A 230,686-nucleotide genomic window follows, 5' to 3' on the forward strand; every position below is an offset into this window, starting at 1 on the left:
ATTTCCCTCATAAATGATCCAACTGGATAGTCTATAACCAATTTGTGAGTAAAAATGTAATTATATTAATCTTTTTCTGTTGTTCATCGTTTTCAATACGACTCTTATTCACTGCACGCTTTTAAATGCCAAACGTAGCTTTGGAAATCTCCATGTATATTAGCAGGTATACTTAGACCCACATAGGACAGCTCATCCCCGCCAAATACATTATCAGTTCCGATCACTTGGTATTGTTTCATATCATCAATTCCCTTTAGCTTTAATACAGTTGTTGGTGCAGCTGGTTCAGCTAATACCCGGAAATAGTAGACAATGGCTTCAGACTTGTCCTTAGTAGTAAAAAGCCAAGCTGTTTCATTTCCTTCGAATGGGCTCTGCAGCCGGTAAAAATCACCAAACTGGATTAATTTACGAATTTCTTTATAGTGAGCAACCTGTTGTTTGACGATTTCTTTTTCCTCGCCTGTTATCTTGGTTAAGTCTAGCTCATACCCTAAATTCCCAGACATCGCTACATTACCGCGCATCTCCATTGAAGTGCTCCGATGCACCTGATGGTTCGGTACCGCGGATACATGGGAGCCCATAGTAACAATCGGATATACAAGACTCGTACCATATTGAATTTTCAAACGTGAGATTGCATCGGTATTATCGGAAGTCCACACCTGCGGCATATAGAAGAGCATCCCTGGATCAAATCTTCCCCCGCCGCCAGAGCAGCTCTCAAATAAAATATGCGGGAACGAAGTCGTGATTGTTTCCATCACTTTATACAAGCCAAGCATATATCGATGCGCCGTTTCCCTTTGCCTGTCCGCAGGCAGGGCTGCCGAACCGATTTCCGTCATGTGGCGGTTCATGTCCCATTTCACATAAGAGATCGGAACAGTTGCTAAAATATCGATAACTCGTTTGGTAATTTCATTACAAACATCTTCTCTTGAAAAATCGAGAATTAGCTGGTTGCGGCTCTCCGACCGAAGCCGTTCAGGAACATGCAGGCACCAATCTGGATGCTCGCGATAAAGGTCACTATCAACTGAAACCATTTCCGGTTCAAACCAGAGTCCAAACTCCATTCCCATATCCTTTACTTTTGACGCAAGATGATCTAATCCTTCAGGGAGCTTTTGATGATCAATAAACCAATCCCCTAATGAAGACTTATCATTATCTCTTTTTCCAAACCAGCCATCATCCAAGACGAATAAGTCAATCCCTAATTCGCTTCCGGCCCTGGCAATCTCAAGGATCTTCTCAGCATTGAAATCAAAATAAGTTGCTTCCCAGTTATTCACTAGAACCGGCCGCTCTTGATCGCGGTAGCTTCCTCGTACCAAACGGGTACGATAAAGCTCATGGAATGTCCGTGACATACTGCCGAGACCTTCAGCCGAATAGACCATCGCTACTTCCGGTGTTTGGAATACCTCACCCGCTTCAAGCTTCCAGCTGAAATCGAATGGATTAATTCCCATCGTGACACGGGTATTGCTAAATTGATCTACCTCCGCCTGTGCCAAGAAATTTCCGCTATACACAAAGTTAAACGCATAAACCTCGCCTGTATCCTCCGTTGTACCCTTTCTTAATAGAGCAATAAATGGATTATGCTGATGGGAGCTTGCCCCCCTCGTACTTTCAACTAACTGAATTCCATGGCGAAGCGGCTGGCGTTCGATATGTCTTTCTTTTACATGGGCACCATGAAGATGTAAAAACTCAAAATCCGCATCTCGAAAATCGACACTCATACTTAATGCACTTAACAGCTTTAATGATTCTTCTCCCTCATTTACGAAGCGGACTGAACGGGTAATCACATTAAACTGTTCGAAAACAGTATAACTTAAGATTACTTTTAAGCCGATAAGTGAATCCTCCATCGTAATTTCGAGCGTTTCCGCCTCATCATCACTCTCCACATACGTTGCAGGCAGACCTGATAAAGGTGCCTTTCCTTTAAAAATGATATGGGATCGGTACTTCAAATCTGTGATCGTTGAGCCATTTTCTAGCTGAATTTGATAGGCCGGCTTCCGAAAATCGGTGTTACCGTACTGTGGATACTCTTGCGGAAGGGTATCCAGGGAGAAGGTCCGATCCTCTTTATGCTGATAAGGATTTCCGGAAAAGCCACGGTCTTGTGATTGCAGAAAATTGGAATGGCTATACTTTCTAATCTTTCGACCCCAATAATTGTGGACTAAATAGCCGTCGCGGACTATTTCCATGACATAGCTTGTATCCTTTGCCTGCAAGTGAAAGGTTTTATTTTTTGAACAAAAATGAATTCCCATGAATCTCCAACTCCTAAATCGGCTATTTGATAGCTCCCTTTACCACACCGCCGATAACCCACTTTTGTGCGAAGATGTAGACGATAACCATCGGTGATAGAGCTAATAGATATGATGCAAATGCTAAGTTAAAGTCCGTACCAAACTGAGACTGGAAAATATACTGAACTAATGGAAGAGTAGCATCAGCTGGATCGTTTAGAATAATTAATGGAAGCATAAAGTCATTCCACGCCCATAAGCATGTTAGAATTCCCACTGTTGCATTTATTGGTGTTAACAGCGGAAAAATAACTTTCCAAAAAACTCCCCATGTACTGCAGCCATCGACAATTGCTGCCTCCTCCAGTTCCTTTGGAATCGAACGAATATATCCTGTATAAATAAAGATGTTTAATGCCGCCCCATATACAATGTATAAAAAGATCAGTCCGCCTTGATTATCCATATTGAGTAATGAAGTCTGTTTAACCAGTGGCAGCATAATAATTGGAAACGGGATAAACATAGCACTAACAAAATAGTAATATAATCCTTTGAAAAATTTCTTGTGCATATTTCTTGCAATGGCATATGCAACCATTGAATTTGTCAAGATGGTAAAAACTACCGTAACCACAGTTATAACCGCACTATTTTTGAAGGCTGCAAAAAAGTTAGTTGCTTCGATGGCCCGGGTGAAATTTTCAAAATGTAGTCCTGTTGGAAGAGAAAAGACCGATTTGGCCATTTCATCCGGTGTTTTTAACGCAATCGAAACCGCAATATACAAAGGGATAAGTATAAATAGAGACCCTAAAGCAATTAATATCGTAACAGGCCAGTTTGTCTTTTGTTTTAACATTACATATCCATCTCCCTTTTTTGGAGAACCTTAATTTGAAAAACAGAGATTACAACAATCACAATAAAGTAGACTACGGAGTTTGCTGATTGGTATGCAAACTCTCCCCCAGTAAACCCACCTTTATAGATTAAAAGGGAAATCGATTCTGTCGCTCTTCCCGGTCCGCCTCCTGTTAAGGCAACAACCTGGTCAAAAACCATTAAGAAGTTCTTCATCGAAAGTACCATATTGATGGTAAAGAATGGGGCGATCATCGGGAAAGTAATTTTCCAAAATTCTTGCCACTTATTCGCTCCATCAAGACTTGATGCCTCATATAATTCAGTTGGAACGGTTTGCAAGCCGGATAAGTATAAAATGACATTAAAGGCACATGCCTGCCAAACCGCAACAATGACGATACCTAACCAGGCAAATTTTTCACTTCCCAAGATATTGGTGGATAAAAAACCAAGGTCCAGTTTGTCTCCTAATTGTGGGATGACATTAGAAAAAATAAAGTTAAAGATAAAACCAACGATTAGCACACCAAGGACATTAGGCAGGAAATAAGCCGCCCTGAAAAAATTCTTTCCTTTAATCTTGGCATTGAGCCCCATTGCGATTAAAAGACTCAATACATTGACAAGAATCGTGGAGACAATCGCAAATTTAAAAGTAAATAAGTAGGAGTTCAAGATATTTCCATCTTTAAATAAGTTCAAATAATTCTTCAAACCGACAAAGTCATACGTAAAACTTAAACCATCCCAATTTGTAAAAGAATAATAAATACCCTGAAGGGCTGGGAAGGTATGGAAAATAAGGAAAAGAAGAAACGCAGGAATCGTCATTAAATAAAAGGGAACGTTTTTAAGTTTGATTTTTGTCTTCTTTTCTTTTGTTTTAGCAGAAGAAATCGTTGGATTTTTCAAGGCAATATCCTCTTTACTCATTGCTTTCACTCCCTATTTTTAAAACTGGAGAAATTGGGTCCCCAATTTCTCCATAATCATTATTTACGGTCTGCTACTTTTTCCCATTCACTATCTAATGTTTTCAAGTACTCTCCAACATTCTTTTTCTGTGTAAACACTTGCAATTGTTTGTCAAGAGCAACAGCTGTTGGTACATAGTGGTCTGGAAAGTCAACGACATTACCCTTGTCAAAGCTTGCTTTTAATCCTTCTAGTTCAGGTGCTTCCTGTACTACACCTCTCTTAGCAGCAAAAGCATTTTGCTCTGTTAGATATGTTTTCATATTTTCATCACTTAATAGAAAATCGATGAACTTCTTGGCTTCTTTTGGATGCTTGCTAGTTGCAGATTGAGCTAGTAGTAAATCGACCCCTGAAACAACCTTTGAATCATTAATTGGGTAAGGGAATACACCTAAATCAATATTAGGATTTGCTTTTTTAATTTCAGGAATTGCCCAAATGCCTTGAAGATACATGGCAGATTCACCTTTTGCAAATGCAACGTTCCCATCGTTATATGCTTTACCCAACTGATCCTTATGACCATATTTGAGTAAGGTTAATAGCTTTTCAGTTGCTTCCTTATGTCCTTCTGCAAATGTAGTTTTTCCCTTATCAAGGTCTTTAAAAAAGTCTTCTCCTTGAGTGTTGGCTGCAAGCACATTGTAAGCAGGAAGGGCTGTCCAAGCATCTTTAAAAGTAAAGTAGAATGGAATCTTACCAGCCGCCTTCACTTTTTCTGCAGCAGCGATAAATTCATCCCATGTTGTCGGTACTTCAATACCTAAATCTTTGAAAATAGTTTTATTATAAATAACAGCATCGGCGTTTGCTGCATATGGAATTCCATATACTTTTTCTTGCTTTGAAATATCTTTTAACATGCCAACATACGCAGGCTGTACATCATTTAAAGCACTATCCTTTGAAACATCTTTAAAGGCTCCTGCCTTTGAGATTTCTGCATATGATACATCCCCGCCCATTCCGATGACATCTGGAAGGTCTCGTTTTGCAACACGTGTTTTTAATACTGTAATAGCATCAGGCGGCTGAGACTGAACGACATCAATGGTTGGATTTTCTTTTTCAAACTTATTAATCAGTTCATCAAACGTACCTTTTGCCTCTGATTTATACTGGAAAAACTCAATTTTCACCTTGCCATTTGAACTACTCGAAGCCTCGTCGTTACTTCCACAGCCTGCTAGAACAGAAAGTGCGATCATACCAGTTGCTACTAACGAGATTGATTTTTTCATAGAAAACCCTCCATAATTTTTAAAATAGTTTAATATTAAAACTAACAAAAGGATTGCGTGAGCGGTTCAACAATCCTTAACCGCCCCGAGCACTTTTATTATTTTTTAACGCTTACACTATCACGTAAAACAAGTTCCGTTGGAATGGTCACCTTCAGCGGGATTGTTCTTCCCTTCAAACGATCATATAGCAGCTTTACTGCTGTTTTCCCCATTTCATCTCCATATACTTTTACGGTTGAGAGGGGGGGATTCATAAAGGCCGCTGCCTCGATATCATCAAAACTGAACACCGAAACTTCCTCAGGCACTTTGACGTTGGCCTCATGTAAGGCACGAAGCACACCTAATGCCATTGGATCACTGCCGACTACAATCGCACTTGGCAGTTGAGCGTTTTCAATTAACTGTTTCGTTAATGTGTATCCGCTTGTTGGCCCCCACTCGTCAATTAAGACTTTATCCGGGTTGTACAATCCTTTTTCTTTCATGACTTTTTCAAAGGTCATTTTTCTTGTATCTTCTTTTTCCTTCGACTTTTGGCGGCTTACCCCAAACACCATTCCTCTTCCGCCTAGATAAGCGATGTCCGTATGACCAAGTTCAAGCAAATGATCTAGAACTTTTTGAGTTGCCCCTTCAAAATCTGAAATTACCACATCCACATGTGAATCTTGAGGCAAATAATCCACCGCGACTATATGGTTATTTTCATAGTAAATTTCTTTTAAATCCCCGATATCAACATCTCCCAGAACAATCAGCCCATCCAGTCCGCTCAAGCTTTCTGCTGTAATAGTGCTTTTTCCTACCATCATCGTCGTAGCGATTGTTAGAGAATATTGATTACAGGTACTTTCTACACCAAGGCGAATCGACTGAAAGTACGGATCAATCGTTTCATCATTTAACATGATGACGCCAATATTAAAATTCTCATTAGGTTTATCCGTTTTCCCACTCTTTTTTCGCAATGGTTTATAATTTAACTCATTGACGATTTCAATTACCCGTTTTCTCGTATCATCAGATACGGAAAGTGTGGGATCATTATTTAAGATCCGGGAAACTGTTGCCGTCGATACATTTGCCTGATCGGCAATATCTTTTATCGTTGTCATTTTCTCACCATCAATCCATTTAGTTAACTTAACTAAATTTTATATTATCAATATATCAGAGGATGCGCTTTCATTCAATGCTTTTTACTTTATTTTTTAGTAAATTATTTATTTTTATAAAATTTACCTGTAATTTAGTTACATTTAAGTTTTATTAACTAACAAAAAGAGAGTTAACATAACTAAAATAACCAGTTACATTAACTCCCGTTTACTATTTATAATCTGCTCATTTCTGAATAATATGTAATTCCCGAAACTCATTGGGTGTTACGCCTTCCACCTTTTTAAATACCTTTCGAAAATACTTGTCGTCCTGGTAACCGACCATGTTGGCAATTTCATAGATTTTTAGCTCACTATTTTTCAATAAAGCTTTAGCTCTATTTATTCGGATTTTAACAATATAATCAGAAATATTAACGTTAAACTCCTGCTTAAATTTCCGTGAAATATATTCCCTGCTTATATAAAAATGGTTTGATATCTCTTGCAGCTTTACATCCCGATCAAAATTAGCCTCCAAATATTTCTCTATCTCATAGATGACATTATTGCTTTTCCGAACAGTCTTTCGCTTAATCTTTCTTAGAAAAATAGAAATTTCGCGGATGGTTCGACCAATATAATCCTGCAGCTGGAATGTACCGTTATGATTGAAAAATTGATCAACTCTGTATTCAATATGTTTCGGAATCTTTCCTGTGATATGAAAATGTTCATACCAGCGATTACTGATGACCAGATACTCATTTTCTAGCTGGAGCAGCTGGCCCCATGATAAGTAATGGCCCTCCGTGTAGTCTTTAGCAATTTTACCAATCAATTCCTCAAAAGCCCTAGTTTCCCCTGCTTGAATAGCTAATTCAATTTCAGAAGAATACGCAAATAAATTTTTTAATACCTGCGGTTGAATAACATCTTGACGGTAGACCTTGCTTTTTTCATCAGCTAATATATTACTGTTTAATAGAACTTCCTTTGCATGCTGATAAGAATTCATTAATTTGTTCCTTTTATCTACCTCTATCCCAACCGCAATATGACAAGAAACATTTATGACATTCAAAATCGCTTTATAGATTCGTTCCAGCAGTTCTTCTATTTTAGTAAACTGATTCCAAAAAACAATGACGATTTCACCTTTATTCGCAAGGTAGCGAAAGGCTATTCCACATTCTTTTTCCTGTAAAATTTCATTCATGACGTTCAAGAGTGTAAAATAGGTTAGGTCCCGGTCTCCCCGAAAAGCCTCGATTGCCTTTCTATTGATCCGAACAAGTGCGACGAGATATTTTTGCGCTTTAGAAAAACCAAATTCCTCATACAATTCTTCCTTCAGATTATCACTATTTAATAATTGGGTTAATTTTCGATCCCGGTAAACTGGCTTCATTTCATTTATTAATTGATAGCTGGTCGTTTTGCTATTCCGCTCCTCTTCCTCGTTTCTCCACTCCTTCACCACTTTTGCCAGCGTTTGGTTTAATATTTCCGGATCAACCGGCTTTAATAAATAGTCTGAACTGCCGAAATGAATGGCTTTACGCATATAGTGGTAATCATCGTAACCAGTCACGACAATCGTTTTACTTGTTGGCTGATTTTCTTTAATCCACTCTAACAGCTGTGTACCATCCATCTTGGGCATTTTCATATCAGAAAAAATGATTTCCGGACGAAGAGTTCGAATAAGCTGGATTGCCTCCTCACCGTTACTGGCCTCATAAATCTCCGTTATCCCATTCTGTTCCCATTCTCCGAGCAGATTAATTCCCTCACGAACGTGTTTTTCATCATCGACGATTAAGACTTTCATGGATGTACCACCTCATTATGAATATCTCTTGGAATAATTATCGTAACTGTAAATCCGCCTTCTTCGCTGCTGTAAACATCCATTTCTACCTGATTACTATAATAAATCCTTAAGCGGTCATAAATATTTTTTAATCCAATACCAGCGCTCTTCTGATTTAAGTCACTCCCGCCGTCGGACAATTCTCGGCGAAGTTGTTCAAGGTCGTGATCATTAACACCAACCCCGTTATCTTTAATAGAAATGCATAAATGATGGTCATGTTCCCCTCTTGCTGTAATCACAATTATTGCTTTTTCTAACTGCTGATCAAAGCCATGTTTAAAGCAATTTTCAACAATCGGCTGTAAGATCATTTTCGGTACTAATACCTCTTCTACACTTTTTTCAATATTTAATTCAAACTCAAACTGCTCGTCAAATCTTTGCTTTTGTAAATTAAGATAGGATTTAACATGGTTTACCTCTGCTAAAAATGGGACAATATCATCTTTCATATTCATGCTGTAACGCATGATATTCGATAATGAGTTTAATAACGAATACACCTGGACTGCCTTCAATTTTAATGCAAGCGTTCCAATCGACTGAAACGCATTATAAAGAAAATGCGGATTTATTTGTGATTGGAGAACCCTTAACTGGGAAGATTTATTTTCAATCTCTAGTTTATATTCGCGTTCAATTAATTCATTTATTTTTGAAATCATTAATTTAAAATGCCTGCCCAGCATCCCAATTTCATCATTCCCTAATGACTCAAAATCTGCCTCAAACACACCTTTTTCTACTTTTTTCATATTTGCAATTAATACTTTGATTGGAGCAGTGAGTCTCAGAGAGATGAACATGGTAGCAAATAAAACGATAATAAGTGTAATAATTACAATGATTATATTTGTAAATACAGTCTGCCTCGCACCTTGGTAAAGTACATCATAAGGAATTCTTTTAACAATGTACCAGTTTTTAAAAGAATCAGAAAACTTTTGGTAGACAATTACGCCCGAAAACCTTTCGTCCTTCCAGTCAAGACTTTTATTTCCCTTTGGTTCTTTCTTTATTTGTTTAAACCAAGCGTCTTTATTAACCTTTCCAATTTCGTCGTTTTTTGAAGAATACACGACAACCCCATTTTCATTCATTATGTATAAGTCTTCAACCCCATCCGTATATAACCTTCCAGAAATATCTCTGATCTTAGAAAGATTAATATCTATAGATACAAAACCTAAAATAGTCTCTAATGGTACATCTCTTATAATCGTATGGAAACTTAAAACCTGACCTTTCTCGGAATTAGGGATCACAGACAAGTTATTGTAACTATAAATCTCATGAGGCGGTTCAATAACTGAAAAATCATGAGACCGGCTTAAGCGGGCATAGAAAGGGTTGGACAAGATACTCTCGTATTTCCCTCTGCCGCTAATTCTTGAGTGATAGTTGGTATATGAATCTTTTCCTTTATTTATATAAAGCAGCATTTGTTCAACTTCCGGCCGGGAATTAAAGGTATAGGCGAGCATCCTCCGCACTTCTTCTTCATTACTGCTTAGGTTATCTGATATTCCAACCCTCATTACCGACATAAATGGTGTATATCGATACAAAACAGTCGACATTTGTGCGACATCTTCTAAATAAGTACTTAGCTCTGCTTCCCCTTTAACAATTAAATCATGATTCGTAGAGACAAAACGGTCATTTATTGACTTTGTCGTTTGATAATACGTAATCGTAATCGCAATTCCAAAAGGGAGTATGATGACAGCCATTAAAGTGATAATTAGTTTAGTTCGAATCCCCCATTGCATTAGCTCTTGGGCTAGTCCCTAAGACTTGAACCAGCCTCCCCCCTTTTCTAAGTGATACTAAATTTCCCACCATTTTATCATAAGAAAACATCGTAATACATGGTGTCTATTTTAATATGGCAATTTGGACTGTTCAATATTTTCCACCCTACTGGTCAATGTAAGCCGTTTCATAATTTTTCAAAATCCCTAAAATGGAGTTATGGGAGGTGCAGTCAGTGAATAATCAAAGTGAGTTAGAAAGTTCAGCATTACCTGGCAAAGCCAGCATAAAAATTTCAGAGTCAGCTTCTTTAAACAAAAAGAAGAAGCTAAAAGATGCAGGGTTATTCACCCTATTTGTCGGTCCAGTATTCTTAGCGTTTACTATCATTGTCCTAATTCCTTTCTTTACGGGTATTTATTACGCCTTCACCGATTGGAACGGAATTACAGGTGATATTAAATGGGTCGGTCTTGATAACTTTAAATACCTATTTACTGAGGACAAGCAATTTCAAGATTCCTTTATCCTTACAACTAAATATACCGTTGTAGCGATCGTTTTAACAAATGTGATTGGTTTTGGATTAGCCATTCTAGTGACACAAATGTTAAAAACAAGGAATATATTACGAACCGTTTTCTTCATGCCAAACATGGTGGGCGGTCTTTTACTAGGCTTTATCTGGCAGTTCATTTTTGTAAAAGGCTTCGCTTCACTTGGGCAGCTAACGCATATTCCTTTTTTCGAATTACCTTGGTTAGGGGATGCTAATACTGCATTCTGGGGTATTGTAATTGTCAGTGTATGGCAAGGAGCAGGCTACATTATGATTATCTATATTGCCGCCTTGCAAAATGTTCCACAAGAATTAATTGAAGCAGCTAAAATCGATGGAGCGAACAGATGGCAGATTCTTCGCCATATTACAATGCCATTAGTTGCTCCGGCCGTTACCGTCTGTTTATTTTTAACAACTGCATCATCATTTAAGATTTTTGATGCAAACCTGTCGCTAACTGGCGGCGGACCGTTTAAATCGACAGAAATGTTAGCACTTAACATTTATACGGAAGCATTTGTTAACAACCGTTATGGTATCGGTGAAGCAAAGGCATTAATTTTCTTCATTGTGGTTGCCGCAATTACCATCCTTCAAGTAACAATTTCTAAGAAGAGGGAGGTTGAATCATAATGGGAAACAGGTATACAGGAAAAACATTTATTGGTGAAATCTTTGCCATCTTACTTGGTCTTGTCTTTTTAGTCCCATTTTATTATCTGATATCAAACTCTTTAAAACCCTTTGCAGAGATTCTAACGAACACATCTGCTTTACCAAAAACGTTTATGCTCGACAACTATGTGAATGCCTTTGAAAAATTGAACTATCTAAAGGTATTTACAAATTCTATAATTATCACAGCGATTAGTAACGTTGTTCTGGTTGTTTTTTGTTCGATGGCAGCGTATATGCTTGTTAGAACGAAAAAGAAAATCAGTAATGTGATTTTCATGACCTTCGTTGCAGCCATGATTATTCCGTTTCAATCCATTATGATTCCGCTCATTAAAACGGCCGGTAACTTCGGATTACTTAACAGTATCTGGGGTCTTGTAATCATGTACTTAGGTTTTGGATCTGGAATGACGATCTTCTTATATCACGGGTTCATCAAAGGTATCCCAGTAGAACTTGAAGAGGCAGCAATTATCGATGGATGTACACGGTTTGGAGTGTTTTGGAGAATTGTTTTTCCTTTATTAAAACCCATCACTGTAACTATTGTCATCCTAAACAGCTTGTGGATATGGAATGACTACTTATTACCATCACTGGTCCTTCAGGATCCAGAATTAAAGACCATTCCATTAGCGACATTCTCCTTCTTTGGGCAGTACACCAAGCAATGGGATTTAGCTTTAGCAGGACTTGTTCTTGGTATCATACCTTTGTTAATTTTCTTCTTTTCAATGCAGAAACACATTATCAAAGGGATCACGAGCGGTTCCATTAAGTAAATCGAAAAGCGGAGGCGCCTTGATAAGGGAAAAAAGTAGTTCATTTTTTCCTAGGCGCTTCAGCTAGACAACTTCCACTAGGGGTCAACTCTGCTGTCAGTAGGATATTGACGGCAGGGATATATAAATTAGATATATAATTTCAGGAGGGAAAACAAATGGCATTTAAAAAATATTCAATCGCAGCGGGGATTTTATCAGCTTCACTTCTTTTAGGAGCTTGCGGCAACAGTGACAGTGCATCTGGTACGAAAAAAGACAGCGGCAGCAAAGATGGTAAAGTCGTTGTTGATATCTTTAACGGTAAGGTTGAAATCGCAGATCAGTTGAAAGCGTTAACAGATAAATATACAAAAGAACATCCAAACGTTACTTTTAATATCGAATCAGTCGGAGGCGGCGCTGATGGTGCTGCAGCCCTTAAAGCAAAGTTCGCTTCAAACAAAGCACCTGATATCTTCGGAAATGGCGGATATCAAGAAGCGATCACTTGGAAGGATAAGTTAGAAGATTTATCTGATCAGCCTTGGGTAAAAGATGCTTATGAAGATGCCTTAAAACCAATGACAATGGACGGAAAAATTTATGGCCAGCCGGTAAACATGGAAGGATACGGTTTTGCTTATAATAAGAAATTATTTAAAAAAGCTGGTATTACAGAACTTCCAAAAACCTTTTCAGAGTTAGAATCTGCAGCGAAAAAGCTTAAAGCTGCCGGTATTACACCTTTCTCAGTTGGCTATGCGGAATGGTGGGTATTAGCAAACCATGGTCTTAACGTACCATTTGCTTACCAACAAGCAGATGACGAAAACTTTATTCCTGGTTTAAATGAAGGAAAATCAAAAATCGAAGGCAATAAATACTTTGAAGACTACTTTAAGCTTGTTGATTTAACAGTTAAATACGGTAACAAGAATCCATTAACTACTGACTACAATACAGAAGTAACTCAATTTGCTAATGGCGAAACTGCCATGATTCAACAAGGTAACTGGATTCAGCCAATGCTCGATAAATTAAATCCTGGTATGGAAGTTGGCTTTGTTCCTTTAGCACTTACAGATGATGCTGCGCAAGCAGATAAACTAATGGTTGACGTTCCAACAAACTGGGTTGTTTATAACAAAGCACCTAATGCAGACAAAAAGGCTGCAAAAGATTTCTTAAATTGGATGGTATCTTCTGAAGAAGGTAAGAAAGCATTAGTTAAAGATTTCAAATATGTTCCTGCCTTTAAAACAATTGAAGCAAAAGCAGAAGATATTGGACCTTTAGGTGCGGACCTTCAAAAGTACTCTCAAGATGGAAAAACTTATTCTTGGCAGTTCATGAAGTATCCTGATGGTGCTGGACAAGAATTTGGTGCAACACTACAGGCATATGTTGGCGGTCAAAAATCTAAAGCGGAAGCAATGAAGGCTCTTGACGCAACATGGGCTAAATTAAAAAAATAAGATTATAAATCTATAAAGGCTCTTCTCGCTGTGAGAAGAGCCTTTATTTTATTCACTGTCCGGTGTGTTTACCATGATTCCGGCTACTTGCGTTAATCTCTCATAAAAGGCTGTTCCTGCAGGATTCTGATCAAGACCAATTTCCTGAAAGGCTTCTTTCATACATTGGAGCCAATGCCGAGCCCTGGTTGGTGTTACCTCAAAAGGAAGGTGACGCGCTCTCATCGCCGGGGGACCGAATTCTTGACTATAAAGAGCTGGACCTCCTAAAAATTGTGGTAAGAACATTCGCTGTTTTCTTTTGATTTCTTCCATATCTCCTTGAAAAAGCGGGGCCAGAACTGGATCAGCATAAACACGCGGATAAAAAGCATCCACCAGCTTATCAATGGTTTCCTGTCCGCCAATTTCACTATATAATGATTTAAAATCGTAATCCATCTCTCTCACCATCCACTTTTAATTTTCCCCTATTTAAACAATAATAAAGAAAAAAGGGACCGAGTTTAGTGATTTAAATCACTTACCAAGTCTTAATTGCACTTTGTTGTGGTATTCTAAAATAATAATGGTTTTCTCCTAAGAGGTGCAAACGATGAATAAAGCATGGTTTTATGTTGTTTTAACTTGTGTGTTTGAATGGATCTGGGTTTACGGGTTTAATACTGCCCATACGTGGTGGCAGTGGGCAGTGGTTATAGCTGTGATTTTATGGGATTATCATATCCTTCCGAAAGCTTGTGAAACCATCCCCACAGGTACGGTTTATGCCATTTTTGCCGGGATTGGTACGATTGGAACGGTATTAATGGATGTATTCCTTTTTGGCGGCAGTATCGGCCTGGGTGAAACCCTTTTTATCGCCGTTATCATTATTGGTGTAATTGGTTTAAATCTTTCCGATAATAAGGAAGAAAAAGTCGCCATGAAAGGTGCTGCATAACCATGGGCTGGTTATTCGTTTTGTTAGCTGCTGCCAGTGAGGTTACCGGTGCTGTTGGTTTAAAATTGTATAGTCAGCAAAAGAATGTTCGTAATGGAATCGTTTATATTGGCGGATTCGGGGCATCGCTTGCATTTTTATATGGATCATTTCAGTTTCTCCAACTAAGTATCGCCTATGCCGTTTGGGTTGGAATTGGAACCGCTGGGGCTGTTTTCATTAATATGTTTCTGTTGGGAGAATCGAAAAGCGCTGGACGAGTCTTTAGTGTAGTATTGATTATTATTGGTGTCATCGGATTAAATGCTCTTTCCTAAAAAAATCTGTCAGCAGCCGCTGACAGATTTTTTTTTAGCTATTTAGGATATCTTCAATTCTTGCCAGTTCTTCGTCCGTAAAGTCGAGGTTGTTCAATGCCGCAACATTTTCTTCAATTTGACTGACTCGGCTCGCACCGATTAGGACGGTTGTCACTTTGCCGCCGCGTAATACCCATGAAAGGGCCAACTGCGATAAGCTTTGACCACGTTCAACAGCTATTTCGTTTAATTTGCGTACTTGTTCAAGTACTTCCGGGGTGACATGTTCTTTTTGCAAGAATCCTGTTGGACTTGCAGCTCGGGAGTCTGCTGGAATTCCTGTTAAGTATTTGTTCGTTAACAGGCCTTGCGCTAATGGACTAAAGGCAATCGAGCCCACTCCATTTTCTTGTAATACATCCTGAAGGCCATCCTCAATCCATCTGTTAAACATCGAATAGTTTGGTTGATGGATAAGCAGCGGTGTACCTAGCTGGTTCAAGATTTTAATTGCTTCAGCAGTTTGTTCGGCACTGTAATTAGAAATTCCGACATATAGTGCTTTTCCTTGACGCACAATGGAATCTAATGCCATCATGGTCTCCTCTAAAGGTGTATTCGGATCGGGACGGTGTGAATAAAAAATATCAACATACTCAAGTCCCATTCGTTTTAGGCTTTGGTCTAAACTTGAGATTAAGTACTTCCTTGAGCCCCAATCACCATATGGACCCGGCCACATATAGTAGCCAGCTTTTGTTGAAATCACCATTTCATCACGATATGGAGCGAAGTCTGATTTTAGCATTCGGCCAAACATTTCTTCCGCTGAGCCCGCTGGCGGGCCATAGTTATTAGCTAAGTCGAAGTGGGTGATGCCTAAATCAAAGGACCTCCTTAGCATAGCTCTGCCATTTTCGTATGTATCGACGCCTCCAAAGTTATGCCAAAGGCCTAAAGAAACAGCCGGAAGCAATAATCCTGAACGTCCGGTTCGATTGTATTTCATAGTTTCGTAACGATTGTCTGCAGCTTGATAAACCATAGTTATCCCCTCTCCTCTTATGTAAACCCTTCCACTATTATAATCGACTGGGGGGTAATTTTTAAAGGATGGAGACTTGGAAAAGTATAAGTCTAGTTAATGTGGTTTGGACAATGGACAAAACATGAATATTTCCGAGATTATTTTTACACCTTATCTTCAATCCACTGCTCAAAATTAGTTAGTTTTACACGCACACCCCTAAGAATAAATTATCTATTATTCTACCATTTTCCAATCCATGATACCTTCTTTTAAAAAAAGAGCTTGTCCTATCTCAGGACAAACTCTTCTTCAATTAATTTAATTTTTCACCGTTTGTAGCAATAAGCTCTTTATACCAATAAAAGCTTTGCTTACGAATGCGGCGTAAATCTTTTAAATCAAACTCATCACGGTTAACAAAGATAAAGCCATAGCGCTTGCTGCAGCCTTGATGGGTACTGATAAGGTCAATCGCCGACCATGGGCAGAATCCAAATACCTCAACACCATCAGTGATTGCTAGCTGCATTTGCTCGATATGCTTTCGTAAGAATTCAATACGGTAAGGGTCATTTACTTTCTCGCCCTCTTCTAGCTTATCGAATGCTCCTAAACCATTTTCGGTAATAATAAGCGGAAGGTTATAGCGGTCATAGATTTCTCTTAATGTATTTCTAAAGCCAACCGGATCAATCTCCCAGCCAAACTCATTCTTTTTCAGATTCGGGTTGTTTGCTCCTTTATAGACACCAGGCTCTCCGACAGTAATATGCTGGTCGCCCGTACGACCTATATCGGAACCATCCCCCTCACTTGCCGCCGCCGTTTGAGAAGTATAGTAGTTAAAGGCAATAAAGTCAGGGTTCGCGCTAACTAAAACTTCCATATCACCATCAAGAATGGTTGGAACGTAACCTTTTTCTTCAAAATAGTTCCAGGCAGTTGTATTGTAACGGCCAAAAACAGCCATATCTAAGTAAAGCCAGTTGCGGATGGCGGAATAATTATGAGCAGCCATAATATCTTCTGGCTTCGAGCTAGCTGGATAAATGGACACAATGTTCGGTGCCGGACCAATCTTTGCATTTGGAAGCAATTGATGACACAGGTTCATCGCCTTCGCTTGGGCCACAAGCATGTGATGGTTCTGCTGATATAGCTCCTTTTTAGGGTTTTCTAAATTAGGGTCAACGGTCCCAATCGCATCGCCGTGCAGGATCATCATGTTTTGTTCGTTAATCGTTAACCAATAGTTCACGCGGTCACCGAAGTTTTCAAATAAGGTTTGGGCATAGATCTCAAACGCATCAATCGTTTCCCGATTCGACCAGCCGCCTTTTTGCTGCAGAGCGTATGGTAAATCGAAGTGGTACATAGTGACAATTGGTTCAATCCCATGTGAGACAATTTCATTGATTAAATTATTGTAAAAGTCGATGCCCTTCTGGTTTACTTCCCCAGAGCCATTAGGATAGATTCTTGTCCACGCAATCGAAAAGCGATATGCTTTAAATCCCATTTCGGCTAATAATGCAATATCTTCCTTATAATGATGATAATGGTCGCTGGCTACTTTAAAATCAGCCGTACCTTCGGGATACTTAGCCATGTCGATAACAGATGGGCCTTTCCCATCTTCATTCCAAGCCCCTTCAATTTGATAGGCTGATGTGGAACCGCCCCAGAAAAAGTTCGCTGGGAATGGTTTAAGTTTGTTATGTTTCATATTCAAAACCTCCATTTGAGTTTATTTTAAAAAAGGAAAGCCGGAAGCCATTAGGGCTTACCGGCATGCTTTAGGTTTAAAGTTGTTCGCCGTTTGTGGCAATAACATCTTTATACCAGAAGAAAGACTTTTTCCTGCTGCGCTCTAATGTCCCGCTGCCGTCGTCGTGCTTATCAACATAAATAAATCCATAACGTTTGGACATTTCTCCTGTAGACGCACTGACTAAATCAATACATCCCCAAGGAGTGTATCCTATTAGGTTAACACCATCTTCAATCGCTTCAGCCATTGCTTTAATATGGTCTCTTAAATATTCAATGCGATAATCATCGTTGATTGAGCCATCTGCTTCTACTTTATCTATTGCCCCAAGACCATTTTCTACTATAAATAAAGGTACTTGATAGCGGTCATAAAGCTTGTTTAATGAGATTCGTAGACCTTCTGGGTCAATCTCCCAGCCCCATTCACTGGCTTTAAGGAATGGATTTTTTACACCACCGATTATGTTACCAGATGCACCTTCTTCGTCCGTCTTATCTTTCTTTTCAGTGCGGGACATATAATAACTAAACCCGATATAGTCAACAGTACCTTCTTTAATGATCTCTAAATCGCCATCTTGAATGTCTAATTTAATACCATTTTCCTTAAAGTAACGTTCGGCAAAAGCAGGATATTCACCACGAACTTGGACATCTCCACAATAGTAGTTAAAAATTTGTTCCTCTTTTAAAGCATGCATGACATTTTCAGGGTTGCTATCGAAAGCATACACTGGAGCATAAACAAGCATGCATCCAATTTGCGAACCAGGAATAATTTCGTGCCCTATTTTTACAGCTAAAGCACTAGCCACAAATTGATGATGCAATCCTTGGAAACTTTCTTGTAAACGAGCTTCTTCACTTGAGGCGGAAAAACCTAAGCCGAAAAGTGGGAAGTGTGTCGCTCCATTAATTTCGTTAAAAGTCATCCAATACTTCACTTTATTTTTATAACGATCAAAAACGGTTCTTGCATATCGCTCAAAAAAACCAATGAGTTTTCGATTTTTCCAAGCACCGTATTCTTTGATAAGGTGTAAAGGTGTTTCATAATGTGAAATGGTTACCACCGGTTCAATACCATGTTTGTGTAACTCATCAAATACCCGATCGTAAAAAGCTAAGCCTTCTTCATTAGGAGATTCTTCGTCCCCTCTAGGAAAAATACGTGACCAAGCAATCGACATACGGAAAACCTTAAAATCCATTTCCGCAAAAAGAGCAATGTCTTCTTTATAGCGATGGTAAAAATCAATTGCCTCGTGATTTGGATAGTGGTACTTACTTTCGTCAATCTCATAATTGAAGCCAGGTTTCATTAGAAGTTCTAAGCGAACTTTCCCACCAGGAAGCACGTCAGCAAGATTTAAACCTTTACCGCCTTCTTGAGATGCTCCTTCTAATTGATTAGCAGCGGTTGCTCCGCCCCATAGAAAACCTTCTGGAAATTTACGATTCATCAAAAGTCACCTCATTATTTTTTTAAAGTTAATAATATGTAGAAAGTAGGGGGAATTGGATTTCCCCGAACCTCCCATTACTGCAATGCTAGAAATGCTTCTCGTGCGTTAATGGTGCCTTTTTTAACTGGTTCGATTGTTTGATAACGGTCAGGATTTGTAATTATGACTGGAGTAATTAAGTCATATCCCTCTGCTTTAATAGCTTCCATATCAAAGGTAACAAGAGTTTGGCCCACTTCAACAAAGTCGCCGTCTTTCACATGTGCTGTGAAGTGTTTTCCCTCTAGCCTTACTGTTTCCAATCCAACATGGATCAAGATTTCTGCTCCATTATCACTTGTAATGCCAATTGCATGCTTTGTTTTAAAAATAGTTGTTATTCTACCAGTAACAGGAGATACTACTTTTCCTTCCTGCGGCTGGATCGCTAATCCTTTACCCATGATTTCAGTAGAGAACGTTGGGTCATTTACTTCGCTTAATAGTTTTATTTCACCTTTTAAAGGGCTGAATACTTTTTCAGCTGCTACGACTAATTCAGATTTAGTGTCTACTGTGTTTGTTACTGTTGCTGTTGCTGTTGTAGTATCTTGCTCTTCTTCACTTTCTACATCCTCAAATCCCATAAAGAATGCTGCAACTGCACCAGCAGCAAAAGCAATTGGGAATCCTAAAGCTGCCAAAACAAATGTGTCACCGACAAAAGAAGCTAATCCTGGTAAACCAGCGTTACCGCCAAGGATAAAGTATTTTACCCCAAGAGCGCTGTAGTACGCTCCACCAACGGCTCCACCGATAAGACCGCCAATAAATGGTTTCTTAAGGCGCATGTTTACACCGTACATAGCCGGCTCAGTAACACCCATAACAGCCGTTAAGCTAGTGGTCATTGCTAAAGATTTAAACGATTTGTTTTTAGAACGTAATGATACAGCAAATGTTGCTCCAGCTTGTCCCATGTTTGCCATAAACATCGAAGGCATAATAACATCATAACCTTTAGTTGCAATATTGTTCATTGCAATTGGCAAAAACGCATAGTGCATACCTGTCATAATGATTAATGACCATGTTCCACCTAATAGGGCTCCTGCAAATAGTCCTGCGTGATCAAATAATGCACCTACACCTGCAGAAAGCCAGTTTCCGATAATCGAACCTAATGGACCAACGGCAATTAAAGTAACTGGGACAACAATCAATAATGTTAATGTTGGGACGAAGATCAGCTTAAACATGCTAGGAATAATTCGATCAACCCATTTTTCCACATATGCTGCAATCCAGATGGCTAGTAAAATCGGGATAACAGTTGATGAATAAGTAACCGCCGTTACAGGAAGACCAAGGAAGTGAACCGGCTTACCTGCACTTAATAATGCTGTTATCGTTGGATGTAACAGCGCCGCTCCTATGGCTGCTGCTACGTAAATGTTGCTGCCAAATTTTCTAGCTGCGCTCACTGCCAGCAGGATAGGTAAGAAATAAAACGCTCCATCACCAATCGCATTTAAAATAGTGTAAACTTGACTCGTAGCTGTAAGCCAGTGAAACGTTAGTGCAATAGCAAGTATCCCTTTGATCATACCGGCACCAGCAATCGCTGGCAAAATCGGTGTAAACACACCTGAGATAACATCAAAAATTGCATTTAATGGGTTTTTACTTTTTTGAGATTTCTTACTAGTGCTGTCTGCCTTAAGCGAGCTGTTTTCTAAAATAGCATTATATACTTTCGGAACATCGTTTCCGACAATAATTTGAAATTGGTCTCCGCTTATATTGGTACCCATAATTCCAGGAACCTTTTCTAACTTTTTACGGTCTACCTTACTTTGATCTTGTAAATTGAAACGTAATCTTGTCATACAGTGAATGACATTTTGAACGTTGCCTTCTCCACCGACTAATTCAAGGATGCTTATGGCTGTTTTTTTGTAGTCCATGGTTATACCTCCTGATTTTTTGTAAAAAAATAACCTGAGTAACAAGAGATGGACACAGACATTTTTGTCCCACTCGAGTTCCTCAGGTTTTGCCTGCATTACCAGTAACAATCCTGTGTTAAAAGTATTAAATTTGTAAATGCCGAAGCCAGTTGTAAGTTCTGGCCAGTTTCTGTAACCGTACTTCGACTAAGGGAATAAAAAAAACCTAAATTGCACGCTATACACCATAAAAGTGATGAACATACAATTTAGGTTTTGCCTGCTTTATCAGTAACAATCCTAAAAAATTAATATTAATTTGTACGCCTATAATAGCATCCGCTTTCATTATCTGTCAACGCTTTCTTTTAAAAAAATTTTAGGATCTATTTACCACACGTTCAATATGAATCGTAAGGTAGGCCATCTCTTCTTTTGTCAGCTGATGGTTATGTGTTTTTTTGATAAAATCGCGGATTTTCTCCACACAGGCAAAGGCTTCTTTTTGCTTCTCTTTGACCATCTCATAGAGAAAATCATCTTCGTTGTTGTAGGGAGAATCGGTATATAATCGCTGCGCAAAAAATTTGAGATGGGTTAGAAAACGGAAATAATTCAATGATTCCTCATCAAGCTCTATCTTGAAATGATATTTAACGATATTTAGAATATCCTGAATTAATCTTGTCATGTTAACGACGTTCGGCATTTCTTCGTTTAATTCTGCGTTGACAATATGCATCGCTATAAAACCGGCTTCATCCTGTGGAAGAGTAATCCCAAGCATCTCTTGTATCTTTGTTAAGGCCTTTAAACCAATCTCATATTCGTCAGCATAAATTCGTTTGATTTCCCACAGCAACGGATTGGAGATAATTAGCCCTTTTTGACTTCTTTCAATGGCAAAGGTGATATGATCCGTTAACGAAACATAGATACTGTCATTTAATTTTTTCCCCAGTTTCTCTTTCGCATAGGAAATAATCCGTTCAGAAACATCCATGTATTCCATTGGAACATCATACAATAATGTTTTAAATTTTTCCGAGACATCCTTATTATCTAATTTAAATGTTTTCTCGATCTTTGATTCATCCACAAGGTCACCTGGTCTTTTTTGAAATGCAATCCCTCTGCCCATAATCACAAGTTCTTTGTTATGGGAATCGATCACACTGATGACATTGTTATTAATTACTTTTGCGATTTTCATGTCAATCACCTCTAAAAAAATAAAAACCTAAAACTAACGATAATGGCGTTAGTCTTAGGTTTTGCCTGATTTAACAGTAACAATCCTATAATATAAAAATTAATTTAATAAAATCTTAACATCAAATAAAAAGACAATCAATAATTAATCGAACGGGAGATAGGGAAATCGGCCCTTGCTCGTTTTAAGGGAGTAGCCTTTTGATGAGTAATTTGGGCTTCTTTCGGGATTTTTCAACCATGAATTGGAAGCCATACATAAGCACGGATTTGGCCATAAATAAGATTCCCAATTGATAATGCTTCATTCGAACGAGAGAGATAATACCCATTCTCTTTAATACAAACATGCCGGGATAGACAAACAAAAAGTCCGTGACTAAGTTCACGATTACATAGCGAAAAAAGTTTCCAAATGTAAATTTTAAAATCCAAATAGAGCCAATCATAAAAGGACCTAAAAGGAAAGGCAATTCTCCCATAACATTAGGAATCAGTCTATCGTAAAATCTCCACCAAACCCGCCTTTTAGCCAATATGCTTTCAACAGAAATCCAGCAAGTAATAAAAAAGGCAGCTGGCAAAAAACGTTTAAAGTTTCTTTTTCCTAACATCGGCACAGACAACCAGGGTACCAGCATCATGACGATTAAAAACATTTTATTATATTTCATTTATAGCCATTCCTTTTTTATTTTTAATATGCACCAGATTTAATGGTATTATTTACTACTCTGGAAAATAATTCTTTAGAGATGATATTTTAAAATAATGTCATTGACTCGTATTTTTTTTTATAATAATATATTAGTTTGCAAGTATTCTAAATTAACGTGGTTCGAAAACCTCCCACGTAAAAAAACTAAGGAGAAATGAATATGGAAAAATTTGCGCAGCCGGTAAGTACGAATGCCCCATCAGGCAAAGTGCACAGAAACGCGCACGGAATCGTCGTTAATGGGATTATTGCTGCTTTGTACATTGCAGTTTCGGCGTTGATTCAGCCGTTTGGGTTTACCCAGGTTCAGTTCCGTGTATCGGAGATGTTTAATCATTTAGTCGTTTTTAATAAAAAGTACATTTACGGGATTGTTTTAGGTGTATTTATGACGAATTTATTTTTCTCGCCAATGAAGGCTTACGATTTAATTTTTGGAGTAGGACAATCGGTGATTGCTTTAGTCATTACCATTCTTTGCTCACGGTTTATTAAAGGAATTTGGGCTAGAATGATGGTAAATACTCTTGTTTTCACGTTTACGATGTTCTTGATTGCGCTTGAACTGCATTTAGCTTTTGATCTGCCCTTCCTATTCACATGGCTTACCACCGCTATTGGTGAATTGGTTGTTATGGCCGTAGGAATGCCGGTAATGTATATTTTAAATAAACGTGTCCATTTTGAGAAAATGGTTTAATTGTAAACGGAGAGTTGCTGCTTTTAACGGCAGCTCTTTTATTTTTGAGTGGGATTTAGGTGTGGAGTTGTCATACGCAAATCTCTCGAAAATAAGCAGATAGATGGCAATTCAATTTTTGAAAAATTATAATAATAATGCAAGCCGGCTAAAACGAGTAGGTGGATAGAAGCAATTAAAAATAAATTCTTTAATCTTAAACTAGAGGGGGAAAATTGCGATGGTTCAACGTCCAGAAGTAAGTGAGTTTCCTGAGTATTATCTGCCGTACGTAAATTTGGTTCCAGATGGGGACCTATCGGAGATTTTAAAAGAGAATTTGGAGAAAACTGCCTCATTAGCTGAAGGTTTATCCGAGGAATCTGGACAGTCCCGTTATGCTCCAGGGAAGTGGAGTATTAAAGAAGTTCTTGGTCATATGACTGACACAGAACGGATTATGAGTTACCGTCTGCTGCGAATTGGCCGCGGTGATCGAACACCACTCGCTGGTTTCAACGAAAACGACTATATTGCTGCATCTAACTTTGATGGGCTTTCAATAAAACAAATCATCGAAGACTTTACCGCTGTCCGTAAAGCTACCATCACGCTCATTAACAATATGCCTGAAGAAGCTTGGGAGAGGATTGGAGTTGCCAACAATTCCGATACCACTACACGTGCCCTCGCCTACATCATCGCAGGCCACGCACTCCACCACCTTAAAATAATAAATGAACGATATCTATAGTGTTATTGGTGTCAGGCACCATTTGATTGAAAGAAAACCTTTAATGGGTTTTCTTTTTTGTTGCGAACGCACGTTCCTTGTTTTATAATTAAAATATTGGTAAGAATAGGAATTGTGTTGTTTCACTTATCCTTGTTCATACCAATGTTGTTTTCTGTTTCAGATGGAAAGTGAAGTTTACCAATTAACCAAGGAGCTGATTTATGATGACATTACGTTTGATTCCCTATTTAGTGATGAATGGTAATGCAAAAGAAGCAATTGAATTTTACCAAAAGGCCTTAGATGCTCAGGTTCTATTCAGCCAATCGTTCGGTGAAATGCCGGAGAATCCTGAATTCCCACTGCCAGCAGAAGCAAAGGATCGTGTTAGTCATGCAACCATTAAAATTGGTGAAACAGATCTAATGCTGTCCGATACCTTCCCTGGACAGCCACATCAAAGCGGGAATCAGGTAACGATCTGTATTTCCACAAATGATGCTGATCAGGCGCATAGATTCTTTGATGCATTAAAGGATGGCGGTCAAGTGGGTATGCCGCTGCAAGAGACTTTCTTTAGCCCGGCATACGGCAGTGTTACGGATAAGTTTGGTATTACATTTCAAGTTTTCACTGAGGGCAGATAATCATTTTGATCAATTCCCTATACTGATATCAGCATGAGGTTAAAATACATAGTGGGAAGGCAACCAAAAAAACGGCTTCGCATGCATTTTATGCAGCGAAGCCGTTTTTTTGGTTTTATCCATTGTTCACTCATAATCGAGTGTATAATAATTTCGTTTATAAGTTAACCTTTGCCTCCACACCATAATGGTCAGATACCACCATTTTATTGTGATTGTTAAAGATTACTCTTGAAAAATCCACTTGTAAAGGTTGATTGGTTAAGATTAAATCAATTCGCAGGTCTTGCTTATTATTGCTCCAGCCGGCGATTTTTCCTTTAACGGTAATTCCTTCATCTTTTTCTTCTGCTAGATTGTATGTGTCATAAAGACCATGACTTAACAAATACTCATACCCCTCTCCCTTAAGAGAAGCATCGTTGTTAAAATCACCCATTAGAAAAAAAGATTCATCCCAATTCAACTTCTTGAACATCTTGTCAGCCTGTGCCTTAAAAGGTTCAACTTCATCATGCCACCAACCCATATGGCAAGAATAAAAAGTATAAGGTTTGTCCTTGTACTTTATCGTTGCTCCTATTATTCTTCTTGTTTTCCAGTTTACTGCATAATCCTCACTTTGCGATACAAAGAAGGAGCGGTGCTGAATGATTGGATGTTTGGTTAGAATAGCTACCCCTTCTTCATAGGTTCCATTCTTGATATAGTGAGTCAAATCCCACACCATCGAATATTCGTCATTGCCACGCTTTTTAAGTTCTTGTAACAAAACGTAGGCGTAATTGTTTTTCTTTACTTTCCCATCCACATACTCTTCAGCTATTGCCTGGCTTACCTCCTGCAAGGAAATAACATCATAAGAATTTTCAATTATGGTATCTACTAGATGTGCTATCTTATCAAGCTGATGTTCCTCATGCCAAGAATGGCAGTTTAATGTTAAGAGTTTCATAATCACCATACCCCGATGTATTTTAACATATTGAATATTTTAACATACACGTTTCATGTTATTAATTAATGAGCCTTCAACATTGGTATAGTGTTAATACCATTAATGGTGGCAGGCACCTATTTTTAGCCTAGTTTGGTACGGGCAGCAGCTGGCTGGTATTTTCTCATCGGCCCTTTTTCGAGGACTTCATGGAGATAGAGGTTACCTTTCGGGCTCGTTTTCTTTAGCAGGTCCATCAGGTATGTAATGTCATCGAGCGCTCTATGTGTTTGGTAATCTGTAATATCATGAGCCTGTAATAATGTCAGGAGTTTTCCGTTTGGAAATCCATAGTTTTTCCAAGGGATATTTCTCATCGTACAATACCATTTTAATTCATTGACTTCAGGATACATGTGGTAAAGGAAACTTCTGTCAAAAGAAGCGTTATGCGCAAAAACCGCATCAGCACGATGGAAATAGGTTTTAATTTTCACATCATAAAAGCTTTTTCCTTTTACTAATTCATAAGGAATCCCATGGACACGAAAGGCAGTGTCATAATTGTTGCGGGCTGTCCTTGAAAGGGGCTCACGTAAGAAAGAATCCTCCTCTATAATCTCGATAATTTCTCCCGTTTCCCTCCGGTAGGTGAATAATTTAAGGGCAAGTTCAATAACTTCGTCTTTTGCAGGTCCTAAACCGGTGGTTTCAACGTCCAGGACTAACCCATATTGTTCCGATCTTTGCATACTGATCATTCCTTAAAATAAAGTTATCCCCATTATATCAAAGCTCCGGTCATTAAAAAATGACCATTCTTTGGGATAAGATACATTTAAAAAGGCATCCCCCTAGTGAATGCCTTTCATCTCGTACTTATTTTTCCTGTTTAGAGACTTGCTCTTTTTCAATAATATCCTTAACCACATCTTCAATCGTTACGTTTCCTAGAGCCTTCTCTAATGCGGTTTGTGCAATCGAAAATAGCGGGCCAATTGCATTTTGAATATTTCTTCCCACGGGGCAAGCTGGATTTGGATGTTCATGGATACTAAATAATTCATCTTCCTTGACCACATCCACAGCCTTATAAACATCGAATAGAGTAATTTCGGATAGATTCTTTGCTAATTCCGCTCCTGCAACCCCAGGGCGGACATTGACCAATCCTGCACTTTTTAGCATCCCCATAATTTTTCTAATAACAGCTGGATTCGTGTTTACGCTTCCTGCTAAAAACTCGGATGTACTAACACCACTTTTATTTATCTCAATTAGAGTTAATATATGAATACCAACAGCAAATCGGCTGCTTATAGACATCTTTAGACACCTTCCTTACAGTTACTACCCTATCTTTTTTCATGTAATTAACCCAATTACATGTTTATTATACCTTAAAAAGCCCTAATCAATCAAAAAAGCAGCAATGAATCGCTGCTTTTCCCATGAAAACCTAACGGCTGCTCTCCATCCCGTTCAGAAATGCCTGGATAATGATTGTCAGACTTTCATCCAAATTTAACTTCATTTTAAAGCCGCCCTTTTGCTCTAACGCAGAGAAACCATGCAATATGCTGCGTAATCCTCTAACAGTGTGTAAGGCCTGCTCTCCCTCCAAATGATAGGTTTGCAGGACACGGACAGAAAGGTCAACAATCTTGGCCCCTGCCTGTTGTACCTCCTCATCTTCCGGGTTTGGTGCTAGTAAAGTCGCTTCATAAATCCCTGGATGTTTTCGGGCAAAATTTACATACGCCTTACTCATGGAAAGAACCGCCTCCGTTCCGGCTACCCCTATGGCGGCATGTGCCATCTCCTCATATAATTGGGTGATTCCATGAATCGCAAGTTTTTTTCTTAATCCTGGCAGTCCCTCAAAATGGTTATACAATGAAGGGGGGCGAATCCCTAATTTTTTCGCAAGGGTTGCTAGTGTAACCTCAGATATTCCTTGTTGATCGGCAATTTCCCCCGCTGCATCTAGTATGGCGGACAATTCAAGTCCAACTTTAGGTCTCGGTGACATTTCCCTTCTCCTTTATCCGATTTTCCGATTAAACACTTCCACTGCTTTTTCCATCACAGCCACAGGATTCTCTACCATTTCCCCGTGGCCCACTGCCAGCAGCTTGGGTTGATAGCTAAGCAATTTTTTTGCACTTGCTAACGCTGTTTTCTTACTCCAAGTACCGAAAGCCGGAAATGGAAAAAATGGTTTTATATCCCCGGCAACGGCGATACCGCCTCTTGTTTGAAAGGCATCACCAGCAATTAAGGCTTTAGTCCGCAAATCGAGGAATGACATCGATCCTGGTGTATGCCCTGGTGTTTCAATGGCAGTTAATGAACCAACTAACTCTCCTTCTTTGAGTAAAATGTTGGCCCGAGTTTTTAGATCTTTCGGTACTCCCCCTTTTATCGGAGTTTGATCTTCATGAGGATCAAGTGAACGGTCATTATTCATTAGTCTGTAGTCACGGGATGAGATATAAACAGGTACTTCTGGCAGTGCCATTTTAATGGGATCAAGTGCACCAACATGATCTTCATGGGCATGTGTTAATACGATTTTGGTAATAGGTTTTCCAATTTGTTCTGCTGCCCTCAAAATTCCATTTGCGCAAAATCCGAGGCCAGCATCTATTAACGTTAATCCATCGTCTTCTTCCACCAAATAGCAGTTTACCGGAAAAACATGTGCCATAAATGTCACTTGATAAACATAACCTTTTTTTATTAGTCTCATTTCCCTATCCCCTTTAACTAATGATGTTAGTTTTATCTTAACTAACATCATTAGTTAAATCAAGCTATATTTTCCTTTTTTTTGAAATAAAAAAGCGTTTCCTACTCTAATTGAGATGGAGACGCTTATCTTATTTCAAAAGAAATGATTTGGATTGTTAAAAGCTGCTATCTTCATTTAATTCCTGTTTGCTTTCATACCAACGTGTAACCTGAGTAAGAATAGCATAGACAAAAAAGAAATTCATCGCCCAGACATTAATAAAAGGTGCAATTCCTCCGTATTCGATTGTTTCATAGCCTTTTAGTTTCATTACGATCATCGATTCGATAAAAATAAGTACAAAACCAAGTACTCCCGCGACAGCAGCTTTTAACATTAGCCTTCCCCTCCAAATCTTCTTCCTAAGTTTTTTTATCCTATTTAAACATTAGTATTATTGCAATTTCGACAATTTTGTGAACGTAGATAATTCTATTATATGGCATATTTTAATAAACACAACTACTTAAAAGTAAAAAAGGTGCCTGACACCCGAAGGGTGTCAAACACCTTTTTTACTTTGTTAACTCCGTTTATACTCGAAGTCTGTTTGTTACCTTTGACCTGGTTGGTAAGTGCCGTGGCCGTGGTGGTAACCATGACCTGGATAATAACCTCCATGACCATGATGATAACCATACCCCGGATAATAGCCCCCGTGGCCATGATGATAACCATGCCCTGGATAATAGCCTCCGTGGCCGTGATGGTATCCATATCCTGGATATCCTACCGGAGTAGGATAATACCCTCCATGGCCGTGGTGATAACCACCACCTGGATAATAACCGCTATGCCCATGATGATATGCGCCAGATTGTTGTCTTTCTTCCATTCTAAGATCCCTCCTTTACAACTAGCTGTAAACAGTGTATGTCTACACTTCAAAATCGGAATGGATACTTGCCCATTACGCTTCCGTGCATATATTAGTAAATCTTCACATCTTCCACATAAGTTCTGCACAAGTTCTACATATATTTTTCATATAATAAAGATAACTTAATTAGGAAATGGTTCGACGAACTTATTTCTTAAAACTTCCCATAATTTGATTGGTGATCCCGCTAGTCAATTTTTTTTGCTACTCCAATCCTAATCTTCACAACTTCCACACAACTTCCACCTATTTTCTACACAAGTTTTCACTATTATAAAAGTAACTTATTTAGGAAATAGTTCAATGAGCTCATTTCTTAAAACTTCCCATTTTTTAGATTGGTACCGACTCCAATCTATTTTTTTTGCTCTTATACCGAAGAAAAAGGCTACGGAAATGTGCAGCCTTTTTCTTGTATAATGTTTATTTATCTTTTATATTACACTCTTATCTTAATATACTCCTACTTGGTTCCAAGCCGAGGCAACTGCATTGTACTGGGTGCTGCCTGTGCCGTATAAATCTGCAGCGGCTGCAAGCAGTGAGGCGCGTGCATCGCTGAAGTTACTTTGTGGGTTTAGATACACGGTAAGCGCACGATAGTAGATTTTCTCAGCAACAGCTGTTCCTAAGCTGGAAATCGTTAAATAGGCCGCCTTGTTAGGGATTCCACTATTCGTATGAACCCCTCCATTATCGGAAGTAGTATAAACATAGTTGTTCATATGATCAGGTTGTCCGTAAAGTGTTGGGTTTGATAAGCTGCGGAGCGCATCTCCTGATTTATTTGGCGTGTACACATCCTCACCAACTAAGTAATCTCCCTTATCTAGGAAAACCCCAAACGTATCGGAAATCGACTCATTCAATGCCCCAGATTGGTCCACATAATCTAACCCCGCGGTTCTTTCCGTAACAGCGTGTGTTAATTCATGGGCAACGACATCGAGAGCGCCTGATAAAGGTCTAAATGTTACTCCATCGCCATCCCCATATACCATTTGCGAACCATTCCAGAAGGCATTATTGTAATTTCTGCTATAGTGCACCGACGAACGAATCGTTGCACCATTGTTATCGAAGCTATTACGATTAAACGTATTTTTGTAATAATCGTATACTTTGCCGGCATAGTAGTTGGCATCTACATCCGCACCCTGAGAAACAGCATTGAATTTATTGTCTGGGTCTACAGAATAGTTACCCGGCAACAAGCTCCGGCTTTGTGCCGTTCTAGTTTCAATTACGCCTGACATCGGTTTTGTTACATCATATAAATAGTAAGTACCGTTTGAATAATAGGTATTTAGAGTTTTATAGTCTCCTAATACTCCGTATCCAGAGCCTGTTGTGGCACCATCCGCTACAGCATTATATGAATCTAATACATTCCCATTCACCGCATCCACATATACTACCCAGTTGGCCCCATAAGGTTGGATGAATTGCAGGTTAGTTTTGTAGGCCAGATAGAAATCATTTGCTTTTTTATAAACGACTAATTCGGCTTTTTCAACGGTATCTTTAAACTTCGCACCAGTTGGACCTGCCTCCGCATTTGTTAATGTTTCTTCTTTAGTTAAATTAATAGATTTCCAGGCTCTATCTAGCGCAGCATCCTTAGTCAGTTGTGCTTTCAGGTTTCCCTTAAAATAATTGGATGCGGCTGGAAAAACGTCGCCATTAATAGCAGTAATGATACCATTTTTATCGGTATGCACCTTGAATTTTGCCCCATCTACCGGAATACCTTGCACAGATTGAACAAAATTATAGTGTTTGCTTCCAAGCTCGTCGGTCTGAACATCCAGCAAAGTTAAATCTTTATCTGCATCTAATTGATACAGTGATTTATTATCTTTTAAAAATTGCTTTACGGATGCTTGATCTTTATAAGCCTTAGTAGAGAGTTTACCGTGGACGAAGGAGGGAACGGTTTGTCCCTTTTTCCAAGTAACCTTTGCATCCTTGCCAAACTGGCTTGCATCCTTTGAAACGGTAACATTATACGGAGTAGTGTTGGCTGCAGCCGATATCGGCTGCACTGCCCCAACCGTTAATCCTAATGCTAGCATGATAGATGTTCTTTTCTTCATCGTTTCCCAGCCTCCTAATCCTATATTTGTTTTTTATTGCAAAAATATCATATCACGGTAAAAGCATCCGCATAATTGGGAAAAAAGTGAGGAGAAAGGGGGTCAACTCCTGTCGATTCTTGAAATTCTATTAAAAATCCCAACGCTCATATTTGCAAGCGTTGGGAAAATTAATAAACCTCTATTCTCATGACGTGAAAATCCAAGTTGATTTCTTGACTATTTCTTCTTTGCTAAGATGATCTTTTCCATGCTTTTATTAATCAAATGATTTCCCGCTACAAAGACAGCAATACATATGATGACAGACCATAAACCTAAACGGCTTAAATAAATATTTCCAATAAAAATAATCACCAGCAGCCATCCACATTTAAGGAACCAATAGAGGAAGTGCATGAACTCCATCCTTTCACAAACACTTTATCATTATATTCTCTGAAACCACTTGAATTTTCAATCAAACAGCTTTCACAACTTACCATGCTTTTATCCACTTTACAGCCAATTCTTCCTGCCGCAGGTAAAGGCAGTTCTTACTTTCATAAAATCATACATCAGTGCAGCCTTTCTGCCTTTTTCCGTATTGGGATTCATCTTTGGACGAAGACACTCCATAAATTGCGTATCACATTGGCAGGATGATAATCCGCGGCTCAAGCAGTAATCATGTTTTTGACAGCAGGCATCTACATCATTTATCGGTGCTCCAGGGCCGCTGCAGCCAGGTCCGCACCACTTATATCCAGGAAAAATACAGAATGAAAAGGGACTCCTTCTCCTCTTACTTTGCATTGTAACACCTCCCTAACCTCTTTCTATTAGGGTATGAAAATTTAATTTGGATGAAATAGCCAAAATCCCTATTCAGTTAGTAGGAATATTAAACTTTTCTATTATCAGATAATAAGATATTTGATATAACTAACAAGGTATTTTGGGATACCCTATGGCGGGAATTTATCCATCCGTATAGATAAACAATCAGATAACTGTCGGATAACTGTTACCGATAACGGGGTTGGTATGAGGGAGGATCAAATTTCACAAGCGTTTAATCCATTCTTTACTTCAAAAAAAGCCGGGTCAGGTCTTGGATTAACGGTGTGCAAGCGGATCATAGATTCCTACGGAGGAGAAATTAAGATAAAAAGTAACCCAAACCAAGGGACACAAGTCGAAATACTTCTGCCATTAGTTTCACAATCATAGCTTCAGTTTTTAAAGAATTGGTACTTACTAAAAACGCTCAGAGTTAAATCCTCTGAGCGTTCCTGTTTCTTATGGTATTGGCAGTTAGACTACTGAGGTCTTTCGATTTCAAAAATCTCGCCGATTTTCGCATAATTATTACCCGCCAGGCGGCTTACCGCAGCTAAGCCTTTCGGGCCGATTCGTCCACTTTCATAAAGGTCACTTTCAATATGGTATTGAACAATTCTACCGATGATAAGATCACATCCTGGAGAATCCTCCCCGCCTATTTCCAAGGAATGCTCTAATCTACACTCCATTCTGATTTTAGCTTCCATAACACCTGGTGTAGAGACCTTTACGCTTTTTACAGGAGTTAATTGCGCTAGTTCAATTTCACTTTGATCTGGCGGGAGGCTGGCCGCTGTTTTATTGATTAATTCAACATTATGTTCATCGACAATATGCACAACAAATTCTTTTAAGTCTATTATATTTCTAGCTGTATCCTTTTGTCTTCCTCCTGAGCGTTGAATAGCTAACGATATCAAAGGAGGATTGGCCGATACAATATTAAAATAACTAAAGGGTGCGCCATTCAAAACACCCTCTTTCGACAAGGATGTTACGAATGCGATTGGTCTAGGTATAATACTTCCAATTAGAAATTTATAATTTTCTCTTTCGGTATTTTTAGATGGGTCTATTGAAATCATCATTAAGCCCTCTCCTCGCTATGGGTCTAGTGTAGATCCAATTTTATTATAGCGGTATTTACCAATTTTATGCGAATTAGAGTTTAATTAATACCAAAAAAGTCCCCAAAACAAACTGCCCGGGGACATAATTATTTAACTTACACTGCTTACTTTATTTCGGCCGCGATGCTTGGATTGGTACAATCCCTCGTCAACGCGGCTTAATAATGAATCAATCGTGTCATCCGGCAAAAATTCTGTAACGCCAAAGCTAGCTGTTAATCTTCCAACAACTTGGAAATCATGCGTGGCAACCGTTTCTCGTAAAAGTTCCGCTAGGTTAATAGCTCCCTGCCCTGTCACAGTAGGAAGGATAATAAATTCTTCTCCGCCCCATCGGCCAAACCATTCTCTAGCTGCAAGGTTACTTTGGATTAAATCAGCTAGCTCAATTAATATAGCATCCCCAGCTTTATGGCCATACTGATCATTAATCATTTTAAAATGATCAATATCGAAAAAGATCACGGAAAATGTGATATTCATTTCTTTAGAATCTTTTAATTTTTGTTCAAACCATCCGTCGATTTGATGACGGTTAGCAATTCCAGTTAATGAATCTAAATAGGCATGCCTTTTAAACAGTTGGGCTTCAGCATATACTTTAAAAATGTGCTGGGCATAATAAAGAACGACGATATAAACAAAATTTGCGAAATAGTATTGAAATAAAGAATCCATTGATTCAGTTGAGAGCCTGTTAAAATAAGTAAGACCATCTACCAGAGTAAGCAGAAAGATAAAAATAGAGAAGGTAAGCCCTTTCTTCACTCCTAATGTTAAGAAGATAAATACGATATAAATGGGCATCCAAACAATAAAGTCTCCTAGTGAGCCTCCGCTTGGGAGCAAATAATGAGCAACCGTGTCAAAAAAAGTAACAATATGGTAGACCGTTATTAAAGCTAAACATGAATACTCTATAAACTTAACCCAACGCCTTTTGATTAATAATACCCAGCTCAAAAACAGCCAAATGGTGAGGGCGTTGTTAATGATAAAATTTATTTTATATTCGTTATATCCATTTTGCATGACGGTATTTAAGATAAGAGCGATTACAATTAACGGAACAATCCAGAGATATACACCTCTCTTAAGATCGGCAAGTGAGTCAAACTGTTTTTTCTTCAAATGATCATCTCCCTAACTAATCAGCAATGATTAGTCCAGCCCAAGAGTTCTTTAAAACTGATATCTGCTTGTCACCATTCCTTACATTTACAGTCTGTACATTCTTAATTTTAAATGAAATGGTCCGGTTTTGATATAGGCTTTATACCATTTGTATTGGAGCATTTTGACTATTTCATGATATTTTTATTCCATCAAATCTTCTACCGCGGATAAATTATCCCTTCTTTTAGAAATAATTGGTTCCAATGCAGATCCATGCATAACAAATGGACCTAAAGCGAAATATATGTAATATTTGAATGGGATTTTTAGGAGGAATTATGGAATTTAAACCAACAGCGGGAGAGATTTCGAATTTGTGGCAGTTTATTATTGCCAATCAAGCTCACCTTTGTTTATTAGAATATTGGGATCATCACGCAGAGGATGAAGATTTAAAACGGATCCTAGAGCAATCAAAAAAAATAGCTTCTCAAATCGTTGATGATGGCCTTACATTATATAAAAGAGCAGGGTTTGCCCCTCCCCTTGGATTCAGTCTGAAGAGTGACGTGACACAAGAGGTACCTCGGCTGATGTCTGATAAGCTAATACTTTTTGTTCTTCATGTACTTTCCGAGTATGGTATATATGGGTACGGGTTAACCTTGGGAAAAACAGATTATCCGGAAGTTTTGGCCTTTTTTGAGACATGTCTCAAAAACTCAACAGATCTTTATAGGATGATTACGGAAATTATTCATAAAAAGGGATACGGACATCAGCCTGTTTACATACCAGTAGTAAAAGAGCCAGAAATGATTGAGCATCATTCTTTTATGTCAGGCTGGTGGGGTGACCAACGTCAACTTAGTGGGATTGAAATCGATAACCTTATTTTTAGCCTGCGAGGTGTAATCCTTGCGAAAACAATGTTAATGATATTTTCACAAATCGCTAAGGACCCTAAGGTTAAAAAATATTGCCGTAGAGGCAAAAATATAGCAGGAAAAAGGGTAGAAAGGTTTCAGTCCTTTAACACAGCGGAAAACCTCCCATTTCAAGCAACGTTTGAATCCGAGATTACGGATTCTTCCATTTCTCCTTTTTCCGATCGTCTAATAATGTTTGAAGTCCTATCACTCACACAAATTGCCATCGCTAGATATGGAAATGCCTTGAGCTTTGTCGTAAGAAGAGATTTGAGCAGTTTGTTCGGATTCTTAATTGTGGAAACCGGCACGTTTCTTGACGATGGGTTAAACTTAATGATTGAGTATAAATGGATGGAACAACCCCCAATGGCTACCCATAGAATAAAATAAAGCGGATATCTTCAAGAAAAACCACAATATGAATTAATTGAAAATGCCGAACATGCTTATCCCTTTTTCCACAAACGGGTACCTGATATGCTGTCAAGCCTTTATTCGGACCTATAAAAATGGCGTCGAACAACTAAACTAGTGTTCGACGCCTCTTTTTATCCTAAATGTTGATTCGAAGGTAAATGGTTCAATATTTGCTGATAGGCCGCCGCTTCCTTTACTAGTCCTTTAAATTGATACATTTTACTAATCTTGCGGATGGGCGAAGGGTTCTGTGGCTGCAGCTCCATCTCCCAAGCGAAACAATCGATTGCTTTGTCATATTGTTTAAACTCCGCATAATAGTCGCCTAAAGTCATCATCCGATCAGGATCCTCTACTAAGGCTGCCATTTCCTTTATTTTTCGAATAACCTCTGATGTTGGGAATACGACCTGAAACGCTAAGAGCTTCTCCTCAACAGAAGGAAGATCATACAAATCAAGCAGCTTAACCGACAATTGAAATAATTTCTCCTCCCATTGGTGATGGGGATGGTTATCAGGCAGATGCTTCAATGCAAGAATCCATTCCTTAATATGTGCTAAGACAAAGTCTGGGTCAGACTTTTCCCAAATCCGTTCTAGCATGTCATCATAAGCCGATGACAGGTCTTCAATAAATGGGAATAAGCACAGAGCAGCTTTCTCCACCCTCCCAGCCTGCAGCATTTTTTCTAGTGTGGGTTTTGCCTCAAGTAAGTTACTAAATGGATTAATATGGATCTGACTTAAGAGGAGTATCCAGTCTTCCATAGTGATAAATTGTAAGGCTATTTCTGTATATTTTTCCACTTTGCCGGCATCCGGGAGTTCTAACCACAGCATTAAGGCAACTAAACCATCTTGTTTTTTTAGAAGAAATTCTCTCTCCTTTTGTTGGGAACGATGTCTAAAACAGTGTAATTCCACAAATAGTGGGTCTTTTTCATAGAGAGAGGGTAAATCCTTGGAATGATAAATTAGGTGATAGGGATTGAATTCATGTGAATCCAAGCGTTCCTTTGCAGATTTTAATGATGGAGAGAAATCATGTAAGAGTTGTACGACTTGAAAGGATTTTAAAAATTTGCCGCTTCTTTTAAAGTGAAAATAGACTTTATCTAATAGGGTGATTAGCTGTTCTTTTTCATAAAAGGCGTCAAGTGTTGTGGCAATAAAGGCAACTTCCTGAAGCGGAAAATGGAGTTGCAGGTGGGAGAAAAGTTTACTCTTCGCAGGGATCGTAACGGATAGATGAGGCATTAGTGCTGCTAAGACTGGATGGGAAGAATCAAGAACGATTCCCTCGGTAAAGACCTTTTGAATAAATGTACCTTCTACGATATGATCAAGCTTAGCTCCATAAACTAAGGTGTTTTTATAATAGATTAGATACCATTTTTCGTCATTCTCGGTTAAAACCTCGATTACCTTGCTCCTTGCAAAAACCGCTCCACGGGCAAGTGTCCCTTTTAAAGTATGTTTTTTATCTTTGATCGAAATTTCATTAACCATTGCATTCGTCCCCTTCCTCACATGACAACTGGTTCTTACCTAAAGTATACCATAAGTTTGAAAAGGGGATGTTGAAACGGCAATCTGTAAAAAAGGGATCTCACCAACACAGAGCTGCCATTTTTAACAAAAATAAAAGGGCCTACTTCTTTTATGAAGTAAAGCCCAGCTTTAACTTATATGGAATAATCTTCGGGGATAAACACTTTTAACTGCTTTGGTTTTACATATACTTCTTCACCTGTTTTTAGGTCGAGACTTCGAAAATGTTCCTTGGTTAATTCAGCTTCTAAATAGTCGCCGGTATCTTTTCGAATTAATTCAACCTGGACCACTGCACCAATTTGATGGATATAGTTCACTTTTGCGGTTGCATAATCCTGCCTGTATTCTCGTTTGATACTAATATCATGCGGTCTGGCATACCCAACGGCTTCAGTATTAATAGTCTCAGCAAACTCAGGAGCATCGACTTCAAACTCCCCATGCTGCAACTTTCCATTATGCAAACGGCCTTTAAATAAATTCACATTCCCTAAGAAGTGGTAGACAAACGGACTATTAGGCTGTTCGTATACTTCCTCCGGCGTTCCAATCTGTTCAATTCTCCCCTCGTTCATCACCACAATCCGGTCGGCCACATCTAGAGCCTCCTCCTGATCATGGGTCACAAATATACTCGTAATTTGATAATCATCATGTAGCCTTCTAAGCCAACGGCGGAGATCTTTTCGTACCTTCGCATCCAAAGCCCCAAACGGTTCATCTAACAAAAGCACCTTTGGCTCGACGGCTAACGCTCTGGCGAGGGCGACACGCTGCCGTTGTCCTCCTGATAAGTGGGAAGGATAACGATTGGCAAAAGCCTCTAGTTTTACTAGTTTCAATAATTCATTGACCTTTTCCTTTATTTCACTTTTAGAGGGTCTATTTTTTCGCGGACGGACCTTTAAGCCGTACGCAATATTATCGAAAACAGTCATGTGGCGGAATAAGGCATAGTGTTGAAATACAAAGCCCACTTTGCGCTCTTTGGCACTCAATAGAGTAATATCTTCATCGCCAAACAGGATGACACCCTGGCTCGCTTCTTCAAGGCCTGCAATAATTCTTAATAGAGAGGTTTTCCCTGATCCAGAAGGGCCGAGGAGTGCAACGAGTTCTCCAGTTTGAATGTCTAGATTAATATGTTCAAGGGCTTGAAAGCTGCCGAACGATTTAGAGATGTTATTAATTTGAATGCTCATTTATGCTTCCCCCTCAACTGGTGCCATGGACTTATTTGCTTTCCACTCAATGATATTTTTTACAATTAACGTGATAATGGCGAACAGCGACATTAAAGATGCGACGGCAAATGCTGCCGAAAATTGATATTCATTATATAAAATTTCAATGTGAAGCGGCATCGTGTTGGTCATACCGCGGATATGTCCGGAGACAACCGATACTGCACCAAATTCTCCGATGGTACGGGCGGTACAAAGAATGACTCCATATAGTAAGCCCCATTTCATATTCGGCAGGGTGACCAGCCAGAACGTTTTCCAGCCGCTTGCCCCTAACGTCATCGATGCCTCTTCATCGGCTGTTCCCTGTGTCTGCATTAACGGAATTAATTCTCGGGCTACAAAAGGCAAGGTAATTAACAAAGTGGCAATCACAATTCCCGGAACAGCAAAGATGATTTTTATATCATGTGCCTGAAGCCAAGGACCAAACAATCCGTGACTACTGAATAACAAAACAAACACCAGACCTGCAATAACAGGTGAAATCGCAAACGGCAGGTCAATAATTGTAATCAACAGACTTTTTCCTTTAAAGTTAAACTTGGTGATCGCCCATGCTGCCGCAACACCAAAAATAGCATTAAGCGGTACGGCTATCACAGCGACTAACAAGGTTAATTTGATTGCCGATATCGCATCTGGACTGCTGATGGCTTCAATAAATACAGCGCTGCCTTTATCAAAGGCTTTAATAAAAATAGCCACGAGTGGTAAAACCAGAAACAAACCTAAGAATCCGATCGCTAATGTAATCAATACATAACGAACCCAACGCGGTTCAGCTTCCTTACTGGATTTCTGTATCTGTGGACTTGAGTATGGAAATGGAACATGTCCGGACATTATTTACACCCCATTATTTAAATAAATTTTCGATTGGTCCACCATTGTAATAAGTTAATAACCAATAGCATGAAAAAGGAAAAGACAAGCATAACGGCGGCGATGGCGGTTGCTCCCGCATAGTCATATTGTTCTAGCTTTGTCATAATTAGCAGTGGGGTAATTTCTGTTTTCATCGGCATATTACCAGCAATAAACACCACAGAACCATATTCCCCCAGCGACCTGGCGAATGCTAAGGCAAAGCCAGTCAGCGCCGCTGGCATCAGTTCAGGAAAGACCACTTTAATGAAAGTTTGAAGCCGGTTTGCACCTAAACTAGCTGAGGCTTCTTCCACTTCCTTATCCACGTTTTGTAAAACAGGCTGTACCGTTCGAACCACAAAGGGTAAGCCGATAAACATCAAGGCCACTGTAACGCCGAGCGATGTGAACGCCACTTTAAAGCTTAAAAATTGGCCAACCCAGCCATTTTCCGTATATAAGGTTGTTAAGGCAATACCTGCAATTGCAGTTGGCAAGGCAAAAGGCAAGTCTACGAGCCCATCTATGATCCGTTTGCCCGGAAATCGGTATCGCACAAGCACCCAAGCAATTAAAACTCCAAAAATAACATTAATCGCTGCCGCCAATATAGATGCACCGACGCTTAACTTATAAGATGCAACAACCCTTGGCTCTGAAATAGTTTGCCAGATTTTCTGCCAAGGGGCAGTCGCTGAATTGATAAAAATCATCGATAATGGCAAGATGACAAGAATGCTAATGTAGGTCATCGTAAACCCTAGCGACAGTCCGAAACCCGGCAATACGCCGGTTCGTTTCTTAAATAAACCCATGAGGTTGACCCCTTCCAATTTAGATACAAAGGGAGCACGAATGCCCCCTTTTCTTATTTAGGCTGATAGATTTGGTCGAATGTCCCTCCATCATTAAAATGTTTTTCCTGCGCTTTTTTCCAGCCGCCGAAATAATCATCAATGGTAACCATCTTAATTTCTGGGAAAACATTTGCATATTTTTTCAAAATTTCTTCGTTACGTGGTCGGTAGTAATTTTTCGCAATAATTTCCTGCCCTTTATCAGAGTAGAGATATTTTAGATAAGCCTCAGCTACATCTCTCGTACCCTTCTTATCTACTACTTTATCAACGACAGCCACAGGCGGTTCAGCGAGAATACTAAGCGATGGATTTACGACTTCAAACTTATCTTTTCCTAACTCATTCAGGGTAAGATAGGCTTCATTCTCCCAAGCAATTAAGACATCACCAATACCGCGTTCAACAAAGGTTGTTGTAGATCCGCGTGCTCCAGAATCTAGTACTTCGACATTTTTATATAGCTGACTCATAAAATTCTTGATTTTCGTTTCATCGTTACCGTATTTTTCTTGAGCATATGCCCAAGCTGCTAAGTAATTCCATCTCGCACCACCGGATGTTTTTGGATTCGGAGTGATGACCGAAACTCCTTTTTTCGTTAAATCATCCCAATCTTTTATCCCTTTCGGATTTCCTTTCCTAACCAAGAAAACAATGGTAGATGTATACGGAGTAGAATTATCATCTAGTTTCTTTTGCCAATCCGCAGAAAGTAATTGCCCTTTGTCAGCAATTTCGTCAATATCGTACGCCAATGCCAACGTCACAACATCTGCTTCTAGTCCATCAATAACAGCACGTCCTTGTTTTCCTGAACCGCCATGTGATTGTTGAATGGTTACCTGCTGGCCTTCTTTCTTTTCCCAGTATTGGGCGAATTCCTTATTGTACTCTTCATATAACTCCCTTGTCGGATCGTAAGAAACGTTTAATAACTGAACAGGGTCCTTTTTTTTGGTTGTTTCTGAGTTTGAGGCTTCCTCTTTTTTTGTTGATGTTTGCGTGCTAGACTTTTCTGTGCTGCTGCATCCGGCTAAAATAAGTGCCATTAACGTAAGGACAAGTGTCAATTTGTATAAATGCTTTTTCATTTTGATTCCCCCTTTTGATATAAAAAAGCTGCCTAATTTCTATCAAAACCTAAGAATGGATGCGCCTATTCTTTTAGGCAGCAAAAGCCCTAAGGATATGTAAAATTAAGCAGCCTTCAGTTGACTGATCGGCTAGTCTTATACTCTTTGGTTTTTAGCAGTAGAACGTCTTGCTTCAAAACGTGTTTTTTCCGTCTTGTCTATTTGTGTTATCGCTCCATCGTGTATCGTGATGATTACCGATCCATACTCGATATTTTTTAATGCCTCTAATATTACTTTCGTTCTCTCTTGATCCAATGCAGCCATTCGATCACTCTCCCACTTTATTTAATTCACTAATATCACATCAAAATACTTGGTTTTATGGATAAAAAATTTTAAAGGTACATTTGATTGACTACAATGTGGGCTGCATTTACTAATTGGATAGGTCATTGGGTGATCTCTCCTTTCTTTGTACACAAAAAGGCCTATACTCTTATTGTAGGAGTATAAGCCTTTGGTTGACCAATCAGCTTACTTTTTTAGTTTATATGGGCTTGAATTATCTTTATTTTATTCTGACTTTTCCGAGGTGTCAAGTGGGTTTTGAGATAATTTTACTAAATTATTAAAATATTTTAATTTTAAAATAGATTTTCTTTATCAATGCTGAGTCGGTATGCTTTGACTATGATACCGTCATTGGCAGGTACAAAGTCGTATTGTGGGATACGTTCAAATCCTAGCCGTTCATATAATCTCATTGCACCTGTCATAAATTCTCCGGTATGCAAACCGACCGCCTGGCAGCCTTTTGCTTTTGCCCTGACGATACATTCAGAAATCAGCCTCGTTGCAATCCCTTTACCTTGAGCGTCAGGAGCAACGGCAAGCATTCGGATTTCAGGATAATCCAGCTTCTCCACATTGCCTTCGTAAGCATCTATTTTAGCTGGGTATAACACCACACTGCCGACGATCGTCCCGTTTAAATCTGCTACGATCTTTTCAATATCAGGACTGGAATCCGCATCGGAAGAAATCGCTTTTTTCAAAGCTCTCCAATGACCTTCTGGAATGCTTTTTGCATGTATTTCATATGCTTTTATCCTTTGTTCCCGAATCAGCGGTAATTCCTTTACTACAGCATCACGTATAATCATTATCACTTAAACTCCTATTCTGTTTTCTCACATTTTATTAAAAATTTTTCAGACCTATTACTTAAATTTTCCAGCCCAAGCTTAATTTTAGGGGGTCCAACTTTTATCAGTCAACAAAAATATTTGATTATAAAAAATATTGAGAATTAATGTGCTTTACTTAAATAAAAAAGCCCTTGAACCTATCAGGAGCTTTTGAGGAATTACAAAGATTAATGAATGGAACGTCTATATTTATATTGCTTCCATTGATAATGGATAAAGCAACCGATACAAAAGCCTAGAATGGCTACAAATGCTGCCACTGCAACTAAAATAGTAAAAATATAACCCAACGTATTCCATCCCGCCCAAAAGCTAATAAAGCCTATTGCTAAACACGAGACGGCAATCTTCTGATTAAACTGCTGCTGCTCCCAATCTTCAGGAATATAAGCCTTAGGATCCTTCTTTAAAAATTGCTTTGCAAGCTGCATAATCGGATTAAATCCAAATAAAAGTCCGCTTAAACCTGAAAGAAGCGGTATTAATAAAAGCCACTCTATACCAGATACCCATGTTAAGACCACACTTAGAACAATAACCCATTGGTTTGTTTTAACAAGCGGACGAGGAATTGAACGTATATTGTCAGCCATCCAAAATACCTACCTTTCTGATTGGAATTCTATGGATAATATTTAATACAGTTTAACCTGAATTTAATTTTTTGTATAGTTAAACGGCCCTTCAACTAACAAAATCGTGTGCAAGCGTATGGTCTGTTATACCAAGACGTTTCAATACCAGTAGAACATTATCAACAATTACTAATTTTTTAGTCAAAAAAAGAAAGGCAGGCACTGTTATCTTTGCCATACCTTTCTTAATTAAAATGGTTTTAAGATCATAAGCGCGATAATGATAATGAAAATCACGTTTTCTAAGTATTCATAACGAAATAAGATCTTCGATAAACTCCAATACTCCTCAGGTATTTCCTCACCTTGATGTTCGGCCAACAATGCTTTTACAGGTTTTGACCTTGGTGATAATACGAGTGGTCCTATCGCAAGTGCAGCTAGAAATAAAATCAAACTTGTCACATACCATCCCATTCGAAACAGACTAGGATTTAGAAAGCCCATTGTTAGACCTGTTATCAGAAGCAGAGTACCGCCTGCCATGACAAAAATATGAAGTTTGTGTCGGAGCCTATATGAATGTCTTAATTCAGTCATGTTATTTCCTGATTTAACAACTGTTGTTAAGATCAAACCCGGTCCCATACCGATGATAGCGGAAAAAATATGAATAACCACGATTATTTTGTAGAATGATATCACTGCTAAAGCCTCCGTTCCGATTCCAATGATCCCATTCTACCATATTTATTTCTTAAATAAGTTGTGGACTGCTTTTTCCAATTCCTCTACTAATGGAAAGGAGTCTTGTGATTTCAGACTATCTACAATATGGTTATAGTACCATTCTTGCTTTTCCTTTCCTGCATTAAATTTACTCCAGATTTCATCCCCAATCCGTTGATAATCATTGGAGATAGAACGAATATTATGTAATTTGTCAGCACAAGCAACTGTGCGAATATCACTGGGAGCTCTCTTAAGGTATTCTATCGTATGCAATTTGCGCTGATCCCACGATAAGGATTTGTCCGGTTCAGAGCATCCTTCCACAATTTCTGCAATCTCGGCGCCAAATTCATGTTCAATCTCCACCAACGTAAGGTCAGTGTCTTCTACCGTATCATGGAGAATTCCGGCTGCAATTAGTATATCGTTATAACCAGCCTTCATTAAGATCATCCCTACCGCAACCGGATGAGTTATATAGGGAATATCGCTTCCTTTTCTGCGTTGATTTGCATGGGCTTTGGCTGCGATTTGCAGCGCTTTTTCAATGACATCCATATCTGAATCCTCCTTCTATCAGTCCTAATTTTACCAATTAAAAGAAAAATGTAAAAGGAGCTTGGTTGTCCAAGCTCCTCAAATTATTAATTAAGCTTCTTTACTTTTTTCCAATACAGTAGACCCCTTGAATAAAGGAACTAGAAAAAGGACTCCGACCACAAAAAGCAGTGCTGTTGTTTCATACATCGAAACTAGTGAAAAAGTCTTCTTCAACCACCCGCTTGTTGTCATTGTAATCACCATACAACCCATGAATATCGGGTTTAGTATCCCATTAACCCGGCCAATAAAAGCTGCATCGGTATTCTTTAAAATCATGGTATTAATTCCAATATGAACACAAGGCATAAACAAACCGCTGATAAATTGAGCGGTCAAGGTCAACCAAAACATATCGGAAAGCCCCATTACCAAAAAGCCAAGGGCACTGACACCCATACCAATCGCAAGCAAAATCTGCGGTGGTGTCTTTTTCGTGAAGCCGACTGTAAGGCCTCCACCCAAAATCATTCCGATTCCAAATGCCGCCATCAGCCATTGCAGCTGCTCTTTCGGCAAACCAAGCTGTTCAGTTACGAGAAATACAGCTAACGGCTGCGTAAGCCCCAACGCCAAGCCCGCTGCCGCAAAACAACCGCCAAGCAATGTAAGGGAACGGCTCTGCCAGACATATTTGAATCCAGCCTTCATCTCTTCAAGTAACGTCGTAGCTTCTGCCTTTTCTTCTACTTCATAATCTGATGGCAGTAAGAATAAAATCCCAGCGGAAAGTAAAAAAGCTACTCCCATGATGGCAATCGCCACATCGATTCCAAAACGTTGGTAAACAAACGTGCCAAGCACCGGGCCAACGATCATAAACAAAGCAAAGATGGTTTGGTAAATGGACATCCCCATTTGGATAAGTTCTTCTTTTACATGAAGTTTAAAAAGCTTCATACCGGCAGGCTGTGAAAACTGTGATAAGATCGACGATACCAATGTCGCAAAAAAGATAACCTTCCAGCCGCCAAAGAATAACGCGAGCAGGACCACAAAAATGGAAACAGCACTTAGAAAATCACACCATATCATCGTCATTTTCGGTTTCCAGCGATCAGCAAAGGTCCCGCCGATAAAAGAAAACAGAAAGATGGGAGCAAACTCCGCTACTGAAATCAATGATACAGCGACTGGGTCTTCATTTGTCTTTTCTACTACATATAACAGGATGGAGTAGTTTCGCACCCAAACCCCAATTTGAAGAAAGAACGTTGAGAGCAATAACGTCTGAATTACTTTATTTCGAAATAATGAACCAATTGAAACATTTGCATTTGTATTTGCTTGTTCCATAAAAAAACCTCCTTATCCAACAATCTGGACAGGAGGCAATACAGGGCATAAAACGGCCAAGCACTTGTTCACTTCGCCCTGCTTATTAAAAAAGCCCGCACTAATCCTATCCAGAATATGTTCCGTTTATCTGAATTTTTTCCAAAAAATAGGATTAGTCAATCATCGGACTTTAAGTCACCCTTTCGTTATAACGTATGTTTATCTTACTTTAATTCCTATTAAGAATCAAGGGACTTTTGTAACTTTTTGGAATTCTCTTTCTTACTCGTGATCAAGCTCCTCTGTAAGGTGTTTCGAGCTAAGGTTAAACTCTGTATAGTTATTAACATTAGGACTGTTATTTAAAATTTGGTGTGCATCCCACTGTGCCTTTAACGGTTGAATGTAATGTTCTGGTACAACAACCCCTCTTTTTTTCAAATGTGAATAAATGCTTTCAGTCATACTCAACGACCCCTTCCCTGTTCATTAAGAAGTGACATACTTGCTCCTCTATATAATTATACTATCTAAACCACATATATGATAACGCTTTCATTATTTTTTAATAAAAGAAAACAACGGTCATCTTGCAGCATGAACGTTGTTAATCGTTTAGATTAATACTATCCTTATCTAAATGTAATACCATATAAGCATCATCATAATATTTTCCGCCTATTTTTAAAGCATTCTTCTCTAATCCAAATTCCTGAAAGCCAAGTTTGCTATATAGCTGTTTTGCATGTTGATTACTGGAGGTTACGTTCAAATTAATTTGTTCGACTTCTTCGATGTCCTTTGCTTTATTGATGGCAGCGGTCATCAAGGCCATCCCTACGCCTAGTCCCCGCTTGCTTGGGGTGACATACATGGCAAAAATGTTTGCCCGATGGCGAATTTTCATCCGTTCCTCTTGAAGAAGAGTGACAACACCAATTAGTTCATCATGTTCAAATGCTCCAAAAGTGAAGTTCCCTTTTGCCGTAAAGTTTCGGGCTGCTTGTTCCACAGCATTTTCCCTTTTAACTGATTCCTCATAGCTAGTTAAAAAGGCCTCGGGATGGTTCTTTAATGCTTCTAGTCGTAATGCCCAGTAGGTTTCAGCATCGGGTGGGGTTAATAAGCGGATTTCCAAATTTGCTTTCTCCTTTCTATATTGCGTCTTTCAATTTTTTCCAACATAAGTTATAGCCCGAAATGTAATGCTAAAGAAAAAGGGGTAATAATGTGAAAAAACTTCTATTCAGTTTGATTATTACGTTTATTTCTATAGATATGGGATTATGTCAGTTCCCCCATATGGCTGCCGCTCAGCAAAAACCGATTCCGCCATATGCCAAATGGGGTACATTAGCAATGAAGAAGACCCAAGAAAGGTATCCACAAGCAAAAATTATCGATTATCTTCATGTAGGGAGAGTAACAGGTCCCAAATCCACCACAGAAAAATTTAAACTCTGGTTAAGAGATAACAAGAGAGAATTTGGTGTCTTTGTGGATATCGAATTTAACCCTGCGACTAACCAAGTCATTCATATCTCCTTTAGAGAAACAACTAGGTAACAAAGGGAAATTGAAAATTTGTCCCTCCTTAAGAATTGTGGTCAATAACTCTGATTGACTACCCTAGGGGCTCTTTTTCCACTCACTCGGTCGTCAATAAGGGCTATTGGCTACCTTGGGGCTCTTTTTTCCCTTTCTTCGGTCGTCAATAAGGGGCCATTAGTTTCCTGAGTCCTCTCTTTCCCCATGCCCCGGTCATTCAACCACAAGATCTGCTCGGTCTTGTGGCCGGTGCTCCTTTACATAAAGATCCTCCGCAACCATCCAATTATTTTCCCAGATATCACGTGCAGACTCCCCATCCCGTTCAAGACCTCTAGCCAGTCGTTTTTCGCGCGGGCAATCAACCCAAATCGTAAAATCATAATAACCGGCTAATTCATTTCTGGAGGAATATACACCTTCAATAATGACGATACTTCCAATTGGGACATCATGCCATTCCGCTAATTGGTCTGAATCCCAATCATAGCGCTGATAACGGGCAGGCCGCTCCTGACTGATTGGTTCAATTACTTGTTTCAAAACACGCTGCCAATCTACATCAGCACCAATCGGTTTTTGGATTGGCGGTCTTTGAATGATTTGTTTTCTTGGAAAATAAAAATCATCCATATGGACAATGGTTACATTTGGCCTTTTTTCCGATAATAGTTTGGCTAAAGTACTTTTACCTGAACCGCCGCAGCCATCAATCGCGATTAAAAGGGTTGATTGTTTACTTGGAAGGTTAGGAACAGAATTTATCCATTGTTCAAATGAAGGGAATTCCCCCTTTTTCACCTTAAACTCCACGATAAAATCCTCCTTTTTGTTACGGTCAATCGTTCGGACCAAACACACGATTTCGAATGTCTGGTGTCTCTCGTTTCTCAACACGCTGCTGTAAAGTTTCTCTCATCCCTGGGGCCAGAAACTCACAGGCGGCAAGTTCCTGCATTTTTTCAAAATCTTGTTTTTGACCATGGAGGATTTCATTGCATTTCTGGATGGTCCATTGAGGGCAAGGCCGTTCCAATAAGGTGAACGTTTGGCCTTCCTCCACTAGACCTTCTTTTAACACACGAAAGTACCAGCCAGTTCGGCCTGTGTTTTGTAATAACAAAGCTAACGTTTTCGTTTTGAACCGGCGGGCAGGCTTCCAGCAGGGCTGCCGTGGCTGCGAAACTTGAACAACGGCCTCGCCAATTTGAAAGGTATCACCAATTGAAATGGAGTCTTCTTTTACATGCTCGACTATAAAGTTTTCTCCCATTCCTCCTATGGAAATATCGGTAATGTTGTGTTCATTTTGCCAGTATGTATAATGCTCGGAGGAATAAGCAAACACGGCTTTCTCCGGTCCGCCATGATTTTTCTGATCATATTGGCCATCGCCCGTTAAACCTGTTTTTCCAACCCAGACCGCTCCTTGGACAGGTTCTTTAAAAATAGCACTCGTCCACTCACGTTCCATCGGTTGATTGGCCTCTTTTTTCCCAACTGTTTTTGGCAAGCCTGCATAAGCTTTTTTTAGCAGCATCTCTATTCCCTCTCTTCCCGTAATGCATTTGTCAGCATCCTGATCGATTTGATTACCTCGTTCACATTTTCTTGATCATTCATTTCATTTCTAGCATGGCGTAAAACTGGCCTTAGAGACTCTACAGAACGGCCAAAATCGTTCATCCATTCATACCGTGGAACCATCCACGTGTGGAAATGGTGGGTCGTATCCTCATTATAAAAATAATAAACATGTTCGATGCCTAGTACTTCTCTTTGCGCTTTTCTTATTTTTGTTAATAGGTTAATATAATCAATTTTCTCTACTTCCGTTAATTCATCAAAACCATAAATATGCCGTTTTGACGCTAAAATGATTAATCCTTTAATGGGGTAGGCGACATCCTGATGCGCGTGAAAGTGCTCCGTCTCAATGACAACTCCACCATCAGGTTCCACCATTCCGCTCGTTATTGCACAGCTTAAACATTCAGCCTCAACGGTGGTTCCGTTTGATAACGTTATTTTTCTCATTGCTTCCCCCTTTGCTCTGGAGCTTATCTTTTTTTAGTATAAAAGGAATGGGTCAAAAAAGGAATTAAAAGGTAAATAAAAAGAACTTACTTAGAGTTCTTTTGGATCTTGCTTTGTTTTTGGACTCCCCCAGTGGATTGGATGGGTAAGTGATGGAGGCAGCTTAGTCTGGGTATCTCCCTTGGCAGCATTGATTTGAGCTTGAGTGAGGAAAATACTCCCTGCCAGGTCAGCTCCGCTAAGATTGGCATCGCGGAGGTCCGCTCCAATAAAGTCGGCTTTTCTTAGGTCCGCTTCCCTTAGATCTGCAGCTATCAGGTAGGCCCCTCTTAAATTAGCTCCTCTCAAGTCGGCTTTTCTCAATTTCGCACCGATTAAACCGGTTCCTCGGGGTATCTTCTGTTTTGGTCGTGAATCGGCGCGGACGAGTTCACTAGTTTTTAAAAGCAATGTATTTATTTCCGCTCTGTGTGCCGGTACATCGAGTTGCGTAAGCTCGCCGGGACTGAGAAGTGTCAGCTTTTCTGTTTGTTCGATGGCTTGACGGAGTTCTATGTGGATGGATGCTGTCGCTTTTAATAATAGGGCTTCTGTTAGGTACCAAAGCATTTCATGAAGCTGCTGCATGATTGGGAATACTTTATACATCTCTTTGGCTGTTTCAGTGTGATTGCGCCAGTCCTTTCCTTGAAATGTGACTTGCGAAACTTTTTGTCCTGCCCCGAAACATTCATAGACTGTACAACCTTTAAATCCTTTTTGTCTTAAGTTTTGATGGATCCCGCAGCGAAAGTCTGATTGTAGATTCGGGCATGGTGTTCCACCGTTTTTGTTTAATGCGAAGTCCGCAGAAGCAGCAAACGGCAAGGCAACACAGCATAAACCGAAGCAGTCTTCGCACTTGGCGTGAAGATGCTCATGGCCGCGGTTATCATGTGAGAAAACCGTGTGATTAGACAATATGTTCACTTCCTTTCTATTTCCTTTTACTATAAAACAAAATGGAGGGATGTGGGAGTGGTTTTTTACTAGTGATAATGATCGGGAATTCTTTAGTTAGTTGAGGGATTAAATGGTTCGATTGGACACAGGTTAATAGATTTATTGGTAAATTGTCTTAATTGGGCAAACTCTAATCTGTATTTTTGTCTTTAAGCCTTACAATCAGTCCACAAAAAAACACACAAGCAATACAAACACTTGTGTAATACAAAATACCATTTTTACTCTTTATCCCTCGCCGGAGCAGCACCAACCAAATCTCTAACTGCCTTCCTCCATACCAAATACCCGTACTCCATTGTCGACAACGTCAGCCCCATCCAGGCAAATAGATACGATCCTGGATAAAACTCATATGTACCCTGTTGGACAGGCTCCTCATCTTTCTCTTTCTCCCTCTCAGCCCGGCCAGCAGCTATTTTTTCATCAGGAGGACTTTCAATCGTATCCAAAGACACAGCTGCCACCTTCTCCGAATCCTCTACTTCCTTACCTTCTACTAATTCAGGAGCATCGACAACTTCTATAGCAGTGGCCAACATATCCTCATCTGATACAGGAGCTTTCTCTTCAAAAGTTTCAGCCACACTAGTATTTCCATCCGGAAGCAGCGCCTCCACATGCCCCCCAGACATCGACTTTATAGCCTCCGTTATAACCTTTGCTATCTCTTCTTTCGAAAAAACCTTGATGGAGATCCAGCCGCGTGGATCCACCTGATAACCGTGTTCCTTAATTGTTTCCTCTGACATATATTTTCCGATCACGTAACCATTTCCACTTGGATGTAATTGGGTGGCCAAAACCTGTCCCTTTTGAACACTCTCAGGATAAACAAAGCTCACCTTTCCATTACCGTTCTTCTTTTCCTTCAACTTAAATGAATGAAAAATAGCCTTTTTTTCCTCAAAAGATAACACTCCAATGACTCCCTTCCAAAATACCTATGATTTTATATCTAAAAACAGGTAAAACTAGTAAAGAAACAGCCATCAACTTCAAAGTAAAATTTACCAATGTCAACATTATTATACCAGATAAATGGGACTGGGACTTAATTTCTTCCTATTTAAAAGGGTTAAATCCCATTTTAAAATTAAGTCAAAATGGTGAATGCTTTTGATTGGTAAAGAATGTTTATGAAAGTTTTTGGTTGATTTTTATCAAAAAAAACAGTAAGATAAAACCACAAACAAGTTTTGAAAGCGTTTTTAGGAGGCAAATAGGATGTTAGAACCTGAACGCCATCAAATTATTCTAGAAGCATTAAAGAAAAAAAATACCGTTAAGCTGCAAGAACTAGTCGAGCTTACGAATTCATCAGAATCAACCATTCGCCGGGACCTCACTCAGCTAGAAGATGGCAAATTTCTTAAAAGAGTCCATGGTGGTGCGGCCAGACTTCAAGGAAAGCTGCAAGAACCCAGCATGACAGAGAAATCATCCAAAAACCTTCAAGCTAAGCGGGGAATAGCTCAATACGCGGGAAGCTTAGTAGAAGAAGGAGATTGTATCTATCTAGATGCAGGATCCACCATTTTTGAAATGATTCCTTTTCTTCCTAGTAATATTGTCGTAGTAACAAACGGCCTTATGCATGCAAATGAGCTTCTCGACAGAAATATAAAAACATTTTTATTAGGAGGCTATATCAAGCCCACCACAAAAGCCATGGTTGGCCGCGGTGCACTTGAGAGTCTGGAACAGTATCGTTTTGATAAATGCTTTATGGGCGTAAATGGAATACACACCCAACTAGGTTATACCACTCCTGATCAAGAAGAGGCCATGATAAAACAACAAGCTATTAACCTAGCTCGTGAAGCCTATGTTTTAGCAGATGAGTCCAAGTTCTCTGAAATTGCATTTGCGAAAATAGCCGGACTTCACGAAGCGACGATCTTAACAAATGAGCTTGACCCTGATACGAAGGAGCAGTATTCCAGTAAGACAAAAATAAAGGTGGTTACTTCATGATTTACACATTAACTCTAAATCCATCACTCGATTATATCGTTGAACTAGAACAAGTCACTTTAGGTGGATTAAACAGAACAAAAAAAGAAACTAAATTGCCTGGCGGTAAAGGGATTAACGTATCACAAGTTTTAAAAAGACTAGATATAACTAACAAAGCCCTAGGATTCATCGGCGGCTTTACAGGCGATTATCTTGAAAACTACTTAAAGTCACTTGAAATTAACACTGATTTTGTCAGGGTTGATGGAGATACCAGAATCAATGTAAAAGTAAAGTCTGACTCAGAAACGGAAATCAATGCATCCGGTCCTAACCTTACGAAAGAAAACTTCGAAGCATTGAAGCAAAAAATTCATGAGCTAACAAGCGAGGATATCCTTGTTTTGGCGGGAAGCATTCCTTCCACAATGCCAACGAACACATATGAACAGCTCGCTGAGATTTGTAATGAAAAAAGCATTAAATTTGTCGTAGATGCTGAAGGAGACTTATTAAAAAAGGTGATTCCATTGCAGCCTTTCTTAATAAAGCCTAATCATCACGAACTCGGTGACCTTTTTGGTACAACACTCTCTACTTGTGAAGAAGTCATTCCATATGGAAGAGAACTTATCAAGCAAGGTGCACAAAATGTCATCGTCTCACTTGCAGGTGAAGGTGCCGTCCTTATTAACAAGGACAAAGCGATCATCGCCACAGTTCCAAAAGGAGAAGTCAAAAGCTCTGTTGGTGCCGGTGATTCAATGGTAGCAGGATTTCTAGCAACCTATGAAAAAACAAAAGCAATTGAAGAGGCCTTCCGCTTCAGCGTTGCCTCAGGAAGTGCAACTGCCTTTTCAATCGGGCTTTGTACACCTGAAAAAATTGAAAGTTTACTTCCGCAAGTAAAGCTCGAAACAAAATTATTCTAAAGGAGAATGACTATGAAGATAACAGAGCTTTTAACAAAAAATACAATCCACTTAAACATAAAAGGAACACAAAAATTAGATGTTGTTGAAGAGTTAGTGTCTGTATTGGATAATGCCGGCAAATTAGCTGACAAAGCCGAATATAGAAAGGCTATTATCGCAAGAGAAGAACAAAGCACAACTGGTATCGGTGAGGGAATTGCCATTCCTCATGCTAAAACAAAAGCAGTTAAACAAGCTGCGATTGCTTTTGGTCGATCAACGGGCGGCGTAAACTATGAATCTCTTGATGGACAGCCTGCCCACCTTTTCTTTATGATTGCTGCAACTGAAGGTGCGAACAATACTCACTTAGAAGCACTGTCAAGATTATCTACGATTTTATTAAATGAAGAAGTTCGCAAGCAGCTGCTTGCAGCAAAAACTGAAGATGAAGTGTTAGATATCATCAACAAGTATGATCAAGAAGATGAAGAAGAAACACAGTCAATGACTGGGAAAAGTCAGTTTATTGTGGCAGTTACTGCCTGCCCAACTGGAATTGCCCACACGTATATGGCAGCTGATTCCTTAAAGGCGAAAGCAAAGGAAATGGGTGTTGACATTAAAGTCGAAACCAATGGTTCAGGTGGAGCGAAAAACGTGCTGACAGCGGAAGAAATTGAAAACGCTGTGGCGGTTATCGTCGCTGCTGATAAAACAGTAGAAATGGCCCGCTTCAACGGCAAGCACGTGATTGAAACAGCGGTAGCGAACGGAATTCGCAAGCCGAAGGAATTAATTGAAAAAGCGTTAAAGCAGGATGCACCGATTTATCATGGTAATGGTTCTGCTGCTAGCAGCGAGAGCGGAAATCAAGGCAGAGGCGTTGGTGCAACAATTTATAAGCACTTAATGAACGGTGTATCCAACATGCTTCCCTTCGTTGTCGGCGGTGGTATTTTAATCGCCATCTGTTTCATGTTTGGTTTTAATGCCTTCAAGCCGGATGATCCAACTTATAATCCGATTGCTGAAGCACTTATGACGATCGGCGGCGGTAATGCCTTTGCTCTAATGGTTCCTGTACTTGCTGGTTTCATCGCCATGAGTATTGCTGATCGTCCTGGATTTGCAGCTGGTATGGTTGGCGGTATGCTTGCGAATGCCGGCGGCGCTGGTTTCCTAGGCGGACTTATCGCAGGTTTTCTTGCTGGTTATTTAGTAGTTGGTTTGAAGAAAGTATTAACTTTTATGCCAGCGTCCCTTGAAGGTATTAAAACGATTTTATTATATCCATTATTAGGTATTGCTTTAACAGGATTTATCATGTTGTTTGTTGTCAATAAACCTGTCGGTGCTCTAAACCAAGCTATTTCTCACTGGTTATCAAATCTTGGAACTGGAAATGCCGTGTTACTTGGAGTTATCCTTGGTGCGATGATGTCCTTTGATATGGGAGGACCAATCAATAAGGCAGCATACGTATTCGGTACTGGATTGTTAGCAAATGGTGTGTATGAGCCAATGGCTGCCATTATGGCTGCTGGTATGGTTCCTCCACTAGGTATCGCCATCGCAACGACTATATTCAAGAAGAAATTCAGCCAGCAAGATCGTGAAGCTGGTAAAGTAAACTACATTATGGGATTATCTTTTATCACTGAAGGTGCGATTCCGTTTGCAGCAGCCGATCCACTTCGCGTTATCCCTTCTGTAATGGCGGGTTCTGCTGTAGCTGGTGCTTTATCAATGATGTTCCATATCGGCCTTCGCGCTCCTCACGGCGGAGTATTCGTAATGCCACTTGTTAGCGGCAACTGGTTATTGTACTTATTATCAGTTGTAATTGGAGCAATTGTTTCAGCTGTCCTGCTTGGTATCTTGAAAAAGCCTGTAACAGAATAAACTATTCAAAGCACGATTTCCATTCGGGGAATCGTGCTTTTTTCATACCCACCATCAAATTATTGAACTTTTTCAAAACACAATTGACCTTATACTTTTTGCTGCTTTATAATAAAAGTGAGTAATCACTCATTTTCATTCCCGAAGGGGGTTTATCAATGTCAGCATCTATCGTGTTGAAAGATGTTAGTAAAAGTTTTGGAAAAAAAGAAGTTTTGCATAATATTAATCTTTCAGTCGAGCCAGGTAAAATCTATGGTCTAATTGGGCCCTCTGGTTCTGGCAAAACAACGCTAGTAAAAATGATTGTCGGTATGGACCGACCCACTAAAGGTGAAGTACAGGTATTAAATACAAAAGTCCCTAACCTGCACCTATTGCAAAAAATTGGCTATATGGCCCAAGCCGATGCTCTATACACCGACTTGACTGGTGAGGAAAATTTAGCTTTCTTCGCTTCACTGTTTAAATTAAAAAATGGAGCGCAAAAAGAACGCATTGCCTATGCTGCCGATTTAGTCAATCTTACATCCGATTTAAAAAAGAAGGTTCAAGACTACTCTGGCGGCATGAAACGCAGGTTATCATTAGCTGTTGCCCTCGTCCAAGACCCGCAAGTTCTTGTATTAGATGAACCAACAGTCGGAATCGATCCCGAACTGCGCCTTTCGATTTGGGCTGAAATCAACCGTTTAAAGCTAGAAGGCAAAACCATTTTAGTCACAACCCATGTAATGGACGAAGCGGAAAAATGTGATTATCTGGCTATGGTTCGAGACGGAGAAATCTTAACGAGCGGCTCGCCGCATGAATTAAAAACACAATATGGAATTGCAACATTAGAAGAGGTATTTCTAAAGGCTGGAGGCGTTAAAAAATGAGGATTTTTGCCTTAGTTAAACGAATTATCCATCAAATGCTCCGCGATAAACGGGCGCTTGCTTTGATGATGGTTGCCCCCTTATTAATTCTTACCCTTCTCCATTACCTGCTAGGAAGTAATACGGTCGATCCTAGAATTGGGGTTACCGGAGCAGATGCTTCCCTTGTAAAACAGTTAAAAAGTAAGGATATCATCGTCAAACAATATAACAACCGTTCCAACTGGAACCCTGTTATGGATCGAGATGATTTAGATGCTATTCTTCAAGTGAATAATAATGATATCAAACTAACACTTAAAAATGAGCAGCCTTCGGCCACTAAGGCCCTGTTAATCAAGGTCCAACAGGCATTCGCTGCGGAAAATGCAAAAAAACAATCAGCAAAAATGACCCAATTCCTTCAACAGATTCAGAGTAAGCTTCAAGGGGCACCAATAAACATCGAACTGGCTAAGGCTCCAAAAATTACAACGACATACATTTACGGTGATAAAGATACGACCTTTTTTGATCAGTTAAGTCCTATCTTAGTCGGTTTCTTTGTTTTCTTCTTTGTTTTTCTGATTTCTGGAATTGCTTTACTTCGGGAACGAACAACCGGAACACTGGACCGTTTACTAGCCACACCGATTCAACGAAGGGACATCGTTTTTGGTTACCTATCCGGGTACGGTTTATTTGCTATCATTCAAACTCTAATTGTCGTGATTTATTCAGTCAAAGTATTAGACATTATGCTGGTTGGTTCTTTTTGGAATGTGGTCATTATTAATCTGTGCTTAGCGCTCGTCGCTTTGTCCCTTGGTATCCTTTTATCGGCTTTTGCCAATTCCGAATTCCAAATGATGCAGTTTATTCCGATTGCGATTGTTCCTCAGGTCTTTTTTGCAGGGATTTTCCCATTCGAAGGTATGGCGGACTGGATGCAAGTAATTGCAAAAATTATGCCCCTATACTATGGCGGTGATGCTTTGGTTTCGGTTATGTATAAAGGTTTAGGTTTCAGTGATATTATCAAGGACCTACTTGTCTTGTTAGGATTTGCTCTTGTATTTATTATCCTAAATATAGTAGCTTTGAAGAAGTATCGAAAAATTTAAAGGAGTAAACCATGTTCGAACAAGAAGAAATGCTGATACAGCAGCTGTTTGATGAGGAAAAATTAACCGAGAAGCAAAGTAAAATACTTCTTGCAGCAATTGAATCGTTTTCCGAAAAAGGGTATGCCTCCACGTCCACAAGTGAAATTGCTAAAAAAGCTGGTGTAGCGGAAGGAACGATTTTCCGTCATTATAAAACTAAAAAGGATCTATTAATGGCAATTGTTGTTCCCATCATGGCAAAGGTGGTCGGCCCCTATATCGTCAATGATTTTGATAAAGTCTTAAACCAGCAGTACGACCGCGTCGAGGATTTTCTCAGGGCAACGATTGAGAACCGCAGGAACGTCTTAAAGAAACTTCTCCCTGTGGTTAAAATTATGCTTCAAGAGATCCCCTTTCAGCCGGAATTAAGGGACCAATTTATTGACTTGATTGCAAAAAACTTATTTGGCCGTGTTTCACATATAATTGAAGGGTATCAGCAAAAAGGGCAAATAATTGAAATGCCTGCCCTAAGCGTAGCCCGTCTCGTGATAACTAGTGTCATGGGCTACTTATTTTCACGTTATATTTTGTTCCCGGAAGCCCCGTGGGATGATGAATTGGAAACAGAGCGCACGATTCAGTTTATCATGCATGGACTAGGAAAGGGAGAATAGATCTTGGATTGATCCCCTCCCTAATTTCATAAATACAGTTTAATCTGAAAGGAGCAGAACAGGTGAATTATCGAATGGTAGAGCGTGAAAGTTTTCAAGTGGCGGGAATCAAGCGAGAGTTTTCATGTGTGAATGGTGAAAATCTAAGGGATATCCCTAAAATGTGGGAGGAAGTTCACGCCGATGGAACAAATGACTTGTTAGTTGAACTGAATAATGGTGAAATCAACGGGGTGGTGGGTGTTTGTGTAGACAAACATTATCAGCAGTCCGGATTAATGGATTACTGGATTGCAGCGGAATATGAAGGTCCCCAGCCGGAAGGTTTAGAGATACTTGATATTCCTGCGGCCAAGTGGGGAGTATTTGAAGTTCATGGTGCAATGCCAGACTCGATGCAGAATGCTTGGAAACAGATATTCTCAGAATGGTTTCCGTCTAATCATTATGAGCATGCAGCGGGTCCTGAGTTAGAAGTATATTCCGCGGGCGACCCTTGGAGCCCAGATTATTACTCTGAGATATGGATACCGCTAAAATAATACTAACTAAAAAAGCGATGCCGCTGTACGCATCGCTTTTTTTCACGGAAAATCACACGTTAAACTCATGACGAACAACCGCTGCCGCAGCTTGAACAGTTTGAACTTGAGCAATTTGAGCCTGAGCAGCTTGAGTGGTGGCCGCCTCCGTCTCCTGAATGATGATGATCCGTTGAGGCCGTGCCACAAAAAACAGCGGTTGTACATCCGCTCGTGTAGTTTCCGGGGTTCGCTAAAGCATAAAGTTTAACATGGTTCCAATACTCATCAAAATAATAGTAAGAAAAAAAGATCATCACCAGGGACAGAGAGGTCATTTCACCATATGTTTGAAGTCTGGTAAACTTACCTTTTTTATGGATTTGATACGTCGCTTCCGCTTCACTTAATTGTTTTTTCATCTGCGAAACCAGGTATTCAATTAACTCCTTATTATCCCCGCTTACTTTAAAGTATTTTTCCTTTAACGTTTCGCTAGGGCTCTCTCTAAGTTCTTTTAAGAGCTGAAGTTCAATAGGATGATTGAAAAAACTCCCCCATGATTTCCAGCTATATTTAGTAATTTGAAATAACTGTGAAAAAGTCCAGTCAAAAAATGCTCGTTCGTGTGGTGCTGGCTTGGGATTGGTGTTTGGTGAATGATGAAGCATCTGTCCGAGAAATCGTTCGGAAAAGGTTTGATACTTTTGTGTAAAAAGGATCATCGTATGCCAGACTTCATCAACCTCTTGGCTGAACATGGGAGTCGTCTTTAAGAGATTGGATAATAGGAAATAGCGCTTTAACTCAAACAGTCTCCATTCAAATTCATCCTCAGTTAGCTTTGGATTTTCTTGTAAAAAGCGTTCCATCACTTGGTGAACATAGTCATCATCAAGGGAATTATTTAATTTATCAAGTAGAGGTTCAATTGGGATATGGTCAAGGATTCCAAGCCGTGGCGGGATATTTCCCTTCAATAAAGCCGGCCTGTTGCTTTTTACAAGTTTCGTAACACCTGCCGTCAGCCCAATTAAAATAAGCCCAGCAATAATAATTCCACCCGTCATTTAATCAACCTCCCTTTGTTGCTTGTAAAAGTAGATTAGCTCAATAAGTATTTGATCCAAAGGGGTTTTCCTACAAACTGTGTACCACCAAGGATTAAGGCAGATTCATTGTGATTCCCCCTAGTATTTTTAAGTGTCAAGTTCATTTATGCTACCTTAATCATTTTTTTACTTTTACAACCTTTTGAATAACAGAACTTAGGCCAAAACCAATCCAGACACCTAGCAGATTTAAGATTAAATCATCAATATCCATGCTGCCGCGCTTGGTAAGATGCTGCATGGTTTCAATTAAAATGGTGCTTGCTGCCGGTATCAAAACTAACATCCACCAAGAGAGGTGCCTTGAAAACATACGAGCAGCTACACCGTAGGGTACGAATAATAGGATATTGGCAGTTAGATTGTAAAAAGCTATTAGAAAATTACTGTCTCCACCAAGGAATCCGCCTATGGTTTTAAAAGGGACATAATTTATTTGACTATACTCCCGATTTGCTGGACGGAAAAATAACAAAATTAGTAATCCTATGCTATATAACGTTATTAATATTTTTAAAATGAAAATAGAGATATTGATTGTACATTTCCGAACATAATAAATTACAAACATAGCAAGACCTGTCAGGCACATCCAGATAACGACCAGAACAATCGGATGAAGATAAGCTAGAAGCTTAAGCCACACCGGTAATAATAAAACATAGATTAGTTGTGAAATTCCTAAAGAAAACCATAACGATTTGGTATCCATTCTTTTCTTCCTGCCTTCGAATTGTTCCACTTAGGGAATTACGTTGCAAATCTCATTACCTTACTTCAATAATATCCCATTTACACCTATAATTGGACAATTTTTTCTAATTGATTTTATTGCTCTAATAATTCGACTAGGTGGTATCTTTCATTTGATTACTGAAGAACATTCTTTCTCTCGATCATCCATCTTTTGACCATCACAGCCTTGAAGAAGGACATTCTCCCTCTCGCTCAGCCAACTTTTGGCCTTCACAGCCTTGATGAAGGACACTCTCCTCCTTACTCAACCAACTTTTGGCCTTCACTATCTTGATGAAGGCCATATTATCTTCCCAAGCTACTTTTTGTCCTTCATCCTCCAAGCCACAAAAAAGCACAAGCAAGATAAAGCTTATCTGCTTGTGCTTCCGTATTATACAAAACCAACCGTCATCTTATCCGGATGGGAGCCTGCACGACTATCTTGATTTAATCCATCAATTCTATCCATATCCTCTTGGGTTAACTCAAAATCAAAGACATCGGCATTCTCGATAATGCGATGCTCTTTAATAGATTTCGGAATCGTCACTACTTCATTCTGAAGATCCCAACGCAGAATAACTTGAGCTACGGATTTATTGTACTTCTGGGCGATATCGACAAGAATAGGTTCGCTGAGAAGCTGTCCTTGTTTTAAAGGCGACCATGCTTCCAGCTGAATGCCTTCATTTTTACAGAAAGCGTGAAGCTCCTTCTGTGTTAAATGAGGATGATACTCAACCTGGTTCACCATTGGTTTAATTTCAGCAGAACTAATTAAATCTTCTAAATGGTGGATTTGGAAGTTACTTACGCCGATAGCGCGTATACGGCCATCTTTATATAACTTCTCAAATGCTCGCCACGTATCTTTATATTTATCTTTTCCCGGCCAATGAATTAAATAAAGGTCAAGATAATCAAGCCCAAGCTTGTTAAGGCTCGTTTCAAAAGCCTCTAGCGTGGATTCGTATCCCTGTTCAGAATTCCAAAGCTTTGTCGTAATAAACAACTCCGCGCGGGGAATGCCTGACTCTTTAATTGCTTGACCTACACCCTCTTCATTACCGTAAATCGCAGCCGTGTCGATGCTAACGTATCCGTTCCGTAGAGCGGCTTTAACAGATTCAACAACTTCTTCGCCTTCTTTTACCTTAAACACGCCTAATCCCATCCATGGCATTTTCACGCCGTTATGTAAGGTGGTTGTATCTTTTAAATTAGCTGGCATCAACTTATCCTCCCTAACAATCATTTTCCTCTTGCAGCTTGTACCTTTTGAATATACTGTTGTGCATACTCAGTGATTTTTTCATATTCCCCTGTTTTAGCAGGTGCAACTAAATTTCCTCCTATACCCACTGCTACACAGCCATTCTTGATCCACTTATCAACATTCTCCAAATCAACACCGCCGGTAGGCATAATGTTAATCTGTGGAAGCGGAGCTTTGACAGCCTTAACAAAATCCGGACCAAAAGCACTGCCAGGGAACAGTTTCACAATATCCACACCTGCTTCTAACGCACGCTTCATTTCAGTAAGCGTCATGCATCCTGGCATATATGGAACTTGATAAAGATTACATAGTGTTGCAGTTGCTTCATCAAATGCTGGGCTTACTACAAACTGGGCTCCAGCTAAAATCGCAATTCTAGCAGTTGCTGCGTCAAGGACGGTTCCTGCACCAATCACAACTTCAGGATTATCCTGATAAAGCGTTACCAATTCTTTAATCACTTCATCCGCGTCTTGGACTGTAAAGGTAACCTCAATCCCTTGAATGCCCCCTTGCACACAGGCTTCAGAGATGTTGACTGCCTCTTCCTTAGAATCAGCACGGACAACTGCGACTACTCCACAATCTACAACTTTTGATAAAATATCGATCTTTTTCAGCACGCTGATCACCACTTCCAATCTATTTTTCACAAATAATCTACTTCCATAGTATAAACCTATTTTATAGTATAACGAAAGTATCTACTTACCTATGATAACTTAGTTTTTAAAGTAGACAAAAAAAGGAACCCAGCTTAAAAGCAAGGTTCACTCCTAGTGTTTTCCTGGTCAAAATTGTTTCCTTTTTATTGGATAATAGAAAAAAACGGCAGGACGATAAGGGTTAGACAAAGGAAAAAAACAGCAACTGCGCTAAATTTCTGTTTCCCCTTCCATAAGGTAACACCAAAACCAAAAGTATAGACAGTAATAACAAACAGAACAATATAGGTCAATAAAAGCATACTATCCCCCTACCTTTAACGGTTTTGTTGGCTGCTTTCCGTAGTCAATAATCTCTACTTCCGGTTTGACTATAATATCTGCCTTTAAAAACGATTTTCCCCAGTTGAATTTTTCAAACTCCTGAATCGTTAAAAAATAGCGCCGGGCATAAAGCGGTAACGGATAGGGTACACCCTTTAATTCCTGTTGAGATTTACTAAATAAATTTTCATTCAGTACTTTGATTTCTCTGATAATACGTTGTTTTAAAATCCGCCTATTTTTTTCTGATGCGAAGCCAACCATAGATGGATTAGTCATAATTTCAACTTTTAAAGGGATGGTAATAATAATTTGGGGCTTGTTTCTTTTTAAATTCATTTTCACCTTATTATTTTCCCTTTTCATAATTCTTGCAGCGAAATTCCTCTCCTTATTTGAAAAAGGATTTGGGAAATCAACTAATATATCTTTGATGTCGGTTGTATCGTCCAGGATATTGACAATTCGAGTTTCCCGGCCAGTTAACTTATTAATCATCACACCATTTTTAAAAACAGCCGATCCAATAAATTGTGTATCATCCAGCTCCCCGCTTGCATTCACTTCTCCGGCCATATATTCATCCTCAGTTCTAATCTTAGGATTTTTAACCTTTTTAGCAGTCGTGTACATCGCCAAATAAAGGTCTGTTCCTCTCTCTAACGTTTTAAAATAACGGAATAACGTAGAATCCGGAATCATACCATTTGCAATCCCGTGGTCGACCATATATTGAAAATACTTATGCGGCCTAGTTTCCATTTTCGGTTTATTTTCTACAAAATAGTCACTTGCATTTTCTCTTGAAACTGCTAAATAAGTATTCTGACGGATTTCTTTATCCATTTGGGTATCCATAATCGTATTAACAAACTTTTTTTCCTTTGCATATGATTCAGAGACAATAATAATTCTTAGGAATTCGTAACTAATTTTTCGGGAGATAATCGCATTGGCTGTCCCTTTAGCAGCAATAAAATCATTTACATCAAACGAAATGACTTCTCGTGGCTTTTCGGTTGAACCCCCACCGCCTTGCATACTGCCAACCTCAGGATTAGCAAGCAGCATAGTTACTTTAATTTCCCCTTTGTGTTTGGATTTATCAATGCCTAATCCAATAACATAGGATCGATCTTCTAGTTCCTTACGATCCCAGCAGCCAGCTAATAGGCATACAATAACTAGAAATAACAATCCTTTACATACTATTCCTGTTTTTTGCATGTTTAAATTCTCCTCTTAACACAGCAGCTAACCAAAGTATCACTGAAATAATGGTAAACACAGGGCCCACAGCCGCTATAACAACTAATTTAGATTGAGCAATCTCTATACTTGATTCCGGCATACTACCAATTAATAAATAAATCGCAGCTAAAGCTGGAATTAAGTATTCAATATCTTTAATTTTAAAAATATAGCCAAACATCATTCCATTAATATATAAAAAGACTGTAAAACGAATAAATGCTGACAAAAGCCAAATGACAAAAAAGATGATCTCCACATTTGGAAGGTAGCTTCCCAAGGATATAAAACGAATAAGTGTATGGAATGGATAACCAATCGTACCTAATGACGTATCAAACAAACAAATATAAACCAAAACGGCTACACTTAATTGGAAGGTGATAAATAAGTATGATATCCATGTACCTTTCCGGACTTCTTTTCCGGAGCGTAAAAAAGGGATAATCATTGTGAGAAGAAAAAAGTCAGCAAAAAGACTTAGTCCGCGAACACTATCTTTTATTATTTTAAATGGCCCTGGCCCTAAAATAGGAAACACCGCCTGAATGGAACTGCTTTGGGCACTTAACATTAAGGCAATATATAAGAAAATGACAGCATAGAAAACAATAAGATAGGAAACAGAACCAATATGCTGAATTCCTTTTTTGGCACCGTAAGCACATATGGCCATTAATATCGCATAAATGACAAATATAGGTGTGGTTGGAAAATAAAATGTCCGAATGATATTGGTATAGGTTCTAGTATCAAATGAAATTCCAATCGAGCTAATAAGGAAAATAAGAAGGCAGACACAGAAACCAATGTATTTACCAAGTAGTTTTACGATTACAGAAAATAGATCCTTGTTTTGATACAACAAAAGAGTCTTATTCAATAAAAGGAACGGAATAAAGAAAATACCTGCGGCCAGAATTGGAATCATCCATGCAGCATTTTGTACTCCCTTGTAAAGCATGGTCGGGGTATCCTCGGTTACCTTAGCCCCGGCCATTAAAATAGAAATGGATACATATTCACGAATACCAAGCTTTCTTTGCTGCTGAACCATATATTTTTATCCCTTTCTTCGTCTAACTATATCCTTAGGTTTTAAATAACCCGGGCGAAACCTTTCTTTAATTGGAACATGGCGGATAATTAAATCCTTGGATGATATGAAATGCGGAGTCATCGGTGCAAAGTATGGAGTACCAAAGGAATCCAACGAAACTAGATAAAACAATCCAAATATAAATAATGACGTTGCCCCATAGATTCCCATCGTTCCTGACGCAAAAATAAACAAAAAACGGGTTATACGAATAGCAAAGTTAAGACTATGATCACTGATAATAAATGAACTTAGACCACTTAAGGCAATGACAATAATAACAATCGGACTAATCACATTGGCTTGAACAGCTGCTTGTCCTAAAATTAATGCGCCAACAATGCCAATCGTAGGTCCAATTGGTGAAGGAACTCGTAATCCTGCCTCTCGAATTAATTCAAAAGCAATTTCCATCATCAAGATTTCAATAACCGATGGAAAAGGAACACGTTCCCTTGTTCCAGCAATTGCCATTAATAAGTCCGGTGGAATCATCCCTACATGATAATTGGTAATTGCAATATAGAAGGAAGTCGAAAATGAGGCAATAAATATCGCCAAGAATCGTAAAATTCGGATGAAATTCCCGTATGGTGCCCTAAGATAGTGATCCTCCGGTGAATGGAGCATTGCCCAAAAGGTAGTTGGCAAAACCAAACAGCTTGGCGAGTTCGACATCAATAAAATAATATGACCTTCTTCGATAAAGGAGGCTGCCCGGTCAGGACGCTCTGTATACAACAGGGTTGGAAACAGAGATCTCGGCCGCTCTTCAAGATATTGTTCTAAAATACTTAAATCGAGTATCCTATCCGTATCAAGTGCGGCTAATTTGCCCTTTATGTTTTTGAGAATTTCATCATTTGCTAAATCTTTTTGATAAATAAGGAAGACATCATTCCTTGATCGTTTCGAAACAACTTGTGACTCCACAATCAGATTTTCATTTTTTATCTTTTTACGGATTAAGGCGATATTATCGATTACTTTTTCATTGAAGGCTTCCTTTGCCCCTATGACAATTACCTCATTATCCGACTTCTCTATTCCCCTGCCGCGGATATTGGTTGTTTCAAATAAATAACATTTCTTGTCACCATCAATAAAAAGAGCTGTAATCCCACCCGTAACAAACTCTGTAATTTCTCCTATGTTGGTCGCTGTCTTTTCCATAGAGTACGAGGTTATATCTTGAATCCTTCCAGAAGGCTGTTCGCTTTTGATTAATTTCTCGATGATGGTTTCCTGAATATTTTCGATATCCACCATCGTACTGATAAAAATAAGAAAAGCGCGACGGTCTAGTGACCGGATTGTAAACTCACGAACCTTGACATCGGTATTTTTCGGGACACTAAATATGGATTTAAAGATTTCTAAATTATGTTCATAATTACTGCTTATATCTTGGCCTTTTAGGTTGATTTCTTTTTGATTTGATTTTTCATTAAAATGTGGTTCAGTATTGAATTTTTTTAGGAGCGTCTTTAATATAGTTTGCTTCATTACGAACCACCTCCCATTTTTATATAGTTTTCCAACTTTAGGTGTGTTTATGTATATAAGGAAAGGTTTGGAATAATTGAATATAGAGGGATTTTTCTATAGGATAAGAAAAGTGAAAACTTTTTATGAATAGAGGGATTTTAAGATGAATGTACTATGGGATTTTGATGGCACCCTTTTTGATACATATCCAGCACTTGTGGAGGGTTTCGTCAATTTGAGCAAACAAAATTTGGATCGTACCGAGGTATTAAGGTGGCTTAAGAAAGATTCAAAAACGGCCTTCAAGCATTATGGAATCTCTGAAGAACTGAGGGGCGAATATCAGCGGTTATATAATATGCACTCTGTAAACAGCCTGCCTTTTGATCATATTGAGGAAGTGTTAGCAGCGGTCGATGAAAATGTGATCGTCACTCATCGCGAGAAGGACTCAACTTTGTTGCTGCTTGAGAAATTCGATTTATTAAAATACTTCCAAGAAGTGGTTTCTGTTGAAGAACAAGGGTTTACTCGGAAGCCTCATACCGCTTCGTACGAATATGTACTAAAAACTCGTCACATCGATTTGGTGGTAGGAGATCGGGATTTGGATTTAATACCGGCACGAGGATTAAACATTAAAACGGTTGCGTTTCAGAATCCTAACATCACTGCCGATTTTCATATTAATCATTATGCTGAATTTATCCCGAAGGTTCTCCATCACTTATAGAAAACGGTTCAGATTTGCACATCTAGAATAAATCTCAACCAAAAAGAACAAACTATCCCAAACAAAATCACCGTTTGGGAGTAACTTATGTCAGTGTTTTTAGAAATAATTATTAGAACCTTCACCGCCTTTATCATATTATGGATTTTTGTACATATTCTCGGAAAACGAACCATCTTTCAAAAAACCTATCATTTGTTTATCGCAACCATTACCATGGGTACGATAGCGGGAAATTTAACCTTTAATTATAAAATAAAATTTATCTATTTTATCCTTTCGTTTATCATTATGGGAGCCGTTATATTCACCTTAAATATACTTTCAATCAAGAGCCAACGCTTTCGCGAACGAATCGCCGGAAAACCTGTTACACTCATACAGGAGGGGAAAATCCTAGAAGCATCTCTTCAGAAAACTGGCTTTTCAATCGATATGCTGAAACAAGCATTACGGGGGAAAGATATCTTTAATATGGATGAAGTCGATTGGGCCATATTAGAGGTAAATGGTTCCCTATCCGTTTTAAAAAAAGCAGAATATCAGAATATCACCCGAAAAGATGTAAATTTGAATCCGCCATCTTACAAAGTTCCAGTAGAATTAATTATGGACGGTGCGATTTTATCGGAAAACCTCTCAAATTCCACCTACAATGAAGAATGGCTCAATAAAGAATTAGAGAAAAGAAATACCAAGGTTTCCGAAATTGCCTACGCTGTCGTAGGGACAAAGGGAAACTTGTATATTGATTTATATCAAGACAGCCAGCAGCCATCGAATTGATGGCTGCTATTATTTTTTAAAGAAAATCCTTTGAAAAACTATTGTGTAAAGATTTACATTATGATTCGATAGAATATAACAAAAGGGGGGGAGACATGAAAGGAAAAATGAGACTCATCACGACCATGCTCATCTTTGGAAGCATTGGGGTGTTTGTAAAAAATATTGAGATGTCTTCTAGTGAAATTGCGTTTTTAAGAGGGGTTATTGGAAGCCTGTTTCTGTTTGTTGCTAGTTTTTTACTTAAACATAAGCCATCGTTTAAGGCATTAAAAGAAAATGCACTCCTGCTCTTACTCTCTGGAGGAGCCATCGGGCTGAATTGGATTTTCTTATTTGAATCTTATCGTTACACAACCATCTCAAATGCCACCATTAGCTATTACTTTGCTCCCATCTTTGTCATGATCTTGGCTCCATGGGTTCTAAAGGAAAAACTGACGAGTGTAAAGATTGGCTGTATTATAGCGGCGATGATCGGCCTGTTTTTAATTGTGAATCCTGGGGGAGAAGGACAAAACCATACTCTTGGCATATTCTATGGTTTGTTAGCAGCGGCACTATATGCAAGCGTTATTCTAATGAACAAATTTATAAAAAACCTATCTGGCTTTGAAATTACCTTAGTTCAACTAATGACCGCAGCCATTGTGCTATTGCCTTATATTGGGTGGCAAGGGAATCTTACTTTCTCAGGGCTAAACTCCACTTCCATTAACTTTATCCTGATCTTGGGTATCGTTCATACAGGATTGGCTTATTTTTTATATTTCACCTCAATTCAAGAGCTAAAGGGCTCCACCATCGCAGTCCTAAGTTATATAGATCCCATTTCCGCTGTTATCATAGCGGCGATTTTCTTAGGTGAAAGTATAACAGTTATTCAAATGATTGGCGGTGTTCTAATCCTCGGCTCAACCTTCTTAAGTGAAAAACTAGAATTAAAATTGAATAAAGAAAGTAAGACTCCCACTACATCTCCGTAATGGGAGTCTTATTTTTAGTTGATTCAAAGGATGTTCATAATTCTGTAAAAACATTTCGAACAAACTTTGAACTTATCCCTATTGCCATGTTTTTAATGTGAAAAAGGAATATAGTAGAACCATAAAGAGAAAACAAATTTTGAAGGGTGGAATCATTTATGTTTAACAAATTTTTAAGAGAGAATAAAATTGCAGCAGTTATCTTAACTGTTTTACGTTTATACCTTGGCTACTCTTGGATCTCTGCAGGAATTGGAAAATTATCTAGCGGAGGGTTCGATGCATCCGGATTCTTAAAAGGAGCAATCGCCAACCCAGTAAAAGGTCCGGACGGTGCAGTCGTATTTGGCTGGTATGTTGACTTCCTTAAACACATTGCACTGCCAAACGTTGATATCTTTAACGTTATTGTACCTGTTGGTGAAACTTTAATTGGTTTAGGCTTAATCCTTGGCTGCTTAACCACAACAGCAATGTTCTTTGGTCTTATGATGAACTTCTCTTTCTTCTTAGCAGGAACTGTATCTCATAACCCAAGAGACATCTTTTTAGGCTTCATTATCTTAACTGCTGGTTATAACGCTGGTAGAATTGGTTTAGACCGCTGGGTAGTTCCTTTCTTAAAAAAAATGGGTAACAAAAATGCTGGTGCTGAAAAATCAAAAGCAATAGTTTAAATATAACGCGATAAAAAGACGATTCGGGATCCCGAATCGTCTTTTTTATGCTAACTATTTATTAAATCGGTTCCATATGAGTTATCGATGGCACATAACCATTTCCCTTGTGTATTCTTCTTAAACACATATGTTGCTCTTCGATCCATTGAGAACTCCGAGTCCTTTTTTTCGGCATCAAGCAGCGTTTGAGAAATAACCAAAGCGGTGTCTCCGGCTTCTAGGATAACCATTTCCCCCTGTGTTGGTACAAGACTGTTATTAAAATATTTAGCGATAGCAATGAATGCCTTTTTGATTTCCTCCCTCCCTCTAGCAACCATGCCAGGCTTTACAACCAAAATGGCATCCTCCGTGTAATACTTCATTAACGTATCAAAATCTTCCTGCTTTATGGCCTCGTCACACTTCTTAATAAACTCTTTTAATTCGTGTTCCATTCTTTTCCCTCCCTATAAAACATTTACATTTAATATTATTTTAATAGACAATTAATATGCCCATAACAATTAAGACATAGTTTGTTAACATTGGTCCTTTAAACTAAATGTTAGTGGGGATAGCATGCGTGGCTATCATGGTATTTGGCGTAGGCGGAGCCGGTACTAGTGGGGACGGGAAGATTGAATAACGATTAAGTTATGATGTTGTTCAATATCCCAGTATTTTATTTTTTGGCCAATTTTGTTTTTTTACAAAAAACTCGATTAAATAGTTGGTATACTTCATCTCCTTCTAGAAACGATAAGAATGGGGGTGAAATAAACCTATGAAAAATGAAAACAATGGCGGGGGAAACCAAATGAAATATAGTATTTGGAATACTCGTACCGAAGAAAACATTAATATAACGAAAGAGAAAATTACCGATGCTTTAGAGCATTCCCCTATGGAGTCAAAATCGCCAGAAGAACAACATGACTAAAGCAGCCGTAAAAGGTTGCTTTAGTTTCGCCCTAAATGCTTCAAGCCGTTTTGAATCATCCTCGACTTCTCCGGACTCTCTTTACCCCCGCCAAACTTAAATACCACAATCCCCGCCACAATCACCAATACCCCAAGCAAATGCTTAAATGTAAAAGGAACCTTATCTAACCCCATAAAACCCATGGAATCCCACCATAATGCAAACGCGAGCTGTGAGATTAAAGCGATTGAAACGGCAATTGTTGGTCCGAGCCTCTTAATTCCTTGAACGATACAGGTAACCACTCCTACTCCAATTACCCCGCTCATCCAATACCAAGGCTTCATTCCATGTAGCTGAAACAACCTTCCGCCTTCAAAAATCAGCCCCATCGTCAACGAAGCCAGGAATCCAAGTCCCAGCACCAGCGTAGTCGTCGCCCAAGAACCTGCGCGTTCATTGACCTTACTGTTAAATATATTTTGCAAACTAACTAACGAACCTGCTATTAACGCAAAAATGAATCCTACTATCATCCAATCCTCACCTAACCTTTATTCGTAAATATTGCCCCCGGCAAGCTTCCTTAATCCCTCTAAGTCCTTTACGAGAATAAAGCCTCTATTCCTCTCAATCAGACCTTCTTCGCAAAACTGAGTGATTACTCGATTTAGATGCCGGTAACTTGTTCCAATTAAGTTCGCAGCATCTTTTATACTGAAAACCAGCTCAGATTCCTCAACCGATACAGATAACAGGTAACTGGCCAGCCGTACTTCCACCGGATACATAATATTAAAACTCATTGATTTATTTTTAAGGTGAAATTTTTTCGTAATAATCTCTAATAAAAAATTCAGTAGTGGCGCATGATCATGTCCATATTGTTTCAACCAGCGATGATGAACACCAATCATCATCACCGATGATACCGCCTCGACCGTGTTGATAAAATCAATGCCCTGTACGTATTCAAGGTCCCCAATCACCTCAAGCGGCGTTTTAAAAGAAAGGATAAGGGTTTTGCCTTCAGGTGAATTCGTATAGATTTTGAGTTTTCCTTTAACAAGGATATATAAATATTGCGACGGGTCACCTTGAGAGCAAATCAACTCTCCCTTATCAAAACTATAAAGTAATAGATGTGGAAGGAGCTGTTCCGTAAATATGGCATCGATTTGATGCATCTTGATATAAAACTCCAATTTCCCACGATCGTTGATTTCCATCATGCACTCCACCTCCAATTTAAAAACGAAGTATTACCACACCAGCAATCATCAAGCCAATTCCAATAAATTGCGGAAGCCTCATCCGTTGTTTTACCAGTCCAAACCAGCCATTACTATCAATAATAAAGGTTAACGTTAATTGGGAAATCAATATGGCTGAAATCGACAAGGTCACACCAATCTTCTGGATCGATGTAACGTTACCAAAAATGATAATCGCAGCAAACGCACCACCAGTTAAATATAAAGGATTGACCAGCTTGAATCCCTGCCATTTATTTTCACGAACGAATAAAGAGACTAGCAGGGCCACCACAAATCCAGTAAACTGGGTAATCGTTGCTGCCTGCCAAGTCCCAATATCATCACCTATCCGTGTGTTTGCCACACCTTGCAGTGTAATAAAGGCCCCTCCTAAAATGGCAAATAAGTATCCTTTCATCTTTTATCTCTCCCTAAACTAGATTTACCTTTATTAAAAAGTATTTCTTCTTGTTCAGGATAGGACATATGTCCTCAACTTATCATTTTATTTTCGTCATTAGGTATTAATTTCCAAAAGTAATCAAGACTAACTATAGTAGACCCTAAAAATAGGAGTTATTTAGATGAGTCAAATAGCTTTAAATTACGCCATTCTATGTATTGCTTTATAGGTAACGGATTAGGATGTTTTTTTATAATAAAAAAACATGTCTTTCGTTATGGAATCTTACTAATTATTAGTTTGATTATCACATCATGTTTATGTCTACTTTTTTATTGGATGGACTTTTATCGATTTGTCCTCCCTCTTCCGCTCGTACTGCCAGTGGTAGCCATAAGCTATAGCCTCCTAGCTTTGTTTATTATAAGATTTAGACCCAAGAGGAGGACCTTTCCATTTTTCTTTATCACTCTTACTTTGGTTTTTTCCATCGAGGTTTTTCTTAAGGATTTTGCAGGGTTTATACGATTTAAAAACGGCTGGGATTATTGGGACTCCTATTCACTATATTGGGTTTTTACAAGGTTTTTTAACTATGTAGGAGTATACCTTGTACCTTTTAAATATCGAAATCCAATTGAATCAGACACTAAGGTATATTGGAGATTATTTTTATTAATAGTAATCTACGCTAGCTTAGGAGTATATATATTAAACCAAATTTGGACTTAAGGCTTTTTATTAACGTCTAAAAATGCCCCTTAAAGGGATAAAACAAACAAAGATGTGTAATCTAGAATTGTTAATAGTTAAATAAGAGTGAGGTATATTATGTACAGTCATATAGAAAAGATGGGCAGCAGATACCATTCATTAGAAGCACATATATGGATACATCAAGATGTATTTAGTATTCAATGGTGGACTATTGTCCTTTTAAATGCTTTATTTTTTATATTACTTATAATTTTAATTGATCGAAGTAGAATATTGTTAATTTCTTTAGCGTTTGTAGTAAATTTTATTATTGTTGGTCTGGCAGATGAAATAGGTACTTTTTACGACCGTTGGAGTTATCCCCACCAATTATTAATATTTACTCACCGCTTAAATGCAGTCGATTTTGCGATCGTTCCCGTACTGATGGCTTTGTGTTATCAATTTTTCAGTAAATGGAAAGTTTATTTACTAGCTGAAGTTATTATTTCTGCTGTAATGTGCTTTATAGGGATACCTGTTTTTGTTTATTTTAATATGTATAAGTTAGAAAATTGGAACTATCTATATTCTTTTATCGTTACAATTCTAATGTTTATCCTTTCAAAAATGATCCTTGATTTTCTACGTAATAAAGGGAAAAGGTATTCACATTAAAACCTTGGATCCTTTCCTTTGTTCTTTGTTACAAATAAATGAACGATTTATGATGAGGATGGCTTCGGCGATCCTTTTTTGCATTATACAAGGCGTTGTTAACTAATGAAACAAAAGAGATGGAATCCATCTCTTTCATATCTTGCATATTTATCCTAGTTTTGATTTTTAACTGGAAGAATGACAAAAACCTGGGTCCCTTCCCCTTCATTACTGGTAATCCGGATTTTACCGGAATGGGTCTGAACAATCCACTTTGCAATCGAAAGCCCTAAACCAGCCCCTTCTAAATGACGATTTCTCGATTTGTCACCACGATAATATCGATCGTATATATGGGGAAGATCTTCCCTCGAGATTCCAATACCTGTATCCGTTATTTCAATAATAACACGTGAATTCTTACAGCTGGTTTTAACGAAAATGGCTCCATTTTCTTTCGTGTATTTCAGTGCATTATCTAATAGAATGAGGAACAATTGTTTTAACCTCTCTCTATCACCGATAATGTTGATGGGCTCAATGTCAGCTGTTATCCGGATATTTTTTACAATGGCTAGTGTATTAAAATCCTTAACCACCTGATGCAGAATGTCATCTAACTGGAAGGTCTCATGAATCAATTGCAGCTGATTCGAGTCTGACCGTGCTATGGTTAGTAAATCGGAGGACATCTTTGATAAGTAGTTAATTTCTTGAATTGCCTGATGTATGACCTCACTTTCCTGCTCAATACTATGGTCTGGATGGCGAAATAAGTGTTCCAAATTAAGTTTCATAACAGAAAGCGGAGTACGCAATTCATGTGAAGCATCTGAAACAAATTGCTGCTGCTTTTCCCAGGATTGCTTGATAGGGATTAAAGCTTTATTCGCAAGATAGATTCCCGCTAATACTGCGATAAAAACACTTAATAAAGATCCAAAACCAATGACCAGCAGTAAATGAGATAACATTTCCTTTTCACGTCTGAGGTTATAGATCACCTGAATTTTTTGTACAGGTGAATAATTTTTATATGTTGATACAAATATGTTCATAAAGTGATAGGATTCAGTTCCAATTGTAATGGATTGAAGTCCTTCTTTATTTAACAACTTCGAAAAGTGTTCTGTATCAATTTTAGTAATCGAGTTTGTAGGGATAACTTTATTAAGTTTATGATCTTTCTCCCATAACAAATAGATAAGCCGATGATTCTCCTCCTTCTCTTGGTTGAACTCCTCCCCAAATTTCTCCTCCTCATGGAGTAAATGATCTTTCTTTTCCAAAATATTATTATCCACTTGATGGTACAAACTATAGTGCATATATAGATAAATCGAAGCCCCAAAGAAATTTTGGAGAATAAAAAAGACAAGTGCGTTCAGAACAACTAGCCTGAGTTTTGTTTTTTTAAACATCGGATTGACTACTCCTTCAACATATATCCCACACCACGAATAGTCCGAATCAACTGATCATAACCAAAAGGAACTAACTTTTTGCGTAAATAGTGGATATAAAGATCAACGATCGCGTCAGTCGTTTCTGATTCAATCCCCCATACTCTTTGAAAAATTTGGTCCCTCGTGAGGATTTGTTCTTTATTTTGAATCAAATAAATGAGTAATTCAAATTCCTTAATTGTCAATTTCAACACTTCTTGATGAATAAATCCTTCATGCTGATTTGTATCTAAGCGAATGGGACCATATATCATTTTCCCCTCTAATCCCATCTTCCCGGTCCTGCGAAGGAGCGACCTGACTCTCGCCAAGAACTCTTCGGTAGCAAAAGGTTTCACAATATAATCGTCCGCCCCAAGATCGAGCCCTTTTACTCGTTCCTCAATTCGGTCCTTAGCCGTAAGAAATAAGGTAGGTGTCTGAAATCCTTCGCTCCGTAACTTTCTTATTAAGGAGAACCCATCCATTTTTGGGAGCATAATATCAAGTGTAATTAAATCGTATTCAAATGATGATGCCAAGAAATACCCTTCTTCTCCATTTTCTGCTTGGTCTACTTCATATTCTTCATCTTCTAAAATAGTTGAAATGATTCGTCTTAAAGGTAAATCATCTTCTACGACCAATACACGCATTATTCCCTGCAACTCCTTAAAAATTTCCAAAAAATTTAGTCTTTCCAACTTTGGATTATTAGCTTCTTAGAGCCCTTTGAACTGGTTTTACCTGATTCCTAAGACCAGCACCTTTCGAAGAGGAACGTTTTTGGTAATAACTATAAATATTCCCTACAAACAGACCGACAAACAAATAAGTTAAGCCGCCAAAAAGCCCATAAGTAATGATTCCCGAAATCGCTGAAAGAACACCAAACACGACTTGTTTGCTATATTTAGCAGGTGAAGTAGGCGGGTCCGTAAGTATAAAAAAGCAAAAAAATAATGCCGCATTAATAAATGGAGGTCGAAGTGCATCCGCTGCCCCCCCTATATCGAAACAGCCCATAAGAAACAGCAATACAAAAAAGGTTCCTAAATAGGAAAAGACTTGCGGATATTTATTAACCCGTTCCGTTACAATGTAGCCGCCAATCAACAATAATGATATCATCCACCACGAAAGATCCCCAAAAGCTCCCCACCAGCTTTGTCCTGTATGAAAAATAAAAACCGAAAGGAATAACCCAAACGCAGCTGGATTAAAAATTGGTTTCTTCTTATACACCAAAATATGCTTAGACAAGATCGCAATAACAGCAGTTCCTGCTACCATGTACCAAGGAGTAGTTACACTTAAAACTAAAGATATAATTAAACCCGTAATAACAGTAGCATCCCTGCTGCTCTTTCGATTTTTCAATTTACTATAAAGCCTGTCTATAGCAATACATACCATAACGGCAACTAGACTATTTATTATACCCATTACGGTTTTTGCCCCGACTGACGCAATGATTAAATAAGCAGCCATGGCAATAGTGACATATCCCTTTGGTGTTTTTAACCATTTATTTGCTTCCACTTAAATTCCTCCTGCTCTAACCATTTGTAATTCAGGTGTAACCAGTATACCTTTTAAATTCATCTCTTCTAAAAATCCTTTCGCCTTTTCCCCACCAAGCAGGAAGGAAGCCGTAGAAAAGGCATCTGCCATCATGGCGAATGGAGCAATAATGCTGACACTTACCCATTCATTGGGTGATTGATGCGTTTTGAGGTTCACTAAATGATGTAAATCTGGTTTTACTAGATTTTTGCGCTCATAGCTTCCAGATGTGCAGATCGCCTCATCAGAAATCTCAACTGTTTCAATCAACTGCCCTTTTTGATATGGATGCTGTATCCCTATTTTCCACGGCTGCCCGTATTCATCGAGCCCGCCTGCAAATAGGTCTCCTCCAGCGTTAACTACAAATCCCTCAAAGTCCTTCAGTTCGTGTGCAGCCAAGTCGATTGCAAATCCCTTAGCAACAGCACCTAAATCAATAACTAAAGGCTTTTTTAAAGTTAAGGTTCGCGTTTGTTCATTTAAGAATATATCTTGATAGGTAACGGTATCCGCTGAATGACTCTCGATTATTTCCCCTGTTAGATAATGGCGATTAAATCCTTGCTGTTCCATCACTTTTCCCACCGCCGGATCAAATATCCCATCCGTCAACCTCGCCAATTCAATTGCAAAATGAAGAGGTTCAAAAAATAAGGGACTAATTTGAACTGGAGTACCAACTGCCTGAGTAGCCTGAATTAATTCACTTGATGATGTAAAACGACTGCAGGCTTGTTCTACTTTTTGAAAAGCGTTAAACGCTCGCTCAATCCTTGCTTCCGTCACATCCCTCGATTCTCTTGTAACAACCTGTATATCAACAAAGGTATCCATAAATAATTTCGTTTTTCTCATGTTAACCCACCTCGTTCTGGGCCTGGTTAAGCGCATCCTGTACAGCATCTTCAAATGCCTGCGTACTGTAGGTAGCTCCTGAAACATTCGTCACCTGAGCACTTTGCTTCTGCATGACTTCATTTGGCAGGCCTACTACGTCTCTTTCCGAGTAATGCATGGCAAAATCACTAATCTTAACAGCGATAATCTGATCGTTCTTAATGGTCACTTGTACATCAATGGAACCACGCCGATTCATTCCAGCACCAGTAAAGGTTCCATCTTTATAAAGGTTATTAACTTGATTGCTGCTGCCTTTAGTCCCATTTCCTGTTTGGCTCGTGGTTTGAACGTTTTTTGCTATATGTTGAATTGGCTGATTATTGACAGCCTGCGTATCAGTTGTATAAAATCCTGCGGTATACACTGCCGCAACTGCAGTAGAACAAAGGGCTACCCACTTTTTGTTCATTTTTTTCATTTCACAAATCCTCCTATTGTATCGTCAAAACTTCTACACAAGAACAGTTTAGCTTTGCAATCTTAGAATTTCCTTAGAAACATCGGTCCTCATCAAACTAATCATACTGGTTTTTTATGGAAGTCTAGAGATATGGGGGAATGAATAATGAAAATTAGCAAAAGGGGAATCTTATTACACATAAAAAAAAGGTGGATATATAGCTAAAAGAGTACAGATTGCAAAACAAAAGATGGAGCTGAATCCGGTAAACCAAAATTCATTGAGTTCCACCTTGTTGCCTCTCATAAAGGTAATCCTAGCGTAGTAAAAAATAAAAGGGCGAACAGTTCATAGCACTGTTCGCCTTCGCAGCAGCTTATAGGCTGACAGGCTTTTTACTCCCTGTCACCACTTTGTTTTGCTGTTCACCCAGATCAATGGATCCGTCCGGACTTTTGATTTGGCAGCGGATGATATCGCCATCCTTTAGATATCGTTCATTATTGGCTTGGCTTGCTAATAAAATCTCCAGCTTTTGCTGAGCAGATAAAGAGGATTTGGCAAGCTGTTCATTGACTTCTGGAGAAAGATTTAAAGCCACTCCACCAGTTGTCCCCGTAATAATTAAATCCCCTTTTGATAAATCCATCATTTCGGATAGCTCTGTCAAGGTCTCTGTCGGTTTAAAAAGCAGCTGACTTGAATTAGCAGATTGGCGTAACTCATCATTAACCCAAAGATTCAATTCTAAATTATGAATCTTTGCCACTTCATCTTGATCAAGTAAATACAGAATTGGACCAGCAGGGGCAAACGTCCGGTAGCTTTTCCCCTTTAACCACTGGCCTTCCGTAAACTGGACGTCACGGGCAGAGACATCATCCACCATCACGAGAGCGGCAATATATTGATGAAGATTATTGTCCGTCACCTCAACAGGCCCCGTAATATCTTTACCTATAATGAGCCCTAGTTCAATCTCATAATCTAATAATTTCACATGATCGGGACGAATAATTTCACTGTTCGCCCCACATAACGTACTATCCGCTTTACTGAAAAACAAGTTAAACGGAGGCCGGTTGGCTTCAAGTCCTGCTTCGGCACGATGGGAGGCATAGTTTGTACCTTGACAAATAAATCGTGCTGGTTTAGTGACAGGACTTAAGATCTCCACATCAGCAAATGAAACAGCCGTTGCAGATCCTTCTTCCTTTATCCTTCTAGCTTCTTCCGTTCCTACTTCTAAAAACTCAGCTAAACTGCGATAAACATTTTGTAATACGAGGATGGTATCTCCTGAAACAACGCCCCACTGCTCTTGATTATCCTTTTTAAAACGTACCACTTGCAAACCCATGTGTGTCATCCCTCTCTTTTTTAAAAATTAGTTCAAAAGAGAACAGTTTCAGACACTGTTCTCCATTTTTTATACTTATTGGTTAATTTTACAAGACTTTTGATGTATTTGCATTTAATAGGGCTGAATTTTCTGAGTTTTTCGGACGAACAGCCAGCCAAACTAATCCACCGAAAACAAGCAGGATTAACCCACAAAGCTGGAACGCACGTTGGAAGCCAGCTGCTGGACTTGTTGAGTGTTCAATGAAATAACCCGTTACATATGGCCCTACAATGCCGCCTAATGAAGTAAGTGCCATGAACCAGCCTTGAATTTTACCCTGGTGCTTATGTGAAACCAAATCTACTAAAATAGCTGGTCCCATAACCAAGGTAATACATCCAAATGTTAGCCCAAGCGATAATAATACAATGGCTAAAATATTCGAACTGACCATCGCTCCAAAAAAGTAGCTGACTGCTCCAGCTAACATGACTGGTCCAAGGACAAAAATTCGGCCCTTCACCACACTTTTCGTCTTATGGTAAAGCCGGTCAGAAATTGTTGAAAAGATAATTTGCGAAAGGGTAATCATAATCCAAGGCAGTGCTACAACAATTTTTAAAGTACCTTCGCTTAGGTGGCGGACATTTTCTAAATAATTCGGAAGCCAGTTCAGCCCAATCGTAAAGGACCAATAAGTGGCAAAACCACATAATGCGACAAAGATGAAGTTTTTCGAGAATAGAGCAGAGGTGAATTTTGACTCGTTCGATACAATTTGTGAACTATCCTTTTCTGTAGCAAGTTCCGTATCTGTAACCGCTTTCTCTTTTGCGATCCATAACCACACTAAAATCCAAAGAAAGCCTACAACTCCGGTTGTGATAAACGCTGAACGCCAGCCATAACTAATGATGAGGTGCATTAATATAGGGGCTGAAATGGCGACACCAAGCGGACCTCCAACTGAAACCATTGTTAAGCCAATACCTAATTTTTCTTTTGGAAGATATTTTGAGGCAGCTGTCATCGCTAAAGCGTATGAAGGCCCTTCTCCAGCTCCTAAAATAATTCTAGTTACCAATAAATACGCAAAACTGCTGACAAATATTGTCGAGAATTGAACGATTGACCAGACTGCTACCATTCCAGCAATTACTTTTTTCGCTCCAATCTTATCTGCAAGGCTGCCGCCTAAAACTGCTGAAAGTGAATACAGTAAGAAAAAAACACTTCCAACAACTCCCCATTGCTCGGGAGTTAATCCTAATTCCTTCATAATAGGAACGGAAGCAAATCCAACAATCGCTTTATCCGCATTACTGATGACTGTTAATAAAAATAACAGAAAGATGATCACCCATGCTCTTTTAGATACCGCACTTTTCTTTTCCCCCATAAATGGACCTCCTTAAAATTTACTCATTATTACTTATTTTCAAGACCTTCCCCCCCTTAAGGAAAGGTCCTGTTATGTCTACTTAAATGTAACCTCAACTTTCCCGATATGAGAAAATCCGGCTGTGAACCGATCTCCTTTTTCAGCTGCTACCGCTGCGGACAATGCCCCAGATAAAATAATCTCCCCTGCTTTTAACACCACATTGTACTCGGAAAGCTTATTTGCCAGCCAAGCCACACATTTAGCAGGATGGCCTAAAACATCTGAGCCATATCCTGTATTGATCAATTGACCATTTTTAAACAAATTCATTTCAATCGATGGCAGATCCATATCTGTGAGCGAAAACCGCTCATCGCCGATGACAAACAATCCGCTCGATGCATTATCGGCTATCGTGTCGGCCAAGGTAATCTTCCAGTCCGTAATCCGGCTGTCAACAATCTCTAAGGCTGGTGCTACATAATCTGTCGCATCAATAACATCTTCGGTTGTCACAGAAGGCCCTTTCAAATCCTTGCGGAGTACAAAGGCAATCTCACCTTCCACCTTTGGCTGGAACAAATCATCTAAATGGATCACCCCATTATTACTGACTTCCATGGAGTTCAAAAGAAAACCGTAATCCGGCTGATCGACACCTAACAGCTGCTGCATGGCAACAGAGGTTAACCCAATCTTCTTTCCAACAACCTTCTGTCCGCCTTGAACCTTCTGATCAATTCCTAAAAGCTGGGCCTGATACGCCTCTTCCATCGTTAAATCTGGATAGATTTCTGATAGAGGTGTGATCGATTCCTTTGCTGCTTCAGCCTGCTGCAAAAGCTCATGAACATGTTGAGCACGATGAATGACTTGATTACTACTCATAGAAAAAACTCCTTTTATAAAAAATAGAGCACTATTGGATAGATTCAAAATCATGTTAAACTATGAATCAATTTAATAGTGCTCTCAAAAGTTGGTTCTATTATCTTGTTACTAGTGTCTCATCCTGCTTAACAGCTTCTTTACCATTTTTTAATAAGAAGTCTGTTAATACAGCATTGAACGCTTCAGGTTTCTCCCACTGCGGCCAGTGTCCGGCATCCTTTATGACAACTAGTTCACTATTGGGAATCATATCCTGAATTGGTTTCGCTTCCTCAACAGTAGAGGTTGGGTCATGGTCTGTCCAAGCTAACAAAGTCGGAACATTGATTTTGCCGCACCATGATGGTTCCCAGCTGTATAACTTCCTAATTTCAATATCCTGCAAGCAGACAATATGATGAACGGCTTCTTGGTAAGAAGCTTGCGTATAAATTTTGTAACGAGCTTCAATCAATTCATCGGTGACTTGGCTCTTGTCATACATTAACCACTCTAGTCTAGTTTTAACATTCTCATAATTGGCCTCAAGAACTGCCTTTAATGTAGAATCTTTTAGTTTTTGCATGACTTCAGGCTTGTTATTAACGTTGCCCGGTGTATTCAATACCATCGCTTTTACATACTCTGGATGCTCAGCTGCAAACCACGCAGCTACCCAGCCGCCTAATGATTCACCAGATAGATATACATTTGTTAAACCTAAAGCTTGAATAACTCCTAATAAATGTTCGCTATAATAATCAATTCCATATTGGCAATCTGGTTTGGCTGTATATCCGTGTCCGACCATATCGATGCAAATTACACGGAAATGTTCACTCAAGCCTCGGATATTTCGAGCATATGCCTCAATATGACCGCCAGTACCATGAAGCAGAATCAACGGCTCCCCTGTCCCAGCTTCTAGTACTCTTGTTTTAATATCGTTTGCATTTACGTAATAAAGTTTGTATTCCAAATCAGCTAAGTCAGTCCAAATCGTCATTTAAATCTCTCCTTTTTTTTAAAACAATAAACCCCTTAAATGCTAACTTCGTATTCTGATGATGGTTTTGGATCTTTCTGTTCAACCGGCTGTCTAAATTGTACAATCGCCATCCCTGTTACCCATTCCGGAATTGGCTCATAACAAGCAACACTCGTATCAAAGTTTTGCAGTGCACCAAGCAGGACAAGCCAATTGCGAATTTCCTGACCGCCATTTCCTAGGTTTTCCTCAATATAATCCGCACTCCAGTTTCTTAATGCTGCATAATTTTTTTCAGTAATCAATCGTAAAAACTCCCGATCGATTTGTTCGTTAACAGGGCCTGATTTAATTCGTGTTACATTTGTTTCCCTTAACTTTAAATAGGTATCAAGCTGCTCTATTTCCTGACGGCCATTTTTTAAAACATTAACCAAGAATTGGTCTTCCGGTTTTTCGCTCTCAATCTTCGGAATCGGCACCCAGTGAGATAATCCACCTGAAGCGACAATCGCAACCTTAAGATCTGCATCCCAGGATTCAATCGCTTTACGGATGACTTCACCAATTTGGAAACAGCGATCCATTGTTGGCAGCGGCGGAGCAGACGTATTAACCGCAATCGGAACAACCGGTATTTGAAGATCAGGATTTAAAAAGTAAATTCCCTGTGTATGACCGTGATCGACCTTCATTTTTAACGTAAACGCTAAATCAACATTGTTTTCTAAACCAGTGTGAAGGATATGCTTTGCCAGGTCTTGCTGGACGGGGATAATGTATTTAGGCAGCTGCCAGTCTCCCCAGCCCTCACACTCACCAATTCCAATCGTAAAGGAAGGCATATGATCATAGAAATAACTATTAAAATGATCATCAGACACTAATACCATCACATCGGCTCCTGTAGCTTCGAGGTATTTCTTCATTTCAGCCGCTGTTTGAAGGAAACGCTGTCCTTTTTCTCCGCCTCCCTCTTCATTTGTCATGATCATCGGACTATGTGACATGGCCACGCCTGCAATAATTTTAGCCATTCGATCATCTCCTTTTCAGATTTTAAGATATTCGTAGTTTCCTAGCTTTAACAATTTGTTTTTTCCAGACTATCGATAATTTTCCTATGAAAGGAATTTCATCCGTACATTTCAGCGTAGTGCCATCGTTCATGACGGTGACTTCCGTTTGAACAGAACCGCTCAGATTATTCAACGAAACCCGATATCGTCCAGGCCCTGGAAGAGTATAATACGGATACAAGATGAATTTCTCCCCATTCCATTCGCACTGTGTTTCATAGAATTGACCAAGTAAATCGGGCAGTTCTGCAACTTTGCCGTTTAACAGCCGTTCGCGAATACAGGAACTGCTAATCTTCTCACCCCTAAGCTCTACCTTTGCTACCTTTGTGACATCTATCCGGCCGCCGGAGTCGCTCTTTAACCGATCCATATTTCCCGCCCCGCGAGCACCATATGAAAAATCAAATCCGGCCACTGCATGAACAACCCCAAGGCCGTTTAAATACTGCGCAGCAAACTGTTCTGGCGCTAACCCAGCAAAGTCTTTATCAAATTCAACAATATAAAACGTATCGACACCCATTTTCCTGAGCTTCGTCTCTTTTTCAGCAAGCGGCATTAAATAATGCACGTGTATTTTCCCATTACTGATAACAGTCTTGGGGTGAGGAAAAAAGCTCATGACAGCTAATGGTACTTGCTTTTCGTTTGCCTTTTGAAAAGCGGTGTTGATGACTGCACAATGTCCATGATGGAGACCGTCGAAACAACCAAGTGCCATCACATTTGGCGTCGCCTTTCTCTGCCATTCTGCCAAATTACTCCGGTTTAAACGAATTGTTTCCATAACAGTCTCCTCTCACGGTTCTTAAATGTTCACAGGCTCTAATTCTACTAATGAACGGTACTTTCCACTGTAAAAAATCAATGGCTCTGCATCTTCAAGGTGAATATCAGTGACCTTACCAATAAACAAGGTGTGGTCCCCTTCCACATGCTCAGAAGATACTTCACAGGCAACTTGGGCAACGGCACCAGGTAAAACAGGCTTTCCATCAAGGCGGTCAAACACTACTTCCTTTTTCAATTGCCCGGCAAAAATCATGGAAAGCTCTTGCTGATCAGCAGCTAAGATATTAACAGTGAAAATCTTGCTTTCTTTTATTTTGTTTAAGATTTTTGCTTTTTCTCCGATAGAAATAACCACAAGCTTTGGATCAAGCGATACGGACATGAACGCATTCGCTGTCATTCCGTGGACATCACCTTCTACATCAGTAGCTATAACGGTTACCCCTGTTGCAAACTTCCCCATCGCACTGCGAAACTGTCGATCATCCATTATAAAAATCCCCCTGTTAAACTTAAATTTGTAGTTCTTTATCCTCTAACTCCACTTTCAAAACCGAACAAATCCTTACCATATGCTGCAACAGCATCTTCATATAATGATGTCTTATGTGTAGCTACAGCAATGATATCCCGTAGGAATAACTCCATTGGGCCGCCTTTATAAAGGGCGCCTCCTCCTAGAGTTAACAGAGATCTTACCGCAATATCTGTGCAGAGCTTAATCGCTTTTGTACGAATGGCAAAGAATTCAGAAGGCGGTGTTTTACAGCCATCTTTTTCATAGTTTTCAAGCAGGTCAATATATTTTTCCAATAATGCCTCTGCCATGTGAAAATCTGTTGTCATTTCTGCTAATACCCGCTGACTTCTAGGTGACTCACTTTCTCTTACTCCATCCATTAAGCGCACTCGTTTTTCAGTCAGCACTCTGAATTCCTGAAGCATCCGTTCTGCCCCGCCCAGTGCCATGTAGCCGAACCCTACATAGAAGGAAGGAAAGAATGGGACATGATAGAAAGGATAGTCCACATCGTATTCTTCAAGCGGTGGTCTTCGAGTAAGTTCTGCCTGGTCCAAACGTAAAATCCGGTTCATTGGGACATATACATTTTCAGCAATAATTTGGTTACTTCCCGATCCTCTCAATCCAAATGTATCCCAATTGCGGATTACCTCCACTTCAGAAGTTTTTAACATCGGCAGGCAGTATACTGGTTTCTCGCTTTCAGGGAACTGAATCATCACTCCAACGCCAACCCAGTCACTGTAATTGATTCCGCTTACAAAACTCCATTTACCACTGATGCGATAGCCATCTCCATCACGTTCTGCTTTACCTAAGGCAGCAAAGATATCGGCAATTAATCCGCCATGATTGACAATCTCGTCTGCACCCTTTTCAGGAAGAAAGGCTGGAAGCATGTTGTGGAGTGGATATAAGTATGTCAGCCATGCTGCCGAAATATTATAATTGGCCACCTTGCGAACTACTCTGGCAAATGTTTTCAAATCTGCTTGTGGTCCGCCATATTTTTTTGGAAGCATCATCCGTGCAATTTGTGTTTCTTTAATCAAGTTCACAACATTTTGTGATATCGTGGCATTTTTCTCAGCCTCTAAGGCTTCCTGCTCCGCTAATTTTCCAATTTGCTCTGCGCCGGCTAATAATTCTTCGACGGTCACATCTTCCCCTTTTAATACGAAACTAGCCATTTCTTTTACACCTCTCCGTTTTTTAATAATAAAGTGATTGTGGACTACTGTCCGTTAGGAATTAAATTTGTTATCGCTTACATCTTCGTTTCAACTTGGGTTTTTAATATATTAACCTTGTAAATATTGTATAAAATTCAAAATCCTCATTCTAGAACAATTATTGCTCATCATTTTCATTTAATTAGACAAAAAATGTTCATCATATATTAGAAAAGCGCAAGGCGCCCGCCTATCGGCGTCAAGCACAAGACGAGCCGGCCGAAAGGTTGTTTTTTAACCTTTTGGACGGATTGGCTTGTGACCTCGAGCCGATGGCGCCTGGAGCTGGACAATTCACGAAGTCGAAAATTATACTTTCTTATCTCGTAGAAAAAGCCATCCGGTCTAGCCGGACGGCTTTTAATCTAAACTGAGTTCCCCCATCGCAATTAACGATTTTATAATTAAAAGTAATTGATGCATTTCGTTGGGATCACGTAAATCTTTTTCTAGTAAGCTTTCTATCCGAGTAACCCTATGCCTGAGACCGCTCATGGATAAGGCTAAATCATTCATCGTTTGTTCAAGCTTTCCACCGTTTAATAAAAAACTATACAAAGTTTTTAGAAGTTCGACCATTCTTGGATCTTCTAAGTTATATAAAGGACCAAGCTCCTGCTCGGCAATCATTCGAATCCCACTGATATTTTTCGAGTTTATCAGCACACCGACGATTCCTAGGGATTGAAAGGGAACAATCTTCTTCTTTACCGCTAAACGTAAGGCAATCGCAGCTTCTTCGTAACATTTAGGGGCTTGGTGTATATCGTCACCTAAACGGCTGATGCCCATCTTAAATTGACCTTGAGGATAATTTCCAATCATATAGTTAATATATTCTTGCATCACATCATAGATAGATTTTTTATCGATCGTTTCATTTGTAATCAATAACACCAAGTTGCCGTCCCGATGTCCTACTAATATATTATGCTTTTTTTCCTTAAAATAACGAAAGGTGGTTTCAAAGACTTGTTCCTGCAAAAGGAATTCATCTTCAATCGAACCCTGTATTTTCTTATATTCCATTACCGATATATAATAGTTCTGCTCAAGATCTAAGCCTGTATATTTGCCTCGCTTTGATATCTCATTTCCAGGCAGCCTGCCCTCTAAGATTTGTTCTAAAAAGCTGCCCTTCATTCTTTCAAAGGTTTCAAACTTGGTTTTTTCATTTAAGAGAATAAGAGAGGCAGCATTGGCAAAACGATCTAAGAACAAATAATCCTCTTCATGGTGATGGCCTATCTGATCATAGACAAAGCTGCAATAACCGATTACTTCTTTTTGTAATAGAATTGGGGTAATGAGACGTTCCTGAGTTTCAGTTTTGATGATTTTTTTTCTAAAAGGGAAAAATGGATTGGTTTCTAGCCTGTTGGCTTGGCGATAACACTCGAACTCTTCTTTAACAAGCAAATATTGTTCCTCTGGAAGGCCTGAAAAAGTTATTGTGCGAAGAGCGGTATCCTCCACGATAATGGGGATTTGAACCATTTCATAGACCATATCGGCTAACGTCTGCAAGTCAGTGCCATTGATAATCTCTTCTGTCAGCTTGTTTTGAAAATTAGCCAAACGTGTGACCACGTTTTTTTGGTCCAGGAGCTGATCATACGTATACTCTAGTTCCTTCACAATCGGTGTTTCATTATAAAAATCCAGCTCATGCTCGTCTTGAAGTTCTGTTTCCCATTCTTTTTTTGACTTCATCTCCCAGCAGCATTTCGAGTCCCCTTTCCCAACACAGGTAATTTCTCTAGCTAGAAGAGGTTCTCCAAAGATGGTCGTCATAAAACCGCTCGCAAAACCGATTAAGGTATGACAGACAGGACCATTCGATATTCCAAATCGTTTTAAATGTTCCTCGGCCTCATAAGAATCTATCCAAGTTCCGAACGAATGAAAATGTTTGATCCTTTGCTTCTCATCCACATCAAAATTACATTCATGCTTGATCCCTCTTATATGGCCATTTAGTATATGAAGGATCGGTCCATTCTTGATGAGATATTCGAGAGAGGATTCGGTTTGCAACGCTTCTTTAGCATTTTTCACACCCATTTCCCAGCCATAATGAAATAAGAACCCCTTAATTCTCTTAATCCCAATATTTTTGGCAAGCTGCTGCCTGAGGATACCGAAAACAGACGCAGATGTGATTATCTTCCGGTCATCAGCAACCTCCTCAAGGCTGTAACTTTCTTCCGAAACTATAACAGTCACGCTAACACATCCTCTATGAGATCAGTTTAAAAAGTAAGCGCTTTTAATATTATTCTAGTCTAAAGATTAAGAGAGTTCAAAACTTTTTAGTAGTGAGTTGGTGTAGACCAATCACCCAGATATCTTTTTTAAACCCATTTCACACAAAAACGATGCCCTTTCCAGTAAGCATCGTTTAAGTAAGCCGTCTATTATTGTTTCACTTTTAACCCCATCAATGAAGCAAACCCGATTGCCTGTTCAGGCGAGACTTCACACCCAGCTAGATTTTCAATCGATACGTTTAGTCGTTCAAATCGACAAGTACTAATATCAATCCCTTTTAACAGAGTTTGTTCAAAATGAGCATCATTAAGATCGCATTCCGTTAACTTTACTTTGATAAGCTTGCTATCATAGAAATTTGCGCTCTGTAACGAACTTTGGTGAAAGGCCACCTGTTTTAAACTCGCATCGACGAACTCGATGAAATTCGCCAAACAGTTTTCAAATGTAACATTTCCCAAATTTGCATCTGAGAAGTCGACGCCCATTAATTTGCAGTCCTTAAAGGTAACGCGGTGGATGATTCCTTCACTAAATCTGGCATTAGACAGATCACAGTTTTCAAAAACAACATCCGTCATATCAATCCGATGGAGCTTAGCATCAAGAAACGTTACATTTTTAAAGACAACTCCCGAAAGAATAAGTTTATTAATTTCGACCTCATCTGCTCGAGATCCCGTAACCATACAGTTGATTAACTGCGGTTCTTCTTCATGATAAAGATCATGGAAATTAGTTTTACTTAAGTTGGCTGAGATTTTGGGAGATTCGATTTTAAATCCTTTACTCATAAGATCACCTTTTAATTAGTTATTATTAGGTTACTCTATCATAAAGCAGTATCTGATAATAGGTCTTTCATTATGAAAAAAATTGTGTCATAATCGCAGCTATTATTAATTTTTAATTCAAAAAAAGAGATTGGATTTCCAATCTCTTTGCGTTATTAACTCCCCGACAATGATCGAATTCTTCTCAATGAAGGGAACAAATACATCCACAGACCGGCAACAATAATCGTTCCAACTCCTCCTATAAAGGCGGCAGGTACCGTGCCGATCAGACCGGCCACCGTTCCCGACTCAAATTCCCCAAGCTGATTGGACGTCCCGATAAAGAGTGAGTTCACGGCATTCACGCGGCCGCGCATTTCATCTGGTGTTTGCAGTTGGACAAGTGAGGACCTAATCACCACGCTGATGACATCCGAACCTCCGATTAAAAATAAAGCAAACAAGGAAACGATTAAACTAGTTGAAAGGGCAAAGAGCATTGTGGCCAAGCCAAAAACCGCCAGTGCACCGAACAATTTAAGTCCGATATTGTTTTTAAGCGGGTAATAAGCCAGTACCAATGAAACGATTAATGCTCCCACTGCCGGCGCAGTCCGCATTAACCCCAAGCCCCAAGGACCCGTATGTAAAATATCTTGGGCGTAAATCGGTAAAAGTGCCGTCGCCCCCCCGAGCAGGACAGCAAATAAATCAAGGGAAATCGTTCCCAGTATAACAGGATGGCGATAAATAAATTCTAAGCCTAAAAAAATCGAACGCAGCGAAACTGGCTCCGATTTACGAACAAATTCATGTTCCGGACGAATCATAAATGTTAGAATAGCTCCGACAAAGAGCGCAATTGTTGCCGTACTGTATACATATGAAGCTCCAATTGAGAAAAGTAAACCGCCAATCATTGGACCCAATATTTGGGAAGTCTGTCCTGCAGTGGTGGCTAAAGAAATAGCTTGCTGCAGCATCTTTTTCGGAACCAACTGCGGTAATAGCGCTGATGAGGTGGGACCTTCAAACGCCCGGCAAAATCCAAGAATGGCCGCTGCCACCAAAATTTGGTCTCTGCCGAGCCAGCCGTCAATATTGCCATAAAGGAGCAATCCAGCAATGAACGCTTCGATAATTTGGCAAAAGAAAACAATTTTTCGACGGTCAAACCGATCTGCCACTTGCCCAACTACAAAGGTCAAAAATACCATTGGAATAAACTGTGCAAGACCCACTAAACCCAAACTAAAAGCGTCACGTGTCAAATCATACATTTGCCATCCGATGGCGACGGACAGCATTTGAAATGAGGTTGATGCTAAAATTCTCGAAACCCAATAGTTCCGAAAAGATGGCATTTTAAAAAGTGAATCACCTGATTGAAGCAAAATCAAATTCACGCCCTTTTTCTCAATAATTACTTTAATTTTAGAAATATTATACTCCTTTTCATGTCGATTTTCATTCCTCAAGTACTTTAGTGCGCGCTGAGCGATGTTCCCTCATTTGGGATTCTGCCGATTCTGACTAGAATTTCGCAGACTTTTCATTTATACCGCAAAAATTCAACATATTTCCGTGGAAATTCTGTTAATTTCCTCAAAATTCCTTTTTTAGTTACCTTTTTCGATAATTTTTTAAGCTATAATAAAGAAAGGCATAATATATTTATCAATATAAATATACGAAACTACGACAATATTTTTTGCGTCATACTTTAATAAAATAATTTTTTGAAAGGACTTTTCATCTTGAAGCTAAAACGGATAGGAAGTGTACTATTTACTTTAACTCTTGTATTGATCTTCATCCTATTCTATTTGGATTCTAAACCCTCAACGGAATCACCAAAAAAACAGTCTGTTCCCATGCCGACTGAGCTCAATCCGATTGTAAAGGAACGGACCGAACAATTAATTCAGCAGGCGGCAAAAAAGGGGATTGTGGTAGTGATTACGGATAGTTTCCGTAGTGCAGAAGACCAGGATGAACTTTATGAACAAGGCCGGACAACAGATGGAAATATTGTCACTAATGCCAAAGGAGGAGAGTCCTATCACAATTATGGGCTTGCCATTGATTTTGCATTAGAGACCCCCTCAGGTGATGTAATTTGGGATAGGGAATATGATCGAAATGGAAATGGAAAAGCCGACTGGGCTGAGGTAGTAAAAATGGCCAAAACATTAGGTTTTGAATGGGGCGGCGATTGGAAGGGATTTAAAGATTACCCCCATTTAGAAATGAATTTTGGCCTGACCATTGCTGATTTACAGAATGGCGAGAGACCTGCCGACAGCTCTTTAACGGCAGATCTCGAAACAGACCAATAGATTATTAATTAGCACCGCATCTGTGGTGCTTTTTCATTTTCTAGATTTTTAAATTATACTTTTTAAGAACTCAGCAAATGCTAATACTTCTTCCGTTTCTACTTTTGTAAGTAAATACGTAGAGGACGTTGGTGGAGTAATTTTATCTGGTTTTATTTCAACCAGCTTGTTCAACCCAATTTCTTCTTTAACCACCGTAAGCGGTAAGAAAGAAACACCAAGTCCTGCCTCAATGAACCGCTTGGTTACTTCTACTTGATTCACTTTCATTGTTTTTACAGTTGGATAATGTCTCTTAATCATGTGCAATAGATCGTCCCAATAATCTGGATGGTTATGTGTGATCAGCCTATATTTTTGAAGGGCAGTTTGTTCATCTAAGGAAGGCTCATTGGGTCCAACTAATCTGACCGATTCGGTGTGTACCGTCTCTGTTTTGATATTTGTCTGTACAGGCAGGATTCTGCTTAATCCTACGTCGGCACTTCCAACACTGATTTCCTTGCCTATCTCATATGAACTCAGGACATTTATAATCACTTCGATACTCGGATGCTCATCTATAAATTGCCGTAATAACACAGGTAGAAAGGACGAAGCAATTTGTGGTGCAACAGCAATTACCAGCTTTCGATTATACCCTTGTTTCCACGAGTCAAAGTCCATCATTCCTTGTTCATAATTAGTGATTAACTCCCTCGCAAGGAATAGAAACTTGTGACCGGCTGGTGTAAGAGTAACTTTATTCCCTATTCTTTCAAATAAAAGGATGTTCAAGCTTTCTTCTAATCTTTTAATATGTTTGGTGACAGCAGGCTGTGTCAGAAAGAGCTCTTCAGATGCTTCCCGGAAATTTTCATATTTTGCAGAAATAATAAAGGTTCTTACCCACTTAATATCCATATTACTCCCTCAATAACAGTTTGTTATTAAATTTCTTATTTTTTGTTAATATCCATTATTTAACTCCTCCATTATAATCGAATCAACAGGAATATACAGTTTATTTTAAAATTTCTTACAAAAGGGGGCTGTTGCAAAATGGAACAAATAAGGGACACTTGGAATGCCAATTTATACGATTCAAAACATTCATTTGTATCGATGTATGGGGAGAGCTTAATTGAATTATTAGCTCCTCAAAAAGGGGAAAAGATCCTTGACCTTGGCTGTGGAACGGGAGATTTAGCAAAGCAATTATCTGATTATGGTTCAGAGATTACCGGGGTCGATCAATCTGAAAAAATGATTGAACAAGCAAGAGGTAAATACCCAACTATTAAGTTCATCGTTCAAGATGCAACAAAGTTAGCATTTCATCATGAATTTGATGCTGTATTTTCTAACGCTGCACTGCATTGGATCAAACAACCAAAGCAAGCATTAACGTGTATTTACAACAGCTTAAAACAAGGCGGAAGATTTGTGGCTGAATTTGGAGGCAAAGATAATGTTAAAGCTATATCGGATGAATTGATTCATCAAATAGAGGCAGAAGGATTCACTTTTAATAAGGAACTATTCCCTTGGTTTTTCCCGAGTATTGCTGAATACTCATCCTTAATGGAACAAGCAGGATTTAGAGTGACCTTTGCTCAACATTTTGACCGGCCAACTCCATTGGACGGGAAAAGTGCTATAAAAAACTGGATTAAAATGTTCGGCAGCAGCATGTTAGCAGGTGTCCCTGAAAGTAAAAAAGCCGGCATAATAGCAAAGGTGGAAAAAAATTTAAAAGAGGTTCTATATAGTGATGGCAGATGGGAAGGTGATTATAAAAGGATTCGTGTCATCGGCTATAAAGAATAATAAAGGGTAATAAAACGGGCACAATTACACTCAAAAATAAGCCAATACATACAAGTTATCAAAAAATAACCTGTATGTATTGGCTTATTAACTTTAAACAGCCATTATTGGAATCCCTTCATGAGATTAGGTAATAATTGTGAAATAACTTTTAATGGGTGGCTTGATTTTTGTGTAAGACAGAGCATAATTCCACCTTCGAAAGCAGCCGTCATCATAAGAGCAATTGAATCAGCGGTTTCTTTTGAAAGACCATCCTCTACTAACTTATTGGAATAGATCCCTTGCATCTTTATGTATAGGTAAGAACAGGCATTTCGGACCGGATCACTTAATGTTGCCAATTCGCTAACGATACTAGTAAAGGTGTACCCAGAAATCGAACCTTCACGATTATAGTTTTCGATTAATTTTTCAATCATAGCCAGTGTGGCCTCTTGCGTAGTTTGATATCGTTTGAAAATATCTTCAATGTCTGTCGTAATTGACTCACTCATTGACTTCAGACAGGCGATAAGTAATTCTTCTTTTCCATTCGGAAAATGATGATAGAGCGAACCTTTTGAAATGTTACATGTTTTTAAAATTTCGTTTAGCCCTACACCTATATATCCTTTTTGCTGGAAAAGAGTGGTCGCAGTGTCGATTATCATCGATTTTGTATCCATTTCCGTAGTAAACCTCCTCAGTACTTCTGTTTATTACACTATCAAAAATTTTTTCTATTTCAAGTTTTTGTTGTTAATCTTCTTATTCCTATACGAAAATACATACTAATGTGGAATAAATCCTCTGGTTTTACATTTTTATTTATTTTACAAGATCCAGTAAAATGGAACATACCTGCTTTTCTAATTACTGAATTCACCTATCTGTTACAGGAATTTCACAATAAATAAAGGAAAGACAAAAAGCATTCTACGACCGTTTCTTGAATGCTTTTTGTCCTTTTTTAGAGTATAAAATTTTTAAGCAGGTAAAATTATACAGGAGATCTATGATAAATACCGAATTATTTACCATAATTAAAGGGAAACAAGTTTTTCACCAGAACCCCAAAATCATTTGTCGGCAAATCTATATGGAGCAAGTATATTCTGCTTTCCTATTATCTTGAACAGCTACTCTTTCTACCGCTTCGGTCACCATTTTATGAACATTTAAATCTAATGGATGCGGAACCAAATCTCCAGGCTTGGTACATGCTGCGATCGTTTCGGCAGCAGCGACTAGCATAGGATGGGTGATTTCACTGGCTTGTGCGTTTAAAACTCCTCGAAAAATACCGGGAAATCCAAGAACATTGTTAACAGAGCGGCCATCTGCTGCATAAGCAGCTCCCTCTTGCAGGGCTACTTCCGGTTCAATCTCTGGTTTTGGGTTCGATAAGGCTAGAATTACCTGTCCCGGGCGTACCCATTGCTTTTGAATAAGTCCAGGAACACCTGTCGTTGCGATAACGATGTCACAGGTATTCATTAACATTTCAATACTATCAACTGGATGACCGCCATAGTTTGCTAACCGCGCCTTCGCATCCGGACTTTTATCTGCTCCAAAAACATCCTTTACTCCGTATGCCATAAGCATTCGAGAAATCGCCAAGCCTGCAGCTCCAAGGCCAATCTGTCCAACTTGTGCATTTTTTAAGTCAATACCGGCACTTTTACATGCTGAAATCGTTGCAGCCAGAGTGACAACAGCAGTTCCATGCTGATCATCATGCATAACCGGAATATCCAGCTCCTTCTTAAGTCGTTCTTCTACCTCGAAACAGTGTGGAGATCCAATATCTTCGAGTAAAATACCACTATACCCTGGAGAAATATTCATCACCGTCCGTACAATCTCATCCGGGTCTTTCGTATTTAGAAGAATCGGAATTCCATTAATGCCGGCTAATTGGTCGAAGAGTACAGCCTTCCCCTCCATAACTGGCATTCCGGCAACAGGGCCGATGTCTCCCAAGCCTAGAATCGCTGTTCCATCTGTAACGATAGCTACCGAATTACCTATACTCGTATAAATTTTTGCTTTATCCGGTTCTTTCTCGATGATTCGGCAAACATTGGCGACACCTGGTGTATAAACTCTTCTTAAGTCGGCTAATGTTTGAAGATCCACTTTACTTTTCATATGAATTTTCCCTCCTTCATGTGCGTGAAGGACTTCATCTGAAACAGCATGAAGACGAATTCCCCCGTCTAACCGGGAGAGAGCGTCTGCCAATTCTTCTATCTGCTCCTCATGATCGACTTGAACAGTAATATTACGTATTGTGTAATTTGGACCTACTTTTACCGTTTGTATTTCCCCTATATCTCCTCCTGTAAGACCAATTGTCGTTGCTACTTTCCCAAGATTACCAGGGATTGAAGGCGTTTCCACCATTAACGTCCGAATGATTTGTTTGCTCATCATCTAATTCCTCCAACTACTTGTCTATGAATGGGGAAGGGAAGAAGTGACTCCCATTTTCCTCTTTGATTGTAAATATTTTATTCCATTCCCTTTGACCATTTAAATAAGTGATTTCCTATTCGTAATATAAGAGTTGATATACATAGAACTACAAAACTCTACAAAAACTTACAATGGTAATTTATACACATGACCGAAAATTTGCTATATTTTAAATTCAACTTGGAAACACTCGACATATAGCAGGTAAGCAGGGAGAAGGGGTACCTAATTTGTTAATCATTTAAGATACCGATTTCGGGGGAAGCCAGAAGTACTTGAAAATAAAAAAAACCCATTTTAGAGTTCTGCCAATTAATCCTCTAAAATGAGCCGCTTCGATTCGAAATAAAGAACTTGGATAAATTTCTTCGTATTAATTCGCGTACTGGTAGGAGAAGAGTTAGGATTTCTTTGTAATTCGGTCATCTTCTTGCGCACAATCGTAAAATCAAAAAACTTGGAAGCATAATTTTCGAACTTGGGATTTGAGAAATCTGTTAAACCGAGTGAGGCTAAATGATTGATCGATTGGTAAATCGCTCTTCTTACCCTTTGTTCAGAGGCTCTTACTTCCCGCTGGATATTAATTTGTGCCGCGGGTGCCCCAATCTTTTTTAAAGTAATTTGCACAAAAATTTTTTTAAGAGGCGGAAATTGCTGTTCGTACGTATGATATTGTTCATATTGATCTAAATATTGGAGGATATCCAGTAAATCTTTGCTGCCGCTTTCACCTAAGATACCTAATTCAGATAATAGAAACTCACCAGCTGTAACGATACTTGTTTTCTTCAATGCATTTGCTGTTTCCTGTTTTGGCTGCTGTAAATTAAACACGGTATTTAATGATTTTTGAATCTCTGCAATCGACCTTTCCAACTGGATTCGCTCCATTACTTTTCGGATAACAGTCAACACTTCAAGGCGATTTATTGGTTTTGAAATATAATAATCAACATCAAGTGAATAGGCTTCACCGATTAATTCCTTTGATTCCACTTGTGAAATCATAATAATTTTACCTGTGAATTGCCCTTTTAAGCGGCGAATCGTTTCAATTCCGTCACGAACAGGCATTAACAAATCGATAAATAGAATATCCACGTACTTAAGGATCATTAAGTTTTTATCGAGCATGGAACCATCTTCGGCTTCTCCGATAATCTCGCCTAGCTCCTCATCCTCGATTATTCGCGCCAACATTAAACGATGCACCTCATCATCATCTACTATATAAAATTTCATCGAGTTACCCTCTTTCGACTAGGCTTTTTATCGGAAGTTTTATGGTAAAAATTGCCCCGGTATTTTCCGAACCATTTTGGAGAACCACACATCCATCAAGTTCTTCGGTAATTTCTTGTACATAAGAAAGACCAATACCTGTTGATGGCGTGCCGGCGTGATCAAATTTTAAAGTAAATCCTGGTTTAAAGATAAAGCTTTTATCCTTTTCGGATACTCCGGGACCATCGTCCTCTACTTGAAACCATACAAACTGATTCTCCAGTTTTACATAAATAGCTATTGTTCCCTTCTCCTCAATAGCTTCTACCGCATTTGCCACTAAATTATTGATCAACGATAAAACTAGATAGGCATGATATTCCGGATGTTCACCATCAATTTGATAGCGAAATTCAATCTTCTTTCCTAATGAACTGGCATATTGTTCATTTGTTCGGATAATGGCCGGGACAAGTTCTTGGATATCCATGTAATCGGAAAACTTTTCATCTTCAATCAACCTGAATAGTCCGGCAAAAATCCGTTGATTGTCTTTTTTGATATCGTGTACTTCTCCAGCAATTCGTAATGCCCTGTTACTAAATGACTCTAAGGAAAGTCCTGTTTGTTTCATATATTCATTTATGTCCCGATATAGATCGTATGATGTAATTGTAATATTTTCTGCGTTTTTTAGTACTTTTTTCAACTGAAAGGATTCCACATACAAATTCGATAACAGCATCAATAAGTAATGGTTTTTTTGCCGAATTTGCCGCTCTCTTATTTTTCCTTCATATAACTTCATCATACTAAAAAAGGAAAGCACAAAAAAACTGCGAAAAATGGCTATGATAAAGATCTGGGTTAGTATTGACAGGGAAAGGTAGTTTCCGTCAACTACGTGCTGAAACATCAGTTCCGTTAAACTGGAAATGATTTCAATGGTAATGCCTAATACTCCGATAATCCAAGGACGGCTGTGGAACTGATTCAATTTTAATAGATAAAACAGGAGTACGAACATAAAATAATAAAGGGAAGATGGATAGCGTGTTTGAACGGAAGCCAGCAAATCGAAATGATCCTGTGTAAGCCAGTCTAATCCTACCCGAAAGGAAAGAATAGATAGTGCTGTACAAATACCGAGTAAAATCGGTGAAATGCCCCGCAATAATAAGAGAGAAAAGAAAAAAATTGGCGTACCCAGACTAACACGGAATGTATCATGAAAAGGATAAAATTTTAACTCTCCCGCTAACGGAACTGCAACTAGAATAAATATAAAGACAAATAAATTACTTTTAATTAATTGGTTGATTTTCAAACGATTCACTTCCTGTTAATATCAACAGATATAAATATAAATAACGAATCCAACACAGGCAAATACCATCTATGCTGAATTCGTTATGCAAGTTTAGAAAAGTATACAATGGTAAAAACGAAAAGACAACTTAGTTTTAAAAGATACAGTTTATTCTCTGTCCAAAAGCGATGCCCCGGAAATGCCCGGGTTGGTCATTTCGTAAGGGTTTAAAATCAGATCAAGCTCTTCTTCTGTCAATACATCATATTTCAAGCATAATTCACGTACTGGTTTACCTGTTAAAATGGCCTCTCTTGCAATACGCGCAGCGGCTTCATATCCAATATGGGGATTAACAGCGGTAATGACTCCCACACTTCTTTCAACATATTCTTTTAACTGTTCCGTATTTGCTTCAATCCCCATCAGGCAGTAACCCGTAAACGTACGAAAGGCATTATTCATGATGCTGATAGATTCAAGCAAATTAAATACAAGCACAGGCTCCATTACATTTAATTCAAGCTGCCCTGCTTCGGAAGCTAGGCAAATGGTATGATCATTTCCAATTACTTGAAAGGCTACCTGGTTAATCATCTCGGCCATGACCGGGTTAACCTTACCCGGCATAATAGATGAACCCGGCTGACGGGCTGGTAATGTGATTTCCCCAAGTCCTGCACGGGGACCTGACGCCATTAACCGTAAATCATTTGCGATTTTTGACATGTTCATCATACATACTTTCAGCGCCGCCGATACCTCAGTGTAAGCATCCGTATTTTGAGTGGCATCGACAAGATGTTCAGCCCCCAAAAGCGGCAGTCCGGAAATAGCTGCTATATGTTTGACCACATTTTCGATATAGCGGGGATCTGCATTTAAGCCCGTACCAACTGCTGTTGCCCCCATATTGATTTCATATAAGTGCTGACGTGATTGTTGGATTCGTTTAATATCACGCTCCAGGACCCGGCTATACGCTTCAAACTCTTGACCGAGACGGATTGGCACGGCATCCTGAAGATGTGTTCGTCCCATTTTAATCACATCATCAAATTGATGTGCTTTCTGTTTAAAAGCTGCCAGCATCTGCTGCATCGTATCCAATAGCTTTTCAATTAATTGAAGAGTAGCAATATGAATCGCGGTTGGAAACGCATCATTTGTAGATTGTGACATATTCACATGACTATTCGGGCTTACATTTTTATACTCGCCTTTTTCTTTCCCAAGTAGTTCGAGCGCACGGTTAGCAATGATTTCATTCATATTCATATTCATGGATGTCCCTGCGCCGCCTTGAATGGGATCTACGATAAATTGTTCATGCCACTTACCTTCTATTATTTCCTCTGCTGCCTGAACAATGACCTTGCCGATTCCTTCATATAACCGCTTCGTTTCCATATTGGCTAGAGCAGCCGCTTTTTTGACAATGGCCAGCGCTTTAATTAACTGTTCGTGCACACGATAGCCTGTAATCGGGAAATTTTCAACTGCCCTAAGTGTTTGTATCCCATAATAAGCATCTACCGGGATTTCTTTAGATCCTAAAAAATCCTTTTCTATTCGTACTTGAGTACTTGTCTCCGAAGTTGACATGATATTTCCTCCTATGCTCAATAAAATTATGCTACATTTGACTCTTTAGATTCTTTAATGGAATCCACATATTGATCTGCTTTATCTTGGTCAAATTTTCCTTCCCATTTTGACATCACGATTGTCGCCAAAGAATTTCCGAGAACGTTAACTGCCGTCCTAATCATATCCAAAATACGATCAATACCCGCAATGAAAGCTACACCTTCTATAGGAATTCCCATTGAGCCAAGTGTTGTTAAAATGACCACAAACGACGCACCAGGAACACCAGCCATTCCTTTTGATGTAAGCATTAACACAAGCAGCAACGTAATTTGCTGCATGACGGATAAATGAATTCCATACATTTGTGCTACAAAAAGTGAAGCAAGAGCCTGATAGATGGATGAGCCATCAAGGTTAAAGGTATAGCCAGTCGGGATGACAAAGGAAGAAATTGATTTTGGGCATCCAAACTTCTCCATCTTATCCATAAGTCTCGGTAAAACAGCTTCAGAGCTTGCGGTTGTAAACGCCAGAATAAGCTCATCTTTCAGTACCTTGATCAGAAGAAAAATACTTGTCCCAGAAATTTTCGCAATTATACCAAGAACAACCAACACAAAAAATATCATTGTTACGTAAACAGCCAGCACCAATTTTCCCAGAGGAAGTAACGAGGCGGCGCCAAATTTTGCAACGTTTACACCAATTAGTGCAAATACTCCAACAGGAGCTAATTTCATAATAAGATTCGTTACCCAAAACATCGCTTCCAATATACCTTCAAAAAATGTCAGAACAGGCTTCCCTTTTTCTCCAATTGCTGCAATTCCCAATCCCAAGAAAACAGTAAAGAAAATGATTGGAAGTAAATCACCATTGGAGAGCGATTCAAATACGTTCGTCGGAACTAGATGTACAATCGTATCTGCTACAGTGGGAGTTCCAGTCGTTTTCATTGTGTCTTCATACTTTGAAATGTCATTTGCCTTAAGACTGCTCGTATCTACACCTGCCCCAGGCTGAAATAGATTTGCCGCCAATAAACCAATCGCTATAGCTAAAGTTGTAACGCTTTCAAAATAAAGCAGCGTCTTTCCGCCTAACTTTCCTAATTTTTTGATGTCTCCCACACCGGCTATTGAAGCGATTAATGCGGCGATAACAATTGGTACTACAATCATCTTAATTAAATGGATAAAAATGTCCCCTATAGGGCCTAAAATGGCTATCGCTGTCTGATTTCCGTAAAAAACGATACCAACGATAATCCCGAGAATAAGTGCAACAAAAATTTGTGTAGCCAATCCAAATCTTTTCATTGAAAAGCTCCCCCTTATTTGTTCTCAAGCATGTTTTGTATCTTTATCAGGACACATGACAGGCTATGTTTTTACTCTATTAGGAACCTACTCGATTACACAAAAATCTACAAAAAGTCTAAAATAAAAAAATATATTTTTTTATTATTACTATTTTTCTTTCTTTTTTGGAGAATGAATGGAGGCTGGCTGGGACGGTAGGCCAATGTTGGAATTAACTCGGGTACGTCAAAAAAACCCTTGCCAAAGGGGCTGTTGACAAATTAATAGGAAATTAGAAGACCTGTGTAGAATTTATTCTATACAGGTTTTTTAATTAGGGGAATTCAAATGATGGGTCGGAAAGACGATTATCAAAGTAAAATGGAGTTTATTGATTTAAATACTTTTGTTCCTTCAGATCATATTCTCCGCCAAATTAATGAAAAAATAGATTTTTCATTTATATATAACAAAATGGAAAAGTATTATTCGAAACTTGGCAGAAAATCGCTCGACCCTGTTCTTTTATATAAAATGTTATTAATCGGTTATCTCTTTAATGTGGATTCGGAACGAGAACTTGAGCAAGAAGTGCATTTAAATATTGCTTATCGTTGGTTCTTAGGACTTGATTTAACTGATTCTGTACCCAATCATTCTACATTTAGTCAGAATAGACGTAGAAGATTTAAGGATAGTACAGTTTTTCAAGAAATTTTTGATCACATTGTTAAGCTTTGCATTGAGAGAGGTTTAGTTACAGGAGAAGTTATTGTTACTGATTCAACCCATATAAAGGCTAGCGCTTCAAAAGGTAAGGTTGAAAAGGTAGTTGTGGAGAAGACTCCTTCCCAATATTTAAATACTGTTGAACAAGAAGCCAAGAAAATCGAAAAAGAGTTAGAGGAGAAGAGAATTGAATCTGGAAAAAAGAAACGGGGGCGAAAGCCAAAGGATATTTCTACTGAAACAATCTCCGTTGTTAAAACTGATTCAGATTCTGGATTATTAAAACGGCCTGGAAAGCCATTAGGTCCACACTACTTAGCATACACAAGTATAGATACTGAAAATGGAATTATAGTAGATATACATCCGAGTGCAGGAAACATAAATGATTGTGAGCCTTTTGTAGAAAGATTAAAAGTGATTCAAGAAAAATTTGATTTAGATATTAAAAATGTTGGGGCAGACCGAGGGTATGACACAACTCCAATTCATCATGGATTAAGAACCCTTGAAATTACAGGTTATATTAGTCCTATCCAGCATGATAATCCTTTTAATACAACTTCTTATCGGGATTTTACTTATAACAAGGAAACTGATACATATACCTGTCCGAATCAGAAAATACTTCACTTTACTCATCTTACATTAAAAGAAAATGGGAATTATTTTAAAACATATTCAGCTAAAACCAAAGACTGTAAATTCTGTCCTTTTAGAGATGCTTGCTTTGGGAAGACAGCCAGTAAAAGAACTGTCTCTCGACCTATTGCCCATGATTTATTGGAGGCAAATATGCAAAGAGCAAAAATTAGCGAGTACAAATATGTTCAAAAATTAAGAAGAGTTTGGTGCGAGGGTTCCTTCGGAACCATGAAAATCAAACACAATTTATATAAGACATATAAAAGAGGCATTGAAAAAATTCTTGAACAATGTCTCTTTTCGGCATTGGCATTAAACCTAAAACGGATGATTAAGGCAATCAATTAGTATCAAAAGATGTAAGAAGAAATTTCGAAATTCAATAAAATAACGACAAAAAAACAAAATGGGAAGAGAGACATCTCTCCCTTCCCATTTTGTCAACAGCCCCCAAAGCAAGGGTTTCTTATGAATAAAAGACATCATGAGTTATTTGCAATAATAATGCCAAATTCCTTTCTTCATTTCCTTATTAATTTTCCCTTGTAATTCAAGATAATCTAGAGTACCAATAATTTCTGACATAATATTGAAAAAGTGCTTTTCATATTTTTCTTTATATCTCAATTGAGCAATTTCACTTGCTGTTGAAATTCCAGATTTAATCATGTTTATATATTTGCCGGCTTTTACATCTATCTCTTTAATTCTCTTTTTTAATAAATCAACAGGATTTTCGATCATATAACCGTGACCTGAAAAAACGAGTTCTACATCCATTGACAAACATTTCTCTAATGACTGCCTTTGTTGTACCAAGGACTTGGTAAGGCTACCATAAAACCCACAAGTTTGTTCTCAACCTCGGCGACAAAAATCATTTATTTTTTTCGGATAAAAATTTTTCTATTTAGGTTCTTTGTTGTTCAACCGTAGTTTTTTTCTCGCCGGGTTCATATAACATAAAGCCTGACTCATCTACTTTTTTACTTAACTCTAAAATCTTTCTGCATCTATTACTTCAATCGGTCTTATTATCATGCATTTTTCCCCTTTAATAGGTTAATCTTTCACTAACCCTCCTCTTAGTTTAGTGATACCGAATTCAAGGTAGCCTTTTAGACAGCCCAACATAAAAACCCAACCTTCTTTATTGTCTATCAACTGACTTACAAAATCGGCATCGTTCTCATTGAATCCATCTTCAAGAATTTCAATGATGGTAGTAGAGTGATCTACCTCTTTTAATGTTATCGTTACTACGTGACCTTCTCCATTTGCCCCCCACCGGAAAGCAATTTTCTTATTGGTCTCGATTTCGATTATTTCTAATTCCAATTGTGCATTGTACTCTTCGTATCTCACTGTAATAGTCTTGCCTTGCTCCCATCTTTCAGAACTCGATGAGAACCAGAAGTTTCCGATTTTCGACGGATCTACAAACGCCTCAAATACTTCATCCGCAGGTCTTAAAATCTTAAATTTTGTAAGATTGTTCATACTTATCACCCTTCTTTTTTCGTTTATTCTCTAATAATTGAACTTATTCGTTCGCTTTATACTTTTACTACTAAATGATTGCGTACATCACATTGTCCTTGTATAGCTATTATTAGACCAGTTCTTTCCATAAGCAAGTCAAAATTCAACATAGAAAGGATGAAGCCTTTCGTTTAAACAATACTCAATTCTTTGCCTAAAATTGTTCCAGGTAACCATTTCCAATGCTTTATCAACTGGAAAGAAACCAACCTCTAGACTTTCCGATGAAGTTGACAGCTCCCCTCCGATTGGTTTTCCCAAAAATAATGTATTACATATTGATTCCCTTACGTTTTGATAAACACCACAAAATTTTATCACTTCGATATCTATTCCGCTTTCTTCCTTTGTCTCTCTAATTGCAGCTTCCTTTAAAGATTCCCCTTCTTCAACCTGTCCTCCAGGCATTTCCCATCCTCTTCGCGGGCCTTTAATTAATAAGATTTCTTTTTGCTCATTAAGTACGATAGTTGCCGCTGAAACAATATGTTTTGGTGTTGGCATAACTTGACCTCACATTAAAATAAGATTATTTATTAAATTCGCTGTGTCTTTCCTTCCACCTTCTTTAGCCTGTGAAAAAGTCTAATTCATTAAAAAGAGCTGGTCAGTTCATATGGGAAGTTCTTTTATAGTTCTTTTATAGTACTTTTAACGATAATTATTAGATATTGAAGAGTTTAGGAGGGGAAATTATGAGGGCTATCGTTTATAACGAATATGGACCGCCTGACGTTCTTAAATTAACAGAGGTGGAAAAACCTGTACCGGTGGACAATCAAGTACTAGTAAAAATTCATGCAGCATCCGTGAATTATGGCAACCTGGTTCTTTTGAAAGGCGAACCGTTCTTAGCCCGCTTTGCCTTTGGTCTATTAAAACCAAAATACTCCATCCCTGGAGGTGATATAGCAGGCCAGGTTGAAGCCGTTGGCAAAGATGTGACGCATTTTCAACCAGGAGATGAAGTGTTTGGCGACTTATCCGGGTGTGGATGGGCTGGTTTTGCCGAGTATGTATCTGTTCCTGAAAAAGCATTAGTACTAAAGCCAGTGAATTTGTCCTTTGAGGAGGCTGCTGCGGTACCAATGGCGGGAGTCACAGCGTTGCAGAGTCTGCGGGATAAAGGTAAAATTCAGCCCGGGCAGAAGGTGCTGATTAATGGTGCCTCTGGCGGCGTCGGAACGTTTGCCGTACAGATTGCGAAGGCACTCGGTGCTGATGTAACAGGTGTGTGCAGTACGAGAAATTTAGATATTCTGGAGTCGATTGGGGCAGACCATTGTCTTGATTATACAAAGGAAAGCTTTACTGAAAAGACGGAGCGATATGACCTGATTCTTGGTGTTAACGGAGGCCTCCCGCTATCGGATTATAAGCGTGCTTTAAATCCCAACGGTATTTTTGTTCACGTCGGAGGTTCCAGCTCTCAAATGTTTCAAGCCATGGCACTGGGACCTTTGATTTCTATGATTGGGAGTAAGAAAATCGGCAGCTTTTTACAAAGGGCAAATCAGCAAGATCTAATTTATATGAAGGAACTGGTTGAATCGGGCAAGGTAAAACCAGTTATTGATAGATGTTATAAGTTGAGTGAGGTGCCTAATGCCTTTAGGTATTTTGAAGAGGGGCACGCGCAAGGAAAAGTTGTCATTACGATTTGAAAAAGCATTAAAATACGAATAAGTTTTGTATTCGGATTATCTTCGGCCTTACCATGAGGATGCTGTCCGAATTTGACCCGCATTTGGACAGCTTAACCGCTATTTCATGAGGTTCCTGTCCAAACCTACCCTGACTTTGGACAAGCCTCCTCCTTTTCCCGAGGTTCCTGTCCGAATCTGACCTTGCTTCGGACTATCATCGGTAACTTCCTGCTACTCCTGACCAAATCACCAGATCATATAAAAGTTGCACATAAACCCGTTAGAAAATTTGTGAGCTTTTTGTTAACAATTGCAATAATCATATTTTCTCCATATTTTCTGCAAAGTTTCCCTGTAATCTAGAAGAGAAATTAGATTACGAGGAGGATACTTATGAAAAAATTCATTGCAACACTCACTTTTGTTTCAACAATGGCTTTAGGAACTTCCGTCTTTGCAGCAGGGGTGGCTGACTGTGCTCACATGGGTAAAGGAAAATGTGCAGCAATGTGTGCAAAAGAAATGAGCCGCGGTATTTCTGACTGTGCCACGTCACAAGATTGTCCAATGGAAAATGGATGCCAGTAATAATTAAACTATAATTTAAAAAGTGCTCTCCGTATGGGTAAAAAGAAAGCAGCCGCTCATCCAACGGCTGCTTTCTACAATACATATCTATTATGGAATTGTAGTCACATTTGCCAATTGGGTCACTTGTTCTTGAGTAAGAGCCGTTTCATAAATTCTCAGCCCATCCATTTTCCCTTTGAACGGAATATCCCACCAGTTTACACCCAGAGTAAAGACTCCAGTTGAACCTGTAAAAACATCAGAAATTCCCGCTCCAGTAAACTTAGCATCGAATCCAATAGGTATTAGAAGGAGCGAACATTAAATTGGGTTCAGTTGTTTCAGACGTTTTGGGTGTTTCAGCTCGAGATATGCTTAACGCTATTGCCGAAGGCGAAGAGGATCCTGAAAAACTAGCAAACTTCGCCAGGTTGTACCATTCAACAGGTCGTAATGAATATTTTAATAGTCTTTTGTAACATTGATTGCATAATTTATAAGGCTGGTCGGGATCATCGGACGGTTCTACCACATTAATTTCATTTATTTTACACGCTTCATAAAAATCACTTATCTTCACATTCGTGGAAATACTTAGAAGACAAGTTATTATTCGAGGGGGATTTGAATGGATTTTTCATTTCTCATATTAGGGTTGCAATATTTCTTGTTGGTTATGGGTGGTTGCTTGATTTTTTTCATTCTAGTTTTAATTTTCTCTAATAGACACACAAGGAGTACATTAAATCAAATGGAAAACGAAAAAATGAATGAAATACAAGGAATGTATCGGTGAACAGTTTTCTGTGTTTCCGCAGTTTAAATATTAGCCCTTCCGGCAAAATGTAAAAATCATCCGCTTAAGCTGAGAAGGGCTGTTATACGGATGAGTGTAAACATAGCAATTATAATCGACAATTAGAAGTAAAGGAATTCAAGCGTTTCCCAATGCGTATCGTAAAAGTCGTTTCGAAATATCAAAGTAGTGACCTATTTACAATAAAAAACTGGATATCGATTTAATCGTTCCAGTAGGTATGATTGATGTGAGGTTTTTCTTATCATTCTTCTTCAACCAATTTCACCTAATTTAGCGAACATTTATGTACTTTATTATTAGGACAATCTGCATCGATCCCTAGTATCGGCCCCACCTACGGCATATACATAAATTGGTTAATTTTAGTATTATGCCCAATTTATTTGTCCGTAGTTTAGTCTAACTTCAGGATAGGCCTAACTTTTGCTTTTACGAGCAAAAAACAACAAAAAGTCACCCGGATTGGCTCATCCGAATGTCTTTTGTCTACAATCTGAGGCGAAAAACAGTAGTTTTTCGCCTTTAATCTTTTTTGAATTAGAAAAAACCTATTGTACATTATTGAAGTACTAACTTATTAATTAGCTTCTCTTTCGCCAGCCAAGCTCCTCCAATGACCCCTGCGTTATTGCCTAGTGTGGCAATAACAATCTTGACACCATGTGCAACTCTCGGAAAAGCGAATTGAATAAATTCCTCTTTCAGAGGTTTCAGCAATGTATCACCAGCTTTTGAGACTCCGCCTCCAATAACGATTTTTTCAGGATTTAAGCCATTGGCTAAATTAGCAAGGGCCAATCCTAAATGGTAGGCAACCTCACCTATGACTCTATTGGCGAGTCCATCCCCTTCGTTTGCAGCGTCAAAAACACGCTTGGCAGACAGGGGCTGTCCATCATAATAATCTCGTAATATACTAGTCTCGTTGGTAGAAGCTAATTCCTCTATTGCCAAACGGACAACTCCTGTTGCGGATGCTACCGTTTCCAGACATCCTGATTTCCCACAATTACAAGGTGAACCATCTTTAGGAAATGATGTTATATGACCTATTTCACCACCGGCTCCATTTACACCATTCACAACCTCCCCATTGACGATAATTCCACCTCCTACACCTGTGCCTAATGTGACACAGATTAAGTTTTTAGCACCCTTGCCGGCACCTTTCCACATTTCACCGATTGCCGCAATATTAGCATCATTGTCCACAACAACCGGCAGGGATGTTTCCCTCTCAAGAATGGTTTGTAAAAGGAATCGTTCCCAGCCTAGGTTAACCGCCACTTCAACGGAACCATCCTCCGAATTCACAGGGCCCGGCGCACCGATTCCGATTCCGACTAACTGATTTTTTGTTTGATATAATTCTTCTAACTTTTGATCAATCGATTTTGCAATCGATGCAGGTATGTGTTTGCCCTTATTACTTATATCAGTATCGATCTCCCAGCTATAAATGATGTCACCCTGCAAACTGATAAAAGCCATTTTAATCGTGGTCCCGCCTATATCAACACCAACTAACCATCTTTCTTCCATAACCATTCACTCATTTCCTTCATGTTTTCCCACTCCGAAAAGCCCCATTTTTACAAAAGAGGCTCCTCGATTGAGAAGCCTCTTGTTAAGTTTGAGAATTGTCTAGCTCCAACGCCCAGTGACTAACGGGCGCTTCTGCCTTTCTCATTATTTTACAGCCGCAGCTGTTTTTTCAAGATTAACCCATTGTCCTTTTTCAGCGGATTCAAGGATTGCATCTGCAATTAATTCAATCTGGTAGCCATCATTGAAGTTAGGTGAGAATTCAGTACCCTCACTGATTGCTTTAAAGAAATCATATGTTTCAATGATCTTTGTTTCGCCGTAACCAATACCTAGAGCCGGAATTGGCCATAGTCCTTCACCGTAAGGAGTAGCTGGTCCTGAGTAAACCGTTCTAAAGCCTTTTGCATCACTTGGATCATCAGCGAAGCAAACTTGAAGCTCGTCACGGCGCTCATAGTTAAAGTATAAAGAACCTTTTTCACCATGAATTTCAAAAGTTAGGAAATTGTTGCGGCCATGCGCATTACGTGTTGCTTCAATCGTTCCGATTGCACCATTATCAAACTTAACCATCGTAATAAATTCATCATCCACGTCTACAGCTGCTTTAGGTACTTCGTTGCCACCGGCCTTCACAGTACCTAACTTGTCGATGCCGCCAGTTTGAATTGGTCTTTCAGGAATCCATGTTTTTGTGATCGCATTTACATCTGTGATTTCGCCAACAAGGTAACGAGCATAATCAACTACGTGTGTACCAATATCACCTAGAGCACCTGACCCAGCGATTTTCTTTTGGAAGCGCCATGATAATGGAGAGTTCGGATCAGCTGACCAGTCTTGTAAGTATGTTCCACGGAAGCTTAGAACTTTACCAATTCTTCCTTCTTCAATATATTTTTTCGCAAGCGCAACAGCTGGTGTTCTTCTGTAGTTAAAAGCAACTGCGTGTTTTACACCAGCAGCTTTTACTGCTTCTAACATTTCCTTCGCTTGTTCAGCGCCTAATGCTAATGGCTTTTCACAGATAATATGCTTGCCAGCTTTTGCTGCTGCAATCGCGATTTCAGCATGAGTATTGTTTGGAGTAACAATATCGATGACATCGATTTCTGGGTTGTTAACAACATCTCTCCAGTCAGTTGCATAGTTGTCAAAACCTAATCTTGCTGCCGCATCTTTAGCCAATCCTTCGTTAACGTCAACTACTGTATGGCGATGAGGAATTGCTGGTGCTGGCCAGAAAAACATTGGCATACCTGCATATGCAAGTGAATGCGCCTTACCCATAAATCCTCCGCCGATCATACCTACGTTTAATTTTTTCATCTTAGTATCCTCCCATATTATCTTCTTATTTTTAAAAAGTTTGATATTCCTAATGGATGAAACGTTTATGCTTGATTTACTTTATCAAACTGATTTAAATAGCTGCGGCTGATTTTAGCCCCTTGTTTTGGATCTGGGTAGCTGTCTAACTCAACTGTAATCCAGCCATCATAGTTTGCCTCTTCTAATACTTTAACCATTTCATCAAATTTTTGATGGCCTTCACCTAATGGTAAAAAATCTCCATTGGCATAATCTTTGAAATGCACATACTTGATACGATCCACATATTTTCTGATGACAGCCACAGGATCTCCACCGCCTGCTTCGATATGAGCTGTGTCTGGGCAAAGATTAATTTTTGTTAATGGCATTAATTTATCTAGTTGTTCAGGAGCCTGAACATTCGTTCCTAAATGAGGGTGATAACTTGCAACAAGATTATATTTTTCAGCAATTTCAACTACTTTATTAAGTGCATTACCAAGAGCCGTATAATCGGTTTCAAGAATGCCGTTTGCACGCACCGCTCCGCCGCCGATTACCAGGTGGATTGCACCTACTTCTGATGCGAATTGTGCTACACTTTCGATTTTTATTAATTCTTCTTCTAAAATATCAGGGAAAATAAAATTCCCGCCTGTATATACGCCAACCAAAGATAAAGAATGGTCATTCATTAATTTTAAAAATTCTTCTTTTTTATCTTTATATTGCATCAGGTTTCCATCGAAGATTTCAAAGCCGTCATAGCCAGCTTCCGCAATGTCCTTTACCGCTTCTTCCGTTGATCCATAAGCAAGGTAGTAATTATCCTTCACACAAGTCACACCTGCTGGATGACCAACTACGCCGCCCCAAGTATTTGTTTGATAACCTAATTTCATTTGATTACCTCCATATCTTTTGGAATTTAGTGTGCCATATTTCATCATAGAAAAACCGAGCAAACTCACCTTCAAAGTTAGTAATCGATTACATTTTTGCTAAAATTATTACTATTCACCTTCAATAATATTAATATTTAAGCTAAGTAATAAAAAAACCTTAATGTAATCCATTACATTTTTGTTTACAGATGAAATGCTGTTTCCTATAAGAAAGTAATGATTTATCCCTATCTATTACCAGTCCTCACTATCATCTGACAAGAAAATAGATGTTCTATCGCTTACATGAATTATTGTAATCGATTACACCTAAATTTGCAACAACTAAATTTCGATTGTCACAATTTGTTCACGATAAGCGTAGGAGGAAAGGAAATTGTAAATATAGTTCCCTTTCCTTGCGAACTATCAACATGTATGGATCCGCCTAATCGATCAATAATTTCTTTACATACACTTAAACCTAATCCAGTCCCCTTTTCTTTGGTTGAGAAAAAAGGGATATATAACAACGCCCTCGCTTCTTCTGACATCCCACATCCATTATCCTTGATGACAATTGTGGCAAATTCATTTTGAACAGACGCAGATAGATAGATTTCTCTTTCATGCTGATCGTCAATTGCTTCCATGGCATTCTTCATCAAATTCATGATTACTTGTTTTAATTGGTTAGTTGGGATATTCAGTACAACGTCATCACCGGCAGTGGAAGTAGAGAGTCGGATATCCCTTAATATCGCTTCACCTTCATAGAGCACGGCCATATCTTTGATCAGTTTATTCAGGGATGTTTTTTGTGCCAAAGGATGTTGTGGCTTTCCTGCATTCAAAAATTCATTAATGATTTGATTTACACGATCAAGTTCTTCTATCATCACATCCGCATAATATTCCTTGCCTATTTCCTTCAAATCAGGCTTTAGCAACTGAATAAAACCTTTTATGGTCGCCAATGGGTTACGGATTTCATGAGCGATACTAACTGCCAGCTTTTCAAGATGTTGACGATGGTCCATATCTAACGCTGCCAACTTACAGACTTGCAACGGAGCCACCATCAACTCGAAGGTTGACACCGTTTATAAAAGAAGCCTTGTTTGAAGCAAGGTACACAACAGCTGAAGCAACTTCCTCCACCGTCCCTGGCCGTTTCACTTCAACATGCGGACGATTTTCCTTAAGAAATTGCTGGATTGCTTCATCATAACTGATGTTCAGCTTTTTGGCATTATCCTTCAACAGGTCCTCAAGCATAGGTGTCATGATAAACGCTGGCGAAACCGTATTGACAAGGATTCCATCTGCAGCATACGCCTTAGATAGGCTTTTTGTAAAATTAATCAGTGCAGCTTTGGAAGCATTATAATGAGGCATGAACGCGTCCGGTTGAATACCGGATTCTGATGAAATGTTAATAATGCGGCCAAACCCTGTTCTTTTCATAAAAGGAATAATTGCTTTAGTTACACGTACAGTTCCAAAAAGATTGACGTCAAAAATATGCTGCCATTCGTCTATTTCTAATGATTCAAAGTCATCAAATCCACTAGCAATCCCCGCATTATTAACGAGGATGTCGACGGTTTTAAAACGATCAATAGCAGAAGTAACAAGATGGTCGACGTCTGCTTGTTTCGTTAAATCGGCTTGAATAGCAAGAACACGTCCTCCGGTTTTTTCGATTTCAGCCGACGCCTCATTTAACGCTTCCGCGCCGCGTGCACAAATTACAACGTTGGCACCTTCTTCCGCAAACGCCATGGCAATTGCTTTCCCAATACCTTTACTGCTGCCAGTCACAAGTGCGGTTTTATTTTTTAATTCCAGATTCATTTTTTCATCCATTCCTTTCTATACTAACCTGATAAGATTGTAGTTACCAAATAAGGATTAACTCTAGCTGATACCCAGCTCGGAGTTAATCCTTATGTTTGTCCTATATTATTTTTTCACTGAAGCCTCAAATAATTCTGCATGGATAGGTTCAGCAACAATGGGTTCAACAGCTTTTACGAATCTTTTAAAATGAGGGGTTTCCTCATGCAGTTGAATCGCTTCTTCATCCTTCCATTTCTCAACAAAGATAAAACTGTTCGCCTCTTGCGGATTTTCATAATATTGATAACTTATATTTCCGGACTCCGCTTGAGACGGTTTTGTTACAAGCCTTGCCTCTTCCAAGAATATTTCACGATAAGGCGCATTTACCTTTATGCTTGCATGAATGATAATCATGGTACATCCCCCTTAATTGTTAATGGTATTTCTAAAAAACTAACCTGCGTGTTTTTCTAATACTTTTTCGTTTTTATTATTTTCTTCAGAAGCAAGCTTCATAAACTTCATTAGATAAGCACCAAGGAAATACGTACCTGCGAAGATCCAAATAACCCCTTTTGCACCGATAAGTCCAATAAATAACCCAACGATTGCCGGTGCGATAAAGTAGGACATTCCTGCACCAAAGCTTACAATCGCCATCGCAGATCCTTTTTTCTCAGGAGCAAGAGATGCTACTAGAGCTGAAAGTGGGACGAAACCACAAAGCGCAATTCCCATAAAAATACCTGCTATATTCAAGGCTAAGAAACTGCTGCCAAATACTTCAGGCGTGTAAAGCAAGACAAGTAACATGACACCCATACCGAAGCTGCCAAGCCATTGAATCGTTTTTTGCCAGCCTAACCATTTATCACTGATGTAAGGAATGATTAGGTTAAAGATAATATTTGCAAACCACATCGTTCCCCACATTTGCAGAAACTGCTCAGTGGTAAATCCATAATTTGACTTCAAGTACATTGGGAAAAAGATTGGCAGGGAACCGATCCCCGTTGAATTGATAATCCGGACCACGCCGCCGATCGCCACTTTCGGCTGTTCGATACAAATGGTGAATCCACTCATTAAGCTCTTGAGCTTTTCCTTTGGATCTCCCTTTTGTTCCTTTTTTACATCACCTTTTACTACAATAAGACCTACAATTCCTCCGACTAATACCCATGCTACTGCACTCCACAACAACCCGATATATCCAATCTTCGGAAGCATGTAAGCAGGGAAATAACTTCCTACAACATAGAGCCCGCCGCTCCACGCTGCCCAAAACAATCCTACAGCTGTTGCCAAAATCCGCTCTGGACTGCGATAAGTAACCCACACTAAGAAAGAGTAGCAGAATAAAGGATAACCTAAACCACGAATCCCATAAGTAGGGAGCATAATAGCAAAATTGTTTAACTTTAAACCATATTCAATAAATAGAACCTGACCGATTAACCAAGTAACAAGACCGATAACCATTACCTTCCTAGGTCCCCACATCTCGGTGAGTACACCAGAAAAATAAGATGCGATAGCCAAGATAGCTCCATAAAAAGCAAACAGAGTGGCTGATTGTTGAACGGTCAATCCCTTTTCAATCAGATAGGGAGACAACCAAGCGTGCTCGAGACCATCACCGGCCATAAAAATTAACGTTGCAACAAATCCCCAAACGACTCCCATTGGAAGTCCGCCTAAAGTACGTTCTTGACCTACAAGCGTTTTCATTTTTAACACCTCTATTTTTATTAATTGGGTGCGGGGGACGCTTCTCATGCTTCGGAAGCATGAGAACCGTCCCTGTGCTTCCTTAAGCCCACCACATTTCCGATACTTGCTCTTTAAACAACGTTCCTTTTAACAGTGTGATGGCTTTCATTAAACCTTCATCGGTAGACGCAAGCATATCCTCATGTTCAACGGAAACAACGTAATCATATCCTACTGCACGAAGTGTACTGATCATATCTTTCCACATTTTTTCATTATGGCCATAGCCAACTGAGCGGAAGGTCCATGAGCGATCCAATACTTGACTGTAATGCTTCGTATCGAGAACACCATTCACCTTGATATTAGCTTGGTCTAAATAGGTATCTTTTGCATGGAAATGGAAGATCGCATTTTCACGGCCTAATTTTTTAATGGCTTCAACTGGATCAATTCCTTGCCAAACCAAATGACTTGGGTCAAAGTTAGCTCCGATGTTCAGTCCTGCATGTTCTCTTAGTTTTAGTAATGTTTCCGGATTATAGACAACAAAGCCTGGATGCATTTCGAAAGCAATCTGGTGAATCCCATGCTCTTCAGCGAATTTTGCTTCTTCTTTCCAGTACGGAATAACCACATCGTTCCATTGCCACTCTAAAACTTCTGTATATTCAGGAGGCCAAGAGCAGGTCACCCAATTTGGAAACTTGGCACCCGGATGATCTCCCGGACATCCGGCAAATCCATTGATAACCGGTACCTCTAACTGTTCAGCCAGTAAAACCGTTTTTCTCCATACATCATGCTCCTCTTTGGCAGCCTTTACATTAGGATGTAGAGGGTTGCCATGGCAGCTTAGTCCGCTGATGGTTAATCCCCTGCTTTCAATCGCTCGTTTGAACGATCTGATTTTATCCGGATTCCCTAACAATTCTTCCGGATTACAATGATTGTTTCCGGGATAGTTACCGGTCCCTATCTCCACCGCCTCTACTCCCATTTCGGCTAATTTATCGAGCATGGCTTCGAAAGGAAGATTTTGATATAGAACTGTAAACACACCTAGTTTCATACTAAAACCTCCTTTTCCGCCTGAACTTTGACCCATTTTTGCTGTTCATGGCTTTCTAAAATGGCATCAGTAATGGCCATTGAAATGTGACCATCTTCAAATGTGGCAAAATTAGCCTTATCCTTCAGTGGGTCTTTGCCATCACGTATGAAGGCATAATAATTTAACATCATATTTTTCAGTGCATCTGGCCAGCCTTCGTTATGTCCGCCAGGATGATGGATGGCTGATTTTGCTTCCGGTGAGAAGAGCGCTGGATCGGCAAGCAGGATTTCATTCGGCTTGTCCCTGTGCCCCATCCATAATTTTTCAGGCTCTTCTTGGTTCCAATATACAGAACTCTTGCTGCCATTAATCTCAAAGCTTAGTCGATTTTTTCGGCCTGCACTTACTTGGGAAACCGTAAATACTCCTCTTGAACCATCCTCGAATCGAACAAGGACTGATGCATAATCCTCTGTATTGATAGGAACATCTTCATATTCTACATCTTCAGTACTTTGTGTGCTGAAAGTGGCCACACTTCCAATTGCTTTCTTTCTAACTGGAATGACCGTTGCTAAATCAGCAAATACTTCTACAATCTTTTTACCGGTAACAAATTGAACGGTGTCACACCAGTGAGACCCGATATCTGCTACTGCGCGAGATTTTCCGCCGACTTCCGGTGCTAAACGCCAGTTAAAATCCGTTTCATATAGTAACCAATCCTGCAAATAGCTTCCGTGAACCAAATTCACTTTCCCAAGGTCACCGTTAGCAATTTTAGCTCGCAGGTTTTGCACACTCGCATGCTGTCTGTAATTAAAGTTCACACCATGTACAACACCCTGTTTTTGAGCCAATGCCAACAATTCCGCTGATTCTTCACTATTCATCGCAAGCGGTTTCTCTGAGATCACATGTTTGCCTGCTAAAATAATTTCTTTATTGATCGCAAAGTGCACATGGTTTGGGGTACAATTATGAACTACCTGAATTTCGCTGTCACGCAGCATTTCACGGTAATCTCCGTATGCTTTCGGAATTCCAAGTTCAGCTGCCTTTCTTTCCGCTTGTTCTTGACTCGTCTCGGCTAATGCTACGACTTCCACGAATCCAAGTCTTCTGATTGCTTCAATATGTGTCGGGCCAATAAAACCTGTCCCGATGATTCCTACTTTTATTTTTTCCATTTGTTTTCCGTCCTCCAATCGAACTTTTCGATTTACCCAAGAATGAGCAGAAGTCATACAGTGTAATCGATTACACTACCTTGCAAAAAAATATGTGTTTAGTCCTAGTAAATAAATAATTTACCTATCCTTCAAATCTCTATAAATGTAATGGATTACATTTATGTCGAAAAAAATTTGAATTTATTCATACTTTTAAATTAAGAAATAACCTTTCAGAATAAAATACCTTTTCACTTTGCACTAAAATATTTTACTCTTTTTTTCGACACCCTTATTGTAATCGATTACAGTATAGAATTCAATATTTTTTTTAAAACTTCCTCGATTCTTTTTTAATCAGAATGATAAAAACTGTTCTGGAACCAATAGAATCGCTGGTCCCCTAATAATGATAAAAAGGGAGTGAACCATTATTAAGTTCACTCCCCTTTTGTATTTCATTATTTTAATTCTAACAGGAATAGGCTAAACTACTCTTCGATGGTAAGTTCTTTGCATGATTCACGGACAATGAGTTTATCAGGAAGAATAAATTGATCTTTCTCTATTTCTTCATCTTTAATTAATTTTAACAGTAAACGCATCGCTTTTTGACCCATATCAAACGTTGGTTGTGCTACGGTTGTTAGAGCAGGTTCAAAAATCGATGCAAATTGAATATCATCAAAGCCAACAACAGATAAATCTTCTGGAACTCTTAAACCTTTAGATTTAGCAGCTTTAATGGCACCCATAGCCATTTCATCATTACCGGCAAAAAGGGCTGTAGGAGGATTCTCTAGTGACAAAAATTTCATCATTAAATTAAATCCACTTTCAAAAGAGAATTCGCCTTCCTGTACCAAACTTGGATCCACAGACAGGCCGTGTTGCGCCATTGCTTGATGAAACCCCCTACATCGATCCCGTCCAACGACAATATTCAAGGGTCCGGAAATATGTCCAATTCTCTTGTGGTTTAAGCTAATTAAATATTCAGTTGCCTTTCTTGCACTGCTAACATTATCAATGGAGACCGTAGGCAGCTTGGAACCCTCATAGTATTCACACGCCAATACTACAGGGTAATCCTGGGATAAATCTTCTAATATTTTTTGATCGGTCCTTGCCGTTAATAATATCAACCCATCTGCTTTTTTCTGACCTAATATCGTTAAAAAACTAGTTTCGCTTTCGACATCGTTTCGAGCATCTCCTAGAAGTACTTGATATCCGTTTTCGATGGCAACGGATTCAATTCCGCGCAGCACCGCAGAAAAGAAAGTATTGGTTATATCAGGAACCACCACAAGAATTGTTTTGGTTTCAGATCTTCTCAATTGTCTTGCCAGCATATTAGGGTGGTAATTTAATTTTTTTATGGCTTCTAAAACTTTTTCAGCTGTTTCTTTTTTTACAGTCCCTGTATTACTTATGACTCGGGATACTGTGGCCGTTGAAACATTTGCCATTTTTGCAACATCCGCAATTCTAACCATCTATTGCTTTCCCCTTCAGTGTTCGTTTACATTTATTGTAATCGATTACATTGAGAATTACAATAATTTTCGTAAATCAGCCATAAAACGGTATCATTTAAAAACATTTTTCTCCAACAACCTGAAATTAAATGTAAATCAGTCTATAAAAATTGGGCTTGCACCACATAAACATCTGCATTGTATAAAAAAATCGCGATTAGACCCTACTAAGGTAAGGCGGTTTTATTATCAGTATTTTAAAAAAAACATTGTAAAAGGCGGTAGTTATACAATGACTAAATTCCTGCTCTTTTTCTTATTCTTTGGGCTAAGTATAGTATTTGCTTTCCTAATTGATCTCCTGATGGGAGTAAAAGTTTCCCTGGCCATGAGTAATTATAAAAGAACCTTCTCTTTTATGACATTACCTGAATACCTCATTTCGTTCGCCTTTCTACTTACCATGATCATTCCGCCCATTTTATCTTTTTTTAAAAAAAAGAGAGACACAAGGAAGGCATGATCTTTACTTGTTCGGTTTTTAGTTATGATATCAGTTTGTTGCTAACTGAATCGTTTCCGAATCAAATCAACAAAAAAAAGAATGACAGGGATACCAACACAAAAAAACGGCAATATTTAGAAAAAATATCTTAATCCATTCCAGTTGAAACCGTACATCCATTTTCAAGTAAACCTCTGTCTAGTTTGAATAACTCTTGTACCTAAAAAAATCCCGTTCGTTGACGGGATTTTTCTTAAAAAGAAATTGTAGACAATGGACATAGCTAGATAAATCTTCTATGTCAAATGTAATATTTAATTTAAGGAATGAACCCATTTATGATCTGGATCATCATATGGTTTCAGTGTTCTTCCTTCCTCTCCAGCCATGAACCATAAATAGTAAATCTGGTAGCCCCCTGCTGCATTTACCGGATGATACCCTTTGTCAATTGCAAAGCTGTCTCCATTACGAATGATATATGCATCATCAATGCTGCCATCTTTTGTGTAATGAAGCTGTACGCCAAATCCTTGTTTAGGTTTCGCCTGATAATGATAGATTTCCTCCAGATTTGGCTCTTCAGGATAATGCTCTCCATCATGCTTGTGGGTGGATAACTAGACCATTCCCCAGGAAGATTGAAGGTTTCTCCTAAGATGATCCGCTGGACTCTACCATCGGCATTATCAGCAATAATATCATGAACTTCGCGTTTCCCATCAGTTGTACATAAAGCTGCATTATGAACGCCGCCTGTTCGTTGGAAATGGCTTAAACTTTCCTGCAAATTTGCCATTAACTTTCCGCATTGCTCCGTTGCAATTGTTAATTTCGTCTTCACTGTTTTTGCTGTTTTGACATCAATATAAAAGTAAATTGCCGGCCTTTACCGCAACAGCGCCAGATTGGCCACCTATAGAATTGGACTGACCCAGTGTTTTGGTGCAGGGACTTTTGAAATTTTTTGCGGCCCCGGATGTAATGTTTTTCCCATTCGCTTACCTCCTTGAAAATATTCCAATAAAAAACAGAATCATCCCTAATAAAAACGAACTCCTTTTAAAAAGAAGTTCGTCTACCATCATAAAATTAATGACTTCCCTAAATAATTTAAGGTACTATATTCTCAGCAACTTCACTAGATACTTCTCTTGAACGATATGGAAACAAAGTCGTTAAAGCGTAGTATACAATCGCCCCAACAAGCGCAGATGAAGTAAAACTTAAATCAATGCCGCCGACGACAGATACGAATGGACCGGTGAAAATGCTGGTGCTTGTAAACAACAATCCCACAATCAATCCAATCGTCCATGAAATAACAGCAGGAATGTTAAATCCGCTAGAGTACCAATAGCTGCTTGACGTAGAACTATTGTGTAAATCTAATGGTTTATAACGCCCTTTCACCAAGTAATGTCCGACAAGATTGATCGCTAACCAAGGTGACACACCCACGATAATGATAATAACAAACCCGTCGATTAAGTGTATCATATTGGACACATCCTGAACTCCGATGAATACCAAGAGAAAACCGACAATTGCCATAATTATGGTGGTTGTTACCCGTTTAAGCGTCCATCCGAGGGACTCGAGAGAAAGTCCGGCACTGTATAAACACAACCCACCGTTCGGCAGAGCACCAAATATCCCTGCAATCGTAATTGGAGCAATCCACCATGATGGAGCCCCCCCAATAATTCCTGTTACGAATGGAGTAGATAAATCCTTCACCGTTGACATCATAAATGATGCTGGTACCATTGCTAACCAACACCCGACAAACATTCCCAGGGATGTGGCCCCTGCCAATTTCGTCGAAATATGGCTATTGGGAACATATCGGCTATAATCCCCTACAAATGGTGCATACGAAATAGGCACCGAAGCTACTACTAGCATGGCGAGTGCCCAAGTCGGCCAAAAACCTCCTAATAAATAATGACCACCTTCGTAACTAACATTGAACCTTGAAGCAAATATAAACACAGATAGAATGACAATACTTCCTACCAGGTAGGTTCCTATTTTTTCAAACAAAACTACTACTTTATGCCCCATTATTGCTACTATTGCGGTTATGACACTGACGATGATACAACCTATCAATAATGTACCGGTTCCTTCTGACCAGCCAAACAACCGGTGACCTCCCGCGACGAAGGCTTGAGCCCCTGTCCAAACCATAAGAGCATAGAAACCAATCGCTATTACAATATTAAGAAGCGAACCAATAATACGGCCCTTTACCCCAAAATGTGCTCCGCTAGCTAGTGCTCCATTCGTACCTGTTCTCTGTGACAAAATAGAAATCGGTCCGATTGCAATGGAGCCAATCGCAAGCCCCACCGTCAATGCCCAGAATGCTGCCCACCAGCCAAGTCCGAACACAATCGGTAATGAACCGATTGCCATAATGCCAAAAGCAAACTGCGAACCACATAAGACGTAGAATACATTGGATGCCTTTGAATTCCGCTCATTCTCCGGAATCATATCGACACCCCGTGTTTCAATTGAAGAATGCTCTTTCATCTTAACCGTTTGGTTGCTCAAAATACATACCTCCGTTTAATGGTCATAATTTCTTTAAAAAGTACCATCTCTCGCAAAGAAGTTGTATTAAATCGCAGTAGAGTGATTCCATCTTTATTCAGTTTTTTCCATATGCAATGATACAAAATCATCCTTTTACCACAAGGCAATAATGAGTTTAGTCAATCAAGCCAGCTGTGGTTTAACAGCTTTCATTTCATCGATCACAATATCTCCATCTTTAACAATTAACTTGCCGTCCAGGTATAACGTACAATTTTTCATTGGTAAATCAAGATGGCATGGGGTATCGTTGTTCCCCCCTAATTCAGAGTTTGGCCCCAAGGAGAATAAGACATTTCCATAAAAGGCACGCCCATCCATGCCAAACACTTGATCATCGAAAGCGAGACTATGCCATTGTGCCCTTTCGTTAAGCCCCCAGCCAATGTGAGATATCGCGTAAGCTCGCGGGTCATTAAAACTTTCGATATAATCCCTCATCAGCATGGCGTCAAAACCGCCTTCAATGTCCGTAACAAATCCACCTTTTATCGTTAACTTTACTTGGTCTTGAAAATATCGGTTAAACGGGAAAAATATGTCCCCTTTATCCAAAACTACTACCCCGTCAACTCCGCCATCATTAGATGTCGCAGCAGAAAAACAACTTGGCAAGTGGTCCCATCTGCCTGGTTCATCAGCAAAACCGTATTCCGTAAGAATTGGATATTGACCTAGCTGATAGGTAACATCGCTGCCCGCCTTATTGGTGAATCTTAATTCTTTTGCATTCCTTAATAATTGGGTTGCATAAAGCACTCTCTCTTTGTCACTTTCTTTTGGAAACATTCTTTTAATTACATCGAAAGGTTCGACAACCAGCAGAATTCTTACTCCTGCATCCTGCAGTTCCAATTGTTCTTTAGAAAAAAGGAGGAGAACTAAGTCAATGACAAGGTCGGCCTTCTTCAAGCACTCAACTGCAACTCGGTTATCGGTTAACGGTGTAATGCCAAACGAACCAGAAGCTCCTTGTTTAGCTGGCGGCAGTTTCAATTCAAAGGCGTTCGCCCCGATCTCGGAAGCTGCCGTCAGGAACGCTTTCGCATAATCTGCTCTAATCTCGCCCGAAGTTAATACCGCCATCGTTTCAGACCGCTTTAACTTACACAATTCAAGTTGTTTTTTAAACAGGGAAACCATTTCTTGAAATTCAACAGTCATTTATTAACACCTCGTTTATTTTTTTGTAATTCCTTCAATAAATGAAACAATATAATCAACTGTTTGTTCTGGTGCATCTTTATACACCATGTGGCTTACTCCTTTAACCCTTTCAACCTGCATCGAAGAGTTGAGCGTTTTCAAAACCTGAAGTTCGTTTTCACGAATGGTATCTCCATGTTCTGCCGCTAATAGGGATGCAGGGACTGAAAGCATTTTGATATATACTTGAAAAGGCTCCAATAACAGAGATTGGTAGGATTCAATAATCGCTGGCAAACTATTATTTCGATATTCTTCCGCTCTTTCAGCTATTTGTTCATCTGTAAATGAAGGAAAGAAGCTGCGGAATAATTCCATATCCCCTTGATCAACAGCCTCCTTTTGTTTTAAAAACATCGATAATGGATTAGGATAGATCTCTCTCTGTCCTGGTCCGTTAATAGGAGGATCGATTAATACGATGCCGGAAATGAGAGACGGATATTGGCTGCCAAATGCAGCCGCAATCCGGGCTCCCATGGAGTGGCCAACCAATACCGGAGCAATGGGATTATCTATTAAAGCGTTTACAATATTCAGTAAGTCCTCTGTATAATCTTTTAATAGATAGCCTTCCTTAGGACGGTCGGACAGCCCTCTGCCCCTGGCATCCATTGATAAGGAATAATAGTTTTCAGGCATTAAATTTAGGACTTTTGCAAATGAAAGGCTGTAACTAGTAATTCCCGGCAAAAAAATGACGGGGGTACCAGCCTTATCTCCTTTAGTAATGAGGTGAATTTTTGCATTCAGACCGTTTACAAAAAGGTCCCCAAAAGAATGATTTTGCCTCATATTTATATCTCCTCTCAGGCGAACGAACCTAAATTTAAGCTCTAATCTTCTATCAAGCGACTTCCATTTTCACTAGTGATTACACTTCTTTTGGAAGACCAATAGATTTACGTATTTGGTTCATAAAAGGTGTTCGGTCGTATTCATGGTATAGACGCTCACGAAGCAATGGAGCTGGGAGTGCATTGACGTTTTCAAAAAGACCAACACGACCTGCATGAGAATCTGTGGTAATATCCCAAATAAAGTTCATCAATAAGTTTTTCTGCTTGGATGTTAAATCCCTTCCAACGAGAAGTTCCTCCAGTTTCCCGCCAATAAATGGATGATCATAGTCTTTTTCAGAGAATCTCATGACCAATCCCTGTCCGCATAATTCCTGAAGATGATGGATAATCCGCGGATAGTGTGTAATACCATAAAGTCGCCCGGCGGTAAGCATATTGACATCTGGCCACATCACGTCATCTTCAGTTGGTTTAGCTAGTTCCTCTGAGGCCAATACATATGCTCTCAAGGTTTGAGCATACTGAATCACTTCTGATACGATAGAACGTACACCTGGAATCTTCCCTGTTCCCAAAGCATCAACAATCAGCTGGGCAGCTCCGGCATACATTTCCGCTTTGGTTGCCAAACGAGAGAGAATATGCCAGTGCGCTCCTAATACAACCCCTCCATATAATTCATTAAGTTCTGGTACTCCATAGTTAAAAATTCTCCACTTTTCCACGAAAACGTTATCAAAAATCAAGAAGGAATCCATTTCTTCTCCTCGTGATTTAACCGGGTGATCATAGGTACTTGCCGCATCGCAAGAGACTGTTTCCCGACAGACAATGTGAATGCCTGGTGAATTTATCGGTACTGATAACCATAATGACTCTTCAGGTAACAAACCAGGACGCATCAGATTAGAGAGGATCATCTCATTTCCTTGGGACGAAATGGAACCTACCGCTTTCGCTCCGCTAATATAGATTCCTTCTTCCGTTTCCCTCACCACCCGGAGTAAAGCAGGAGTAGAATCGCCGCCTTTTATTTGGCTCCCCAATTCGACATCAAACAGGCGGGCACCAGCTGCCGCGGCTTTTGAACGGTCATTTTGAGGATCAACTAATACCTCAGGACCCATCAAGTTATTTTTTTGGGCATAGTCAATATAGTGGAGGACATTATCTGCATATTCAGGCCTTTTGCTGCGGAACTTTGAAAGATATGCCGCCATTCCCACAGGCACGAGGGGCGCCAAATCAAACGGGCGGCCAAACACCCCGAAGGTTTCCTGAGCAATATAATCCGTTAATTCCCTTCGGCTCTTCAAATCTTCTTTTGTTCTAGGAATCATCCAGGCTTTGGTCACTCGTTCCCCTATGTCTGACCTGATGTACGTAAGCTTATCCTGTGTTTCTGGGTTATGCTGGGCATCAAAGATGTTAGCCATAATATTTATACCACCGCTAGTGGCTGGGTGAGTGGTTACATCCTGAATCAGTTCGCCCTTATAATAAACGGTCCTGTCATCACGAAGACTCTCCTTATACATCTCGCCTGTTTTTAAATACTTTGAAACTACCGAAATATTTTCCATCCTTCTCCCCCTAAAAAATATTTACGAGAATCCTTGCCGATCACATTTTGAAGTTATCGAAGTTTAAACAGCTTATTATATTAGCCTCAAGTTGCTAAACTTGTCGAATTTATCATAGATAAAGTCTAAGGTGAGTATCAAAAAGTGTCAATATTCTAATAAATTCTCACAATATAGTATAATGAAATGAACAATTTAACTTAGTATAGAATGACGCTGGTTAGCTATTTCTAAGTCAATTTCCTCAGGAACTGCTGTAGACACAGACTGAAGAAACTCTAAAGTAACCCTATCTTTAGAAAAACAATTAATCGCAGCCTGGTCTAAATTCATTTCAATAAATTGATTGGTAGGGAAAATAATTGCTTTAGTAAAGTATTTGTTAGTAGAATTTTTCAGATTGACCCAATACTCCCCTGCAGGCGGCAGAATAAGGGCGGCATCTGGCACAAATAGTCCTTTATAATCATTCAACCTCTGGACAATCCTGCCGCACATTTCGTGTTGTTTACCCATAAGATCAGAAGCAAGCTTAAGATCACCATTATTTATCGCCTGGCGCACTCTAGTGCTGGAGATACGCTCATCAGCCAAATGAGTAAATTCGAAAATATCCGTCTCAAATCCCAATCTGGCACCTGTTTGTTTTAAAACTTCGGGGGTTCCTGAACCTTTATAGCCAAACCTAAAGTCCTTTCCAACAAAAAATTTTTTAGGGTTTAAACCCAATAGAACGCTGTCAACAAAATCATCGGAGCTAATGGTTGAAAAGCTATTATCAAAAGTATATTCAATGAGGATATCGACTCCAAGAGCAGCTATTCTCTCCGCTCTGGTGTGCGGACTGGTAATAAGAGACGATGGTAATTCAGTGTTGCTAAAAAAGGTTTTCGGTAGAGGGTCAAATGTTATGACAATCGTGGGGTAGTTATTTTTTTTACCCTCCCATACAGTGCTTGAAATTAATTGCTGATGGCCTTTATGTACGCCATCAAAGGAGCCAATCGTTATATAAGAGCCATGTTCTAATTCTGCTAAATGCGGGTTGAATAGATTTTTATAATATTTCAGGATTTTCCCTCCTCACTATATTGTTTTAGTTATAAGGGAATCCAACCTGGCCTTCTTTTTCATTAATCAAAAACGTTTAAGGCCTAAAGCGTTGATTGAAAAATTTATTCTTTTATTAAAGCTGTAAATAAACCCTTAGGATATTTAGCAGATACTGTTGTTATGATTTCCTCGGTAGTTAATACATCGGCATATTTCTGGCGCATATCGATAAGACTTTGTTCATGGGATGCTAATGAACGATCCCCTACCGCATCCTCCACAACGATTGGTCTGTATCCGTATTGCAGCGCATCAACAGCTGTAGCACGAACACAGCCACATGTTGTACAACCTACAATTATCACAGTATCAACATTCTGTGCATTCAGACGTGCAATTAAATCGGTCCCAAAAAATGCTGATGCATATTTCTTAACAATTAAGCCGTCACCATAACGAAAATCTAATCTGGGATCCACATTCACTGCACTGGTACCTGCTTTTAAAGTCTTTAACCCCTCCATCTTTTGGTACCATAATCCTGAATCAGCAAATGTATCATCATCATAAGAAATCGTAGTAAAGAATACTGGCAGATCCTTATTACGGATAATTTTCAAAAGCGCATTTACTTTATTTATTTGCGGGGTTAAATCGGAACCCATAGGCATACTAGGATCAGTAAATCCTTCAATCATATCAACAACAATCAACCCTGGTTTCTTACCAAAACCCAATAATTTTCCAAAACCTCTTTCTTTATACAAATCCTCATCACCTTGCTGATGCACCACAACAACTCTCCCTCCATAACCCTCCAAGACTAGTAACATACTAATCTTGGAAAGTCATTCATTTGAATTAGTTCCTTACAGCTGGATTAAATTCTCCAAATTGTCTATTAAAATGAAGCAATGGTGATTTAGATTCACCTAATATCACATCTTCCACGAACCCGATAAAAATAGTATGATCACCAGCTGTCACTGTTTGTTCAACTCTGCAATGAACATTGGCTAGAGCATTTTTGACATCATAATTAAAACTGCCCTTACTTTCTGCAAACTCCTCAAAAAACTTTGGTGCACCTGCTTTTGCTCCAGATCTTGCTACTTCAATTTGATCCTCAGCAAGCACGCTGACACTGAAACGTTGGTTATTAATTATCGCTTGTGTACTAGCTGCTTGTGTAGCTAGGCTTATTAAAATTAAAGGCGGCTCCATTGAAATTGAACAGCACGCACTTACAGTTAAGCCCCAAGGCCGGCCCTCGATTTCAGTCATGACAATTGTTACTCCAGTAGCAAGCCGGCTCATCGACTCTCGAAATTTATTTTTTACTTCATCCATTATAATTCCCCTCTTCAATTGGAAGTTTAGAGATGATATCCCCTGATAGTAGCTTACCTGCATTTGGCACATACGGGTGCAGATCAAGAGTTTTAAGAATGTTGTATACGGTTGCAACAGCTGCTGAAAGCACTGGTTTTCCGATTTCATTCTCAACAAGCTGAATTGCTTCTAATGAAGGCATCTGAACACAAGCGGATAAGACAACCGCATCAGCTTGGCTAATATCTAATTTTTTAACAATCTCTAGTAAACGCAAAGGGTCTTGACGTCCAACTTCCAAATTATCAGGGATTTCCAGACTAATCGAATCTGTTACTTGTATTCCGCTTGCCTCAATATAGTCAATCACCTGTTTCGTTAAAGGCTTCATATACGGGGTAATAATAGCGACTTTTTGAGCTCCTAATGTTTTAATGCCATCTACCAGAGCACCAGCACTGCTAATAACCGGTGTAGCTGCTCCATTTTCTTTTGTTGCATTAAATAGGCGCTGTTCTGACTCCAGATGATAACCGGGCCCCTGGCACATAATAGCGACAAGGCATGCATAGGCAAGAACATCACATCTGGCATCCGAAAGTTCGACAGCACAGCGGTCACTTTCTACATCCATTGCTTTTAATTCTTCTTTTGTAACATGTTTCATTCGCATCCTACTTGAGTGAAAAGTAAACGACAAATTCGGATCAACTTGTTCTCTCCAACGAAGCATTGCTGGAATTTCCGTTTCCATCGTTGTATTGGAACTAGGAACAACTAATCCTATTCGGTAATTTTTTTTCATTTACACGCCTCCAAAATAGATAGAACCTATTAAGCTATTGTTCTTATAAACTTCACCTACAAAGGAAGTCCGATCGACTTACGAATATGGTTCATAAACGGTGTTCGATCATATTCATGATACAAACGCTCACGAAGCAGCGGTGCCGGCAAAGCATTAACGTTTTCAAATAGAGCGACGCGGCCTGCGTGGGAATCTGTAGTAATATCCCAAATGAAGTTCATCAACAAGTTTTTCTGCTTCGAAGTTAAATCGCGTCCAACCAGTAGTTCCTCTAATTTGCCTCCAATAAATGGATGAGCATAATCTTTTTCAGAGAATCTCATGACCAGCCCTTGTCCGCATAATTCCTGGAGATGATGGATAATTTGCGGATAATGCGTGATACCATAAAGGCGTCCAGCTGTAAGCATATTGACATCCGGCCACATAACGCCATCTTCAGTCATTTCAGCTAATTCTTCAGAGGCTAAAACGTAGGCTCTTAACGTTTGAGCATATTGAATAACTTCCGATACGATAGAACGAACTCCTGGAATTTTTCCAGTTCCAAGTGCATCTACGATTAGCTGAGCAGCACCGGCATACAATTCAGCTTTGGTAGCTAGACGGGATAACACGTGCCAGTGTACTCCTAATACAACGCCTCCGTACAATTCATTGAGTTCTGGGACACCATAATTGAATATTCTCCATTTTTCTACGAAAACGTTATCAAAAATTAAGAAGGAATCCATTTCTTCTCCGCGTGATTTAACCGGGTGATCATAAGAACTGATAGGATCTGAAGAGACCGATTCACGGCAGACAATGTGGATTCCTGGTGCATTGATAGGAACAGCTAACCAAAGAGATTCTTCCGGTAACAGCCCTGGACGCATAAGATTGGAGAGAATCATTTCGTTCCCTTGGGAAGAAATCGAACCTACTGCTTTTGCACCGCTAATATAAATCCCCTCTTCAGTCTCTTTCACCACCCGGAGCAAAGCAGGTGTGGAGCTGCCTCCTTTTATTTGGCTTCCTAATTCAACATCGAATAGGCGGGCACCCGCAGCGGCTGCTTTGGAACGGTCATTCTGAGGATCTACTAGTACTTCTGGACCCATCAAGTTATTTTTCTGAGCATAGTCGATATAGTGAAGAACATTTTCAGCATATTCTGGCCTTTTACTGCGGAATTTCGAAAGATGTGCGGCCATACCCACTGGAACAAGAGGAGCTAAATCGAATGGTCTGCCAAACACGCCAAAGGTTTCCCGAGCTACATAGTCAGTCAATTCTCGGCGGCTCTTAAGGTCTTCCTTCGTTCTAGGAATCATCCAAGCTTTACTGACTCGTTCACCTGACTCTTGATTGATATACGTTAGCTTATCCTGAGTTTCGGGGTTATGCTGAGCATCAAAGATCTTAGCCATAATATTGATACCGCCGCTAGTAGCTGGATGAATGGTCACATCTTGAATTTTTTCACCCTTATAGTATACTGTCCGGCCATCACGAAGACTTTCCTTGAACATTTCACCCGTTTTCAAAAACTTTGATACTACCTGAGTATTTTCCATTTGTACTCCTCCTAAAAATAATAGAAAATCATGAACACCGATGGTTTGAAGTTATCAAAGTTGTATTATTTCTCTAAAAGTTACCTCAAGCTACTAAACTTACCAAAGCTTTCATGGTTTTATTTTATCTCACGGCACTTTTAGTGTCAATATTCAATTTTATTAAATTTTTCTAAAAATAAAAAAACCATGATTACCTGAGGATAATCATGGTTTTATTCAAATGCGCTGCTCATGGTTTCATACCTTTAAGAACCTTATCCAGATTCATTACGTCTGCATACCTTGCGTTTAAATCTACTAATGTTGAGTTCTGTAAGGTTTGATTTCGATCTCCTACAGCTTCTTTAGGAATGATAACTCTATAACCTCTTTGAAGAGCATCTACTGCAGTTGCTCTTATACTCCCACTTGTAGTAGTCCCAGCTAATATTAATGTATCAATTTGTCTGTCTTTCAAGAAAACATCTACTTGATCATCGTACAAAGAAGATATATATACAGTCGCTTTAATCAAATCATATGGATAGTCAGATAAATCTGGATGAATATTGACCCATGTGCTTTCGCGGTCTAAAATTTGAAGCGAGGGGAATTTTTCACACCATAATCTAGAAACCTTATTTTCAGTTTCATAAATCGTTTTACTAAAGATTATCGGAATCTTATCGGTAAGAGCTTGTTCGATAAGTTGTTGGGTGGCAGTGATTTGATGATCCATTTTAATAGCTAATTGGGAATGCGGTTCAGTAAATGCTATGGTAAAATCACGAATTAACAGAGCAGGTTTTGTACCAAATCCAATTTGTCCGGAAAACCCCTGATTAGAGAAAAGCTGTTGAACCTCATCAAGAATATATCGTCTTTGACCGCCAGGGGTATAAATAACCTTTAAGCCATATTCTTCAATATTTCCAGTTTTCTCCATTCGCCTTAATGTACTCGGCGACACTCCCAATAGCTTGGCAGCGTCAGATATATTTAACAGGTTTTCAAACATATGTAATCCTCCCGGCTTAAGTCAGCAATAAACATTCTAAAGTTACAATAAATTATCCATTATGTATTAAACTTACCATCATTATAGCATAGCAAAATAATTACTGGAACTAATTCCCTATAAACAGTAGACTATTTTTGTGTTTTTCCTGCGATACGTTTGCTTACTTAAATATTTTCACTATTTCTTATAACTTATGAACAATATAAGAGGCTTCTCACAATCTTGTGAGAAGCCTCTTTTTGAAAAATTCAATTTGTTTTTTCTAATTTAGAGATAGATAAAAAAACAACCACCTTACCCCCGATTGACTGTTGGGATAAGGTTATTGTATTGATTTAATCATCACTTTTAAAGATTGGCGGCAGTAGTGGTCGTAATAGAATTTACCACGTTCTTTGGACTTCCGGCGACAAACCCTTTTATATTATCCACTGCCAAATCCAAAAGACGACTCCGTGCTTCCTTTGTAGCCCAAGCGATGTGAGGAGTGATAATACAATTTTTTGCTTTAAGCAAAGGGTTGGTATCTTCTGGAGGTTCCACCGCCAGTACGTCCAATCCAGCGCCGGAAATAACTCCTGCATTGAGAGCCTCCGCTAAATCCTTATTGTTAACAAGTTTCCCGCGCGAAGTATTAATAATGAAAGCGGATGGTTTCATCATGGATAAATTTTCTGCGTTAATTATACCTTCTGTAACCGGGGTTAACGGACAGTGCAAGCTGACAACATCGGATTGTCTCATTAAATCAGGCAGATCCGCCCATTGAAAATTGGGCAGGTCAATATTCCGATGATTGTTGTTATATGCAAGTATGCGCATACCAAAAGCAGAAGCAATCCGTGCCGTCTGAAGCCCGATTCGTCCAAGACCGACGATTCCTATTGTTTTACCGGCTAGTTCAACAAGTGGGTAATTCCAGAAGCACCAATCAGGATTCCTTCCCCATTGTCCTTCCATAACAACATCACTGTGACGTTGAACATGATGGCAATGTTCAAGCAGCAGTGCAAATACCATTTGGGACACTGATTCCGTCCCATATGTTGGAATGTTGCTGACTACGATTCCCCGTTCTTCAGCAGCCTTCGTATCAACTATGTCAAAACCGGTTGCCAAGACTCCAATATACTTGAGATTTGGCAGTTTCTCCAGAGTTGCCTGGCATAAAGGAGTTTTATTGGTCAAAATAATCTCTGCGTTTGAAGCCCTTTCTATGATGAGGTCTTCCGGAGTCCGATCGTAAACCTCTGTCTTACCGATCTGCGACAATCCGTCCCAGCTTAAGTCACCGGGGTTCAAAGTATATCCATCTAAAATACAAATATTCATAAAATCACCCCTCATTTAATTGTTTAATGGCATAGGCAATTTTTTTACGCCAAATTCACAACCTTTTTGTTCAAGTGTTTGATCTACCCATGAACGGTTAACCGTACCGTTTTGGATTGACTGGAGTATATCCTCCTCTCGAATTTGTTGTTCCTTTATTAATTTTAATAGTTCTTCCGCGTGTCCGAGAGGAACAACCGCTAGGCCATCTTCATCTCCAACAATAATATCTCCGGGATGTACAACCAACCCTCCGACGGAAATGGGTACATTGATTTCGCCCGGCCCATCTTTATATGGGCCGCGGTGTGTTACTCCTCTCGCATATACCGGGAAAGTCTCGGATCTAATGGCCCCTGTATCCCTTATTGCACCGTCAATCACATAACCTGCAAGTCCTTTTTTAATCGCCAGCTTTTGCATAATCTCTCCAATTATTGCATTTGTGAGATCTCCTCCGGCATCGACGACAATGACATCTCCCGGTTCGGCCAAGTCAATGGCCTTATGTACCAATAAATTGTCTCCTGGCCTCGTTTTAACAGTAAAAGCAGTACCTACCAGTTTACCATCTTTATGATAAGGTCTAAGTCCGGAAGCCACGGCGTGCATCCGGTTTAAATTATCACTGATATGCGGGGTGACCACATTTTCAAACTCCTGTATTAATTCTTTGCTTGGACGGGCTTCAATGGGATAAATGCAAAATCCTAGATTCATAGTTTCTCCTCCTGGTCATTTTCTCCATGGCAGTGCTAACAAAGCGATTAACTTACTAAAGAACGCTCCACAATCTCAGCAATATCCAACGTTTTAACTTGTTCTTCTACTTCTTTTGCCTTAGTCCCATCACTGAGCATCGTTAGGCAATATGGGCAGTTGCTTCCAATAACGGTGGGATTTAACCTCAAGGCTTGTTCTGTCCTCTCGATATTAATTCGTTTCCCCTGTGTCTCCTCCAACCACATCATTCCGCCACCAGCCCCGCAGCACATGGAATTTTCACGATTTCGCTCCATTTCTGCTACTTTGACTCCAGGAATGGCTTTTAGAATTTCTCGTGGAATATTATAGATTCCGTTATAACGGCCTATATAACACGAATCGTGGTACACAATCTTTTCATTCACTTCACGGGTTGGTTTTATTCTTCCTTCTTTTATTAACTTGTGGATCACTTCTGTATGATGGTAGACCTCTGCCTCCAACCCAAATTCCGGGTATTCGTGCTTAAAGGTGTTATAAGCATGCGGATCGATGGTGACGATTTTTTTCACGTTGTTAGCTTGAAAGTTTGCTATATTTTCTTGGCAAAGCTGTTGAAATAAGAATTCATTCCCTAATCGTCTCGCTGTATCTCCTGAATTCCGTTCATCATTTCCTAGAATGGCAAACTTAACGCCCGCAAGGTTGAGAATCTTTGCAAACGATTGGGCAATTTTTTGACTTCGATTATCATAAGAGCTCATGGAACCGACAAAGAACAAGTATTCAAATTCTTCCGTCTCCTCAACCGTTGGGACATTGACATCGTCTCTGCTTTCACGCCATTTAATCCGCTCCCTGCGATTAAGTCCCCAAGGGTTGCTTTGACGTTCAATATTTTGAAAGTAGCGTGAGGCCTCATGCGGCATTTTCCCTTCAGTCAATACAAGAAACCGGCGCATATCGATAATTTTTTCAACATGTTCATTGGCTACCGGGCATTGATCTTCACAATTTCTGCATGTCGTACAAGCCCATAATTCTTCTTCTGTAATCACATCTCCAATTAGATTTGCCGTTACAGCTTCCGACGTTGCCGCTGCCTCATGACCTGGAAAAGCAAACGAAGGCATCCATGGTGTTCGCGAGGTAATTGCCGCCCCCTTTTCGGTCAAATGATCGCGCATTTTTTTCATTAATTCCATCGGAGACAGGGTTTTTCCCGTTACAGATGCAGGACACATACTGGTACAGCGCCCACACTCTACACAGGCATAAAGATCAATTAACTGGTTTTGACGGAAATCTTCAATTTTCCCTACCCCGTAAGTCTCCAGGGATTCGTCTTCGAAATTGATCGATGTCAGTTTTCCCACCGGCTTTGTATCACGTAAATACACGTTAACTGGAGCAAATAAAACATGAGCATGCTTTGACTGCGGTACATAAACAGCAAAACTAAGTAACGTAATAAGGTGAAGCCACCAAAAAACATAAAAGCCTACGCCGCCTGCCTCTCGGCTCAAGCCCGAAAACCATCCGGCTATCGTACTGGAAATAGGTGCGTATGGAAGGAAACCTTCTTGCCCCAACCATATATGTTCAAAACTTAGACTTAAAAAGATAGATAATACCAAAGTGGTTAAAAAAATGATAACCAAACCCGACTTAAATCCACGCTTTAATCGCTTTAGCTTTTCTATGTAGCGGCGGTAAAAGGCATATAGGACGGATAATAAAACGAGAAAAGTGGTTATTTCCTGAGATAAGCTAAAAAACTTTTGGGCTGTGCCAATTGGATATTCAAACCCTTTAAAAAACCCTTTAATGATCAGCTCAATGGCCCCAAACTGCAGGATAATAAATCCATAAAACATAATCACATGCATGACGCCGCTCTTGCGGTCTTTAAAAAGTTTTCTCTGTCCGAAGACGTTCACCAGTACTTCATTGACTCGCTTCTGAGTGTCTTTCCTCAAGTTCGCTGGTTTCCCCATTTTAATGAACGTTACCCGGCTATATACAATGTTGGTAAACAGATAAATTGCGTATCCTGTGATACCCAGAAAAGCTATAAAATTTATGAGACCGATCACCATATTCGTTTCTCCTTTCCTGTTACTTGTGTAAAAAAGAAGCTTTTCGCTTCTCAAGAAAAGCATTGGCAGCTTCTTTCACATCCTCGGTTTCATGCAGCATGTAGAAAAGCTCTTTCCCTTTATCCATAAATGTGGAAGAATCAGCAGCATAAAGTTTGATTGCTTTTTTAATGGCTTTTAAGGCAACACCTGGCAAGTTGGCTAAATATTGCGCCAATTCTTCGGCTTTTTTTACCCCATCCGAACTTTCAACGATTTCAGAAGCAATCCCAAGTTGAAGGGCCCTCTCGGCCGATATTGGCTTGCCGGTCAATACCAGGTTCATCGCCTTAGCTGGACCCACCAGTGAGATTAATCGCTCTAATCCCCCATTTCCAGGGAAGACACCGCGCAATACTTCTGGATACCCGATTTGAGCAGTGGATGAAAAGATACGGATATCAAAGGCACTGGCAAGTTCCGCACCCCCTCCTAAAGCATTGCCTTGAATATAGGCAATGGTAGGTTGAGGTGCATTCATTACCTCTGCCAGCATCTCATGTCCCCGCGTCCATACCTCACCGGCCGATTTATTGGCAATACGATCCGGGAACTCTTTTAAGTTGGCACCACAGCAAAAATGATCTCCTTTGGCGACGAAAAGGAGTACACGAACCCCAGAATAATCAGTAATGATACGGAACGTATTCGTTAACTCTTCTTTCACCTTTTCAGAAAGTATGTTCAACGGAGGGTGATCGAGCATTACCTTGGCTATTCCATTTTGAACAGAGAAATCAACTGCATTACCCATTTGCTCCTATCCTGCTTTGCTCTGCTGGCCACTCATATTCCTCCGCAGACATGATTCCGTCCACTTGCCTAATTCGAATGCTTTTTTTCCAATTGGCATCATCTTTTTGCGGGAAGTCTTCGCGATAATGACAGCTTCGACTTTCTCTTCGAAGTAACGCAGCCAACACGATCGACTTGGCTGTAATGATCATGTTACGCAATTCAAGTGCGGACTTGATGGTATCCAATCTTACAGAATATTTACCCTGCTCGAGGTCTTGTTCGGTTTTCAGTAAATACTCCCATGCATCCATCAATCGGGCTTCATTGCGAATAACCAGGCAATTCCGATACATATTCCGGCGAAGTTCATCAATGCTTTCAAGAACATCTTTTGTTCCATTTTGGCTATTTTCAATCCACTGTTTGATCGTTTGAAATTCCTGGATGCACCATTCTTGTGACGATAATTCCTTGCCGTGCTTCATTGAATAGTGTGCAGCTGCTTTTCCTGTTCGGTAGCCATAAACTTGCCCTTCTGCGAGAGAGTTCCCCCCGGGCCGATCCGGGCCTCGTAAACCTCCAGCCGTTTCTCCGGCGATGAATAAACCCAATATGTCAGTTTCACCATCTGGAGAGGTGATTTGTGTCCCGCCGTTCATACATTGAGCCACTAGACCGACTTCAAATTTATCCGAGTGTACATCAATGCCTTTGGATTTTAACACACGTTTTGTCTTCGGCATTTTCTCCTCAACAATCGCCTCAGATCCGGGAGCCATCTTACACCATACGCCTCCGTGCGGTGATGGATTGTCTTCTGATTCTCTTTGGATGGATGTGTCCAAATAGAAGGAATGATTGGATACGGTAAATGGAAAGGCCTTGTGGTTATTAACGTCCTTCACATTTACACCTGTTGGGAGATATCGCTCCAGGAACCGCTCCCCCTTCTGATTTGAAAGAATCGGATGTGTCTTCCAAACCGGTCCTGAAAGTAATGTCACCGGAGGGTTGATCACTCCCGGGCCGATTTGCACGAATTCCATATTTACAAGCGGAATCCCTTGCTGATACGCCATTGCATACCCATCCCCCGTCATATCCGGCGTACCTACACCATAAGTGTAAAGGAAGTGGGCGCCGCCACACGCTAAGATGACAGACGATGTTTGATAGAAGACAAATTCATTTTTGTCAATATCAAAAGCGATGGCACCAACGATTCTCTTTTCGTTATCTGTTACTAATTGAAAAACCATCATCTGCTCATCAATCGGAACGTTATTCTTTTTTAATTCCTTCGCAATGATGTTAAGAATATGTCTTGCCGTGACACCATTCACCCTGCATGTACGGGGATAAGTAGCAAAATCACTCATACCCTGAACAAGTTTGCCATTTTTTTGTTTATCAAAATTAAGCCCTAAATCGATCAGGTCATTTATCCTTTTGGGAGCGTCTTCAGCTAACGTTCGCACTAATGCAGGGTCAATAAAACCTCGTCCCGCATCCATAGTGTCCTGATAATGAATTTCCGGTTCGTCCCGCTCGTCCCCATGGCCAATCGCGGCCGCAATCGCAAGAAGCTCCGAAAACGCTGTTGCTGTGGATCCACCTTTAAGCCAAGGGGATTTAACAGCTATTCGAACCTGTGCTCCAGACTGATATGCGGTTAATGCTGCTTTTGCAGCTGCACCGCCGCCGCCAACTACTAAAACATCACATGTAATCGTCCTTGTTATTTCCCATTTTCCCAATGATCTGACCTTCTTCCATTTGCTTATTTGAATATATCTGCATCCATTTCTCTCAGGTTTGGTGAAATATTTACTTTAAAATCTATATGTGAAAGGATATCACGCTCAATATCAACCCCTGGGGCATATTCAATTAATGTGATCCCTTGGTCTTCCAATCTAAATACAGCTCGTTCCGTTAAATAGAGGACTTCCTGTTTGTTTTTCAGAGCGACCTTCGCATTAAAAGTTAATTGCTCTACCTCAGGAATGAATTTCTTATGTTTTCCTTCATTTAATATATTGACTTTTCCTTGTTCGATCGCAACATCCAACTTGCCACTGGTGAGCGTTCCGCAGAACATAATTTTTTTCGTTTTATGGACGATGTCGATAAAACCGCCGGAGCCTCGAAAAACACCGTTAAACATACTCACGTTTACATTTCCTACACGATCGATTTGTGCAAACCCTAATAATGTAGCTGATAATCCCCCACAATGGTAAAAATCAAACACTTGGGGAGAACTTATGATAGCGGTAGGATTAATATGGGCCCCGAACACCTCTTCACCCATCGGGACACCACCGATCGCCCCGTGCTCCAAAGAGAATGTAACATCATCAAAAAATCCTTCTTCTATAGCTAACTGCGGTAAACCTACAGGAATCCCGACTCCAAGGTTAATGACATCCCCCTGCTTCAGTTCCTTGGCCGCCCTCCTTAATATCACCTTTTTGGAATTCAATGGACGCGGCTTATATACTTGTTCTAACGGAAGTTTGATTTCGCCGGTCCAGCTTGGATCGTCCTCATCAAGCAAGCTTTGTTTTTGGTCCGGATCGATTACCACTGCATCCACCAGAATGCCAGGAATGGCTACGTCATGAGGATTCAGGGTATTGTTTGGCACTACCTGTTTCACCTGGGCAATTACAAATCCCCCACTGGCTTTGGCTGCCATGGCCATCTCCAAGCCGCTTAATGTTACAGGTTCATTTTCCAGCGTAATATTTCCGTTCTCATCCGCTGTTGAACCGCGAATAATCGCTACATGGATAGGAATGCTGGGGTAAAATAGATTCTCCTCGCCGCCAATCTCTATGACTTTTGATATATTCTCTTTGGTATGCTCATTCAGGCGTCCGCCGTCGTAGCGTGGATCCACATATGTATGCAATCCCACTTTCGTCACAAGTCCTGATTCGCCTGCAGCCATGGCCCGAATCCAATGAAAGATCGTTCCCATTGAAAAGCCATAGGCCTCGATTTCGTTTTCGCGGATCATCTCAGTAAGCCGTGGTCCTTCTTTTACATTAAAACTGCCGCTAATTAATCTTTTGAGCATTCCACGATTCGCCACATGTTCTAATCCGGTGCTGTGTGTTTTGCTCCAGCCTACTCGCACGGGTGTGATGACCGTTAAATCTCTTGGTTCTCCAGTGGAAAGGTAACGCTTCTCCAGCTCTGCCATTACTCTTTCCGGACAAAGAACAGAAATAAGGCCGCTGATTGTAATGTTTGCACCGTTTGGTATTTTGCTGACGGCTTCTTCGAAAGAGATTACCTTTGATTTCGTAGTAGTAAGCATTCTCGTTTTCCCCTTTCTAAATTTATAATTTGCTAACCTTAGTGATTTCGTATGAAGCAGCTGGGGCATCCCCCGGCTGTGCTGTGTGCACAGCCGCAGTGTTTACCGGGTCTGTCCCGGAAAAGAAAAGATTCTATTTTCGCTGGTCAAATTTTCTTCCTAATACTTCAGCAGCCAGCATCGTGCGATGAACTTGAACAGTACCTCCGGCAATGGATGCAGCCCGTACACAACGGTAATACCATTCCAAGGGATACTGTTTGGAGAATCCGTATCCACCATGAAGCTGTAAACAATCATCTGTAATCTTTTTAGCCGCCTCTGCTACATAAACTTTAGCAACACTTGCCGCATGCTTATCCGGCTTATTATTTGCTGCGGCCATACCCGCACGGTACAACAAAGTTCGTGCTGCTTCCAATTGCATAAACATGTCAGCTACCATCCATTGAATCCCTTGAAATTCGCATATTTCTTTACCAAACTGCTTCCGCTCCTGAATATATTGAACGGTTCTATCGAATGCAGCTTGGGTAATTCCTAAGGTTTGGGCAGCAAACCCTAAACGTACCCCATTATAGACTCCCATTAGGGCTTTGAAAGCATTACGTTCCGTCAATACATTTTCTTTTGGTACTAAGGCATCATCAAAATAAAGAGCCGATTGGAATTCACCACTCATATTTTCTTCAGGAACGCCTACTGTAAAGCCTGGCGTTCCGCGTTCTACTAAAATGGCGCCAATATCAGATGTCCTTCCAGTGTTTCCAAAGCGTGCATAGACAACAAACAGATCAGCTAAATGTGCCTCACTAACCCAAATCTTGGATCCATTTAATCGATAATGATCTCCTTCATCGACCGCAGTCGTTTTCATGTCTGTGGCCGCACTCCCTGCGTCAGGCTCACTCATTCCAAGTCCCACGAATAATTTCCCGGCCGTTATTTGGGGAAGGTATAATTTCTTTTGCGCCTCTGTGCCAAGGTGATTGATGAAGGAGGCGATTCCAATACTTGAGTGATATACCTGTCTTCCGCTGGTTGGACATACCTTGCACAATTCTTCTATCATTAATAGGGCATCAAATAAAGTTTGATTTAAGCCGCCATACTCTTCTGGCAAAGTTATTCCCAAAAAGCCCTGTTCCGCCAACATACGGGCATTTGACCAATATTCCTCACCTTCGAGCCAATGTGTCCCCATTTGTAATTTGCGAGAGGCAAAGTCGCGGGCTACATCTTTCCATTCTTGATTTGTTTCTGTCATGAGCATGTTTACATCCCCTTTATTTATTTTGATGCTGAATAAACCACTTTAAGATCAGTAAAGAAATCTTTTGCAGTTACCCCAATGGAGTAAGGACCAACCGCTGAATTTTTCAAGCCGCCAAATGGAACATGGGATTCACTAATGGTTCCGTTATTGATATGTAACATCCCGGTTTGTACTTCGTTGACGAATTGTTCAGCGTACTCCATGTTATTGGTAAAGCAGGAAGCTGCAAGTCCGTATTCAACATCATTGGCGATTTGAATGGCTTCGTCAAAACTATCTACAGGCGTTACGGTTAATACTGGTCCAAAAATCTCTTCCTGTGCAATTCGCATATCTGGTGAAACATCAGTGAAAACAGTAGGTTCATAGAAGTACCCCTTAGTCTGGCTCTCTACCCTTTTACCACCGTGAACGAGTGTTGCTCCCTCGTTCACCCCGATTTGGACGTAATTCTCGATGGTTTCCAAATGGTCTTTTGAAACCACCGGTCCCAAGGTCGTTTCCGGGTTCATTCCGTCACCGATGATGTACGATTGACATTTGTCTTTTAAGTAGCTGACTACGTCATTTACTGCCGAACGTTGCACCACGATACGGCTGATCGATGTACATCTCTGGCCAGTTGCTGCAAAAGCGGCGCCGCAAATTTGGTTAACGGCTCCTTTTATATCATTATAGTCATAGATAATGCCGGCATTTTTGCCGCCCATTTCCAATTGGACCGGAATTAATTTTTCTGCCGCGACTTGATAAATCGACCTGCCAACACCAGTAGATCCTGTAAAGGTTACTCCCTTGACAAGCGGATGGCCGATTAGAGGTGTACCAACTTCTCTGCCAGATCCAATTACTAGATTTAAAACACCCTTAGGCAAACCGACTTTTTCAAAAATTTCGACGAACTTAGCAGCAGTTCCGACAGTTATACTTGCAGGCTTAAATACTACTGTATTTCCAGTTGCCAATGCCGGAGCTATTTTTCGAAGCGGTGTTACGATCGGGAAGTTCCATGGAGAAATTGCGGCAATAACTCCCTTTGGTACTCTTTTTGTCTTTACCTCGATACCGGCTCTTTCGCTTGGGAGGGTCTGACCGTTCATTCTCGTAGCTTCACCTGCGGTATAACGTACTTCACTAATCGTCTTATTGATTTCCCCTAATGCCTCGTTTAACGTTTTCCCTTGTTCTTTCGTAATGATTTGAGCAATGGATTGACGTTCGGTGTATAATTGTTCAGTGAAACGATACAGCAAATCTGCGCGCTTAGGAGCCGGCGTACTGGACCAATCAGCAAATGCTCTTTGCGCCGCCTCCACGGCATGATTCGTATCTTCTACTGTTGAATTGGGTGCGATGATCACAATTTCTTCTGGATTCGCCGGATTTTCTCTTTGATATGTTTTCATATTTGATGACGGAACCCATTTACCATCAATATAGTTTTGAATTTTAATTGGAAATACGTTTGCCATGGAAACTCTCCCTTACCACTATTTTTTAAAGTGCTTTCCTCAAGATATTTTTCAAATCCTCTAAGGTAGTTACCTTTGGATTTGCTGCAGCCACTCCACTATCCAATGCTTCCTGGGCAACAATGTGAATTTCTTCTTCAGATAAGCTGACATTGTTTGCTCCGAGTGTTGGCGGAATATCTAAATCGGCAATTAGCCCTTTTACCGCGTCAACAGAGCGTAACGCTGCCTCTCTTGAGTTTAAGCCTTCCACATTCTCCCCTAGCAGAATCGCAATCTCTTTAAATTTTTCTTGATTGGAACTAGCATTGAATTCCATAACAACTGGGAGGAGGATGGAATTTGCTAAACCATGCGGAACTTTATAGTGACCACCTAATGGATGGGATAAAGCATGAACAGCGGCTACCCTTCCCCATATAAATGCTGCGCCGGCAATAGTACTAGCCAACATCATCTGTGAAGCCGCTTCCAAATTGGTGCGCTGAGCTACGAAAGGTCTAAGATACTTTGCAATCAGTCGAATAGCATGTAATCCCAGTGCTTCTGTGATTGGCTGTGCTTGATTGGACGTATAGGATTCAATAGCATGACTCAAGGCGTCCATTCCGGTAATCGCTGCAAGGCCTCTAGGAAGCGTGGTGAGCAGCTGTGGATCGAGGATCGCCGCTTTCGGATGCAAGTTCTGGCTAAGGATTCCCATTTTATATTTACGTTTCGTATCTTTCAGCACCATTGCATGGGTAACCTCAGATCCAGTTCCTGCAGTAGTTGGGATGGCTATTACATCGGGTCCGCGATTTGGAAGTTTGTTCTTTCCTTCATATTGGCCAAGATCTCCAGGATTAGCGACTGCTGCAGAGACTCCTTTTGCAGTATCAATCGAACTTCCACCGCCTATGCCGATCACAGCATCACATTGATTATCTAAGAATAATTGTTTAACGGTGTCCACTACTTCAAGTGTCGGATCAGGTTGGACCTCTTTAAAAACGGAATAGCCGATTTCGGCTCTAGTTAAAATATCTTCTAATCGATCCAGTAACCCGGAGTTAGCAATGCCTGGATCTGTCACGATTAGAATCTTTTGATAGTTTTCAGCCCTAAGAATTTCCGGGAGTTCATTAAGCTTTCCAACTCCGTAATGAATTTGAGTGAGTACGCCGAACTCAAATGAATCGATTAGTAGGTTCATAATTTTCATTCCTCCATAAAATTTTTACTTATTATCGGTTATCGATAATATATTTTTAAAATAACACCAATTTTCCGATTTGTCAAAATAAAATTATCATTTATCGATAATATATAATAAAAAAAAGAGTTATATCTCCCCTGTGTAGCATGCTTCTTTTAAAATAACAAATTAAAAAGTTATTAATCTGTACAAAGTGTTTCACTTTTAAATTTAATTAAAAACTTTTATTTTTTTCATAGTCGACGTGTTCATGCAACGCTTTAATACAACCATTCAAATCATGTGATTTTATAGCGTTTAAGAAAGGATCATGAATGGCAGCAACTTCAGAAAGATTGATGAAGCACGCTTGGCTTGTAAGATACCAAATTCGATTAAGTTTTGACACCAACGTCTCCCACACACTATACATGAATTTATGTTCTGCCATGTGAAATATTTTTGAATGGAAATTAATATCGGCTACCCTTAAGGAGTCCAAATCATTGGTTTCACCAGCTCGAACCATATCAAGGTAAAAATTTTCAAGGTCCCTTAAATCTCCAGCTTTTAATCTTTCCAAACTTCTTTTGATTGCTAATTCCTCCATTATGATACGGAAACAATATAATTCCTCCGTTTCTACCATCGATATGTTTGATACAAAAGTTCCCTTATACCGAATGCTTACGACCAGGTCTTCTTCAGCCAGCTTTAATAATGCTTCTCTAACAGGGGCTTGGCTCACACCGAAATCTCTTGCTACTTCCAATTCAAGGATCCTGTCTCCCGGCTTAAGTTCTCCTTTAATGATTAAATCACGCAAAGCTTCATGAATCTGGTCAGAAAGCGATTTGTTCACAATAGATCTCTTCATAAACGCCTCCTTTTGAGTAAATTCGAAATCGGTAATTATCGATAATATATAATCTATAATCAATATAACATTATTATTGAAAATCGTCAAAATTTTTTTTATATTTAAAAAATGTGTTCAACCCTATTTCTGGCATAAACGTCATTTTCCTAGATCATTAGCAATTGAATAATGTAATGAATGGATATTCATTACATTATGTGGTACAATACTATAAAATCAATTTCGATTAACGATTATCGGTTATTAACAAGAAAAAGGAGGGATATTATGAAAAATTCCATTGTTAATAAAACTCTTTCAGAGCAAATTTTTGAAGCACTGCGAGAAAAAATAATTAAGGGAGAACTTCAACCTGGGGACCGTATAGTTGAATTAGAAGTGGCAAAGAACTATGGTGTCAGTCAGGCACCTGTTCGTGAAGCATTTTTAAAATTAGCGGAAGAAGATTTGGTCGTTACCCAACGAAACAAAGGCACATTTGTTTCGAATTTCTCACTTGATGAAATTGATCAATTATATGATTTTCGTCTCACGGTGGAAGAATTCGCAATTAAAAGAGCTTTTGAAAGATTAATTGACGAAGATGTAGAAGAACTCAAAAATTATCATAATGAGATGGTCCTTGCTGGAGTAAATAATGACTTAGAAAAAATTAGGATTGCAGATGAGGGCTTTCACACAAAAATATATAAAACGGCAGACCATAAATTCCTGAGTAACGTTTGGGAAACCTTGTCTTCCAAACTAAGCCGAATATGGTACCTAAACAGCCAAGTGTATTTTACTGACCTTTCTGAATTAGCGAACATTCACGAACCCATATTAAGGGCTTTCCAAAACAGGGATTTGGATGGCTGTATCCATGCATTTCATGAGCATGTTAACTACGAGCGACAACAAAGAGCTTCCCTTCCTTCAAGTTCGGAAGTACAATCCAATAATCATAAATGAATTCGCGAATAAAAAGGCCGACCTAAGTTCATAAACTTGTCGTCGGCCTTTTTTGGTCTGCGGTTAGTAATTAATATCTAAACGAAACATGTTTTGAATGGGTAATTTTTAATTAAACAGTCCTAGTTTGTACAACTTCCTCTTTGGCCGCTTCTGATTGTAACGGTTTTACAAAAAAGGCGACTGCCAGCGCACCAATTACACCCAAGCCTCCCGCTAGGAGGAAAGCACTTGTAAAATGTCCAGTAAATTGGACAATAAATCCGGTGACTGCTGGACCTATAATTCCTGAAATATTTGCCAGCCCATGTACAAAGCCACTGACTCCTCCAACCTTTTCACCGCGAACTACATCCTGAATAATCGACCAATAAATTGGTGCAGTTAAGTATGTGAAGCCAACACCAAATGCCATAAATATAACAATACTGGTTACAGATGAAGCGATTCCTGCTAAACCAACACATATAGCTGCGCCTATCAGAAAAGTAACTAACACCAATTTTCTTGAAAACATGAGTTTCCCTGTTTTTTTGAATATATAATCTGTCAGCATCCCCCCGCCAATCAATCCAATCGCGCCAAAAGTCCAAGGAATCATGGTTACAAAACTCATTTTCATTATACTCAAGCCTTTAGACATAGTCAGATAACTTGGAAACCAGGTCAAGAAGAAAAAGATGATGTAGTTATAAGCAAAGAAGGATACTGCCATTACTAATATAGTAGGTTGTTTAAGATAATAAGATAATGGAAGGCTCTCTGAAGATGACGTATTTCCTTGCATTTGTCCATCTCTAATCACTTTAAGTTCTTCTTTGCTCACTTTTGGATGCTCTTCCGGCTTGTCCGTGACTGTTTTGATCCAGAGAAGCGTCCATAACAACCCGATCAAAGTAATGACTACAAAGGACCACTCCCAACCGAACTTCAGTGCAATAAAGCCTACTATCGGTCCCGAAAGAGCACCACCAATTGGAAGACCTGCTTGATTGATGCCAACCGCACGCGCCCTTTCCTTAATTGGAAACCAATTGTTAACGGCTTTATTTGCAGTTGACGAAAAAGGACCTTCACCTACACCGAACATTAAACGGACAATAAATAAAGAGATAAAGTTGAAAGCAGTCGCTGTTAAACCACAAAAAATCGACCAGACCACCATAGATGTACCAAAAACTTTCCTTGGTCCGAAAACATCTGAAAAATATCCGCCTATGAAGTTAAACAATGCATATCCAATGAAGAAACTACTTAGAATTAGTCCCATTTCTGCAGGCTCTAGGTGAAATCGCTTTGATATAAAAGGCATGGCTACGGATAAAGCACTACGATCAATATAATTTATAATCGCGGCAAGAAAGAGCATAAAGACAATATACCATCTGAAATTCCGAAACATACGAACCCATCCCCTATTAGGTAATTTATACGAACATGGTCATGTGTGTCTATGGTGTGTCTTTGCTTAGGTTGAAACAGGAACTTTTTTTAAGCGTTTTCATTTATAGGAAAAATAAGAAATAAAGCACTTCTTCTTCTATAAATATATAATCAACTATTTGACTTGACTTAATAAAATTTTGGAAAATTCATTGGTCAATTGTGGGACGATCTCGAACAAATCTCCTACGATTCCATAGTCAGCCACTTCAAAAATTGGGGCCTCATGGTCTTTATTTATTGCAACAATAAATTTGGAGTTGGAAATGCCCGCAACATGCTGGATTGCACCAGAAATTCCACATGCAATGTATAAATCAGGCGTTACAACTTTACCGGTCTGGCCAATTTGTAACGAATAATCACAGTAATCTGCATCGCAAGCTCCACGTGATGCACCAACTGCCCCTTTTAATACATCTGCTAATTCTTGTAAAACTTTAAAACCTTCGGCACTTTTTACTCCTCTCCCGCCAGCAACAATCACCTTGGCCTCCGTTAAATCAACTTTTTCAGCCGCCCTTCGAACGATCTCTTTGATTAGCAGAGTAAGGGTAGGTTTCTCAACTGTATACGGAATAGTTGACGCCTCAGAACCATACCGGATAGGTGTTATATTATTAGGACGTATGGTCAAAAATATCGGAACACTATTAAACTGTTTCTTTTCAAATAGTTTCCCAGAATAAATTGAGCGTGTAACCACAATGTTATCACTGCCATCCAAATTTATGTCGATACAATCACTAGCCAAACCAATTTGTAATCTTGCCGCTGCCCGTGGAGCAAGGTCTCTGCCGTTTCCAGTATGCCCCATAACAATAACATCAGGTTGAGTTTCTTGAATAATTTTAACTACAGCATGAGTATATAATTCAGGGTGGTATTCATCATAATCGGAATCTTCAATTATATATACCTGCTCAGCACCATATTGTGAAAGCAAATCCACTTGTTTTGCAGAATGGGTTCCAAAAACGGCGGAAATTACCTCCCCTCTCCCAGCAACTTGCTTCGCAGCAGTTAGGGCTTCAAGGGAAACATTTCGGATTTTGGGTCCTTTCATTTCTCCGATAACGAGAACTTTTCTGTCCATAATTTACCTCCTAAAATATTTTAGCTTCTTCAAAGAGGAGCTTGACCAACTTTTGGCTAGTTACACTTGGCTCTCCCTCTATTTTGGTGCAAGCTTTACGTTTCTGGGGTTTATATCTTTCTACGACATTTGTTTTTTTAGATATATCCACGCTCTTTTCAATTAGATCGGATACATCTAAATGCTCCAGTGATTTGCGTTTTGCCTTCATTATATTCGGTAAAGACGGATATCTAGGTTCATTAAGCCCTTGCTGACAAGTAATTAGAACAGGTAATGTAGTTTCAACTTTATAGGTTTCACCTTCCACATCTCGCTCCGCCAATACCGTTTGATTCTCGATTTGTAGTTTGACAACGGAGGTAATGTGGGGAATTGAAAGCTCTTCCGCAACCCGTACACCAACTTGGCCTGCACCGTTATCTATGGATTGATTCCCTGTTAAGATAAAATCAAAATTTTTATCTTTTACGTATGCAGCTATGACTTTGGAGATGATAAATTCATCACTTTCTACATCTTCAATTAAAACAGCATGATCCGCCCCCATTGCCAGCCCATGACGTAAAGCGCTTTCAGATCTTTCCTTACCAATTGTTAGAACGATGACTTCTCCCCCGTGCTCTTCTTTTAATCGAAGTGCCTCTTCAATGGCATATTCATCATATGGATTAACGATCCATTGACTTGTTTCTTCGACTATTTCTCCTTCTTTAAGTTCAATTTTTTCTTCTGTATCAAAAGTTTGTTTAATACAGACCAATAGTTTCATGAAATCACACCCTTCTTCTATTTTTTATTATTGATTATATATTATCGATTATATATATAATATCATGCGGCTCATTATTTGTCAAAATATTATTCCTACTCTGTCAAAAACTATCCTACTTTTTCCCTCACCCAGTATTCCGCTCGCTATCAAGTTATTAAAAAAGAGGCTTCAGAATTTGAGCCTCTTTTAATAGCTGGTAATATTTTCCGCAAATTAAATAGACTTTGGCGTTACTTGGTGCTAAACAAGTTTTCGTAATAAAAAGGATGAAGACTCCTAGGGTCTCGGGGAGACAGAAGAAATAATATGGTCCTCGCTTTTATTGTGTATAAAAACTAACCTCGGTTTAGTACCGAGGTCAGTAAGTACCTATTTTATTTATGCCCACCACATATCGGTTATTTGCTCTTTAAACAGGATACCCTTTAGTAGAGAAATTGCTTTACTTAGCCCTTCATCAATCGATGCAAGCATGTCTTCATGTTCAATCGAAAGAACGTAATCATACCCCACAGAACGGAGTGCACTAACCATATCCTTCCACACTTTTTCATCATGTCCATACCCTACTGAACGGAATGACCATGAACGATCAAGGATATCGCTATAATGTTTTGTATCTAGGACACCATTGATTTTGATATTGGCTTGATCTAAATAAGTATCCTTTGCATGGAAATGGAAAATGGCATTTTCCCGGCCTAATTTCTTAATTGCTTCAACAGGATCTATTCCCTGCCAAACAAGGTGGCTAGGGTCGAAATTGGCGCCTATATTTTCCCCGGCGTATTCTCTTAATTTTAATAGTGTTTCAGGATTATAGACTATAAAGCCTGGATGCATTTCAAAAGCTACATTTATACCATGTGACTTGGCATATTGAGCTTCTTCCTTCCAGTATGGAATAACCACTTGGTTCCATTGATAATTCAGCACATCCAAATATTCAGGCGGCCAAGAACATGTAACCCAGTTTGGATTTTTAGCACCCGCATGGTCACCAGGGCAGCCAGAAAAACCATTCACAACCGGTACCCCTAAACGTTCCGCCAACAAAACCGTTTTTCTCCAAACCTGATGAGATTCGTTAGCAAACTTTTTATCGGGATGCAGCGGATTTCCGTGGCAGCTTAAACCACTAATCGTTAACCCTCTGCTTTCTATTGCTTGTAAGAAACCTCTGGCTTTTTCCGGTGACTCCAATAATTCATCCGGATTGCAGTGATGGTTGCCGGGATAATTCCCTGTCCCTAATTCCACTGCTTCTACACCCATTTCAGCTAATTTATCGAGCATGGCTTCGAACGGAAGATTTTGATATAAGACCGTGAAAACTCCTAGCTTCATATAAGTACCTCCTTGCCAGCTTGAACCTTCACCCATTTCTGCTGCTGGTTACTTTCCAAGATAGCATCGGTAATACACATGGAAATGTGGCCATCTTCAAATGTAGCAAAATTAGGTTTGTCTGTTTTCAAGCTCTTGCCATCACGAACAAAAGAATAGAAATTCAACATCATATTTTTCAATGCATCCGGCCACCCTTCATTATGGCCACCAGGGTAGTGGATTGCAGACCTTGCTTCTGGAGTAAACAGGGAAGGATCTGCTAGCAGAATCTCATTTGCCCGGTCCCTGTGTCCGATCCATAGCTTTTCTGGCTCCTCTTGATTCCAGAAAACAGTGCTTTGACTGCCATTGATTTCAAAGCTTAATCTATTTTTCCGTCCAGCACTTACCTGGGATACCGTAAATACTCCTCTTGCCCCATCTTCAAAACGGACAAGAACGGAAGCATAATCTTCTGTATTGATCGAAACATCTTCATACTCTTGTTCCTCTATATTTTGTGCACTAAACGTAGCAATTGTATTTTTGGCTTTCTTTCTGATAGGAACAACCGTTGCTAAATCAGCGAAAACTTCCACAATTCGCTTTCCTGTTACATATTGTACTGTATCGCACCAATGGGAGCCAATATCGGCAACAGCTCGAGATTTCCCGCCTACTTCTGGGGCGAGACGCCAGTTGAAGTCTGTTTCAAACAATAACCAATCTTGCAGATAGCTTCCATGAACCAAGTTCACTTTTCCAAGGTCACCGTTTACAACCATTGCGTGTGAATTTTGTACACTGGCATGCTGTCTGTAATTAAAGTTCACCCCATGGACAACACCGTGTTTTTCTGCTAGTTCTAGTAATTCTGCCGATTCTTCACTATTCATCGCCAGCGGTTTTTCAGATATGACATGCTTACCTGCCAAAATAATCTCTTTATTAATGGCAAAATGCAGGTGATTCGGTGTGCAATTGTGCACGACATGGATATCGCGGTCTTGTAGCATTTCACGATAATTGCCATAGGCTTTTGGAATCCCGAGTTCGGCAGCTTTTTTTTCTGCTGCTTCCTGACTGGTTTCCGCTAATGCAACTACTTCTACAAATCCCAGTCTTCTGATGGCCTCAATGTGAGTAGGACCGATAAAGCCGGTTCCGATGACACCAACTTTTATCTTTTCCATTTATTGTGTAATCTCCTCTCGCTTTACAGCTGCCAGTACATCTTCGATATAAACCTTTTCTCCTGTTTTTGCAGACTGAACAGCTCCTAAAACCATGGCCAAGCTATTCAAATTATCTCTTCCAGATGTTTCAGGTTCTCTGTTTTCATGAATGGATTCAGCAAATTCTTGTAAGCTTGCCAAGCGCTCTTCCAACTGTAAATCTACTAAACTTACCTCTAATTTTCCATTTTTTTCAATTGCACCTTGCATAAATACAGATTTAAAGACGTCATGAGGTGTTACTGTGACCTCATTATTGGCCCAAAGAATTTCTCCTTCTTCACCTTGTATACGCCAATCTCCATCCCAGGTTGTTTCCCATCCACGTGAAACCCAGCTTCCTGTATAAGAAACGACTGCACCGTTAGACATTTCAAAAACCACTGAAGCAACCGCATTTCCCTTAAACGAGCTCCATGTAGGATTCCATGAATGCGCTTTTACGGAAACGGGCTCAAGACCAAGAATTCCTCTAATTTGATCAAAATGGTGAATAGCCATGTCAATAATCAAAGGTTCATCCATTTCAGTTCTAAATCCTGTAAAATCAGGTGATTTTTGAAAGTTAATATAAACGCTTCCCAACTCACCAATCACATTTTGTTCAATTACTTTTTTGACTGTTTGAGGTGCTCTTTTAAAACGGTAATTTTGGCTAACCATAATATTACATCCGCTGCGCTCTGCTGCTTCTACGATTTTCTTGCAATCTTCCAAAGTACCCGCTAAAGGTTTTTCTACTATACAATGAAGTCCATGTTCAAATGCCTCCAAGGCGATATTTGCATGATAATCTGGCGGAACTAGGATTAATACGGCATCTGCCTCAACTTCTTTAACGGCTTCTGATAAACTATTAAATGCTGTTTTTGGGTTAATTTGATAATACTGACATGCTTTATTCAGCAGTTCCTGATTAATATCGACAACCGCGGCCAATTCCCAATGAGGTGAGTCCAATACCACTTGAGTCCAGCTCCATCCCCAGCCGCCAAGACCAACCTGAATAATACGTAATGAATTTGTCATAATTTCCTCCTAAAAATGTTATTTTTTAATTGAAAAGGGTGATAAATTATCACCCCATTCTTTATTATTTTTTAAATTTATTCCCCCAAAGATTTGGATCGTCTGCATTTTCTTTTGTGACTAAAGTTGGTGGAGTGTATTGCATTTTTGGAACTTCTTTTCCATTAAGATGATCGACAGCCGTTTTAACCGCTAACGCACCCATTTCAAATGGATCCTGATTAATAGTGGCATCTTGTTCACCATTTTTAATTCGTTTCAATGCCTGCGGAGTTCCGTCAACACCTACGAGCATAATATGTCCTTTTTCGCCTACCTTGCTGGTTTTAGAAATTTGTCTTAGACCGCTTAGAACTCCGCGCTGCATATCATCGTTATGAGTAAAGATGGCGTTGATCTTTGGATTTGCTGTTAAAGAATCAGCTGTAATGCCTTGAGATTTTTCTGCAGACCATTCAGCATTTTTTGTAGAAAGTTTAAAATCTGAAGACTGTCCCATTCCTTTATCAAAACCGCCGCCTCTTAAAATGGCGTGATAGGTTCCTGGTGCACCCGTCAGTTCTAATACAGAACCTTTTCCTAACGTATCCATAATGTATTTAGCTGCCATTTTTCCTGCTTCTTCATTGTTAAAAGCAATACTGCTCACAACATCAGCGCCCTTTGAAACAACAGCATCTACCGTAACAACTGGAATACCAGCTTGATTTGCTTTTTTCACACCTGGAACTAATTCATCAGAGTTAGCAGGTGATAAAATGATTAAGTCAACTTTCTTTGCAATATTGTCTTCAATTTGTCTTAACTGTGTTTGACTGCTTGATTGCCCATCAAGTACTTCAACATCAACGCCCTGTTTTTTTGCTTCCGCTCTAATTCCCTGGTCTAACGCAACCATAAATTCAAAACCACGGCTCCACAATAATACGGCAATTTTCTTTTTCCCATTTTTAGTTTGACTAGAGGAAGCATTTTTTTCAGTACCACTAGCTGATTGATTATTAGAGCTGCAACCTACCAACAGACTAAACATTAAAGCGAATAATAGAAGACCTTTAACAAATTTCAATTGAAACACCCCTTTAATGTGAATGATTTTTCCCATCCTCTTTATTTAGGCACTCTTTAAGAACTTTCGACGGTAGACGTCCAGCAATGCTGCTACTAATATCACGCTGCCTTGAACAAGTGAATCCCATGCAGGCGGAACGGAAAGCAGGTTGATGGCGTTTGATACCAATGAGATTAAAATGACGCCTAGAATGGTTCCTAATATATTTCCTTGACCTCCGAAAAGACTAGTCCCTCCAATAACAACGGCTGCAATAACGGTTAATTCAAGACCTGTTCCAGCAGTAGGACCCACTGATTCCAAACGGGCGGATAATAGTAGTCCCCCAATTGCAGCTGTTACACCAGATATCACATATGTTAAGGTAATAATTGTCTTGGTCCGGACTCCTGAAAGTCGGGCAGCCAATTCATTCCCTCCGCTTGCATATACCGATCTTCCAAATACCGTATTTTTCAAAATAATATGGGCAATAATTGCGAATACCGCTACCAGAAGGATTAAATATGGAATCGAGAAAAGACTTCCTGTAGCTAAAGTAACAAAACTATTTGGAACCGGATCGATATTAGCGCTATTTGTATAAATGAGCACGATCCCTCTGGCAATACCCATCGTACCTAGTGTTACAATTAATGGTGATAATTGTAATTTGGTAATAAATAATCCATTGACTAATCCGAATACTGCGCCAATCAACACCATTATGATAACGCCTACAATTACTGGTACACCATTATAAACAATTAAACCTAAACCAAGGGCAGAAGATACCGCCATTATGGCCCCCACCGATAAATCAATACCGCCTGTTATAATGACAAACGTTACTCCTAGAGCTAATGTGACAAGAATCGTCGACTGCATTAATAAATTAATAAGGTTCGTTTTTGTAAGAAAAACGGGTGACATTAAGCTGAGTACAATACCGAAGGCAACAATGACAATTAAAAGTCCAAGACTTCCTAAATACTGTTTAAGTTTTTTTCGTCCCTGTGTTTTGTCCTGCGAAGATACCAATTCAATCTTTCTATTAACTTGCGTCTGCTCCTGTTGCAAACTTAATCACCTCTTCCTTCGTAATCTTGTCATCTTTAAGTTCTGCAACATTTCTTCCTTCTCTCATAACGATAATTCTATCGCTTAATGCTAATAGTTCCATAAGATCAGAAGAAATAATAATTATTGCTAAGCCTTGAGCAACAAGATTTTCAATCATGGCTTGGATTTCTGCTCTTGCCCCTACATCCACTCCACGGGTTGGTTCATCAAGAAGTAGAATTTTCGGATGAGTGGCCAGCCAACGAGCCAAAACAACCTTCTGCTGGTTTCCTCCACTTAAGGAACTTACAGCCGTTTCCAGACTTGGTGTCTTAATTCGAAGTTGTTCTTTATAGCTTTGAACAATTTCCCTTTCACGGTTTTGATCGATAAAGCCAAATCTCTTAATATTATTTAAGATAGATATGGAGGCATTATCCTTCACACTGGCATTTAACACTAAGCCCTGTGTCTTTCGATCTTCGGTAACAAAACCGATACCATGTTTGATGGCATCCTGCGGGCTTTTGATATTCACCTTTTGCCCATTGATAATGACCTCACCTGCATCAATCGGATCGACACCGAACAAACATCTAAATATTTCCGTCCTGCCCGCTCCGACAAGCCCGCCTACACCTAGGATTTCACCTTCATGTAAGTCAAAGGATATATTTTCAATTGCACCCTTACGCGTTAAATTCCGTACTTCAAGCACTTTTTTGCCATGAACCGGCTTTCTTGTTCGTTCCAGGGAAACATCTCTTCCTACCATTAATCGAACAATATTGTTTGGAGTAATCTCCTTTTTCGTCGCGGATTGAACTAATTTCCCGTCTCTAAATACGGTGATCATGTCCGCCAGTTCAAATACTTCTTCTAAACGATGGGAAACATACATAATGGCCATGCCTTTATCCCGCAAATTTTTCACGATTTGCATCAGACGCTGTGTTTCGGATTCGGAAAGAGAAGCAGTTGGCTCATCCAAAATCAGCACTCGTGTTTCCCTTGAAAGAGAACGGGCAATTTCTACTAACTGTTGTTCACCAGTAGATAAGGAAGATACAATCGCATTTGGATCAATATTCGCTCCCAGCATTTTCAATGCCTCTTCTGCCCGTTTCTCTACGTCCTTCCAATTGACCAATTTCCGGTTATTTTTCGGCCAATGTCCCAATGAAATATTTTCAGCAACCGTTAAATGCGGAACGAGCAGTAATTCCTGATGGATAACCGCAATTCCATGATTTTGGGAATCTCTTGGACTGGAAAAAGCAACAGGCTCATTATCGATGACAATTTCACCACCTTGGTCCGGCTTATAAAAGCCGGCCAAGATTTTAATAATGGTTGATTTTCCTGCCCCGTTTTCCCCTACTAAACATTGAACTTGCCCGCCATAAATCGTAAAGCTCACATCGGTTAAGGCTTTCACCCCTGAAAACGATTTACTGATGTTTCTCAGCTGCAGGGTATTAATCATACTAATACAGCCTTTTTGAGAAATTGTAACCCTTCTTCACCCAGAGAGTCTTGAGAAGGTGCTAACGGTCTCCATTGTGAAACAGCGCGTGCGATTTCTTTGATTTCAGTTGTAAATGATTCAATAACAACCGGTCCATCATAGGATATTTCTTTCAATGCCTGAAATACCTCATTCCATGGAATATGTCCTGTTCCTGGCGTACCTCTATCATTTTCACATGAATGGAAGTTGAAAATTTTGCTGCCAGCCAGTTTAATAGCTTCTGCAATATCCTTTTCTTCAAGATTCATATGGAATGTGTCTAATAAGAATCCAACATTATCACAATCCACTAGTTCCAAAAAGTCTAAGCCCTGCTGAACCGTATTAATAAAATCAGTCTCAAATCTGTTTAAAATTTCAACTGCTAATCTAATACTCTTTTCTGATGCATAATCGGCAACAATTTTCATGTTTTCAGCTGCCCAATTCCATTGTTGTTTCTTTTCGTCAGGTGTTAGTAACCGCGTTTTACCAGTAGCTGAATACATTGGTCCGGACACTAACGGTGAACCGAGTTCGGCAGCAATATCGATACAAGTTTTAATATATTCAATGCCTTGTTCACGTATCGCCGCATCCTCTGAGCTGATGTCCCGGTTTGGTCCAAATGCCCCGCACACTAACGCTTGAACACCCGTTTTATTTAAATGATTACGAATCGCAGCTACATCAATCGTTTCAGGATCTTCAATACAAATTTCAAGATAATCAAATCCAATATTCTTTACTTTATCAATTAAATTCAAGGTTTGGTTGGAAAAGGGAGAGACCCAAATAAACGTACTAGCACCAAATTTCATTCTTCTTCCTCTCCTTCTTATTTTGTGTTTGCGAAAAGGGATTTTTCTAGTGATTTAATATGATCAATTGATTTTTTTGTATAGTCATCGAAGAATTCTAATCCTCCGCCTTTTTTCATAACCCCAAACGGATCAGCAGCAGCCGGTAAAATTTCAAAAGTGATATGTCCTTTGTAATCAATATCCTTTAAAGCTTGTAAGGCTGGAACAAAATCAATATGGCCAAGACCAGGTGCCTTACGATTGCTATCAGCAAAATGAATGTGGATTAATGCATCTTTGCTTTTACGAATGGCTTCTGCAATATTATCTTCCTCAATATTCATGTGGAATAGATCGCCCATGATTCCTACGTTTGGAAGGTTTACTTCTTTCCACATATCCATTGCTTGATCTAATCGATTCAGCATGTACGTTTCATAGCGGTTCCACGCTTCGATACAAAGGTTAACATTTAATTTGGCTGCATATTCTGCGCCTTCACGAATGCCTTCAATCGCCCATTTCACTTCATCATCAAAATCAGTTAGTGATGCGGTCTTACCATTTGACGTTGGAGCTACGATCATGACTGGACATTCTACTTCAGCCGACATATCTGCTACTCGTTTAACATAATCAATTGCCTGTCTGCGTTTATTTGGATCCGGATGAGCTAGGTCTCTTTCTGCATTATAAATCGAGCAAATGGAACCAACAGTGATTCCGTAATCGCTTACAAGATTGCGTACTCTTTTTGTATCATAAGCATCTGGCTCGCCTACTAATTCAATCGCGTCATAACCAAACTTTGCTACGCGCTCAATACTTTTCTCAACATCTTCTCCAAAATAAACTAGTGAATCAAAACTGTACTTAAACATGCTAAATCCTCCTAGAAATTTTTTAAGATAAATCTTTTAAAAGCAGCTTGTAAACAACTTATAGAGTATGAAATACTGTTGTTTATCAACTGGTTTGTAAGATTTCTTGTCTCTAATGTTACTTTGATTAATGCTTTCAAACAATTAACAATATTGAGTCAAAAGTTCACAATCTTGCGGTTGTTAAAATATTTTGTATTTTCAATCTTTAATTCTGTACTAATGCAAAAAAAGATCATACGCCGCCTGATACAGGAGGCTGTATGATCTTAAATTAGTAAATTATGAAGAAGTCTTCACACATGGGCTCATTCCATTCATATGGTGAATGATATCTTCTTCAGTGATATTGTCATTCTTAAGGTTAGCAACTATTCTTCCCCTGTACATAACCAAAATGCGGTTACAAAGCCCAAGCAGTTCCGTTGTATCAGAGGAGATAACGATCACTCCTTTTCCTTCTTGTGCCAGCTCATGGATTTTAAGATAGATTTCCGTCCTGCTGCCAATATCCACACCTATTGTCGGTTCATCTAATATATATAGATCACTTTCCGTGATAAGCCATCTGCCCAGCATCACTTTTTGTTGATTTCCGCCGCTTAAATATTGAATATTTTGATCAATATGATCCACCTTGATATTAAGATCAATCACTTTTTCAAGGGTCTGATCCGCCTCAATATTCCGATTAACCAATTTTAAAATGTTTTGCGTTTCCAAACTGGCAATGGTCATGTTATTGGCTACACTCATATTCATAAATAATCCTGATGTTAAGCGATCGTCATTAACGTAGCCAAATCGGTTATGGACAGCATGAATGGGATGTTTAAAATCGACTTGATTATTTTTCCAGTAGATACTTCCACTATCTTTTTTACTTTGTCCAAAAATAATCTTTGCAAGTTCAGTTTTCCCTGAACCTGCTAAACCCGCAATTCCAATAATCTCACCTTCATGAAGGATGAGATTGACATCTTCTACATAAGGTTTTTGGGTTACATGCTCAATCCGCAATAATTCCTTACCTGTTGATGTAATAATTGGAGGATAATAATGTTTTAGATTGTAACCAAGCATTAGATTGGTCATTTCTTTCAATGTGATATCTTTAACTCGATGCGTTGCCACATGTTTTCCATCGCGAATAATCGTCACCTTGTCACATATTTCGTGAATTTCGTTTAATCGATGAGTAATAAAGACGATGCCAACACCTTGATCTTTATATTTTTTGATAATCCTAAAAAGGTTTTCTCTTTCCTGCTCCGTTAAATTTGCTGTCGGTTCATCCATAAATAGAATTTTCGATTTTTGAACAATCGCTTTTGCGATGGATATTAAATAATGCTGTCGTACTGGGATATTGCTTACTTTTTCTTTCGGATTGATGCTGACACCTAGCTCGTCGAGAATTCTTTTGGCTTCTATTTTCATTTTTCTATGATTCACAAAAAATTTAAATTTTTTTGGCTGGTTCCCAAGAAAAATATTTTCCGCCACACTCATGCCCTGGACCAAATTAGGGATTTGATGAATAACAGAAATGCCTTTGCGCTGTGCGCTCTGAGGACAATCAAAGTGGACTTTTTTGTCATTCACTTCGATCACTCCGCAATCCGGTTTAAACACCCCTGATGCTATGTTTATTAGAGTGGATTTTCCCGCTCCATTCCCACCAATTAGAGCATGAATTTCACCGGCTTTTAATTCTAGACTCATATTATTTAAGACTTTATTATCAAAAAAGGATTTGCTGATATGATTTAGTTTTAATAGCATCCTCCCACCACTTCCTTAAAACAACTCAAGGATTTCCCTCTAGTTTAGAATACAAATTCTTCCTTGTAAAATTAATTTAATTGTTAGAAAACTATAGATTCTTGTGGGATATTGCTATAGTTATTGAATTTAGTAGCTTATTTTTCAATAATATTACTAAATTTTATCACATTTTTGACAAATTCTATTAAATCCCCATTATAAGGGAAAATGCAGAGGAGGTCCTATGGATAAATTACCAGCATTACTACAAACTCCGCATTTAACCTCAGCCGTTGAACTCAGCCAAGTCCGGAAACAAAAATGTAAAGCATTACATAAGCATGAATCTGCCGAGATTCTGTTTATCCAGGATGGCACAGCAAACGTTGATGTAAATGGCCAAACATATACTGTCAATAGAGGAGATCTTGTCCTTATTAATCCTAACACGGAGCATGAAACCCTCTCTTGTGTTGATAGCAGTTTGAAAGGATTCTCCTTATCCTTTTGTGGTTTACATTTATCACCGCTTCCAGAGGGATTTATGATAGCTTCGGATGAAAAGCCGGTATTGAACGTTCAAGAGCAGCATATCACCATTCAAAAATACATAGAGGATATTTATGAGGAATTTAATAATAATGATCCTGGTTCTCAAGAGATCATTTCCTCGCTCTTAAAAACCCTAATTATCAAAATCCTGCGTATTTTGTTTACGACAGATTCTAGTCAAAATGCCACTATTTCGGAAAAAGTAAAAAAATATATTTCTGAAAATTACAATCGTGACCTTTCCCTTAATGAATTAGCCAGCGTTGTTTTTGTAAACCCTTACCATTTGGCCCACACGTTTAAAGATGAAACGGGGATCGCCCCTATACAATATCTGATTACTTATCGAATTGAGGTAGCAAAAACCTTGCTGTTAAGCACAAATTCGCCGATAAGTGAAATCGCTTCCAAAGTAGGTTATCCAAATGCCAATTATTTTAACTTATTGTTCAAAAAGTACACCGGTTATTCTCCAGGTAAATTTAGAAAAAAATCATCCTAGCGAACTACTACAGTTTTTTAACATAAAGGGAAGGCTGCCACTAATATTCCAAATGGCCGCCTCTTTTGGGTGATGCAGACTAAACCCCTACCATGATTTTAATGACCTCTTTATTGTATAAAGCATCATTTATTCCCTCGATGATTTGCTCCAAGGCAATGGTTTTGGTAATGATCTCATGAGGGTTAAAGAGGCCATTTTTAATTAGTTGTATCGCCTGCTGCCAAGTTCCATAGCTACCTGCATATGAACCGACAATGGTAAGCTCTTTACTAAAAATATCAAAAGGCTTTATATCGATAGCAGCATCTGCCGGCGCAGCTCCATACGCGATTATGGTTCCACCGTGTCTGACCATTTCAAATGCCTGTCTATAAGTATACGAGGATCCCACCGCCTCAAATACAAAATCAGCCCCTCTTCCTTCTGTTAGCTCCTTTACGGCCTCAATGGGGTTTTCTTGGCCGGCATGGATGACATGGTCTACACCTATTGCTTTAGCCTTTTCAATCCGGCTTTGATTGAGCTCGGTGAGGATGACTTGCGCGGCCCCATTTAATTTTGCCAGCTTTCCTAAGGCCAATCCCATAGGGCCTGCACCAATGATCGCTACCGAGCTGCCTATGGTCATCCTGGCCCGCTCTAAACCGTGAATGGCACAAGCGAGCGGTTCTATATAAGCCGCTTTTTCCCAATCCATTTCATCTGGCAAAGTATAGATATTTCCTTGCGACACCTTTACATACTCTGCAAAGGCACCGTCCACATGAACGCCGATTTGCTTAATAGATTCACATAGTAACTTCTGACCAACACGGCAAAAATAACAATGATTACAACTTATATTTATATCCGCGGTAACTTTGGCCCCAATAGCAACAGATTTTACCTGTTTTCCTACATTTACGATTTCCCCCGAAAACTCGTGGCCCATAATAAGGGGAAACGGAGCTGGGAAGTGGCCCTTAAAAATATGAGGATCAGTCCCGCAAATACCGCATTTTTTCACCCTAATTAAAACCTCATCTTCCGAAATTTCCGGGATAGGGACTTCTTCCAAACTTAATTCTTCCTTCTTATGAAGGACAGCTGCCAACATCTTTTGACTCAAATCAATCACCCACCATAATTTCTGATAACCAGTTACTGTTAATTTCTTTCTATAGTAATCTTATTAAAATTTAAATTATAAGAAAATTAAATATATTGATGTATTTATATACTATATTGGGGATTGATGCATTTTTTATAGCCATTTGACACCAAAAGAGGCTTCTCGAGTGAGAAGCCTTTTAAAATGTTATTCTACTGTTATGGCATTTATTAGATGACGACCAACAAACATACTGGGTTCTAACGATTGAGATACCTCCCGTTTCGAACTAATTTCACTTTTTCTGTATTTACCTGGTGGAGTCCCTGTCACCTTTTTAAAAAGTAGATTAAAATAATTTGGATTTTCGTATCCAATCATAGCCGCAATTTCTTTTACAGACAGATTAGAATGCTTCAGCAACCGTTTTGCCTCTTCTATGCGACACTGAATCAAATATTGTATAGGAGGCTTCCCCACTTCCTCTTTAAAAATATGCGCTAAATGGTAGGGGTTTACATAAACTAGATTGGCTAAATGGTTTAAAGTCAGCTCTTGTCTGAAATTCACTTCTATATATTTTTTTACATCAAAGCATATCGAAGAAACGGATTGGTGATCTGAATTTTTCAGGAGGCGAGTAATTTTAATAATAGCTGCTTGCAATATGGAAGAAATGACATCTTGGTATCCAGCATGTTGGGTACGATATTCCCTTAATATAATTGTTAAATAATTATTTATCTCCATTTTTTCTTCTTGTAAATGAATAATAGGAAAATTATTTGAATTTGTGATCCAACCCTTATCATTACCATTGATATGCAGATTTGACATATTTAAATATATCGCTTTAAAAGTTCCATCCGTGTATGGTTTTCTTTCGATAGGACTAAAAGGATGAAGAATAATAAGATCTCCCTCTTGCACGATAAATGGTTTGTTTTCATAAACAAATTCTGCACACCCCTGTTGAATATAGATAATCTCTGTAAAATCAGAATCAGATTGTTTTTTATCCCAATTGGTTTGTTTTTCATTTATTTCTTTAATCGTAATTAACCGGGGAGTATTTAAAAGAATTGCAGAGTATTCCATGCCCTTGCCGTATGCCTCCTTTCATTATAAATAACACTAAGTAGTCCTTTTTGACTAAAGGTAGACTTTGACTGCTTTTTAATAAATAAGGAGTTTTTCTTAAAAAAAGAGGCTCTAAAAATTGAGCCTCTTTTTTTTCAGCTGTTGTTATTTTGCTGCACCTTGAATAGATTTTGGTGCGTCTTGATGATATACAAGTTTCCATGCACCTAATACATTTTCTTTCGTTACATTTAAAGCAGGAACGGCTACATAAGCAGGTGCTTCTTTACCAAGTAAAGAATAACCGGCTAAAATCGCTTCTGAAATCCCCTGGTCATATGGCAGCTGGGCACCTAGACCTTTAATCAAACCATTTGAGGCGATATCTAAAGCTACGTTTGTCCCTAAATCAATGGTCGTAATGACAAAATCTTTCTTTCCTGCAGTACGGGCTGCTGCTAATGCACCTTCAGCCGGAACGTCCCAAACGACAAACATTCCATCAAGGTCACGATTTTTGGTCAGCATACCTGATGCTACTTTTTCTCCATCGTTAGGCCCAATGATTCCGCCGCGTTCCACGATTTTGATGTTTGGATATTTTTCCTTGATTGTTTTTTCAAAGGCTTCTGTACGCTGTTTGGTTACAAAATAATCTGCATCATGATAAATGACACCGATCTTTCCTTTTCCGCCAAGCTGTTTTGCCATGATTTCCGCTGCTTGAACACCATTCCCATAGTTATCTGCAGATACTACGCTCACATAATCTTTACCGGCTTCTAATCCTTTTGGCTTATTATCCATGAACACAACTTTGACTCCTGCATCTGCCGCTTTCTTAAAAGCGGATGCAGTTGAAACAGGATCTACTGGAATCCCAACAATAATATCTGGCTTTTTAGCTAAAACCGTTTCAATATCGGATACTTGTTTCTCTGCCTTGAACTGTGCATCTGTTACTGCCACTACTTTAATTCCCATTTTTGCAAAGGTTGCTTTTAATCCATCGATTTGAGCGGTTGCCCAGTCATTCCCAGCATAGTGCATGACAATCGCCGCTGTGTATTTTCCTTCTTTAATCTTTTGTACTTCTTCTTCCGTAAGCTTCAATGTTTTTGCTGAAACAGCCGCTTCTCCACTTGGACCTTTACTTAAAATTTCTTGATCAGGGATATCTTGGTTGATCGTTATTGGACCTGAAACTGCAGCTGTTTCTTCTGTTTTAGTGCTCTCTGTCTCTTTGCTTCCGTTGCTAGTTGTGCTGCTATCCTTCCCGCAGCCGACAAGTGCGATACTAGTAATAACTAGAATCATAGTGATAATAGATAGTAACTTTTTCATGATTAGCCCCCCTATTGAGCATCAGATTTTTTTAACACTTTGATTAAAGTATCGAATTTTAATTGTTGTTATGTATCACATCCTCTCTTGAAGTGTAATCGATTACATTTTTCTATTAATTAAAAATTATTTTTTACTGTTTTTCTTTAGGTGATTATGTTTTCTATTAAAAATGTTTTAAGTATGTGAATAGATTTACAGGGCGAACCAGTTGCAATTAAACGCCTGCATCCGCCCCGATTATATTTTTTTCAATTAGGTTATTACTTACACCCAATTCCTTTTAACTTTTCTGTTAAGTAATCAATCGATGTTTTTGCATACCAATCAGGATCTGCTTTTCTTGTACCAAATCCAATTTCCATTGAGAGGTAGCCCTTGTAATCGATTTCCTTTAATGCTTTTAATACGGAATCCCAATTAACCGTTCCTTGTCCAGGCGGTAAACGATCGTCATCCGAAATATGAACATGATGCAACTTATCTTTCATTTTATAAACATAATCACTCGGTACTTCATTCCGATATAGGGCATGGAACGTATCAAACATCACTTTCACATTGGATTCACCTGATTCTTCTGCCAACTGCAGGGCATCATCTGCCGATTCAATTAAATTACAATCAGCAGCTTGAGGTTCAACTACTAATGTGATTCCAAGGTCTTTCGCGTATTTTGCCACATCTTGCAAACCTTCGCGGCTATACTTCCATGCTTCTTGTTTGTTCATACCAAAACCAAACCAGCCGGCAAGCCACATCACAGTTGGGCATTCCCAGTCATGCGCTAAACGAATGACTTCTTTATAATGATTAATCGTAAATTCACGCTCTTCTTTCAAAGCTGAACTTGGATTCACTCCCGGTCCTCCTCCAGGTGCGGGAAGCATAGCAGCTACATTAAGATTATTTCTTTTTAAATGCTGAAGAATTTCCTTACGTCTTTGTGTGGATAGATAATCAGGCCATGCATGCGGACTCGCACAACCTATTTCAATTCCATCATATCCAAATGCAGCAAGTCGACTAATCACTTCTTCTAATGGATAAAAGGGCAACATGGATGGAAAAGAATTATAAACCCAAGTATTAAATGAAAGTTTCATCTTTTGTTCCTCCTCAAAAATTAAGTCATAAAGCAAACTTTTGTTATTCAATGAGATTATTCCCAAACAAACACAGCTTTTTCCGTCTTTCTTTCGTCAAACAAACGGAAAGCTGTTTCCGCTTCTTCCAATTTAAATTGGTGAGTGACCAACTTTTCTACAGGCAGATTCTTTCTAACAATAAACTCCGCAATTTCATCAAATTCTTGAATTGGGAAGTACCAAGAACCCATTACAGAAATCTGTTTTCGAATTAATTGCGCACTTGGTTTGATTGTTGTCTCTTTACTTTCCCCAATAAAAGCGACACGTCCATGTGCTCTCACGCAATCTAATGCATCATTCTCTCCGTAAGGGCTTCCGGAACAATCAATCGCAGCATCTGCACCAAGACCCTTTGTAATACGAGCGATTTCTTCCTGAACATTCATGGTTTTACCATTGATCGTATAATCCGCACCCAATTCCTTCGCAAGCTCCAAGCGCTCATCCAGCATATCAACAGCGATTACTGTTGCGCCTAAGCCTTTAGCGATCATGACACCCGCACCGCCCATAGGACCCATTCCAAAAATGACCAGGTAGTCTCTTCCTGAAATTCCTAATCTCTTTTGCGCATGGTAAAGGGTTCCTACAGCGTCAGTTGAAACAGCGGCCGTTACGAAACTCATGCTATCTGGCAGTCTCATACAGTTTTCAGCTGGAACGACCATGTACTCTGCGTCACCGCCGTGAGAGTCAAAACCGATACATTTAAATTCTTTACAGAACATTTTGTAGCCGCTCTTACAATGAGCACATTCACCGCAGCCAAGAGCTAAGTAAACAGCAACTCGGTCACCCGCTTTGTAATTGGAAACGCCAGCTCCTACTTCCGTGATAACTCCTGCTGGTTCATGCCCTGGTACCGTGCAGCCGCATTTTGTTCCTTCAAAAACGGAAGTTCCATAATATAAGCTCATATCGCTTCGGCAGATCGCTGATGCTTTTAACTGAACTAATACTTCCCCTTGGCCAGGCGTTGGTATTTCAACCTGACGAATTTCTACCTTTTTATCTCCTGGAAAAAACACAGCATTCATTGTTGTCATCGTACTGCCTCCAATTTAATTGAAATTGTTAAAAATAAGCCCACTATATTTCCGGTTTGTCGAAAAATGGAGAATCTATCAAATTTCCTTGAGACGGGAGGTTTAAGGACCAGACCGCCATTTGGAAGCAAGAGAACCGTCCCCATGCTTCCTTAAGCCCACCACATCTCGGTAATTTTCTCCTTGAACATGGCCCCTTTTAGGAGAGTAATAGCTTTGCTTAGTCCCTCGTCGGTGGAAGCAAGCATATCTTCATGTTCAATGGAAACTACATAATCATATCCCACCGCTCTTAGGGCACTGATAATGTCTTTCCACATTTTTTCGTCCGAGCCGTATCCGACTGATCTAAATGTCCAAGAGCGGTCTAAAATTTGGCTATAATGCTTTGTATCTAAAACACCATTAATCTTGATATTTGCTTGATCTAAATAAGTGTCCTTTGCATGGAAATGGAAGATCGCATTTTCCCTGCCAAGCTTTTTGATGGCCTCGACCGGGTCAATTCCTTGCCAAACAAGATGGCTCGGATCAAAGTTTGCTCCAATGTTTTCGCCGGCATGCTCCCTTAACTTTAGTAGAGTTTCAGGATTATAAACTACAAATCCTGGGTGCATCTCAAAAGCTATTTGATTAATGCCGTGCAACTTCGCGAATTTTGCTTCCTCTTTCCAATAAGGAATAACGACTTCGTTCCATTGCCAGTTCAGCACTTCTAAATATTCCGGAGGCCATGAGCATGTAACCCAGTTTGGATTTTTTGCACTTATATGATCACCCGGACAGCCGGAGAAGCCATTGATTACAGGAACTTCCAAAAGTTCTGCAAGTAATACCGTTTTTCGCCAAACGTCATGTGACTCTTGAGCAATGTTTACATTTGGATGAAGCGGGTTACCGTGGCAGCTTAAGCCGCTGATCGTTATTCCCCTAGTTTCAAGCGCCCTCAGGAATGATTTTCTTTTTTCAGGAGATTCAAGCAATTCATCCGGATTACAGTGATGATTGCCGGGATAATTCCCTGTCCCCAATTCAACGGCCTCCACACCCATGGCTGCCAGTTTATCCAACATTTCTTCAAAAGACAGGTTCTGATACAAGGGGGTAAATACACCTAATTTCACGCAAGTACCTCCTTGCTAGCCTGAACCTTCACCCATTTCTGCTGCTGGTTACTTTCTAAGATTGCGTCTGTGATACACATCGAAAGGTGCCCGTCTGTAAATGTCGCAAAATTAGGCTTGTCTGTTTTCAGGCTTTTGCCATCGCGAACAAACGAGTAGAAATTCAACATCATATTTTTCAAAGCATCCGGCCAGCCTTCATTATGGCCTCCAGGATGATGAATAGCAGACCTTGCCTCCGGCGAAAACAACGCCGGATCCGCTAATAGAACTTCATTTGCTTTATCCCGGTGCCCGATCCATAGCTTCTCTGGTTCTTCCTGGTTCCAGAATATTGAAGCTTGACTTCCATTAATCTCAAAGCTTAATCTATTTTTCCGTCCCGCACTGACTTGAGATACCGTAAAGGCTCCTCTTGATCCATCCTCAAACCGGACAAGAACAGATGCATAATCTTCTGTATTAATTGGTACATCTTCATATTTCATATCTTCCGCCGTCTGTGCCCCAAAAGTAGCTACGTTTCCTGTCGGTTTCTTTCTTACTGGAACAACAGTTGCTAAATCGGCAAAAACTTCGACAATCCTTTTACCTGTTACAAATTGGACGGTATCACACCAATGGGAACCAATGTCCGCTACTGCGCGTGACTTTCCGCCTACTTCCGGCGCCAAACGCCAGTTGTAGTCTGTTTCATATAATAACCAGTCCTGCAAGTAGCTTCCGTGAACCAAGTTCACTTTCCCAAGATCACCTTCAGTGATTTTCGCTTTTAAGTTTTGTACACTCGCATGCTGTCTGTAATTAAAGTTCACCGCATGGATGACGCCTTGTTTTTCTGCTAACTCCAACAATTCTGCTGATTCATCACTGTTCATAGCCAGCGGTTTCTCTGAGACAACATGCTTTCCAGCTAAAATAATCTCTTTATTAATGGCAAAATGAAGATGATTTGGTGTGCAATTGTGCACGACCTGGATTTCGCTGTCTTTCAGCATTTCTCGGTAATCACCAAAGGCCTTCGGAATTCCAAGCTCAGCTGCCTTTTTTTCAGCCATTTCTTGACTGGTTTCCGCCAAACCAGCTACTTCTACAAAACCAAGCCTTCTGATGGCTTCTATGTGAGTCGGCCCGATAAATCCAGTACCGATGATACCAACTTTAATCTTCTCCACCTTTCTTCCTCCTGTTCAAAATTGATCGTGTTGTTCAAGGATGCAAATTTATAGACCTTATAGGGTCATTCCGCTTTTTTTGAAAAGAATTCCGCCGCTTTTATCATTAATTCCGCTAATTTCCGAGGAAATTCCGCCAGTTTTCTCATTAATTCCGTCAATTTCCGGGGGAATTCCGCAGAATTTTGCTATTATTCCGCGGAAACCTCTATTAAAAATTACCTCTTCAACGCTTTCTTACCGAAAGCCACCGCCAAGATAATGATAATTCCTTTGATAATCATTTGCTGGCTGACATCAAGACCCATGATAATCAAACCATTGTTGATCGTACCAATCATTAAGGAACCAACAATCGTTCCGATAATCGTTCCTACACCGCCAAACAAGCTTGTTCCACCAAGAATAACCGCAGCGATAACAGAAAGCTCATCGCCTTCACCGAAGGAGAAACGTCCGGCATTCATACGGCCCGCATAGAGAAGACCAGCTAAACCAGCCATTAAACCCGTTGCAAGGAAAACTATTAGCTTGATTTTCATTGTCTTTACACCAGAGAATCTAGCAGCATTTTCGTTACCGCCTGTTGCCAATACCTGGCGGCCAAATGATGTCTTACGAAGTAATATATGGGCAATCACTGTAAATACTAGAGTCCAAATAAGTAAAACAGGAATTGGACCAATGTCCCCTGAACCAAAGATGAAATTGAAATTTGCGTCTACAATCGGAACTGGAGCAGTATCTGTAACCCACATCGCAGCACCTTTAACGGCTCCCATCGTTCCCAGTGTTACCAAGAAGGAAGGAATCGCTACTTTTGTAACAAGCAAACCATTGATTAATCCAACCACAAGTCCAGTACCTACACCGCCGATGAGTCCACCAATAATGCCATAACCCGCTTGGATGGCTAATGCACCGACTAGAGAAGAAAGGGCAGCAATGGAACCAACAGAAAGGTCAATCTCCCCTGTACTAATAACAAATGTCATTGCCAACGCCATCAAAGAAATCGTCGCTGTTTGTCTAACAATGTTTAATAAGTTCCCTGAAGTTAAGAAACCTTCATCACTTAAGCTGATAGAAAAATAGATTAATACGCCCACGAAGGCAAAATAGACAATATAATTACGCCACTCGAATCCCTTCAATGAAGGAGTTGCTGGCTTTTGAATACTAGAAACCTTGGATTGCATATTGTAATTCCTCCTCTGATTTAATCTCCCTGCGGGTCATTTCCTTTTTAATTTTCCCATCATGCATAACGATGACACGATCACTCAAAGCAAGCAGTTCTGGAAGTTCGGAAGAGACCACAAGGATTGCCTTGCCGTTTTCGGCCATGGCTCTAATAATCTCCACAATTTCCGTTTTTGCACCAATATCCACACCAATCGTTGGTTCATCCAACATCAAGACAGTAGGGTCGTTCGCCAGCCATTTAGCTAGAACGATTTTTTGCTGATTACCGCCCGATAACAACCCGGCCTTTTTAAAAATATTATCCGTTTTAATATTTAACTTCCTTACAAATTCATTACTAATCTCATTGGATTTCTTACTATCAATAAAAGCTCCTTTTTTCACCTTCGAAAGAATTGGAAGAATCATATTATCCTTGACACTATGTTCAAGGACCAATCCTTGCATCCGGCGGTCCTCCGGAATCAGTGCAAGTCCGGCTTCTATGGCATTCTTAGGATTCTTAATGGATTGTTTTTGACCATTGATATAGATGTCTCCACTCTCAATGGGATCAATCCCGAAGAGATTTCGAAGTAATTCCGTTCTTCCGCTTCCCATCAACCCGGCGATTCCGACGATTTCACCCGGCTGAATTTTAAGATTAATATCCTGGACATGTTCGGCACTTAAGTTTCTTACTTCAAAAATGGGCGGCACGTCCGTTGCGTAGGAACGTTCTTTCCATTCAAACGCTTGGTCAAATTGCATACCGACTATATGTGAAATTACAGTATCAAGATCGGTTTCACTGCATTTTTCTGTTGTGATATATCGGCCATCACGCATAATCGTGATTCGGTCACATATTTCAAAGATTTCATCCATCCGGTGAGAAATATAGATGATGGAATAACCTTTTGCTTTCAATTTGTTAATAAAACTAAAGAGTACCTCAGTTTCATTTTTGGTTAAGGACGAGGTTGGCTCATCCATAATCAGAATTTTTGCTTCTTGGGAAAGTGCTTTGGCAATTTCCGTCATCTGCCAATAGCCAACCCCCAAATTTTGAACTACATCATTTGGTCTAATATCTACGCCTAATTCTTCAAGCAATTTTTCTGTTTTCTTCTCACAATCCTTATCATCGAGCAGCCCTAATGATGTTTTCTTCTCACGAGTAAGATAGATGTTTTGGGCGACGGTAAGGGTAGGAATTAAACTAAACTCTTGGAAAATCATCGATATATTATTCTTTTGAGCATCATCATAACTTTTAATGCTTACCGGTTTTCCTTCAATTAAAATCTCGCCGCTGTCTGCAGAGTATACGCCTGTGAGGATTTTCATTAACGTCGATTTCCCGGCACCATTTCCCCCCATCAAGGCGTGAACTTCACCTTTTTTGACGGAAAAATGGACATCGTTTAAAACGGTAATCCCATTAAAAGCTTTATTAATACCTCTCATTTCGAGAATCGGTTGTTCCATCCAAGTTCACCTTCTTTTTATGTTAGAGGCTGCTTTCAAAAGCAGCCTCTATCCTTTTTTTAAAATTATTTCATCGCATTTTTTACTGTGTCAGGAGCCTCTGTTCCGTAGATTAACTTCCATTCATCTAATACATTCTCTTTCGTAACTTTGATTGATGGTGAAGCAACATACGCTGGTGCTTCTTTTCCTATTAGGGCATAGCCGGCAAGGATCGCTTGTGCTACACCTTGGTCATATGGCAGCTGTGCTCCAAGACCTTTAACAATTCCATCTTGTGCAATCGAGATTGCTACGTTTGTACCTAAGTCAACTGTTGTAACAACTAGGTCATCCCTGCCAGCCGTTCTTGCTGCAGCCATAACACCTTCAGCCGGTACATCCCATGGTGCGAAGATACCATCAATATCATGGTGTCTTGTCAACATAGCAGATGCTACTTCTTCTGCCTGATTTGGACCAGTAATCCCACTTTTTGCGACAATCTCAATATTTGGATATTTTTCTTTGATTCTTTTTTCAAAAGCATCAGAACGGTTTTTGGTTACAAAGAAGTTTACATCGTGATACAAAATGCCGACTTTACCCTTTCCGCCAAGTTTTTCAGCCATAATGTCTGCTGCGGTTGCTCCGTTACCCATGTTGTCACCAGACACAATACTGATGTAATCTTTACCTGCAACTAAACCTTGTGCAGCACCATCCATGAATACTAACTTTACGCCTTGGGCAACAGCCTTTTTATAAGCTGGTGCGGTAGATACGGCATCAACTGGAACAGAAATCATAATGTCCGGCTTTTTCGCTAAAACGGTTTCGATATCATTTACTTGCTTTTCCGCTTTGAACTGTGCATCTGTTACAGCAACGATCTTGATGCCCATCTTCTTAAATGTATCCTTCATCGCACCAACTGCGGCATTCATATAGTCAGTACCAGAGTAGTGCATAACAATCGCCGCTTTATAATTACCTTCTTTAATCTTCTTTAGCTCATCTTCCGTAAGCTGCAATGTCTTAGCTGAAACGGCCTGTTCTCCGTTCGGCCCTTTATCTTGTACCGCTAAATCAGGAATCTTTGGATTGATCGTTAGTGGTCCTGAAGCTGTTTCTGAGTAGTTTTCATTCTTTTTCGTGCTCGCTTGTTCAGATGTAGATTTTTTTCCGCCACACCCTGCAAGAAAAACACTTAAAACAAGTAACAGTAAAACTGTAATAGAAAAACTCTTTTTCATTTGATTACCTCCACTATAGTAGTTATTTAGTTGAAGCTCGTTATTTGTCGGTACCACCTTACAATCTATAAGTGTGGCACCACCCCCTTTTCATAAATGTAAGCTTAATAGAATATTACTAGTAATGGATTACATTCATTTAAGTTATAAAACCAGGCTTCTATGCATTCCAAAAAATGTAATTGATTACACTTTTTCCTAAAAAAATTTCACATACTGCTGACAAGACTGTCTTACAATCAACTGGTTTGCTAAAAACATTTGCTCGTGTTTGATTTCCTCTTTGTTGATGAGCCTCAATAGTAATTCCGCCACTTTCTCACCAATTTCAAACGCGGGCTGGGCAATTGTTGTCAGACCTGGTTCGAATATGGACGAGAATTTCAGATTATCAAAACCGAGAACCGAAATATCCTCTGGCACCTTAAGCCCCTTAGATTTAATGGCTTTAATGACTCCCATTGCCATTTCATCATTTGCAGCGAAAATCGCAGATGGGAGTTGACCAATGGCAAAAAACTTCATCATAAGGTTAAAACCGCTTTCAAAAGAGAAATCACCTTCCTGGACTAACACAGGATCCACGATAAGGTTGTTGCTTGACATTGCTTGATAAAATCCTTTGAGACGGTCTCGGTTCAAGACACTATTGAGAGGTCCAATAATGCAGCCAATTCTTTCGTGTCCCAAATCGATTAAATATTCCGTTGCATTTCTGGCACCGCTTATGTTATCAATCAAAACAGTTGTGATGTTGGAACCTTCCATATACTCACACGCAAGGACCAACGGAAATCTTTGGGCTACCTCTTCAACGGTTGCTGCATCCGTTTGGGCAGTTAATAAAGCCATTCCATCTGCTTTTTTTTGATGCAAAAGGTTTAAAAACCACTTTTCTCGTTCCAGATCATTGCCTGTATCGCCGAGTATAACTTGATATCCATTTGTAACCGCTACTGCTTCAATCCCCCTAAACACCTTTGAAAAAAACGGATTTGTAATGTCAGGCACAACAACTAGAATGGTTTTAGCAGAAACAATTTCCTTCTTTGCTACATCTACAATCCCTACCATCTTTGTTATTTGTCCTTTCTTGTTTCTATATTTGAATTGTAATCGATTACAAAATTGTCGTCTAATCATCTTCCGACAAGGTTTTTTTCCAACTGAAATCGTTTTCTATCCTTTTGGACACAATCATCATTCATTCGGACAATAAAATCATAAATTTTTAAAAAAAACAAAAAAATTGAGGTCCGGTAAACCCGGACCTCACAATGATTTATTTTTTTGTAATTCTGCTAACTTATTCTTGGAAACTTTTGCTGTCTCCTCATAATTTTTAAAATATGCTTTGTACGTTTGCCCTGCCGTTTCAATCCTCTTTAAATATTGCAAATTAATAATATAGGAACGATGGGAGGCTACAAAACGGGAATCAAGGAGTTCTTCAAGATTCGTTAACGCCTCATTTACCTCTATTTTTTGATCAATTGTATGGATGACGGCCTTTCGGTCCGCTCGTTCAATAAAAATAATGTCATCTAACGGTATAAAAGAAAACTGATTGGACTGTTTAACCATTAAATCCTTCTTAACGGTTGGGCGCTCTCTTTCGGCTGGAGTCTTAGCAAGTGCAGCTGCTCGTCCTAACGCTGCATAAAGACGGTCACGGTCAATAGGTTTGACAATGTAATCGATTGCATTTACACTAAAAGCTTCTAAGGCAAACTCATCATGCCCGGTGATAAAGATAACTTGCAATGACGGGACTACTTTTTTACAAGATTTCACCGCTTCCATCCCATTCAACAATGGCATATTAATATCAACCAAAATGATGTCTGGCTTTTCTATCATCACCTTGCAAATTAAATCCTCACCATTAACGGCTTCTCCAACCATTTCATAACTCTGCAAAGGTTTAATGAGATGCTTCAATAGTTTTCTGGATGGTGCATGGTCCTCTGCAATTAAAACTCTCAAAAGATCACCTCATATTAAAAGCTACTATTTAAGTGGAACATTAATATAAAAATTAATAGATAACATACTACTATTTGAAATCGCTGTCAAACTAACTACTCTCAGTATAAGGCAGTTTAAGCAGGATAGGAAGTATTTTATTATTAAATAGGTATGGCTGTTTTTTGCAGTTTTAAAGAAGAATTACTGTGGACTATACTAAAGCTATGGCTTCAGGAAAATGCATGATTATTCTTTCGGAAGGCAGGGTATAAAAATGGAAATCACCCCTAACGAAAATTTATATAAAGAAGTTTTACAAACCATGTCTGAATGCGTCATTATTCATAAAAAGTCGGGTAGAATGATTGCGCTTAATGAAAATGTTGAAAAAGTGCTGGGTGTTAAATCCGAATTATTAACGGAAGCAAATGTCCGCCAATTAGATTATGTAAAAGAAGACGGATCCTCCCTACCCTATTCGGAATTGCCTGGAATCATCACCCTCGAACAGGGGATTCCTTTCCATGATTATGTCTTGGGAGTAAGCGATCGAAATAATGGGACTAAATGGCTTTCCATTACTTCAAAACCACTTAAATTACATAAAGACGGGGAACAAGCCGCGCTTGTGACCATATCGGATATTACCGAACGAAAAAAGATGGAACAAACAATCATTCAGGCAAAAGAAGCGGCGGAAAAAGCAAACCTAACCAAATCGGATTTTCTTTCCAAAATGAGTCATGAACTCCGGACCCCTTTGAACGGAATCCTTGGTTTTGCCCAGCTATTAGAAATAGATGAAACCTTAAATGAGGAGCAGCAGGACTTTGTCCAAGAGATCTTAAGCGGAGGAAAGCATCTATTAAGCTTAATTAATGATATTTTAGATTTATCCAGAATCGATACAGGCCAATTAAAAGTTTCAATTGAAGAGGTAGATCTGCTGACCATTATCAATGAATGTATCCATATCGTGCAGCCGCTTGTCATGAAAAAAAGAATTACAATTCATAATCAAATGGACCATTCGCAAACCGTAACCGTTCTTGCCGATCCGATTCGCCTAAAACAAATCCTACTTAATCTTCTCGATAATGCCATCAAATATAACCGGGAAGACGGCAAAGTCATGATTTTCTCTTATATGAAACAAAACGAGGCAGTTATTCATATCGCCGATACAGGAGTCGGGCTTTCAGTTGAAGAATATCAGAAAGTGTTTGTCCCATTTTATCGGATTAAAGGGACACAAGAGGAAGGTACGGGCATTGGATTGTCTTTGGTCAAGCAGCTTGTCCAGGTGATGGGCGGAAAAATCAGTGTGACAAGCAAAAAAGGAATAGGCAGTGATTTTTGCTTTCGACTCCCTCTTCCCTATGAATTAAAGGCCGCGATGCAATGGGGTGAAGAAGTGATCGATCTTCCAGCTAAGAATGGCAAGACTGATCACTACTGTTTGCTATATGTGGAAGATAATCAATCTAATTTAAATTTGGTCATGAGCATCCTGAAATCGGAACCCTCCTATACAATCTTAACGGCACGTTCCGGAAAAGAAGGATTAGAACTGGCTAAGACTGAAAAAGTCGATTTAATTCTGCTGGATCTTAACCTCCCGGATATCCATGGTTTCGAATTATTTGACCGTTTAAAAAAGGATGAAAATACGAAAGATATCGCGATTATTGCGGTAAGTGCCAATGCTATGCCCCATGACATCCAGCATACATTAAACAAAGGGTTTGATAATTATGTGATAAAACCCATTAATGTGAAGGGATTCTTAACAACGGTAAACGAGACTCTAACGAGTACGATCAATCAAAATATTCCCGAGCGTAAAATTTTAAGTACAGGTCCATACGGTGAGGAAGCTGTTTCTGCTAAAACACTACAGTTATCGGTAAAGGATCTAAAGCAACTGAAGGATAAAAAATATAAGGCTGCCATTTCCATGCACTATACAGATAATGATTGGTCCAGGTCTCAAGTGGAAGGGCTAAAAGCTACTTTTAAGAAAATAGGTATTGAGGTAGTTGCGGTGACAGATGCACATTTTAAATGGGAGAAGCAAGTGGAAGATATTGAAAACATCTTAGAATTAAAGCCAGATATTATAGTAGGGATTCCTGTTGATCCGGAAAAAACGTCAAACACCTTCCAAGTTGCGTCGAGAACTGGGGTTCATCTGGTCTTTATAGACAATGTACCAAAGGGATTACTACCTACAAGGGATTATGTAAGCATTGTATCTGCTGACAATTATGGAAACGGTAGTGAGGCAGCACATATTATGGCCGAGAAATTATCTTACAAAGGCAAGATTGGGGTTATTTATCATGCTGCCGACTTCTTCGCCACAAAACAAAGGACAGAATCATTTGAAAATATGATAATGAAACATTATCCAAACATCAAAATTGTGGACCGTAGAGGGATTGTAGGTCCATATGAAGGAGAAATTGCAGCAACTAGTATGTTAACGAAAAATAAAGATTTGGCCGGAATCTTTGTTGTATGGAGTGATCCTGCCGAAGGAGTCATAGCTGCAGCACGTAAGGCAGGCGCTGATCATCTAGTTATCACAACGATTGATATGGGGGTTAATGTTGTATTAGAAATGGTTAAAGATGGACTTATTAAGGGATTGGGTGCCCAGCTGCCCTATCAACAAGGAGTAGCGGAAGCCATCTTGGCAGGTTATGCACTGATTGGAAAACAGGCTCCAGCTTATGTAGCTGTTCCCCCTTTAAGAGTAACAAAAGAGAATGTTCTTGATGCTTGGAAGTTAGTTTATAACGAGGAAGCTCCGGATATTATTAAAAGGTTTATAACTAATGAATGAAATATATAAATAAAACAGGAGAAAAAACCAACCTTTCGAGGGTTGGTTTTTTCTTAAAGTTCGACCGGCATGGGTGCAGTCTCTAGGGTGAAAGTCCCGAGCCATGTAGGCAGTAGTAATGGTTAGCTTAACGCAAGGGTGTCCGTGGTAATGCGGAATCTGAACGAGGCGAGCGGCAACCCTCCGGTCTGAGGAACACGAACTATAAGGCTAGGTATCATTGGATGAGTTTGCTTTACAAAACAAAGTCCTTACTGCCGAAGGTGGTACAGAGTAAATGAAGCAGATCTAAAAAGCTCAGAGTCTCCTCCCTTCAAGTATTGGTTAGATTAAGTGCTAACATTTTACACATCCCTACTAATTAATATATTTGTTAATTAATATGGATTATCATTAATTATAGTAGATTATAATCGAGATTGGTATGATAATCTCTGAAAATTATTTAAACACTGCGTCTGTTTCACAGCCCATCTTACACGCCTGTTTAATTATTTAGGTTTTATTCTAGCAATCGTAATCTTCCACTAGACTAATCAAATATGAATATAAAAAAAACGGATGGCTTCTCCGCCATCCGAATGCTACTTTTTGTTTTATTGTTCCGATTCCATTTGCAGCCAGGCTTGTGACCATTTCTCAATTTCTCTAATGATGGGCTCTAAGGCTAGTCCTTTATCGGTTAGGGAATATTCAATACGTACCGGTGTCTCGGGGAACACCTCGCGTTTAACAATTCCTTGATTCTCCAATTCCTTTAGACGCTCCGAAAGAACCCTTCCACTAATTCCCATAGAAGATTCTAGTGTGCAAAAGCGTTTCGACCCTGTTAGCAGCTGGTAAATCACAAGACCTGTCCAGCGCTGGCTCATCATCACCATGGCTTTTTCGAATCGAGGACAAATTTCAGGTTGATTCATGGTTTCCCCTCCTATTCATATTTATCATATTACAAATCATAACAAAATTACAATACAATATAAAATTATTTGACACAACCTCATTTCAAAAATATAATAAGTTACATAAAGTAAGTGAGTTATTAGGTCGTATGATATAATAACATCAGCAGCATCATTATAATCATAATTAATTGTTCGTTACCAATAAATTTTTATTAAATTAATCCTATATATTGAGACTAAATAAGGTGGTCCTTAAACATGAAACTTGAAGCAGATGTTTGCATTGTCGGTGGTGGTCCAGGCGGCGCATTATTAGGATATTTGCTTGCGAAAAAAGGTATACCAACCATCGTTCTCGAACGTCACACAGGGATCGACAAAGAATTTCGTGGCGAACATCTCAATCAGGACGGAGAACGGGTTTTAAAAAAATATAATCTGTATAATAAAGTACAAGACGCTGGGCTCCTTTTAATGGAACGCATTGAATACTGGCAGCATGGACACGTAATAAAAACTGTTACACCGGCAGCTGGCGAAGAGCACGTCGGTATCCATGTCCCGCAGAAGAATCTATTAAGTGTATTAATTCGTGAATCAAAAACCTATCAGAATTACAAGCTTTTAATGGGGACAAAAGTGACTGAATTAAGCTTTAATAATAATGGGGATGTAACAGGTCTTAAAGCAACAAAGGGAGACCGAGAAGTAACCATTAAAAGTAAAATCGTAGTTGGAGCCGATGGCCGTTTTTCAACAGTTAGAAGACTAGCGGAAATCCCCTTTTCAACCATTAAACATGGGTACGACTTGCTTTGGGCGAAAATCCCAAGCCCAGAAGGATGGGAACCGACCATTAAAAATGCACTTATCGGCGGCAAGCAGCTAGCACTGTTTACCCAGCAGGGCGGATTTATTCAGATTGGCTGGAATATTGAAGAGGATTCGTACCCAGTATTGAAAAAGCAATCATTTGTACCATTTGTTGAGCAAGTGATTGAGGCTTTTCCAGAGCTGACAGAAACTGTTCATCAGCACATTCAATCATGGAACGATTTTATCTTATTAAAAGTTCAAAGCAGTCAATCACCTGTATGGGCGAAGGACGGGGTTGTTATTATGGGGGATGCCGCTCATACGATGAGTCCTACAGGTGCCTTTGGGATTAATTGCGCTCTATTAGACGCAGATGCGCTAGCTGATATTATCGAGGAAGCACTCGACAAAAATGATCGGAGTGCCGCACAATTAAGAAAATTAGAAGACGCTAGGCGGGCTGATGCAGAGAAATTACAGATGCAGCAATTGATAAAAGAACAAACCTATCAAGATAATTTTAAAATTCCTGCACTGCCAACAGGCGTTTAGAAACCAATAAAAACATGGGATTGGGGAAATGATTATGGAACAAGTTCAATTAAAGGCGGATGTCCTTTCATTATTAGAGGATAAAATAAAATTGATAAACAAAGGCACTGAGGCCATCTATCTTGTCGGTCCAATTAAGCTGCCAGTTAATTTATATGGGGAAACGATTGAGTTTAAATGGTACAGCTGGTTAAAGACCGAGCATGTTACAGAAGATTTCCAACAAGTCATCCAGCACTTATCTTCTGCTAAATTAGCGGAATTTCAACAATCAAGTGTCCTTGTTTACGGCGATTTTGAATACGGAGATGATGCCCTGATTCGGATGCACTCCATCTGTCACACTGGCGATATCTTTGGCAGCAAGCGCTGTGATTGCGGCTTCCAGCTTAGACAATCCATGAAAATGATTGTCGAGCATGGTACGGGTGCCTTATTCTACCTCGCTAATCACGAAGGCAGAGGAATTGGTTTATTTAGCAAGGCGATGGCCTATATTCTTCAAGAAAATGGATATGATACAGTTGAGGCGAATGAAGGGTTAGGTTTTGCTGATGATACTAGAAACTATGATGACGCAATTGAGGTATTAAAGGCACTACGATCAAAGCCAGTTACACTGATTACCAACAATCCGAAAAAACTGAAAGCCTTGAAAAATGCCGGTGCCCCACTTTCAGGCAGAACGCCATTATGGGGCGATGTTTCTGAGTACAACGAGAAATACTTAAAGACAAAGGTTAATAAATCGGGACATTTAGAGTAGCTTGGATAGGTTTGAGAAACAGGATGGTACGAACCATCCTAATGGCAGGAGGATATAGGTTTTATGAATGATGAATTTTATATGCAATTGGCATTAAAAAACGCCCAAGCCATGAAAGGTCAAACCGACCCGAATCCGCTAGTTGGCGCAGTGATTGTTAATGACAACCGAATTCTAGGAGTTGGGGCTCATATGAAAGCCGGCGAACCGCATGCCGAAATCCATGCTCTTCGAATGGCAGGGGGTCACGCCACGGGAGCGACCATCTATGTAACACTTGAGCCTTGTTCCCACCATGGCAGAACAGGCCCTTGTGCGGTCGCACTTGTCGAGGCCGGAGTTAAAAAAGTCGTCATCGCGACGTTAGATCCGAATCCTGTTGTCGCAGGAAACGGTGTAAAAATCCTTAAAGATGCCGGAATTGAAGTCGTGATTGGGGTTTGTGAGGATGAATCCCGCCAAATGAATGAAGTATTTAATAAATTCATCGTCGAGAAGAAACCATTTGTCACCTTAAAAGCAGCCACAACTCTCGATGGCAAAACCGCTACCCGTACAGCTAGCAGCAAGTGGATTACCGCTCCTGATGCACGCCGCGATGTACATCAGTTAAGAAGTGAAAATATGGCGATCCTTGTCGGGGTCAATACAGTGGTTGAAGACAATCCTGAATTAACCTCAAGAATTCCAAATGGACGGAACCCGATTCGGGTCATTTTGGATTCAAAGCTCAGAATTCCTTTGGACGCTAAGGTGGTAACCGATCAGCAGGCAGAGACTTGGGTTTTTACTAGTGAAAATTACGACAAAGAGAGACGAAAACAGTTAGAAGAACAAGGCATCTCCGTCTTTGTAACCAGCGGCTCAAGCCAAGTTGATCCTGCAGATGTGATGAAGACCCTCGGGGAAAAGCTTGTGTCCTCCGTGTTAATTGAAGCTGGTGGAACCATTAATGCTGCTCTTTTTGAAAAACAGTTAATTGATAAAGTTGTCCTTTACGTGGCTCCTAAGCTAGTCGGGGGACAGTCCGCCCCTACCTTCTTAGAAGGAACAGGTATTGCGGAGATGGGCAATGCTGTTGAGTTAGCCAATCTAAACGTTTCGCCAATTGGGCGAGACTTTAAATTTACAGGATATCCGATATATTAAAAAAGGACGGTGCTTGTCACCATCCTTTTTTTCTGAAAGAGGGGTTTACATGAGATTTGGTTTCGATATTGATGATACACTGATTAATTTAAGAGAACATGCTTTCCACATTTATAATAAAAAGTTAGGCCAGGAAATCGGACTCGAGGTTTTCAATGCGTTAAAAAAGGTCGAGATTCATGAACCATTTGGGATGACAGCAGAAGAAGGCTCGCAGATGTGGAAAAATTCATTAGAAGAAGTCTACTACACCAATTGTCCAGCCTTTTCAGGAGCGGTGGAATTGCTTCAGGAGCTTGATAGGCAAGGTCATGAAATTTTTTATATAACCGCGCGTTTTAAGGAGCATGGCGAGCGGACAAAAAAATGGTTGCTAGAACACGGCTTCCCTGTTCATGATGAAAGGTTTTTCTGGGGAATGAAGGATCACGAAAAGGTTAACATTATTAAGAAATTACATTTGGATTTTTACTTTGATGATAAACCTGAAATTTTAAAGACACTATCTGAAGAAGCTGTAAAAGTCTATCTGAAGGATCAATCTTATAACCGGGACGTAAATATGCCAAGGATTGTAAATTGGCCGGAGTATCAAGCATTCATTAAGGAGTTAGAGAATTAAACCGTGATGTCTTTCCCGGTATCCACACCGTCAAAGAACCTTTAGCTCCATCACAAACCATTATGATATACTAGTATAGGTTTGTTTTTCTGAAAGGAGTCTATTTAGTGGAGTTACAACATGAATCAACGGCACGCACGAAATCGACATATATTTTTTTATTAATTACTGGAATAGTACTTGTGGCGTTTAATCTGCGTCCTGCCATTACATCGGTAGGTCCGTTAGTGGGAATGATCCAAGAAGATGTGGGACTTGCCCATTGGAGCGCAGGTTTGTTAATGAGCTTCCCATTACTTGTATTTGCGACGATGTCCCCCATTGTTCCGAGGATAGCAAATCGTATATCCAATGAGATGACGTTACTAGTTGGTCTGATTGCACTTGTTATTGGTATAGCAATTCGGTCCATCCCCATGACGTTCTTCCTTTTCACGGGGACTCTTTTAATTGGAGTGGGCATTGCCGTCGGAAATGTGCTGCTGCCCGCCGTGGTAAAAGATAAATTTCCCGAAAAGTTCGGTCTAATGACAAGTGTTTATTCTACTTCAATGGGATTGGTTGCATCATTAGCATCAGGATTGAGTGTTCCTCTCGCGAAAGATTTGGATCTTGGCTGGCAGGGAGCGCTTATCGTATGGGCTATACCGGCTGTAATAGCGATATTATTATGGATTTATCTGCTAAGGTATAATCAAGGTGCGGAGCATGCAGGAATCAAAAAGGCAGCATCAAGCTCTAAGGAAATGTGGCTCTCACCTCTTGCCTGGCAAATCGCTATATTTATGGGCTTTCAATCCTTTTTATTCTACGTAACGATTTCATGGTTACCTGAAATCTTACAGAGTCATGGGCTAAGTATTGGAACCGCTGGCTGGCTCCTATCCATTACTCAACTATCCGGGATTCCCGCAAGCTTCTTCATCCCTGTCATCGCAGGACGGTACCGTTCGCAGATATGGATCGCTTTCGTTTTAGGGCTGTTGTCTATTATCGGCTATGCTGGATTACTATTGGGTTCATCCTATCCCGTCTTAATCATAAGTATTATCTTTATTGGGGTTGCATTGGGCGGTAACTTCCCATTAGCACTAAGCTATATTGGTCTTCGCTCTCGTAACGCTCAGCGCGCTGTAGAGTTATCTGGTATGACTCAATCAACTGGTTATATTCTTGCCGCCATCGGCCCTTTGCTTATAGGCTACTTGTATGATATGACCCGTTTATGGACTATTCCACTTATTGCTCTAACGGTCGTTTCTGTCGTTCTTACAGTTTTTGGTATGATATCAGGACGGAATCGGTATGTATAATAAGCCAACAGTCTTCCTATGGTAAAACTTTAGGTTTTCATTTTCCAAATACTAATGAAGTATTTGGAATAAGAAAAAATTGACAAAGGCATCGCATTTTTGCGGTGCTTTTTGTATTGGTGATGAAGGTCCACCTATTATCTGAGTTAATCAATATAATCATTTTATTTAATTTAGATAGAGAACCCTTTCGGTGAAATAATCAGACTTATTGACGACTGTTATTCAAAAAATAAGGCCGCAGGGTCGACAATAACCCTTATTGACGACCGTAATGCAAAAATATTAGGCCGCAGGGTCGACAATAGCCCTTATTGACGACCGTAATGCAAAAATATTAGGCCGCAGGGTCGACAATAGCCCTTATTGACCACCTTAGTGCAAAAAAATAAGGCAGCACGGTCGACAATAGCCCTTCTTAACGACCGCAGTGTAAAAAAATGAGGCACTAGGGTAGACAATAACCATTTTTGTTTGAAATAGTTACCGGAGCCCGTTACTCTTACTCCGTGGCTTTTTTTTAATCAAACGTTTGATTAGTTTTTCTAACCCTTACCTACCAAGGGAGTTAAGGATATAATCAAGCGTTTGATTAGTTTTTTTCTTTCAAAAAAAAACCTTGCCAAAACAGCAAGGTTTCCATGTATTTCTTATCATCGATTTTAAAATTAAATCCTCTCAGCCTTTAAACAGTCAAGGCTGCATCTTCACCTTTTTTAAATTCTGGAAGCCATTCCCCGTGAGCCTCAATTAAATCATCGCAAAGCGAAACAATATCATCCAGCGATAATTCCGCTGCCGTATGTGGGTCTAACATGGCGGCTTGATAAATATATTCCCGCTTCCGTGTAATCGCCGCCTCAATGGTTAACAGCTGCGTATTAATATTCGTACGATTCAAGGCCGCAAGTTGCTCCGGAAGATCCCCTACATAGGTTGGAGTGATGCCGCTTCGGTCGGCAATACAGGGAACTTCCACACAGGCTTTTTCAGGTAGATTGCTAATTAATCTGCCTGTATTCAGAACATTGCCGCCGAATTTAAATGGAATGTTAGTCTCAATGGCTTCAATAATTCGGGAACCATATTCTTTAGAGCGGACATGATCTAATGCCTTATTGTTTACTAAATCCTCTCTCATCGTTTCCCAGCGCTGGATTTGTTCTTCACAGCGGCGTGGATATTCATCAAGCGGTATATTAAATCTTTCAATTAACTCCGGATATCTGGATTTAATAAAGTAAGGATGATACTCAGCATTATGTTCAGAGGATTCCGTTACATAGTAGCCAAACTTATCCATCAATTCGAACCGCACCATATCATGATGTTTCGTTTTTTGCTTTTCTCTTGCCCTTCTCTTAATCTCAGGGTAAAGGTCTTCCCCATTTCTTTTTACTTCCAACAGCCACGCCATATGGTTGATTCCGGCAATCTTTTCTTGAATCCCTTCAGGATCCATTTCAAGCGACTTAAATAAATCTTTTGTACACACTTGAACACTATGACACAATCCGACTGTTTTTATAGACGTAAAACGGTTCATCGCACCTGTTAAAACGGCCATCGGATTCGTATAGTTTAAGAAAAGAGCATCCGGGCATACCTCTTCCATGTCCTTTGCAAAATCAAGCATCACGGGGATCGTTCTAAGATTACGGAAAATACCGCCAATGCCGACCGTATCCGCTATCGTCTGGCGAAGCCCATATTTCTTAGGAATTTCAAAATCAATGACGGTACTTGGACGATAACCGCCGACTTGAATGGCATTAATGACGTATTTGGCTCCCCTTAAGGCATCCTTACGATTTAGATAAGCCTTAATCTCAATATTTTTATTTAAACTTTCCTTTAAATTTTGCAGCATATTCTCAGAATCTCTTAATCTTTGTTCGTCGATATCAAAAAGGGCGAACTCAAATCCTTCTAACGCAGGAACAAGCATGCAGTCCCCAAGAACATTTTTTGCAAATACCGTACTTCCCGCACCTAAAAATGTAATTTTTGACATATTATTTCCTCCCTATCTTCTGTAATTTACTATTTTATTAGGATAAGCTTGTCAGTATGAAAATCTGCGAAGTATAGTCCCCCCATTGCAGGGGCCCAGAAACAGCTTGATCCAGCTGAATACCAGCATTCATCAGTTCATCCCCATAAAAAGAGCCATGTAAACCTTTAATTTTATATTCTACATCATCACGAAGGCCTTTTAATAGGAGTCGTTCATAGCCTGCATTTGGTTTTCCGAGCACCTGATAACGCCCGGCGATGGCTTCCTTCTGATCCTCAGACACAACCATCCAGCTCGTCACATTGCCATCTTTTTCGAATGGACTAAGCAGGCGGTAAAAAGTGCCTGTCTGTAGCAGTTTGCGGTTTTCTTTGTAAAAGTTGATTTGCTCTCTTACTTTCATTTTTTCTTCCTCAGACATTTTCGTTACATCCAATTCATAGCCAAATGCACCAAAATAAGCAACATTCGCTCTTGTTTCAAGGCTTGTCACTCTGCCAACCTGGTGGTTTGGTACCGCAGATACATGGGCCCCCATCGAACTTAATGGATATACAAAAGATGTACCGTACTGAATTTTCAAGCGCTCAACAGCATCGGTATCGTCACTCGTCCACGCTTGTGGAGCATAATAAAGGAGTCCCGGGTCAAAGCGGCAGCCTCCGCTCGCACATGATTCAAAAAGAACATTAGGAAATTCAGTAGTCAGTCTTTCGTATAAATCATAAACACCTAAAATATAACGGTGCGCCACTTCCCGCTGCCGATCAGCAGGAAGCAATGAAGATCTGATTTCCGTCATATACCGGTTCATATCCCATTTCACATAGGAAATCGGAGCTTCACCCAAGACCTTTGCCATCATTCCATATATGTAATCCACGACATCCTTCCGGGAAAAGTCGAGAACATATTGATTTCTTCCGTGCGACTGCCGTCTATTTGGCACGTGAAGAATCCAGTCCGGATGATTGCTGTACAACTCACTAATTTTCGATACCATTTCGGGTTCAAACCACAAACCAAACTGTAGGCCTAATTCATTGATTTTTTCCGCAAGACCGGTGATACCATTTGGAATCTTTTGTTTATCAACAAACCAATCACCAAGGGAGGTGGTGTCATCATCACGCTTACCAAACCAGCCATCATCTAGCACAAACAATTCAACGCCTAATTCTTTGGAGGCTTCGGCCATTTCAAGAATTTTCTGTTCATTAAAATCAAAATACGTGCCTTCCCAGTTATTAATTAATACCGGTCTTTCCTGATCGCGCCATTTCCACCTGGCAAGTCTTGACCTGTACAATGAATGATATGTTTGACTCATTCCATTTAATCCACTATCTGAGTAAACCATGACGACTTCCGGCGTTTGAAAACTATCGCCGCTTTGAAGCAGCCAATTGAAATCAAATGGATGGATCCCCATTGTAATCCGTGAAACATCATAATAATCCAATTCTACCTGGGCAAGGAAATTACCGCTATAGACCAAACTAAAACCATACACTTCCCCTTGATGTTCATTGGTATCAGGACGCTTTAACGCTAGGAATGGATTTTGCTGGCTGCTGCTGGTTCCTCTTAAACTGGAGATACTTTGAATTCCAGACTCTAGCTTTCTCGTTTTTACATGGCGCTCCCTTGCCCATGCACCAGATAATTGAACCATCTCAAAATCAGCATCAAAGAAATCGACACTCGCACTCATCGCTCTTGTAAGATTTATGTTTGCCTTCCCGTGGTTCACAAATTTCACACTGCGGGTGATGGCACTGAACTGTTCAAAAATGCTATAGTACAAAATTAATTCAACATCAATCAGATCATCATACAAGATGATTTCTAATGTTGATGCTTCATTTTCCTGCTCTACATAGGTGGATGGAAGTCCTTCGAGCTTTGGTTTACCGGAGTATATTTTATGACCCTTATAGACAAAGTTGGTCACCCTGCTGCCATTTTCCTGCATAACCTGAAAAGCAGGTTCACGAAAATCAGTCGTTCCATAAGATGGATATTCCTGTTTTGAGGTATCTAACGAAAAGGACAAATCCCCTTCGAACACACAAGCAACATTCGCCTTTGCCTCACTTGTATAAAGGTGAGAAAAGGAGTCTCTGTGCCGAAGCTTTTTCCCGAAATATAAATGTCCTAATTGGTTGTTTTTTAAAATATTGAAGATATAACTAATTTTTTCAGACTGAAGGTGAAATTCCTTTGAGTCTTCATTGTAGTAAATGGGCATTTGTGTTATTCCTCCAAACTATTAACCTTTCACTGAACCGGCAGATAAACCTTGAATAAAGTGTTTTTGTAAGAATAAGAAGAGAACGGCCATTGGCAGTACAGCTAAAATTGCGGCTGCTGCTACCAGGTTCAGGTTGTTTGTATTCGATCCAAAGAATCCTGACAGAGCTACTGTTATGGTTTTCACTTCATCCGCCTGCAGGAAGAAAATCGCAAATTGATAGTCATTCCAAATATATACGCAGGAAATAATTAAAATAGAGGCTGTTACTGGTTTTAACAATGGAAACACCACTTTAAAGAAGGTTCCGATTGTACTGGCTCCATCTATTTTAGCCGCTTCTTCCAATTCTTTTGGAATGGTAGAACGGATAAAGCCTGCATATAAGAAAATCGTTAAGGGCATAAAAGAAGCGACGTTATTCAAAATGGCGATAAGATGGGTATTCATCAGCCCCATGTCCACGACCAAATTATATAAAGGAACTAAAGCGGTTAATGGCGGGATGACCATCACAGAGATAAAAACCATATACATATATTTATTAAGCTTCGTTTGCCGTCTGGCAAGCGGGTAAGCAGCTAAAGATCCAAATACAATCAGCAAGAGCGCGGAAAAAAAGGTAATAATGACTGTATTGATAAACGCATTCCCTAAGTTTGCCATTTCCCATGCTTCGGAAAAGTTGGCGAATGACCATTGTTTAGGAAAAGCCCACTTGGAGCTGAAATCCCCTCTTGCTTTAAACGCGGTTGTAATTAGTATATAAAAGGGGATTAAGTGAAATAAGGTAATGGCAAGAGCAATCAGTGTTAAAACAGTCTTATTTCGTTTATTCAGGTAATTCATTATGCCTCGACCTCCTTGCGTTTAAAGAAAATCAATGTGGCCAAGCTGATGATGAGGATGATGACTGCCATTAAAACACCCTCCGTTGCTGCATAACCTGCATCCTGTCTATTAAAATATAAGTCATACATAAAGGTAGACATGGATTGCGAGGCATTCCCAGGTCCGCCGCCAGTTAGCGAAATAATCACATCAAATAATTTCAACCCTCCAATAATATTTAAAACCATATTGATCGTGATTGAAGGCATTAATAATGGTAATGTAATATTTTTAAACTGCTGAAAGCTTGAAGCACCATCAATTTGAGCAGCTTCGTAATATTCCTTTGAAATACTTTGCAGGCCTGCTAAATAAATAATCATCGCTACCCCGACAAATTGATAAGTATTAACAAACACGATGATCCATTTATTCATATTCGGATCGGCTAACGCATTGATTTTATCTAGACCAATAAATTGCAATAGATCATTTAGGGCTCCTCCTTGATAAGCAAAGAAGAAATACCAGATATAACCCATAATTAAAGGACTAATGATGACCGGCAGGTATACAATCGTCCGTGTAATTGCCCGCGCTTTAATACTCTGGTTCAATAATAAAGCATAGAGCAACCCTAAAATATTTTGAAAAATTGTACTGCCAATACCGAAAATTAATGTATTCCCGACAACAAGCCAGGTATCAGGGTCTTTTAGTAACCTCGTATACTGGTTAAATCCCACATAATCATAGGTTTGAGAAAAACCATCCCAGTTGGTAAATGATATTTTTATTCCCATAAGGAATGGATAAACAATGAAAAAGCATATGACGGCAAGTGCCGGCAGATACATCCACCATAGGGATGATTCTTTCTGAACTTTTAGTTTAACTATTTTTTCTTTAGTCTTCGTGGGTGCAGCCTTTTGAGTTTCCACTTCAATCATCAGTATTCAGCTCCTATAAAAGATCTTTTACAGTTGGAGGATATAGAGGCAGCCTGCTTGTCTGCCCCTATATCTCATACCAAGTTCTTCTACTTTTTCTGATCCTTTAGACGCTTGAATTCCTCGCCGACTTTTTTCGATACTTCTTTCGGTGACATTTTACCGGATAATAATTCTTGTCCAGTTGCACCAAGAACATCCCACATACCGCTTGGTAAATAAATCCGGTCAAAATATGGCTGGACTTGAACATTTTTAAATGTTTCATAGTCCTCAGAGTAATAGTTTTTGGCATCTGTATTTGTCAAACCTGCCGGTAAGGATGTACCTTCTGCAATTTCTTTTACAATTTCCGGCTGTGAAATATACTCGAGAAACTTTTTGGCTTCTTTCTTGTGTTTTGAATCCTTCCATACTGCAAGTGTATGGCGTTCTCCGCCGATCCAAACCGGATCGTCGCCCTTATGAATGACAGGCATTGGGATAACCCCTAATTTCACTTCAGGATTTAACTCTTCTACAGATGGTCCTAACATCCCGCCGCCGATAATAAACCCAATTTTATTTTGAGCCATCAGTTCCGTCATTTGCTGATTTTGAGCGGTTAATACATCTTCGTTCAATAAGCCCTTATCCTTCATTTCCTTTAGTTTTTCAGGGAGGAAGGTGTAGTCGGACCAATTTATATTTCCTTCTAATAATTGTTTCTCGGAATCAGGATTCGACTTGGTAACGAATAATGGAGTTAAAAACTGGTCAAAGTATTGACCAAATGACGATTTATCCGAACCAGCGAACCATAATGGAGTGACTTCGCCTTTACTTTTCTTTTTAATCGTTTCAAGTGCAGTCATGAATTCATCAAAAGTGGTTGGTGGTTGAACTCCATACTTCTCTAGTAGTGATTTATTATATGTAATTCCGTCTTTCGCCTGATTTAATGGATACGCATATACTTTCCCTTTGTCATCTTTCAGGATGGGATCTAAGGCAGGATCAAGGTTTTTTACCCAATCCATATCGCTTAAGTCTTCCACATAATTTCCGTAACGCTTTTGGGCCCAGCCGTGGGTATCAAATAAATCCGGCATATCATTGGCAGCCATTTTTACACGCAGCATACCTTCATAACCATCAGCAGGATAATTATATTTAATATCTATCTTAGGATTTTCCTTCTCAAATTTTTGGATGACATTTGTGAGTGTTTTCTGGTCAGCTTCATTTGTTACGGTAGAATATAGTGATAATTTTACTTTGCCGCCTTCACTTGATGAAGAACTTTTACTAGAGCAGCCCGCAATGACGGTGGTAAGAGAAGCAGCAATAGCTAAAACTTTTAATACTTTCCTCATATAAATACCCCCTGGATTTCCAAAAGTAATGGATTGATTGCCGATTTGTTATCAAAAACTACTTTCAAAATAACAATAATTACTAGACAAGTTCACTTGAGCATAGGAAGGAGGCACTATATAATATAGATACTCCTTTTTCTGGAGGGAGTCTGGGGTTTATTCATCTGCGTAATATGTGATTGGCCGTCACAAATAACAATCTATAAAACTCTAAAGTAGATTACGGATGAATAAGCCTCTTCCTATCTTTCTTTCATTTGCTTCATAGAACCATTTTTCAGGATATTTCGATTGTTTTTCTATGGCATCACCCCCTTTAATAAGATATTTAAGCATGCAGACAGCCTATCTTACAGCACCGCAGCTTTGTCTAATGACCAATTCAGAAGGCAATATCACTTTTAATGGGAGTGTTCTTCCATTCAATCGATCCATTAATAGTTTTACTCCTGTTTGACCCATTTCTTTTGTATGGACTTTTATAGTAGTTAGCGGTGTACTTGTAAACTGAGCAATTTCGATATCATCAAAACTTACAATGGCGACATCATTTGGAACTGAAAGCTCAGCTTCCTGTAATGCTTTTAATGCACCAATAGCCATTGGATCACTCGCGATAAAGAATGCTTCCGGAAATTCCCCTAGTTTAAGCGCCTTCTTCATTAATTCGTAACCATGCGTCATTTGATACTCTCCGATAAATGTCCAACTTGGATTGTATATTCCTTCTCTCTTCATCAGCTTCTCAAAGGTTGTAAGACGTTCATCCTCAATCCTAACTTTCCCGCTATTTACATGTTCCTTTTCTTCTCCGCCAATGTACCCAATCCGTTTGTAACCCACGTTCAATAAATGCTTCACTGCTAATTCTGTTGACTTAACAAAATCAATTACCACTGAGTCATAAAGGGTATCATCTGGAGAATGGTTAATATACACAACGTTTTGAATACGATCACTAACTTTTTTTAAAGCTATTTCACTAATTCTGCCAATTACAATCAAACCATCAAAATCATGGATTAGTTGATTGGAGCCTGTTTCATGAAGCCGAAACATACTGCTTGATGTAATTCCTTGCTTTAATAATTCTTCCTCTACTCCCTGGCGAATCGACAAGAAGTAAGGGTCACTCATTTCTTCTTCTAGTGTTTGGCATAGTAATATCCCAACATGGGGTGTTTTTTTGGCAGCATCCAAATGTTTTTCGGCCTGTCGTTCGAGGATCGTCTTATAACCGAGTTCCTTTGCAGATTGTAATATCCGTTGTCGGGTCTCCTCTAAAACCGATATGGTCTGATCATTATTCAACACTCTTGAAACAGTTGTGGGAGATACATTTGTCATATTTGCTATATCTTTTATTGTCGCCATCTTAAACCTCTCCACTAATAAATTTACTTATCTTCCATAAAATATCACTAAATCATTTACCATGTTCTACTTTATAATATCAACTAATGAAAGGGTTTTCAATATTATTTTTAGAAAATTCAGTAAAAGTATTACCAGTCTTTTTAAGGGTGCTAATCTAAGTCAACTGTTGGCCTGTATCAAACTTTTACAACCTCTAAACTCCATTTAACTGTCCTAAAAGTTTTGGCAGAATAAAGAATGTGGATTTATTAGGGTAATAACGATAAATAAACCTACTAAATATATCACTAATTTTTTTAAGACAACAATAGAAATGAATAGGTTAGTTTATAGAAATAATCCCTACAGTCTGTAAGGTGTTACCCCGATTACCAACTTGCTTAGACCCATACAACAAAGAAAGGTCAACCAGCAATTTGGTTGACCTACGGATTTTTTTTCATTTATATTAAGGTTTCTATTTATAATTGATTCACCAGTTGATTCATTGACTTTAATTTCGATGACAACTCAAGAAACCACTCTTCATCCCCAGTTGATAAAGCCAAGTCGATTAGAAATTGAATTTGCGCCTTGTTTGACACGTTAGAAACAGGCAGTCTCTTCACACGTTCACTTAACATTGAAACCTTTTTTCCAATGATCTCATTATTGTCACTCGTAACAACAGTTACCTTAACGATTCCTGAAGTATCAAGTGATTCAATAAACCCCATGACTAATTCCCCATCCCGTAATGTTCCCTTAATCCAATCACCTGTTTGTAACAACATTCTTTTCACCCTCCTAAATATTTTAGTCTTTTTATGCCTGTTAGATTTAATCTGTAATTTTTTTTATTACAATTTATCTAAAAAGAAATCTGCGACCAAAAATCAGCTACAACGCTTATTCTTCTTGATTAACAAGGTCGATAATTTCTTTCAGTGTATAGTCCTTTAAATATTCACCCAAATGTTCTTCAGCACCTAAGAAGATAGAAAATAGGACTCTTTGCATATTCGCACCTACAATACACCGTTCATTTGAATCTGGACACTTCGGCTGCAGAGCACCTTCAGAGGTGATCTTATAAATATCCCAGAGATTAACTTCATTTAGTTCTATAGCAAACAAAAATCCGCCGCCAGGTCCCTCTTTTGATTTTATGAATCCATGTTTTTTTAACAAACTTAGCACTTTACGAATCCGCACAGGGTGTACACAGGCACTCGCTGAAATAGCATCACTTGTCGACATCCGGTCGGGCTGCAGCGCAAGAAAAGTTAAACTATGAATGGCTAGTGTAAAATCACTATTCATGGCCTGCCCTCCTAAGAAATAAAAACTGCAAATCACCTTATTATTTCATTTATTTTTTGCATCATTAATACTATTTAGTAACGTACTGTAATAATAAACGTTACAGATTAGCTTGTCAAATATCTAGATAATTAGTGCTAAACCATCTCCCTCAAGCAAGTATAAATTTAAACATTCCATTGTTTTTTAACTTGTTCTTCTGCTATCATTTTAATTTTTTCCCATGGCAATTCTTTTTTCACAAGGACATTTGTATGATAATTTCTTTCTTTATAATTAACTGTTACGAATACTTCAATCATTTCTTTTTTCCTCCTTCATTATTTATTCTTTAATTGGCCATTCTTTGTAATTCAGTACTCAAGAATGTGCGAAGCTTACGAGGCAGAAAGCTGCGGATTTCCTCGTCGTTATAGCCTACCTGTAATCTTTTTTCATCCATGATAATCGGCCGGCGCAACATTTTTGGGTTCTCCATGATTAATCTGTAAAAATCATTAAGCGGAAGAGATTCAATATTTATATTTAATTCCTGGAAGGCTTTCGAATTTGTTGAAATAATTTCGCTAGTTCCCTCTTCAGTCAAGCGAAGAATCGATTTAATCTCATCGACTGTAAGGGGATTAGATAATATGTTTCTTTCAATATAGTCAATATGATGTTCCTCAAGCCACGCTTTTGCTTTACGGCAAGAACCACAGCTTGGAGTCGAATAAAGAGTCACCATGCGTTAAACACTCCTTACATATAATTTGGTATACATGAGATATCAGTTAGGTAGGTACCCCAATATGAGTTGGATTAAACTTAGTGTTATTTTAAAACACCTAACTTTACAAAACCTTAAAATGTAATAAAAAAAATTACAGTTTAGTTACAGTAACACCTATCACCTAACTCATTTTCATCTCCTATACTGTAACTTTAATCTTTACAGTTAAAAATGTCAAATGGAAGGTATTGGTTTAATGTGAAATTTTTATTATCAATCTGAATACCGGAAATCTGTTCTAAGCAGCCCCTGCCCTTCTCAAGTCAGCACTTATAACTGAAAAATATTTCTTTACTTTTTATAAGCACCAATCTAAATTTTAAATAAGTAATACAATTTTCACCAGAGACAAAAAAGCTAAGACGGGAGATTAAAAATTAATATTTAAGATTAAGGGAGAGAAACAATGATGAATAAATCTATTGTAGGTTTAGGAAAATTCACCTCCATATTGGCAGGAATCCTTTTAATCGTTGCCCATGTATTGAACCTTGGTACAAGGGACTATGGCTCGGTTCCTGGAAGTCTACTAGTTTTCCTTGCACATCTCCTGCTTGTCTTTGTGTTTTTCAGTTTGTTCGCTTATCAAGGGGAAACAAATGGAGTCGTTGGATTCTTAGCCATGCTTCTCGGGAACATTGGCAATGTCATCGTCACAGCGATTGTCTATGTTGAAATGGTGGAGGCTTCCATGGAAAAAGCAAGTCCGGTCTTCACCACACCTGTAAACGAACCAATCCAAACGTTTGGACCGCTTTTGTTTGTAATAGGGATGATTCTTTTAGGTATTTCGATTATACGAGGAAAATTGATGCCAACCTATACAGGCTACCTGCTGCTCATTGGCACGATTGTGTTTGCGGCAGCCAGTGTGGCGGGTGATTACCAGGCGATCATCGAGGTCCTTGGGGCATTATTTACTGGGGCAGGATTTATTTTTGCAGGAATTAAACTCAAATCGTAGGTTCATATATTCAATCAGTAGTAGGCTTACTGGCAGTAAGCCTTTCTTATTCATTAGTATACTTACAAGCCTTAAGCTTTTTAACGAGGAACATCTTGATACTGCCTAGAAATGTCAACGCATATCGGAGGCTGCTCTTAGGCTCTTTCAGTGTAGTAGCATGAATCAAATGGGCAAAGAAACCAGGATAAACAAAAGGAGACTACAAACAGCCTCCTTTTAAATTACATATTCATCATATCATGGCCGGCTGAAGAACCTGATATTAGGGAAGGATCAATCATTCCGAAGATCATGGCAATGTGCGCTACAATTAAGAAGATACTAACAAAAACTGCATGGATTTTCAGCTTTTCTTCTTCTGTTTTGTGTCTAAAAATTAGCCCTAAATCAAGTAATGCCATTCCTAAGAATGGAACGATCCCGAGCAGATAAAAAGTTACAGCAACAACGTCAATCCATCCTTTCCATTCACCGTTTACTGTGAGCGGAATATAGGCCGTTTTCATTAAGTAAATGAAAATACCTGTAAAATAGATCCCCGCAAAAATACCGGTTACTTTATTTAATTTTTTCAACACACCGTCTAATTTCCTTGTGAATAAAATAGCAATTTCCGTAATCGCCAAAATCTCGGCACAAATAACTGGAACCGCCATAAAAATCAATAAATTCCAAGGCTGATTATCTGCTAGTAACCCCATATAATGCGTCATGTTCATGTTTACCTCTCCTTTATATTTCTAATACACTAAATATAATGAAAAAGTATGCAGAAACTTAGCAGAAAGGTTGAAGAAAATGTGTAAAATGTCGAATAACATCTATACATTCACAGTTTGGACAAAGCCTGTTTTATAAGCTTTGAAATAAAAAAAATTTTCGACTATCTGCTAACAAAAAAACCGTAACCCACAAGGATAACGGCTTTAACGATTACTTTAATTTTACGAATTGGGAAGTTCACTTGATGGTTAATGCCCTTTTATATTCATTTGCTGTTGATGAGTAGGATTAGAATCAGATCCCGCTATAAATACATAAACTCCATAGCCAACCATTACTATTATTAAATAAGCGCTAGCTAAAAGTGCCCACTTTTTCCACATGATGCTCACCTCTACAATTTTACTTTTTGTAAACGTAACGCATTAAGAACAACCGATACTGAACTGAATGCCATTGCTGCCCCTGCTAACCAAGGTGCCAGGAATCCAAGAGCAGCAACAGGAATACCAAGGGTATTATAGGCAAGGGCCCAGAACAAATTCTGCTTAATATTACGAATGGTCTTTTTACTCATAAAAATCGCATCGGCAATACTATTTAAATCTCCACGAATAAGGGTGATATCGGCTGCTTCCATTGCAACATCGGTACCAGTTCCAATAGCCATTCCGATATCTGCAACCGCAAGGGCTGGAGCATCGTTGATTCCATCACCAACCATTGCAACTTTCTTCCCTTCAGCCTGCAATTTCTTTATTTCATCGGCCTTTCCTTCAGGAAGAACTTCAGCAATAACCTTTTTTATACCTACTTGTGAGGCTATAGCTTGAGCAGTCTGTTTATTATCCCCAGTAATCATAATTACTTCTATTCTTATATCTTTGAGGCGACTTATGGCTAATTTGGACGTTTCTTTAATCGTATCCGCTACAGCTACCATCCCAGCGTATTGGTAGTCGATAGCGACGAGCATTGCTGTTTTACCAACCTTTTCTAAATCATTCATTTGATCATAACCATTTTCTACAGCAACATTGTATTTATTCATTAATTTTCTAGTACCAATTAATAGTTCTTTTCCATCGACTTTTGCTTTGATACCAAATCCGGGTATCGCCTCGAAATCCTTAACTTCCTTTAAAGAAATCCCCTTATCCTTAATTCCTTGAACAATTGCTTTTGCTAGTGGATGTTCTGATTGTTTTTCAGCGGATCCAACAAATGATAAAAATTCATCTTCTGTTAGAGTTGAGGCAGTGAATACATCTGTTAAAACAGGTGTTCCGTTTGTAACAGTACCTGTTTTATCTAATACAACCGTAGAAATTTTATGGGTCATTTCCAAATGCTCTCCACCCTTAAACAAAATTCCATATTCCGCTGCACGACCTGAACCCGCCATTATAGACGTTGGCGTTGCTAATCCCAATGCACAAGGACAAGCAATAACTAGAACTGCTATCAATTTTTCTAGTGCTTCCGCAAAATCGCCAGGAGACACCCAAACATACCAAACGATAAAAGCTACTACAGCTAGGGCAACAACAATCGGAACAAACACACCGGAAATCTTGTCCGCAAGACGTTGTATCGGTGCCTTAGAGCCCTGCGCTTCTTCTACTACTTTTATAATCTGAGCTAAAACAGTATCTCTGCCTACTTTTGTTGCCTCAATTAATAAAAATCCGTTTTTATTGATCGTAGATCCGATTACCTCATCCCCAATGGTCTTATCAACCGGGACACTCTCTCCTGTAAGCATTGATTCATCAATGGCCGAACGACCTTCCAATATCTTGCCGTCTACCGGTATCTTGTCACCGGGTTTAATATGAACAATATCGCCAACGATTACTTTTTCAATGGGGATTTCTTGCTCTGCTCCATCTCTTTCAACAATCGCTGTCTTTGCTTGGAGACCCATCAGTTTTTTAATCGCCTCTGATGACCTTCCTTTCGCCTTTGCTTCAAAAAGCTTTCCAAGAATAATCAGCGTAATAAGAATGGAACTAGTCTCATAGTAAAGTTCAACGGAATGAGTCATATTTCCAATAGACAGCAGTGATAAATATAAACTGTAAAAATAAGCTGCAGACGTACCTATAGCAACGAGGACATCCATATTAGCACTTTTATTTTTTAATGCCTTATAGGCTCCAACATAAAACTGCTTACCTATGAAAAACTGAACCGGGGTAGCAAGGGCAAACTGTACCCATGGATTCATAAACATCTTTGGGACCCAAATAAATGAGGTGAAGGAAAAGTGCCCGACCATTGCCCATAAAAGCGGAAATGAAAGGATAGCCGAAAAGATAAACTTCCCTGTTTGTTTTTCAATTTCCTTTTGTCGATGATCACTTGTTTCTTTAGCATCTTCCTTTATTTGAGCACCGTAACCAAGGGTTTCTACCTTTTTAATAATTTCACTTGGGTTTAGAACCGCACTGTTATACTCTACAGTCGCTTTTTCAAGTGCCAAATTGACATTTGCTTTTACGACACCATTTAATTTAGTTAAACCCTTTTCTATTCGTGTAGCACAGGCAGCACAGGTCATACCGGTTATGTCAAATTCCGTTTTTTCATTAACAACATCATAACCAAGATCTTTAATCTTTTTTTCAATTTCTTCAATATTTATTTTTTCTGGATTATATTTAACATTTGATCGCTCTAAAGCAAGATTAACATTTGCTTCTTCCACGCCTTCTAATTTATTAAGACCCTTTTCAATTCTTATCGCACAGGCTGCACAGGTCATACCTGAGATTTGTAAATTAGTTTCTTTTACATTTTGACTCATAAAAGCCAACTCCTTATACCCTATAGAGGTATATTTTTTTGCGAAAAGAACGTGCTATTACTAGCACGTCTCTTTCAATATTTATTTCACGTCGTATCCTTGATCATCGATGGTTTCTTTAATCTTATCTAATGAAACCTCTTGGTTATTAAACTCAACATCCACTTTAGCTGCTTTTAAGTCAACTTTTACGGAGCTAACACCGTTTAGTGCACCAACACTTCCTTCTACTGCTTTCACACAATGACCGCAAGACATGCCTTGAACATTTAATGTTACCTTTTCCATTTTAAAACTCCCTCTCATTTATTTTTTTATTAGTCTTTGTATAGTAGTTAGCAGTTCATCCACAACTTCATGGTCGCCCTCTTGAATTCTTTCGAGCACACAACTTTTCATATGGCCTTCCAAAAGAACTTTCGCAACACTATTTAAAGCTGCTTGGGTGGCTGCAATTTGCGTAATAACATCATCACAATAGGTGTCTTTTTCAATAAGACCTTTAATACCACGAATCTGTCCCTCAACTCTATTTAATCTTGAAACAAGATTTTGCTTCGTTTTATCTGAATGATGACTTTTTCGTTCCGACGTTAAAGGAGCACAGTGTTCATTAGAATGATTCAGGTTAACAGGATCGTGATTATTCATTACCATCTCTCCTTTGATTTAAATTTACCATACCCCCCTATCCTATGTAAATAGGCGTTATTGAAATTTTTTTATTTTTGTATCCGACTTTCACAATTTATTCATAAGTTCTTGTGATTGTTCAAAATAGTTATTCTATCTAGAAACAAACTTTTTACAATATTAACTTTAGCAGATATTATTAACCTATCATTTTTTGGTGGAATTTGTTAAGAAATTTGGAAAACTATTAAATCTGCAAAGTTTCTTCAAAATCTTCTTCTATTATTAAGGTATAACTTTGATACGGTGGTGGCGATATGAAAACAATTTTACTTGTCGATGATGAAACTCGAATGCTTGACCTTTTAGGTCTTTACATAGCTCCTCACGGTTATAAATGTGTTAAAGCTACCTCAACAAAAGTCGCTCTGACTTATTTTGAAAAAGAAAAAATTGATTTGGTAATCTTGGATATTATGATGCCAGAAATGGATGGTTGGACAACCTGCCAAAAAATAAGAGAGTTTTCAGATGTCCCCATTATTATGCTGACAGCCAGGAGTGAAACGCCAGACATCATAAAGGGTCTAAAATTTGGGGCTGACGATTATGTGACAAAACCTTTTAATGAAGAGGAGTTATTAGCCAGAATCGAGGCATTGCTAAGAAGAACGAGAACTTCAACAGAAAATCAGCATTTTCTTGTTTTCAATGGCCTAGAATGGAATCAGGAATCTATGGAATTAAAATATAAAGGCCAAGTCATTTCGGTCACACCGAAAGAATTTGCTTTAATTGGTTTGTTTCTAAAAAACCCTCGAAAAGTTTACTCTCGTGAACATTTATTGTCATCTATATGGGGGCTCCAGTCGCAAATAGATGATCGAACGATTGATTCCCATATTAGGAATTTACGTGAAAAGTTAAGGAATGCAGGATTCCCTATAGATAACCACCTTTTTACAGTTTGGGGGATTGGATACAAATGGGTAAAGGAAGATCCTGAAAAGAACAGGTAAATTGAGGTGTACGGCATGAAAATATCCATTAAATTAGGTTTATGGTTTTTTATTAGTATAGTTTTTATCGAATCCTTTTCTATGATTTTCTTACATGATAAATTAGTACACTCACAAGTTCATCAGGAACTGCAAGCACTTCAAGCAAGAGGCAATAGTCACCGTGCTGTATTAGAAATTAATTCAGATTCCGCAACCCTTCATCACATTAGTCTAATGGAATCGCAGACAGATACTGAAGTGGTGATTACAAATACCAAAGGAGAAATTTTGGCTTCTTCAACTAAAATCAATAAAAACATGGAGGGCTTATTAAATAAACGTATCAATAACCTTCCTAGAAGTGGTAGAATTCTTCAACCAGATTGGCAAAACGAAAAATATATTGCAACCATTACTGCATTTAATAATAAGGATGAAAAAAAAGCTGGTTACGTGTATATGTTTAGAAAAACGGATGAGGTTCAAAAGTTAATCTCGCAATTGAATAAACATTTTCTTTTGGCCTCATTATTAATCCTTATTTTTATGTTAATTACTGTTTTCTTTTTATCCAAAGCACTAACAAAGCCCCTTATTTCAATGAAAGAAGCAACCAAAAAGCTGAGTAAAGGGGATTTTTCCGTAACACTTCCACCTCCTTCTAAAGATGAGCTTGGTGAATTGTCCCAATCGATACAGACGCTGGCAAATGACTTAAACTATTTAAAACAAGAGAGAAATGAATTTTTGGCCAGTATTTCTCATGAACTTCGAACTCCCTTAACTTATATTAATGGGTATGCTGATATAGCTAAAAGGAAGGACCTTGATGAAGCTGATAGATTTAAGTACCTCGATATTATCCGTGAGGAATCTCAACGTGTGAGCGAATTACTTAAAGAATTATTTGATCTGGCAAAATTGGACCAAAATACGTTTTCAATTTTTAAAGAAAAAGTCGATTTATGTGTCTATTTAAAATCGATTTATCAAAAGGTTTTACCTGCCTTTAAAAATAAGGGAGTAGCACTAAAGCTAGTCTGTTACCAAACTATTGATTTGAATATAGACCCATCCCGCTTTGAACAAGTAATATTAAATTTGTTAGATAACAGTCTTAAATATTCAAAAGAGAATACGACCACGTATTTAAGCGTAAGTGAGGCGAATGAAACAATTGAAATTACAATAAAGGACCAGGGAATAGGCATTCCGCAAGAATATCTTCCTTATATCTTTGACCGTTTATATAGAGTGGAAAAATCCCGCTCAAGAGTTACCGGCGGGTTTGGATTAGGCCTTTCTATTGTTAAACAAATAGTTGAAGCTCACGGAGGAGAAATTTCTGTTGAAAGCCAAGTGGGACATGGAACAAGCTTTACAATTAGCTTAAAACATTAAAAATAGCATAAACTAATTAAAAATGAAGGATACCCTCCTTCTTTTTAATTTTTATAGGCGATGATCAATCTCTTTTTTTCCTCTATAAGGACCAGTAAGTTACCATATCAAAGATTCCTAAGAGTAGCATCAGGACACCGGAAATTCGTTGAATAACCATACCCAATTTTCTTCCCTTTTTCATAATTACTCCACTTCCACCAAGGTACCAAATAACGAAAATCACAACCAATAATGGAATGGCTGTTCCCAGAGCAAAAGCAGGAGGCAGAATAAAACCGTATGGACCAGCAAGTACTACTGGCATTAAGGTCACAAAAAATAGGACAAACATAGTTGGACAGAATGCAAGTGAAAAACTAAGTCCTAACATAAAAGAAGCAAATGAACTTTCATGCTTGTATTCTTTCGAAAGCTTTAATAAATTAAATGATCCCTTTAATTTGATAATCCCCAACATAAACAAACCAACAAAGTTTAATAAAGGCCCCATTATTTTTCGAAGCCAAGGAAAATATAAAGGTAGATCTTGTTCAAATCCTCTTCCTAGCATCCATACCAAAACACCTAATAATGAAAAAGCTACTACTTTTCCTAGTGTGAAATATGTGACATCCCTCCAAGCAATTTTCCTTTGTATAGAGCGGTTGCCATAAAAAGGGTTAATGCACTAATATTTCCTGTAAGCTGACAAGGTGCCAGTGCTCCTACTAATCCCAAAATTAATGCAAAGACAATGGGCCAGGATTCTAAGCTATTTGCCATATTAAAAAATGGTTTGCTTAATACTGCACTTATTTGGCTTAGTAAATTGTACATAAAATCACCTTACATCACTATTTTAATAGAAATAGGTTAACATAAAAAAATATAGAAATTGTGGAGAATGATAATTATTGATTGCAATTGTTCGCAAATAAAAAGGGATTGCAACTCAATCCCTTTAACCTCTAATTTATCTTATTCATATTTTTATGCGTTTCTGATTATTTAGCAGAAAGTTCACTTTCTGTTACCCATTGGTGGTTTGTCACCTTTTCTCCACCAGTTGTAGGAGTGTAATCAACCATATATACTGTTGTTTTTTCAGCTGAATCAATGGTTCCAGTTGCTCCTTTCATACCCTTCATGTGGTCTGCTTCTAAGGTAACCTTTGTTCCAGGTTCTAATGCTTGATCACCAGCATCTTTAATTTCTTCTTGAATCACCCATTTATGATTTTTTACCGGTTCTCCCCCTGTAGTCGGTGTATAGGTAACAGCGTAAGCAATTGTATCATATGCACCTACAATCGTCGCCTCAGCACCATTCATACCTTCCATATGATCTGCCTTTATGATTGCTTGGCTTCCTACTTTATAGGTTGGATTTTCAGCTGCTTTTAGTCCTTCAGGAACTTCACCTGAACCAGAATGATTCATATCACCCATATCCATATTTTTATTATCGTCCATCTTCATATTTTCATGGTCCGTCTTTGAACTTTTGTCAGTAATGTTATCATTACTGTTGTTAGAACACGCTGCTAACATTAACATTAATACTAAGGAAAAAACACCAATCAACCATTTTTTTCTTTTCATATGAACCCTCCTAAACTTTGATACAAAACATATCCTACTATAAAATTGTGCAGAAAGTATGGATTTTGATAAAGAGGGGATTTTTTTATTACAATAAATGTAATCACATTACTTCTTTTTTAATTTGTGATATGTAAATATTCTTTAGCCTTTAGCAGCCTCATTTAGCGTCTTGAAACGTCCAAAAGGTTTTAGACGTACTACTCTTTTACCGATGCGATTCTCCCTTTTAACTATCCTTAACGAGAATTTTGTAATAAAAGATGATATCATTATCACTAACATATCACCTTGTAGGGGGCTATCATGAAGAAGCTAGTTAAAGTAGTTGCAGCAATTATTGAAAACGAAAAGCAAGAAATTTTATGTGCACTAAGATCTCCTGAAATGTCTATTCCAAATATGTGGGAGTTTCCAGGTGGAAAGGTAGAAGTAAACGAAGATATTTATTCCGCCTTAGAAAGAGAAATTACTGAAGAGTTAAACTGTAAGATTGAGACATTTAAAGAAGTATTTAATGACAACACCCATGAATATGAAACATTTATTATTAATTTAATCTCTATCAAGTGTAGAGTGGTTGAAGGAATTCCCACAAAAAGTGAACATTCTAAGCTAATTTGGCTAAAAAGAGAAAACCTTGAGTCACTAAAATGGGCCCCAGCTGATATTCCTGCGGTGGAACAACTAATTCAAGAAAAATAGTCTTCTCACAATGAGAAGACTATACTTTTTTTGTAAATTCCGTAAATAAAGTTGAAGGAATTTCGTTTTCTAATTTTAGTATTACAGTGATTGGCTTTTCACCTTCAAATTTAACTGTATTCCCTTTTCCAATATAAATGAAAGGCTCATTCTTTCCGTCGATTTCTCTGTACTTTCTTACAAATAGATGAAGATTGATTCCCTGACGTTCATTATAAATAATATTTTGCCCTCTCTCTGTATCTTGGGAAGTACTATTTGGAGTTTGCCATTGAAAATAACGCTCATCGATAAATTTATCCTTATAATTAATAGTTTCCTTAATATCCTCTTCCTTATGGAGATCGATAAATAAGAAATAATTATTCCCATTCGTAAGAAGCCCTGAACCCCTAAAGGAACTATGGATTTTACGATAATTCGATAACAAAGCTGCATCCACCATTTGGTATTGCTCAAATAATTTAAAGTGTGGGACACTGTAGTAGTCCGCTTTGAATTCCTTTTCGTACCGGAAAATCCCATAAGTGATGATATCTTCAATAAACCTTCTGTAATCCTCATTTTCTAATACCGCTTTAAAAAGTGGCGTTTTAATGAGTTTCCCATTGATATAATGAACTAACTTCGGCTTATTCTTAATCTGGACACTGTCATAATAGTTTTGATTTAAGCATTCAAAAGCATGAAAAACACTATCATCATCAACATTACTAACCATTTTTAGGATTTGATGTTTAGCGATATCTAAATTTATCTCCTCGTGGTCTAACAAATACCTTATGATAACAAACTCATAAATCCTTTTAATCGAAAGTTTACTTGATAGTTCCTTTAATGTCCCTTCAAAATCTTCATTTTGTAAAAGCTTCTTTAAATAGTCATCCTTTTCAACTTTGGCCACGAACTGTAAGTATGTTTTTTCTCGATCAATGAATTTAACTGGATCAGGTGCTCCATCATATTTCATATAATCCATTAACAATATTGGAATTCGACCCTGATTTAGCTTTTTAAATTCAAAATACTCTTCCTTTAAATACTTCATGGAATTGAAGTTTTCCTTATCAATCTGAGTTAAAATCCTTTCCTCAGAAATCTTATCCATTTGTATATGAGTACACCCTGGAATATTCGCAAAACCAGTTGCAACAGCTACTTTTAAGCTTTCCTTATCATAATACCGGCTTCCATTTAGTGCTAAAGCAATCAAAAACGTTTTATTATGGTTCCCTATGAAGTCAAGGACCGTTAAGAACTCTTTATTAGCATACTTACGTAATCCTCTTCCTAATTGTTGAATAAACACAATAGGAGAGTTGGTGGGTCTCAGCATTAAAACAGTATTAACAGAAGGAATATCGACACCCTCATTAAAAATATCAACGGTAAAAATAAATTCTAAATCATCATGATCACTTTCTAAACTGTTAATATACCGTTCACGTGTATCAGATGAATCGGCACCATATAAACAAACACTATTATAGCCCTTCTTTTTAAACTCACTTGCCATATACTGTGCATGCTCTATGCTTATGCAAAAACCTAACCCTTTTCGTTTCTCACCATCATGTCCATAGAAATCCATTTTCTCAATAATAAAATCAACCCGTTCATTAACCTTTAACCTCTTGGTGATTTCCGTGATATCATCAATATCTACATCACTTAAATCGATGCCTTCAATATCCGTTATTCCAAAATAATGAAACGGAATAACCAACTCATCCTCCAATGCCTCATGTAAACGTACCTCGAGTGCTACATTATTATCAAAGAGATCAAACACATTATAGCCATCACTACGTTCTGGGGTTGCGGTCATCCCTAGGGTAAACTTTGGCTCAAAGTAATTAAGAACAGTTTGGTAAGTTGGACTTGTCGCATGATGAGCTTCATCAATAATCAGATATTCAAACTCTTCCCTTTCAAATTCATGAAAACACTTGGAAATAGTTTGTATGGTGGCAAATACATAATCCACATTTTTTTGCTTATGATTACCGGTTAGTAGGCCAAAAGAAAGACCCTCATTCGGTAATAGCATTTCGAAAGTATCCTTCGCTTTCTTTAAGATCTCTTCTCTATGTACGATAAAAAGTAATTTCTTAGGTTTATAACTCTTCACATCGAATGCCGACATGTACGTTTTTCCTGTACCGGTTGCTGCAATGACAAGTGCTTTCGTTTCGCCAAAGCTTCTTAGTCTTTCGAGATTTTCGGTAGCTCGCTTTTGCATTCTATTTGGTACAATATATTGTTTATTTTCATAAATCATTTGATGCGTGATCTGAGTGCTCTTAAAGCTCTTAAGGAAATCCTCATATCTCTTAATAAAATCCTCATCGGCATTCTCACTCATATTCCAAAGGTAATCATATTCCTTTAAAACATCCTGTATAAAACGGCCATTCTCTTTAGTGATAATTTCAACATTCCACTCAATATTGCTTTTTAAAGCGCTTTGAGTAATATTTGATGAACCAATAATCACCTTATAGCTATCTCTATACTCGAATATGTATGCTTTGGTGTGGAAACCAATTTCTTTGTCAGTAACAAACACCTTTAAATCTACATTCTTAAACTCTTTCATTTTTTCTAGTGCCTTTGCATCTGTAAAATTAAGATAAGTAGATGTGATGATTCTACCTTTAATCCCTTTTTTCTCTGCTTCTTTTAAAGGATCAAGGAGGAGTTGAAGGCCGCTAAAATTTATAAATGCGACGCTAAAATAGAACCGCTTACACTCGCTCATTGATTTGACTAACTCTCTTAACAAATTACCCTTTTCCGAGTTTACGATTAGTTTCTTTTCTACCGATTCCATGGTATTCTCCTGACTTATCTCACCATTAAGTTTGTACTGTTATTTATTGGATGCTTGTGGAAATTGTACTATATTTCATGGTAAATAAAAAGATCCTCTCGTCAAGATTTGAGTTGAGGATTTTTTTATTTGACCTTAATGGATTTATAGCCTTTAAAAACTGCGAAAAAGAGGCACAACCCATGTATGGATGTGCCATATTGTTTATTGGAGATCAAATTGTTTTTAATGCTGTTTCCTTTTATGCAAAGGCCTGTTTTAGTTGTTTTCTTGCCCGATATAGCCGTGTCTTAACAGTAGCTGATTTCAAACCGAGCAGGCGTGCGATTTCGTTTTCCTTTAGACCATATTTTACTTTAAGGGTCAGAACTTCTTGGAATTCCTTAGATAAACTCTCCATTGACCTGTCCACATCTTTTTGAAAAAGGCGTAGGGCAACCGCTTCCTCAGTGGTCATCCTAGTTACCCCATGACTCAACAATGGTTCCATTTGGGCAGAGTCAACAAGCATCCATCTATTTCTTTTTTCTGATCTTAAAAAGTCTATGGCAGTCCTGGCTGTAACGGTAGACAACCAGGCACCTAATTTATTGGTATCTTCGATTGTATCCATTTTTTTAAATATTTTTAGAAACGCTTCCTGAACGATATCCTCGGCCCAAAGCCTGTCATGAGTGTACCTAAAGGCAATATGGAGCAGACGATTTGCGTACTCAGAATATACTTGATTAAAATCAATCGTTCTCAATTCCCCACCATCCTACATAAAATGATCCTTAATGAAATCCGGAGCATGCTTTTCATCAAAAAACATGACTTCGTAATAATGGGCAGAGCCGAAATAAAAGACAGCCATGTATTCATGATTTGAGTCTGCACTTGCGTTATTTAGCATTTGTTCTATTTGACCCTTATTGGTTACATCCATAGTATCTTTGCTTTTTTCTATGTCACTTTTAATTATTTCGATATCTTTCGGATTTTCAGTTCCACCTTTGGCTACAAGTACATGAGTAACATCATCGGAGCTTGGCTTTGCGTCTTTCAGCAATTCCTTTTGCATTAGCCATTCAGTCAAATGATGATAGATGGGCTTAAATTCAAAGCTCAGAAAGTGGTCATTACCTAGATAAACTTCAATCGTTGAGCCCTTGAAGTAACGGCTATCTTCATATGATTCAGCCAGTACATCTTTCCTTAAAGCCCCAATCACTTCTTTTATATCGTTGGAATTAGACAAGGTAACTCCCCGAGAAACAGGCCCGTTTCCCCCAATAGTGAGGGTTTTAATTTTATTTTGCTTTAATTTAAAAATCTCATTTGAGGATAGCTTATATTCCTTTGATTCATAGATTGGTTTGAAAAAATCTTCATAAAGACGTTCATTGACACTGTATTCCCTTGTCACTTTGCTCCCATTTTTCAATTCATATTGAATATAGAAATTCACAGATTGATAGTTTTCCTTTTGCTGATTAACTTTTTTATCTGAAAGAAGCTGCTGGTGAAGCCTGCGGACGGCCTCAATATTTGCTTTTTCCTTCATCGGCAGTGGTCTATAGTAATCTCCATAAATTTCATCATTTGTATAAAAACCGAATTGATTGGAGAACAGGACGGTTTTGATTTGTTCTTCTTCAGGAACTTTATTTTCATAGAATCCTAGAATGTGAACTCCTATAACAAGGACAGCGGTAACTGCTAAATAAACGATTAAACCTTTAATACGTCCGAAAACCCGCCAAGTTTTTCTTAAAATCATTTCAGCTCCTAAAAAGCCTATCACAGCCCCGATGACATAACCGAAAATGGTCCAGCTAAAGCTTCCATAGGAAACTTCCTGAAAGTACGAACCGCCAAGCAGCATCATACAAAATGTAATCCCATATTTAAAAACGGAACGTATTTTTGGAAAGGCAATCGCCTCTGACGCTGCTTCTAGATTTCTTTTTTTATAAAAAAATATTGAAAGCCCATAGAGCACGATGATTAAGAGTATGTAAACCATCCCGTCATTCCATTGAAACTTTCTGCTGTCGAGGACAGCCGCATACGTAATGGGAGACAATTTTTCAAGCTGTCGATTTAGAAAATAATCGCCTGGAAATCCATAGAGTACTATTTTTAAATTAAAAAACACCAACATCGTAATCCCAATTGGGAAAAGGAGAAAAACATAGGCTAGAACTGCCTGGACAATTGACATTCCTGTCATCATGGCAATAAACAAAGCGGCTGTGTATAAAAGCAACGTGATGACCGAAGTCGAGCCAGCCCAGTAGAATATATCCTTTACACTGAACAAGTTACTGAAGTCTAGAGTGTTATGGATAAGAAGGATGATGAATGTAATTACTGAAACAGGCAGGATTAAAAATACCATCCCGGTCAAAGCATATTGATGAAAAATCCTTTCCCTTTTAAGCGGAAGACTATGCATAAGGTCTGATGCTTGTTTTACATGTAGAAAGCGAAATAAGAAAACCGCCAGGATAACTGGGACAATAACAATTAGTCCAATTTGAAAGGTAAAATTAACAAGAAAAAGATTGTTAGGTTCTGGATAATAACTTTTGGTTTCGTCAGAATAAATCATTAATAATTGTATTGGCAGAGTAAATAACAAGCCTAGAAAGTAAACAATCGAAACCCAGCCAGTACTTCGTCCAATTTGAAGCAGTATTTCTTTATTAAACCAAGACATTCTTGATGGCATAACCGATATCCCCCATTTCATATATAAAGATCTCCTCAAGCGTAAGAGGCAGCAAGTCAAAAATGACAGGGTTTGTCTGAAGAATTTGTCTCTCTATTGCTTCCTCATCGCCTCTGACAATGAATAGGAACACACTACCTCTTTTTTCTGTATGAAGAGGATTGAGATTTAATAGCAGCTTGTCTGGAGGAGTACCATTTTTATAGGCAACCTGTATTTTATGAATATCGGCTTTCAGATTATCCAATTCTTTTTCGATTAAGAGTGTGCCTTTATGGATAATCCCGATATGATCGCAAATGTCTTCAATCTCACGCAGATTATGTGATGATATTAGAATGGTCATTTCTCTTTCGGCGACATCATGAATCAACAGATTTTTGACTTTTTTCCGGACAACAGGGTCGAGGCCATCCAATGGCTCATCCAAAATTAGAACCTCCGGATTGGCAGAAAGGGCGAGAATGAAGGCAATCTGTCTTTGCCACCCCTTTGAGAAGGTATGGATTTTTTTATTCACATTCAAATCAAAAAGCTCGGCCAGCTTCTGAAACCGTTCTTCCGCCCAGGTTGGGTAGCAGCTTTTATAAAAACGGGCCATCTGCTTTGTTGTATATTGCGAGAAAAAATGGGGCTGATCAGGTATGTAAAAGACTTTTTGCTTTAGACTGATATTTTCAAATACACTTTCACCGTTAATGGTTACTTCTCCGCGATCCTGGCGATATATCCCTGCCAGCAGTTTAATAAGTGTGGTTTTCCCGGCGCCATTTGATCCGATAAGACCGTAAATGGAGCCTTTGTTGATGGATAGATTGACTTTTTCCAGCGCTGTGAAACGGCCAAATTTCTTGTTAACACCTTTCATTTCAATCATTGCTTTCGCCTCCCCCTTTTGCTTTGTCCAGGTCATGAATTAATTTGATGATGTCACTCGCTGGGATTCCCAGATATAAAGCTTCTAAGACAAGTTTTTCAAGTTGCTTACTTACAGCCTCTATTTTCTTTAAGTCCTTTATTTGATTGTTTGGATGGACGAAGCTGCCTTTTCCTTTAATGGAGTAGATAAATCCTTGGATTTCTAATTCTCGATATGCCTTTTGAATCGTATTCGGATTGATCGTGAGTTCGGTAGCTAATGTTCTTACTGATGGCAGCTGTTCATCCGGTTTTAATACTTCATTGATGATTAGCTCCTTCATTTTATCCACCAGCTGTTCATAAATCGGCTTTCGGCTCCTTATGTCTAGTTCAAACATTACGGGGTGCCCCCAATCTGTACTAAGTGTACTACTATTCGTAGTACAGTTTGATTATATTCCAATGCCTTCCAAAAGGAAAGACCATTTTTAGTAATTTTTTACAAAACGGTCAAAAGCGATATGTAACAAATGAATTGTAAGTGGGCAGTTACTGGAGAGTTTACCAGATTAGACGGACACATCTTGGGATGGTTTGGCGTGGATGTTCACAATTTACTTCATAAATTAACCTTAACGAAGAAATTGTCAATTAATCTTAGGAATCACAGAGAACATGAATCAAACATTGAGTTTGAAATCACAACGAATATAAATAATTTAAAAATTTAATTATGCACAAAATACGACAATGTTCGGTCATGACATTATGTAGAATATTAGTATAATTTACTACTATTTCAAAATATAGGTAATACATGACAGTCTTAAAATGCTAACAGCTGGATGATCTGGTATGGGGGGAATTTTTATGGAAAGCACGGTAAATATTCAAGAAATTGAGAAACAACGCCTAAAATCAACTAAATGGTATGCAAATTGGAGGTTTATTACAGCAAGCGCCCTCATTATTATCGTACTCATCATTGGAGCAGGCAGCTACTATCAGGCAAACCACTTCAATCGAGAAATCAACATTAATAACATCAAAGTCGGTGGAATGACGGCTGATAGGGCACTTAATAAATTAAAAACAACCGTATTTAAAAATGTTGTCTATGTCGGAGAACAACAGATTTTAGATGGAAAAGATACAACGATGGGATTTACGGAGAAAGATCTGCCCGCTATCAAAAAATTATTAAAGAACCAATGGACTTTTTTTCCTTCTTCAAAAGCTAAGGATTATTCATTAATGCCCAGCACTCAGGAGTTTTATCGAAATCAGACCTTGAAAAAACAGGTGGAAGAAAAGCTGTTAGCCATGAATCAGAGTTTAAAAGCGCCACAAGATGCGGCGGTTCATTTGGAACAAGGCAAAATAGTTGTCTCTAACAGCATTAGCGGAGAGAAATATGATGTCGCCAGTCTTTTGAAGGACTATGACAAGCACGAATATATTAGTGAAATCCGGCTCAATCCAGTATACATACAGCCAATTAAAGAAGACAGCGAGTTTATAAGAAATCAACAGAAAAAGTTGGAAGAATTCCTAGCAAAGACCGTCGATTATAAGGTTCAGGATAAAGTTTTTACGTTAAACGCCAGAGAATTAATAAAAAATGCGTCTATTTCAAAAGATTTGCAGATTAAGATTGATGATGCCGTTGATATTAAGAATAAGGTTGCTGAAATTAACAACTCCCAATCTACATTAAATAAAGATTTCACATTCAAGACCCATTCAGGCTCGGTGATATCAGTTAAAGGTAAAGGCTATGGCTGGGCCATAGATGTAGATAAAGAGGTAAGGAGTATTAAGAAGGCCTTTGAAAATGGGGAAAAATCAGTCACCGCCTCTAATATTTACGGAAATGGCTGGAACGGTGAAGGCTACGGATATGATAACACCACGAACAATGGTATTGGCGATACGTATGCTGAAGTTTCGATTGCAGAGCAGCGCATTTGGATTTACAAAAATGGAAAATTAGTCGTCACAACGAATGTCGTTACCGGCACACATAGTACTCAACATGATACATCACCTGGAGTATGGTATATTCTCTATAAACAGACACCTTCCGTACTAACAGGCCGAGAAAACGGAAAAATCACTTATCAGGTCAATGTTGATTATTGGGCTCCTTTTACAAATGATGGCCAAGGGTTCCACGATGCCAGCTGGCGAGGCAATTGGTCAAGTAATGCCTATCTTACTTCAGGATCGCACGGCTGTGTCAACACTCCGCCAAGCATTATGAAAACCGTATATAATAATCTCAGCACCTATGAGCCGGTGGTTATTTATTGAGACATCGGAGGCTGTCCCAATAGTATAACTATCTAGGAGCTGCATGCACATAGCAATTAATCTGCTAGTATGTCAATAATTAGTGCACTAAGGAAATCTAACATTTAGCATTTTATTGTTTTAAATCTTTATTTTAACAGAGTCTTACCCTCATTAAAAATAGAGCACCTTTACGGATGCTCTATTTTTAATGAAATAAAACCAAGTCCCGTTCATTTGCGGTGAATACCCCTCGATCAAACCGTACAAGCACTAAACCAGTTTTCAAATAACAAGGATGAATTACCACTCCGATATTTCCATCCAAACGACCTTTTCTAATGACTTTATCATGTGTATGGAATTTCATTGAAAGACCTCCTTGAATTAGCAAATTGATTAGCGTTTGGTACTTCTATGAATCGACTATACAGCATTGTAAACATGCTGTTAACTTTTCCGTAAGAAAATCTAACAGCATTTTCACCGCGGATAAGGTCGACAGTTCCTTTAATAATGAAGAAGAAGAAAAAATCTAAACAGAAGAAAAAAGAAGATTTCGGAAGTGCAGAATTTTACTGTGCCTAATGTAATTATAAGTTAGAAGTTGAGTGGGAAATGATATGGGCCATTTAGGAATGCACCCATGGTATGTTGATTATCATTTAAATGATTCTTTTATCAGCTGCGATAAATGTGGTGAATTTTGTGATGACGAAGATCATTTAGAAGTATCGAAGCCAGTGCCCTTTATTACAGATGATGAACTTCCATTTTGAAGGAATAACATGGGACGGTTTTCTTGCTCAAAAGTCTGCAAGAGAACCGTCCGTCCATTTGTTCTTCCTTAAATAAAATCCAATAGCTTCTTTGATTTTCCCCCTATAAAAATCAGATAATCTCTAAGAGGATAGTAAACAATTTTTTCGGGTTGATTAAAGGTAAATCCTGAATTTTTCATTAAAACCATTAAATCTTGAACTGTTAACTTTTTTTCGTATACCTGATTAAATCGATATAAGACAAATTCCTTCCATTTCCTTTGGCTGCCATTAATATTTTGCTGACCATTAACATAGTAGGCTAGTACCTCTTCTTTTAGTTTGTCCCTTTTATTATCATTAGCTCTTTCTACAGGTGTGGTATTAGAAGTCGGATTCTCTTTCCCCTAGATATTAGACATCTCTTCAATAATTCTTTGGTGTTTTACATTGTCTTTGCGAGCAGTTCATTGATTTCATCTACTAGTGTTTTATTAGATATTTCCTTCCTACTCATCGAAGGTTTATAGGAGTTAGAAAAACTCTTATATTCCTCGGCCATTTTGCAAATGAATTTATCACTAAAGTTGCTCGGGGGAGGAGTAGAGGAAGATAGTTTATAATGTGATGCCGAAATTGTAAAACAAAAGGGAAATGGATACCTCCAGTTCCTTTTTCACACTTCTAATTTATTCATGTTTATAATGCTTTACCTAGATGCAACTTAATCGCAAGGTGATATCGTTAACGGGGATAAAAAGGGGGGTGAAGCCTAAAAAAAGAAGCATGAGAAACGTCCCCTTATTTCCGGTCAAAATGCATAAAGGTTTGATCTCTTCTAGCACCTCTTAAAAAATTTTACATAAGAAATATTTCCTATTACAAAATAACCATTTTTAATTTTTCCAATAAACAGATAAAAAGATTACAAGAAAACATAAAAATACCACAAATGCATTCTTCAGATGTTTCATTATAATGAGGTTGACAACAATTTGATAGCGTTTTCAAATTAGTGTAGTACGGAGGTGAAAAAGTAAGTAAAGAGAAGAATTAATTCAATTTAGGGGAGGTTGGTAAGGTGATTAAAGTAGGAAAAAAATTCAAGAAACTTGTGTGGTCTACACTTTTATCGAGTGTAGCTGTCGCAGCCATAGCGGGCGGAGCAGTTTCTGCACAGCCAACACAGGCGAACGCTGAACAGGCCGCTGTTTCAACCCAGCAGCCTTGGATGGATACGTCGCTTTCGCCTGAAAAACGAACAGAACTGCTTATCGATGCAATGACGCTAGACCAGAAAATCCAACAGCTAGCCGGGATGCGCGGAGTAATTCCGGAGTTGGTGGAATGCGGAAGCCCTGGCAGGCACATTCCTGGAATCTCTGAACTCGGGATCCCAACGTTTAGAATTACCAATGGTCCTGTAGGTCTAGGCGGCGGTGACTGCAGCCCGCAGGATAAGGCGACTGCATTACCTGTTGCAATTGGACTTGCAGCCAGTTTTGACCCCAGTCTTGCCTACGCTTTTGGAGACCTAATGGGTGGTGAGGCCCGCACGCTTGGGCTGCACGAACTCGAAGCACCAGGCATGAATCTTGCACGCCTGGGCGAGAACGGCCGCAATTTCGAATACATGGGTGAAGACCCTTATCTCGCTGGTGTTTTAGCCTCTAAAGAAATTAAGGGTATCCAAGATAATGATATTATTGCCATGTCGAAGCACTATGTACTTAATGATCAAGAGCAAAACCGTATGTCAGTGAACGTTAACATAGACGAAAATGTACTTCATGAGCTTTATCTGCTCCCATTTGAAATGTCAGTAAAGGATGGCAACGTTGGTTCAATTATGTGCTCCTACAATCGTGTAAGCGGAACCTATGCCTGTGAGAACGAGTATCTGTTGAATACCGTTTTGCGCGATCAGTGGGGATTCAAAGGGTACGTTCAATCTGACTTTGGTGCCACCCATTCGACTGCTCCGGCGCTTAACGCCGGATTGGATTTAGAAATGCAGAGTGCTAGATTCTTCACAAATGCTAACATTAAGGCCGCGCTTGCTGACGGCAGCTTAACTTTGGATACCGTTGACCAAGCTCTCAGTCGCCGGTATGTCCAAATGTTCAAATATGGAATTTTCGACCGTCCGATTGTACGCGGTACCATCGATGCAGAGACGAACGGTTCGAAAGCGCGCGATATTGCAGAACAGACAGCTGTATTGCTGAAGAATGAGGGTAACCTGCTTCCGCTCGACCCATCTGTTGATTCTATTGCCTTAATCGGTAAGTCGACCTATGTAGACGCTGCCGTTGCAGGTGGAGGCGGCAGTTCGCGGGTAAGTCCGCTATATACCGTTTCTCCTCTGCAGGGACTTCAGAACACTTTAGAAAAGATAGGTTCTGATGCAGCAATTACCAAGGTGACAGTAGCTGCAGACAATAGCAACCTTGACGAAGCTATAGCTGCAGCGAAGAATGCAGACGTAGTTATCCTAATGGCTGGAGTTGTAACCAGCGAGGGCCGTGACCGCCCAAGCTTGTCGCTGCCTGATAACCAGGATGATATGATATCTGCTGTTACTGAAGCAAACAAGAAAACGGCTCTCGTCCTTAAAGACGGAGACCCTGTGCTTATGCCATGGGTTAACAAAGTTCCATCTATCCTAGAAGCATGGAATCCAGGTCAAGAGGACGGTAATGTTGTCGCTAACTTGTTATTTGGGCTTGCCAATCCATCCGGAAAGCTTCCAGTGACCTATCCAGTTTCCAAAGCGGACACACCAACCAGCACTGAAGAGCGCTATCCAGGCGTTAATCAAGGTATACTCGATAGCACTGGAAAAGAAATCCCGCAAGTGTACTATTCTGAAGGACTTGAGATGGGATACCGATGGTACGATGCCAAAAACATCAAACCTCTTTTCGCATTTGGTCATGGTTTGTCTTATACAAACTTTAATATCTCTAAACTAGTTGTTACGCCGAAGACGACCGACGGGACTAAGAAAATTCAGGTATCCTTCTTTGTCGAAAATACCGGAAAAGCAGCTGGTGCGGAAGTACCGCAAGTATACTTAGGTCTGCCTAAAGTTGCGAACGAACCGCCTAAACGGCTTGTTGGATTTGAAAAAGTCTGGCTGAAACCAGGTGAAAAGAAACGTGTGACGATTACGATTGACCCAGCAGCAAGTAACCATCCGCTGTCCATCTGGGATTCTAATGCTGATACTTGGAAAACTTTAGATGGTGAGTACAAAGTGTACGTCGGCAACTCTTCTGACAACATTACTTTGACGGATTCAATCAACGTGCGGACCCCAGCTGGCCATAGTAAATAAGGTATTCCTTTTATTATGGTAGTGAAAAAAGGATTGTAAAATAGGGGTTGTCTAAACAGTAAAGAACTGGCGAAAAACATCTTGTTTTTCGCCAGCTTCTTTTTTGTTCAAAACCTAATAGCTACAACTTATCCATGAAACCTTCCATTGATTACAGTTTTTCCAAGTTTTCTAATTAAAGAAGAACTACTATTTTAACTCATTTTTTCCTACTTTTTTCTTTCCAGGTGTAAATCCAATTTTCCAGTCGGTTAAATATTATAGAAAAATTTTTCGTGAAGCTAGAGTTGCTCGGGGGAGGAGTAAAGGAAGAGAACCAATCGATCCTCTAACATGGGGTAAAAATTTGGAGTATTTATACTACTTCTTGGGTTGATCAAGAGCTTGGTAAGCTAATTGGTACTTTCCTCCATCAGCCACTTCTGAATGGTATAAAGCCTTGAGAGCATTGTTTTTTTCAAGACCGTGCTCTGCCTTCAACTCTTTTAAACGTGTATGCAATTCTTTATTATCCTTAATTAGCTGCTGCATTTGCGATTTCATATACTTCAAAATAATTACCTCCTTTCAGAACGCCAATCCGTTCCACAAGTATAGCATGGATAATCTTTATTTAAATAAATCTATATATTGCAAATCCTATGGATGAGAAACTTCACGATTGATATAAAACTCTCACCGCTCAAATATTTTTCCATATTTCACAAATATTTCATAAATAAACATTTTTCTCTTCCTTTAGGCTCTATACTTACGAGTAGTTAAAGCATATTCCCTCTCTTAACCTCATTTGTTATTTCCAACACCCTCAAAAAAATGAATGCAGGTTGATTTATGAAAAAAAGAAGTCAAACCAAGCCTCGTCCTACAGAAACCTAGCCCGAGGTTCGAATGCGGATACATCATTTCACCAATCCCAATGAACGTCAGGAATTTTTGAAGAATTTGGCGATTAGTTCTGAATTTGAGATGAGATACCGCGGTTTACTAGATTACTATGGAAAAGAGTTACCATACTTATTATATAAGGGGCCTTCCTTATAAATTAATTGAAATAGGAATGATCATGAGCGGCATTATTGGTAAAAAAAGCGCAGATCTAACTTGGAATTGGTTTCAAACGGATGGAATCTATCCTCAAAGAGGGAAAACCTACACTACAATCGAGAGGTAAGTAAGGTAAGGTAAGGTAAGGTAAGGCCATATCATTGTTTTGCTTTCGAAAAAATGGCTTATTCCATATCCCCCATTTAAAATTATTTTCTTCATTAAATGGTGAAATATTCCTTACTGATATAGGTTTATTCATTCTTAGGGGATATTTAATGTTATTTTGTGGAATAAGAATCAATGTGGAATACGAGGATACTCAAATGAGAATCTTATTAATGATAGTTCAAAGTAACAGACAAAAATCTAAATGAGAATTATAATGAATAATAGAGAATCTTATTGATTAATTAAATTTCATCACAATGAAATTTATTTGGTGATTCCACTATAGCAAACTTCATAAACATTCCTGTATTGCTATTACTAACAAAGTAAAGAAGTTGAGTCATTCTACTTGACAATACAATAAGTTGTATATGATAATACTTATTGAATTAGAATTATTATAGTTTACCAAAAACTATCAAATCATATCTAGGAGGAATTTTGATTATGTCATTAATCGGAAAAGAAGTACAAGCATTTACAGCACAAGCTTACCATAACGGTGATTTTATCACTGTATCTGAACAAAACTTCAAAGGTAAATGGAATGTTGTTTGCTTTTATCCAGCAGATTTCACATTCGTATGCCCTACTGAGTTAGAAGATCTTCAAAACCAATACGCAACATTAAAAGATCTTGGTGTAGAAGTTTACTCTGTATCAACAGATACTCATTTCACTCACAAAGCATGGCACGATCACTCACCAGCGATCAGCAAAATTGAATACATTATGGTTGGTGACCCTAATCAAAAGATTTCTCGCATCTTTGATGTATTAGATGAAGAAGAAGGTCTTGCACAGCGTGGTACTTTCATCATCGACCCAGACGGTAAAGTTCAAGCTATGGAAATCAATGCAGATGGCATCGGCCGTGACGCTAGCACGATCGTGAACAAGATTAAAGCAGCACAATATGTTCGTAACAATCCAGGTGAAGTTTGCCCAGCTAAATGGCAAGAAGGTGGAGAAACACTTAAGCCAAGCCTTGACCTTGTAGGTAAAATCTAAGCAGTACTTTTAACATTCTAAGGGAATTGGAAGCTTCCAATTCCCTTTTTCAGTACATAATGAAAACGACAATATTGAATCTTACAGCATCACTCTTCTTTTTAAGCCGAAAGTTATAGGTATTTTTCACTTGACTGATAATGAATTTTATATGATAATAATTATTGAATTAGAATTATTATTATTAACAGAATTATCAACTGACTCGCAGGAAAAATTAAAGGAGTGAGAGATTAATGATATTAGATAAAGATATAAAAGCACAGTTAGCCCAATATCTTCAATTGATGGAGGGCGATGTACTGCTTAAAGTCAGCGCAGCTTCCGATGACGTTTCTCGTGACACACTAGCTTTAGTAGACGAATTAGCTAACATGTCTTCCCACATTAAAGTAGAGAAGACTGAATTAGAAAGAACTCCAAGCTTTAGTGTGAACCGCATTGGTGAAGACACTGGGATCACTTTCGCAGGTGTTCCTCTTGGACACGAATTCACTTCATTGGTTTTAGCTCTGTTGCAGGTGAGTGGAAGAGCTCCTAAGGTGGATCAAAAGCTGATCGATCAAGTCAAAAATATCAAAGGCGAATATCATTTTGAGTCTTACATCAGCTTAACCTGCCACAACTGTCCAGATGTGGTACAAGCTCTAAACGTAATGAGCACTCTGAACCCTAACATTACACATACGATGATCGATGGTGGTGCGTTTAAGGAAGAGGTTGAAAGCAAAGGCATCATGGCCGTACCAACTGTATTCCTAAATGGAGAATCATTTGGCAGCGGCCGGATGACACTTGAGGAAATCCTCGCCAAGATGGGCAGTGGTTCAGATGCATCAGAGCTATCTGATAAGGAACCATTTGATGTACTTGTTATTGGGGGCGGCCCTGCTGGTGCAAGTGCAGCGATCTATGCGGCGCGTAAAGGAATTCGTACGGGTATTGTGGCAGAACGTTTTGGCGGCCAGATCATGGACACCCTGGGCATTGAGAACTTTATCGGTACGAAATATACAGAAGGCCCTAAACTTGCTGCAAGTCTTGAAGAGCATGTAAAAGAGTACAATGTCGATGTCATGAATTTACAGCGTGCGAAACGTTTAGAGAAAAAGGACCTTATTGCTGTCGAACTCGAAAACGGTGCGATTTTAAAAAGTAAAACAGTCATTCTTTCAACAGGTGCCCGTTGGCGTAATGTTGGTGTCCCTGGCGAAGCAGAGTTCAAGAACAAAGGTGTAGCCTACTGCCCTCATTGTGATGGTCCATTATTTGCCGGAAAAGACGTTGCTGTTATTGGCGGTGGTAATTCCGGTATTGAAGCAGCGATTGATCTTGCAGGTATAGTAAATCACGTAACTGTTCTTGAGTTTGCGCCAGAATTGAAAGCCGATTCTGTTCTTCAAGACCGTCTAAACAGCCTTCCTAACGTGACAGTTATTAAGAAAGCTCAAACAAAAGAAATTACTGGTACTGACAAGGTAAACGGCATTTCTTATATTGACCGTGAAACAGGAGCAGAGCATCACGTTGAATTGCAAGGTGTGTTTGTACAGATTGGTCTTGTACCAAATACGGATTGGTTAGAAGGAACACTTGAACGTACTCGCATGGGTGAGATTGTTGTCGATAATCATGGTGCAACAAGCATCCCTGGAGTGTTTGCTGCAGGAGACTGTACGAATAGTCCGTATAAGCAAATCATTATTTCGATGGGCTCTGGTGCTACCGCAGCATTAGGTGCGTTTGATTATCTGATTCGAAACTAATTCTACAAATATTATTACGTTACCACAAAAAGGGAATTGGATTCGTCCAATTCCCTTTTTTATTTCCTTTTACACAATCCACATCTACCTTTTACCTCTTCTTGTTAAATTTTTAAAATTTTTCTCTTCATTAATCGATAGATTACTTTTCTGCTTCATTCATAACGGGAGATAACTTGTTTAAAAAGTCTCCTAAATTGCTCCCGATCTTCTTCCGTTAAAGGCTTGGGCCCCTTTGTTCGCTTGCCGCTTTTTCGAGCCATTGCACTTAAATACCGTGTTTGTAATAATTGATCAATGTTTTCATTTGTATAGCTAAATCCTTTATGATGAAGGACTATACATTTTTTTGCTAATCCTAGCGATGCAAGACCATAATCTTGCGTCACAATAATATCTCCCGTTTCTGCTAATTTCATAATTCGGTAATCGGCAGCATCTGCACCAGAATCCACATAAATGGTTTCTACTCCTGATGGTTGTTCCACATTGGAAAAATGGGAAAAGCTTGTTACTAGGATCACAGGGATGTTTGCATTCCTTCCTTCAGCAATAATAATATCCTTTACCGGACAGGCATCTGCATCTACATAAACTTTCATCTGAATCTCTCCTGTAATGAAGTTCGAATTAATAGTGATACTATTGATTAATTGAGCTTTTGTCAAATGGTGTAAGCTTGGAAACCTCAATAATTCAACTTTTGTTTCCACAAAAAAAAAGCAAGAGAACCGTCCCCTTGCTTACCCTTCAAGTATCATAACCCCATAGCCTTCCATAGTTATGTTCCCATTAAGTGTTTGCCCTGTTAATTTTTCTTTTATAGGTTTTTTCAAGGTGATTTCTTTTGGATCTTTACTATAGTTTAGCAAATAAATTAGGGCCTTTTCAGTATCCATATGTTTTCGAATTGAGAGTTCAACATCTTCTGGAAGCTTTAGTAAATCTGAAGCAGGTGAATTAATCTGCATTCTATCTACCAGAAGATTTACGATCTCCTGGTTAAAAACAGCTCCGTAATAGTAGACATCACCATTCCCAAAAGTATTTTTTACAAGTGCAGGCTGTCCATCATAATACGCATTTTTATAAGTCCCCAGCACCTCGGTCTGATCTGATTCAACATGTAATATATCATTGAAAGATTCTGCTATAATTTCCTGATGTTCTTCTACACCTAGAATTGAGATTTTCGGTGGTGCCTCGTTAGGACCAATCATCGTAAAGTCATCGACGGTCACTCCACAAAGCTCCGCAACTGGCCCTGGCATTGGTGTTAAATAACAATGACCAGAATTATCCTTATAACCTGTCCTGCAGCCAAATACAATCTTGCCGCCTCTATTAACATAATCTTTTAGTAAGTTCGCCTTCTCCTCCGGCATAACAGCTGAATGAGGGTAAACAAGCAGCTTATATTTTAAAAGGTCCTCTACTGTGGAGCTTTTAGTTAGGAATAATGCATCAACAGGAATATGTCGTCGTTGAAGGACTTTAAACCAGGCCATCTCACTCTGTGAATTGAAAGGACCATACCACCGATCTAACTCCCCATCCCATTCATTGTCATAATCTTTAACAATCGCTACATCCGCTTGATATTTGGAGCCAACGATCTCCTCCCCGATCATTTCCAATTCTTTCCCCACTTGTTCAGCTTCTAAAACACGGCGATTTTTACGATTGTCGTAATTATGAATTCCATGCCAATAGATTTCAGTTCCAACGGCTGCTGTACGCCACCTAAAATAGAGCAGCATGTCAACACCGTGTGCAATAGATTGATAGGTCCATAACCTGAGCTGACCCGGCTTTGGAGCCGGCATATCCATCCGATTTACCCAGCCGCCAGGACCTGATTGCTGTTCCATAATACAAAAATTAGAAGAGATGCTTCGTGCTACACTTAAATTCCAGCTCCATTTTCGGTCTAACAATGGATTTGGTCCTTTGTCTGGATAGATTGAGCTAAACTGCGGATAAGAGTCGTAAGAAAAAAAATCAAGACATTCATCAGCCAGCTTATGACTATCCAAATGGCCAAAAAGTCCATTGGTCGTAATCCACTGATTTGGTGCAAGATTTCGAATAATATCCACCTGATTTTTAGCAAACGCGATCGCACTATCTGAGAAAAAGCGTTTCTCATCCAGTGCTTGGTGAGGATTAGGAGAATCACTCACCGTTGGCCGTGTCAAGTGAACCTGACTCCATTCTGTATAGCTCTGATTCCAAAAAACCGTTCCCCAGCGTTGATTTAACTCAGTCAACGATCCGTATTTATTTTTTACCCAGCTTCGAAATGCCTGATGGTCGGCCTCAGAATAAAACACATTCATTTCGCAGTTAAGTTCATTATCAATTTGCCATCCTATTACAGCTGGATGATCTTTATAATGTTCAGCCATTTTCGTTGCAATTCTGGCACAGAGTTCTAGATATATAGGTGCGTTATAATTGTAATGACGGCGCTGACCATGTTGATATGGAACTCCCTCCTGAGAGACATTCAGTACTTCAGGGTACTTACTTGTTAACCATGCTGGGGGTGTGGCCGTGGGAGTTCCAAGAATCACTTTTAACCCGAAACTGTGCGCTAAATCTATCACTCTATCGAAGAAATCAAATGAAAATTCTCCTTCTTTTGGTTCAAAAATGGACCAGGCAAATTCAGCTAACCTAACCACAGAGAACTCCATTTCTTTCATTCTCTGAAAATCCTTCTCCCATAAGCTTTCTGGCCAATGTTCGGGATAATAGCAAGCTCCTAGAGCAAATGTATTTGATTTAAGTGCTTTATCCATTGGTTCTAACCTCTCAATTCATATTTACAATGTAAAGTTTTAACCTTTCAAATGAAACTAAAATCACGCTTATTAAAATTAGGATTTAACCCCTCCCATAGCAATCCCTGAAACAATATGTTTCCTGAGGATTGGAAACATGATCAACATTGGCAAAATGGAGAGGAAGGAACCAATTAAAATTAACGGATATAATGGTTGCCCTGTGCCTGCCGCATTTAAGTTTGCCGTCCAGATTTGTAAACCTACCGTTAAAGGGTAAAGGCTTGTTTTATTTAATAGAACTAATGGTAAGAAAAAGTTATTCCAAGACCCTATGAAAGTGATTAAAAAGAGTGTCACTAGACCTGGACGAATAATTGGAAGGGCAATTCGAAAAAAGATCCCGTAGTCGCTTGCCCCATCGACTCTCCCAGAGTCAATCAGTTCATTTGGCATGGATTCCTTGATAAAGACCATCATGAAATAGACACCGAATGGATTTACAATCATTGGTAATAGGACGCCAGCGTAAGTATTGATAAGACCTAGCGATTTAATCATCAAAAAGACAGGTATAGCAAGTGCAGCTCCTGGAATCATTAATGAACCTAAAACGGCAACAGTTAAGAAATTTTTCCCCTTAAACACATATTTTGCTAGAGAGTAACCTGCCATCGAACTTACAAAAGTTCCCAAGAGGCCCGCGCCTACAGCATAGATAACTGAGTTTAAAACCCAGCGCCAAAACATCCCATCTTGATAAGAATTTAACCATTTTAGATTAGCCATAAGGCTTAAATGCTCAGGGAAGGCGAGCATCGATGTAGTAAATAATTGATTCGTACTTTTGGTCATCGCGACTAGCAGCCAATAAAGAGGAAATAAAAAGTAAGCAGCCATTACAATCATCAGAATCATAGAGAGTGAAGTGGATATTCTTTCTTTTTTCGATTTGCTATGATTCTCCCGTTGAAGATTAGTTGTTGTAAATGAATTCGATTTTAGGCTCATATAGTCTTCTCTCCTTCTCCTGTATAGGATATTGTCGATGAACTCACCGTTGTATGACTAATGATTTTATTTCTAACTTTCTTCTTCTTAGCTGTTGTTCGTTCAGAAGTGGCATACATAAACAATAAGGAGGCAATAAAAGTAATCAGAACCAAGGTAATGGATAGAGTTGCAGAGTAGGTGAAATTTCCATAGGCAAACGCCATATTATAGATATCCATATTTGGTGTAAAAGTAGCCGGAATACTTGTCAGAGAAGAAAGCACATATGGTTCATTAAATAATTGGAGTGAACCAATTATCGATAAAACGGTGGTCATGACGATAACCTGCTTCAGGAGCGGAAGTTTTATATGCCATGCTGTTTGGAACTCATTACAGCCATCAATCTTTGCAGCATCGTACAGTTCGATCGGGATAGAAGTGAGACTTGCAAAATAGATGGTCATATTATATCCAGTCCATGCCCATGTAGCCATGTTCATAATCCCATACAAAACGGTTCCTGAATCCAATAAATTAAGCGGCTTTCCGCCTGTAAAGATACCAAAAATACTTAAAATAGGATTTAGGTCTGGGGAATACAGAAACCCCCACATAATCGCGGCGATGACACCTGGTACGGCATATGGCAAGAAATAAATAACTCGAAATAAAGCTTTGTTTTTAACATAGCGACTATCTAAAAAGAGAGCCAAAACTAAAGCCAAAACTAGCATAATCGTAACTTGAACCACCCCATAGTAGGCAACACGGTAAACGGCATACCAAAAGCTTTTGTCCTCCCACGCCGTAAGATAGTTTGTCAGTCCAACAAACTTATAATCCCCTTGGATATTAACGAACAAGCTCAATATGAGCGAATAAACAAAAGGAAAAACAAAGAATAGAGCAAATAAGATCAGAAAAGGTGTAAGAAATATATAGGGAACACGTCGAATCTTTAACATTACCATCCCTCGCGTTTCTGCATTTTTTTAATTGATTTCTCTTACCATTACCTGTTATGATTACTTTCTTAAATTTCTATTTCTAAGGATGATTGTCTTCTCTTTAAGAACCAAATAATAAGGGCAATAACGATTAAGATAATGACAACCGGTAAGGCAGGCGTATTAAGAGCGGCTAAAGGTTGTTTAGTTGAGCTTTCTGCACCCTTCGAAACGACTTTATACCCCGCTGATTTTGCAAAAACAGTCACTTCATTTTGCAAATTATCAAGCGCTTGATCCCATGTTTGTTCTCCACCAGCTGCTTTAGTAAATTCGATCGTCATTTGGTTGTACACGTAATCCGTCCATGGGCTCCATTGGTAGGAGGTATCAACAGATGCGGCTGCTTTCGCATAGATTGGACCAGAAATTTGATTTTTAAGAGCTGGATTAGGCGCATTCATCTCAGATTGCTGGATGCCATATTTATTTCCTGGCACCTGGCCCCGGCCGCCCTTAGTCGTGTCAGTAACATCGAGCTTTTCAGCTGCAGCACTTGTATTGATCCAAGCCGCAAAAAGCGCTGCCGCTTCAGGATATTTCGATTGTGTGGTTACGGCATTGGTTGATCCGCCCCAGTTACCGTCAACAAATTCCCCATTTGCCTCCCATTGAGGAATATCAGCTGCATTCCAGTTATCGGTTCCCTTCTTCACATACGGTTGGATCATGTAGGTTGGCGACCAAGCGGCACCCGATACTGAAGCATACAATCCCTTACCAATGTTGCTTTGCCATTGTGGATTCCAATCATTTGTTGCATGGACAACCCCTTTTTTAATTAAATCCCCCCAAAAATTTATCACTTTCTTTGCTTCAGGACTATTTAAATTAATCTCCCAGCCCTTAGATGTTTTCGTGAATGGTCTGGCGCCGGCCTGCCACAATAATCCCGTAATAAATCCGCCGTCGTTTACTGGGAAGTAAGACATATACATATCCGGATTCTGCTTGTGTAACTTTTCGGCTTCTGTTGTAAATTCATCCCAAGTTTTGGGAACTGCTAAATTATATTTTTCAAATATGTCTGGCCGATAAAGTAAAGCCAATGGCCCGATATCCTCTGGAATGGCGTAAATTTTGCTGCCTTGTTTTACCTGATTCCATGTCCAAGGTTGAAAGTAGGATTCGTATTGTTTTACATATTTTGAAATGTCCAAAATTCCACCTGTATCCACAAACTTAGGGATGTACTGGTACTCAATCTGTACAACATCCGGGGCCCCAGCTCCTGCTTTAATAGCAGTGGTTAATTTGTTGTACTCCGCGTTTCCACTTCCGATTAGCGGGTGATCCACTTTAATGTTCGGATACTCTTTGTTAAAGGCTGCAATAACTTTGTCGGGATTTGCAGTCCACGTCCACCAGGTGATGGTTGCATTTTTCGTGTACTTTGGGTAAGTTGGTTGTTGAACTGCCTCCGCAAAACTGGTTGTTGTGGTTGTGAGAAAGAAAATACAAAGAACAAGCAATGTTACTATAACTCTTCTTTTTTTCATAAACATCCACCTCACTTTTAGTATTAAAATACTGAAAATTTTTAATAGTTTAAATATAATTTTGTATGTAAACGCTGTCAATAATAGTTTTTACCTATAGAAACGCGCTGTTTTCCTTACTTTCCACTGAAACTTTCTATCTGATACACGACCCTTGTCCTAATAATGCATGCTTTTATAGGGTAAGATACTATTCCTGATACTTAGCTCTTATAGGTATTTTTTCATGGAAAATAATTCTATTTTTATTGTCTTATTATAAAAACAGTCACTGTTTTGGCAGGAGTTGAATTAGTAATGAAGAAAAGCTTACTTGCCGGTCTTGTTTGTCTGTCTATCACAGCCGCTCCCTATTCCGGTTGGGCACAGTCACTTCAAAACACAGAAATTAAATATAGACAAATGACCTTACGTCCAATAACCACGGATGTAATGGTTATTGCTCATCGCGGGGCTTCTGCCTACGGACCGGAAAATACACTGGCAGCCTATAAGCAGGCGATAATGCTGAAGGCGGATTATGTAGAGATTGATTTGCAAATGACCAAGGACGGCCAGTTGATTGCCATGCATGATGAGACACTGTCGAGAACAACCAATGCCAAGGAACTTTTTCCTAATCGCGCACCATGGCGGGTAAAGGATTTTACACTTGAAGAGATCAGTCGTCTAGATGCTGGCTCCTGGTTTAATAGGACTTATCCGGAACAAGCAAAAACGGAATACATCAGACAACGTGTTCCAACGCTTGTGGAAGTAATTGATTGTGTGAAAAAGTATGGAAACGGAAAGGTCGGTCTTTATATCGAAACGAAAGCACCAAGTGCTTATCCAGGAATGGAAGAGAAAGTAATTGAAATCTTAAACAAAGCCAATGTCCTCAATGACCGGAAGCTTTTCCTTGAATCCTTCAGTGAACAGAGCCTTCGTACATTGAAAAACTTTGCCCCACATATAAAACTGATTCAACTTTATAAAAGAGGTATGCTGGCCGGCAAAAATGTGTACCAAGAATTCAAGCGAATCTCGGAATATGCAGTTGGAATAGGTCCTACTAAGGGGCTTGTTGGCCGGAGGTTAATAAAGGCCGCTCATCAGAATTATCTTCTGGTCCATCCGTGGACCGTCAATTCTCAGAGGGATATGGCAGCCCTGCTTGCACTTGGAGTGGATGGTCAATTCACCAATAATACTGACCAGCTTGTGGATTTACTGGAGAAGCCGTTTATATCACACGGAGTTTCCAACGGGGAGGTAACGAACACATCAGCTATTTTATGGGCCCGAACCAATGGAGACGCACGAGTTCAATTTGAAATTTCAACTGATAGCCAATTTAAAAACCAAACCATTGTCAAAATGGGGCAAGCGGATAATGAGCATGACTTTATCGTAAGTGTAGAATTTATCGGATTAAAACCTGATACAAAATACTATTACCGAGTCCATGCGATCTCCAGCAAATATACGGTTACCGGTTCATTTCAAACAGCTCCCGAGGAAAACCGTAACTAAACAAAGGGACGGTTCTATTGCTTTTAGAGCAGGAGAACCGTCCTAGATTTTGAAGAATTGGGCTTAAATTTCATGAATATATTAATATAAAAAGCCACCAAAACTATTTATTTACTAAATCAATACGCTCATTCTTCTTGAAACGCCTGTTTTCATTGCCGTGGAAGCAACGGCGTCTGCTACATGTGCTGCTACTCTCTGGTCAAAAGGATTTGGGATGACATAATCAGCATTCAGTTCTTCCTCTAAAATTAAACCGGCAATCGCATGGACAGCCGCAATCTTCATTTCCTCATTGATTTCCTTTGCTCGAACATCTAATGCACCGCGGAAAATCCCCGGAAACGCTAAAACATTATTGATCTGATTTGGATAGTCCGACCGTCCTGTACCTACTACCAATGCTCCTGCTTGTTTTGCTTCTTCAGGCATAATCTCAGGTACTGGGTTGGCCATGGCAAAAATAATCGGATCACGCTTCATAGTACGAACCATTTCTTTTGTTACGGCACCTGCTGCTGAAACTCCCACAAACACGTCAGCACCAACAAGAGCATCGGCCAAGATTCCTTGTTTTTGTTCTTTGTTTGTAACCTCTGCCATTTCCTTTTTGAATTCATTCATTCCAAAAGGCCGCCCCTTATAGATGATTCCTTGTGTATCACATAGAATTACATCTTTTACTCCCATCCGAAGCAAAAGCTTTACAATCGCCACTCCTGCTGCACCAGAACCGTTTACCACGACACGAATATCTTTTAGCTTCTTGTTTGCTAGTTTCAGAGCATTGATTAAACCAGCAGCTGTTACAATAGCCGTACCATGCTGGTCATCATGGAAAACAGGGATATCACAAACTTTCTGCAGTTGAGCTTCGATTTCAAAGCATTGAGGTGCAGCAATATCTTCTAAGTTTATTCCTCCAAAGGTAGGCTCCAATAATTTGACCGCTTCCACAATTTCTTTTGTATCAGTAGTATCTAAACAAATAGGGAACGCATCTACATTCGCAAATGATTTGAATAACACGGCCTTCCCTTCCATTACCGGCATAGCAGCCTTAGGACCGATATTTCCAAGACCAAGTACAGCTGTTCCGTTGGATACAACCGCAACGAGATTCCCCTTCATTGTGTAATCATATACCTTACTCTCATCCTCATAAATATCCAGACAAGGTTCTGCAACACCGGGAGAGTATGCTAAACTTAAATCTTTTGCATTTTGTAGTGGAACCTTAGAAGTTACCGCAAGCTTTCCTTGATGTTCTCTATGCATCTGTAATGCTTCATCTCGTAAAACTGACATATTCTCCAAATCTCCCTCTGTTATAAGAAAAGCGCAAGCGCCTTGGTCAGCCCCGACAAGCATAAGACGAGCCGGCCGAAAGGTTGCTTTTTAACCTTTTGGACGGATTGGCTTATGACCTCGAGGGGCTAGGCGCTGGAGCTAGACAATTCTCAAAGTTATAAACTTTTATACTTTCTTATCTAATAAAAAAGGGGCACCTTTCCTAATCCGATGATGCCCCTTACTTATCTTCCATTGTGACAGCAATCAAATCTTAGCAGGAATTTTTTTATATCCATATAACCAGTCAATCATTTCAAATTCCTTAGCTTCCTTATTCTCTAAAAGAGTATTACGGAGCAAAATGGAAACCGGATTTTCAGCGTGGATTATCTCTCCCCAAGTACGTGCCGATTTTTGCACCTTTGCTGAACGCGGAATTCTTTCTTCTTGATAGGCTGTGAATGCTTTTTCAAAGTTATCCCCATAAACCTTAAGCATATCAGCTAAATAAGAAGCATCTTCTAACGCTTGGCACCCACCCTGTGCCAAATATTGAAGCATTGGATGTGCAGCATCACCAAGCAGAGTGAAATTCCCTTTTGTCCAATTCTCAATTGGCTCACGGTCATACATTGGCCAGCGGATTTGGCGTTGTATGAACGATAAAGCATTTTCAACAAGAGGGTGACACCCTTCAAATACTCGATCCATTTCTTCAGGAGTTCCCCAGTCATTAGATTCTTCCTTATAATTAAGGCTTTTAAAAACAACAACTTGGTTATATAATTCTCCCCTGCGCACAGGATACTGAACGACATGAAGGTTCGGACCGATCCACATAATTACATCATCCATATTTGCTCCGGAACTAATTTCAGAAATAGGAATCGTGCCCCGATATGCTACATATTGGGAACAAATTGGCCGATCATCGGAAAAATACTTACGAGTTTTTGACCAGAGACCATCTGCTCCAATAACCGCTTTTCCTGTAAATTGTTCACCCCTTTGATTTATAACCGTTACACCGGCTGGAGTTTCTTCAACTGTTTCAATAACCTGGTCATTAATTAGGCTGATAAGCGGATTCTTTTCACAAGCCTCGAATAATACTCGATGTAAATCTGAACGATGCAATACAATGTAAGGAAAACCATATTTCTCCTTAAATTCTTCCCCTAAATCTAAGACCGATAATTCCCTTGCTGTGTAAACATCTTTTAATACAAGTCGTTGTGGAAAAACAGCATACTTTGTGATTTCATCAGCAAGCCCAAATCGGTCAAGGACTGCCATAGCATTAGGTCCCATCTGAATCCCTGCCCCAATCTCTCCAAACTGAGGTGCTTGTTCGAATACCACTGTTTTCTGACCTGCCTCTGCTGCTGCAAGTGCAGCCCCTAATCCACCAATTCCGCCGCCAATCACAAGT

At 39.2% G+C, this 230,686-nt stretch carries 215 protein-coding genes, 4 pseudogenes and 1 riboswitch (1 of these 220 running past the window's edge); of the genes and pseudogenes, 48 read left to right on the plus strand and 171 right to left on the minus strand.

Going from position 1 to position 230,686, the window contains the following annotated elements:
- Positions 1–104 precede the first annotated feature (104 nt).
- The 7 genes from AAHB15_RS06310 to AAHB15_RS06340 all read right to left on the minus strand — a co-directional run bounded on the left by AAHB15_RS06310 (position 105) and on the right by AAHB15_RS06340 (position 10,131).
- Positions 105–2,306 carry an alpha-galactosidase gene (locus tag AAHB15_RS06310; protein WP_335573035.1) on the minus strand — a complete coding sequence of 734 codons (2,202 nt, stop codon included), beginning with the start codon at positions 2,304–2,306 and terminating at the stop codon, positions 105–107.
- Between the two features lie 22 nt (positions 2,307–2,328).
- Entirely contained in the window at positions 2,329–3,150 is an 822-nt protein-coding gene (locus tag AAHB15_RS06315) for a carbohydrate ABC transporter permease (RefSeq protein WP_098530831.1), read from the minus strand.
- Positions 3,150–3,986 carry a carbohydrate ABC transporter permease gene (locus tag AAHB15_RS06320; RefSeq protein WP_261380621.1) on the minus strand — a complete coding sequence of 279 codons (837 nt, stop codon included), beginning with the start codon at positions 3,984–3,986 and terminating at the stop codon, positions 3,150–3,152. The genes AAHB15_RS06315 and AAHB15_RS06320 overlap by 1 nt, the downstream gene beginning before the upstream one ends.
- A gap of 161 nt (positions 3,987–4,147) precedes the next feature.
- Complete coding sequence (locus AAHB15_RS06325; RefSeq protein WP_335573036.1) at positions 4,148–5,374, minus strand: ABC transporter substrate-binding protein; 1,227 nt, start codon at positions 5,372–5,374, stop codon at positions 4,148–4,150.
- Positions 5,375–5,472: 98 nt separating this feature from the next.
- Positions 5,473–6,495, minus strand: a complete 1,023-nt coding sequence (locus AAHB15_RS06330) for a LacI family DNA-binding transcriptional regulator (protein ID WP_335573037.1) — start codon at positions 6,493–6,495, stop codon at positions 5,473–5,475.
- A gap of 229 nt (positions 6,496–6,724) precedes the next feature.
- Entirely contained in the window at positions 6,725–8,314 is a 1,590-nt protein-coding gene (locus AAHB15_RS06335) for a response regulator transcription factor (protein ID WP_342042003.1), read from the minus strand.
- Positions 8,311–10,131, minus strand: coding sequence for a cache domain-containing sensor histidine kinase (locus AAHB15_RS06340; RefSeq protein ID WP_342042004.1), 1,821 nt, complete (start codon positions 10,129–10,131; stop codon positions 8,311–8,313). The genes AAHB15_RS06335 and AAHB15_RS06340 overlap by 4 nt, the downstream gene beginning before the upstream one ends.
- A 218-nt stretch (positions 10,132–10,349) precedes the next feature.
- On the opposite strand from AAHB15_RS06340, the gene AAHB15_RS06345 reads away from it, so the two are divergent.
- The 3 genes from AAHB15_RS06345 (at position 10,350) to AAHB15_RS06355 (ending at position 13,593) form a co-directional block, all read left to right on the plus strand.
- A complete protein-coding gene (locus AAHB15_RS06345) occupies positions 10,350–11,309 on the plus strand; it encodes a carbohydrate ABC transporter permease (protein ID WP_098530837.1) in 960 nt (319 codons plus the stop codon).
- The gene (locus AAHB15_RS06350; protein WP_144563373.1) at positions 11,309–12,136 is read left to right on the plus strand and encodes a carbohydrate ABC transporter permease; all 828 of its coding nucleotides are present in this window, start codon (positions 11,309–11,311) and stop codon (positions 12,134–12,136) included. The genes AAHB15_RS06345 and AAHB15_RS06350 overlap by 1 nt, the downstream gene beginning before the upstream one ends.
- 158 nt (positions 12,137–12,294) lie before the next feature.
- Entirely contained in the window at positions 12,295–13,593 is a 1,299-nt protein-coding gene (locus tag AAHB15_RS06355; protein ID WP_342042005.1) for an ABC transporter substrate-binding protein, read from the plus strand.
- Between the two features lie 48 nt (positions 13,594–13,641).
- On the opposite strand, the gene AAHB15_RS06360 is transcribed toward AAHB15_RS06355, so the two are convergent.
- Positions 13,642–14,034, minus strand: a complete 393-nt coding sequence (locus tag AAHB15_RS06360; protein WP_335574622.1) for a globin domain-containing protein — start codon at positions 14,032–14,034, stop codon at positions 13,642–13,644.
- A gap of 154 nt (positions 14,035–14,188) precedes the next feature.
- Here AAHB15_RS06360 and AAHB15_RS06365 point away from each other — a divergent pair, with 154 nt between their 5' ends.
- Positions 14,189–14,536: a DMT family transporter gene (locus tag AAHB15_RS06365; protein ID WP_335574621.1), complete on the plus strand. Its 348-nt coding sequence runs from the start codon at positions 14,189–14,191 to the stop codon at positions 14,534–14,536.
- A gap of 2 nt (positions 14,537–14,538) precedes the next feature.
- Positions 14,539–14,853, plus strand: coding sequence for a DMT family transporter (locus AAHB15_RS06370; protein WP_251570123.1), 315 nt, complete (start codon positions 14,539–14,541; stop codon positions 14,851–14,853).
- A gap of 34 nt (positions 14,854–14,887) precedes the next feature.
- Here AAHB15_RS06370 and mgrA read toward each other — a convergent pair whose 3' ends face one another.
- From mgrA to AAHB15_RS06400, 6 genes are all read right to left on the minus strand, one after another.
- Positions 14,888–15,880 (minus strand): L-glyceraldehyde 3-phosphate reductase, encoded by a 993-nt coding sequence (gene mgrA / locus AAHB15_RS06375; RefSeq protein WP_335574620.1) that lies wholly within the window; start codon positions 15,878–15,880, stop codon positions 14,888–14,890.
- 298 nt (positions 15,881–16,178) lie between these two features.
- Entirely contained in the window at positions 16,179–17,591 is a 1,413-nt protein-coding gene (locus tag AAHB15_RS06380; protein WP_335574619.1) for a glycoside hydrolase family 1 protein, read from the minus strand.
- 76 nt (positions 17,592–17,667) lie between these two features.
- Positions 17,668–19,101: a glycoside hydrolase family 1 protein gene (locus tag AAHB15_RS06385; RefSeq protein WP_342042006.1), complete on the minus strand. Its 1,434-nt coding sequence runs from the start codon at positions 19,099–19,101 to the stop codon at positions 17,668–17,670.
- Positions 19,102–19,178: 77 nt separating this feature from the next.
- Positions 19,179–21,050, minus strand: coding sequence for a beta-glucoside-specific PTS transporter subunit IIABC (locus AAHB15_RS06390; RefSeq protein WP_335574617.1), 1,872 nt, complete (start codon positions 21,048–21,050; stop codon positions 19,179–19,181).
- Between the two features lie 361 nt (positions 21,051–21,411).
- Positions 21,412–22,245, minus strand: a complete 834-nt coding sequence (licT, locus tag AAHB15_RS06395) for a BglG family transcription antiterminator LicT (RefSeq protein ID WP_335574616.1) — start codon at positions 22,243–22,245, stop codon at positions 21,412–21,414.
- A gap of 184 nt (positions 22,246–22,429) precedes the next feature.
- The gene (locus AAHB15_RS06400; RefSeq protein ID WP_342042008.1) at positions 22,430–22,918 is read right to left on the minus strand and encodes a hypothetical protein; all 489 of its coding nucleotides are present in this window, start codon (positions 22,916–22,918) and stop codon (positions 22,430–22,432) included.
- A 153-nt stretch (positions 22,919–23,071) separates the two neighbouring features.
- Positions 23,072–23,116: riboswitch (PreQ1 riboswitch) on the plus strand.
- Between the two features lie 6 nt (positions 23,117–23,122).
- On the opposite strand from AAHB15_RS06400, the gene AAHB15_RS06405 reads away from it, so the two are divergent.
- From AAHB15_RS06405 to AAHB15_RS06415, 3 genes are all read left to right on the plus strand, one after another.
- The gene (locus AAHB15_RS06405; RefSeq protein ID WP_335574614.1) at positions 23,123–23,662 is read left to right on the plus strand and encodes a QueT transporter family protein; all 540 of its coding nucleotides are present in this window, start codon (positions 23,123–23,125) and stop codon (positions 23,660–23,662) included.
- 220 nt (positions 23,663–23,882) lie between these two features.
- On the plus strand, positions 23,883–24,395 hold the full coding sequence (locus tag AAHB15_RS06410; protein ID WP_335574613.1) for a DinB family protein: 513 nt from the start codon (positions 23,883–23,885) through the stop codon (positions 24,393–24,395).
- Between the two features lie 206 nt (positions 24,396–24,601).
- Positions 24,602–25,024, plus strand: a complete 423-nt coding sequence (locus tag AAHB15_RS06415; protein ID WP_144564008.1) for a VOC family protein — start codon at positions 24,602–24,604, stop codon at positions 25,022–25,024.
- Positions 25,025–25,181: 157 nt separating this feature from the next.
- Here AAHB15_RS06415 and AAHB15_RS06420 read toward each other — a convergent pair whose 3' ends face one another.
- The 10 genes from AAHB15_RS06420 to AAHB15_RS06465 all read right to left on the minus strand — a co-directional run bounded on the left by AAHB15_RS06420 (position 25,182) and on the right by AAHB15_RS06465 (position 32,526).
- The gene (locus tag AAHB15_RS06420; protein WP_335571533.1) at positions 25,182–25,979 is read right to left on the minus strand and encodes an endonuclease/exonuclease/phosphatase family protein; all 798 of its coding nucleotides are present in this window, start codon (positions 25,977–25,979) and stop codon (positions 25,182–25,184) included.
- Between the two features lie 125 nt (positions 25,980–26,104).
- Entirely contained in the window at positions 26,105–26,713 is a 609-nt protein-coding gene (locus AAHB15_RS06425) for an exonuclease domain-containing protein (protein WP_335571532.1), read from the minus strand.
- A gap of 127 nt (positions 26,714–26,840) precedes the next feature.
- Positions 26,841–27,287, minus strand: a complete 447-nt coding sequence (locus tag AAHB15_RS06430) for an Rrf2 family transcriptional regulator (protein WP_098530853.1) — start codon at positions 27,285–27,287, stop codon at positions 26,841–26,843.
- A gap of 133 nt (positions 27,288–27,420) precedes the next feature.
- A complete protein-coding gene (locus AAHB15_RS06435) occupies positions 27,421–27,993 on the minus strand; it encodes a TetR/AcrR family transcriptional regulator (RefSeq protein ID WP_335571531.1) in 573 nt (190 codons plus the stop codon).
- Between the two features lie 12 nt (positions 27,994–28,005).
- Positions 28,006–28,713 carry an MBL fold metallo-hydrolase gene (locus AAHB15_RS06440; RefSeq protein ID WP_335571530.1) on the minus strand — a complete coding sequence of 236 codons (708 nt, stop codon included), beginning with the start codon at positions 28,711–28,713 and terminating at the stop codon, positions 28,006–28,008.
- Positions 28,714–28,870: 157 nt separating this feature from the next.
- On the minus strand, positions 28,871–29,092 hold the full coding sequence (locus AAHB15_RS06445; RefSeq protein ID WP_335571529.1) for a hypothetical protein: 222 nt from the start codon (positions 29,090–29,092) through the stop codon (positions 28,871–28,873).
- Between the two features lie 216 nt (positions 29,093–29,308).
- A complete protein-coding gene (locus tag AAHB15_RS06450) occupies positions 29,309–29,590 on the minus strand; it encodes a hypothetical protein (RefSeq protein WP_098530857.1) in 282 nt (93 codons plus the stop codon).
- Positions 29,591–30,087: 497 nt separating this feature from the next.
- Complete coding sequence (locus tag AAHB15_RS06455) at positions 30,088–31,731, minus strand: M4 family metallopeptidase (protein ID WP_335571528.1); 1,644 nt, start codon at positions 31,729–31,731, stop codon at positions 30,088–30,090.
- 219 nt (positions 31,732–31,950) lie between these two features.
- On the minus strand, positions 31,951–32,130 hold the full coding sequence (locus AAHB15_RS06460) for a hypothetical protein (protein WP_098530859.1): 180 nt from the start codon (positions 32,128–32,130) through the stop codon (positions 31,951–31,953).
- 99 nt (positions 32,131–32,229) lie between these two features.
- On the minus strand, positions 32,230–32,526 hold the full coding sequence (locus AAHB15_RS06465) for a phospholipase (RefSeq protein WP_098530860.1): 297 nt from the start codon (positions 32,524–32,526) through the stop codon (positions 32,230–32,232).
- Between the two features lie 147 nt (positions 32,527–32,673).
- Here AAHB15_RS06465 and AAHB15_RS06470 point away from each other — a divergent pair, with 147 nt between their 5' ends.
- Positions 32,674–32,943: an ATP-binding protein gene (locus AAHB15_RS06470; RefSeq protein WP_335571541.1), complete on the plus strand. Its 270-nt coding sequence runs from the start codon at positions 32,674–32,676 to the stop codon at positions 32,941–32,943.
- 89 nt (positions 32,944–33,032) lie between these two features.
- On the opposite strand, the gene AAHB15_RS06475 is transcribed toward AAHB15_RS06470, so the two are convergent.
- Positions 33,033–33,641, minus strand: a complete 609-nt coding sequence (locus AAHB15_RS06475; protein WP_342042131.1) for a flavin reductase family protein — start codon at positions 33,639–33,641, stop codon at positions 33,033–33,035.
- Positions 33,642–33,776: 135 nt separating this feature from the next.
- Positions 33,777–34,817 carry a GGDEF domain-containing protein gene (locus tag AAHB15_RS06480; protein ID WP_335571526.1) on the minus strand — a complete coding sequence of 347 codons (1,041 nt, stop codon included), beginning with the start codon at positions 34,815–34,817 and terminating at the stop codon, positions 33,777–33,779.
- A 323-nt stretch (positions 34,818–35,140) separates the two neighbouring features.
- Between AAHB15_RS06480 and AAHB15_RS06485 the strand changes: the two genes are divergently transcribed.
- Entirely contained in the window at positions 35,141–36,124 is a 984-nt protein-coding gene (locus tag AAHB15_RS06485; RefSeq protein WP_335571525.1) for a DUF3231 family protein, read from the plus strand.
- 158 nt (positions 36,125–36,282) lie between these two features.
- On the opposite strand, the gene AAHB15_RS06490 is transcribed toward AAHB15_RS06485, so the two are convergent.
- From AAHB15_RS06490 to AAHB15_RS06550, 13 genes are all read right to left on the minus strand, one after another.
- Complete coding sequence (locus tag AAHB15_RS06490; protein ID WP_335571524.1) at positions 36,283–37,662, minus strand: tetratricopeptide repeat protein; 1,380 nt, start codon at positions 37,660–37,662, stop codon at positions 36,283–36,285.
- 176 nt (positions 37,663–37,838) lie between these two features.
- Positions 37,839–38,909, minus strand: coding sequence for a sulfate/molybdate ABC transporter ATP-binding protein (locus AAHB15_RS06495; RefSeq protein ID WP_335571523.1), 1,071 nt, complete (start codon positions 38,907–38,909; stop codon positions 37,839–37,841).
- Positions 38,910–39,797: a sulfate ABC transporter permease subunit CysW gene (gene cysW, locus AAHB15_RS06500; RefSeq protein ID WP_335571522.1), complete on the minus strand. Its 888-nt coding sequence runs from the start codon at positions 39,795–39,797 to the stop codon at positions 38,910–38,912. It abuts the gene before it with no gap.
- 17 nt (positions 39,798–39,814) lie between these two features.
- On the minus strand, positions 39,815–40,636 hold the full coding sequence (gene cysT / locus AAHB15_RS06505; protein ID WP_335571521.1) for a sulfate ABC transporter permease subunit CysT: 822 nt from the start codon (positions 40,634–40,636) through the stop codon (positions 39,815–39,817).
- A 53-nt stretch (positions 40,637–40,689) separates the two neighbouring features.
- On the minus strand, positions 40,690–41,772 hold the full coding sequence (locus AAHB15_RS06510; RefSeq protein WP_335571520.1) for a sulfate ABC transporter substrate-binding protein: 1,083 nt from the start codon (positions 41,770–41,772) through the stop codon (positions 40,690–40,692).
- 138 nt (positions 41,773–41,910) lie between these two features.
- Positions 41,911–42,081: a YezD family protein gene (locus tag AAHB15_RS06515; RefSeq protein ID WP_144563432.1), complete on the minus strand. Its 171-nt coding sequence runs from the start codon at positions 42,079–42,081 to the stop codon at positions 41,911–41,913.
- A gap of 320 nt (positions 42,082–42,401) precedes the next feature.
- A complete protein-coding gene (locus AAHB15_RS06520; protein WP_335571519.1) occupies positions 42,402–42,920 on the minus strand; it encodes a GNAT family N-acetyltransferase in 519 nt (172 codons plus the stop codon).
- Between the two features lie 212 nt (positions 42,921–43,132).
- Entirely contained in the window at positions 43,133–43,558 is a 426-nt protein-coding gene (locus AAHB15_RS06525; protein ID WP_335571518.1) for a DUF4395 domain-containing protein, read from the minus strand.
- A gap of 231 nt (positions 43,559–43,789) precedes the next feature.
- Entirely contained in the window at positions 43,790–44,245 is a 456-nt protein-coding gene (locus AAHB15_RS06530) for a DUF2269 family protein (RefSeq protein WP_342042010.1), read from the minus strand.
- 45 nt (positions 44,246–44,290) lie between these two features.
- Positions 44,291–44,830 (minus strand): HD domain-containing protein, encoded by a 540-nt coding sequence (locus AAHB15_RS06535; protein WP_335571517.1) that lies wholly within the window; start codon positions 44,828–44,830, stop codon positions 44,291–44,293.
- Positions 44,831–44,920: 90 nt separating this feature from the next.
- Entirely contained in the window at positions 44,921–46,168 is a 1,248-nt protein-coding gene (locus AAHB15_RS06540; RefSeq protein ID WP_335571516.1) for an MFS transporter, read from the minus strand.
- Between the two features lie 264 nt (positions 46,169–46,432).
- Positions 46,433–46,615, minus strand: a complete 183-nt coding sequence (locus AAHB15_RS06545; protein ID WP_335571515.1) for a hypothetical protein — start codon at positions 46,613–46,615, stop codon at positions 46,433–46,435.
- 142 nt (positions 46,616–46,757) lie between these two features.
- Entirely contained in the window at positions 46,758–47,288 is a 531-nt protein-coding gene (locus AAHB15_RS06550) for a GNAT family N-acetyltransferase (RefSeq protein ID WP_335571514.1), read from the minus strand.
- Positions 47,289–47,380: 92 nt separating this feature from the next.
- Here AAHB15_RS06550 and AAHB15_RS06555 point away from each other — a divergent pair, with 92 nt between their 5' ends.
- On the plus strand, positions 47,381–47,716 hold the full coding sequence (locus AAHB15_RS06555) for a YqzG/YhdC family protein (protein ID WP_420491076.1): 336 nt from the start codon (positions 47,381–47,383) through the stop codon (positions 47,714–47,716).
- A 195-nt stretch (positions 47,717–47,911) separates the two neighbouring features.
- Here the strand turns inward: AAHB15_RS06555 and AAHB15_RS06560 are convergent, their stop codons facing one another.
- The 5 genes from AAHB15_RS06560 to AAHB15_RS06580 form a co-directional block, all read right to left on the minus strand.
- The gene (locus AAHB15_RS06560) at positions 47,912–48,463 is read right to left on the minus strand and encodes a uridine kinase family protein (RefSeq protein WP_335571537.1); all 552 of its coding nucleotides are present in this window, start codon (positions 48,461–48,463) and stop codon (positions 47,912–47,914) included.
- A 73-nt stretch (positions 48,464–48,536) separates the two neighbouring features.
- Positions 48,537–49,238 carry an MOSC domain-containing protein gene (locus AAHB15_RS06565; protein ID WP_335571513.1) on the minus strand — a complete coding sequence of 234 codons (702 nt, stop codon included), beginning with the start codon at positions 49,236–49,238 and terminating at the stop codon, positions 48,537–48,539.
- A 2-nt stretch (positions 49,239–49,240) separates the two neighbouring features.
- The gene (locus tag AAHB15_RS06570) at positions 49,241–49,735 is read right to left on the minus strand and encodes an HIT family protein (RefSeq protein WP_335571512.1); all 495 of its coding nucleotides are present in this window, start codon (positions 49,733–49,735) and stop codon (positions 49,241–49,243) included.
- A gap of 90 nt (positions 49,736–49,825) precedes the next feature.
- Positions 49,826–50,695 (minus strand): pentapeptide repeat-containing protein, encoded by an 870-nt coding sequence (locus tag AAHB15_RS06575; RefSeq protein ID WP_335571511.1) that lies wholly within the window; start codon positions 50,693–50,695, stop codon positions 49,826–49,828.
- Between the two features lie 263 nt (positions 50,696–50,958).
- The gene (locus AAHB15_RS06580; protein WP_335571510.1) at positions 50,959–51,657 is read right to left on the minus strand and encodes a hypothetical protein; all 699 of its coding nucleotides are present in this window, start codon (positions 51,655–51,657) and stop codon (positions 50,959–50,961) included.
- Positions 51,658–51,964: 307 nt separating this feature from the next.
- Here AAHB15_RS06580 and AAHB15_RS06585 point away from each other — a divergent pair, with 307 nt between their 5' ends.
- The 7 genes from AAHB15_RS06585 to AAHB15_RS06615 all read left to right on the plus strand — a co-directional run bounded on the left by AAHB15_RS06585 (position 51,965) and on the right by AAHB15_RS06615 (position 58,703).
- Entirely contained in the window at positions 51,965–52,714 is a 750-nt protein-coding gene (locus AAHB15_RS06585) for a DeoR/GlpR family DNA-binding transcription regulator (protein ID WP_335571509.1), read from the plus strand.
- Entirely contained in the window at positions 52,711–53,628 is a 918-nt protein-coding gene (pfkB, locus tag AAHB15_RS06590) for a 1-phosphofructokinase (protein ID WP_144563461.1), read from the plus strand. Before AAHB15_RS06585 ends, pfkB begins: the two co-directional genes overlap by 4 nt.
- 12 nt (positions 53,629–53,640) lie before the next feature.
- Positions 53,641–55,515, plus strand: a complete 1,875-nt coding sequence (locus tag AAHB15_RS06595) for a PTS fructose transporter subunit IIABC (protein ID WP_144563463.1) — start codon at positions 53,641–53,643, stop codon at positions 55,513–55,515.
- 158 nt (positions 55,516–55,673) lie between these two features.
- On the plus strand, positions 55,674–56,396 hold the full coding sequence (locus AAHB15_RS06600; RefSeq protein WP_335571508.1) for an ABC transporter ATP-binding protein: 723 nt from the start codon (positions 55,674–55,676) through the stop codon (positions 56,394–56,396).
- Positions 56,393–57,499, plus strand: coding sequence for an ABC transporter permease (locus AAHB15_RS06605; RefSeq protein WP_342042012.1), 1,107 nt, complete (start codon positions 56,393–56,395; stop codon positions 57,497–57,499). Before AAHB15_RS06600 ends, AAHB15_RS06605 begins: the two co-directional genes overlap by 4 nt.
- An 11-nt stretch (positions 57,500–57,510) precedes the next feature.
- Positions 57,511–58,161: a TetR/AcrR family transcriptional regulator gene (locus AAHB15_RS06610; protein WP_335571506.1), complete on the plus strand. Its 651-nt coding sequence runs from the start codon at positions 57,511–57,513 to the stop codon at positions 58,159–58,161.
- 62 nt (positions 58,162–58,223) lie between these two features.
- Positions 58,224–58,703 carry a GyrI-like domain-containing protein gene (locus AAHB15_RS06615; RefSeq protein ID WP_335571505.1) on the plus strand — a complete coding sequence of 160 codons (480 nt, stop codon included), beginning with the start codon at positions 58,224–58,226 and terminating at the stop codon, positions 58,701–58,703.
- Positions 58,704–58,768: 65 nt separating this feature from the next.
- Here AAHB15_RS06615 and AAHB15_RS06620 read toward each other — a convergent pair whose 3' ends face one another.
- From AAHB15_RS06620 to AAHB15_RS06655, 8 genes are all read right to left on the minus strand, one after another.
- Positions 58,769–59,752: a hypothetical protein gene (locus tag AAHB15_RS06620; protein WP_335571504.1), complete on the minus strand. Its 984-nt coding sequence runs from the start codon at positions 59,750–59,752 to the stop codon at positions 58,769–58,771.
- Between the two features lie 160 nt (positions 59,753–59,912).
- Positions 59,913–60,506, minus strand: coding sequence for a VanZ family protein (locus AAHB15_RS06625; protein WP_335571503.1), 594 nt, complete (start codon positions 60,504–60,506; stop codon positions 59,913–59,915).
- A gap of 417 nt (positions 60,507–60,923) precedes the next feature.
- Entirely contained in the window at positions 60,924–61,763 is an 840-nt protein-coding gene (locus AAHB15_RS06630; RefSeq protein WP_335571502.1) for an aldo/keto reductase, read from the minus strand.
- Positions 61,764–61,783: 20 nt separating this feature from the next.
- Positions 61,784–62,431, minus strand: coding sequence for a bifunctional 4-hydroxy-2-oxoglutarate aldolase/2-dehydro-3-deoxy-phosphogluconate aldolase (locus AAHB15_RS06635; RefSeq protein WP_335571536.1), 648 nt, complete (start codon positions 62,429–62,431; stop codon positions 61,784–61,786).
- Between the two features lie 188 nt (positions 62,432–62,619).
- A complete protein-coding gene (locus AAHB15_RS06640) occupies positions 62,620–62,778 on the minus strand; it encodes a hypothetical protein (RefSeq protein WP_335571501.1) in 159 nt (52 codons plus the stop codon).
- Position 62,779: 1 nt separating this feature from the next.
- Complete coding sequence (locus AAHB15_RS06645; RefSeq protein ID WP_335571500.1) at positions 62,780–64,027, minus strand: Ger(x)C family spore germination protein; 1,248 nt, start codon at positions 64,025–64,027, stop codon at positions 62,780–62,782.
- Positions 64,002–65,108 carry a GerAB/ArcD/ProY family transporter gene (locus AAHB15_RS06650; RefSeq protein WP_342042013.1) on the minus strand — a complete coding sequence of 369 codons (1,107 nt, stop codon included), beginning with the start codon at positions 65,106–65,108 and terminating at the stop codon, positions 64,002–64,004. The genes AAHB15_RS06645 and AAHB15_RS06650 overlap by 26 nt, the downstream gene beginning before the upstream one ends.
- 6 nt (positions 65,109–65,114) lie before the next feature.
- A complete protein-coding gene (locus AAHB15_RS06655) occupies positions 65,115–66,656 on the minus strand; it encodes a spore germination protein (protein WP_335571498.1) in 1,542 nt (513 codons plus the stop codon).
- Positions 66,657–66,801: 145 nt separating this feature from the next.
- Here AAHB15_RS06655 and AAHB15_RS06660 point away from each other — a divergent pair, with 145 nt between their 5' ends.
- The 4 genes from AAHB15_RS06660 (at position 66,802) to AAHB15_RS06675 (ending at position 69,820) form a co-directional block, all read left to right on the plus strand.
- Positions 66,802–67,371, plus strand: a complete 570-nt coding sequence (locus AAHB15_RS06660) for an HAD hydrolase-like protein (protein ID WP_342042014.1) — start codon at positions 66,802–66,804, stop codon at positions 67,369–67,371.
- A gap of 87 nt (positions 67,372–67,458) precedes the next feature.
- Positions 67,459–68,157, plus strand: a complete 699-nt coding sequence (locus AAHB15_RS06665; RefSeq protein ID WP_335571496.1) for a DUF421 domain-containing protein — start codon at positions 67,459–67,461, stop codon at positions 68,155–68,157.
- 95 nt (positions 68,158–68,252) lie between these two features.
- Entirely contained in the window at positions 68,253–69,143 is an 891-nt protein-coding gene (locus AAHB15_RS06670) for a DMT family transporter (RefSeq protein ID WP_342042015.1), read from the plus strand.
- A gap of 158 nt (positions 69,144–69,301) precedes the next feature.
- Positions 69,302–69,820 (plus strand): DoxX family protein, encoded by a 519-nt coding sequence (locus tag AAHB15_RS06675; RefSeq protein WP_335571494.1) that lies wholly within the window; start codon positions 69,302–69,304, stop codon positions 69,818–69,820.
- 50 nt (positions 69,821–69,870) lie between these two features.
- On the opposite strand, the gene AAHB15_RS06680 is transcribed toward AAHB15_RS06675, so the two are convergent.
- The gene (locus tag AAHB15_RS06680) at positions 69,871–70,260 is read right to left on the minus strand and encodes a YybH family protein (protein WP_335571493.1); all 390 of its coding nucleotides are present in this window, start codon (positions 70,258–70,260) and stop codon (positions 69,871–69,873) included.
- A 329-nt stretch (positions 70,261–70,589) separates the two neighbouring features.
- Here AAHB15_RS06680 and AAHB15_RS06685 point away from each other — a divergent pair, with 329 nt between their 5' ends.
- Complete coding sequence (locus tag AAHB15_RS06685) at positions 70,590–70,745, plus strand: hypothetical protein (protein WP_335571492.1); 156 nt, start codon at positions 70,590–70,592, stop codon at positions 70,743–70,745.
- A 20-nt stretch (positions 70,746–70,765) separates the two neighbouring features.
- Here the strand turns inward: AAHB15_RS06685 and AAHB15_RS06690 are convergent, their stop codons facing one another.
- Genes AAHB15_RS06690 through AAHB15_RS06700 form a run of 3 tightly spaced genes read right to left on the minus strand, consistent with a single transcriptional unit; the run spans position 70,766 to position 72,401 of the window.
- A complete protein-coding gene (locus AAHB15_RS06690) occupies positions 70,766–71,263 on the minus strand; it encodes a DMT family transporter (protein WP_335571491.1) in 498 nt (165 codons plus the stop codon).
- An 18-nt stretch (positions 71,264–71,281) separates the two neighbouring features.
- The gene (locus AAHB15_RS06695) at positions 71,282–71,959 is read right to left on the minus strand and encodes a Crp/Fnr family transcriptional regulator (RefSeq protein WP_342042016.1); all 678 of its coding nucleotides are present in this window, start codon (positions 71,957–71,959) and stop codon (positions 71,282–71,284) included.
- A gap of 16 nt (positions 71,960–71,975) precedes the next feature.
- A complete protein-coding gene (locus tag AAHB15_RS06700; RefSeq protein WP_342042017.1) occupies positions 71,976–72,401 on the minus strand; it encodes a DMT family transporter in 426 nt (141 codons plus the stop codon).
- An 816-nt stretch (positions 72,402–73,217) separates the two neighbouring features.
- Between AAHB15_RS06700 and AAHB15_RS06705 the strand changes: the two genes are divergently transcribed.
- Entirely contained in the window at positions 73,218–73,760 is a 543-nt protein-coding gene (locus tag AAHB15_RS06705) for a CBO0543 family protein (RefSeq protein WP_342042018.1), read from the plus strand.
- Between the two features lie 155 nt (positions 73,761–73,915).
- Here AAHB15_RS06705 and AAHB15_RS06710 read toward each other — a convergent pair whose 3' ends face one another.
- From AAHB15_RS06710 to AAHB15_RS06785, 16 genes are all read right to left on the minus strand, one after another.
- A complete protein-coding gene (locus tag AAHB15_RS06710; RefSeq protein ID WP_342042019.1) occupies positions 73,916–75,163 on the minus strand; it encodes a sensor histidine kinase in 1,248 nt (415 codons plus the stop codon).
- 8 nt (positions 75,164–75,171) lie between these two features.
- Positions 75,172–75,843: a response regulator transcription factor gene (locus AAHB15_RS06715; RefSeq protein WP_342042020.1), complete on the minus strand. Its 672-nt coding sequence runs from the start codon at positions 75,841–75,843 to the stop codon at positions 75,172–75,174.
- Between the two features lie 58 nt (positions 75,844–75,901).
- Complete coding sequence (locus AAHB15_RS06720; protein ID WP_342042021.1) at positions 75,902–76,729, minus strand: RnfABCDGE type electron transport complex subunit D; 828 nt, start codon at positions 76,727–76,729, stop codon at positions 75,902–75,904.
- Positions 76,730–77,611, minus strand: a complete 882-nt coding sequence (locus AAHB15_RS06725) for an FAD:protein FMN transferase (RefSeq protein WP_342042023.1) — start codon at positions 77,609–77,611, stop codon at positions 76,730–76,732.
- Between the two features lies 1 nt (position 77,612).
- Positions 77,613–78,074 carry an FMN-binding protein gene (locus tag AAHB15_RS06730; RefSeq protein WP_342042025.1) on the minus strand — a complete coding sequence of 154 codons (462 nt, stop codon included), beginning with the start codon at positions 78,072–78,074 and terminating at the stop codon, positions 77,613–77,615.
- A 358-nt stretch (positions 78,075–78,432) separates the two neighbouring features.
- Positions 78,433–79,416 (minus strand): fumarylacetoacetate hydrolase family protein, encoded by a 984-nt coding sequence (locus AAHB15_RS06735; RefSeq protein ID WP_342042027.1) that lies wholly within the window; start codon positions 79,414–79,416, stop codon positions 78,433–78,435.
- Between the two features lie 88 nt (positions 79,417–79,504).
- The gene (locus tag AAHB15_RS06740; RefSeq protein ID WP_342042028.1) at positions 79,505–80,800 is read right to left on the minus strand and encodes an MFS transporter; all 1,296 of its coding nucleotides are present in this window, start codon (positions 80,798–80,800) and stop codon (positions 79,505–79,507) included.
- Positions 80,801–80,878: 78 nt separating this feature from the next.
- Positions 80,879–81,673, minus strand: coding sequence for a 2-keto-4-pentenoate hydratase (locus AAHB15_RS06745; protein ID WP_342042030.1), 795 nt, complete (start codon positions 81,671–81,673; stop codon positions 80,879–80,881).
- A gap of 100 nt (positions 81,674–81,773) precedes the next feature.
- The gene (locus AAHB15_RS06750) at positions 81,774–82,661 is read right to left on the minus strand and encodes an alpha/beta fold hydrolase (protein ID WP_342042031.1); all 888 of its coding nucleotides are present in this window, start codon (positions 82,659–82,661) and stop codon (positions 81,774–81,776) included.
- Positions 82,662–82,696: 35 nt separating this feature from the next.
- On the minus strand, positions 82,697–83,680 hold the full coding sequence (locus AAHB15_RS06755; RefSeq protein ID WP_342042032.1) for a DODA-type extradiol aromatic ring-opening family dioxygenase: 984 nt from the start codon (positions 83,678–83,680) through the stop codon (positions 82,697–82,699).
- 22 nt (positions 83,681–83,702) lie between these two features.
- The gene (locus tag AAHB15_RS06760; RefSeq protein WP_342042033.1) at positions 83,703–84,512 is read right to left on the minus strand and encodes an FAD synthetase family protein; all 810 of its coding nucleotides are present in this window, start codon (positions 84,510–84,512) and stop codon (positions 83,703–83,705) included.
- A gap of 21 nt (positions 84,513–84,533) precedes the next feature.
- The gene (locus AAHB15_RS06765) at positions 84,534–85,007 is read right to left on the minus strand and encodes a flavin reductase family protein (RefSeq protein ID WP_342042034.1); all 474 of its coding nucleotides are present in this window, start codon (positions 85,005–85,007) and stop codon (positions 84,534–84,536) included.
- A gap of 38 nt (positions 85,008–85,045) precedes the next feature.
- Complete coding sequence (locus tag AAHB15_RS06770) at positions 85,046–86,230, minus strand: acyl-CoA dehydrogenase family protein (protein WP_342042035.1); 1,185 nt, start codon at positions 86,228–86,230, stop codon at positions 85,046–85,048.
- A gap of 402 nt (positions 86,231–86,632) precedes the next feature.
- Positions 86,633–88,498, minus strand: a complete 1,866-nt coding sequence (locus tag AAHB15_RS06775) for a XylR N-terminal domain-containing protein (RefSeq protein WP_342042036.1) — start codon at positions 88,496–88,498, stop codon at positions 86,633–86,635.
- A gap of 191 nt (positions 88,499–88,689) precedes the next feature.
- A complete protein-coding gene (locus AAHB15_RS06780; protein ID WP_342042037.1) occupies positions 88,690–89,337 on the minus strand; it encodes a pentapeptide repeat-containing protein in 648 nt (215 codons plus the stop codon).
- 155 nt (positions 89,338–89,492) lie between these two features.
- Positions 89,493–90,725, minus strand: a complete 1,233-nt coding sequence (locus AAHB15_RS06785) for an MFS transporter (protein ID WP_342042038.1) — start codon at positions 90,723–90,725, stop codon at positions 89,493–89,495.
- 351 nt (positions 90,726–91,076) lie between these two features.
- On the opposite strand from AAHB15_RS06785, the gene AAHB15_RS06790 reads away from it, so the two are divergent.
- Positions 91,077–91,658, plus strand: coding sequence for a M15 family metallopeptidase (locus AAHB15_RS06790; protein WP_342042039.1), 582 nt, complete (start codon positions 91,077–91,079; stop codon positions 91,656–91,658).
- 48 nt (positions 91,659–91,706) lie between these two features.
- Here AAHB15_RS06790 and AAHB15_RS06795 read toward each other — a convergent pair whose 3' ends face one another.
- Positions 91,707–92,561 (minus strand): LysR family transcriptional regulator, encoded by an 855-nt coding sequence (locus AAHB15_RS06795; RefSeq protein ID WP_342042040.1) that lies wholly within the window; start codon positions 92,559–92,561, stop codon positions 91,707–91,709.
- A gap of 138 nt (positions 92,562–92,699) precedes the next feature.
- Here AAHB15_RS06795 and AAHB15_RS06800 point away from each other — a divergent pair, with 138 nt between their 5' ends.
- Positions 92,700–93,467 (plus strand): methyltransferase domain-containing protein, encoded by a 768-nt coding sequence (locus AAHB15_RS06800; protein ID WP_342042041.1) that lies wholly within the window; start codon positions 92,700–92,702, stop codon positions 93,465–93,467.
- A 104-nt stretch (positions 93,468–93,571) separates the two neighbouring features.
- Here AAHB15_RS06800 and AAHB15_RS06805 read toward each other — a convergent pair whose 3' ends face one another.
- The 6 genes from AAHB15_RS06805 to AAHB15_RS06830 form a co-directional block, all read right to left on the minus strand.
- Positions 93,572–94,135 (minus strand): TetR/AcrR family transcriptional regulator, encoded by a 564-nt coding sequence (locus AAHB15_RS06805; protein ID WP_342042042.1) that lies wholly within the window; start codon positions 94,133–94,135, stop codon positions 93,572–93,574.
- Between the two features lie 409 nt (positions 94,136–94,544).
- Positions 94,545–95,888, minus strand: coding sequence for an NAD-dependent malic enzyme (locus AAHB15_RS06810; protein ID WP_342042043.1), 1,344 nt, complete (start codon positions 95,886–95,888; stop codon positions 94,545–94,547).
- A 354-nt stretch (positions 95,889–96,242) separates the two neighbouring features.
- Complete coding sequence (locus AAHB15_RS06815) at positions 96,243–97,175, minus strand: response regulator (RefSeq protein WP_342042044.1); 933 nt, start codon at positions 97,173–97,175, stop codon at positions 96,243–96,245.
- Between the two features lie 4 nt (positions 97,176–97,179).
- Complete coding sequence (locus AAHB15_RS06820; protein WP_342042045.1) at positions 97,180–98,493, minus strand: sensor histidine kinase; 1,314 nt, start codon at positions 98,491–98,493, stop codon at positions 97,180–97,182.
- 141 nt (positions 98,494–98,634) lie between these two features.
- A complete protein-coding gene (gene aspA, locus AAHB15_RS06825) occupies positions 98,635–100,071 on the minus strand; it encodes an aspartate ammonia-lyase (RefSeq protein WP_335571466.1) in 1,437 nt (478 codons plus the stop codon).
- Between the two features lie 26 nt (positions 100,072–100,097).
- A complete protein-coding gene (locus AAHB15_RS06830) occupies positions 100,098–101,378 on the minus strand; it encodes a cation:dicarboxylate symporter family transporter (protein WP_335571465.1) in 1,281 nt (426 codons plus the stop codon).
- A 333-nt stretch (positions 101,379–101,711) separates the two neighbouring features.
- On the opposite strand from AAHB15_RS06830, the gene AAHB15_RS06835 reads away from it, so the two are divergent.
- A complete protein-coding gene (locus AAHB15_RS06835) occupies positions 101,712–103,082 on the plus strand; it encodes an IS1182 family transposase (protein WP_342042132.1) in 1,371 nt (456 codons plus the stop codon).
- 141 nt (positions 103,083–103,223) lie between these two features.
- On the opposite strand, the gene AAHB15_RS06840 is transcribed toward AAHB15_RS06835, so the two are convergent.
- The 3 genes from AAHB15_RS06840 to AAHB15_RS06850 all read right to left on the minus strand — a co-directional run bounded on the left by AAHB15_RS06840 (position 103,224) and on the right by AAHB15_RS06850 (position 104,780).
- Positions 103,224–103,514 (minus strand): hypothetical protein, encoded by a 291-nt coding sequence (locus tag AAHB15_RS06840; RefSeq protein ID WP_335571463.1) that lies wholly within the window; start codon positions 103,512–103,514, stop codon positions 103,224–103,226.
- Positions 103,515–103,796: 282 nt separating this feature from the next.
- Positions 103,797–104,234 (minus strand): SRPBCC family protein, encoded by a 438-nt coding sequence (locus tag AAHB15_RS06845; protein WP_335571462.1) that lies wholly within the window; start codon positions 104,232–104,234, stop codon positions 103,797–103,799.
- A gap of 138 nt (positions 104,235–104,372) precedes the next feature.
- On the minus strand, positions 104,373–104,780 hold the full coding sequence (locus AAHB15_RS06850) for an NUDIX hydrolase (RefSeq protein WP_335571461.1): 408 nt from the start codon (positions 104,778–104,780) through the stop codon (positions 104,373–104,375).
- A gap of 191 nt (positions 104,781–104,971) precedes the next feature.
- Here AAHB15_RS06850 and AAHB15_RS06855 point away from each other — a divergent pair, with 191 nt between their 5' ends.
- Both AAHB15_RS06855 and AAHB15_RS06860 read left to right on the plus strand, forming a co-directional pair.
- Positions 104,972–105,940 (plus strand): NAD(P)-dependent alcohol dehydrogenase, encoded by a 969-nt coding sequence (locus AAHB15_RS06855; protein ID WP_335571460.1) that lies wholly within the window; start codon positions 104,972–104,974, stop codon positions 105,938–105,940.
- Positions 105,941–106,315: 375 nt separating this feature from the next.
- Positions 106,316–106,510, plus strand: coding sequence for a hypothetical protein (locus AAHB15_RS06860; protein WP_335571459.1), 195 nt, complete (start codon positions 106,316–106,318; stop codon positions 106,508–106,510).
- Between the two features lie 90 nt (positions 106,511–106,600).
- Here the strand turns inward: AAHB15_RS06860 and AAHB15_RS06865 are convergent, their stop codons facing one another.
- Positions 106,601–106,798, minus strand: a complete 198-nt coding sequence (locus AAHB15_RS06865; RefSeq protein WP_446715848.1) for a LamG-like jellyroll fold domain-containing protein — start codon at positions 106,796–106,798, stop codon at positions 106,601–106,603.
- Between AAHB15_RS06865 and AAHB15_RS06870 the strand changes: the two are divergent.
- A pseudogene (locus AAHB15_RS06870) lies at positions 106,795–106,923 on the plus strand (IS110 family transposase); the annotation flags it as partial. The gene AAHB15_RS06865 and the pseudogene AAHB15_RS06870 sit on opposite strands and share 4 nt — an antisense overlap.
- Before the next feature lie 947 nt (positions 106,924–107,870).
- Here AAHB15_RS06870 and AAHB15_RS06875 read toward each other — a convergent pair.
- The 32 genes and pseudogenes from AAHB15_RS06875 to AAHB15_RS07025 all read right to left on the minus strand — a co-directional run bounded on the left by AAHB15_RS06875 (position 107,871) and on the right by AAHB15_RS07025 (position 143,825).
- Positions 107,871–108,854: an ROK family glucokinase gene (locus AAHB15_RS06875; protein WP_335571458.1), complete on the minus strand. Its 984-nt coding sequence runs from the start codon at positions 108,852–108,854 to the stop codon at positions 107,871–107,873.
- Between the two features lie 147 nt (positions 108,855–109,001).
- A complete protein-coding gene (locus AAHB15_RS06880) occupies positions 109,002–110,189 on the minus strand; it encodes a Gfo/Idh/MocA family protein (RefSeq protein WP_335571457.1) in 1,188 nt (395 codons plus the stop codon).
- Positions 110,190–110,254: 65 nt separating this feature from the next.
- A complete protein-coding gene (locus AAHB15_RS06885) occupies positions 110,255–111,076 on the minus strand; it encodes a sugar phosphate isomerase/epimerase family protein (RefSeq protein ID WP_144563543.1) in 822 nt (273 codons plus the stop codon).
- Between the two features lie 341 nt (positions 111,077–111,417).
- Entirely contained in the window at positions 111,418–112,128 is a 711-nt protein-coding gene (locus tag AAHB15_RS06890; RefSeq protein ID WP_342042046.1) for an ATP-binding protein, read from the minus strand.
- Entirely contained in the window at positions 112,115–112,915 is an 801-nt protein-coding gene (locus tag AAHB15_RS06895) for an SDR family NAD(P)-dependent oxidoreductase (protein ID WP_342042047.1), read from the minus strand. The genes AAHB15_RS06890 and AAHB15_RS06895 overlap by 14 nt, the downstream gene beginning before the upstream one ends.
- A gap of 108 nt (positions 112,916–113,023) precedes the next feature.
- A complete protein-coding gene (locus AAHB15_RS06900) occupies positions 113,024–113,317 on the minus strand; it encodes a putative quinol monooxygenase (protein ID WP_335571454.1) in 294 nt (97 codons plus the stop codon).
- Positions 113,318–113,356: 39 nt separating this feature from the next.
- Positions 113,357–114,634 (minus strand): MFS transporter, encoded by a 1,278-nt coding sequence (locus tag AAHB15_RS06905; protein WP_335571453.1) that lies wholly within the window; start codon positions 114,632–114,634, stop codon positions 113,357–113,359.
- 82 nt (positions 114,635–114,716) lie between these two features.
- Positions 114,717–115,688, minus strand: coding sequence for a sugar phosphate isomerase/epimerase family protein (locus AAHB15_RS06910; protein WP_342042048.1), 972 nt, complete (start codon positions 115,686–115,688; stop codon positions 114,717–114,719).
- Positions 115,685–116,920, minus strand: a complete 1,236-nt coding sequence (locus tag AAHB15_RS06915) for a Gfo/Idh/MocA family protein (protein ID WP_335571451.1) — start codon at positions 116,918–116,920, stop codon at positions 115,685–115,687. Before AAHB15_RS06915 ends, AAHB15_RS06910 begins: the two co-directional genes overlap by 4 nt.
- Before the next feature lie 416 nt (positions 116,921–117,336).
- A complete protein-coding gene (locus AAHB15_RS06920; protein WP_335574296.1) occupies positions 117,337–118,344 on the minus strand; it encodes a LacI family DNA-binding transcriptional regulator in 1,008 nt (335 codons plus the stop codon).
- 801 nt (positions 118,345–119,145) lie between these two features.
- Positions 119,146–119,531: pseudogene (locus AAHB15_RS06925) on the minus strand (5-deoxy-glucuronate isomerase).
- Positions 119,532–119,552: 21 nt separating this feature from the next.
- Positions 119,553–119,740: pseudogene (locus AAHB15_RS30155) on the minus strand (formate dehydrogenase accessory sulfurtransferase FdhD); the annotation flags it as partial.
- 204 nt (positions 119,741–119,944) lie between these two features.
- Positions 119,945–121,393: a purine-cytosine permease family protein gene (locus AAHB15_RS06930; protein ID WP_342042049.1), complete on the minus strand. Its 1,449-nt coding sequence runs from the start codon at positions 121,391–121,393 to the stop codon at positions 119,945–119,947.
- Positions 121,394–121,558: 165 nt separating this feature from the next.
- Positions 121,559–122,599 (minus strand): leucyl aminopeptidase, encoded by a 1,041-nt coding sequence (locus tag AAHB15_RS06935; protein WP_144563567.1) that lies wholly within the window; start codon positions 122,597–122,599, stop codon positions 121,559–121,561.
- A 15-nt stretch (positions 122,600–122,614) separates the two neighbouring features.
- On the minus strand, positions 122,615–123,436 hold the full coding sequence (locus tag AAHB15_RS06940) for an alpha/beta fold hydrolase (RefSeq protein ID WP_335574298.1): 822 nt from the start codon (positions 123,434–123,436) through the stop codon (positions 122,615–122,617).
- Positions 123,437–123,515: 79 nt separating this feature from the next.
- Positions 123,516–125,027 carry a 4-hydroxyphenylacetate 3-hydroxylase N-terminal domain-containing protein gene (locus AAHB15_RS06945; protein WP_335472592.1) on the minus strand — a complete coding sequence of 504 codons (1,512 nt, stop codon included), beginning with the start codon at positions 125,025–125,027 and terminating at the stop codon, positions 123,516–123,518.
- 195 nt (positions 125,028–125,222) lie between these two features.
- Positions 125,223–126,101 (minus strand): FAD synthetase family protein, encoded by an 879-nt coding sequence (locus AAHB15_RS06950; RefSeq protein ID WP_335574304.1) that lies wholly within the window; start codon positions 126,099–126,101, stop codon positions 125,223–125,225.
- Positions 126,102–126,202: 101 nt separating this feature from the next.
- Entirely contained in the window at positions 126,203–126,874 is a 672-nt protein-coding gene (locus AAHB15_RS06955) for an isochorismatase family protein (protein ID WP_335574299.1), read from the minus strand.
- Between the two features lie 67 nt (positions 126,875–126,941).
- A complete protein-coding gene (locus AAHB15_RS06960) occupies positions 126,942–127,430 on the minus strand; it encodes a flavin reductase family protein (RefSeq protein ID WP_251565844.1) in 489 nt (162 codons plus the stop codon).
- Positions 127,423–128,217 (minus strand): maleate cis-trans isomerase family protein, encoded by a 795-nt coding sequence (locus AAHB15_RS06965; protein ID WP_335574300.1) that lies wholly within the window; start codon positions 128,215–128,217, stop codon positions 127,423–127,425. The genes AAHB15_RS06960 and AAHB15_RS06965 overlap by 8 nt, the downstream gene beginning before the upstream one ends.
- 56 nt (positions 128,218–128,273) lie before the next feature.
- A complete protein-coding gene (locus tag AAHB15_RS06970) occupies positions 128,274–129,779 on the minus strand; it encodes a 4-hydroxyphenylacetate 3-hydroxylase N-terminal domain-containing protein (RefSeq protein ID WP_144563580.1) in 1,506 nt (501 codons plus the stop codon).
- A 232-nt stretch (positions 129,780–130,011) separates the two neighbouring features.
- Complete coding sequence (locus tag AAHB15_RS06975) at positions 130,012–130,779, minus strand: isochorismatase family protein (RefSeq protein ID WP_342042050.1); 768 nt, start codon at positions 130,777–130,779, stop codon at positions 130,012–130,014.
- A gap of 351 nt (positions 130,780–131,130) precedes the next feature.
- Positions 131,131–132,114, minus strand: a complete 984-nt coding sequence (locus AAHB15_RS06980; protein ID WP_144563584.1) for a D-2-hydroxyacid dehydrogenase — start codon at positions 132,112–132,114, stop codon at positions 131,131–131,133.
- Between the two features lie 15 nt (positions 132,115–132,129).
- Positions 132,130–132,834: an RraA family protein gene (locus AAHB15_RS06985; protein WP_342042051.1), complete on the minus strand. Its 705-nt coding sequence runs from the start codon at positions 132,832–132,834 to the stop codon at positions 132,130–132,132.
- Between the two features lie 47 nt (positions 132,835–132,881).
- Entirely contained in the window at positions 132,882–134,918 is a 2,037-nt protein-coding gene (locus AAHB15_RS06990) for a (Fe-S)-binding protein (protein ID WP_446715846.1), read from the minus strand.
- Positions 134,919–134,937: 19 nt separating this feature from the next.
- Positions 134,938–135,711 (minus strand): enoyl-CoA hydratase/isomerase family protein, encoded by a 774-nt coding sequence (locus AAHB15_RS06995; protein WP_342042052.1) that lies wholly within the window; start codon positions 135,709–135,711, stop codon positions 134,938–134,940.
- On the minus strand, positions 135,704–137,452 hold the full coding sequence (locus tag AAHB15_RS07000) for an FAD-binding protein (RefSeq protein WP_251565853.1): 1,749 nt from the start codon (positions 137,450–137,452) through the stop codon (positions 135,704–135,706). The genes AAHB15_RS06995 and AAHB15_RS07000 overlap by 8 nt, the downstream gene beginning before the upstream one ends.
- 23 nt (positions 137,453–137,475) lie before the next feature.
- On the minus strand, positions 137,476–139,023 hold the full coding sequence (locus AAHB15_RS07005) for an acyl CoA:acetate/3-ketoacid CoA transferase (protein WP_342042053.1): 1,548 nt from the start codon (positions 139,021–139,023) through the stop codon (positions 137,476–137,478).
- 133 nt (positions 139,024–139,156) lie between these two features.
- On the minus strand, positions 139,157–140,296 hold the full coding sequence (locus tag AAHB15_RS07010) for an acyl-CoA dehydrogenase family protein (RefSeq protein ID WP_144563594.1): 1,140 nt from the start codon (positions 140,294–140,296) through the stop codon (positions 139,157–139,159).
- A 17-nt stretch (positions 140,297–140,313) separates the two neighbouring features.
- Positions 140,314–141,771: an aldehyde dehydrogenase family protein gene (locus AAHB15_RS07015; protein ID WP_335571448.1), complete on the minus strand. Its 1,458-nt coding sequence runs from the start codon at positions 141,769–141,771 to the stop codon at positions 140,314–140,316.
- Between the two features lie 25 nt (positions 141,772–141,796).
- Positions 141,797–142,966 carry an iron-containing alcohol dehydrogenase gene (locus tag AAHB15_RS07020; RefSeq protein WP_342042054.1) on the minus strand — a complete coding sequence of 390 codons (1,170 nt, stop codon included), beginning with the start codon at positions 142,964–142,966 and terminating at the stop codon, positions 141,797–141,799.
- Positions 142,967–143,183: 217 nt separating this feature from the next.
- A complete protein-coding gene (locus AAHB15_RS07025; RefSeq protein WP_335571446.1) occupies positions 143,184–143,825 on the minus strand; it encodes a GntR family transcriptional regulator in 642 nt (213 codons plus the stop codon).
- 270 nt (positions 143,826–144,095) lie between these two features.
- Between AAHB15_RS07025 and AAHB15_RS07030 the strand changes: the two genes are divergently transcribed.
- A complete protein-coding gene (locus AAHB15_RS07030; RefSeq protein WP_335571445.1) occupies positions 144,096–144,779 on the plus strand; it encodes a GntR family transcriptional regulator in 684 nt (227 codons plus the stop codon).
- A gap of 112 nt (positions 144,780–144,891) precedes the next feature.
- Here AAHB15_RS07030 and AAHB15_RS07035 read toward each other — a convergent pair whose 3' ends face one another.
- The 12 genes from AAHB15_RS07035 to AAHB15_RS07090 form a co-directional block, all read right to left on the minus strand.
- On the minus strand, positions 144,892–146,181 hold the full coding sequence (locus AAHB15_RS07035; protein WP_335571444.1) for an MFS transporter: 1,290 nt from the start codon (positions 146,179–146,181) through the stop codon (positions 144,892–144,894).
- 156 nt (positions 146,182–146,337) lie between these two features.
- Complete coding sequence (locus AAHB15_RS07040) at positions 146,338–147,318, minus strand: electron transfer flavoprotein subunit alpha/FixB family protein (protein ID WP_335571443.1); 981 nt, start codon at positions 147,316–147,318, stop codon at positions 146,338–146,340.
- 10 nt (positions 147,319–147,328) lie between these two features.
- On the minus strand, positions 147,329–148,090 hold the full coding sequence (locus AAHB15_RS07045; protein WP_342042055.1) for an electron transfer flavoprotein subunit beta/FixA family protein: 762 nt from the start codon (positions 148,088–148,090) through the stop codon (positions 147,329–147,331).
- A gap of 381 nt (positions 148,091–148,471) precedes the next feature.
- Entirely contained in the window at positions 148,472–149,440 is a 969-nt protein-coding gene (locus AAHB15_RS07050) for a sugar phosphate isomerase/epimerase family protein (protein WP_342042056.1), read from the minus strand.
- Positions 149,437–150,615 (minus strand): Gfo/Idh/MocA family protein, encoded by a 1,179-nt coding sequence (locus AAHB15_RS07055; protein ID WP_342042057.1) that lies wholly within the window; start codon positions 150,613–150,615, stop codon positions 149,437–149,439. The genes AAHB15_RS07050 and AAHB15_RS07055 overlap by 4 nt, the downstream gene beginning before the upstream one ends.
- The gene (locus AAHB15_RS07060) at positions 150,616–151,686 is read right to left on the minus strand and encodes a Gfo/Idh/MocA family protein (RefSeq protein WP_342042058.1); all 1,071 of its coding nucleotides are present in this window, start codon (positions 151,684–151,686) and stop codon (positions 150,616–150,618) included. It abuts the gene before it with no gap.
- A 64-nt stretch (positions 151,687–151,750) separates the two neighbouring features.
- Positions 151,751–152,755, minus strand: coding sequence for a sugar ABC transporter substrate-binding protein (locus tag AAHB15_RS07065; RefSeq protein ID WP_335571438.1), 1,005 nt, complete (start codon positions 152,753–152,755; stop codon positions 151,751–151,753).
- 45 nt (positions 152,756–152,800) lie between these two features.
- Positions 152,801–153,817, minus strand: a complete 1,017-nt coding sequence (locus AAHB15_RS07070; RefSeq protein WP_335571437.1) for an ABC transporter permease — start codon at positions 153,815–153,817, stop codon at positions 152,801–152,803.
- Positions 153,792–155,285 carry a sugar ABC transporter ATP-binding protein gene (locus tag AAHB15_RS07075; RefSeq protein ID WP_342042059.1) on the minus strand — a complete coding sequence of 498 codons (1,494 nt, stop codon included), beginning with the start codon at positions 155,283–155,285 and terminating at the stop codon, positions 153,792–153,794. Before AAHB15_RS07075 ends, AAHB15_RS07070 begins: the two co-directional genes overlap by 26 nt.
- Positions 155,282–156,130, minus strand: a complete 849-nt coding sequence (locus tag AAHB15_RS07080; protein ID WP_144563625.1) for a sugar phosphate isomerase/epimerase family protein — start codon at positions 156,128–156,130, stop codon at positions 155,282–155,284. The genes AAHB15_RS07075 and AAHB15_RS07080 overlap by 4 nt, the downstream gene beginning before the upstream one ends.
- Before the next feature lie 17 nt (positions 156,131–156,147).
- Positions 156,148–156,993 carry a sugar phosphate isomerase/epimerase family protein gene (locus AAHB15_RS07085; protein ID WP_335571435.1) on the minus strand — a complete coding sequence of 282 codons (846 nt, stop codon included), beginning with the start codon at positions 156,991–156,993 and terminating at the stop codon, positions 156,148–156,150.
- A 282-nt stretch (positions 156,994–157,275) separates the two neighbouring features.
- Positions 157,276–158,778 (minus strand): sugar ABC transporter ATP-binding protein, encoded by a 1,503-nt coding sequence (locus AAHB15_RS07090; protein ID WP_335571434.1) that lies wholly within the window; start codon positions 158,776–158,778, stop codon positions 157,276–157,278.
- 226 nt (positions 158,779–159,004) lie between these two features.
- Between AAHB15_RS07090 and AAHB15_RS07095 the strand changes: the two genes are divergently transcribed.
- Complete coding sequence (locus AAHB15_RS07095; protein WP_335571433.1) at positions 159,005–159,814, plus strand: AraC family transcriptional regulator; 810 nt, start codon at positions 159,005–159,007, stop codon at positions 159,812–159,814.
- A gap of 79 nt (positions 159,815–159,893) precedes the next feature.
- On the opposite strand, the gene AAHB15_RS07100 is transcribed toward AAHB15_RS07095, so the two are convergent.
- The 12 genes from AAHB15_RS07100 to AAHB15_RS07155 all read right to left on the minus strand — a co-directional run bounded on the left by AAHB15_RS07100 (position 159,894) and on the right by AAHB15_RS07155 (position 173,724).
- Complete coding sequence (locus AAHB15_RS07100; protein ID WP_342042060.1) at positions 159,894–160,925, minus strand: zinc-dependent alcohol dehydrogenase; 1,032 nt, start codon at positions 160,923–160,925, stop codon at positions 159,894–159,896.
- Between the two features lie 189 nt (positions 160,926–161,114).
- Entirely contained in the window at positions 161,115–162,005 is an 891-nt protein-coding gene (locus tag AAHB15_RS07105; protein ID WP_335571431.1) for an AraC family transcriptional regulator, read from the minus strand.
- Between the two features lie 147 nt (positions 162,006–162,152).
- Complete coding sequence (locus AAHB15_RS07110; RefSeq protein WP_335571430.1) at positions 162,153–163,331, minus strand: substrate-binding domain-containing protein; 1,179 nt, start codon at positions 163,329–163,331, stop codon at positions 162,153–162,155.
- 263 nt (positions 163,332–163,594) lie between these two features.
- A complete protein-coding gene (locus AAHB15_RS07115; protein WP_342042061.1) occupies positions 163,595–164,437 on the minus strand; it encodes a sugar phosphate isomerase/epimerase family protein in 843 nt (280 codons plus the stop codon).
- Positions 164,438–164,493: 56 nt separating this feature from the next.
- A complete protein-coding gene (locus AAHB15_RS07120; RefSeq protein ID WP_251565891.1) occupies positions 164,494–165,528 on the minus strand; it encodes a zinc-dependent alcohol dehydrogenase family protein in 1,035 nt (344 codons plus the stop codon).
- A 152-nt stretch (positions 165,529–165,680) separates the two neighbouring features.
- A complete protein-coding gene (locus AAHB15_RS07125) occupies positions 165,681–166,652 on the minus strand; it encodes a sugar phosphate isomerase/epimerase family protein (RefSeq protein WP_342042062.1) in 972 nt (323 codons plus the stop codon).
- Positions 166,649–167,827, minus strand: coding sequence for a Gfo/Idh/MocA family protein (locus tag AAHB15_RS07130; RefSeq protein ID WP_342042063.1), 1,179 nt, complete (start codon positions 167,825–167,827; stop codon positions 166,649–166,651). Before AAHB15_RS07130 ends, AAHB15_RS07125 begins: the two co-directional genes overlap by 4 nt.
- A gap of 218 nt (positions 167,828–168,045) precedes the next feature.
- On the minus strand, positions 168,046–169,026 hold the full coding sequence (locus AAHB15_RS07135) for an ABC transporter permease (RefSeq protein WP_098996476.1): 981 nt from the start codon (positions 169,024–169,026) through the stop codon (positions 168,046–168,048).
- Positions 169,007–170,503: a sugar ABC transporter ATP-binding protein gene (locus AAHB15_RS07140; protein WP_342042064.1), complete on the minus strand. Its 1,497-nt coding sequence runs from the start codon at positions 170,501–170,503 to the stop codon at positions 169,007–169,009. The genes AAHB15_RS07135 and AAHB15_RS07140 overlap by 20 nt, the downstream gene beginning before the upstream one ends.
- Before the next feature lie 65 nt (positions 170,504–170,568).
- Positions 170,569–171,738 (minus strand): substrate-binding domain-containing protein, encoded by a 1,170-nt coding sequence (locus AAHB15_RS07145; protein WP_342042065.1) that lies wholly within the window; start codon positions 171,736–171,738, stop codon positions 170,569–170,571.
- A 198-nt stretch (positions 171,739–171,936) separates the two neighbouring features.
- Positions 171,937–172,812: a substrate-binding domain-containing protein gene (locus tag AAHB15_RS07150; RefSeq protein WP_342042066.1), complete on the minus strand. Its 876-nt coding sequence runs from the start codon at positions 172,810–172,812 to the stop codon at positions 171,937–171,939.
- Positions 172,813–173,010: 198 nt separating this feature from the next.
- Positions 173,011–173,724 (minus strand): LytR/AlgR family response regulator transcription factor, encoded by a 714-nt coding sequence (locus tag AAHB15_RS07155; protein WP_342042067.1) that lies wholly within the window; start codon positions 173,722–173,724, stop codon positions 173,011–173,013.
- A 256-nt stretch (positions 173,725–173,980) separates the two neighbouring features.
- Here AAHB15_RS07155 and AAHB15_RS07160 point away from each other — a divergent pair, with 256 nt between their 5' ends.
- Positions 173,981–176,554, plus strand: coding sequence for a substrate-binding domain-containing protein (locus tag AAHB15_RS07160; protein WP_342042068.1), 2,574 nt, complete (start codon positions 173,981–173,983; stop codon positions 176,552–176,554).
- Positions 176,555–177,150: 596 nt separating this feature from the next.
- Here AAHB15_RS07160 and AAHB15_RS07165 read toward each other — a convergent pair.
- A complete protein-coding gene (locus AAHB15_RS07165) occupies positions 177,151–177,474 on the minus strand; it encodes a winged helix-turn-helix transcriptional regulator (RefSeq protein WP_144563669.1) in 324 nt (107 codons plus the stop codon).
- A gap of 243 nt (positions 177,475–177,717) precedes the next feature.
- Here AAHB15_RS07165 and AAHB15_RS07170 point away from each other — a divergent pair, with 243 nt between their 5' ends.
- The 5 genes from AAHB15_RS07170 (at position 177,718) to AAHB15_RS07190 (ending at position 182,677) form a co-directional block, all read left to right on the plus strand.
- Positions 177,718–178,827: an FAD-dependent monooxygenase gene (locus AAHB15_RS07170; protein ID WP_342042069.1), complete on the plus strand. Its 1,110-nt coding sequence runs from the start codon at positions 177,718–177,720 to the stop codon at positions 178,825–178,827.
- Positions 178,828–178,861: 34 nt separating this feature from the next.
- Positions 178,862–179,593 (plus strand): GTP cyclohydrolase II, encoded by a 732-nt coding sequence (locus tag AAHB15_RS07175; protein WP_144563673.1) that lies wholly within the window; start codon positions 178,862–178,864, stop codon positions 179,591–179,593.
- A 63-nt stretch (positions 179,594–179,656) separates the two neighbouring features.
- Positions 179,657–180,742, plus strand: a complete 1,086-nt coding sequence (gene ribD / locus AAHB15_RS07180) for a bifunctional diaminohydroxyphosphoribosylaminopyrimidine deaminase/5-amino-6-(5-phosphoribosylamino)uracil reductase RibD (RefSeq protein ID WP_342042070.1) — start codon at positions 179,657–179,659, stop codon at positions 180,740–180,742.
- Between the two features lie 49 nt (positions 180,743–180,791).
- On the plus strand, positions 180,792–181,364 hold the full coding sequence (locus tag AAHB15_RS07185; RefSeq protein WP_342042071.1) for a 5' nucleotidase, NT5C type: 573 nt from the start codon (positions 180,792–180,794) through the stop codon (positions 181,362–181,364).
- A gap of 107 nt (positions 181,365–181,471) precedes the next feature.
- Positions 181,472–182,677, plus strand: coding sequence for a CynX/NimT family MFS transporter (locus tag AAHB15_RS07190; RefSeq protein WP_342042072.1), 1,206 nt, complete (start codon positions 181,472–181,474; stop codon positions 182,675–182,677).
- Positions 182,678–183,362: 685 nt separating this feature from the next.
- Here the strand turns inward: AAHB15_RS07190 and melA are convergent.
- From melA to spxA, 10 genes are all read right to left on the minus strand, one after another.
- Complete coding sequence (gene melA, locus AAHB15_RS07195; RefSeq protein WP_335574221.1) at positions 183,363–184,691, minus strand: alpha-glucosidase/alpha-galactosidase; 1,329 nt, start codon at positions 184,689–184,691, stop codon at positions 183,363–183,365.
- Between the two features lie 37 nt (positions 184,692–184,728).
- Positions 184,729–186,945: an alpha-galactosidase gene (locus AAHB15_RS07200; RefSeq protein WP_342042073.1), complete on the minus strand. Its 2,217-nt coding sequence runs from the start codon at positions 186,943–186,945 to the stop codon at positions 184,729–184,731.
- A 21-nt stretch (positions 186,946–186,966) separates the two neighbouring features.
- Positions 186,967–187,797, minus strand: a complete 831-nt coding sequence (locus AAHB15_RS07205) for a carbohydrate ABC transporter permease (RefSeq protein ID WP_335574219.1) — start codon at positions 187,795–187,797, stop codon at positions 186,967–186,969.
- Positions 187,797–188,636: a carbohydrate ABC transporter permease gene (locus tag AAHB15_RS07210; protein WP_446715849.1), complete on the minus strand. Its 840-nt coding sequence runs from the start codon at positions 188,634–188,636 to the stop codon at positions 187,797–187,799. Before AAHB15_RS07210 ends, AAHB15_RS07205 begins: the two co-directional genes overlap by 1 nt.
- A gap of 182 nt (positions 188,637–188,818) precedes the next feature.
- Complete coding sequence (locus tag AAHB15_RS07215) at positions 188,819–190,084, minus strand: ABC transporter substrate-binding protein (RefSeq protein ID WP_342042075.1); 1,266 nt, start codon at positions 190,082–190,084, stop codon at positions 188,819–188,821.
- A 348-nt stretch (positions 190,085–190,432) separates the two neighbouring features.
- Positions 190,433–191,461, minus strand: coding sequence for a LacI family DNA-binding transcriptional regulator (locus tag AAHB15_RS07220; RefSeq protein ID WP_335574216.1), 1,029 nt, complete (start codon positions 191,459–191,461; stop codon positions 190,433–190,435).
- Between the two features lie 464 nt (positions 191,462–191,925).
- Positions 191,926–192,237, minus strand: a complete 312-nt coding sequence (locus AAHB15_RS07225; RefSeq protein WP_335574215.1) for an IDEAL domain-containing protein — start codon at positions 192,235–192,237, stop codon at positions 191,926–191,928.
- Positions 192,238–192,352: 115 nt separating this feature from the next.
- Positions 192,353–192,766, minus strand: coding sequence for an RrF2 family transcriptional regulator (locus AAHB15_RS07230; protein WP_342042076.1), 414 nt, complete (start codon positions 192,764–192,766; stop codon positions 192,353–192,355).
- 167 nt (positions 192,767–192,933) lie between these two features.
- Positions 192,934–193,068, minus strand: coding sequence for a BA3454 family stress response protein (locus tag AAHB15_RS07235; protein WP_098527095.1), 135 nt, complete (start codon positions 193,066–193,068; stop codon positions 192,934–192,936).
- Between the two features lie 29 nt (positions 193,069–193,097).
- On the minus strand, positions 193,098–193,493 hold the full coding sequence (gene spxA / locus AAHB15_RS07240) for a transcriptional regulator SpxA (RefSeq protein WP_098996718.1): 396 nt from the start codon (positions 193,491–193,493) through the stop codon (positions 193,098–193,100).
- A gap of 451 nt (positions 193,494–193,944) precedes the next feature.
- On the opposite strand from spxA, the gene AAHB15_RS07245 reads away from it, so the two are divergent.
- Positions 193,945–194,502 (plus strand): hypothetical protein, encoded by a 558-nt coding sequence (locus AAHB15_RS07245; protein WP_342042077.1) that lies wholly within the window; start codon positions 193,945–193,947, stop codon positions 194,500–194,502.
- A gap of 224 nt (positions 194,503–194,726) precedes the next feature.
- On the opposite strand, the gene AAHB15_RS07250 is transcribed toward AAHB15_RS07245, so the two are convergent.
- The 5 genes from AAHB15_RS07250 to AAHB15_RS07270 all read right to left on the minus strand — a co-directional run bounded on the left by AAHB15_RS07250 (position 194,727) and on the right by AAHB15_RS07270 (position 198,688).
- Positions 194,727–195,224, minus strand: a complete 498-nt coding sequence (locus tag AAHB15_RS07250) for a DUF6803 family protein (RefSeq protein ID WP_335574213.1) — start codon at positions 195,222–195,224, stop codon at positions 194,727–194,729.
- Between the two features lie 252 nt (positions 195,225–195,476).
- Complete coding sequence (locus AAHB15_RS07255) at positions 195,477–195,611, minus strand: hypothetical protein (RefSeq protein ID WP_335574212.1); 135 nt, start codon at positions 195,609–195,611, stop codon at positions 195,477–195,479.
- Between the two features lie 11 nt (positions 195,612–195,622).
- A complete protein-coding gene (locus tag AAHB15_RS07260; protein WP_335574211.1) occupies positions 195,623–198,037 on the minus strand; it encodes a heavy metal translocating P-type ATPase in 2,415 nt (804 codons plus the stop codon).
- Positions 198,038–198,118: 81 nt separating this feature from the next.
- Entirely contained in the window at positions 198,119–198,325 is a 207-nt protein-coding gene (gene copZ, locus AAHB15_RS07265) for a copper chaperone CopZ (protein WP_335574210.1), read from the minus strand.
- An 18-nt stretch (positions 198,326–198,343) separates the two neighbouring features.
- Positions 198,344–198,688 (minus strand): metal-sensitive transcriptional regulator, encoded by a 345-nt coding sequence (locus tag AAHB15_RS07270; protein ID WP_251565956.1) that lies wholly within the window; start codon positions 198,686–198,688, stop codon positions 198,344–198,346.
- 299 nt (positions 198,689–198,987) lie between these two features.
- Here AAHB15_RS07270 and AAHB15_RS07275 point away from each other — a divergent pair, with 299 nt between their 5' ends.
- Together AAHB15_RS07275 and AAHB15_RS07280 are read left to right on the plus strand one after the other, a co-directional pair.
- Entirely contained in the window at positions 198,988–199,689 is a 702-nt protein-coding gene (locus AAHB15_RS07275) for a response regulator transcription factor (protein WP_335574209.1), read from the plus strand.
- Positions 199,690–199,704: 15 nt separating this feature from the next.
- The gene (locus AAHB15_RS07280; protein WP_335574208.1) at positions 199,705–201,072 is read left to right on the plus strand and encodes a sensor histidine kinase; all 1,368 of its coding nucleotides are present in this window, start codon (positions 199,705–199,707) and stop codon (positions 201,070–201,072) included.
- A gap of 82 nt (positions 201,073–201,154) precedes the next feature.
- On the opposite strand, the pseudogene AAHB15_RS07285 reads toward AAHB15_RS07280, so the two are convergent.
- Positions 201,155–201,891: pseudogene (locus AAHB15_RS07285) on the minus strand (urease accessory protein UreH domain-containing protein).
- A 167-nt stretch (positions 201,892–202,058) separates the two neighbouring features.
- The gene (locus tag AAHB15_RS07290) at positions 202,059–202,655 is read right to left on the minus strand and encodes a YdhK family protein (protein WP_342042078.1); all 597 of its coding nucleotides are present in this window, start codon (positions 202,653–202,655) and stop codon (positions 202,059–202,061) included.
- 306 nt (positions 202,656–202,961) lie between these two features.
- Here AAHB15_RS07290 and AAHB15_RS07295 point away from each other — a divergent pair, with 306 nt between their 5' ends.
- The gene (locus tag AAHB15_RS07295) at positions 202,962–203,360 is read left to right on the plus strand and encodes a (deoxy)nucleoside triphosphate pyrophosphohydrolase (RefSeq protein WP_342042079.1); all 399 of its coding nucleotides are present in this window, start codon (positions 202,962–202,964) and stop codon (positions 203,358–203,360) included.
- 19 nt (positions 203,361–203,379) lie between these two features.
- Here the strand turns inward: AAHB15_RS07295 and AAHB15_RS07300 are convergent, their stop codons facing one another.
- The 5 genes from AAHB15_RS07300 to AAHB15_RS07320 all read right to left on the minus strand — a co-directional run bounded on the left by AAHB15_RS07300 (position 203,380) and on the right by AAHB15_RS07320 (position 210,168).
- Positions 203,380–206,193 (minus strand): DEAD/DEAH box helicase, encoded by a 2,814-nt coding sequence (locus AAHB15_RS07300; protein ID WP_342042080.1) that lies wholly within the window; start codon positions 206,191–206,193, stop codon positions 203,380–203,382.
- A 241-nt stretch (positions 206,194–206,434) separates the two neighbouring features.
- Positions 206,435–206,941, minus strand: coding sequence for an RNA polymerase sigma factor (locus AAHB15_RS07305; RefSeq protein ID WP_342042081.1), 507 nt, complete (start codon positions 206,939–206,941; stop codon positions 206,435–206,437).
- Positions 206,942–206,953: 12 nt separating this feature from the next.
- Entirely contained in the window at positions 206,954–208,909 is a 1,956-nt protein-coding gene (locus AAHB15_RS07310) for a DUF6449 domain-containing protein (RefSeq protein WP_342042082.1), read from the minus strand.
- Positions 208,884–209,786 carry an ABC transporter ATP-binding protein gene (locus tag AAHB15_RS07315; protein WP_335574202.1) on the minus strand — a complete coding sequence of 301 codons (903 nt, stop codon included), beginning with the start codon at positions 209,784–209,786 and terminating at the stop codon, positions 208,884–208,886. The genes AAHB15_RS07310 and AAHB15_RS07315 overlap by 26 nt, the downstream gene beginning before the upstream one ends.
- Positions 209,779–210,168 (minus strand): GntR family transcriptional regulator, encoded by a 390-nt coding sequence (locus AAHB15_RS07320; RefSeq protein ID WP_335574201.1) that lies wholly within the window; start codon positions 210,166–210,168, stop codon positions 209,779–209,781. Before AAHB15_RS07320 ends, AAHB15_RS07315 begins: the two co-directional genes overlap by 8 nt.
- 472 nt (positions 210,169–210,640) lie before the next feature.
- Between AAHB15_RS07320 and AAHB15_RS07325 the strand changes: the two genes are divergently transcribed.
- Entirely contained in the window at positions 210,641–212,083 is a 1,443-nt protein-coding gene (locus AAHB15_RS07325) for a L,D-transpeptidase family protein (protein WP_342042083.1), read from the plus strand.
- A gap of 187 nt (positions 212,084–212,270) precedes the next feature.
- On the opposite strand, the gene AAHB15_RS07330 is transcribed toward AAHB15_RS07325, so the two are convergent.
- Positions 212,271–212,432, minus strand: coding sequence for a hypothetical protein (locus AAHB15_RS07330; protein WP_176541010.1), 162 nt, complete (start codon positions 212,430–212,432; stop codon positions 212,271–212,273).
- A 253-nt stretch (positions 212,433–212,685) separates the two neighbouring features.
- On the opposite strand from AAHB15_RS07330, the gene AAHB15_RS07335 reads away from it, so the two are divergent.
- Positions 212,686–212,841, plus strand: coding sequence for a hypothetical protein (locus AAHB15_RS07335; RefSeq protein WP_342042084.1), 156 nt, complete (start codon positions 212,686–212,688; stop codon positions 212,839–212,841).
- A gap of 1,063 nt (positions 212,842–213,904) precedes the next feature.
- Positions 213,905–216,163, plus strand: coding sequence for a beta-glucosidase family protein (locus AAHB15_RS07340; protein ID WP_342042085.1), 2,259 nt, complete (start codon positions 213,905–213,907; stop codon positions 216,161–216,163).
- Between the two features lie 360 nt (positions 216,164–216,523).
- On the opposite strand, the gene AAHB15_RS07345 is transcribed toward AAHB15_RS07340, so the two are convergent.
- Positions 216,524–216,715, minus strand: coding sequence for a hypothetical protein (locus AAHB15_RS07345; protein ID WP_144563757.1), 192 nt, complete (start codon positions 216,713–216,715; stop codon positions 216,524–216,526).
- A gap of 1,113 nt (positions 216,716–217,828) precedes the next feature.
- Here AAHB15_RS07345 and ahpC point away from each other — a divergent pair.
- On the plus strand, positions 217,829–218,392 hold the full coding sequence (ahpC, locus tag AAHB15_RS07350) for an alkyl hydroperoxide reductase subunit C (RefSeq protein ID WP_098527060.1): 564 nt from the start codon (positions 217,829–217,831) through the stop codon (positions 218,390–218,392).
- Between the two features lie 236 nt (positions 218,393–218,628).
- On the plus strand, positions 218,629–220,158 hold the full coding sequence (ahpF, locus tag AAHB15_RS07355) for an alkyl hydroperoxide reductase subunit F (protein WP_342042086.1): 1,530 nt from the start codon (positions 218,629–218,631) through the stop codon (positions 220,156–220,158).
- A gap of 155 nt (positions 220,159–220,313) precedes the next feature.
- Here ahpF and AAHB15_RS07360 read toward each other — a convergent pair whose 3' ends face one another.
- The 5 genes from AAHB15_RS07360 to AAHB15_RS07380 all read right to left on the minus strand — a co-directional run bounded on the left by AAHB15_RS07360 (position 220,314) and on the right by AAHB15_RS07380 (position 226,446).
- Entirely contained in the window at positions 220,314–220,760 is a 447-nt protein-coding gene (locus AAHB15_RS07360) for a YaiI/YqxD family protein (protein WP_342042087.1), read from the minus strand.
- 141 nt (positions 220,761–220,901) lie between these two features.
- Positions 220,902–222,962 carry a beta-galactosidase gene (locus AAHB15_RS07365; protein WP_342042088.1) on the minus strand — a complete coding sequence of 687 codons (2,061 nt, stop codon included), beginning with the start codon at positions 222,960–222,962 and terminating at the stop codon, positions 220,902–220,904.
- A 78-nt stretch (positions 222,963–223,040) separates the two neighbouring features.
- Positions 223,041–223,955 (minus strand): carbohydrate ABC transporter permease, encoded by a 915-nt coding sequence (locus tag AAHB15_RS07370; protein WP_342042089.1) that lies wholly within the window; start codon positions 223,953–223,955, stop codon positions 223,041–223,043.
- A complete protein-coding gene (locus AAHB15_RS07375) occupies positions 223,952–224,905 on the minus strand; it encodes a carbohydrate ABC transporter permease (protein ID WP_342042090.1) in 954 nt (317 codons plus the stop codon). The genes AAHB15_RS07370 and AAHB15_RS07375 overlap by 4 nt, the downstream gene beginning before the upstream one ends.
- A gap of 68 nt (positions 224,906–224,973) precedes the next feature.
- Positions 224,974–226,446 carry an ABC transporter substrate-binding protein gene (locus tag AAHB15_RS07380; RefSeq protein ID WP_342042091.1) on the minus strand — a complete coding sequence of 491 codons (1,473 nt, stop codon included), beginning with the start codon at positions 226,444–226,446 and terminating at the stop codon, positions 224,974–224,976.
- 297 nt (positions 226,447–226,743) lie between these two features.
- Here AAHB15_RS07380 and AAHB15_RS07385 point away from each other — a divergent pair, with 297 nt between their 5' ends.
- Complete coding sequence (locus tag AAHB15_RS07385; protein WP_342042092.1) at positions 226,744–227,961, plus strand: glycerophosphodiester phosphodiesterase family protein; 1,218 nt, start codon at positions 226,744–226,746, stop codon at positions 227,959–227,961.
- A gap of 114 nt (positions 227,962–228,075) precedes the next feature.
- Here AAHB15_RS07385 and AAHB15_RS07390 read toward each other — a convergent pair whose 3' ends face one another.
- Together AAHB15_RS07390 and AAHB15_RS07395 are read right to left on the minus strand one after the other, a co-directional pair.
- Entirely contained in the window at positions 228,076–229,269 is a 1,194-nt protein-coding gene (locus AAHB15_RS07390; protein WP_342042093.1) for an NAD(P)-dependent malic enzyme, read from the minus strand.
- A 249-nt stretch (positions 229,270–229,518) separates the two neighbouring features.
- Positions 229,519–230,686, minus strand: the 3' portion of a protein-coding gene (locus AAHB15_RS07395) for an FAD-dependent monooxygenase (protein ID WP_342042094.1). It continues 23 nt past the right edge of the window; the window shows 1,168 of its 1,191 coding nt (coding positions 24–1,191); its start codon lies off the right edge, out of view; its stop codon occupies positions 229,519–229,521.

The organism is Bacillus sp. OTU2372, assembly GCF_038440275.1.
GTDB classification, from domain to species: domain Bacteria; phylum Bacillota; class Bacilli; order Bacillales; family Cytobacillaceae; genus Neobacillus; species Neobacillus bataviensis_B.

What these genes read in the sequence shown, in the direction of transcription:
- AAHB15_RS07200 (WP_342042073.1), bottom strand. Translation starts at nt 186,945, where the DNA reads ATGCCCATTTACTACAATGAAGACTCAAAGGAATTTCACCTTCAGTCT.
- AAHB15_RS06445 (WP_335571529.1), bottom strand. Translation starts at nt 29,092, where the DNA reads ATGTTAAAAGCTGCTGTCGCGGGAGTACTTGGTTTTGTACTTATTTTT.
- AAHB15_RS07205 (WP_335574219.1), bottom strand. Translation starts at nt 187,797, where the DNA reads ATGAATTACCTGAATAAACGAAATAAGACTGTTTTAACACTGATTGCT.
- AAHB15_RS07135 (WP_098996476.1), bottom strand. Translation starts at nt 169,026, where the DNA reads ATGCAATCCAAGGTTTCTAGTATTCAAAAGCCAGCAACTCCTTCATTG.
- AAHB15_RS06660 (WP_342042014.1), top strand. Translation starts at nt 66,802, where the DNA reads ATGAATGTACTATGGGATTTTGATGGCACCCTTTTTGATACATATCCA.
- AAHB15_RS06570 (WP_335571512.1), bottom strand. Translation starts at nt 49,735, where the DNA reads ATGAGAAAAATAACGTTATCAAACGGAACCACCGTTGAGGCTGAATGT.
- AAHB15_RS06700 (WP_342042017.1), bottom strand. Translation starts at nt 72,401, where the DNA reads ATGAAAGGATACTTATTTGCCATTTTAGGAGGGGCCTTTATTACACTG.
- AAHB15_RS06830 (WP_335571465.1), bottom strand. Translation starts at nt 101,378, where the DNA reads ATGAAAAGATTTGGATTGGCTACACAAATTTTTGTTGCACTTATTCTC.
- AAHB15_RS06525 (WP_335571518.1), bottom strand. Translation starts at nt 43,558, where the DNA reads ATGGCTGACAATATACGTTCAATTCCTCGTCCGCTTGTTAAAACAAAC.
- AAHB15_RS06490 (WP_335571524.1), bottom strand. Translation starts at nt 37,662, where the DNA reads ATGGTTAATGAAATTTCGATCAAAGATAAAAAACATACTTTAAAAGGG.
- AAHB15_RS06540 (WP_335571516.1), bottom strand. Translation starts at nt 46,168, where the DNA reads ATGGAACAAGCAAATACAAATGCAAATGTTTCAATTGGTTCATTATTT.
- AAHB15_RS06410 (WP_335574613.1), top strand. Translation starts at nt 23,883, where the DNA reads ATGGTTCAACGTCCAGAAGTAAGTGAGTTTCCTGAGTATTATCTGCCG.
- AAHB15_RS06840 (WP_335571463.1), bottom strand. Translation starts at nt 103,514, where the DNA reads ATGGATGTAGAACTCGTTTTTTCAGGTCACGGTTATATGATCGAAAAT.
- AAHB15_RS06970 (WP_144563580.1), bottom strand. Translation starts at nt 129,779, where the DNA reads ATGGAAAATACTCAGGTAGTATCAAAGTTTTTGAAAACGGGTGAAATG.
- ribD (WP_342042070.1), top strand. Translation starts at nt 179,657, where the DNA reads ATGAATGATGAATTTTATATGCAATTGGCATTAAAAAACGCCCAAGCC.
- AAHB15_RS07085 (WP_335571435.1), bottom strand. Translation starts at nt 156,993, where the DNA reads ATGTTTAAGTACAGTTTTGATTCACTAGTTTATTTTGGAGAAGATGTT.
- AAHB15_RS06315 (WP_098530831.1), bottom strand. Translation starts at nt 3,150, where the DNA reads ATGTTAAAACAAAAGACAAACTGGCCTGTTACGATATTAATTGCTTTA.
- AAHB15_RS07115 (WP_342042061.1), bottom strand. Translation starts at nt 164,437, where the DNA reads ATGAAACTTTCATTTAATACTTGGGTTTATAATTCTTTTCCATCCATG.
- AAHB15_RS07105 (WP_335571431.1), bottom strand. Translation starts at nt 162,005, where the DNA reads ATGGAATACTCTGCAATTCTTTTAAATACTCCCCGGTTAATTACGATT.
- AAHB15_RS07140 (WP_342042064.1), bottom strand. Translation starts at nt 170,503, where the DNA reads ATGGAACAACCGATTCTCGAAATGAGAGGTATTAATAAAGCTTTTAAT.
- AAHB15_RS07275 (WP_335574209.1), top strand. Translation starts at nt 198,988, where the DNA reads ATGAAAACAATTTTACTTGTCGATGATGAAACTCGAATGCTTGACCTT.
- AAHB15_RS06920 (WP_335574296.1), bottom strand. Translation starts at nt 118,344, where the DNA reads ATGGTTAGAATTGCGGATGTTGCAAAAATGGCAAATGTTTCAACGGCC.
- AAHB15_RS07035 (WP_335571444.1), bottom strand. Translation starts at nt 146,181, where the DNA reads ATGTTTCGGAATTTCAGATGGTATATTGTCTTTATGCTCTTTCTTGCC.
- AAHB15_RS07270 (WP_251565956.1), bottom strand. Translation starts at nt 198,688, where the DNA reads ATGAATAATCACGATCCTGTTAACCTGAATCATTCTAATGAACACTGT.
- AAHB15_RS06630 (WP_335571502.1), bottom strand. Translation starts at nt 61,763, where the DNA reads ATGCCAGCTAATTTAAAAGATACAACCACCTTACATAACGGCGTGAAA.
- AAHB15_RS06655 (WP_335571498.1), bottom strand. Translation starts at nt 66,656, where the DNA reads ATGAAGCAAACTATATTAAAGACGCTCCTAAAAAAATTCAATACTGAA.
- AAHB15_RS06535 (WP_335571517.1), bottom strand. Translation starts at nt 44,830, where the DNA reads ATGGATGTCATTGAAAAAGCGCTGCAAATCGCAGCCAAAGCCCATGCA.
- AAHB15_RS07055 (WP_342042057.1), bottom strand. Translation starts at nt 150,615, where the DNA reads ATGGAAAAGATAAAAGTTGGTGTCATCGGAACCGGCTTTATCGGTCCT.
- AAHB15_RS07025 (WP_335571446.1), bottom strand. Translation starts at nt 143,825, where the DNA reads ATGAAGAGATCTATTGTGAACAAATCGCTTTCTGACCAGATTCATGAA.
- spxA (WP_098996718.1), bottom strand. Translation starts at nt 193,493, where the DNA reads ATGGTGACTCTTTATTCGACTCCAAGCTGTGGTTCTTGCCGTAAAGCA.
- AAHB15_RS06740 (WP_342042028.1), bottom strand. Translation starts at nt 80,800, where the DNA reads ATGGGGGAAAAGAAAAGTGCGGTATCTAAAAGAGCATGGGTGATCATC.
- AAHB15_RS06435 (WP_335571531.1), bottom strand. Translation starts at nt 27,993, where the DNA reads ATGTCACCGAGACCTAAAGTTGGACTTGAATTGTCCGCCATACTAGAT.
- AAHB15_RS07020 (WP_342042054.1), bottom strand. Translation starts at nt 142,966, where the DNA reads ATGAACCTACTAATCGATTCATTTGAGTTCGGCGTACTCACTCAAATT.
- AAHB15_RS06995 (WP_342042052.1), bottom strand. Translation starts at nt 135,711, where the DNA reads ATGGGTAATGCAGTTGATTTCTCTGTTCAAAATGGAATAGCCAAGGTA.
- AAHB15_RS06915 (WP_335571451.1), bottom strand. Translation starts at nt 116,920, where the DNA reads ATGACTTCTGCTCATTCTTGGGTAAATCGAAAAGTTCGATTGGAGGAC.
- AAHB15_RS07050 (WP_342042056.1), bottom strand. Translation starts at nt 149,440, where the DNA reads ATGAAGCTAGGAGTTTTCACGGTCTTATATCAAAATCTTCCGTTCGAA.
- AAHB15_RS06380 (WP_335574619.1), bottom strand. Translation starts at nt 17,591, where the DNA reads ATGAAACATAACAAACTTAAACCATTCCCAGCGAACTTTTTCTGGGGC.
- AAHB15_RS07295 (WP_342042079.1), top strand. Translation starts at nt 202,962, where the DNA reads ATGAAGAAGCTAGTTAAAGTAGTTGCAGCAATTATTGAAAACGAAAAG.
- AAHB15_RS06900 (WP_335571454.1), bottom strand. Translation starts at nt 113,317, where the DNA reads ATGATTATCATTCATGCAAGCATAAAGGTAAATGCGCCTTATCGTGAA.
- AAHB15_RS06935 (WP_144563567.1), bottom strand. Translation starts at nt 122,599, where the DNA reads ATGACTGTTGAATTTCAAGAAATGGTTTCCCTGTTTAAAAAACAACTT.
- AAHB15_RS07245 (WP_342042077.1), top strand. Translation starts at nt 193,945, where the DNA reads ATGATGAATAAATCTATTGTAGGTTTAGGAAAATTCACCTCCATATTG.
- AAHB15_RS06695 (WP_342042016.1), bottom strand. Translation starts at nt 71,959, where the DNA reads ATGATGGAAATCAACGATCGTGGGAAATTGGAGTTTTATATCAAGATG.
- AAHB15_RS06960 (WP_251565844.1), bottom strand. Translation starts at nt 127,430, where the DNA reads ATGGATGAAGTAAAAAATAAATTTCGAGAGTCGATGAGCCGGCTTGCT.
- AAHB15_RS07385 (WP_342042092.1), top strand. Translation starts at nt 226,744, where the DNA reads ATGAAGAAAAGCTTACTTGCCGGTCTTGTTTGTCTGTCTATCACAGCC.
- AAHB15_RS07220 (WP_335574216.1), bottom strand. Translation starts at nt 191,461, where the DNA reads ATGGCGACAATAAAAGATATAGCAAATATGACAAATGTATCTCCCACA.
- AAHB15_RS06390 (WP_335574617.1), bottom strand. Translation starts at nt 21,050, where the DNA reads ATGGACTACAAAAAAACAGCCATAAGCATCCTTGAATTAGTCGGTGGA.
- AAHB15_RS06425 (WP_335571532.1), bottom strand. Translation starts at nt 26,713, where the DNA reads ATGCAAAGATCGGAACAATATGGGTTAGTCCTGGACGTTGAAACCACC.
- AAHB15_RS06595 (WP_144563463.1), top strand. Translation starts at nt 53,641, where the DNA reads ATGAAGATAACAGAGCTTTTAACAAAAAATACAATCCACTTAAACATA.
- AAHB15_RS06475 (WP_342042131.1), bottom strand. Translation starts at nt 33,641, where the DNA reads ATGATTTCAATAGACCCATCTAAAAATACCGAAAGAGAAAATTATAAA.
- AAHB15_RS07370 (WP_342042089.1), bottom strand. Translation starts at nt 223,955, where the DNA reads ATGAGCCTAAAATCGAATTCATTTACAACAACTAATCTTCAACGGGAG.
- AAHB15_RS06455 (WP_335571528.1), bottom strand. Translation starts at nt 31,731, where the DNA reads ATGAAGAAAAGAACATCTATCATGCTAGCATTAGGATTAACGGTTGGG.
- AAHB15_RS07300 (WP_342042080.1), bottom strand. Translation starts at nt 206,193, where the DNA reads ATGGAATCGGTAGAAAAGAAACTAATCGTAAACTCGGAAAAGGGTAAT.
- AAHB15_RS07075 (WP_342042059.1), bottom strand. Translation starts at nt 155,285, where the DNA reads ATGATTAATACCCTGCAGCTGAGAAACATCAGTAAATCGTTTTCAGGG.
- AAHB15_RS06965 (WP_335574300.1), bottom strand. Translation starts at nt 128,217, where the DNA reads ATGAAAAAAAATTACCGAATAGGATTAGTTGTTCCTAGTTCCAATACA.
- AAHB15_RS06680 (WP_335571493.1), bottom strand. Translation starts at nt 70,260, where the DNA reads ATGGAACACGAATTAAAAGAGTTTATTAAGAAGTGTGACGAGGCCATA.
- AAHB15_RS07330 (WP_176541010.1), bottom strand. Translation starts at nt 212,432, where the DNA reads ATGAAATTCCATACACATGATAAAGTCATTAGAAAAGGTCGTTTGGAT.
- AAHB15_RS06875 (WP_335571458.1), bottom strand. Translation starts at nt 108,854, where the DNA reads ATGGAAGAAAGATGGTTAGTTGGTGTTGATATAGGCGGGACCACGATT.
- AAHB15_RS06645 (WP_335571500.1), bottom strand. Translation starts at nt 64,027, where the DNA reads ATGCAAAAAACAGGAATAGTATGTAAAGGATTGTTATTTCTAGTTATT.
- AAHB15_RS06320 (WP_261380621.1), bottom strand. Translation starts at nt 3,986, where the DNA reads ATGACGATTCCTGCGTTTCTTCTTTTCCTTATTTTCCATACCTTCCCA.
- AAHB15_RS06605 (WP_342042012.1), top strand. Translation starts at nt 56,393, where the DNA reads ATGAGGATTTTTGCCTTAGTTAAACGAATTATCCATCAAATGCTCCGC.
- AAHB15_RS06975 (WP_342042050.1), bottom strand. Translation starts at nt 130,779, where the DNA reads ATGTTTGAAAACCTGTTAAATATATCTGACGCTGCCAAGCTATTGGGA.
- AAHB15_RS06385 (WP_342042006.1), bottom strand. Translation starts at nt 19,101, where the DNA reads ATGAATCGTAAATTTCCAGAAGGTTTTCTATGGGGCGGAGCAACCGCT.
- AAHB15_RS06880 (WP_335571457.1), bottom strand. Translation starts at nt 110,189, where the DNA reads ATGAAAAAATTAAACGTAGGTATGATCGGCGGAGGATTTATGGGTAAG.
- AAHB15_RS06360 (WP_335574622.1), bottom strand. Translation starts at nt 14,034, where the DNA reads ATGGATTACGATTTTAAATCATTATATAGTGAAATTGGCGGACAGGAA.
- AAHB15_RS07150 (WP_342042066.1), bottom strand. Translation starts at nt 172,812, where the DNA reads ATGGTAGGGATTGTAGATGTAGCAAAGAAGGAAATTGTTTCTGCTAAA.
- AAHB15_RS07095 (WP_335571433.1), top strand. Translation starts at nt 159,005, where the DNA reads ATGGATAAATTACCAGCATTACTACAAACTCCGCATTTAACCTCAGCC.
- AAHB15_RS06670 (WP_342042015.1), top strand. Translation starts at nt 68,253, where the DNA reads ATGAAAGGAAAAATGAGACTCATCACGACCATGCTCATCTTTGGAAGC.
- AAHB15_RS07030 (WP_335571445.1), top strand. Translation starts at nt 144,096, where the DNA reads ATGAAAAATTCCATTGTTAATAAAACTCTTTCAGAGCAAATTTTTGAA.
- AAHB15_RS07210 (WP_446715849.1), bottom strand. Translation starts at nt 188,636, where the DNA reads ATGTATCTGCCGGCACTTGCCGTCATATGCTTTTTCATTGTTTATCCA.
- AAHB15_RS06350 (WP_144563373.1), top strand. Translation starts at nt 11,309, where the DNA reads ATGGGAAACAGGTATACAGGAAAAACATTTATTGGTGAAATCTTTGCC.
- AAHB15_RS06810 (WP_342042043.1), bottom strand. Translation starts at nt 95,888, where the DNA reads ATGATGAGCAAACAAATCATTCGGACGTTAATGGTGGAAACGCCTTCA.
- AAHB15_RS07230 (WP_342042076.1), bottom strand. Translation starts at nt 192,766, where the DNA reads ATGAATAGTGATTTTACACTAGCCATTCATAGTTTAACTTTTCTTGCG.
- AAHB15_RS06685 (WP_335571492.1), top strand. Translation starts at nt 70,590, where the DNA reads ATGAAAAATGAAAACAATGGCGGGGGAAACCAAATGAAATATAGTATT.
- AAHB15_RS06940 (WP_335574298.1), bottom strand. Translation starts at nt 123,436, where the DNA reads ATGAGGCAAAATCATTCTTTTGGGGACCTTTTTGTAAACGGTCTGAAT.
- AAHB15_RS07325 (WP_342042083.1), top strand. Translation starts at nt 210,641, where the DNA reads ATGGAAAGCACGGTAAATATTCAAGAAATTGAGAAACAACGCCTAAAA.
- AAHB15_RS07360 (WP_342042087.1), bottom strand. Translation starts at nt 220,760, where the DNA reads ATGAAAGTTTATGTAGATGCAGATGCCTGTCCGGTAAAGGATATTATT.
- AAHB15_RS06855 (WP_335571460.1), top strand. Translation starts at nt 104,972, where the DNA reads ATGAGGGCTATCGTTTATAACGAATATGGACCGCCTGACGTTCTTAAA.
- AAHB15_RS06985 (WP_342042051.1), bottom strand. Translation starts at nt 132,834, where the DNA reads ATGAATCTAGGATTTTGCATTTATCCCATTGAAGCCCGTCCAAGCAAA.
- AAHB15_RS06860 (WP_335571459.1), top strand. Translation starts at nt 106,316, where the DNA reads ATGAAAAAATTCATTGCAACACTCACTTTTGTTTCAACAATGGCTTTA.
- AAHB15_RS06910 (WP_342042048.1), bottom strand. Translation starts at nt 115,688, where the DNA reads ATGAAACTAGGTGTGTTTACAGTTCTATATCAAAATCTTCCTTTCGAA.
- AAHB15_RS06405 (WP_335574614.1), top strand. Translation starts at nt 23,123, where the DNA reads ATGGAAAAATTTGCGCAGCCGGTAAGTACGAATGCCCCATCAGGCAAA.
- AAHB15_RS07310 (WP_342042082.1), bottom strand. Translation starts at nt 208,909, where the DNA reads ATGCCATCAAGAATGTCTTGGTTTAATAAAGAAATACTGCTTCAAATT.
- pfkB (WP_144563461.1), top strand. Translation starts at nt 52,711, where the DNA reads ATGATTTACACATTAACTCTAAATCCATCACTCGATTATATCGTTGAA.
- AAHB15_RS07280 (WP_335574208.1), top strand. Translation starts at nt 199,705, where the DNA reads ATGAAAATATCCATTAAATTAGGTTTATGGTTTTTTATTAGTATAGTT.
- AAHB15_RS07365 (WP_342042088.1), bottom strand. Translation starts at nt 222,962, where the DNA reads ATGGATAAAGCACTTAAATCAAATACATTTGCTCTAGGAGCTTGCTAT.
- melA (WP_335574221.1), bottom strand. Translation starts at nt 184,691, where the DNA reads ATGTCAAAAATTACATTTTTAGGTGCGGGAAGTACGGTATTTGCAAAA.
- AAHB15_RS07005 (WP_342042053.1), bottom strand. Translation starts at nt 139,023, where the DNA reads ATGCTTACTACTACGAAATCAAAGGTAATCTCTTTCGAAGAAGCCGTC.
- AAHB15_RS06905 (WP_335571453.1), bottom strand. Translation starts at nt 114,634, where the DNA reads ATGAAAACGCTTGTAGGTCAAGAACGTACTTTAGGCGGACTTCCAATG.
- AAHB15_RS07315 (WP_335574202.1), bottom strand. Translation starts at nt 209,786, where the DNA reads ATGATTGAAATGAAAGGTGTTAACAAGAAATTTGGCCGTTTCACAGCG.
- AAHB15_RS06625 (WP_335571503.1), bottom strand. Translation starts at nt 60,506, where the DNA reads ATGGATACCAAATCGTTATGGTTTTCTTTAGGAATTTCACAACTAATC.
- AAHB15_RS06650 (WP_342042013.1), bottom strand. Translation starts at nt 65,108, where the DNA reads ATGGTTCAGCAGCAAAGAAAGCTTGGTATTCGTGAATATGTATCCATT.
- AAHB15_RS07040 (WP_335571443.1), bottom strand. Translation starts at nt 147,318, where the DNA reads ATGGACAGAAAAGTTCTCGTTATCGGAGAAATGAAAGGACCCAAAATC.
- AAHB15_RS06565 (WP_335571513.1), bottom strand. Translation starts at nt 49,238, where the DNA reads ATGCTGCTAAAAAAAGCTTATGCAGGCTTGCCAAAAACAGTTGGGAAA.
- AAHB15_RS07185 (WP_342042071.1), top strand. Translation starts at nt 180,792, where the DNA reads ATGAGATTTGGTTTCGATATTGATGATACACTGATTAATTTAAGAGAA.
- AAHB15_RS06780 (WP_342042037.1), bottom strand. Translation starts at nt 89,337, where the DNA reads ATGAGTAAAGGATTTAAAATCGAATCTCCCAAAATCTCAGCCAACTTA.
- AAHB15_RS06800 (WP_342042041.1), top strand. Translation starts at nt 92,700, where the DNA reads ATGGAACAAATAAGGGACACTTGGAATGCCAATTTATACGATTCAAAA.
- AAHB15_RS06895 (WP_342042047.1), bottom strand. Translation starts at nt 112,915, where the DNA reads ATGAATCTGGAATTAAAAAATAAAACCGCACTTGTGACTGGCAGCAGT.
- AAHB15_RS07215 (WP_342042075.1), bottom strand. Translation starts at nt 190,084, where the DNA reads ATGAGGAAAGTATTAAAAGTTTTAGCTATTGCTGCTTCTCTTACCACC.
- AAHB15_RS06325 (WP_335573036.1), bottom strand. Translation starts at nt 5,374, where the DNA reads ATGAAAAAATCAATCTCGTTAGTAGCAACTGGTATGATCGCACTTTCT.
- AAHB15_RS06675 (WP_335571494.1), top strand. Translation starts at nt 69,302, where the DNA reads ATGTTTAACAAATTTTTAAGAGAGAATAAAATTGCAGCAGTTATCTTA.
- AAHB15_RS06705 (WP_342042018.1), top strand. Translation starts at nt 73,218, where the DNA reads ATGTACAGTCATATAGAAAAGATGGGCAGCAGATACCATTCATTAGAA.
- AAHB15_RS06770 (WP_342042035.1), bottom strand. Translation starts at nt 86,230, where the DNA reads ATGGCTAGTTTCGTATTAAAAGGGGAAGATGTGACCGTCGAAGAATTA.
- AAHB15_RS06370 (WP_251570123.1), top strand. Translation starts at nt 14,539, where the DNA reads ATGGGCTGGTTATTCGTTTTGTTAGCTGCTGCCAGTGAGGTTACCGGT.
- AAHB15_RS07390 (WP_342042093.1), bottom strand. Translation starts at nt 229,269, where the DNA reads ATGTCAGTTTTACGAGATGAAGCATTACAGATGCATAGAGAACATCAA.
- AAHB15_RS06690 (WP_335571491.1), bottom strand. Translation starts at nt 71,263, where the DNA reads ATGATAGTAGGATTCATTTTTGCGTTAATAGCAGGTTCGTTAGTTAGT.
- AAHB15_RS06620 (WP_335571504.1), bottom strand. Translation starts at nt 59,752, where the DNA reads ATGACGGGTGGAATTATTATTGCTGGGCTTATTTTAATTGGGCTGACG.
- AAHB15_RS06420 (WP_335571533.1), bottom strand. Translation starts at nt 25,979, where the DNA reads ATGAAACTCTTAACATTAAACTGCCATTCTTGGCATGAGGAACATCAG.
- AAHB15_RS07060 (WP_342042058.1), bottom strand. Translation starts at nt 151,686, where the DNA reads ATGACAAATTCATTACGTATTATTCAGGTTGGTCTTGGCGGCTGGGGA.
- AAHB15_RS06340 (WP_342042004.1), bottom strand. Translation starts at nt 10,131, where the DNA reads ATGCAATGGGGGATTCGAACTAAACTAATTATCACTTTAATGGCTGTC.
- AAHB15_RS07145 (WP_342042065.1), bottom strand. Translation starts at nt 171,738, where the DNA reads ATGAAAAAGAGTTTTTCTATTACAGTTTTACTGTTACTTGTTTTAAGT.
- AAHB15_RS07380 (WP_342042091.1), bottom strand. Translation starts at nt 226,446, where the DNA reads ATGAAAAAAAGAAGAGTTATAGTAACATTGCTTGTTCTTTGTATTTTC.
- AAHB15_RS07250 (WP_335574213.1), bottom strand. Translation starts at nt 195,224, where the DNA reads ATGAACATGACGCATTATATGGGGTTACTAGCAGATAATCAGCCTTGG.
- AAHB15_RS06440 (WP_335571530.1), bottom strand. Translation starts at nt 28,713, where the DNA reads ATGAGACTAATAAAAAAAGGTTATGTTTATCAAGTGACATTTATGGCA.
- AAHB15_RS06310 (WP_335573035.1), bottom strand. Translation starts at nt 2,306, where the DNA reads ATGGGAATTCATTTTTGTTCAAAAAATAAAACCTTTCACTTGCAGGCA.
- AAHB15_RS06835 (WP_342042132.1), top strand. Translation starts at nt 101,712, where the DNA reads ATGGGTCGGAAAGACGATTATCAAAGTAAAATGGAGTTTATTGATTTA.
- AAHB15_RS06365 (WP_335574621.1), top strand. Translation starts at nt 14,189, where the DNA reads ATGAATAAAGCATGGTTTTATGTTGTTTTAACTTGTGTGTTTGAATGG.
- AAHB15_RS07335 (WP_342042084.1), top strand. Translation starts at nt 212,686, where the DNA reads ATGGGCCATTTAGGAATGCACCCATGGTATGTTGATTATCATTTAAAT.
- AAHB15_RS06465 (WP_098530860.1), bottom strand. Translation starts at nt 32,526, where the DNA reads ATGCAAAGTAAGAGGAGAAGGAGTCCCTTTTCATTCTGTATTTTTCCT.
- ahpF (WP_342042086.1), top strand. Translation starts at nt 218,629, where the DNA reads ATGATATTAGATAAAGATATAAAAGCACAGTTAGCCCAATATCTTCAA.
- AAHB15_RS07015 (WP_335571448.1), bottom strand. Translation starts at nt 141,771, where the DNA reads ATGGCAAACGTATTTCCAATTAAAATTCAAAACTATATTGATGGTAAA.
- AAHB15_RS06495 (WP_335571523.1), bottom strand. Translation starts at nt 38,909, where the DNA reads ATGAGCATTCAAATTAATAACATCTCTAAATCGTTCGGCAGCTTTCAA.
- AAHB15_RS06980 (WP_144563584.1), bottom strand. Translation starts at nt 132,114, where the DNA reads ATGAATATTTGTATTTTAGATGGATATACTTTGAACCCCGGTGACTTA.
- AAHB15_RS06715 (WP_342042020.1), bottom strand. Translation starts at nt 75,843, where the DNA reads ATGCGTGTATTGGTCGTAGAAGATGATTTACCTTTAAGACGAATCATT.
- AAHB15_RS06795 (WP_342042040.1), bottom strand. Translation starts at nt 92,561, where the DNA reads ATGGATATTAAGTGGGTAAGAACCTTTATTATTTCTGCAAAATATGAA.
- AAHB15_RS07170 (WP_342042069.1), top strand. Translation starts at nt 177,718, where the DNA reads ATGAAACTTGAAGCAGATGTTTGCATTGTCGGTGGTGGTCCAGGCGGC.
- AAHB15_RS06460 (WP_098530859.1), bottom strand. Translation starts at nt 32,130, where the DNA reads ATGCACTTCCTCTATTGGTTCCTTAAATGTGGATGGCTGCTGGTGATT.
- AAHB15_RS06520 (WP_335571519.1), bottom strand. Translation starts at nt 42,920, where the DNA reads ATGATTATACGTGATGCTGTAGTAAAGGAATTACCGCTGATTCGGGAA.
- AAHB15_RS07160 (WP_342042068.1), top strand. Translation starts at nt 173,981, where the DNA reads ATGGAAATCACCCCTAACGAAAATTTATATAAAGAAGTTTTACAAACC.
- AAHB15_RS06850 (WP_335571461.1), bottom strand. Translation starts at nt 104,780, where the DNA reads ATGCCAACACCAAAACATATTGTTTCAGCGGCAACTATCGTACTTAAT.
- AAHB15_RS07080 (WP_144563625.1), bottom strand. Translation starts at nt 156,130, where the DNA reads ATGAAATTTGGTGCTAGTACGTTTATTTGGGTCTCTCCCTTTTCCAAC.
- AAHB15_RS06805 (WP_342042042.1), bottom strand. Translation starts at nt 94,135, where the DNA reads ATGGATACAAAATCGATGATAATCGACACTGCGACCACTCTTTTCCAG.
- aspA (WP_335571466.1), bottom strand. Translation starts at nt 100,071, where the DNA reads ATGTCAACTTCGGAGACAAGTACTCAAGTACGAATAGAAAAGGATTTT.
- AAHB15_RS07120 (WP_251565891.1), bottom strand. Translation starts at nt 165,528, where the DNA reads ATGACAACAATGAATGCTGTGTTTTTTCCAGGAGATAAAAAGGTAGAA.
- copZ (WP_335574210.1), bottom strand. Translation starts at nt 198,325, where the DNA reads ATGGAAAAGGTAACATTAAATGTTCAAGGCATGTCTTGCGGTCATTGT.
- AAHB15_RS06355 (WP_342042005.1), top strand. Translation starts at nt 12,295, where the DNA reads ATGGCATTTAAAAAATATTCAATCGCAGCGGGGATTTTATCAGCTTCA.
- AAHB15_RS07375 (WP_342042090.1), bottom strand. Translation starts at nt 224,905, where the DNA reads ATGTTAAAGATTCGACGTGTTCCCTATATATTTCTTACACCTTTTCTG.
- AAHB15_RS07090 (WP_335571434.1), bottom strand. Translation starts at nt 158,778, where the DNA reads ATGCTATTAAAACTAAATCATATCAGCAAATCCTTTTTTGATAATAAA.
- AAHB15_RS07110 (WP_335571430.1), bottom strand. Translation starts at nt 163,331, where the DNA reads ATGAAAAAGTTACTATCTATTATCACTATGATTCTAGTTATTACTAGT.
- AAHB15_RS06485 (WP_335571525.1), top strand. Translation starts at nt 35,141, where the DNA reads ATGGAATTTAAACCAACAGCGGGAGAGATTTCGAATTTGTGGCAGTTT.
- AAHB15_RS06335 (WP_342042003.1), bottom strand. Translation starts at nt 8,314, where the DNA reads ATGAAAGTCTTAATCGTCGATGATGAAAAACACGTTCGTGAGGGAATT.
- AAHB15_RS06845 (WP_335571462.1), bottom strand. Translation starts at nt 104,234, where the DNA reads ATGAACAATCTTACAAAATTTAAGATTTTAAGACCTGCGGATGAAGTA.
- AAHB15_RS06745 (WP_342042030.1), bottom strand. Translation starts at nt 81,673, where the DNA reads ATGAGTAGTAATCAAGTCATTCATCGTGCTCAACATGTTCATGAGCTT.
- AAHB15_RS06330 (WP_335573037.1), bottom strand. Translation starts at nt 6,495, where the DNA reads ATGACAACGATAAAAGATATTGCCGATCAGGCAAATGTATCGACGGCA.
- AAHB15_RS06515 (WP_144563432.1), bottom strand. Translation starts at nt 42,081, where the DNA reads ATGGCTGCATTGGATCAAGAGAGAACGAAAGTAATATTAGAGGCATTA.
- AAHB15_RS06735 (WP_342042027.1), bottom strand. Translation starts at nt 79,416, where the DNA reads ATGGGTTTGCAAGTGGTACGTTTTAAAAAGGATAATCAAGAGCAGTGG.
- AAHB15_RS06430 (WP_098530853.1), bottom strand. Translation starts at nt 27,287, where the DNA reads ATGTCTATAAGCAGCCGATTTGCTGTTGGTATTCATATATTAACTCTA.
- AAHB15_RS06450 (WP_098530857.1), bottom strand. Translation starts at nt 29,590, where the DNA reads ATGGAAGAAAGACAACAATCTGGCGCATATCATCATGGGCATAGCGGT.
- AAHB15_RS07010 (WP_144563594.1), bottom strand. Translation starts at nt 140,296, where the DNA reads ATGCTCATGACAGAAACAAATCAAGAATGGAAAGATGTAGCCCGCGAC.
- AAHB15_RS07045 (WP_342042055.1), bottom strand. Translation starts at nt 148,090, where the DNA reads ATGAAACTATTGGTCTGTATTAAACAAACTTTTGATACAGAAGAAAAA.
- AAHB15_RS06710 (WP_342042019.1), bottom strand. Translation starts at nt 75,163, where the DNA reads ATGTTTAAAAAAACAAAACTCAGGCTAGTTGTTCTGAACGCACTTGTC.
- AAHB15_RS06725 (WP_342042023.1), bottom strand. Translation starts at nt 77,611, where the DNA reads ATGAGAAAAACGAAATTATTTATGGATACCTTTGTTGATATACAGGTT.
- AAHB15_RS06945 (WP_335472592.1), bottom strand. Translation starts at nt 125,027, where the DNA reads ATGGAAAATATTTCGGTAGTTTCAAAGTATTTAAAAACAGGCGAGATG.
- AAHB15_RS06600 (WP_335571508.1), top strand. Translation starts at nt 55,674, where the DNA reads ATGTCAGCATCTATCGTGTTGAAAGATGTTAGTAAAAGTTTTGGAAAA.
- cysT (WP_335571521.1), bottom strand. Translation starts at nt 40,636, where the DNA reads ATGGGTTTATTTAAGAAACGAACCGGCGTATTGCCGGGTTTCGGACTG.
- ahpC (WP_098527060.1), top strand. Translation starts at nt 217,829, where the DNA reads ATGTCATTAATCGGAAAAGAAGTACAAGCATTTACAGCACAAGCTTAC.
- AAHB15_RS07235 (WP_098527095.1), bottom strand. Translation starts at nt 193,068, where the DNA reads ATGATTGAAGTATTCGTAACAGTTAATTATAAAGAAAGAAATTATCAT.
- AAHB15_RS06990 (WP_446715846.1), bottom strand. Translation starts at nt 134,918, where the DNA reads ATGGTGATCGGTCTCATAAATTTTATAGCTTTTCTGGGTATCACAGGA.
- AAHB15_RS06755 (WP_342042032.1), bottom strand. Translation starts at nt 83,680, where the DNA reads ATGGCTAAAATTATTGCAGGCGTGGCCATGTCACATAGTCCGATGATC.
- cysW (WP_335571522.1), bottom strand. Translation starts at nt 39,797, where the DNA reads ATGTCCGGACATGTTCCATTTCCATACTCAAGTCCACAGATACAGAAA.
- AAHB15_RS06585 (WP_335571509.1), top strand. Translation starts at nt 51,965, where the DNA reads ATGTTAGAACCTGAACGCCATCAAATTATTCTAGAAGCATTAAAGAAA.
- AAHB15_RS06760 (WP_342042033.1), bottom strand. Translation starts at nt 84,512, where the DNA reads ATGGAAACAATTCGTTTAAACCGGAGTAATTTGGCAGAATGGCAGAGA.
- AAHB15_RS06640 (WP_335571501.1), bottom strand. Translation starts at nt 62,778, where the DNA reads ATGCTTTTATTGACCTATATTGTTCTGTTTGTTATTACTGTCTATACT.
- AAHB15_RS07255 (WP_335574212.1), bottom strand. Translation starts at nt 195,611, where the DNA reads ATGTGGAAAAAGTGGGCACTTTTAGCTAGCGCTTATTTAATAATAGTA.
- AAHB15_RS06665 (WP_335571496.1), top strand. Translation starts at nt 67,459, where the DNA reads ATGTCAGTGTTTTTAGAAATAATTATTAGAACCTTCACCGCCTTTATC.
- mgrA (WP_335574620.1), bottom strand. Translation starts at nt 15,880, where the DNA reads ATGGTTTATCAAGCTGCAGACAATCGTTACGAAACTATGAAATACAAT.
- AAHB15_RS07260 (WP_335574211.1), bottom strand. Translation starts at nt 198,037, where the DNA reads ATGAGTCAAAATGTAAAAGAAACTAATTTACAAATCTCAGGTATGACC.
- licT (WP_335574616.1), bottom strand. Translation starts at nt 22,245, where the DNA reads ATGAAAATCGCAAAAGTAATTAATAACAATGTCATCAGTGTGATCGAT.
- AAHB15_RS07225 (WP_335574215.1), bottom strand. Translation starts at nt 192,237, where the DNA reads ATGTTGTTACAAACAGGTGATTGGATTAAGGGAACATTACGGGATGGG.
- AAHB15_RS07320 (WP_335574201.1), bottom strand. Translation starts at nt 210,168, where the DNA reads ATGTTTGAACTAGACATAAGGAGCCGAAAGCCGATTTATGAACAGCTG.
- AAHB15_RS06765 (WP_342042034.1), bottom strand. Translation starts at nt 85,007, where the DNA reads ATGGATGATCGACAGTTTCGCAGTGCGATGGGGAAGTTTGCAACAGGG.
- AAHB15_RS07175 (WP_144563673.1), top strand. Translation starts at nt 178,862, where the DNA reads ATGGAACAAGTTCAATTAAAGGCGGATGTCCTTTCATTATTAGAGGAT.
- AAHB15_RS06815 (WP_342042044.1), bottom strand. Translation starts at nt 97,175, where the DNA reads ATGAAATTTTATATAGTAGATGATGATGAGGTGCATCGTTTAATGTTG.
- AAHB15_RS07290 (WP_342042078.1), bottom strand. Translation starts at nt 202,655, where the DNA reads ATGAAAAGAAAAAAATGGTTGATTGGTGTTTTTTCCTTAGTATTAATG.
- AAHB15_RS06400 (WP_342042008.1), bottom strand. Translation starts at nt 22,918, where the DNA reads ATGAAATATAATAAAATGTTTTTAATCGTCATGATGCTGGTACCCTGG.
- AAHB15_RS06750 (WP_342042031.1), bottom strand. Translation starts at nt 82,661, where the DNA reads ATGACGATTTGGACTGACTTAGCTGATTTGGAATACAAACTTTATTAC.
- AAHB15_RS06885 (WP_144563543.1), bottom strand. Translation starts at nt 111,076, where the DNA reads ATGAAATTAGGTTATCAAACAAATACTTGGGGCGGCGTAGTTGGTCAT.
- AAHB15_RS06415 (WP_144564008.1), top strand. Translation starts at nt 24,602, where the DNA reads ATGACATTACGTTTGATTCCCTATTTAGTGATGAATGGTAATGCAAAA.
- AAHB15_RS06545 (WP_335571515.1), bottom strand. Translation starts at nt 46,615, where the DNA reads ATGACTGAAAGCATTTATTCACATTTGAAAAAAAGAGGGGTTGTTGTA.
- AAHB15_RS06730 (WP_342042025.1), bottom strand. Translation starts at nt 78,074, where the DNA reads ATGAAAAAAATGAACAAAAAGTGGGTAGCCCTTTGTTCTACTGCAGTT.
- AAHB15_RS06510 (WP_335571520.1), bottom strand. Translation starts at nt 41,772, where the DNA reads ATGAAAAAGCATTTATACAAATTGACACTTGTCCTTACGTTAATGGCA.
- AAHB15_RS06610 (WP_335571506.1), top strand. Translation starts at nt 57,511, where the DNA reads ATGTTCGAACAAGAAGAAATGCTGATACAGCAGCTGTTTGATGAGGAA.
- AAHB15_RS07165 (WP_144563669.1), bottom strand. Translation starts at nt 177,474, where the DNA reads ATGAATCAACCTGAAATTTGTCCTCGATTCGAAAAAGCCATGGTGATG.